Source organism: Arthrobacter sp. JSM 101049 (assembly GCF_041679245.1).
Taxonomy (GTDB): Bacteria; Actinomycetota; Actinomycetes; order Actinomycetales; family Micrococcaceae; genus Arthrobacter_H.
This window is the reverse complement of the sequence record NZ_JBGFFC010000002.1, coordinates 171,287-398,866: the sequence shown is the minus strand read 5'-3', so window position 1 is coordinate 398,866 and position 227,580 is coordinate 171,287. Positions and strand designations below refer to the sequence as shown.

Genomic DNA, 227,580 nt, shown 5'->3' with positions numbered 1-227,580 from the left:
GAACGACGCGGCGACCTCCGCGAACCGGGTGGTGGACAACGCGTCGAAGACGCCCCGGGCCAACTCCAGCAGCTCTTCGTCGCCCCGGCGCGCGCCCGGGCGGGGACCGGCGGCGGTGGAGAACCGCTGGAACGCCGCCTGCCGGGAAATGCCCAGCTGGTTGCCGATGTCCTGCCAGCTCAGCCCCGCCGCGTGGGCGTGCGCGGCCGTCTCGGCCAGGAGGGAATCGGCCAGGTTCTTCAGTTCCTCGGCCAGGCGCAGGGTGGCCACGGCGTCCGCCGCGGGATCGGCGAGCCGGGAGGCGAGGTCGACTGCACGGGCTGCCTGCCCGGCCACGCCGTCATCGGATGGATGCATACATCACCAGTACCAGAAGCGCGGCGTTGGCCACCAGCGACACGACGGTGGCCGCCCTCCGCCTCGGCGGGTCTGGGCAGACCAGGGCCGGCCAGCGCAGGCACAGTGCCACGGCCCCGACCCCGACGACGGCGGCCGGGGCATACCAGGTCCAGGCCGGAACCAGGTCGAAGCGCATGACCACCGCGCCCACGGCCACCAGCGCCGTCATCGAGGCCATATGGGCCACCCGCTCCAGTGCCGGGGCCGGGGTCCGGTCCCGCAGCATGCGCAGGCACCAGGGCACGGTGAACACCAGGAGCACCACCGGCAGCAGCAGGTTCACGATCGTGCTCATGGCCGCCCCGCCTCCAGCAGGTGCACTCCGGCCTCGTCGACGGGCTGCGCGGTGTTCGAGAGCACGACGACGGCACGCCCCGCATCCCGGGACAGGCCCAGGTAGGCCGCAAAACCCGCAGTCATCCCGTTGTGCCAGACCACCGGGTGCTCGCCGGGGGTGCTCATCCAGGCCATCCCCACCCGGCTGCCGTCGCCGGTATCGGCCAGTGGGCGCAGGCTGGCCATCCCGGGGGCCGTCCCGTCCAGCACGGCCCGGGCCAGCAGGGCCAGGTCGCCGGCGGTGGAGTGGATTCCGCCGGCCGGGGCAAACCCGTCCATCGGCCAGGGCGCGGCCACGTGGCCGGAGGGGCGGTGTCCGGTGGCCGGAGTCGTCGGCCGGCGCGGGGCGGTGCCCCGGGACGCGGCGGCGGTGTCTGGGTCCAGCGACTGGACCCAGGTCTGGTCCATCCCCAGCGGCCCGGTGATCCGCTCGGCCACCAGCTCGGGGTAGGACGTCCCCACGACGCGGGCCAGGGCCTGGCCGAGCAGGGCGGCCCCGAAGTTCGAATAGCTGAACCCGCGGTCCGGATCCGGATGGGCGCGGCGGCCCAGGTCGATCGTGGCCGGGGTCGACTGGACATAGGGGTTGGTGTTGGCCACCTGGCTGAACAGGGTCGTGGCCAGGAAGCCGGGGCTGGTCGGCAGGCGCGGCAGCCCGGAGGTGTGGGTGGCCAATTGGACCAGTGTGATCGCCCCGGATCCGTCCTGCGGGTAGCCGAAGATCTGGCCGAGCGTGGTGCCGGCGGAGACCTCGCCGCGCTCGATGGCGTCGGCCAGCAGCATCCCGCCGAAGACCTTGCTGATGGATCCGACCTCGAAGCCCGTGTGGGCGTCGGCGCCGCGGCCGGCGAAGCGCACGCCGTCGTCGTCGATGACCGCGGCGGCAAAATCGCCGGCCGGGGCTCCCGGCCCGCCGGCGATCCGGTCGGAGAGCGCGGTCTGGCCGGTGGCCGCATGGGCCGGCAGGGGTCGGGGGGCGGCGACGACGAGGACGGCGATGGCAACCGCGGCCAGGATCCAGGGGACCCGCCGCCGCGGTCGTCCGGTGCGCGGGGCTGCGGCTGCTTGGGTGGCTATCTGGGCGGCTGCCTGGGTGGCTGCGTGCGGGAAGTGCATGTCGTCAACTTTTCCTTGACGTCCATCGTGTGTCAAGACTTTCTTGACGCGATGCGGTGCATTCGGTGTTCTACAGCCCATCGAAGTAGGCTTGGAGGCGTGTTGAAGACCGCCGTGAAGCCCAAATGGATCCTCGCCCTGGTGGGCGCGCTTCTGGCGGCGACCGGTTTCGTGCTGCTCAGCCAATGGCAGTTCTCGCGATCGCAGGACGCGCCGCCACCACCGGCCTCGGCCACCGAGAACCCGGTGCCGCTGACCAAGCACTTCGCCCCGGCCACGGTGATGTTCGAGTCCGAGGCGGACCAGATCGTGACCGCCGGCGGGCACTTCCTGGACGGCAAGCAGGTCCTGGTCGAAAACCGCCTGCAGGACGGGGTCAAGGGCTACTGGGTGGTCGCCGCCTTCGCGGTCGACGGCGCCCCGGACGGGAACACGATCCCCGTCGTGCGCGGCTGGCAGCCGGGGGAGACGCCGCCCCCGCCGGTGCCCTCCGGGCCCCTGGAGATCACCGGGCGCCTGCTGCCCACGGAGGCGCCCATCGACGGCAAACCCGACGGCGGACCGGCCCTGCGGTCGCTCTCCGTCGCGCAGCTGGTCAACCTCTGGGACGTGCCGTCCTACAGCGGCTTCATCGTCGCCTTCGAGGCCACCACCCGGGACGGAGCCGACGCCGGGGCCGCGGCGGCCGGGCTGCAGGAGGTCCACGTCGGACCCCAGCCCCAGGAACAGCAGCTGAACTGGCTGAACATCTTCTACGGCATCGAGTGGGTCGTCTTTGCCGGCTTCGCCGTCTTCCTCTGGTGGCGCCTGGTGGTCGACGACTACCGCCGCGAGCAGGAGGACCTCGAGGACGCCCTCGCCGAGGCCCACGCAGCACCCACCCCCACGACCCCCGAGGACCAGCAGTGACCCAGCAACCCGCACCCCGCAAACGCCGTTTCGCCGGCACCCCGGCGCAGATCCGCAGCGCCGCCACCTTCTACAAGGTGCTCGCCTACGCCACCGGCGTGATGCTGCTGCTGCTGTGCATCGAGATGATTGCCAAGTACGCGTTCGACTTCGAGGCCTACGTCGGCTCGCTGAACCTCTCCACCACCGTGCTGATCGTGCACGGCTGGATGTACGTGGTCTACCTGCTGGCCGACTTCAACCTCTGGTCCAAGATGCGCTGGCCGTTCAGCCGGTTCATCACCATCGCCCTGGGCGGCGTTGTGCCGTTGCTCTCGTTCTTCATGGAGCAGAAGGTCCACGGCGAGGTCGAACGCGAACTGCGCGAGCACCCCGAGGCGGCCAAGCGGTACTGACCACCCCGGCTCCACGGCGCAAGAACAGGGCACGACGGCGGGATCCACCGCCGTCGTGCCCCTGCCTTTTCCCGGGACGGCCACCGGCCGGCCGGGCACGCCCCCCTGGCGGGGACCGGCGCTGAAGGTGCGGGCGGCGGCTGCTGGCGACTAAGCTGGAGCGCGTGACCAACCCAGCACCCACCCCAGAGCACCAGCCGGTTCTGGTCGTCGACTACGGGGCCCAGTACGCGCAGCTGATTGCACGGCGCGTCCGCGAGGCCAACGTGTACTCGGAGATCGTCCCGCACACCTTCACCACCGAGCAGATCCTGGCCAAGAAGCCTTCGGCCATCATCCTCTCCGGCGGCCCGTCCAGCGTCTACGCCGAGGGCGCCCCGTTCGTCGGGCCCGACCTCTTCGAGGCCGGCGTGCCGGTCCTGGGCATCTGCTACGGCTTCCAGGCGATGGCCAACGCGATGGGCGGCACCGTCGCCCAGACCGGGATGCGCGAATACGGCGCCACCGACGCCACCGCAGTGCTGGAGAAGCCGACCTCGATCCTGGCCGGCCTGCCCGGCGTGCAGAACGTGTGGATGAGCCACGGAGACTCCGTGCAGGAGGCACCCGAGGGCTTCGAGGTCCTGGCCTCCACCGCCGGTGCCCCCGTCGCGGCCTTCGCCCACGAAGCCAAGCGCCTGTACGGGGTGCAGTGGCACCCCGAGGTCAAGCACTCGGTCTACGGCCAGCGCGTGCTGGAGAACTTCCTCTTCGAGGGCGCCGGCCTGCAGCCGTCCTGGACGACCGGGAACATCGTCGAGGAGCAGGTCGAGAAGATCCGCGAGCAGGTCGGCACCGGCCGCGCCATCTGCGGGCTCTCCGGCGGCGTGGACTCCGCCGTTGCCGCGGCGCTGGTCCAGGAAGCCATCGGCGACCAGCTCACCTGCGTCTTCGTCAACCACGGGCTGCTGCGCGAGGGCGAGGCCGAGCAGGTCGAACGCGACTTCGTCGCCGCCACCGGCGCCAAGCTCCACATCGCCGACGAACGCGAGCGCTTCCTGGACGCGCTGAAGGACGTCACCGACCCGGAAACCAAGCGTAAGATCATCGGCCGCGAATTCATCCGCGCGTTCGAGGCCGCCGAAGCCGCCATCATGGCCGAGGCCGCCGACACCGGCGAACCCGTGCGCTTCCTGGTCCAGGGCACCCTGTACCCCGATGTCGTCGAATCCGGCGGCGGCGAGGGTGCGGCGAACATCAAGAGCCACCACAACGTCGGCGGGCTTCCCGAGGACCTGCAGTTCGAGCTCATCGAACCGCTGCGCACCCTCTTCAAGGACGAGGTCCGTGCCGTGGGCGCCCAGCTGGGGCTCCCGGCCGAGATCGTCCAGCGCCAGCCGTTCCCCGGCCCCGGGCTGGGCATCCGCATCATCGGCTCGGTCGACGAGGAGCGCCTGGCGCTGCTGCGACGGGCCGACGCCATCGCCCGCGCCGAACTGACCAACGCCGGGCTGGACACCGAGGTCTGGCAGATGCCGGTCGTGCTGCTGGCCGACGTGCGCTCGGTGGGCGTGCAGGGCGACGGCCGCACCTACGGGCACCCGATCGTGCTGCGCCCGGTCTCCTCCGAGGACGCGATGACCGCCGACTGGTCCCGCCTGCCGTACGACCTGCTGGCGCGGATCTCCAACCGCATCACCAACGAGGTCGACGGGGTCAACCGGGTGGTCCTCGACGTGACCAGCAAGCCCCCGGGAACCATCGAATGGGAGTAGGCACCGGGCCCGTCGCGGCGCCTGCCTGAGGCGGAGGGAGGGGCACGCCCCTCCCTCCGTCCGTCTGGCGGGGGCACGAGTGGTGTTTCGGTCAGGCAACCGGGGCCCCCGGTCGCGTACCTTAGGTAGTGGCGTGCGCCGTGGACCGCGCACTGGCCGGCTTCCGTTACCCCCGTGCTGGGCGGGTTGGGGCGCAGGGTTCAATCGTGAGGAAGGTGGTGTTCCGGTGACAGGGACGCAGCAGGGCGAGGCAGCGTTGACCGATTGGCTGGAGAAGCTCGGTCCGGGGGCGGGGACCGACACGCTGCTGCGCTTTGCCGGGTCAACCTCGAACTGCATCGACATCACCCACGCCCATCCCTCGGGCCTGGCGCAGTTCCTGGCCGGGCGCCGCACCCGCCTGTCGATGCTGCTGCGCGACGCCGACGCCTACCACCTGGCCCGCCGTACCGCCCGCGCACTGCGCGCGAAGATCCGCGAACTCTCGGAGGACCGCGGGATCGACGTCGGATACCTCGCCTCCGGCGTCGCCACCTGGCGCGCCGTCCAGGACGGGCGCTCGGAGCAGTTCAGCGCGCCCATCATGCTGGGCCGGATCTCGCTGACCGTGCGCGAGGGCCAGGACGACGACGAGGTCCAGCTGGCCGGACGGGCCCAGGTCAACCCGGCCCTGGTGCGCTACCTCCAGGACCAGCAGGGCCTGTCCATCGACGTCGAGGCCCTGGAACACGCCGCCTACATGACCGCCCGCTTCGATCCTCGCCGCGCCATGGACAGCCTGCGCGAACAGGTCTCCTCGCTGCCGGGAATGGTCATCGAACACCGCCTGCTCGTCTCCACCTTCGCCGACCTGGCCGACCCGGCGGATCCGGCGCGGATCGACACCACGCATCCGGTCATTTCCCGACTGCTCGCCGCCGACGCGGGCAAGACGGTCGAGGTCCCCGAACCCCAGGTCACCGTCCTGAGCAGCGACGAGCGCAACCCCGCCGACGAATCGCTGGTCCTGGACGCCGACGCCAGCCAGCAGGAGGTCCTGGACCTCGTCGAGGCCGGCGAGTCGGTGGTCGTCTCCAGCCCTCCGGGCACCGGGCAGACCCAGACGGCCGTCAACGCTGCGGCCATCCTCGCCGGCCAGGGCAAACGCGTGCTCGTGGTCGCCGAACGCCGCGACACCGCCCGCAGCCTGAACGAGAAACTGGCCGAGCTGGACCTGGCCTCCATGGCCCTGCGGCTCTCGCCCGAGGTCGGACCCGAGGAGCTGCGCGCCCAGCTGATCCAGGCCATCCTGCGCAACGAACGGACCACCGAACCCCAGCTGGGCAAATTGCACCAGCGGCTCACCGAGCACCGGCACGCCCTGCTGGACCACGTGAACTCCCTGCACAACGTGCGCGAGCGGTGGGGGTGCTCGCCGTACCAGGCCATGCAGGAGCTGGCCCGGCTGACGTCCATGGACCCCGCCCCGTCGACCTCCGTCCGGCTCAAGCGCTCGGTCCTGGACAGCATCAGCGACCGCGGCGAAACCGCCGTGCGGTTGCGCCGCGCCGCCGAGGTCGGCAGCTTCACCCGTGCGACGACGCTGAGCCCCTGGTACGGGGCCCGGCTGCGCAACCGCCGCGAAACCGACGACGCCCTGGCCATCGCGACCAGCCTCGCCGACGACCTGCCGACGCTGCACCGCCAGATGCTCAAGGTCGCCGAGCATTCGGAGATCACCCTGGGCAGCACCTTCGCCGAATGGGGCGCCCAATTGGACCTGCTCGTCGCGGTGCGCGGCAGCCTGGACAAGTTCGAACCCGACATCTTCGACCGCTCCGTCGAGGACCTCATCTCCGCCACCGCCAGCAGCTCCTGGCGGCGCGAACGCGGCATCGAGATGAGCTCGATCACCCGCTCCCGGCTGCGCCGCGTCGCCAAGGAATACGTGCGCCCCGGCGTGCACATCTCCGACCTGCATTCCTCCATCGTCGAGGTGCAGCGGCAGCGCGAGATGTGGAACCGGTACGCCACCAGCCAACGCCATCCCAAGGTCCCCACCGGGCTGATCGAACTGGACAAGGCCTACCGCGACGCCGGGGACCGGCTCGAGCGCCTGGTGCAGGCCCTGGCCCCCGATGAGGGCCAGGGGCTGCAGGACCTGCCCGTCGAGGACCTGGTCGCGAAGCTGCAGGCACTCGTGGACAGCGAGGAGGCCCTGCACGTGCTGCCCGAACGGACCCTGGTCCTGGAGCAGCTGCGCGAACAGGGCCTGGGCGACCTGCTCGAGGACCTGGCGGCACGCGAGGTCGGACCCGATGAGGTGGCCGCCGAACTGGACCTGGCCTGGTGGCAGTCCGCCCTCGAGGCCATGATCAGCGGCGACGAATACCTGGCGATGTCCGACGGGGCCAGCCTGCGCAAGCTCGAGGCCGAATACCGCCTCGCCGACAACACGCACATCGCCTCCGGCGCCTCCCGGCTGCGCTGGCAGCTGGCCCAGCGCTGGAAGGCGGCCCTGGCCGACCATCGGGCAGCCTCCCGCGAGCTGCGGATGATGCTCAAGGACGGCGAACCGACGGTGGCGGACCTGGCGGGCCTCGGCGTCGGCCTGGTCAACGCCCTGGTGCCCGTGTGGGTGGGATCGCCGTTGCTGATCCCCGCCGCCGTGCCCGAGGACGTCGAATTCGACGCCGTGATCCTGCTCGACGCCGATGCACTGTCCCTGCGCTCGGCCATCGGATCGATCAGCCGCTCCGGGCAGGTCATCGCCTTCGGCGACGCGATGCTGGGCAAGCCGCGCGGCTTCCACGTCTCCGTCGACCCCACCGCCTCGGCCCGCGAGCCCCGGGAGCCGGCCAGCACGTTCGAGGCCCTGTCCACCGTGCTGCCGCTGCGCCGCCTGCGGACCGTCTACCGCGGTGTCGACGAGGGGCTGACCGAGGCCCTCGGCCACGCCTACTACTCCGGCTCGCTGCACCGGCTGCCAACCGCCCGGGCGATGAGCGGGGGGACGCCGTCGCTGTCCGTGGACTACGTGCCCGACGGGACCGGCATGCCCGGAGGCGGAGGCGAAGCGGTGGAAACCACCGTTGCCGAGGTCAACCGGGTCGTGGACCTGGTCTTCGACCACATCCGCCGCCGCCCGCGCCGCTCGCTGGCCGTGATCGCCGCCAACCAGCGCCATGCGGCGCGGATCGCCGAAGCCATCTCGCTGCAGCTGCCCAACCACCCGGGCGCCCAGGGCTTCTTCAAGGGCGGGGCCGAGCCCTTCCAGGTCTCCTCGGTTGAACGCGCCCACGGACTGGTCCGCGACGCCGTGATCTTCTCCCTGGGCTATGGGCGCACACCGCACGGCAAGAGCCTTCACGACTTCGGCGCGTTGTCCTCCGAGCGCGGCGACGAACTCTTCGTCACCGGTGTGACCCGTTCGCGGGACCTGCTGCACCTGGTCAGCGCCGTGGCGCCGGAGGACCTGGACCTGGACCGGGTCAGCGGCGGCGCCCGGCAGTTCATCGAGCTCGTGGGCCGGGTGCGTTCGGGCGGATCCGGGGTCGCCGGGGACGGACACCCGCTGGAGGACCCGCTGGTGGCCGACCTGAAGTCGCGCCTGGAGGCGGCCGGTGCCACCGTGAAGGAACGCTATCGCGGGGCGCTGGACCTGGCGGCGCAGATCGCCGACACCTCGCGGGGGACGGACCTGCCCCTGGCCGTGGTCTCCGACGGCACCGACGCCTACCGCCGGATGACAGTGCGCGAACGCAGCCGGCTGCGGCCCCAGCTGCTTGAGGCCCTGGGCTGGCGCTACATCCCCTTGTGGACCATCGACGTGTTCTCCGACCCGGCGAGCATTGCCGACAAGATGGCCCGCTACCTCGGCCTGGAGGACGAACAGGCCACCGCGACGGCACAGGAGGGCGACATGGAACCGGGACGATCCGGACGGCGCAAGGCCACCGACGGGGAGACCGCGGCATCCCGCGCCGCCGAAGCGGCGGGACGGCACGCCGCTGATCCGGTGCTGCCCACGCGGGCCGGCGAGGACGACCCGCGACGCTGGGGGGACTCCGAGGGGAACCACGACCAATGGCTGCGCGAACAGCGTCCGCCGCACTGGGGCTGATCGGACCGCTACGGCCCGACGAGGACCAGGAAGATCCGGCCACGGGCCGCGGCGCCGGCCAGGGCAGCTGACTCCCGCCGCGAGGCCGCGACGACGACCATGCCGGACTCCTCCCCGGCATCGAGCCAGGTCCCGGCGGATCCGCTCGGCACCCAGAGGACGGGAACACGCGAGGCAATGGTGGTGGAATCCACTGCGCGTTCGTAGCCGTTGCCCTGGCTGAGCACCACGTCGACGAGTTGGCCGGGACCGAGCAGGCCAATGGTCTCGGGATCGCTGGGCCGCAGGGGAACCGCCACGGTCCCGGGCTCGGTCCCGGTCAGCAGCCCGGGTCCCACCAGCATCGCCGATCCCAGCGGGGACCCCGCTGTAGCGGGAAAGGCCAGCTGGCGGCCCGCCGCCTCGGCGGGGTCGGCCAGGACATCGGGAGGCAGGGCCGCGCTGGCCAGCTCGACGACGTCGAGGGAGGCCGTATCGAGCACGGCGCCGGAGGGCAGGTCGCGGGCCGCGACGACGACGGGGACGGTTTCGGCATGCTCCGGGGCCAGCGCCGAAAGGGACACCGCCACGGCCAAGGCGGCCAGCGCCGCGGCCAGGGGACGGCGGTAGACCGCCATCACCTCACGCCAGGAGCGTCTGTACCGGGGCGTGCGGCCGGTGGGCCGGGGGGATCGGCGGTGCCATCTCATGCCACCAGTGGGCCATGGCACCGGTGCCGCCGGGCACGCCGGCGGAGCGGCTGTGGATCCGGGGCACCCGACGCCGCGGCGACGCGAGCTGTGGGGGGCCGGTCAGGAGCCGGCGGCGACCTTCTGGCTGGAGCTTCCCGCGGCCGGTGTGGCACCAGCGGAGCTGCCGGAGGACGTGTCCGAGGAACCCGTGGATGCCGACGACCCCGTGGACGGGGCGGCCGGGGCGGTGGCGTTGGAGCTGTTGCGTGAATCGGTGCGGTAGAAGCCCGAGCCCTTGAACACCACGCCGACGCTGTTGAACTTCTTGCGCAGCGTCCCGTGGCAGGCGGGGCATTCGGTCAGCGAGTCATCGCTGAAGGACTGCACCGTTTCGAAGGCGTGGTCGCAATCCTTGCAGGCATAGGCGTAAGTGGGCATCGTGATCCTTCGTTGCACTGGTCTCGGCGGCGGACCGTGGTGGTCCCGCGAGGTCGTCTTGGCACTCACAACCGCCGAGTGCCAATTCTACCTCATCGCTTCAACGCCTCGGTGGTCCAGCTGATTCCCGCGGCCGTGACCACCCCGTCCACCGGCTGGTCCAGCGGCCCCACCTCGAACGTGCCGACCGGGACCAGCTCGTGCTCGAACACCATGGCCAGCAGCACCGGCCGCCGCTCCATCGCGCGCAGAGAGGCGATGAAGCGGTCGTAGTAGCCGCCCCCCTGGCCGAGCCGGCCACCGGCAGCATCAACGGCCTGGGCCGGGACCAACACCACGTCCACCTCCTCCATGACCGAGACCGGGTGCCGTTCGCCCACCGGCTCGTCGATCGGGGCCACCGTGGCCCGGGCCATCGGCACGCCGGGATACCAGTCCGCCCAGGACAGCCGCCGTTCCGGTTCGCAGATGGGCACCAGCACGCGGTGCCCGCGCCGGTGCAGTTCTGCCAGCAGGCAGTCCGTGGGCGGTTCTGCCCCATAGGAGATCACACAGGTCAGGGCGCGAACCCCGCCGTCGTGCCCCAGCCACTCGAACAGGGCAGCGGTGATGGCGTCCATTTCCCGCCGTCGTCGGGCCGGGTCCAGCTGTCGGCGCAGGGTTCGGAAGTGCGTGCGGGCCGCCGCCTTTGACATGGTCTCCACCCCTCGATCGTATGCCAGCAGCGCGCCCGCGCCATCAGGTGGGCCTCAGGCCCGTGGGGACCGCGACGCGGCGGAGCGCCCGCTGTCGCGAACACGCACGCCGATGGCGACGCCACGGCGGGGAGAACGTCGGCGCTGCCGATAAACTGACGGCATGGAATTCGGGACCGGGTCGTGGCCGGTGACTCTGGAAAGCGGCGACCTGCTGCTGCGGCCGCTGCGGTACCGCGACAAGGCCACGTGGATGGCGCTCAAACGGCGCAACGCCGACTGGCTGCAGCCGTGGGAGGCCTCCACGCCCACACCCGGCGGACCGCTGCCGACCTACCGCGAAATGGTGTCCTCGCTGAACCGCCAGGCCCGCGCGGGGCTGACCCTTCCCTGGGTGATCGCGCTACGCGGCAGCGACCGGCGCGAGCCGGCCATGGTCGGGCAGCTGACCGTCTCGGGCATGCTCTGGGGCTCGGCGCTGACCGCCTCGCTGGGCTACTGGATCGACGGCGCCCATGCGGGCCGGGGGATCACCCCGCATGCCGTGGCGCTGGCGACCGACTACTGCTTCCGCGACCTGGGGCTGCACCGGATGGAGATCAACATCCGCCCCGAGAACACCGCCAGCCTGCGGGTGGTCGACAAGCTCGGCTTCCGCGATGAGGGGGTGCGCGAACGCTTCCTGCACATCAACGGCGAATGGAGCGACCACCGGTCCTTCGCGTTGACCGCCGACGAGGTGCCCGGAGGCCTGCTCCAGCGTTGGCGCGCGGGCAACGCCACCCGCTGAGGTGCACGTCAGCGGAGGAATCCACACGCTACTTCCGGTAGGACACACCGTCGTCAATACAGCCCGTAGTGGGTGCGGCCACGTAACGTCGGGGGGGTGGACATCCAAGTCGAGAGCTCAGTGGTCCTGGCGGCCATGATCGCCGTGCTGCTCGCCTTCATCGTCCCCTCCATCATCCGCCGCGGCCAGAAGCCCGCGGAGCCCGCCCTGGCGCTGGCCTCGACGCCGTCCGACGCCGTGGAGGCACCCCGCACCGCCCGACCGAACGACACCCCACGCCCCCGGAGGAACACCATGGCAACCCCCGCACGGCCCAGGACCGCCGCGCCCCAGCAGGCACCGTTCCGGATCCGCTACGGCCGCCTCGGCGTCGCACTGGCCGGCGTGCTGGCTGTCGTCCTGCTCGTGGTCGGCGGGGTGCTGGCGCCCTTCGGCGTGGTCTCCGGCCTGGTGCCGCTGGTCGCCGCGTTCGTGCTGGCCGGGTCCTTCGTCGGACTGCGTGCCCTGGCCGTGCGGGACCGCCGCCGCAAGGTCCTGGCCCGGATGGACGCCGTCTTCCACGAGGCCATGCACTCCAGCACCCCGACCGAGACCGTCGTCCGGCACACCGCCACCACGGTCTTCGACGCCCGCGAGCAGGACGCCCCGGAACGTGCCGTGCACGAGGCCGCTGCCCCCCACGCCCGCACCGCGCCCGCGGCGGCACCGGCACCGCGGACCTGGGACCCGGTTGCCGTGCCGAAGCCCAGCTACGTCGGGGCCGCGAAGGCAGAACGCCCGGCGCCCGAACCGCTGCCGGCCGCCGAACAGAAGAAGCCCCAGAAGGTCACCAGCATCCTGCAGGAGACCCGGATCGCCGAACAGTCCGCCCACCTGGCCGACCGCGACGCGAGCGCCGGCCACGCGCCGGAGGCGACGCCGATCACCGAGGCCCCGGCCCGCCGGCCGGCCCCGGCCACCGGCGGCATCAACCTCGACGCCGTCCTGCAGCGCCGCCGCGCCTGAGCCGTCGGCGACTCCGCCCCCTTCCGGTGAATGCCCGTGCAGCCCGGCTGGAGTGACGCCGAGCAGGCCGAGACCCTGGTTGATCGGGCCCCGGAGCTGATCCGGAGGGCCTGGGGATCGCGGTTGGGTCCGCACGAGCCGGCCACCGCCCGGCAGGTCCAATTCCAGCTGCGGCCCGGGGCCGGCGTCAGCGTGGTCTACTCGCTGCGGCGCGGCGCCGCCGAACGCTTCGTCGGGCTGACCACCGAGGTGCTCGCCGGCGGGGCGAACCCGGGGCTCCACCGGCTCGAGGTCCCGGACCGGACCGGCACGCACGACCGCCGCCCGCTGCAGGTGGCCACCTGGTGGCATCCCCACGATCCGCGCCTGCCCGGGCTGCCGCACGCGGCCGTCGCGGCTTCGGCCGAACGCCTCTGGGGTGGCGGCGATCGGCTGACCCGCCTGCAGACCATCACCTACCGGCCCCTGCGCCGGGCCGTGTTCCGCGCCGACTTCTCCACCCCGGGGCCCGTCGTGGCCACCCGCAGCGTCTTCCTGAAGGCGATGCGCCCGGACCCGGCCGAGGCGCTGGAGCTGCGCCACCGGTTGCTGGCCGCGGCGGGGCTGCCGGTGGCCCCGGTGCTCGGGCCGGTCCTGCACGGTGTCGTCGCCACCGCGGCACTGCCTGGCGAGCCGCTGTCCACCGCCTTGCGGAACGACGGCGGGGCGCACCTGGATCCGGCGGCGCTGACCGGGTTGCTGGACCGGCTGCCGGAGGCAGTGGTGGAGCTGCCGCGCCGGCCGTCCTGGTCGGAGCGGCTGGCCCGCTATGCCGATGCGGCGGCCAGTGCCCTGCCCGAGGAGTCCCGGGCGGTTGCCGCCCTGACGGACCGGGTGCGCGGGCTCATCGACGCCCGGGACCCGGGGCCGGTGGTGCCCGTGCACGGGGACTTCTACGAGGCCAACATCCTGATGTCGGCCGAGCCGGGCGGTGCGGCAGGCGGCGCGGCGGGTGCCGGGACGGTCGGGGGGCTGCTGGACCTGGATTCGGTCGGTCCCGGGCACCGGGTGGATGACCTGGCCTGCCTGCTGGGCCATCTTGCGGTCCTGCCGGCGATCAGCCCGCGCTACGAGGGGATCTGGTCGACCATCGATGCCTGGGCCGCCGTCTTCTCCCGGAGCGTCGACGAACGCGCCCTGCACGCCCGGGCCGCGGCGGTGGCCGTCTCGTTGGTCGCCGGGGCGCGGCGGCCCGGGGCCCGGAGCTGGACTGGTGCGGCGCGCGCCCGGCTGGAGGCCGCCCGGCGGCTGGCCGAGCGGGCCGGGTAGCCGGGCACCGGTTGCCTTAGGCCGGTCATTCCCTGCCGGCGCTGCCGGGGGAGTCGTGCCCGTCCTCCGGGGCGCCGTCGGTCGGAGCGGCATCGGGGAAACCGGATCCGCCGTCGTCCTCCGGGTCCGTTTGCTGGGCCTCCAACAACGACCGGTTGGCCAGGTCGGCGGCCTCCTTGGCCTGCAGCGGCAGGCCCAGGGTGATGAGCACCTCGGCCAGGCCGCGTTGCGCGGCGTAGAAGTGGGCCACGCTGTCGCGGTGCTCGGCGGCGATCAGCCGGTACATCCGTGCCGCCTCGTCGCCCCGGTCGGTCTGGGACAGGACGTGGGCGGCGAACAGCTCGGCGTTGCCGGCCCCGTCGCTGTCCTCGGCGGCCTTGAACAGGTCGGCCGCCTCCAGCGCCGCGGCGACGGCCTCGGTGGCATAGCCCAAGGCCCAGAGCGAGCGGGCGCGGGTATCCCGGAAATCGGCCTGGTGCCAGTCCGCGCCGTCCTCGTCGGCCAGTGCGATGGCCTCGGCCAGGACCTCCAGGCCGGCGACATCGCCGCTCTCGGACAGGGCATGGCCGTACGCATGCAGGGCCACCGGCAGGACCGTGGGATCGTCCTCCGTGGCGCGGGCGAGCTCGACGGCCCGGGCGAAGTGCTGCAGGCAGGCCGCGGGGTCCTCGGCATCGGAGAGCAGGGTGCCGGCGCTGAGGTGGGCCCGCGCGGCGTCCCCGGCCAGCCCCGAGCCCTCGAAGGCCGCCGCCGCCTGTTCCCAGGCCTGCAATGCATCGTCCTCGCGCTCCTGGTGGCGCAGGCAGTGGCCCAGCGACATCAAGGTGCGGGCGGCGTCGTCGTCCCGTCCCCGGGCCTGGAGCAACGCGGCGAGGGACTCGAGGACCTCTTCGGCCAGCAGGTACTCCTCGGCTTCCAGCAGCTGGTTGCCCAGGGCCAGCCGGATCGCCCAGGTCTCCTCGAATTCACCGCGTTCGGCCTGCTCCACCGCGATGCGCCAGGCGGTGATGGCAGCGTCCTGGTCCAGGTCGGCCGAGGCGAAGTTCGCGACCAGGGCGGCGGCGGAGATGGCGCCGCGGCGCACCCCGGTGGCCGAGTACAGGTCAAGTGCCTCGACGGCGCAGCCCTCGGCCTCCAGGGGATGGCCGAGTTCGTGGTGGCAGGAGGCCTTGACCATCCAGATCGCCGCGCGCATGGCCCGGTTGACCTCCAGGGACAGCAACCGGTCCGCCGTTTCCAGGGCGCGTTCCTGCCGGCCGTGCTTGGCGTGGCCGTGCGCCAGGTAGAGCAGTGCCCCGGCCTCGCTGTCCGTCCGGCCGCCGCCGCGGTAGTCGTCGGCGCAGCGTTGCAGGTCCTCCAGGGCCGTCTCGTCGCCTTCCTCGAAGCGCACTACCGCCAGCGGAAGCCGGGCGTCGGCCAGGACCTCGGGTGGGGCGCCGGCTGCCGCATGGGTGGCCAGTGCCGCCTGCAGGATGGCCGTTTCGCCCGGGCGGGGCTCGCGGAAGAGCAGGCCGCCGAGGTGTTCCTCCAGATCGGCCTGGTGGCGCCGGCCCAGCGAGCGCAGCAGCGCAACGCGGCGGGCCGCCGCGGCGTCGGCGCCGGTGGCGTTGCCGTCCAGCTGCTGGACCGAGGCCAGCACGCCGAGCAGGGACAGGGCGTTGTCGGCAGCCGCGGGATCGGGGCCGCCGCCGGCGGTGCCCAGCCCGTGGCCCATCTCGCGGCCGAACTCGGGGCCCAGCAGGTCCAGTCCGGCGGCCGCGGCCCGTGCAGCGCCCTCGTGGTCCTCCGAGTAGGCGCGTTCATAGGCCAGTTCGAGCCATCCCCGGGCGTCCGCGGGCGCGGCCAGTGGATCCGGCTGCGGCGCGTCGGAGATCCCGCGCAGCCGCTGCATCAATGCGGACAAATGCCTGATCCTCCCAAGGTCGGCGTCCCGGTCGTCCCCCGGTGGCCGTTTCCCCCAGCCTAGTGCCTGCCCTGCCCTGCGAGGTGGCGCAGCAGCGGCTCGGCGCGGTAGGGGATGTGCTCGCTCAGTGCCAGGGACGTCTCGGTCCGGATCACCCCGCGCATGCGCAGGATGGAGCGCAGCACGCTTTGCAGATGGTGGGTGTCCAGTGCCACGACGCGGCACCAGATGTCGCCACGGCCGGAGATCTCGTGCACCTCGAGCACCTGTTCCTGCTGCCGCAGCGCCGCGATGACGGCGTCGAGCTCGCGGTGGGACACCTCGATGGTGATGAACGCCAGCACGTCGTATCCCAGGGCCGCTAGGTCGACCTCCCGGCCCCCGGAGCGCAGCACCCCGGCCCGGTCCAGCCGTTTCAGGCGCGACTGCACGGTATTGCGGGCGACCCCCAACGAGGAGGCCAGATCACCGATCTGGGCCCGGGGTTCCTCCAGCAGGGCCACCACCAGCCGCAATTCGAGGGAGTCAAAAGTTGCCATGATGTGCCCCAGTAGATCACATCGGACGCCGATTCTGATCATGATCATCAATCCAGCGGCAATTTGCGAGGCATTTGCATCAGGAAAACCCAGAATAGTGGTTGAAAGGGCGTGCCGCCATACCCCGCCGGCCCGGCCTCCAAGCCCGAACCACCCCGTAAGGCCCCATGACCGTCATCAGCGAACTGCGCATGCGCGCCCAACCAGCCTCCGCCTCCCGCCCGGGATGGGATGCCTCGGTGAACGCCCGGCTGGTGCTTACCTTCACCGCCACGGTGCTGCTGCTCATCGGGGCGAACCTGGCCACCCCGCTGTATCCGCTGCTGCAGGAACGGCTGGACCTGGGCCCGTTCGCCGTCACGCTGGCCTTCTCCTCCTACGTGCTGGCCCTGATGGCCGGACTGGTGCTCTACGGCCACTGGTCCGATCACATCGGCCGCCGCGCCGCCGTGGTTCTGGCGGTGCTCGTGGGCGTGGCCGGGGTGGTGGTCTTCGGGAGCGCGGGAAGCCTCGGCGGCCTCATCCTCGGGCGCGCCCTGCAGGGCGCCGCGGTGGCGCTGTGCACCGGGGCGAGCAGCGCCGCACTGCGCGAGTTGTTGCCGCGCAACCCGGAATGGGCCAGCCGCCTGACCCTGCTGGCCTCCTCCTCGGGGGTGGCCGCCGGCCCCGTGCTCGGGGGCCTGCTCGGCGCCCTGCCGCACCCGACGCGCACCCCGTTCCTGCTCCTGGGCGCGGCCCTGGTCCTGGTCCTCGTGCCCCTGTGGGCGCTGAAGGCGCGCCCGGCCCTGTCCCCGGCCCCGGGGTCCGGAGCCGTCCGGGTGTTGCGGCCGCGCCGGATCGGCCCGGTGCACGACGCGCGCACCCAGTTCCGGCGGGCGGCCTCCATCGGCTTCCTGAGCTTCGCGCTCTTCGGCTTCGGGCTTTCGCTGGCCCCGCGCTACTTCTCGGACCTGTTCGGGATCGACTCGCTGGCCGGCATCGGCGTCCTGGCCGCACTGACCCTGGCCGCATCCGCCGCGGCCCAGCTGCTGGGCCGCTCGCACCGGAACCTGCTGCCGTGGGCGCTGTGCGCGATGGCGGCCGGGATCGTGCTCATCGCCGTCGCCGGCGCGCTGGCCAGCTTGCCGTTGCTGGTGTCCGCCAGCCTGCTCGCCGGCGCCGGCCAGGGCACCGCGTTCCGCACGGCGTTCAACGACGTGGCCCTGGCGGTCGAACCCGCCCGGCACGCCCAGGTCATCAGCACGGTCTACGTCGTGACCTACCTGGGCAGCGCGCTGCCGGTCCTGGGACTGGGCCTGGTCGCCGGGATCATCGGCCTGCCCTCTGCCGTCGCCTGGTTCGCCGCGCTCATCGCCGCCGGCTGCCTGGCCGTCGCCGCCGGAGCACTGCTGGAGCGCCGGCCCCGCCGGCCGTAGCCAGGCCTTGGCCACGCCGCTGCCGCGGCCAGACACCGGGCAGCGTCAGAGCGGGCCGGCCTGCCCCTGCACGTGGTCGAAGACCAAGGTCGTCTCGGTATGCCCGACCGCCTCGTCGGTCGCCAGATGGTCCAGCACCCAGTCCCGCAGCGACTCCGTCGAGGGCACGGCCACGTGCAGCAGGTAGTCGGTGCCGCCGGAGACATGGAACATCGACAGGACCTCCGGCAACTGCGGAACCCGGCCGGTGAACCGGTCGATCTGGACGCGGTCGTGCACGCGCAGCTTCACCGAGATCAACGCCTGGACGCTGCGGCCCACCGCCGGCAGGCTCAAGCGGGCGTGGTAGCCCTCGATGATCCCGCGTTCGACCAGCTGGCGGGTGCGCAGCAGGGCCGTCGACGGGGCAATGCCGGCACGCTGGGCGAGCGCGGAATTGCTGATACGGGCATCGGCCAGCAACTCCGAGATGAGCACCCGGTCGACGTCGTCCAGCGGGGCATGGGTCGAGGGCTTCTTGGCGGCAGGCATGCAGATATTCCACCACACGCGGCGTGGATGCCGGAGCGCCGGGCGGACCGGCACAGTACGCTGGGGTCCATGACCTCTGCGCCCCGGGAACCCGACGCCGGATTCGATACGCGGCTGGCAGCCTATTGCGTGGTGGTCCGTGATTCCCGGATCCTGCTGGCCTTGTGGGACATGCGCCACCGGGTAGCCGATTTCAGCCCGCGCTGGACACTGCCCGGCGGCGGCGTCGAACTGGGCGAGTCCATCGAGGCCGGGGCCGTGCGCGAGGTCGCCGAGGAAACCGGGTACGCGGTCCGCCTGACCGGTCTGCTCGACGTCGACGCCGGCCATATCCCCGCCGAGGCCCGGATGCACCCCACCGACCGGGCCCTGCAGACGGTCGCGGTGCTCTACGGCGCGGAGATCACCGGAGGCGAGCTGGCCCATGAGCTGGACGGCACCACCTCGCAGGCCGGCTGGTTCGAGCTCGACGACCTCGCGCGGCTCGAACGCACCTCCCGCGTCGACTGGGCCGTCAAGGCCTACCATGACCACCTCGAAAGGGGCCGCGCATGATCCGCTTCGAGAAGGTGGGCAAGCGGTACGACGGCGGTGCCCCCGCGGTCACCGACCTCACCCTGGAGATCCCCGCGGGAAGCATCACCGTCCTGGTCGGCCCCTCCGGCTGCGGCAAGACGACGTCGCTGCGGATGATCAACCGCATGGTCGACGCCACCTCCGGCACCATCGAGGTCGACGGGCGCGACATCGCCCAGACGCCGCCGCACCAGCTGCGGCGCTCCATGGGCTACGTCATGCAGGCCGGCGGCCTCATGCCGCACCGCACCATCGGCGAGAACATCGCCACCGTTCCCCGGCTGCTGGGCACCGGACGTGCCGCGGCCAGACGGCGCGCGGAGGAGCTCCTGGTGACCGTCGGACTCGGCGCCGACCTGGCCGGGCGCTACCCCGCCCAGCTCTCCGGCGGCCAGCAGCAACGCGTCGGGGTCGCCCGCGCCCTCGCCGCCGACCCGCCCATCCTGCTCATGGACGAGCCCTTCAGCGCCGTGGATCCGGTGGTGCGCGCCGAATTGCAGGACGAGCTGCTGCGCCTGCAGTCCCAGCTCTCCAAGACGATCGTGTTCGTCACCCATGACATCGACGAAGCGATCCTGCTCGGCGACCGGGTCGCGGTCATGGGCGACGGGGGAGTCCTGCAGCAGTTCTGCCCGCCGGCCGAACTGCTCCGCGCCCCCGCCAACGACTTCGTCGCCCACTTCATCGGCCGCGACCGCGGCTTCCGTGCCTTGTCCTTCCGGCCCGCGGCAGAGCTGGACTGGACTCCGCCGGGGGAGTACTCCGAGGCCGACCTGGCCGCCGCCGTGAAGATCCCGCGCTCGGCCAGCATCCGGGCCGCACTGGACGCCGCCTTGACCTCGCTGTCCGGAGTGGCACTCGCCGTCGACGAGGACGGGAACGCCCTGGGCGTCCTGGATGCGGCCGGGATCGGCCGCCAGATCGGTGGGAGGGACCAGGATGCTCTGGCTTGAGGGCCACCTCGAGGAGATCCTGCACCTGTCCGGAAGCCACCTCGTCCAATCCATCCTGCCGCTGTTGCTGGCCGCCGTGGTGTCCATTCCCGCGGCCCGGTTCATCCGTTCCAACGGGACCGGCCGCCGTCGTGCCTTGCGGCTGGGCGTCGTCCAGCTTAGCGCGCTGCTCTACACGATTCCCTCGCTGGCCCTGTTCGTCGTACTGCCCTCGATCCTGGGCACGCAGATCCTGGATCCGGCCAACGTCATCGTCGCCCTGACCCTCTACGCCATAGCCCTGCTGGTGCGCAGTGCCGCCGATGCGCTGGAATCCGTGGACCCCGCGGTGCTGCGCGCCGCCGATGCGATGGGATACCGGCCCATGCGCCGCTTCTTCGCGGTCGACCTGCCGCTGTCCCTGCCCGTGCTTTTCCCCGCCCTGCGCGTGGTCTCGGTCAGCAACATCTCGCTGGTCAGCGTCGGGGCGCTGATCGGCATCGAGAACCTGGGCACCCTGTTCATGGACGGGCTGCGCCGCAACTTCCCCTTCGAGATCGCCGTGGGCATCGTGGCCACCCTGGTCTTGGCCCTGCTGATGGACCTGCTCCTGGTCCTGCTGCAGCGGATCCTGACACCCTGGCAGCGGGCCGGCAGCGGCCGGCGCCAGGCCCGCTGGGTGGCCGCATGAGCGTAATCGCGGCCGCCGCACCGGCCCTACCCGCCACAATGCCTGCACTGGGACCGCTCGGCGGCTTGGGCGAATGGCTCTCCCGGCCGGGCACGCTCAACGGCCCCGGCAGCATCCCGGTACGCCTGCTCGAACACCTGGCCTATACCGGGTTGACCCTGGCCATCGCCCTGGTGATCGCCGTGCCGATCGGCCTGCTCGTCGGGCACACGGGGCGGGGCCGGGTCGCGGTGATCGCCGGATCCGGGATGCTGCGCGCCCTGCCGACGCTGGGCATGGTGACCCTGTTCGTCCTGCTCTCCGGGACCCTGGGCATCATGCCGCCGATCTGGGCGCTGGTCCTGCTTGCCGTGCCGCCGCTGCTGGCCGGCATCGCCGCGGGCATCGGCTCGGTGGAGGACACGGTGGTCGACGGAGCCCGCGCCATGGGGATGACCGAGCCACAGGTCCTCTTCCGGGTGGAGGTACCCAACGCCCTGCCGGTGCTGATGGGTGCACTGCGCCTGGCAGTGCTCCAGGTCATCGCCACGGTGGCGGTCGTCTCGGTGATCAACCTCGGCGGGTTGGGCCGGTACCTCATCGACGGCATCGCCGTGCGGGACTACCCCCAGGTCTTCGGAGGAGCGGTGGTGATCGCTGCATTGGCTATTGTGGTGGATGCGGTGCTGGCGCTGGTCCAACGGATTGCCGTCTCGCCCGGACTGAAAACCCATCTAGGAGGCACTCCATGACCCAGACATCGAAGGCGCCCCGCTCGACCCGCCGATTCGCGCTCGGCGCCGCCCTCGGGCTGGTCGCCGCGCTGTCCCTCTCGGCGTGCAGCGGATCCGACCCGTTGGCCCCCGAAACCCCCCAGGCCTCCGGGTCCGCGCTCGACCGGCCCCTGGTCGTCGGCTCGGCCGACTTCCCGGAAAGCAAGATCATTGCCGAGATCTACGCCGGTGCCCTGGAGGGCGCCGGGATCGACGCCACGACCAAACCGGGCATCGGTGCCCGGGAAGCCTACGTCGGGGCCGTCAAGGACGGCTCGGCGGACATCGTCCCGGACTACTCCGGGAACCTGCTGCTCTACTTCAACCCCGACGCCACCGCGGTCTCGGCCGGAGACATCACCGAGGCGCTCAAGGACGCGGTCCCCGAAGGACTCGGCGTGCTGCAGGCCTCCAAGGCCGAGGACAAGGACTCCCTGGTCGTCACCGCCGCCACCGCGGAAAAGTACGACCTGAAGTCCATCACCGACCTGGCCAAGGTCTGCGACCAGCTCGTCCTCGGCGCCCCGCCGGAGTTCAAGGAGCGCGCCTACGGCCTGCCCGGGCTGAAGTCGACATACGACTGCACTCCGAAGTCGTTCGAGCCGATCGCCGACGGCGGCGGACCGGTGACCGTCAAGGCGCTGATCAACAACGACATCCAGGTTGCCGACATCTTCACGACCAGCCCGGCCATCAAGGACAACGGACTGGTGGTCCTGGAAGACCCGAAGAACAACTTCATCGCCCAGCAGGTCCTGCCCCTGGTCAACACCGGGGTTGTCAGCCAGCAGGCCGCCGAGGTGCTGAACAAGGTCTCCAGCGAGCTGGCCACCGAGGACCTGATCGAGCTGAACGGCTACGTCTCCGGCGATGCCAAGCTCGATCCTGCCGACGCTGCGGCCGATTGGCTGCAGGAGAAGGGCCTGGACGGGAAGTAGCCGGTCCAATGCGACGGATCATGTCGCGGCGTCGTGCAGTCGATCACAGACCGCACGACGCCGCTGTCATATGCTGGTCCAATGCCCGAGTTCAAGCAGTCCAACAAGCTCCACAACGTTCTGTACGACATCCGGGGTCCGCTGCTTGAACACGCCCAAAGGATGGAGTCCGAGGGCCACCGCATCCTGAAGCTGAACATCGGCAACCCGGCGCCCTTCGGCTTCGAGGCCCCCGACGCGATCCTCGTGGACATCATCCGCAACCTGCCCCAGGCCCAGGGGTACTCCGATTCGCGGGGCATCTTCTCCGCCCGCACCGCCGTGTCGCAGTACTACCAAACCCGCGGCATCCAGACGATCGGCGTCGACGACGTCTACCTTGGCAACGGCGTCTCCGAGCTGATCACGCTGAGCCTGAACGCCTTGCTGGACAACGGCGACGAGATCCTCATCCCGGCGCCGGACTACCCGCTGTGGACCGCCTCGGTGTCGCTGGCCGGCGGTACGCCGGTGCACTACCTCAACGTCGAGGAGGAGGGCTGGCTGCCCGATCTGGAGGACCTCGAGGCGAAGATCACCCCGCGCACCAAGGGCATGGTCATCATCAACCCGAACAACCCCACCGGTGCCGTCTACCCCAAGCATGTCATCGAGGCCATGCTCGAGCTGGCCCGCAAGCACGGGCTGATCGTCTTCTCCGACGAGATCTACGAAAAGATCCTCTACGACGACGCAGTGCACTACAACACCGCGGCGCTGGCCGACGACGTGCTGATCCTGACGTTCTCCGGGCTGTCCAAGGCCTACCGGGTGTGTGGCTTCCGCGCCGGGTGGATGGCGATTTCCGGGCCCAGGCACCTGGCCTCGGACTACATCGAGGGCATCAACCTGCTGACCAACATGCGCCTGTGCGCCAACGTCCCGGCACAGCACGCCATCCAGACCGCGCTGGGCGGCTACCAGTCCATCAACGACCTGATCCTGCCCGGCGGCCGGCTCAAGGAGCAGCGCGACACCGCCTACCGGATGCTCAACGACATCGAGGGCGTGTCCGTCCAGCAAGCCCGCGGGGCGATGTACCTGTTCCCGAAGCTGGACCGCGAGGTCTTCCGCTTCGACGACGACGAGCAGTTCGCCCTGGATCTGCTCAAGCAACAGAAGATCCTCATCTCCCACGGCCGCGCGTTCAACTGGATCACCCCGGACCACTTCCGCCTCGTCACGCTGCCCTCCGTCCGGGACCTGGAGGAAGCCATCGGCAGGATCGCCGAGTTCCTGGACGACATCCGCCGCTGACCTCGTTCACCCGGGGATGGCATAGTGGTGCCCACCGGCGGACGGCCCGCCGGTCGGGGCAACGGCAAAGGGGCCACTGGTGGGCAAGAAGAAGAAATCCGAGGACTTCCCCGGGGCGGCATACGGTTTCACCCACCCGGTTTCGACGCTGCTGCGCGCCGGACGCGGCTTTTCCCTGCAGGACGCCGATCCCGGCGCCAAGCCCGGCTTCGGGGGAGGGAAATCCGATGGCCGCAAGGCTCTGACCGCCGCCGATGAACACCTCGACGACCTCCAGGAACGCCTCTATGCGCAGGCCCGCAGCGGCGACGACCCGGCCCGGGTGCTGCTGATCCTGCAGGCGATGGACACCGCCGGCAAGGGCGGGATCATCCGGCACGTCATCGGCACCGTCGACCCCCAAGGCGTCGAGCTCCACGGCTTCAAGGCGCCAACGGCCGCCGAGAAGCGACACGACTTCCTCTGGCGCGTCGAGCGCCGGTTGCCCGGTGCCGGGATGATCGGCGTGTTCGACCGGTCCCACTATGAAGACGTGCTCATCGGACGGGTTCGCCAGCTGGCCGGGGCGGACGAGTTGGAACGCCGCTACGGGGCGATCCGCGACTTCGAGCAGCGCATCGCCGACGAAGGCACCCGCATCATCAAGGTCATGCTCCACATCTCCCCGGAGGAACAGTACGAGCGGCTCTCCGAGCGGCTGGACCGCCCGGACAAGCACTGGAAGTTCAATCCCGGGGACATCGACGAGCGGCTGGAGTGGGACGCCTACATGCAGGCCTACCAGAAGGCCATCCGCGAAACCGACGCCGGCCATGCCCCGTGGTACGTCGTGCCCGCCAACCGCAAGTGGTACGCGCGCGTCGCCGTCCAGCACCTGCTAATCGAGGCACTGGCCGGGATCGACCCGCAGTGGCCCGCCGCGGACTTCGACGTCGAGACCCAACGACGGCGGTTGGAGGACGCACGGCACGTCGGCTGAGACTGGCCACCGGACGAACCGGTCCGGGGACACGCGTCGTTCAGCTGGGGTGGCCGTAGTGAGTCACGACGAAGACCGGCGTGCGGGAGGGGCTGTTCCTCGCCCCACCAACACCGCCAGCCGGCGTCGGGCCATGGCCCCGGGCATGGCGGCCCCTTTGGTGAGTGCGATTGCAGCCCCAGCAGGCTACCGCCGGCTGGGGCTGTGGCACGGGACGGTGCCTCAGTCGCCGGTTGTGGAACCCGTTTCGGCCCGTCCGGCCCGATCCCGGGCAGCGTCGAGTCGTTCCCGTGCGCCTTCGAGCCAGGCCTCGCAGCGGGCAGCGAGCGCCTCGCCCCGCTCCCAGAGGGCCAGCGACTGTTCCAGACTGGCGCCGCCGGCTTCCAGCTGGGCGACCACGGCGACCAGTTCCTCGCGTGCCTGTTCGTAGCTGAGCCCGGCGATGTCCGCGTTGGCTTCGGTCTCCGTCATCCTGCTGCCTTCCTATCTGCTGCATCCTGCGGTTGGTCTTCCGTCGAGAGGACGACGGCGGTGAGTTTGCCCCGGGCCAGCCGGATGGCCAGCCCCGTGTCGACGGGTGTGTCGTCGGGGGAGCGGACCACGGTGCCGTCGTGCGTCTGGACTACCGCGTAGCCCCGGTCCAGCGTCTGCTGCGGCGAGAGCGCCCGGACCTGGGCACGCAGGTGCGCCACGGCGTCGTGCCCACGGCGGACGAGGGTGTCGATGGAGCGGTGCGAGCGTTCGCGCAGGCGTTCGAGGTCTTCGCTGCGCACCTGCACCATGCCTTCGGGGTGGGCCATGACCGGACGCGTCCGCAGGGATTCGAGCTGCTGGCCGGCGCGGTCGATGAACAGCGTGACCGCCCGGTCCAGGCGCTGGCGGGCCTGTTCGATCCCGAACCGTTCCTCGGCCAGGTCCGGGACGATCCGCTTGGCGGCATCGGTGGGCGTGGAGGCACGCAGGTCGGCGACGTCGTCGAGGATGGGACGGTCGGCCTCATGCCCGATGGCGCTGACCACCGGAGTGGTTGCCTGGGCCACTGCCCGGACGAGTTCCTCGGCGCTGAAGGGCAACAGGTCCTCCAAGGCCCCGCCCCCGCGGGCGATGACGATCAGGTCCACCGCCGGGTCGGCATCCAGCTCACGCAAGGCGGCGATGACCTGGGGGACCGCGTTGACGCCCTGCACCGCCGTATTGCGGATCGTGAATTCGACGGCGGGCCAGCGCAGCGTCGAGTTGCGCACGACGTCCTTCTCGGCATCGGAGTCACGTCCGGTGATCAGGCCGATCCGCTGGGGGAGCAGCGGCAGGCGGCGTTTGCGGGACGGATCGAAGAGTCCTTCGTCGGCCAGGGCATGTCGGAGCCGTTCCAACCGGGCCAGCAGATCGCCGAGCCCGACGGGGCGGACGTCGGAGGCCACCATGGAGAGGCGGCCGGTCTTGAGGTAGAGGTTCGGGGCGAGCCGGGCCACCACCCGTGAACCGACCTCGGGCTTGGCCTCCAGCCGGCGCATGACCGAGGACCAGACATTGACCGACAAGGAGTACTCGACGTCGACGTCGCGCATAGTGAGGTAGGCATGGCCGTTGCGCACGTTCGCCTCGAGGAGCTGGCCCTCGATCCACGCCGCCGGGGCGCGCTCGATGTGCTGCTTGAGCTTCTCGGAAAAGACCCGCAACGGCCACGGGGAATCGGGTGTGGTCTCGCCGGCCATCCGCGGCAGCGTCCCCCCGCCATCGGGTCGTTGACCGCCCTCGGCTGGCGGATTCGGGTTCTCCACTGCGATTGCTCCCCGGTCTCGTGGCGGCCCGGCGGTCGTCCGGGCCCACGTATATGCATACCAGTAGGCTGGGACAATTGGCGCACGCTGGACCGGGCGTGCCGACGAACCGACCAGCCGGGAGGCCCCGTGCGCACTGCAGGATCCGCGCTGCTGATGATCATGGCGGCCCTGCTCGCTTGTGCCGCTGTGGCGGGTTCGGCGGTGGACCGGTTGGCGCACACCGCCGGGCCGGTGCGGCGGATCGCCGGTGACCTGCCCCGCGACGAGGCCGTCCGGACGGCCCTGCCGGCCGTGCTCGCCCATGCCGTCCGCAGCGGCGTCCCTGCGGGGATCTTCGTCCCGGATGCGTTGGAGGGACCGCTGGAACGGGCCAGTGCGCACGCCGTCGATGCGGCCTTGGACAGCCCCGGTTTCCAGGACGCCTGGCTGGCGAGCCTCGATGCTTCCCGCGAGGCCTATGTGGACCGGCTGGAGGAGGTCCGTGCCGGGAGCCGGGACACCGCGGAGGTAACCCTCGAGCTCGGACCACTGGCCTCCCACGGGGTCGCCGACCTGAAGAAGGCTGCCGGCGACGTCGGGCTGGGGTTCCTCATCGATTCGTTGCAGACCGACATCACGGCGTCGGTGCCCTTGGCCTTTCCGGTGACCGACGCCGCAGGGTCCGCTCGGATAGCCACGGTGGTGTGGCTGTCGGCGGCCTGGGCATGGGCCGCACTCGGCGCCGTCGTGTTGGCCATCGCCGGTTTCATCATGGCCCACCCCCGTCGCCGTGGCTGGTCCCTGGTCCTGGGCGGCCTGGTCGTCTGCCTGGGCGCAGTTGGCCTGCTGACGATCGCCGCGGGCCTCCTTCCCGATGCTGCACCGGTCCCTGTCGGCCAGGACCCTGCCGCTGGGCTGGCGGCCGCCGCCCAGGCGCGGGTGATGGAGGGGTTGTCGGACTACGTAACCGGCTGGGCGGTTCCGGCCCTCGTCGGCGGGGGAGTCGTGGTGGTGGTCGGCGGTGTGATGCGGCTCCTCGTGGGACGTCCGCGGAACCGATAGCATGGATGGCATGTCCGTTAGCCCTGCCGCCCCGGTTTCCGTGCCCATGCCACGGGTACCACGCCGTCGTCGTTCGCCCGAGGAAATCTCCGCCGCAGCGCCCATCGAGGGTCCGAAGCGCGTGTTGTTGGCGGCCCCGCGCGGCTACTGCGCCGGCGTCGACCGTGCCGTCATCGCCGTGGAGAAGGCCCTGGAGCACTATGGAGCCCCGGTCTACGTCCGCAAGCAGATCGTGCACAACGTCCATGTCGTCTCGACGTTGGAGGAGCGCGGCGCGATCTTCGTGGAGGAGACCGATGAAGTCCCCGAGGGTGCCCTGGTGGTTTTCTCGGCGCACGGCGTGAGCCCCGCCGTCGTGCAGTCGGCCGCGGACCGCAGCCTGCGCACCATCGATGCCACATGTCCGCTGGTCACCAAGGTCCATCGCGAGGCCGTGCGATTCGCCAAGGCGGACAACCACATCCTGCTCATCGGGCACGAGGGCCACGAAGAGGTCGAGGGGACGTTCGGCGAGGCGCCGGAGAGCACCACGATCGTCAACAACCCGGCCGAGGCCCGCACAGTCCAAGTCGAGGATCCGGACCACCTCATCTGGCTGTCGCAGACCACGCTCTCGGTCGACGAGACCATGGAGATCGTGAACATCCTCAGGGAACGCTTCCCCAACCTGCAGGATCCGCCCAGCGATGACATCTGCTATGCCACGTCGAACCGCCAGGCCGCCATCAAGAAGATCGCACCGCAGGCCGAACTCGTGATCGTCGTCGGGTCGGCCAACTCGTCCAACTCCGTGCGCCTGGTCGAGGTCGCCCTCGAATACGGTGCCAAGGACGCCCACCGTGTCGACTTCGCCAACGAGATCGACGAGAGCTGGTTCGAGGGCATCTCCAGCGTCGGGGTCACCTCCGGGGCCTCCGTGCCCGAGGTCCTGGTCCGCGAAGTGCTCGACCTGCTGACCGAGTACGGGTTCGGCCCCGCCGAGGAAGTCGTCACGGCCGAGGAGGACATCCTCTTCTCGCTCCCCAAGGAACTGCGGGCCAAGCTCAAGGAAGCCGGCGACTCATCCCGCGGGCTTGGCGGCCATGGGAATGGAAGCTAGGCGCTTTCGCTCCTGGCATCGCCCGAATCCGTCTCCCGATCCGGCGCTTCATGTTGCAGGAGCTCGCTGGCGCTGAGCACACGTGGTGTTGATTCGACCGGCGCGACCGACAGGCCGGCACCGTCGACCGCGGCAAGCCCGTGGCCCGGATCGAGGTTCTGGATCCTGCGTACCGACGGCAGGACACGGGACTCCAGCGTCCCCACGAAGGAGTTGTAGCGTTCCACGCTCGACTTCAGAGACGAGCCGAGCTTCGTGACGTGCGAGCCCAAGGTCCCCAGCCGGCTGTAGAGCTCCTGCGATTCGTCGAACAAGGCGCGCGCGTTTTCCGTCAGCAACTCCTGCCGCCAGGCGAAGGACAGCCCCTTGAGGATCGAGAGCAGCGTCGCCGGTGCTGCAAGGGCGACGTTCCGGGAGAAGGCATGGTCCAGCAGGTCCGGATCGCTGGTCACGGCGGCAGCCAGAAATGATTCCGCGGGCAGGAAGCAGACCACCAGTTCGGGGCTACCCGGGATGGACTCCCAGTACGTCTTCGAGGCCAAGTCATCGACATGGGAGCGCAATGCCTTCGAATGGGCTTCCAGAAGGGAACGCCTCTCGGCAACGCGGGATGACTCGGCCAGCACGTCAATCTCCTGCGCCGAGAGGTAGGAGTTCAGGGGAACCTTTGAATCGACGGCAACCGACTTGCCGCCGGGCAAGGTGATGACCATGTCGGGTCGTTTGCCCGTGGTGGTGGTGACCTGCTCGTTGAAGTCAACCCTGGCCAGCATTCCGGCGGCCTCCACAACGCGGCGCAACTGCACCTCTCCCCAGGTGCCCCGCGCCGAGGTGTTGCGCAGCGCGCCGGCCAGTGACGACGTCGTCCTCAGGATCGCGGCGTCCTGCTCGGCGGCCATGCTCAGCTGTTGGCTGAGCTGGCCGTACTGCTCCACCCGGTCCCGCTCGAGCAGCGACACCTGCTGCTGCACCTGGTGGAGCTTCTCCGCCACCGGGGCCAGGACCTGCAGGACCTGACGGTCGCTCCCCTCGCGGATGCGGTCGGCATCTGCGCGCGACTGCAGTGATTCAAGTTGCCCCCGCGTCGCGGCGAGCGACGACTCCGCAACCGACAACAGCTCGGCCTTCCGGCGGCCGTCGTCGGCCAGCGCCGCAAAGCGGTCACGGAGGCCCAGCATCCACAGACCGGCGGCCCCGAGCACCAGCCCCAACAACAGCGTGAGAGTCGACACAACCCAAGCAAAAGCATCCATGCCCCCACTCTGCCAGCCTGCGCCGACAGTTTGCGGCAGGTAGAGTTGTCTCCCGTGGCTCTAACAATCGGAATCGTCGGACTGCCCAACGTCGGCAAGTCAACCATGTTCAATGCACTGACCCGCGCGCAGGTTCTCGCGGCGAACTACCCGTTCGCCACGATTGAGCCCAACGTCGGCGTGGTGCCCCTTCCCGATGACCGGTTGAAGGTCCTCGCCGGGATCTTCGGCTCCGAGCGGATCCTGCCGGCCACGGTGTCCTTCGTTGACATCGCCGGCATCGTAAAGGGTGCCTCCGAGGGGGAGGGATTGGGAAACAAGTTCTTGGCCAACATCCGCGAGGCGGATGCCATTTGCCAGGTAACCCGAGCCTTTGCCGATCCCGACGTCGTGCACGTCAATGGCGAGATCGACCCCGCAGGGGACATCGAGACCATCGCCACCGAGCTGATCCTGGCCGACCTGCAGACCATCGAAAACCAGCTTCCCCGCTTGGAGAAGGAAGTCAAGGCCAAGAAGGCCGACGCCTCCTTGCTGTCGGCCATCAAGACCGCCCAGGAAATCCTGGAATCGGGCGCCACCCTGTACGCAGGTGCGGCTGCAGCCAAGCTCGACCTGGCCGAGGTCGCCCCGCTGCAGCTGATGACCACCAAGCCGTTCATCTACGTTTTCAACATGGACGAGGAAGGCCTGGCCGACGACGCGCTGCGCGCCCGGTTGTCGGATATGGTCGCTCCGGCCGAGGCCATCTTCCTCGACGCCCAGTTCGAATCCGACCTGGTGGAACTTGAGGAGGACGAGGCCGCCGAGATGCTCGCCGAGGCCGGCTATACCGAGTCGGGCCTGGACAAACTGGCCCGCGTCGGCTTCAACACCCTCGGCCTGCAAACGTACCTGACCGCCGGGCCCAAGGAATCGCGTGCCTGGACGATCCACCAGGGCGACACCGCCCCGCAGGCCGCCGGCGTCATCCACACCGACTTCCAGCGCGGCTTCATCAAGGCCGAGGTCATCGGCTTCGACGACCTGGTCGCCGCCGGCTCGACCGCCGCCGCCAAAGCCGCAGGCAAGGCGCGCATCGAGGGCAAGGACTACGTCATGAAGGACGGCGACGTGGTGGAATTCAGGTTCAATGTCTAAAAAAGTCCTCTGACCAGGGGTTTTACCTTCTCGGCTTCCTGTTGGGGTCGACGGATGAGTTTCGATCTACCATCAGTTGCTGAGCGTTAATGGCGCTGACCTTCGCTTTTAACCGGCCCCTGCGGAACCTCCGCAGGAGCCGACTGCCTCCCTAACGGAACCCAGGGCGCTTCACCAGCGCGTTGGTTCCAGCATCGAGGTCGTGGCCGGGGCAAGCAGTGCCCGGAGCTGCCGACGCTGAGCGACCGAGCAGTGTTTGACCTGCGCAGGTGGAACCCGTATCCTCGGATTAACACGACAGGCTCGCTTCTCTAGATGAGACGCGGGCCTGTTCTCTTTCTACCCCCGGGCGCCGGGGACACCAGGACGATGCGCACGTGACGACCCCGAACAGCACCTACGCCAAGCCGTTCCTCACGGTCCCCGAGCAGATCCGCCGGCTGCGCGGGCGCGGCATGGACTGCGGAGACAACGCCTACGCGGCCGAGGTCCTGCAGCGATACGGCTACTACCGGCTCTCGGGTTACTGGCACCTCTACCGTGACCGGCCCGCTCCTCCTGCGCCCCGGTCCGACGAAGAGGACCGCGAGATCCGCCTGGACACGTTCGTGCCCGGGACCGGCCTCGCGCACGTGGTCTCGCTGTAAGAGTTCGACCACGAGTTGCGCATGCGCCTCGGCGACGTCCTCAGTACCGTCGAGACGGCCTTCCGGTTCTTCATCGGCCACCGGCTCGGCAGGATCGACGCGTTCGCGCACAGGCACCCCTGGGCGCTCGGCGCGACGAGGCAGGAAGATCCCGGCGCGCCGCCCGAGCCGACCGCCGCCTACCGCGAGTGGCTCGAGGAGTACGACCGGCACGAGCAGCGCGCCCGGGGCGACTTCGTCGTACATTTCCGCCAGCAGTACGGTCCGCACCTGCCCATCTGGGTCGCGACAGAAGTGATGTCCTTCGGAGTGCTGAGCAGCCTCTACGACCTGATGCTGCAGCCCGACCAGGAGATCCTCGCGGCACGGTTCCAGGTCCGCACCGCCGACGGCCACGGAGATCGCGGCGCTCTCGGGAACTGGCTCAACAACCTCAGGAACGTGCGGAACATCTGCGCCCACTACGGCCGTGTGTGGAACCGCGCGTTCGATGTGCTCATCGACGCGCCGGGGCAGGCTCGAAAGGACGCCGACGACCTGCTCGCGTCGCTCGCGGAAGAAGGGACGAACAACAGGCTCTACGGAGTGCTGCTCGTATTGCGCCACCTCCTGCTGAGCATCGCGCCGGAGAAGGGCGACGTCGTGGACCTGGCCGACTTCGTCGAAGAGAAGTCCCGCACCGTCGGCTTCGGCATGGAGCAGCTCGGATTCCCTGACAGTTGGAGGAGCAGCCCGATCTGGGATCGGGCCTTCGCGCTCGACCGCTCACCGATGATGGCCGCGAGCCTGCTCGACCGAGCCGAGTGCATGACCGCCGCCGAGACCCGCGCATCGCTGACGGGGGCGGAAGTGATCGACGCGGAGCGGACACGTACCCCGGCGCAGGCGGCGCGCGCGAAGAAGGCCGCCCAGCGCAGCCTGCTTCGGACCTACCTCAAGCACAACGTCGTGATCGAGGTCGAGCTCGGAGGGACGAAGTTCTATCCGGCCTTCCAGTTCCGCGACGGGAAGATCATCGACGCGCTTGCCGAGACCAACCAGGCGCTCGCCCGGTCCTGCGGAGGCTCGGATCCGACCGACGTCGCCAGGGCGCTACTGGACTGGTGGCAGACGCCGCACCCGGACCTGCCCCATGGCGCGGACGGCTCGGACCGATCGCCCCTCGAGCTGCTGAGCTCGGCCACCGAGGAGGAGTTCGCCGCGGCGATCGACGAGGCGGACGCCATACGCAGCTTCGTCGTGCCGCACGACCTTGACCGGGGCAATGCGTGCGAGTAACGCTACGTGTCGGAGTGCCGGGGCACGAAGACCCATCCGCGAGCTGACTCGCGTCGAGGTGGAGGAAGGCGCTGGCCGAGGTCAAGGACAGTCGTACGGCGACCTCGAGGCTATCGACGTCGGCTTCGCGCCCGAGTGCGTGGCCGGCACATCAGGTGACAGTCTTCAGACGTTCGCTAACTGCGGCGACGTGGTGGAGTTCAGGTTCAATGTGTAGCTGGGGCCCGGTATAGCATCTGCCTCCTCAGCGCATGGACACGGTGAACGGCGAACGGGTCCCGTCGACGGGCGGCAGGTCTTCCATCGCCAGGCCGCCATTCGGCACCCAACAGGATTCCATCTGGCGACGATCACTCAGGATGGCTGCACCTCGGAGTAGAAGCTGAGCTTGTTTCCGTCTGGGTCGCGGAAATCGAAATAGTCGACCCCGTCCGGAACATGTTCCAGCGGTCCGGCCTCGACGCCGCAGCTGATCAAGCGTTCCCGTTCGACAGCGGCGTCACCGACTCCGAATCGAGTCACAACCTCGGCCCCGGAGCGCGTCGTCGGCTCTTCGCCGAGCTGTAACCAGAGCGCTCCCAGCCGAAACTCCACCACGCCGCCGGCTGGTGCGAGACCTGGATCCGCCAAGGCGAACACGCGCTGGTACCACTCAATAGAACGTTTCAGGTCGTTCACCGGGAGGCCAACGGTCACGCTTCGCACGTCCATTCGTCTAACGATCTGATGCGAGTGATGGCGAAGTCAAGGGTGGCCCGCGCAATCCACACCGGTGTGCCGGAGTGACACCCAACCGCGGACAAAGCAGCAGTGCATCTCCGGATTCCTGAGGCATGGCCGTCGATCCGGCTGAGATCGTACTGCGACACACATCATTGGGCATGATGGGAATGACCGTCAGCATTGGAGTGGTACCGTAGTGTTGTACCACTTCCGCATGCAAAAGGAGCCTCACCGTGTCCATCAGTGCCAGCGAAGCGCGTAAGACCCTGTTCCCGCTGATCCAGCGCATCAACGACGACCATGACGCCGTGGAAATCGTCTCCCGCGGAGGCAATGCCGTACTGATGCCCGCCACCGAGTACACGGCGTGGCAGGAGACGGCATACCTCTTTCGTTCGCCCGCCAATGCCCGCCGGCTGCTCGACGCCTACGAGCGTGCTCGGACCGGCCAAACCGAGGTGCACGAGCTCGATCGCGAGGACTGAATGCGCCTCGTCTGGGATTCCTCTGCGTGGGAGGACTACAGGCACTGGCAGGCGGCCGATCGACGGATTCTCAAACGGATCAACACGCTCATCGATGCCTGCCTACGCCAGCTATTCGACGGCATCGGGAAGCCGGAGCAGCTCAAATACGGCGCCCAAGGTTCGTGGTCAAGACGCATCACCGACGAACATAGGCTGGTCTACCTTGTTGACGGCGACGACCTTGTCATCCTCCAAGCGCGATACCACTACTGAGCAGGTGGTCTGGCTTATTCGGGCGATGCGATTAAACCCAGTGTAAGCAGCAGCGTCGGCGGTATCTATCCGGCCGGGCGGCCCATCTCCTCGCCCTCGTTGGCGAGTCGCGGCTCATTGCCAGTGAGATCAAGATGAGGCTGCTGCTGGTTATCGCGAAGCATGGCCTCGACGTCACGCTGTAGTTCCTCGATCGTGGTGCCCGCGGGCGCGATCGCCTGCTCGGTGAACGAGAATCTGCCGTCCTCCTCGAGGAAGAGTTCCCTGATCTCCCATGACTCCTCGGAGGATGCTTGGTCGCGGACTCGGCTCGCGACATACCTCCACGTAGTCATGATACGTACCTTATCGAGCCTTGCGGCTGCCGTCACTGAGCTGGTGCAGGCGTTCCCGCACCGTAAACATTATTCGGCTATGGAACGTGCTGGAATTCCGCTTGGAGGTGTAGTCGGGTCACCTGAAAATCGCCGACTCGGACTAACGCGTAGTTGATGGTAGTTCAGGCTGTCCGATGTGCGGTCGCCACGTGTTTCGGCGTGGTGACAACTTCCCGCCCCGCGTCGCACGGGTGCTACGATTCGAGCATGAGCATCGGCGAACCACAGGCGGAGAGCTTGTCACAACGCGAGCTTCGCAACGAGTCCGGCCGCGTGCTCCGCGCGGTGAGCGAGGGCCACTCGTTCATCTTGACCAACAGCGGGGTGCCCGTGGGGCGAATCGTGCCGTTGGATGCGCCCGCAGCCACGCTGCAAATCACCCGGCCCGCCCGTCGCGAGGGTGGCTGGAGGGGGCTGGCCATTGAACGTAAGACCTCGGAGCACAGCCTCAGCGCGATCCTCGACGACGTGCGCGGCGATCGCCTGTGACCAGCCATCCGGTCGTCTACGTCGATACCTCCGCTCTTGGTGCGCTGTTGATCGACCAGCCCGAGAGTCCGGCTGTGCTGGACTGGCTTGACCGGACGCAGGCCACCCTCGTCTCCAGCGACCTGCTCGAGACCGAACTGCGCCGTGTCGCGGTCCGGGAGGAACTCGAACAGTCCGATGTGACTCGTGTCCTCGAAGGTGTCGGACTCGCGGCGCTTGACAGGGCTGTCTACCGCAGCGCGGGCTTCTTGCCGATGCCGTACCTCCGCACGCTCGACGCCCTGCATCTTGAAGCGGCGATGCGACTTGATGCGTCAGCGATCCTCACGTATGACCGCAGGCTTGGTGAAGCTTCCCGAGCCGCAGGGCTCGAAGTGATCGCGCCAGGCTTGACGGAGACTCGCTGAAAAATCTGGATCCAACCGTGGCGCCGTGGTTGAGTTCCCGTTGCGCAGGGGATGCGGCATGTACTGCGAGCGATCAGTGAACCGTTCGCAGGACGGCAGATGAGTCGTGCAGCCCTGAGTCTGCCGCAGGTGGTCTTTAATACGGTGCTCGAGGACTATCTGGGAGCCGCCATCATTGCGCCGCGGCGCGGCGCGGCTTGAGCGACTTCGCTGCGCCGGACGGACGGATGCATAACATTGCCCCGCCCTGCCATCGGATGGACATCAATGCCGTAAACATCGACTGGATACGGCCGGTCATTGAGACCGTCGGTTGCGAGGTGCTGGTCGATCACCCCGAAGAACTCCGCCACCGGCTCGGGACGGCAGCGGCGCGGAAGCTGCACGCGGCGGGTGGCCACTGAAGCCCGATCCGGGTGTGGCTCGAGCTAGAACAGGGGCCACGGAACAGCTGGCATCTCACCCCTCGGGGCTGGAAACCGCCCTGCCGAGAGTAGCCGGGCGCAACGTTCTGCTAGCGACGCGATTTCCTCGGCGCTGAGCAAGTCCGCCAAGTCTCGGCCGAGCCCACCGCGGAGTTCCGCGATGACACGATCTATGCCCTCAAGTTCCTCAGCGCTCAACGAGTCTCCCAGCCATCCCCACAGCACCGTGCGTAGCTTGTGGTCGCGGTGAAAGGTGACCCCATGGTCCACTCCGTGCCGGTCTCCGTTAGTCATGGCAAGAATGTGGTCGCCCTTGCGGTCGGCGTTGTTGACGATAATGTCGAAGACCGTCATGCGTCTGAGCGCCGGCGTGTCTTCGTGGATGAGGGCGACCATCTGTCCGTTCTCATCTTGTCCCTCGAGAACGCGTTTCCAGCCCGTCTCCGGCACCTGATCCGTTGCGACCAGTTGCACCGCGCTGTGGGCGGGATCCGGCTCCTGCCAGAGCTGCACCATCCCTTCGCCCAACGGGCCATCACGCAGCCATGTGTACGGCACGAGGTCCCAGCCGAAGGCTTGCGAGACCAAATACGCCGCCACCTCCCGGTGGGCCAGAAACCCTTGGGGAAAATCCCACAGTGGACTTTCGCCGGCTATCGGCTTGTAGACGACCACCACGTCGCCGATGCTGCCCAGAAATGTTGCATTTGAAGCCGTCGTGATGCGGCCGGTGAGATTCAGTTCAGCGGTCTCGAGGTCCGGTGCTGGCATCAGGCCTCGGGAAGGGTGCAGGTGTGTCCGTCGGCATCAATGGGGTAACCGCAGAGCGGGCACATCGGACGCCCGGCGCCCACGATCTCGCGGGTGCGCTTGGCGAATGCGCGGGCGGTGCCGACCGGCATGCGCACGCGGAGCATTTCGGACTCGTCTGCGCTGTCCGCTTGAAGCCATTCGCCATTGTCGCCAGCATCGATCTCGGCAATGGGGCGGGCCTCGATGACGACCTGGGCGGTCGTGGGGTCCCAGCCGAGGCCCATGGCCCCGGCGCGAAACTGCTCCTGGACAATGTCGAGTTGGTCATTGTCGACAAGTTCAATGGGAGTGCCCGTGGGAACGCTGAAGGGATTGCCCTCGAGGGTGAAGAGTTCGTCGAGGATTTCGTCGATCTTCTCCGCGAGCAGAGCCGACTGCTGCTTCTCGAGGGCGATACTCACGACTTGCGTCCCTGCGCGCACCTGCAGGTAGAAGGTGCGCGCGCCCGGAAGTCCGATGGTGCCAACGACGACCCGGTCGGGCCAGTCAAACTCGTGAACACGTGTAGGCATGCCAGTATTCTAGGCGCAAGTGGTTCATGGCGCCTTATGCCCTGCCCCGCCGCCCACCGGCGCATCGCCGGCTTGAAGGCCTTTCGACACCCATGACAGATCGCCTGCGTCAGTGTTGGTCGCATGGACGCTCGGCCTGCCCGCGCCGTAGTGCACGATCGATGCGGAGGCGGGACCCACGGTGATGCGCTGGAACAGGTCGAGATGCATGCCGAGCGCGTCGGCGAGGATCGACTTGATGACGTCCCCGTGGCTGACCGCTACCCACACGGCCCCTGGACCGTACTCGGATTCGAAGGCCGCGTCGTGGCGGCGGATCGCTGCCACTGCCCGTGCCTGCATCGTGGCCATGGATTCACCGCCGGGAAAGACGACGGCGGAGGGTTGCGACTGCACCATCGGCCACATGTCCTCCTTGGCGAGCTCGCTGAGCGTCCGGCCCTGCCACTGGCCGTAATCGCACTCGTTGATGTCGGGATCGACCGGAGCCTTCGGTGTACCCGTCTGTCGATCGAGGATGAATTGCGCTGTTTCCCGACAACGCTCCAGAGGACTCGACACCACGCCGACGAGGGGAACGACCGCAAGCCTGTCTCCGGTCAGGGCCGCTTGGTCGCGCCCGACCTGGTCCAGGCTGACTCCGTCGGCCCTGCCAGCCAGCAGCCCGGTGGCATTCGCTGTGGTGCGGCCGTGCCGCACGAGGATAACTGTCGCCATCCAGCCAGCCTAACCATCCGGTCGTCCGAGCGTTCTGTTGACGAAGTGCATGAAGGGCCCGACCTGCCCGTCCTCGACGAACGCGGCCGCATCGACAGCGCCGGGTGTCGTCGTCGTCAGGTCGGGGACGCTGACCGCTGGCCCACCCGGTCTGGCCCGCTCACCGGGGACCGGCGCCCCGGGGCTTTCCCTCCGCGGCTTCGTCGGGGAATCGAGCCCGGGCCGCTTCTTCGATCGGGGTGAAGAAGTTGGTCAGATTGCCATCCGGATCCCTGTCGAGCAGTGACCGATTACCCCAGGCAGGTCGGTCGGTGCGTTGACGAACCCGTCGATGACATCCTGGAGAGACTTGTAGGTGCCGTCGACGTCGTCGACGAGGAAGTCCAACATGATACTGCGATTGGCGCGGGCCTCGGCGGTGTGGCCACCGAGCAGCGACACGGGTGGTATCTCATCGCGTTCGATACGGACATCCAAGAAGAACGTACGTTCCGCGTCGATCGGATCCGGACGGCTCGGACAATACCGGGCTCCTTCACCGCGCCACGGCAACTGGACGTGGAAAGCCACCTCCTTGACCACTTCGCTGCTGCGCAGTATCGGTGGCGGGTCGTCTTGCGTATCCGCGCAACCGAGGACCGGATCCGGGCCCATCTACCGCGCAGTGTGGCGCGGCTGGAAAAACTGGACAGCGAGGAAGGGTGGACGGGCGAGGGCATCCCACCCTGGCATCGGGTCGAGATCAATGCCGACAACCTCGACTGGATACGGCCGGTTATTGCCGCCCTCGGCTGCGAAGTGCTGATCGACAACCCCGACGAGCTCCGACACCGGACGCGGGCAGCAGCGGCAAGGCTGCTGCAGGCCGCCGATCCATGGCCAGTGCCGACATATGCGGTCTTCCAGGGGATGCGGCGACACGCCCTGTTTGTCCAGGGCGGCCCCGTCGTCCGCAGCCGTGCGCTCAAGCGCTTCGTGACTCTGCCACCGCGGTTGGAAGCTGGATTACGGCGTCGTCGCTTCGCCTGACGACGCGGGCGCAGTGAGCGCGGCGGCGTAATTGCGCATAGACCGCTGGTACCGGGGCAACGCATCGAGGTGCGCCTCGATGGCTACCTGGAGTGCTTCGTCCTTGCGTCCGGCGCTGTGCAGGGTGAGAGCCAACACGATGCGGGGTGCGGAGCCGGTCGACTCATGGGTGGGGGCTGCCCGCAGGACGGCGAGCGCCTCATCGAGGCGGCCGAGATTGCGCAATGTCGAGCCGTACTGAACGGCGAGCTGTGCATGCCGGGCTTCGTCGAGCCCGAGCCGGAGAGCACGCTCGTACTCTGAGCCGGCCTCGAGCTCGAAGCCCGTCGAGTCGTACATGCCGGCGAGTTCGAAGGCGGCCCTGCCATCGGACGTGGGGCAGGCGTCGGCCAATTCGCGCATCGCTGCGACTCCCTCGCGGCGGTCGAACGAGTCGAAGCGCTCCCACAGATCGGCGACGGACGCTTCCCATTCTTGGACCGTGACGTTCATGGGTCCATCCTGACATGCCTCACATGAAGCCGATGATCCATACGTGGAAGAGGCGGCCTGCTCGGGTGATGCCGGTGCGTCTGGCACTCGGCGCGTATCAGGCGGCGGGCCTCGCCCTCACCGCGCCATCCCGCGCAGGACGGGGTCCAGGGTCGTCTCGGGCGAATCGTTGAAGCAGATCTGGACCCCCGGTTGGAGCCTCGAGACCAGGTTGACGACCCGCTCGAAGACCAGGGTGTACTCACGGGACGTCCGGAGCCCGGCCCCGATTTCGACGACGTCGAAGGCTTCCTGTGCGAAGGAGGCCGCAACCATCGATTCGGCAGCGTCGGCGTCGTCGTGCAGCAGGCAGGCAGTGACCTCGAAACCGGCTCTCCGCAGCGATGCCTCCGCCTCGCCGATGCGGCGGCGCAGCGTGTCCGCGTCCTGGTCCGGCCAGGCGGAGAAGTCGATGACGTCCGGGTCCATCCCGATCTGGAGAACGCGTTCACCAGTCATTCACCCACCATAGCCGCGTCGGGTATCCGTCGGCCGACGACGTGCTCCCGCGAGGAGTAGCCGCTGGCCGGTGCCGCGCTGGCAGGATGGAGGACATGATCCAGATCGACGTTCTCGGGCACGGGGTCCTCGGACCGGCTGCCCTCGCCGCGCTGCGGACGTTTTTCGACGGCGAGTACCTGGACGGCTTCGGACCCTGGGACGCGGACCAGCCATACGGCTACGCGCCGCACCAGGAGCATGTTGTTGCGCGATCGGGCGACGACGTCGTCGCACACGTGGGGTGGGCCCGTCGGGACATCGACGTGGGCGGCACGCCGACGACCATCGGGGGTGTCGGCGGCGTGCTGATCGCCGAGCGGGGGCGCGGCCTGGGCCTGGGCAGCAGGCTCATGGGGCGTGCCGCACAAGCCATGGCGGATTCCGGCGGCATCGACTTCGGATACCTCGGATGCCGCGAGGAGGTCGTGCCGTTCTACGCATCCTGCGGATGGCATCGCGTCCGGGCGCGCGAGCGCTTGGTGGGGCGGGACGGTATCCCCGTCGAGGAGGCACCGGGCCAGCCCCTGCTGGTGTTGCCGGTTGGCAGGGTCTTCGCGGAGTGGCCCGCCGGAACCGTGGACCTGCGGGGCCGCGCCTGGTAGCGGCACCACGCGCTGCCGTCCGCGGCCGGGGGCGCCGTGCGGGGGAGCGCCAGCGCTGGCCGGTGGTAGCCTGCGGACACCAGACCGCCGTTCCCGGCCGGCGTGCCAACCTGGCCGCAGCCGGCTCGGGGCACGAACCGAGGGACCTTCCACATGACGACATTCGCGATCAACAGCTCACAGGACCAGACCGGCGGCTACCAGCGGGTCGTTGAAGCCGCCAGATACAAGCAGGAGGGAGACTACTTCGTGTTCTACGCCGATGCCTCCTTCACCAAAAAGGTGCTGACCGTGAAGGCGGCGCTTGTCTCGACGATCGACACGGAGCACGACAACAAGAAGTGACCGGATCGCCGTCGTGCGCGATGGGGCGGGATCCCGAAAGCCAGGTGCGGTCGATGCAGCGGCGCGAAGCGCAGCGACGGTGTACCGCAGGTCCCGGGCGGTAGACGGGCCGACGGGACATCAGGGCTGGATGGCCCGGTCCTCGCTGTCATGGCCAGGGGTCAGGTGCGCCGCGTCGGACAGGCGCAGGGGCGTAAAGGAATCCCGGCACTGGGACGAGTCGACCCGGCCGGTGAGGCAGACGTGGTCACCACCGTCGTCGAGCATGGCGATCCGCTCCAGCAGGAACCGGTTCGGGCAGGCCGCGAGCAGGGGTACCCCCTGCACAGTGTCCTCGATCTCGACCCCGGAGAACTTGTCGGTATCGTCGCCGGAACGGGTGCCGAAGGCCTCCGCCACCGCCGAGTCCCCGGCGGTGAGGAAGTGGACCGCGAAGTGCCGGGCGCGCAGGCCCACGCGATAGGTGTGGTTGGCCTTCGACAGCCACAGGCAGTAGTGCTGGGGCGAGATGCTGGACTGCGTGTGGAAGCCGACGACGCATCCAGCCCGTTCCCCCTCGGCCACGGTCGTGACGACGACCAGGGCGGAGTCGGCCGACGTCATCAAGGTCCCGAAGGTTCCGTCAAGCATGGACATGGCGTTCTTGCCGGTCCTTCTCGTAGCGGAGGAAGAGCGTGTTCTCTTCCACCAGGGTTCCCTTCAGCGCAAATTCGCTGATCCCGGCGCCGGACGGGGTGAGGCAGACCGGCAACGGGTCCCCGCCCATCATCGGCGAGAGCGACAGGCACAACTCATCGAGGCGGTCCGCGGCGACGAGTTCGCCGAGCCAGGTGGGGCCGCCCTCGCAGAGCACGACGCGGTGCCCCAGATCCGCCAGCGCCTGCATCGCCGTGGCGGGCTCGACGCGGTCCTCGCCGGCGACGATGACCGTGGCGAAGCGTTCGGCCTCGGCGACGCGTTCCGGGTTCGCGGCGGAGCAGGTGATCAGGTGTGTCGGGGCATGGGCCGGGGCGTTGGCGAAGACCGGCGTGGACCAGTCGAACTCCAGGGTCCGGCTGACCACGGCGACGGGTGGGGTCGCTGGCTGGCCAAGCCGCCGGCGCCGTTCGCGGGCCTGTTCGGGGAGTCTGACCGCACCGTAGCCCTCGAGGCGCACCGTTTCGGCACCGACCATCACGATGTCGGCCAGTTCGCGCATGCCGCGGAACAGCGACTGGTCGGACTGGGTGGACAGGGAGCCGACGCGCCCGCCGACGGCGGCCGTTCCGTCGATGCCGGCGACCATGTGCCCCATGACCCAGCACTCGTGCCGGAGGCGGGACCGGTCGACGGCCCGATAGGGGGACAGCGGGTCGGGAACCTGGGCCGCGTGCTCGAGAACCTGCATTCCTTCACCCTAGGGCACGGTGCCCCGTCCCGTCCCGCGATCGGGCGCCCGGTAGGAGGCCCCGGGCCGGCCCGGCGATCCCCGAACGGAGGTTCCCCGAACGGGCGGAAGCCGGTAGCGTGTGCCCCGTCGGGCCGCGATGCCGTTCCGACCACCCGAGGGGGACCGTGGAAGTCATCCTGCCGTCCGGATGCGGCAACGCGCCGCGGGCCGTGATCGTGGCCGACATGGTCTCAGCATGGGCCGCGGGGGAGACAGCCGCCGTGCGCCCCTGGCTCGACGACCATGTGACCTGGACCGTGATGGGCGGCGAGACGCTGCAAGGCCCCGACGCCGTCCTGCGGACCGTCCCGTCGTCCCCACCGGAACGGTTGGAGTTCCTGTCCGTGCTCACGCACGGCCGGATGGCCGCGTGCGACGGTGCCTTGGTCGCGACCGGGCGGCGGGTTGGTTTCTGCCACATGATCCGCTTCACCGGCGCCGCCAGAACCGCACGGATCGCCGACGTGCGCACCTACCTGGAACCCTCCCGCATCGCGTGAGGGCCGCGTCAGCACCGGCGCCGCAGACCGCACCGGGTGAGCCGGGTGGGGGAGCGGATAAGGTGTCGTCAGGATCCGAGCACAATCAGGAGGCGGCACCATGCAGGACCGGGCCCTCACCGGCGCATCATGGCACCAGTCGGAGTTCGACGTCGATGCTTACCTGACGCTGCTGGGCATCAGCCGGGCGCATCCCGGGCTGGAGTTGCTCGAAGCCCTGCACCAGGCCCACGTGAGGACCATCCCGTTCGCCAACGTGGACGTGTTGCTCGGCACGCACCCCGGGGTGGCCCCCGCAGCGGTGCAGCGCCAGCTCGTCGAACGCGGGCGGGGAGGGTACTGCTTCGAACACGCCCAGCTGTTCGCCGCAGCCCTCGAGGACCTCGGCTTCGGGGTCCGCCGCCACCTGGGCCGGGTCCACTCACCGCACGGCACCCGGACGCACATGACCGTGGTCGCCGACGTGGAGGGCGCCAGCTTCCTTTCGGACCCCGGCTTCGGGTTCAGCATCCGCGGCCCCCTTCCCCTGCACGACGGCGCGCGCCGCGACGAGGGCGGCCGGGTCTTCGAGCTGCGTCGCTCGGTCGTCGACGGGGCCGAGCTGTGGGGCGTGTACCGGGACGGCGACCTGCAGCATCTCACCGACATGCTTCCGGTGCAGCCCGTCGACGTGCGCACCGGGCACTTCATCACGTCCACCGCAGCCGGATCCGGGCGATTCCTGCGCAACCTGGTCGCCTCTCGCTTCACCGATGACGGCCACGTCACCATCACCGAGGCCACCCGGACGGTCCGGGTCCCCGGGCATCCGACGCTCCACGAGCAGGTCACCGCCGGGCAAGCCGTGGACCTGGTGCGCGACCTGGGCATCAGGTTGGTGGACGATGAACCCCAGCGGCTGCGCCAGGTGCTCGAGGGTCTGCGTGGAGCCCATGCCTGAGCCCGACGGGGGACCCGTCCACCGGGCGACGACCCGACAGCAAGCCCGCCTCCAGGTGATCAGCGGACCGATGTTCGCGGGCAAATCCGAGGAGCTGCTCCGACGGGTACGCCGGGCCCGGCTGGCGGGCCTGGCTCTGGAGGTCGTCAACCACGCGCTCGACGAGCGCACCGGACACCACCTGGTCGCCTCCCATGCGGGCTTGAGCATCCCTTCGCGAGCCCTGTCCGAGGCCACGGCGATCGCTACGCTCGCCGGCTCCCGATCCCTTGATCTGGTGACGATCGACGAGGCGCAGTTCTTCGGGCCAGGACTCGTCCCGGTCGTGACGGCACTTGTGGCAGCGGGGACGACGGTGGCCGTGGCCGGGTTGTCGGTGACCCTGGACGGCCGGCCCTTCGAACCGCTGCCGGAGCTCATGGCCCTGGCGGAGGACGTCACCAAGCTGACAGCGGTGTGCACGGTCTGCGGTGCCGACGCGGCGTTCCACCAGCGGATGGTCCCCGGGCCCGCCGGCGACGTGCTCCTGCCGACGGCCGAACACATCGGCGGCGCCGACGCCTACCAGGCCAGATGCCGCCGGCACTTCCAGCCTTCGCGGCCCTGAAGGCAGGAGGGTTCCGGAATAACCGAGGCCGACCGGCGGTTGCGGTCACCATGCGAGCGATGACCTACGGCACCTACGGTGGAAACGACGTCCTGGAGCTCACGGAGCTGCCACGCCCCAAGGTCGGGCCGGGGGAGGTGCGGATACGCGTCACGCGCGCCTCGGTCAATCCCGTGGACTGGAAGGTGATGTCCGGCGGCCTTGACGGCCTGATGGATGCGCACTTCCCCGTGATCCCGGGGTGGGACGTGGCGGGAACTGTCGACGAGGTCGGCCCCGATGCCCCCGAATTCAGCGTGGGGGAGCGGGTAGCCGCTTATGCCCGCAAGCAGGTGGTCGCGGCCGGGACTTTCGCCGAGTACGTGACGGTCTACGCCAACGACGTGGCCCGCGTGCCCGAGGCCGTCCCCGACGACGTCGCCGCCGCACTGCCGCTGACGGGGCTGACGGCACTGCGCAGCATGGAGACGCTCGAGGTCCGGCCCGGCGACCGGGTCCTGCTCCATGGCGCCTCCGGAGGCGTGGGGGCCATGGCCACACAGCTGGCCGTCTGCACCGGCGCCCACGTCGTGGGTACCGCGTCAGCCCGGAACCACGAGAAGCTCTCCGCCCTGGGCGCGACGCCGGTCGTGTACGGCGACGGGCTGGAGGAGCGGCTGCAGGACATCGCCCCCGACGGGTTCGACGCCGTGGCGGACTTCGCCGGCGGCGTCCTGGAGACGACGCTGGCCGTCCTGCGCCCCGACGGCCGGCACGTCTCCATCGCCGACCCGGCGGTCACCGCTTCCGGCGGGCGCTGGCTGTGGGTCCGGCCCGACGGCCCGCGGTTGTCCGGATTGCTCGCCCGCGTCGCCGACGGCGGCCTCGTGGTCGACATCGACCGCACCTTCGACCTCGCGGACCTCGCAGAGGCCTTCGCGGCCAGCCAAGATGGCAGTGCACGGGGAAAGCTCGTCTTGCGCATCGCCGACTAGCACTCGCCACCGAGCCGGAATGAGGGGGACTCAGGGCCCAGCTTCCTCTTCACGACGTGGGCGCGGCGCAGCGTAACACTCGTGCCTGGAGCCGGTTCCACCCCGGCCAGTGTGACAACGACGGGGCGGCCCCCCGAAGACACGCCCGGAGTGGTTGGGAAAAATTACATTCCTCGCCCAGATCCCTGCCGGGGCGGTGTCGAGTAGTTGACACTTGTCAATGTGAAGCAAATCCTTGATTTCGCGCGGTAAAAACGGCTGCCAACACCTACGAGCGGAAAATGTGATGGATCTCTCCTAAAGTTGCGACTCCATAACGACGGATTCTGAAGCGAGATTTTTATATCCAAGAGAGCGGTCAGCAGTCTAAGGTTTCTCTATGTGAGGCGGGCCACGCGCCAGTGGCATCGTCACAGTCAAGTGCAGAGCTCGGCTGGAGAACACCTAACACAAGGAGGCGGAATGCGTTTCACGCGTATTTCCAAGGCTGTCGCGATCGGCGCGACCGCCGCCCTGGCATTGAGCGCTTGCGCTGCCAATACGGGCACCAATGAATCGTCGTCCGCCGGCAGTGGAGAAGCCGGCAATGGTGGCGAGGTCCGCGTCGTCGAGGTGAACGCGTTCAGCTCGTTCAACGACGATACCGCCAAGGGCAACGTGGACATCAACTCCAAGATTGCCTACGCGACCCACTCGAGCTTCAACTACATCGACAACAACCTCAAGGTCGTCAAGAACGAGAAGTTCGGCAAGTACGAGGTCCTCTCGGAAGACCCGCTCACCGTCAAGTACACCATCAATGAAGGTGTCAAGTGGTCCGACGGTGAAGCCGTCGACGCCGACGACATGGTCTTCGCCTGGGCCATTGAATCCGGACGATTCAACGACGCAAAGGCCAACGATGACGGCGAAGTCGTCAGCGGCACGAACTACTTCGACTACGCCGGCGACACCTCCGGCCTGGCGCTGACCGACGTCCCGGAGATCGGTGACGACAACCGCTCGATCACGCTGACGTACTCCAAGCCGTTCGCCGACTGGGAGATCTCGTTCGATGTGTTGACTGCGGCGCACGTGGCCGCCGAGAAGGCGGGCATGAGCCAGGAGGACCTGACCAAGCTCCTCACGACGCTGCCCAAGGGCGATCCGGAGAACCCGGTCAAGCCCAACGCCGACCTGAAGAAGGTTGCCGACTTCTGGAATACCGGCTACGACACCAAGTCGCTGCCGACCGACAAGTCGCTGTATCTTTCCAATGGCCCGTTCATCGTGGACAAGATCGTCCCGAACCAGTCCATGACCCTGGTCCGGAACGAGGACTACAACTGGGGACCCATGCCGAAGGTCGATTCGATCGTCGTCCGCTACATCGGCGAGTCCCCCGCACAGGTCCAGGCGCTGAAGAACGGCGAGGTGGACATCATCGCCCCGCAGGCCTCCGCCGATACGCTCGAGCAGCTCGAGGCCCTGGGCGACCAGGTCGTCGTCGAGAAGGGCGAGCAGCTGGCCTACGACCACATCGACCTGAATTACACCGGTGTGTTCGAGGACGCCGATGTCCGCGAGGCGTTCATGAAGACCGTTCCGCGCCAGCAGATCGTCGACACGATCATCAAGAAGCTGGATCCCGAGGCCAAGCCGCTCGATTCCCAGCTCTTCGTGCCCGCGAACGACGGCTACGAGGAATCCGCCAAGAACAACGGCTCGGCCAACTACCAGGCCGCCGACATCGATGCGGCTAAGAAGCTGCTGGACGGCAAGACGCCGACGGTCCGGATCATGTACAACAAGGACAACCCGAACCGTTCGGATTCCTACTCGCTCATCGCGGCCTCGGCCAAGAAGGCCGGATTCAAGGTCGTCGACGGCGGCCTGGGTGCCTCCGAGTGGGGCGGCGCCCTGGGCACGGGCACCTACGACGCGACCATCTTTGGGTGGATCTCCTCGGGCGTTGGCGTGACCGGCGTGCCGCAGATCTTCGGAACCGGTTCGGCGTCGAACTTCAACGACTTCTCCAGCAAGGAAGCAGATGCCTTGATGGACGAGTTGATCGTCACGACCGATCCTGCGAAGCAGACCGAACTCCAGATCAAGATCGACAAGCTGATCTGGGATTCCTACTACGGCCTGCCGCTGTTCCAGTCGGTCGGCGTCGAGGCCCACTCCTCGGATGTCGAAGGCGTGAAGTACATGTCCAACCAGACCGGTGTCTGGTGGAACTTCTGGGAATGGAACCTGAAGAAGTAGCTACACCGGGTAACCGGACGTAGATGCCCTGAAGCGCCGGGACCAAGCTTCGCGGTCCCGGCGCTTCATTGCGCCAGCCATCAACGCGGCGGATGGGCGGCGACCGATTGGTTCGGACACGTTCCGATCCGCATTGTTCCTTGACGGGGCCACTGGAAGTGATTGGGAGTTCCCTGCTTCCCGGGTGCTGTGAGGTGAACTACACTTCAGCGAAAGTACTGCCGGGTGATCCCCGGGATCTTCTAACAAGAGGCTAATTTTCATGGTGACCTACATCATTCGGCGGCTCGTCACCGCCGTGCTCATCCTTCTGGGCGCCTCGTTCGTCGTCTACCAGCTCACGGCAGCCGCCGGCGACCCGCTGCAGGACCTGCGCCAGAGTAATGCTCCGAACAAGGAACAACTGATCCAGCAGCGGGTTGCCTTGCTGGATCTGGGCACCCCACCGCCGCTGCGTTATTTCAAGTGGCTCGGGGGCGCAGCACAGTGCGTGGTGCCCTTCGTGGGCAAGTGCGATCTCGGGCTGGCCATCAACGGGGAACCCGTCGTCGACGCGCTCGGACGGGCCATGGGGCAGACGATCCTGCTCATCACGGCCGCAACCGTGCTCGCCATCGTCATCGGCATCGCCCTGGGCATCCTCACCGCGCTGCGCCAGTACAGCACCCTGGACTACTCCGTTACCTTCATGGCCTTCCTCTTCTTCTCCCTGCCGATCTTCTGGCTGGCCGTGCTGCTGAAGGAATTCGGGGCGATCGGCTTCAACGACTTCCTCAGGAATCCCGTCTTCAGCCCGACCAGCGTGATCATCACTGCGATCTGCATGGGCATCGTTGTCGTGCTCTTCATGGGAGGGAACTTCATCCAACGCGGTATCGGGTTCGTCATCGGGGCCGCCGTGACCGCCGGACTCATGGTTGCCCTGTCCGTGACGGGCTGGTTCAGCCACCCCGGACTCGGCCCGATCCTGATCGTCGTCTTCGGACTCGGCGTTGCCTACCTGGCAACCCAGCTGACCGCCGGCGTCCGGAACCGCAAGGCACTGTACTCCTCGCTGATCATGGTGCCCGTCGGGCTCATCGCCTACTACGTCCTGAATCCCATGTTCGGCAACATCACCGGTTGGGGAATGCTTGGCCTGGCCGTGGTCACCATCCTGGTCGGTTGCGCCGTCGGCTGGCTCATGGGCGGCTTCGATCGGGGGCAGTCCATGCGGGCCGCCGCGCTGAGCGCCTTTTTCGTCGGCGGACTGGTCATGCTCGACCGCTTCATGGTCGAGTGGCCCAACTACTTCAACAACGGCCGCATCCGCGGCCGCCCCATTGCGACGATCGGGTCCTCGACGCCGAACCTCGAGGGCAACTGGTGGATCCACAACCTGGACAACTTCACCCACCTGCTCCTGCCCACCATCGCGCTGCTGCTGGTATCCCTGGCCAGCTACTCACGGTATTCCCGAGCCTCGATGCTCGAGATCATGCAGATGGACTACATCCGCACGGCCCGCGCCAAGGGCCTGTCCGAGCGGACGGTCGTCATGCGCCATGCGTTCCGGAATGCGCTGATCCCGCTCGCGACGCTGGTGGCCTTCGACATCGGCGGCCTCATTGGCGGTGCGGTCATCACCGAACGCGTGTTCGCGTTCACCGGCATGGGCAACCTCTTCGTTGCCTCGCTGCTGCCGATCCCCGACCCCAACCCCGTCATGGGCGTCTTCCTGATCACCGGCCTACTGGCCCTGGTATTCAACCTGGTCGCCGACCTGGCCTATTCCGTACTCGATCCACGCGTAAGGGTTAAAGCATGACTACGCCCAATCCAGCCACCCCCTCCGGGCAGATCCCCGAGGACCTCGAACCAGACGACCTCGACCCCGAGGTCATCCCCGACGAGGTCAAGGGGCTGTCCCAGAACGCCATCGTCCGCAAGCGCTTCATCGGCAACACGCCCGCCGTCGTCTCGATTTTCGTCTTCGTCCTGATCGCGCTGCTGGCCTTCACCTCGATCGGCTTCATCGGCATCCCCGGGTGGTGGCACTACAACTACGAGCAGTTCACCACCCAGGTCAATGGCGGGCGCCCCACATTCGTGAACCTGTTCAACTGGGGTGACCACCCCTTCGGACAGGACCGCATCGGTCGCGACTACTTTGCGATGACCATGCGCGGGACACAGCAGTCGATCATCATCATGTTCGTGATCGGTGCGGTCGGAGGATTCATCGGCGTCGTCGTCGGCGCCGTTTCCGGCTACTTCCGCGGCTGGATCGAAGCGGTCCTCATGCGCATCGTGGACATCATCATCATCATCCCCCTGCTGATCCTGGCTGCGGTCCTCGGGCGCATCGCCGGCACCAGCGTCAGCGGCAACATGGCCACCATCGTCCTGGGGCTGTTCATCGGCGTCATCATCTGGACGGGTCTGTCCCGACTGGTCCGCGGTGAGTTCCTCACACTGCGCGAACGCGAATTCGTCGATGCCGCACACATCGCGGGGGCCTCGAACACCCGCATCATGTTCAAGCACATCCTGCCCAACGCCGTGGGCACCATCATCGTCAACGTCACCTTGTTGATGGCCTCAGCCATCCTCCTGGAAACGGCCCTGTCGTTCCTCGGGCTCGGCGTCCGGCCGCCGGACGTCTCGCTGGGATCGCTGATCTCCGATAACCAGGAGGCCTTCAGCACCCGGCCGTGGTTGTTCTGGTTCCCGGGCCTGTTCATCGTGGCGATCTGCTTGTCCATCAACTTCATCGGGGATGGATTGCGCGACGCCTACGATCCGCGGCAGAAGAAGTTCAACGCCAAGAAGGCCAAGGACCGCGGACTCCACGGCTCGACGGTTGCGGACTCGGCATCAGCAGCGGCGATCGCCGAACGTACCAACGGCGAAGTCGACCGCACGGACGACGATGGCAGCCCGGGCGAGGGCCCGTCACATCGTGCCTGAGCGGCCCGGGCGGGGCCGAAGCCACCCCGGGCTGGGATCAGACCAGGACCGCAGGCAGCGAAAGGCTCAAGGCCAGAAGGGCAAGGAGGATACCGATATGGAGCCAGTGAACATTCCGCTTCGCCTTGGCGTTCTCCGTCGCCTCGACGTCCAGGGCGCCGGTTTCGGCCAGGCGTTCCAACCGCCCGCGCACGACCGAGGCCACGACGCCCGAATCGCTGCTGCGCTGGTCCCCGGGCCGGATGCTCTTGTAGCGGGTACCGGAGCTGTCGCGACTTTCGGACTTTGCCGACCGGCGGGCGTCGCGCAGCGCCGTCACCACCCCTGGGGCCGGTGCCGCCCACGCAGCGTATCGACGCTTGGGCGTCACCAGCGTCATGGCGTATTTGGTGTCCACCAGGATGATCGCGGACCACGGAACGAGCAGGGTCTGCAGGGGATTGACCAGCGTAACGCCCTCGTCGTGGATGTCCACCCGGGGCAGCCAGAACATCAGCCACGCCACATAGCCGACCACAACCAGTGGCAGGCATGCCGGCCAGGAGTGCAGGCCGCCGGTCACCAGGATGGCCACCGCGCCGATAGCAGCGAGGACGACCAGGACCACGGCCAGGATGCGCGGACCGCGCGGGCTGAACGAGTAGTCCCGGGAAGTCTGAGGTGCAGAAGTCATAACCCCCATAGTTTCAGGATTGGCGGCCGTGAAGTAATCGACGCCACAAGCGTCGCCGGCCGCCGCCTGCCCGAGCTCACCGCCGGAAGGAAATGAGAACCAGATGAGCAAGAAGAACCTCCCCGAAACGGATGCCATGCCAGGCGGAAACCAGCCCGTCCTGGAGGTCAACAACCTCTCGGTGGATTTCGGCGTCGACAAGGAATGGGTCCCCGCTGCCATCGACCTCAGCTACTACGTCAATGCCGGCGAGGTCCTGGCGATCGTCGGCGAGTCCGGATCCGGGAAATCCGCCAGTTCCATGGCACTGCTGGGCCTGCTGCCGTCCAACAGCCGCGTCCGGGGCGAGGTCAGGCTTAATGGGAAATCGATACTGGGGCTGTCGGACTCCAAGATGCGACAGGTTCGCGGCAACGACGTCGCGGTCATCTTCCAGGAGCCGATGACCGCCTTGAACCCCGTCTACACGGTCGGATTCCAGATCATGGAGACGCTGCGCTTGCACAACCCCATCTCCCCGGCGCAGGCCGAGAAGCGGGCACTGGAGATGCTCGAACTCGTCGAGCTCCCGGACCCCGCTAAGGCGTTCAAGTCCTACCCCCACCAGCTCTCCGGCGGCCAACGCCAGCGCGCCATGATTGCCCAGTCGCTCTCGTGCGACCCCAAGCTGCTCATCGCCGACGAACCGACCACGGCCCTGGACGTGACCGTCCAGGCGGAGATCCTGGACCTGATGCGCAACTTGCGCAACAAGCTGAACTCCGCCATCGTGCTCATCACACACGACATGGGGGTCGTTGCCGACCTCTCGGATCGCATCGCGGTCATGCGGCAGGGACGGATCGTCGAGCACGGGACCGCCCGGGAGATCTTCAACGAACCAAAGCACCCCTACACCCAGGCCCTCCTGGCAGCCGTGCCGAAACTCGGCACCGGAGACGACCAGGAATCCGGCGTGGACGTTTCGGCGGCCGTCGCCGCTGCAACCGGAGTCGACCTCGATTCGGTCGATGACGAGACCCTCGAAATCCGCGAACGCGCACTCGAGGCCGAAGCCGAGGAAGCCAGCCGTCGAATGGCGATGCGCGACGAACGCAAGCTGGTCCTTGAGCTCAAGGACGTGGCCATCGAGTACCCGAAGCAGGGGCGGGTGCCGGCCTTCCGTGCAGTCGAAGATGCGAACCTGACCGTCCACCAGGGGCAGGTCGTCGGCCTGGTCGGGGAATCGGGATCCGGTAAGACCACCATTGGCCGAGCCGCCGTGGGCCTGCTGCCCGTGGCCGAAGGTTCGCTGAAGGTCAACGGAACCGAGCTCTTCGGACTCAAGCCGACGTCCAAGGAACTCTTCAATGTCCGTCGGCAAATCGGCATGGTCTTCCAGGACCCGTCGAGCTCGTTGAACCCCCGTCTTCCCATCGGCGAGTCCATCGGCGAACCGATGTTCCTGGCCAAGGTGGCCAAGGGGGCCGCGCTGCAGAAGAAGATCGAGACATTGCTGGACCAGGTCGAGCTGCCGCGCAACTACCGCAACCGCTACCCCCACGAGCTCTCCGGCGGGCAGAAGCAGCGCGTCGGCATCGCCAGGGCCCTGTCGTTGGAGCCCCAGCTCATGGTCGCGGACGAACCCACCTCCGCATTGGACGTCTCCGTGCAGGCCAAGGTGCTGGACCTGTTCCAGAACCTGCAGGCCGAGATGGGCTTCGCCTGCCTGTTCGTCACCCATGACCTGGGGGTCATCGACGTGCTCTCCGACCACATCGTGGTGATGCGCAACGGGCAGATCGTCGAACAGGGCAGCCGCGACGACATCCTGCGGCGCCCGAAGGACCACTACACGCAACGTCTCATGGCAGCCGTCCCGGTTCCCGATCCCGATGCACAACGCGAGCGTCGTGAGCTGCGTGCACGGTTGCTGGCGGACACGGAGGCTTCCTGACCCGCGGCCAGGTGATGCCGGGGCGAGTGCCCCCACTCCCGGACCTTGCCGCGCCCGGATCCGCCCGGCGGCCGGGTCCGCCCGGCGGCCGGGACGCCGGGGACCAGCGTGCCCGGGGCCGACCCGCATGTGATGTGCCTCTCCGGGGGCAGCGGTGAACGCGCTGGTATGCAGACATGCGTGCGCTGGGAGCGAGGGGCGGCGGCCCATCCGGTTGGGGCTATTTTTCATCACGGTCTAGACTGGTCTCTTGGGTCAGCCGTGGCCCCACGTCACCGACCCCAAAAACATCAACTTGAAGCGAGCCCTAACGCATGTCAGATCTTTCCCCGGAAACCACTAGCGCAACGCGCAAAGATCTTCGCAACGTCGCCATCGTCGCCCACGTCGACCACGGGAAGACGACATTGGTGGATGCCATGTTGTCGCAGACCGGTGCCTTCTCAACGCACGGCGACACCGAAGAGCGCGTCATGGACACCGGCGAACTCGAACGCGAAAAGGGCATCACGATCCTGGCCAAGAACACCACAGTGTTCTACTCCGGACCCGCTGCAAACGGCCACGACGTCACCATCAACGTCATCGACACCCCCGGGCACGCCGACTTCGGCGGCGAGGTCGAGCGCGGCCTGTCCATGGTCGACGGCGTGGTGCTCCTCGTCGACGCCTCCGAGGGTCCGCTGCCGCAGACGCGCTTCGTGCTGCGCAAGGCGCTGACCGCCAAGCTCCCCGTGGTCCTGGTCGTCAACAAGACCGACCGCCCCGACGCCCGCATCGACGGCGTCGTCTCCGACTCCATGGACCTGCTTCTGGGCCTGGCCTCCGACCTCTCCGACGAGGTCCCGGATTTGGACCTGGATTCGGTCCTGAACGTTCCGGTCGTCTACGCCTCCGGAAAGGCCGGCCGCGCCTCGAAGAACCAGCCCGCCGACGGCGCACTGCCTGACAGCGACGACCTCGAGCCGCTGTTCGCCACCATCATGGAACACGTCCCGGCCCCCGCCTACACGCCCGACGAGGTCCTGCAGGCCCACGTCACCAACCTCGACGCCTCGCCGTTCCTCGGCCGTCTGGCCCTGCTGCGCATCGTCAACGGGACCCTCCGCAAGGGACAGCAGGTCGCCTGGGCGCGTCAGGACGGCCAGCTGAAGACCGTGAAGATCACCGAGCTGCTGGCCACCAAGGGCCTCAGCCGTGTCCCTGCCGAAGAAGCCGGGCCGGGGGAGATCGTCGCCGTGGCCGGCATCGAGGACATCATGATCGGCGAAACGCTGACCGACGTGGAGAACCCGAAGCCACTGCCGCTGATCACCGTCGACGACCCCGCCATCTCCATGACCATCGGCATTAACACCGCCCCGCTGGCCGGCAAGGTCAAGGGCGCCAAGGTCACCGCACGCCAGGTCAAGGACCGCCTCGACAAGGAGCTCGTCGGCAACGTCTCGCTCAAGGTCCTGCCGACCGAGCGCCCCGACGCCTGGGAGGTCCAGGGCCGCGGCGAGCTGGCACTGGCGATCCTCGTCGAGCAGATGCGCCGCGAGGGATTCGAACTGACCGTCGGCAAGCCGCAGGTCGTCACCCGGACCATCGACGGCAAGGTCCACGAACCGATGGAACTGATGACGATCGATGTGCCCGAGGAATACCTGGGCAACGTCACCCAGCTCTTGGCCGCCCGCAAGGGACGCATGGTCAACATGGCCAACCACGGCACCGGCTGGGTCCGCATGGAATTTACCGTTCCCGCCCGCGGGCTGATTGGCTTCCGCACGCGCTTCCTCACCGACACCCGCGGTGCCGGCATCGCCGCTTCCATCGCCGACGGCTACGAGCCGTGGGCCGGTGACATCGAATACCGCACCAACGGCTCGATGATCGCCGACCGTGCCGGAGTGGTGACGCCGTTCGCGATGATCAATCTCCAGGAACGCGGAAGCTTCTTCGTCCAGCCGACCTCGGAGGTCTACGAGGGCATGATCGTCGGCGAGAACTCGCGCGCAGACGACATGGACGTGAACATCACGAAGGAAAAGAAGCTCACCAACATGCGTGCCGCTTCCTCCGACTCCTTCGAGAACCTCACCCCGCCGCGGACCTTGACGCTCGAGGAGTCGCTGGAGTTCGCCCGCGAGGACGAGTGCGTCGAGGTCACCCCGGAAGCCATCCGCATCCGCAAGGTGATCCTGAACGCCAGCGAGCGCGGTAAGGCCGCCCGCTCCCGTGCCCGCGCCTAGCAATTCCGGCAACCGGGCCATCCCGGTGGTCGTTGGCACCCTCGTCGCCATCGTGACGGGGGTGCTGGCGGCCGTGTTCGGCACCATCCTGCAGGCACAGGTCACCTATGTGGGCGAGACCCCCCTGCCGTGGGGCGCCGTTCTGGCGTTGATCATGGCCGGGGCGCTGGCGGTCGTTGCAGGACTGTACACGGAGCGCATCTGGGCGGCAGCGGCGTGCGGCGTCGTCACCTATGCGCTGGTCGCCTGGACGGGCCTTGACGTGCACAACCACCTGTTGATCGGTTGGTCCAACCACGACGCGCTCCCGGGCCCCTCACTCGCCGGGACCCTGTGGACCTATGGGATCGCCGCCTCGACGATCGTGGCCCTGCTGGTCACTGCCGGCGGCCTGCGGGCCCGCGGAACCAGCCGCTGAAGCGCTTGCCCCGCACGTGACGGGGCGCCAGGGGCCAGGCCCGATGAAAACGGGCGAGGACGGGGCCGCTCAGTTGGCCGTCTGGTCCAAATGATGGGCAACGAACAGCGAGGTGGCCACGCCGTCCTCGTCCGCCGGACGCAGGGCGTAATCGGAGATGACGTCCTTGATGCGCGAAAGCAGTTCGCGCTGGTCGGCCTCCGTCAGCTTCAGCCCGACCCGCATCACCTGGATCTCGTCCGGGGCCAGGCCGTTGATTTCCTGCAGGAACGTCTCCAGCAGCACCGGCGCCGCATCGGGCAACTTGGTGCCCCACGACATGCGGGTGCTGCGGTACGGCACCTCCTTGGCGCCCCGTTTGCCCCGCCGGGGTTCCTCCGCTTCGAGGAAACCGGTGCCGAGAAGCGTGCGGACATGGTGCAATGATGTGGCCGGATTGATGTCCAGAAGGTCCGCAATTTCCTTGTTCGTGCGTGACTTGTGCAGACATAAACGCAGGATCCGAAGACGGATGGGCGAACTCAGCGCCCGCGCGCGTGCTTGCAGCTCGTCATCTGATGCCATATGTTCAGCATACGATAAATTTCGTTACTGATTGACATCATCAAATCACATAGCAGGGTTTCATGACCTCTTCTGGGCCTCAGTCTCAATCGGCTCCAGACGGTACGCAACGGGTCAATGGGGGGACCATGCCGTCGCACAACCAACCTCCATTACCGTCACCTGCGCCCCTTCGCAGGGATTTGAACTTCCTGGTGTTCTGGCTGGGCCAGACGCTGAGCCAGTTCGGGGCGCAACTCGGTGCTGTCGCCATGCCCGTCCTGGCGGTCTCGCTCCTGCAGGCCGACGAATGGGAAGTCGGGGTGCTGAACGCCGCCAATACGGTGGCCTTCCTGGTGGTCGGGCTGCCGGTCGGGGCATGGGTGGACCGCTTTTTCAAGCGTCGCATCATGATCCGCGCCGACGTGGTCCGGATGGCGGCCATGCTGGCCATCCCGCTGCTGTGGTACCAGGACCTCCTGCAGATCTGGCACCTGTGGGTCATCGCCGCGGTCATCGGCATCGCCAACGTCTTCTTCGACGTCTCGTACCAGTCCTACATCCCCTCATTGGTCGAACGCGAACAGATTTCCGAGGCCAACGCCAAGCTCGAAACCACCGGATAGGTTTCGCGCCTCGCCGGGCCAGCGGTCGGCGGCGGCCTCCTGGTCGTGATAGCGGCACCACTGCTCTTCGTCGGGCAGGCCATCGGCTACCTGGTCTCCGCACTCTGCCTGGGCAGGGTCCGCGACGACGAGCGGCCCGCCACGCGCCGACCGGGGGTGGGGCTGGCGGCCGAGATCCGCGAAGGGCTCGGCTATGTACTCCACCACCGGCTGATCGGCCCCCTGGCCGCGACCACCGGCATCATCAACTTCTTCAGCACCATCATCTTCACGCTGCTTCCCATCCTGGCGCTGCGCACCCTGAGCCTGAACACCGTCGAGCTGGGGTTCATCTACTCCGCCGGGGCCGTTGGCGGCCTCATCGCCGCCTCGCTGACGCCGTGGGTCGGCAACCACCTGGGGGAGGGGCCCTCGCTCGTGGTGGGTACGCTCCTGACCGCCCTCGGCATGGCCGGGTTCCCGTTGTCGATCCTGGCTGGGGGGCTGCGGCCCTCCTTCGCCGTGCTGGCCGCGTCGATGTTCGTCATGACGGTCGGCGTGTTGATCTACAACATCATCCAGGTCAGCATGCGCCAACGGATCTGCCCGCCGCGGTTGCTCGGGCGGATGAACGCCTCCATCCGCTTCATCGTCTGGGGCGTCATGCCGATCGCCTCGCTGCTGGCAGGGTTCCTCGGCGAGGCACTGGGCATCACCGCCACCCTGTGGATCGGAGTGGCCGGCAGCCTGGTTGGCGTGCTCCCGTTGCTCTTCTCGCCGCTGCCGCGCTTGCGGGAGCTTCCCGCCGAGCAGGAGCACGACGGCGAACCCGACTAGCCGTGCCGGGACCGTCGACGCTGTGGTGCAGGAGGCACGCGTTTGGCATGGGTGACGTCCGCCCGCTGGATGGCGACCATCCCCGAACGCGTCTCCACGGTGAGCACTCCGTCCTCGAGTGCGAGGAAATGGCCGATCGCGTCGCTGAGGCGCGGGCCTTCCGACGCCGCGCCGGAGGCTTCGTGGCCCGCCCCGGAAGCGGAAGAGTCCAGCCGGTACCGCACCACGATCCGGTCACCGGGGTCCAACGTTGTGAAGAAGTCGGCCGACATGCCTCCAGCTTAATCCCCTTCGCCGGCTCCTCCTTCGGTGCCACGGCCCGTTCGGGACTAAGCTGGACGGTGGCGGCGTCGTTGGACACCGCGAGGATTTGAGGCGAACAGCAAAGGAAGGCCCCGGGTACCGTGACGTACATCATCGCGCAGCCGTGCGTGGACGTGAAGGACAAAGCCTGCGTCGAGGAATGCCCCGTCGACTGCATCTACGAGGGGGAGCGCTCCCTCTACATCCACCCGGATGAATGCGTGGACTGCGGTGCCTGTGAACCGGTCTGCCCGGTGGAGGCCATCTACTACGAGGACGACACCCCGGAGGAATGGGCCGAATACTACAAGGCCAATGTCGAGTTCTTCGATGAGCTCGGATCGCCAGGCGGCGCGGCGAAGATCGGCAACACGCACACGGACCACCCGATCATCGCCGCCCTGCCGCCGCAGGCCGGTGCCTGAGCCCCGGCGGCCCGCATGCTGATCCTGCCCGACTACCCGTGGGACGCGCTGGCGCCCTACCAGGAAAGGGCCCGCCGGCACCCGGACGGCGTGGTGAACCTGTCCATCGGCACCCCGGTCGACCCGACACCCGCGCTCATCCGCGAGGCCTTGGCGGCGGCAGCCGACGCCCCCGGCTACCCGACCACGCACGGCACCCCGGCGCTGCGCCAGGCGATCTCCGACTGGTACGCCCGCCGGCGCAACGCCTCGGGGCTGGACCCGGCGCACGTCATGCCGACCGTCGGCTCCAAGGAACTCGTCGCCTGGCTGCCCCTGCTGCTGGGCCTGGGGGCCGGCGACGTCGTCATCCGCCCGACGGTCGCCTACCCTACCTACGACATCGGCGCCTGCCTGGTCGGCGCCGAGGCGGTTGCCGCCGACGATCTCGAGGCCCTCGACCCGGCCGTGCGCGCGCGGGTGAAGCTGGTCTGGGTGAACTCGCCCGGCAATCCGACCGGGATCGTGCGCGACATCGAATCGCTGAGGACACTCGTGGCCCAAGCCCGCGGGCTCGGTGCCGTGGTCGCTTCGGACGAGTGCTACGCCGAGCTGGGGTGGGGCGCCTGGGACGGGGCGGCCATCCCCGGTGTCCTCGACGACCGCGTCAGCGGCGGCGACCACACGGGCCTGTTGTCCGTCTACTCGCTCTCCAAGCAGTCGAACCTCGCCGGGTACCGTGCCGCCTTCGTCGCCGGGGCACCGGAGCTCATGCCGCATCTGGTCAATTCGCGCAAGCACGCGGGCATGATCGTCCCGTACCCCGTCCAGGAGGCCATGCGGGTGGCCCTGTCCGACGATGTCCACGTGGCCGAACAGAAGGACCGCTACCGCGAACGCCGCCGGCAGCTGGTTCCGGCCCTGGAGGCCTTCGGCCTGCGCATCGACCATTCCGAGGCCGGTCTCTACCTCTGGGCGACGGCCGGGGAGGACACCTGGACGACCATCGGGCGGCTGGCCGACCTGGGGATCGTTGCCGGTCCTGGCACCTTCTATGGCGAGGCCGGCAACGGCTATGTGCGCATCGCGCTGACCGCGACCGATGAACGCATCGCCGCTGCGGCGGACCGTCTGGAGGGTGCGGCGCACGCCGCAGGACGTCGCGCCAATTAGTGCACCGGGGCCCCGTAGCGGTAGCGTGGGGCCTGATTATTGCCTGTTTGTACAACTCTGTACTCCGGTAAGGAGAAACCATGACGGATAACAATTCCGCCCGCCTGGCGTATGCGGGAAACGAGCTGGAGCTGCCGGTGGTGTCCGCCTCCGAGGGAAATGACGGCTTCGACGTCGCGTCCCTGCTCAAGGGCACCGGCAACGTCACCTACGATCCCGGTTTCATGAACACCGCGGCCACCAAGTCGGCCATCACCTACATCGACGGCGACGCCGGGATCCTGCGCTACCGCGGCTACCCGATCGAACAGCTGGCCCAGCAGTCCAGCTTCCTGGAGACCTCGTACCTGTTGATCTACGGGAATCTCCCGTCGGCAACGGAGCTGGAGGAGTTCGACCAGAAGATCCGCCGCCACACCCTGCTGCACGAGGAGCTCAAGGGCTTCTTCGGCGGCTTCCCGCGCGAGGCGCACCCGATGCCCGTGCTCTCCTCGGCCGTCTCCGCCCTGTCGACCTGGTACCAGGACTCGCTGGACCCCTTCGACGATGAACAGGTCGAGCTCTCCACCATCCGCCTGCTGGCCAAGGTCCCGGTCATCGCCGCCTACGCCCACAAGAAGTCCGTCGGCCAGGCCCTGCTCTACCCGGACAACTCGATGAACCTGGTCGAGAACTTCATGCGGCTGAACTTCGGCATCGCCGCCGAACCGTACGACCTGGACCCGGACCTGGTCAAGGCGCTGGACCAGCTGCTGATCCTGCACGCGGACCACGAGCAGAACTGCTCGACCTCCACCGTCCGCCTCGTCGGCTCCTCGAACGCCAACATGTTCGCTTCCATCTCCGCGGGCATCAGCGCCCTCTTCGGCCCCGCCCACGGCGGCGCCAACGAGGCCGTGCTGAAGATGCTGCGCACCATCAAGGCCGACGGCATCAAGCCCGAGGACTTCATGGAGAAGGTCAAGAACAAGGAAGACGGCGTCCGCCTCATGGGCTTCGGTCACCGGGTCTACAAGAACTACGACCCGCGCGCGAAGATCATCAAGGCCACCGCCCACGACATCCTGGGCAAGCTCGGCGGCAACGACGAACTGCTCGACATCGCCATGCGCCTGGAGGAGAAGGCCCTCGCGGACGACTACTTCATCGAGCGCAAGCTCTACCCGAACGTCGACTTCTACACCGGCCTGATCTACAAGGCCATGGGCTTCCCGGAGAAGATGTTCACCGTCCTGTTCGCCATCGGCCGCCTGCCCGGCTGGATCGCCCAGTGGCGCGAGATGATCCAGGATCCCGGACTGAAGATCGGGCGCCCGCGCCAGCTCTACGTGGGCGAGCCCGAGCGCAGCTACCCGGGCAACTGATCCGGAACTGCCTTCGAGCATGACGGCGGCCGTCTCCCCTGGGAGGTGGCCGCCGTTTTGGCGCGGTGCTACCCGGATCCGGGGGACGGGCCTATTCTGGAAGGGGTTCCCGGACAAAGGACGACCGCATGTACGAATTCCGTGGGGACGGATGGCACGTTTCGGCGCAGAGTCACGGGCAGATGCTGCTGGCCCTGTACGTCCGAGACCTGGCCGGCATCGAGCACCCCGGACTGCCGGCGATCGCCCGGTTGGCCCCCGCCGTCAAACCCCATGCCGCCGCCGAGTTCTCCGGCTACCACGCCGCGGAGCTGCGGCAGGAATGGCAGGACTGGTGGCATCGGATCCTGCACCACGACGAAAGGGAGGAGACGGCGTTCTCCCCACCGGGCTTCGCCTTCTTCGCCGACTCGCCGACGCTGCAGCGGCTTCTGCGCGCCCATTACGGTTCCGCCTTGAGCTGGAGCCGTGAACGCCTGGCGGAATACTCCCGGGTCAGCGCCGAACACCACGCCACCGGCCGCCGGAGGATGCTCGAACAGATGATCACCGAGCGGGCGCTGGAACTGGAGCGGGAGCCGCGCCCGATGCAGTTGAAGATGGTGGAACTTCCGCTGGCCCAACGCAGGGCCTGGTTCGTTGATCCCGGCACCGTCATCCTCAGCCAGGACCTGCCCCGTGATGCCGAGCTCTATCGGAGCTTCCTGGAGCCGGTGATCCGCTTCATGCTCTAGCAGAGCCGCCCAGCGGGGCTACTGGGCCGCGTCGGCGAAGGTGATGACCACCCGGGAGTCCTCCGCGGTCGCCGGTACCCACTCGCGCTCGGCCCGGTTCCACAACAGTCCCGAATTGCTGACCGAGGTGATCTGCTCGGCGGAGGCATTGGCCACCGCCCACTGCGCGACGGACCAGCCCAGCCGATCCGAGGCGGCGATGGAGAGGCTGTGCCGTCCGACGGACAATGGCAGGTCGCCGAAGGCAGCCGTCAGCCGATCCGCCGTAGCCGCCGGGTCGCCGGCGGCCGTCGGCCGGCGCAGGATGCAATTCAGCGACGCGGGGGAGTACCCCGTTAACGCCGAGGCATAGGCCCGGCCCTCCGGCTCGTGGTCGGCGTAGGCCTCCGGGAACGCGCTGCGCTGGACCTTCTGGGCCGCCTCGGTCACGGGCATGGAGCGGTAGTCGAACGTCTCCAGCTCCTGGTAGAAGCGATTGGCAGCATAGAGGGGGTCCATGATCTGTTCGGTGGTGCCCCAGCCCTGGGACGGCCGCTGCTGGAACAGCCCGCGCGAGTCCGGGCCCGCCTGGTCGCCGTAGTCGATGTTGCGCAACTTGGACTCCTGCACGGCGGTGGCGATGCCGATCGTCGCCGCGCGCGCGGGCATCCCGCGTTTGACGGCGACCGCCGCGATCAGGGCGGCGTTGGCCGCCTGGTCCGGGTCCAACTGGTGCTGGTCCGGCCCCACGACCGCAGTGCAGCGCTCCCGGACAAGGGTTTCCTGCTCGGTGAGGAAGCGGGAAGCCGCATAGACGCCCCCGCCGACGACGCCGATTCCCAACACGATGGCGATGAAGGCACGGAGGCCACGATGGCGCCGGTGCAGCGGACCGGCACCGGGATGTCCACCGGCTGGACGGGTGGACAGCGAGAAAACGCTGTCCCGCAGGTCAGTTGGCATGCAGGGCAGAATTCAGTTCCACGGTCTGGCCCTCCCTGGCCAGGACCTCGACGGCTCCGGTGGTCGAATTGCGGCGGAAGAGCAGATTCGGAACGCCGGAGAGTTCCAGGGCCTTGACGGTGCGTCCACCGAGCTCGACCCGGGTGCCTGCGGTGACATAGAGGCCGGCCTCGACGACGGAATCGTCGCCCACGGAGATGCCCACGCCGGAATTGGCGCCCAGCAGCACCCGTTCCCCGATGGTGATCTTCTCCTTGCCGCCGCCGGAGAGGGTGCCCATGATCGAGGCACCGCCGCCCACGTCCGAACCATTGCCGACCACGACCGAGGCCGAGATGCGGCCCTCGACCATGGACGATCCCAGGGTGCCGGCATTGAAGTTCACGAAGCCCTCGTGCATGACAGTGGTGCCCTCGGCCAGATGGGCACCGAGGCGCACGCGATCGGCATCGGCGATGCGCACGCCCTGCGGCAGCACGTAGTCGACCATGCGGGGGAACTTATCCACGCCGTAGACAACGACGGCACCGCGACGCCGCAGCCGCAGGCGCGTGCGCTCGAAGTCCTCCACGGGGCACGGCCCGAAGTTCGTCCAGACGACGTTGGCCAGGAAGCCGAAGATCCCGTCGAGGTTGATGGAGTTCGGCGCAGCCAACCGGTGGGACAACAGGTGCAGGCGCAGCCAGACGTCGGCCGTATCGGCCGGGGCGACATCGAGGTTGACTTCGAGTTCCATGACGCGCTGGCTGGTGCCGCGGTCGGCGTCGTCGACAGCCGCCGCCATCAGCTCTCCGGACAGCTGCGGGGCTTCATCCAGGGAACCCAGGACGGGAGCGGGAAACCAGACGTCCAGTACCGTGCCGTCAGCGGCGACGGTGGCCAGGCCGCAGCCGGAGGCGAGGCGGACCGGGGCGGCGGAGTCATTCAGGGCAGAAGCGGGCTGGGCCGAGGTGGAAGTCATGCCTTCCATGGTAGCGGTGCCAGCAGGAGATAGGCTGGATCGGTGAGTGAACAAGACGCCGTGCCCGCCCCCGGAATCGCCAGCCTCGCCTTGCCCGACGGCTCCGACGTGGCCTTGCTCACGCAGGCCCTGATGGATATCGAATCCGTCTCCGGCAACGAACGCGGCGTCGCCGATGCAGTGGAGGGCTACCTGCGCGCGCTGCCGCATCTCGACGTGCACCGTGACGGCGATTCCATCGTGGCCCGCACTTATCTGGGCCGCCCCGAACGCATCGTCCTGGCCGGACACCTGGACACCGTTCCGCTGCCGACGACACCTGGTTCCAGGGGCACGGTCCCCTCCGCCTGGGACGGTGACGTCCTCTACGGGCGCGGTGCCACCGATATGAAAGGCGGAGTCGCCGTCCAGCTGGCCATCGCCGCGGGACTGGCCGAACCGAACCGGGATATCACCTTCATCTTCTACGACCACGAAGAGGTCGAGGCCTCGAAATCCGGCCTGGGACGATTGGCCCGCAACTCCCCGCACCTGCTCGAAGCCGACTTCGCGATCCTGCTGGAACCCACGAACGGCACCGTGGAGGGCGGGTGCAATGGAACCAGCCGGTTTATGCTGCGCACCCGGGGCACGGCCGCCCATTCCGCGCGCGCCTGGATGGGGCACAATGCGATCCACGACCTGGCCGGCGTCCTGGCGCGGCTGCAGGGCTACGAACCGGCGACCGTCGATGTCGACGGGCTGGCCTTCCGCGAATCCCTCAACGCGGTGCGCATCACCGGCGGCACGGCCGGCAACGTCATCCCGGACGCGGCCGAAGTGGAGATCAACTACCGCTTCGCACCCAACAAGGACGTCGAGCAGGCCGAGGCGCATGTGCGCTCCCTGCTGGAGGGGTACGACCTCGAGCGCACCGACGGTGCCCCCGGGGCCCGACCTGGGCTCAACCACCCGGCAGCAGCAGCCTTCGTTGCTGCCGTGGGAGCCGAGCCGAAGCCGAAATACGGGTGGACCGATGTCGCCCGCTTCTCCGAATTGGGCATCCCCGCGGTGAATTTCGGTCCGGGCGATGCGCTGCTGGCCCATTCCGACAACGAGCACGTGACCGGGCAGGCCATCCACGACTGCCACGACGCCCTGCGTCGGTGGCTCTCCGCCTGATACCGAGAGGCCAGGCCCGGACGAGCGGACCGCCCCGATCGTCCCGGTAGCATGACCGCCCACGGCAAGGGCCCCGACACCAGATCCATGGAGTCGGGACCCTTGCAGCGAAACGGCGGGACGGCCGCCGGGCGACCCGCTACTCTTCCTTGTCCGGCCGGGTCGCGCCGCCGGGCTCCACAGCCTCCAGGCCCGCAGGACCGCCCACCACGGCGGCGGCACCGGCCTTGGTCTTGCCCACGCCGCGGCTGGAGAGCCGGCGCGAGACGATGGTCGCCAACTTCGAGAGCGTGAAGTTGATGATGATGAAGACCGCTGCAACCACGATCAATGCCTGCAGCACGTTGCCGTTGGGCGAGGAGTACGTCCTGCCGTAGAACAAGAGCTCGTTGAAGCTGATGATGTAACCCAGCGCCGAGTCCTTCAGGATGACGACGAATTGCCCGATCAAGGCCGGGAGCATGGCCACCAGGGCCTGGGGGATCTCCACGAGCCGCAGTGACTGCCCGCGGGTCAGACCGATGGCGATCCCCGCCTCACGTTGCCCCTTGGGGAGGTTGTGCACGCCGGACCGGATGAGTTCGGCAACCACCGATCCGTTGTAGAAGACCAGGGCGGCCACGACGGCCCACATCGCGCTGTTGGAACTGACCTCGAGCGTACGGGCGATGAAGATGTTGAAGAAGACGATCATCAAGAGCACGGGGACGGCGCGGAAGAACTCCACGATCACCGAGCAGACCACGTTGATCAGCGGGTTCGTCGACAGGCGCCCGATGCCGAAGATCAGCCCGAACACGATCGAGCCGACGATCGCCAGGGCTGCGGCCTTCAGCGTGTTGGCCAATCCGGGAAGCAGGTAGTCGGTCCAGGTATCCGCCTGGATGAAGTCGTCCCAGCGCGAGGGCTCCATCTGGCCCTTGGCCGCGAGACCGGCAATGATCCACCACAGCAGGCCCACGATGACTAGGGCGCCGATGACGTTGACGACGAGGATGCTCCGCCGTGCCTTGGGGCCGGGGGTGTCGAACAGTACAGATGCGCTCATCGGGCCACCGCCAGTTTCTTGGAGAGCCAGGTTGTCAACAGCCCAACGGGGATCACGATGATCACGAATCCGACGGCGAAGGTGAGGAAGATCGGGATGACGATGTCGGCCCGGACATCGAGCATGTTGCGCATCACCGAGGATGCTTCGATGGAGACGGATCCGACCGCCGCAACCGTCGAGTTCTTGATGAGGGCAATCAAGACGTTGCCCAGCGGCACGATGGCCCCGCGGAAGGCCTGCGGGAGGATCACCATGCGTGCTGCGGGAAGGAACCCCAGGCCGATGGCGCGGGCCGCCTCGGCCTGGCCCAGCGGGACCGTGTTCACCCCGGAGCGGATGGCCTCGCAGACGAAGGCCGCGTGGTAGATCGCCAGTCCCATGATGGCCAGGCGGAAGAAGTTCTCCTGGAAGCCGCCACCCAGGTTCAGTCCCAGCTGTCCGTTCAGGGCCAGGACGCCGAACAGGATGATGATCGTCAGCGGCGTATTGCGGATGATGTTGACGTAGGAGGTCCCGATGGCCGCGAAGCTGGCAACGGGTGAAATCCGCATCATCGCCAGGACGGTGCCCAGGATCAGGGCCCCGATGGCGGCGAAGAAGGTCAACTGAATGTTGACCCACAGCGCGCCGGGGATGTCGTATTCCGTGAAGATTGAAAAGTAATTATCCACTGTCTGCCTCTATCTGGGTGGCCGTGGGTCGGCGGCACCGTGGGGCGGGACACCAGGTGGAGCCCAAGGATATGGGCTCCACCCGGTGCTGGTGACGCCCCAGGGCCAGCTGGTGGGGCGTCGCGGGGAACCGCTAGGCGCAGGCGTCGGGCTTCGGCGGGTTCACCTTGGCATTCGGCGTGTAGCCGGTGCCCTCGGTGTTGGACTCCAGCGCCTTCTTCCATTCGCCGGAATCGATCATCTTGGTGATCGCCTCGTTGATGGCCTCGCACTTGTCCGACCCCTTGGGCAGACCAACGCCGTAGCGCTCTTCAGAGAACGGCTTGCCGACGAGTTCGAACTTGCCCTGGTAGGCCGGCTGGGCGGCCAGGCCGGCGAGGATGATGTCATCGGTGGTCACCGCGTCGATGGTCCCGCCGGCCATCTGCGTCACGCACTCGGCATAACCGGGCAGTTCCTGCAGGTTGACCTTGGAGGCGTACTTCTCCTTGACCTTGCGGGCCGAGGTCGAGCCGGTGACCGAGCAAAGGTTCTTGCCGTTGAGGTCCTCGGGCGAGGTGATGTCGCTGTCCTTCTTGACCAGCAGGTCCTGGCCGGCGACGAAGTACGGTCCGGCGAAATCGACGACCTTCTTGCGCTCATCGGTGATCGAGTACGTCGCGAAGATCATGTCGACCTGGTTGTTCTGCAGCATGGTCTCGCGGTTGGCCGAGGGTGCGGAGACGAATTCGATCTGGTCTTCCTTGTAGCCCAGTTCGTTGGCGACGTACTTGGCGACGTCGACGTCGAATCCCTTGTAGTTGTCGCCATCCTTGAACCCGAGACCGGGCTGGTCGAACTTGATGCCGATCTTGACCTTGTCGCCGCCGCCGTCGTCGCCCGAACCGCCGCCGCAGGCGGTCAGGGTCAGGGCAGCCGCCGCTGCCATGGCGGCGAATGCATAACCGGTCTTGCGCATGTGCTTCTCCTTGTGTTGTTTCCGGGGAGTGAAACCCGGGGGTGAGTGATCCGGACCGGAGCCCGTGCTTAGTGGTTGGTGATGAGCTTTCCGAGGAAGTCCTTCGCCCGGTCGCTCTGCGGGTTGGTGAAGAACTCGGTGGGGGTCGACTGCTCGACGATCTGCCCGTCGGCCATGAACACCACCCGGTCGGCCGCCTTGCGGGCGAAGCCCATTTCGTGGGTCACGACGATCATCGTCATGCCCTCCTTGGCCAGGCCGACCATCGTGTCCAGCACTTCCTGGATCATCTCCGGGTCCAATGCCGAGGTCGGCTCATCGAAGAGCATGACTTTCGGGCGCATGGCCAGCGCGCGGGCGATGGCCACGCGCTGCTGCTGGCCACCCGAGAGCTGGGCCGGAAGCTTGTCCTTCTGGTTGGCCACGCCCACGCGCTCGAGGAGTTCCATGGCGAGCTTTTCCGCCTCGGACTTCCTCACGCCCTTGACCTTGATCGGGCCCAGGGTGACGTTTTCCAAGATGGACTTGTGGGCGAAGAGGTTGAAGGACTGGAAGACCATCCCGACATCGGCACGGAGCTTCGCCAACGTCTTGCCCTCCTTGGGAAGCTCCTGGCCATCGATGCGGATGGAACCATCATCAATGGTCTCCAACCTGTTGATGGCGCGGCAGAGCGTCGATTTGCCCGAGCCGGAGGGGCCAAGGACGACAACCACCTCGCCACGGGCCACCTCGAGGTCGATGTCCTGCAGGACGTGGAGCGCACCGTAGTGCTTGTTGACCTTCTCGAGCCTGACGACCGGTGAACCGGCAGCCGCCTTGGTGTCAGTGCGGGATGAATTGCTCATGCACAGAACAGTAGCCGATGTAACCAGCGACACAACGGAGCCCCCATGCCTTGGTGACCGAATCTTTACAAAAACTTTCCGCGGCCCGTTTGTCCCGGGCTCGGGGATAGCATGATTCCATGCCCGACTCTCCAGACCCACGTCAGACCACTGAAGCGCTCCAGGAACCGGCCCGACGCAAGGGTGCGGTGATCCTGCGCCGGGACCAGGCCAAGGTCGCCCAATCTGATCGCCAGCTCCTCCAATCGGGTCCGGCGGGCGAGGATTTCACCCACACCGACCCCTGGCGGGTGCTGCGCATCCAGAGCGAGTTCGTCGAGGGTTTCGGCACCTTGGCGGACCTCGGGCCGGCCATCAGCGTGTTCGGCTCTGCCCGGACGCCCCAGGGGACGGAGCGGTACGAGCAGGCCGTGGCGGTCGGACGGCTACTGGGCGAAGCCGGGTACGCGGTGATCACCGGGGGCGGCCCCGGCGCCATGGAGGCGGCCAACCAGGGTGCCTCCGCAGCGGGGGCCGTGTCCGTCGGCCTGGGGATCGAATTGCCCTTCGAGACGGGCATGAACCGGTGGGTCGACCTCGGCGTGAACTTCCGATATTTCTTCGCCCGCAAGACGATGTTCGTGAAGTACTCGCAGGGATTCATCGTCCTGCCCGGCGGATTCGGCACCTTGGACGAACTCTTCGAGGCGCTGACCCTGGTCCAGACGCAGAAGGTCACCAGCTTCCCGATCATCCTGATCGGCACGGATTATTGGCGCCCGCTGGTCGACTGGCTGCGGGACACCGTGGCAGCCGAGGGGGCGGTCTCCGTCCCCGACCTGGACCTGCTGCGCCTGACGGACGACATTGGGGAAGCAGTGTGGTGGGCCACCGGCGCGGACCAGGCCGGCGGGGACGACTAGCGGTGCAGTACCTGCTGGTTTTCGTCGCCGTCCTGCTTGTCGGGGCCGTGGCCTTCCTCGCCGTCGGACGGCGGCGCGGGGATGCAGGACCGGAGATTCCCCGGGGCGGACTGGTCCTCGGCCTGGCCGAGCCGGTCCCGTCGTTGCCCGCCGTGCTGCTGCCCGAACGGCCGACGGCGGAGGACATCGCGCTGCTCCGCCTCGGCGTGGGGCTGCGCGGGTACCGCTGCGACCAGGTGGACGAGGTCCTCGCGGCGCTCGCCGACGAGATCGAACGGCTCAACGACGAGTTGGCGGCGACACGACATGGGTCTGTGATTAGCACCACGAACCATTCTCCGGAATAATGTGAAGTGCAGGTTGAAAAGATGGGAAGGCGCTCGCCCTCCACGTCAGAGACGATCCGCGGGCCCGGTGGGACCGTGACATCCAGGAAGGAAGTCAGCATTAATGGCTGCGATGAAACCGCGTACCGGGGATGGCCCGATGGAGGTTACCAAGGAAGGCCGTAGCCTCATCATGCGGGTGCCGATCGACGGCGGGGGACGCCTGGTCGTGGAGCTGAACGCCGACGAAGCGGCCGAGCTGAAGGCCTGCCTGGTGGGCGTCACCGACTGACCCGCCGCCTGGCGGCACAAGGCAGGAACGACGACCGCAGTCGCGTTCCTGCCTTTTGCATGCCGGCTAGGCGGTGCGGACCGCCAGGAGCAGGCCGCTGCCGGTCGGTATCGTCGTAACGGCCAAGTCGTCGTTTTCGCGGAGCAGGCGCCCCACCTGGCGGGCGGCCACGGTGCTGCGATCGCGGACGGCCGGCTGCGGGACGCGGTCGTGATCGAGCGCGTCGTTGATGATGAGCATCCCCCCGGCACGCAGCAGGCGCACGCCGTGTTCGGCGTATTCCACCAGGTTGGGCTTGTCGGCGTCGATGAACACCAGGTCGTACGCGCCGTCGGTCAGGCGGGGGAGGACATCCCGGGCGCGACCGCCGATGGTGCGCGTGCGGTTGGCCGGGATGCCGGCATCCAGGTACGCCTGCCGGGCCGCATTGAGATGGTCCACGTCGATGTCGATGGTGGTGAAGACCGCCTGGGCGGACAGCCCGCGCAGCAGGCTGACGCCGGAAACCCCGACCCCGGAACCGACCTCGACCACAGTGCGCGCCTTCGAGTTGGCCGCCAGCACCTGCAGCAGCGCAGCGACACCGGGTCCCACGGGATCCACGCCAAGTTCATGGGCGCGTTCGCGGGCACGGGTGACCACGTCGTCTTCGACGGGCAGTGCCTCGGTATAGGACCAGCTGCTGTGCTTGTCGGAGCTCATGGGGTGGGATGTTTCCTCGGGGATCGTGGGGATGATGCGGGGACTGGACGGTCCCGGACCATCTTAGCGCCGCGCCCGGCAGCAGGGCGCGCGGGCAATTGCCCAGTGGCAATACAGGCAGCTCACAGGATGATCGGACAGAATTGACACCGTGATTGTCAAACGGACCCCCACCGCAGAAGCCGCCGCAGGACAGCGTGCCGACGAGGACCTTGCCGTGCCCTCCTGGGACGAGATCGTGCAGAACCACACGGCCAAGGTCTTCCGACTGGCCTACCGCTTGACGGGCAACCGCTACGACGCCGAGGACCTGACCCAGGAGACCTTTGTGCGGGTCTTCCGGTCGCTGCACAATTTCACTCCGGGCACGATCGACGGGTGGCTCCATCGCATCACCACGAACCTGTTCCTGGACCAGGCGCGGCGCCGTAATCGGATCCGCTTCGACGCCTTCGCCGAGGACGCCGAGACGCGCCTGCCCGGCAAGGACCCGGGACCGGAGCGGACCTTCGAATACAACAACCTCGACCTCGACATCCAGCGCGCACTGGACGAGCTGGCCCCGGAATTCCGTGCCGCCGTCGTGCTGTGCGATCTGGAGGGACTGTCCTACGAGGAAGTCGCCGAGGCGCTCGGGGTCAAGCTGGGTACCGTCCGCTCGCGGATCCACCGCGGCCGTTCGCAGCTCCGCGTGAAGCTCTCGCACCGCGCCCCGCATTCCCCCGCCAGCCGCAGCCGAGCACAGGTGGGGCCAGCGGTTTCCCAGGCCCGCTGATGTTCCACCGACACGCCCGCCGGATCGACGACTACCTCGACGGCGAACTCGATGCAGGCCAGCGCGGAGCCCTCGAACGGCATGTGGGCCAGTGCGCCGACTGCCGTCTCCAGTTGGAGGACCGGCGCCGGCTGAAACGGCGCCTGCAATCGCTCTGCTTCGAGGTCCCCGAGGCCCGGCTTCCCGACGACGAGCTGCTCGGCCGCCTGCGCGAGAGCCCGTGGACCGCGACGCCGCCCACGGTGTTCTCCGCAGCCTCGCTCGACGCCGAGGGGCACAGTTCGCGGTTGCGCAGCCTGGCCCCCACGCTCGCCACAGCTGCGGTCGTGGCCATGTTGGCGGCCGTGGTATGCGCCGCGTGGGTGCTCGGGGGAGCGGTCCGCAACCCGGTCGCCGGAGGGGGACCCGTGGCCGGCCCGTGGTCCGAATCCGCCGCCGAGCTCAGCAGCTCGGATCTGGCCGACCTGCGGGCTGCCGGATGGAACTGCCCGACCATGCGCGCCGCGGGCCTGGAACTGGTCCGTGCCACCGGGAGCAAGGTCGACGGCGTCGACCACGTCACCCTCGAATTCACCGGCAACGACGGCGACCTGGTCCTCACCGAGTCCCGCACCCCCGGGATCTCCCTGCTGAAATCCCCGCTAGCCCGGCCCGCGTCGGACGTCAAGCAGCCCACCGCCCGGATTGCCGGCGTGTCGGCACCGCAGCTGCGGACCATCGACGGCGAGACCGTCGGCGTCGCCCCCGTGGCCGGGGGGACGCAATTGGACATGCGCACCGCCACCTACTCGCTGCGTTCGTCGCTGGATGCCCCGGTCACCGAGGCGGTCGTGGACCGCGTCGTGGCCACCGAACATGCCCGGCTGGCCCCGCAGTCCACCACGGCGCCGGGGATCGTCGAGCGGCTGGGCCGCGGCATGTCCCGCCTGCTGGTCCTGGACACGGACCACTAGGTGCGGACCGCCAGCAGGAGGGCCCTGGGCAGGCCGGCCGGGCTTCGCGCGCCCGGTTCGGGCCAACGCCGCGGAACGGGTAATCTCTAGACGTGTTCGGAATTAACGGTGGCGAGTTCATCATTCTCGCGGTGTTGGCGGTCTTCGTGCTGGGCCCCGACAAGCTCCCTGTGTACGCGCAGCAATTGGCGCGCCTGGTCAAGGAAGTCCGCCGCATGGCCACCGGTGCCAAGGAACAGCTGCGCGAGGAGGTCGGTGACGAGATTGCCGACATCGACTGGCGCAAGCTCGACCCGCGGCAGTACGACCCGCGCAAGATCATCAAGGACGCACTGCTCGACGATGCCGACGACGTCGTGGCCGCCGCCCGTGAGCCGCTTCCGGCTCCGAAGCAGAAGTCCCTGGCCGCACCGGTACGTCCGGGTGGGGCAGCGCTGGAAGCCGGGGAACGCGCGCCCTTCGACCTCGAAGCCACCTGAGCGCCTGCGCCCCAGGGGAGCGGTTTCCCGTGCCCGGCCGGCGCGTGCGGGCCTCACTCGCGGGTGGGCGTCACCCCGAGGTTGAGCCCTGCCAGGCCCCGCGGCCGGTGGGAGAGCGACCGGGCGACGGCCGAGATGGCGCGGGCCGCCGCTGTGTCCGGTGCCGCGATGACGACCGGGGATCCGGCATCGGCGCACTCGCGCAGCCGCGGGTCCAAGGGCACCTCGCCGAGCAGGGGGACCTGCGTCCCCAGTGAGGCGGTGAGGCGCTCGGCCAGCCGGGCCCCGCCGCCGGAACCGAACGGGTACATCCGCTCGCCGTCGGGCAATTCGAGCCAGGACATGTTCTCCACCACCCCGATGACCTGTTGGCCGGTCTGGGAGGCCAACGCGCCGGCGCGTTCGGCAATCGCTGCGGCCGAGGCCTGCGGGGTGGTTGCCACCAGGATCGAGGACCCGGGCAGCAGCTGTCCCACGGAGATGGCGACGTCGCCGGTCCCCGGGGGCAGGTCCAGCAGCAGCACGTCCAGGTCGCCGAAGTGCACGTCCGTGAGGAACTGCTCCAGTGCCCGGTGGAGCATCGGCCCCCGCCAGACAACCGGCTGGTTCCCGTCGACGAACATGCCGATGGAGATGACCTTCACCCCGTGGGCGACCGGCGGCAGGATCATCTCGTCCACCCGGGTCGGCGCCTGCGTGATGCCCATCAGGCCCGGGACCGAGAACCCGTGGACGTCCGCGTCGATGATGCCCACCCGCAACCCGTCGGCCGCCATCGCACAGGCCAGGTTGACCGTCAGGCTCGACTTGCCCACGCCGCCCTTGCCGCTGGCGACCGCGATGACCCGCGTCAGCGACCCGGGCTCGGTGAACGGGATGGTGGTGCGCTTCAGCCCCTCCTTCAGGGCCGCGCGCTGCTCCGGGGTCATGACGCCGAGCTGGACGTCCACGGCGGCGATGCCGGCCACCGCCCCGACGGCGGAGGTGGTGTCCTCCACGATCGTGTTGCGCAGTGGGCATCCCGAAATCGTGAGCAGGACGTGGACGTGGGCGGTGCCGTCGGCATCCACGCGCACCGCATCGACCATGCCGAGCTCGGTGATCGGGCGGCGCAGTTCGGGGTCCTGGACGGTGGCCAGCGCGTCGCGGACGGCGGCCTCGAGGGGGGCATCGGTACTGGTGGGGGCCAACCTACTCGGCGCTCCCGTCGGTCCCGTCGGCCCCGTCGGCCCCGTCGGTCCCGTCGGTCCCGGCGGGCCCCGTCCGGCCGCGCCGCACGCGCGGCAGCGACGTGGTGGCCTCGGAGACCTTTTCCTTCTTCTTCGGTGCCTTGCCGCGCAGGCGGATGTCCTCGCCCTCGTTGGACTCGACGAGTTCCTCCAGGGCCGAGCGCAGCTCGCTGCGCACATAGTCTCGGGTGGCCACGTCGCGCAGGGCGATGCGCAGGGCCGCCAGCTCACGGGTCAGGTACTCGGTGTCGTACAGGTTCCGTTCTGCCCGGTTGCGGTCCTCGGTCAGCGAGACCTTGTCGCGGTCGTCCTGCCGGTTCTGGGCCAGCAGCAGCAGCGGGGCGGCGTAGGAGGCCTGCAACGAGAGCATGAGCGTCAGGGCGGTGAACCCCAGGGCGGCCGAATCGAACCGCAGCGTCTCGGGCCCCCAGGTGTTCCAGCCCAGCCAGAACACGCAGAAGATCGACATGTAGACCAGGAACTGCGGGGTGCCCATGAATCGGGCGAAGCCCTCGGTGGCCTTGCCGAACGCGTCGGGGTTCGGCGACACGCGCGGCCAGAGGCGTGCCCGGGCCCGGAGCGGGGTGTCCAGTCCGCTGCCGGTGTTCTTCTGCTCAGCCATGGCTCGTAGCCCCCTTCGCGTCTGTCTCGTCGTCGTGCGTGCGCCAGTCCTCGGGCAGGATGTGGTCCAGGACGTCGTCGACGGTGACCGCCCCGACCAGCCGACCGTCGCGGTTGACCACCGGCAGCGAGGTGAGGTTGTAGGCGGCCAGCATGCGCGAGACCTCGGAAATGTCGGCCACGTCCAGAACCGGTTCGAGGTCGGTGTCCAGGATGTTGCCGACGGGTTCGGGCGGCGGGTAGCGCAGCAGCGCCTGGATGTGGACCATGCCCAGGTACTTGCCGGTGGGCGTCTCCAGGGGTGGGCGGCACACGTAGACGCTGGAGGCCAGTGCGGGGCTGATCTCCTCCTGGCGCACGTTTGCCAGCGCTTCGGCGACCGTCGTCTCGGGGGCGAGCACGATCGGCACCGGGGTCATCATCGACCCGGCCGTGTTCTCCTCGTATTCGAGCAGGCGGCGCACGTCCTTGGCCTCCTCCGGCTCCATGAGCTGCAGCAGGGCCTCCTGCTGCCCCTCATCGAGTTCGTTGAGCAGGTCGGCCGCGTCGTCCGGGTCCATCTCCTCCAGCACGACGGCGGCGCGTTCCATGTCGAGGGAGGACAGGATCTGCACCTGTTCCTCGTCGGGCAGTTCCTGCAGCACATCGGCCAGCCGGTCGTCCTGCAGCTCGGTGGCCACTTCGAGGCGGCGCTTGTCGCTCATTTCGTGCAGCGCCTCGGCGAAGTCGGCGGGCTTGAGTTCCTCGTGGGCTGCGACGAACTGGGTGGCGGCCTGCGGGGCGTCCCGGTTGCCGTGCTGGATCTCGTCCCAGGCCACCAGGACCCGGTGCCCGCGGGAGAGCCGGCGCAGGGCGCGGAAGCCCCCGGCGGGCTCGCCGCGGCGGACGTAGTAGTCGGAAAGCGCCCAGTCCCCGTTGCGCAGCTGCTGCAGCCCGATGTCCTCCACGACCCCGCTGCCCGACCCGTCGGTGAACGCCACCACCCGGTCGAAGAGCTCGGCGACCACCAGGGTCTCGGCCCCGCGTTGCTGGAAGCGCCGCAGGTTCACCAGCCCCGAGCAGATGATCTGGCTGGCTTCCATGGCCTGCACGCGCGTCATCGGCACGAACACCCGCTTCTTGCCGGGCACCTCCACGACCAGGCCGACGCCGAGCGCCTGCTTGGCCGGGCCGCGGTCGAACACGACGACATCCCGCAGCCGGCCCAGACGGTCGCCCAGGGGGTCGAAGACATCGAGGCCGAGCAGGCGGGCAATGAATACCTTGTTGGATGAGCTGCTCACCCTCCTAGGCTACTGCCTGGCGTCCAGTCGGCCGGGGCGGCACGGTCCCGCGGCGGTCGGTTCACCAGCAGCGATACCGCCTGACCGCCGGCGCCCGGCAAGGCAGAATGGGACCATGAGCTCATCGACCGGCGCCACACCGAACGCCTCCACCCGCCTCACCCTGCCGCGCGGGGAGATCCTGGGCCGCTACGACTCCTACCTGGATGCGCAGAAGGTGGTCGACTACCTGGCCGACCACGACTTCCCGGTCGCCAGCGTGAGCATCATCGGCAACGACCTGAAGACCGTCGAACGCGTCACCGCCAAGCTGAGCTACCCGAAGGTCGCGATGGCCGGAGCGGCACAGGGCGCCATGTTCGGCATCTTCGTCGGCCTGATCCTGAGCATCTTCGGCCCCAACGGCGGGCTGGCGCAGATCCTCTCCTCCGTCGGCCTGGGCATGGCCATCTGGATGATCGTCGGGGTGGTCAGCTACTCGTTCCGCAAGGGCAAGCGCGACTTCTCCTCCTCGAGCCAGGTCATGGCCACCAACTACGACGTCGTCGTCGGCTTCGAACACGCCGCCGCCGCCCGCCAGCTCGCCTCCAAGCTGCCCATGAGCCGCGTGGAGGCGCGCCAGGTGAACCCCGCCTGGGCCCCGCCCCGCCAAGGCCCCGCGAACACCACCAACCCCGCAAACCCCGGCAGCCCGGCCGGGACCGGGCACGACGACGGTGCCTCCGCCGCCTCACGGCCCGGCTCCCAGCCGTCCCCGCCGGCCGCCGCGGGAGCGGACCAGCCGGAGGCCACTCCGGCCCCCGAAGGCACCGGTGCCGGCGGCACCCCGGCGGCGCCGCGGACGGGCGCGGCCTATTCGGACCTGCCCGACGGCCGGCCGCAGTACGGCATCCGCGTCGCCCCGGACCAGCACCCGACGGTTCCGGCGCCGGGGAAGACCCCCGAGGACACCCAGGCCCCAGAGGACACCACGGCATCCGACGACACCGGGGCATCCGGCCGCGGGGATCGGCCGGAGGACGAGGTGCCGCACAGCCGGTAGGAAGCCAGACGCCCGGCGGCCAACGGCCGCGCAGGCGCTAAGGTCCCACCGCACCGCCAGATGGACGAGGCCGGCCGCTCCCCGCACGGGGGAGCGGCCGGCCTCGTCCGTCGGCTGCCGGTGCTACTCGCCGGTGGGCGAGTAGATCCCCGTCATCCAGGACTCCACGTCCTCCGGGGTGCGCGGCAGGGCCGCGCTGAGGTTCTCGCATCCATCGGCGGTGACCAGCACGTCGTCCTCCAGCCGGACGCCGATGCCCCGGTATTCCTCCGGCACGGCCAGGTCCTCCGCCTTGAAGTACAGGCCCGGTTCGATGGTGAAGACCATGCCCGGCTCTAGGACCGCGTCGAGGTAGAGCTCGCGCTTGGCCTGCGCGCAGTCGTGCACGTCCAGGCCCAGGTGGTGGCTGGTGCCGTGGGGCATCCAGCGGCGGTGGTGCTGCCCGTCCTCGGACAACGCCTCGTCCAACGGCACCGGCAGCAGGCCCCATTCGTCGAGCCGCTGGGCCAGCACTTTCAGCGCCGCCTCGTGCAGTTCACGGAACTTCCGGCCCGGCCGCGCCACCTCGAATGCGGCGTCGGCGGCGTCGAGGACCGCCTGGTAGATCCGGCGCTGCACCTCTGAGTACTTGCCGTTGACCGGCAGGGTCCGGGTGATGTCGGCGGTGTAGAGGGAATCAGCCTCTACCCCGGCATCGACCAGCAACAGGTCCCCGGTGTTGACCTGGCCGCTATTGCGGATCCAGTGCAGCACGGTCGCGTTGTTGCCCGACGCGGCAATCGTGTCGTAGCCCAGGTCGTTGCCCTCCTCGCGGGCCCGGGCGAAGAACGCCCCCTCGACCACGCGCTCTCCGCGCTTGTGCTCGATCGCCCGTGGCAGTTCCTCGACCACGTCGTGGAAGCCGTTCACCGTCGCCTCGACGGCGGCGCGCATCTGCTCGATCTCCCACTCGTCCTTGACCAGGCGCAGTTCCGAGAGGGCCTCGGCCAATTCGGCGTCGAGGTGGTCCGAGGCCTCCAAGTCGACCCCGGTGTTGATGCGGGAGGTGTCCACCAGGGCGTCGCAGGTCAGGTCGACATCGCGCAGCAGCCGGATCCGCATGCCGCCGAGTTCGGTCGCGCCGGCATCGCGGGTGATCGCGTCCTCGAGCTCGGTGTCCATGTGGGCGGTGGGCAGCTCGAGCCGGGACTGGAGATCGGCCAGCGTGGGACGGGTCCCGATCCAGAATTCGCCGGAGCGGGCATCCGAGTAGAACTCCTCCGAATCCCGGCCCGCCATGGGACGGAAGTAGAGGGTGGCGTGGTGGTTGCCGCCATCGTCCCCGGCCCCCTCGCCGGTGGGCTCGAGCACCAGGACGGCGTCGGGCTCGTGGTCGACGCCGAGGCCGGTCATGTGGGCGAAGCCCGAGTGCGGCCGGAACCGATAGTCGGTGTCGTTCGACCGCACCTTCAGCGGCCCGGCCGGGATCACCAGCCGTTCTCCCGGGAAACGGGCGGACAGGGCACGGCGGCGGGCCGCTGCATAGGGTGCCACGGCGTCGGGACCGGGGGAGGTCGCCTGCGTGGAGGGGGCCCAGTTCGAGCCCATGAATTCCTTGAAGGCCTGCGAGGAGGGACGCTGCGAACGGTTGTTCACACGCTCCTCGAGGGGTTGATCGCTACCAGGGGTGTTGTTCGCATCAGTCATCACCGTCCCATCGTCTCAAAGCCGGGGCGATAGACCAAGGTGTCGCTAGGCTGGGGGAATGCTGATCGACCTGCATGCCCACTCAAATGTTTCCGACGGCACCGAGACCCCCGCGCAGTTGGTGGGGGCCGCCGCGGCAGCCGGCCTGGACGTCGTCGCGTTGACGGACCACGACCAGACCTCGGGCTGGGGCGAGGCGGCAGCAGCCGCCCGGCGGATCGGGATCGGCCTGGTCCCGGGCATGGAGATTTCCTGCAAGGCGGGCCGTGGGCTGAGTGTGCACCTGCTCAGCTACCTGCACGATCCGACGAACGAGGACCTGCTGGAGGAGATCAACAAGGCCCGCGACGCACGCATTCACCGCGCCCGGCGCATGGTCGAACTCATCGCCGAGGACTATCCGATCACCTGGGACCTGGTGGGCGAGCAGTCCGCGCCCGGTGCGACGCTGGGCCGGCCGCATATCGCCGACGCGCTGGTGGCCGCCGGCGTGGTCTCGGACCGCAGCGAGGCCTTCGCCACCGTGCTGACCTCGCACTCGCGCTATTACGTGGGCCACTATGCGGTGGACCCGATCCGTGCCGTGGAACTGGTCCGAGCCGCGGGCGGCGTCCCGGTCTTCGCCCACCCCATGGCCGAGATGCGCGGCCGGGTCGTTGCCCCGGCGGTCTTCGACGACATGATCGACGCGGGACTGCTGGGCGTGGAAATCGCGCACCGCGACAACTCCGTGTCCGGGCGGGAATTCCTCGGCTCGCTGGCCCGGAGGCACGGGCTGATCGTCACCGGATCCAGCGATTACCACGGGGTCGGAAAGCCGAATCGGCTGGGTGAGAACACCACGGAACCGGCCATGCTGGAGCGGATCCTCGAGGCCGGAACCGGCAGCGCACCGGTGGCGATCGGAAACCTGTAGGCGCTGCACGGCGGGTCACCGATTCCCGGGATCGCGGCGTTTAGTGATAACGTCAACTTTTGTAGGGGGTTGCTTGAGGCAACGTCTTGTTGAGCGTGGTTCCGAGCGCCTCGCCAATCCCCGATCCCAACAGCAGGCTGGCTGACAGCTTCTGCCGATTGCGTGGCCAGGACCCGAGAGCCGGGTAGCCGCGCGCACCGCGTCATCAGGCGGACCCGACCGGTCCGAGACGGGTGCCGGATGGGATGCGCGCCCTGAATGTGTCCGCACCGGACCAAGCCCGCTTCGCGGCGGCCAGGAAATGGAGCCCGAAGCTAACGGGCCGGCGCGCTGCGGCAAGGGGAGGCATCCGGTGGTCTGCCCCGCGACGAAGAGGAGCACCATGGCACCGAACGGTGTGGAGCTCCAGCAGTTGAGCGGATGGCTGGCCATCGCCCTGCTGGTGCTTTTTTATGGGGGTACATTCATCATGACCCTCGGAATTGGCAAGAAGAAGGAAAACGCCGACGGCTACATGACGGCGGGAAACAAGATCGGCTTCGGCATCTCGGCGGCCAGCATGACGGCCACCTGGATCTGGGCCTCGTCGATGTACGCATCGGCAACGTCCGGCTATACCTATGGCATTTCCGGCCCCATCCACTACGGCCTGTGGGGCGCGCTGATGATCTTGTTCATCTACCCCTTTGGCAAGCGCATCCGCAAGGTCGCGCCCCGTGCCCACACCCTCGCTGAAGTCATGTACGCCCGCCACGGACGCGCCAGCCAGCTGATGCTTGCCGGCTCCAACATCGTCGGCAGCCTCATCAGCGTCACCAGCAACTTCATCGCCGGCGGCGCCCTGATCGGCATGCTGACGCCCTTCACCTTCCAGCAGGGTATCCTCGCTGTGGCCGCGGGCACCCTGCTGTATTCGCTGTGGTCGGGCTTCCGCGCCTCCGTGATGACCGACTTCGCCCAGGTGCTGGCCATGCTCGGCGCCGTCGTGATCATCATCCCGGTGGTGTTCTTCGCCGCCGGCGGCACCGACATCTTCGTCCAGGGGGCCGCCAAAGTGACCCCGCAGCAGGGGAGCTTCTTCTCCTCGGATGCCTTCATGAACCAGGGCGCGCCCTACATCGCCGCCGTGTTGGCCTACGCCATCGGCAACCAGACCATCGCCCAGCGGCTCTTCGCCGTGCGCGAGGACCTGATCAAGAAGACGTTCGTCACCGCGACCGTCGGCTATGGTGCCACCATCATCGGCATCGGCATGCTCGGCGTCATGGCGCTCTACCTGGGTATCACCCCGACCGGCGGCGACGTGAACAACCTGATCCCGCAAATGGCCGCAACCTACCTCGGCCCGGTGCTGCTGTGCCTGTTCATGATCATGGTGATCGGCGCGCTGTCCTCGACGGCCGATGCAGATCTCTGCGCACTCTCGTCGATCATGATGGCCGACATCTACGGCCAGAACGTCGCCAAGCGCGGCAAGGCGAACCCGAAGACGATGCTCCTGGTCGGTCGGATCACCATGGTCGTCGCCACGGGCGCCGGTCTCTTCTTCGCCAGCGGCAAGATGAACATCCTGGACCTCCTGGTCTTCGTCGGCGCGCTGTGGGGCTGCTTGGTCTTCCCCGTCATCGCCAGCTTCTACTGGTCGAAGGTCACCAACGCGGCCTTCGTCACCGCCGTGATCACCGCCCTGGCGGTCTTCATCCCGGTCCGCTTCTCCTGGATCCCCGTCGACGGCCTCTGGGGCCTGGCGGTGGACGTTATCTCGATCGTCGGTGTGGGCGTGGTCATCGGGCTGATGAGCTTCGGCTTTTTCGGCGGCAGGGTGGCCCGGATCGCGGGCATTGTTGCCGCGGTGGTGGCAGCCCCCTTCGCCTTCGGGCACCTGCATGACTACGCGGTCCTGAGCGGGTCGCTGGTCGCGTACGCGGTCTCCACCGCCGTGTGCTTCCTGATGTCCGCCCGGTCCAAGATGGACTTCGACTTCTCGACCATCCAGGACAAGGTTGGCGACTTCGATCCCTCGCAACCGGCCGTGCCCGACGCCACCGTGGCCCGCTAACCCCCTAAGGAGACGAACATGGAACCGATATTCCTCACCCTGTACGTGCTGATGTGGCCGGTCATCGTGGCCGGAACGCTCTTCGTCATCACCCGCGCCTTCCTGCGCGAGTGGTTGGAAGCCCGCCGCGAGAACCGCCACCTGGTCTAGCGGGGCACAGCAGAAGAGGCCGCGTCCGGAATACCACGAGGTATTCCGGACGCGGCCTCCGGCGTTTCCGGGACACCCAAGCCCGCGCCGCCACGCGCCCGTTCAGGACCGGTGGACCAGCGTTCCCGCAGGCAACCGGCGCGTCATCGTCTCCAGGGCCTGCGGATTGGCGTCCACGCACACGAAACGGCGGCCCAGCGCCGCGGCAGCGGCACCCGTCGTCCCGGATCCGGCGAAGAAGTCCAGGACCCAGTCGCCCGGCCGGCTGCTCGCGGCGATGATCCGGCGCAGGATCCCCAGGGGCTTCTGCGTGGGATAGCCGGTCTTCTCCTTGCCCGTGGGGGAGACGATGGTGTGCCACCAGACATCGGTAGGCAACTTGCCCCGCGCCGCCTTCTCGGCGGTGACCAGCCCCGGGGCCATGTACGGCTCGCGGTCCACCTCGGCGGAATCGAAATGGTAGGCCGCGGGGTTCTTGACGTACACGAGGATGTTGTCGTGCTTCGCCGGCCACTTGCTTTTCGCCCGGGCCCCGTAGTCGTAGGCCCAGATGATCTCGTTGAGGAAGCAGTCCCGGCCGAAGATGGCATCGAGCATCACCTTGGCGTAGTGCACCTCGCGGTAATCGAGGTGAAGGTACAGGGTCCCGTCGTCCGCCAGCAGCCGCCAGGCCTCCAGCAGCCGGGGCTCCAGGAAGGCCCAGTAGTCGTCGAAGGCATCGTCGTAGCTGTGCAGGCTGCCCCGGATCGTGGAGTAGCTAGCCCCCTTGAAGCCCACCCGGTCCCCGGAACCGTCGGCGGCGCGCACCATCGTCGTGCGTTGGCGGGCCTGCTTGCGCCCGGTGTTGAAGGGCGGATCGAGGTAGACGAGCCTGAAGGCTCCGTCGGGAAGCGTCGGCAGGAAGTCGGCATTGTCCGCCTCGATGACCAGGTCCGGTCCGTCCGGGGACCATGAGGGCAGGTCGCTTGGCCGGGCCGGCGCCCCGGACACCTGTTCGGGACCCGCGTCGGGTGCGGACGACGTGGTTCCCACGGTCCTACTCGGAATCGTTGCGGTTGACGACCTCGCCGTGATGGCGGCGGGTCCGCGACCGGCGACGGCGTGCCGGGCGGTTCGCCTCGTCGGCGGTGCCCTGGGAGCCGGAATCGGCCGGTTGCCGGTTCGATTCCCCGGTGGCCTCGCGGTTGGGACGGTCGGAGCGTCCACGACCATGGCCCCGACGGCCGCCGCCGTCGCCGCCGGATTCCGTGCCACGGCCCCTGCCGCCTCCGCGGCCGGTGCGGGCACCGCGCGGGGAGGCGCCGCGTGCGCTCTCGCGGTCGCCGTGGTGTTTGCCCGTCTCGCCCAGGTCCTCGAGCTTTTCGCCCGAAAGGCCCTGGAGCCTGCGCTGGTTGCGCGGCAGGCGGCCCTTCGTGCCGGCCGGGATGTCCAGGTCCGTGAACAGGTGCGGCGAGGAGGAATACGTCTCCACGGGATCGGCCTGGTCGAGACCGAGGGCCTTGTTGATCAGCCCCCAGCGTGGGACGTCGGCCCAGTCAACGAAGGTGATCGCGGTGCCCTTGTTCCCGGCGCGGCCGGTCCTTCCGACGCGGTGGAGGTAGGTCTTCTCGTCCTCGGGGCACTGCAGGTTGATCACGTGCGTGACGTCGTCGACGTCGATGCCGCGGGCGGCCACGTCGGTGGCCACCAGCACGTCGACCTTGCTGTTGCGGAAGGCACGCAGGGCCTGTTCACGGGCGCCCTGGCCCAGGTCGCCGTGGATGGCGCCGGCGGCGAAACCGCGGTCGATGAGTTCGTCGGTCAGCTTGGCGGCCGAGCGCTTGGTCTTGGTGAAGATGATCGTCCGGCCACGGCCCTCGGCCTGCAGGATGCGCGCGACGACCTCGTCCTTGTCCAGCTGGTGCGCCCGGTAGACGACCTGGCGGATGTCCTTCTTGGTGATCCCCTCGTCCTCCGGATCCGCGGCGCGGATGTGCGTGGGGTGGGACATGTAGCGTCGCGCCATGGAGACGACCGCCCCGGGCATGGTGGCGGAGAACAGCATGGTCTGGTGCACCGCCGGAATGGCCGCCAGGAGCGTCTCGACATCGGGCAGGAAGCCCAGGTCGAGCATCTCGTCGGCCTCGTCGAGGACAACGATGCGGATGTTCTTCAGGTTCAGGTGCTTCTGCTTGTGCAGGTCGATCAACCGACCGGGAGTGCCCACGACGATCTCCACGCCGGCAGCCAGCTGCTCGATCTGCGGCTCGTAGGCCCGCCCGCCATAAATCGTGGCGATGCGCGCATTGCGCTTGGTGGCGGCCTTCCTGATGTCCTCGGACACCTGGTTGGCCAGCTCGCGGGTGGGCGCGACGATGAGCGCCTGCGGGGCGCCGGGTGTCGGGAGCTTGTCGTAGTCGGCGTCCCCGGGGCCAATGACGCGTTGCAGGGCCGGGATGCCGAATCCGAACGTCTTGCCCGTGCCGGTCTTGGCCTGGCCGATGATGTCGTGACCGCCGAGGGCCACCGGCAAGGTCATGGCCTGGATCGGGAAGGGGTGGACGATGCCGGCATCGGCCAGGGATTCGACGATGTCGGCCCGGACGCCGAAGTCGGCAAAGGTCTGTTCGGGGATTTCGTGCGGGGCGTCCTCGGTGGCAAGGGTCCCGTCGACCTCGAGCTGTTCGGTGCCGGTGTCATCGGTGAGTTGTTGCTCTGTGTTCAATGAAATCTCATTCGTTTAGGCGCCGGGGTGCGATGTGCTCAACGTCCTCCGGAATCCGGGGGCGGAGTCCACTGCGGCAGCGGCGCGTCCAGCGGAGCCGATCGTGGCTTACGAGCGCGAATGATCGCGCAAAAGGTGCAGGTTCGCTGGGAATTCCTGCCAAGTACATGCGTCTGGTACGACCGGGCATCCTTGTCTACCCTTCCAGTCTAGCGTGCACACGCCCGTTCGCCGCGTGCCACCGGTCGCCGCGTGGCGTGCGTTACGCTGGACCCGAGACCACGGGAGCCCGCGAACGGGCTGAGAGGGTGCTGCCGCAGCCGATGCGGCGGGGCACCGACCGATTGACCTGATCCGGATCATGCCGGCGGAGGGAAGGCAGCAGGCCAATGCACTGTGCAGTCGTGGGAGCCGGGATCATCGGGCTGTCCATTGGATGGGAACTGGCGCGCGCCGGACACCAGGTGAGCCTTATAGACCCGGCTCCGGGGACCGGGGCCACGCACGCCGCCGCCGGGATGCTGGCCGCCATCACCGAATACCACTTCCAGGAGCAGGACCTGCTGCGGCTCTCGGTGCCGGCCGCAGACGCGTGGCCGCGCTGGGCGCGTGCCCTGGAACAGGCGACGGGCCGCCCGACCGGATTCCGTGCCGGAGGAACGCTCGTCGTCGCCGCCGACGGCGCGGACCGGGAGGCGCTCGCGGAGCTGGCTGCGGCCCAGCGTGCCGCGGCGCTGGACATCGGCGAAGTCGGCACGACGGCCGCGCGGCGCCTGGAGCCGCTGCTGGCGCCGCGGCTGGCCGGGGCCTTTTCCGCCCCGGGCGACGGGCAGGCCGACCCACGGCGGACCGCTGCCGCCCTGCTGGCGGCACTGGCCGCCGAGTCCCGGGTCCGATGGGTCAGGCAGGAGGCCACCGCCGTCGTCCCGTCCGATCACGGCTCGGCCGTCGATTGCGGGCGTCCCGGATCGGGGCGGAGGGAAACCGTACCCGCCGACGAGGTCATCCTGGCTACGGGAACCGGCCTGCCAGGTGGCGCAGTCGCCCTGCCCGGCCTTCCGGCGGGACTGCGGCTCGCCGTGCGTCCGGTCCACGGCGATGTGCTGCGGTTGCGGCCGACGCCCGCGTTCCCGCGCCCCGCCGGGGTGACGGTGCGCGCCCTGGTATCGGGCCGCGCCGTCTATGTGCTGCCGCGCAGCGACGGCGAGGTCGTGCTCGGGGCGACCGAACGCGAGGACGGCCACACCGGGGTCAGCGTCGAGGGCACGCACCGGCTGCTGCGCGATGCCCTGCGGATCATGCCCGGCCTGGGGCACTTTGAACTGGCCGAGACGACGGCACGGACCCGACCCGGGACCCCGGACAACCTTCCCCTGCTGGGGCGCATCGGCCCGGGGCTGATCGCCGCGACGGGTTTCCACCGCCATGGCGTGCTGCTCAGCGTGGCAGCGGCCAGCGCCGTCCGGTCGCTGATCGGGCACCGGGGCGACCGACCGCACGACGCCCCCGCACGGCACCCGCCACCGTTGGCCACCCTCGCCCCCGATGCCCTGGCCCCTTTCGACCCCTGGAGGTTCTCATGACCGCCTGTCCCGCCCTGGTCCTCAACGGATCACCCGAACCATCCACCGACCTCAGCGTCCTGCAGCTCATCGAACGCGAAACCGGCCTGGAACTGGGCCCCGACGGCCGCACCACCGCCGGGGCACCCTGCGGCCTGGCCGTCGCCGTCAATGACGAGGTCGTGCCCCGGTCGGCCTGGGCGGGGACCCGGCTCCGGCCGGGGGACCGGATCGAGCTGCTGGCGGCGGTCCAGGGTGGCTGAGCCGTCCGCCACCGACAATCTGGTTATCGACGGCGTCCGTTTCGACTCGCGGCTGATCACTGGCACGGGCGGGGCCCCGGGCCAGGACGTGCTCGAGGGGGCCCTGCGGGCGTCCGGCACTGAACTGACCACCGTGGCCATGCGCCGGCACGCGGTGGCCTCGGGCGGTGAATCCCTCTTCGACCTGCTCCGGCGCCTGGGGATCCGGCTGCTGCCGAACACCGCCGGCTGCCACACGGCCCACGAAGCGGTGATGACGGCCCGGATGGCACGCGAGGCCGTGGAGACGGACTGGATCAAGCTCGAGGTGATCGCCGACGACGAGTCGCTGCTGCCCGATATCCCCGAATTGCTGGCGGCCACCGAGACGCTCGTAGCCGAGGGGTTCAAGGTCTTCGCCTACACGAACGACGATCCGGTGGCAGCCCACCGCCTCGAGGACCTCGGAGCCACAGCCGTCATGCCGCTGGGGGCGCCGATCGGCACCGGGCAGGGCATCCTGAACCCGCACAACATCGAATACATCGCAGCACGCCTGCAAGTGCCGGTGGTGCTGGACGCCGGCATCGGGACCGCCTCCGATGCCGCCCTGGCCATGGAACTCGGCTGCGACGCCGTGCTGCTGGCCACCGCCGTGACCAGGGCCGTGGATCCGGTGCTGATGGCCGGTGCGTTCCGCCATGCCGTCCGCGCCGGACGGCTGGCCCGCAGGGGTGGACGGATCCCCAAGCGGCCGATGGCCGTGGCTTCCTCGACGACGGCCGGGCGCGCCGACTTCCCGCTGGCCTGAATAGGCCCGGCCACGCGCCGGGACCGGGCCGGCGCTCAGCCGAGGCGGAACAGGACCGTGCGCCGGGTGATGTCGGCTTCGACCAGTTCGGCGACAACGCGCTCTCCGGCCTCGGCGGTCCCCTCGTACCGGGCCGTCACGGCCGGATCGAGCAGCTGCAGGCGCCCGCCCGGGACGTTGCCGTTGTCCCGGGCAGCGGCGATCTGTTCCGGCGTGGCGCCGTTGAGCGTGACCGCCTCGAACCGTTCGCCGATCCGGTCCGCCAGCAGCGCCGCCTCGACGGTGTCGATGGCCGCGCGCTCCACGTTGCCCGCGATCTGGTTGGAGGCCTGCATCGCCTCCGGCAACAAGGGCAGCGCCGCACGGATCCCGGGCGGGACCTCAGCTCCCCGCACCAGGTGCTCGCAGACCACGAGGACGAACCGGTCGACGAGCCGGCGCAGCGGTGCGGTGGCGTGGGCATAGGGGGCGGCGATGGCGGCCTGGATGCGTTCGTCGGGGACCTCGCCGTCGAAGGCAGTGTAGCCCGCACCGCGGAACAACGAGGTCGCGGCGTGCATGATGGCCAATTGGCGCGGCTGCCGGACGTCGAGGGACCGCAGGAACTCGCCATAGGGGACCCCCTGTTGCCAGGGCACCCCCAGCGACCTGGCCTCGCGGCGGAAGGCCGCGGCCCCGTGTTCATCGGGCGCGGGCATGGTGCGCAGGATCCCGATCCGGCCCTCGAGCATGATCCGGGCCGCCTCCATGCCGGTCATCAGCGAGATCTGGGCGTTCCAGTCCTCCAGCGGCAGTGGGGCGCGCGCTTCGAGCCGGTAGAAACCGGCGTCGTCCACTTCGACCTCCTGCTCGGGAATCCGCAGGCTGGCCCCGCCGCGTTCACGTTCGGCCTCGATGCGCTTGAGGCCCACTTCCCGCAGCAGCGCCAGGGAATCCGGGGCGGTACCCGCGTCGATGGCCGCCTGCACACCGGCATAATCGAGCTTCTGGCGGCTGGCCACGGTGGCCCGCACCAGCTCGCTCCGGAGTACCTGTGCCCCGGAGTCCAGCTGGAAGGTCCACACGTAGGCGCCGCGCCGGCGCCCGGGCAGCAGCGACCCCGCGTCCTCGCTGATGATTTCCGGATGCAGCGGGATGCGATGTCCGGGCAGGTAGAGGGTCTGGCCGCGCCGCCGGGTCTCGGCGTCGAGCGCGCCACCCACGTCGATGAAGGCCGGGACGTCGGCAATGGCATACCGGACGGTGTAGCCCTCGCCGGCGCGGGCGATGTGCACGGCCTGGTCCAGATCGGTCGAGGTCGGCGGGTCGATGGTGGCGAACTCGATGTCCGTCAGGTCCACGGCCGGCAGCTCGAGTGCCTCGACGGCGGCAGTTGCCTCGGCCAGCGCTGCCGCGGGGTAGGCGGCCGGCAGTTCCAGGGCCGTCACGACGTCCTCCAGTGCCCCGGCCAGCCGCGTCTGGCGGGCGCTGGTCTTCAAATCGATGAGTTTGCGCACCACAAGGGCCAGCCTAGCGACATCCCGGCGATTGCACAGCGGCCCCGAGCCGGACGGCCCGGCGGGGGTACGCTGGGGTGCATGACCGAGTTGCCGCCGCCGAACCTCGACGATGCGACCCGGGGCCGTGCCGAACTGGCCCTCTACGGGCTGATGGCCTATCGGGAACTGACGGCGTTCGAACGCCTCTCCTCGGATGCCCGGTTCTCGCCGACCCTGGCCGACCGCGACGCCCTGGCCCGCCTGGCGGTCCACGAATTCGGCCACTACGAGCGGGTCGTCGAGGCCATCACCAGCCGTGGGGTCGACCCCGAATCGGCCATGGAGCCGTTCATGTCCTCCATCGACGCCCTGCACGAGCGGACCCGTCCGGGGGACTGGTTCGAATCCCTGATGAAGGCGCATGTCATCGACTCCGTCTCGGGGGACTTCTACGTCGCCGTCGCCCGGGCCCTTGCCCCCGAGGCACGCCGCCTGGTGCAGGACGTGCAGGCCCTGGACGAGCAGAACCAGTGGCTCCACGAACGCCTGCGGGCGGCCCTCGACGAGGACCCGCGGCTGGCATCGCGGCTGGCCCTGTGGGGCCGGCGGCTGCTGGGCGAGGCGCTTACCCAGGCCCGCAGGATCAACGAACGCACAGTCATGTGGGACCAGCTGTTCCCGGCGCCAGGCGAGGACGGCGGGGACCGGCTGGCCCGGTTGTTCGCCCGGTTGGTCGAAAACCACTCGCGGCGCATGGCGGCCCTGGGGTTGACTGCCTGACGCCACCGCAGAAGCATGGGCAGGGGAGTGAAAGGGGAACACCATGACCGATCCAACCACCCCGGCCGAACCCGCCGCGGGAAGCGCCCTGAACGGGACCGCCATCAACGACGCCCTGGCGGCCCTGCCGGACTGGCGGTACCGCATGGGCTCGCTCGTGACGGCCTATGCCTTCGATACCTCCGCCGCCGCCATCGGCTTCATCGGCGACGCCGGGGCGCTCGCCGAGGAGCAGAACCACCACCCGGACCTGGAATGGCGGTACAACACCGTCTTCCTCTCGGTGTCCTCGCACGACGCCGGCGGGGAGGTCACCGCGAAGGACACGGCCTATGCCGAGGCCGTCTCGGCAGCTGCCGCACGGTCCGGGGGACGGGCCCAACCCCACCGGCACACCACCGTTGATCTCGGGATCGACACCGACGACCCGTCACGGATCGCCGAGTTCTGGACACGGGCCCTGGGCTACCGGCTGGCCGACAACGGCGACGTGGTCGACCCCGAGGGAAGGAACCCGACGATCTGGTTCCAGGTCACCGACACGCCCTCGGACAACCGGTTCCACCTGGACCGGCATGTGCCCTTGAGCACCCTGGACGACGAGCGTCAAAGCCTGCGTGCCGTCGGAGGCGAGGGGGACGGCGCCCGGCACCCCTCGTTCCGGATCTACACCGATCCGGACGGCAACCGGGTGTGCCTGTGCACCGAGGTCGGGCACATGCCCGGCGACTGAGCCCCCGCCCGGCCAGCCGGCAGAGGCCCCTGCCCCGGGGCCGTGGAAGGACCCGGACACGGAAACGGCCGGGACCGACGGTGCCCCGTCGGTCCCGGCCGTGCCGCGGTGCCTAGGCCTGGGCGGCGAAGCCCACGCGGCGCGGTTCCTCGGCGCCGACTTCGACGTATCCGATGACACCGGCCGGGACGATGACCTGGCGGCCCTTGGCATCGGTCAGGACGAGGTCGGTGGAGCCGCTGATCGCCTCACGGACGGTCTTGCTGACCTGTTCCGCGGTGTCGGCGGATTCGATGACAACCTCGCGGGCAACATTCTGGATTCCGATGCGCACGTCCATGGGGGCTCCTTTAATCAGTCGGTGGGCGCCGGTCTGCGGCGCCGGTCTGCGTCAGAGTTCAATCTACGTCAGGTTTCCTTCGGGAACCGGCCGATTCCGCGCCAAGCTAAACGGGAGACCAGCTCGCTGGCCTCCTCGAGGTCGACCTCGCCTTCGAGCTCGAGCCAATAGCGGGCCGAGACCTGGGCCATCCCGGACATGGCGCGGCCCAGCAGCACTGCCTGTGCCTGGCTGAGTCCCGTGTCCTCGGAGATCACGCTGGCGATGGCATTGGCGAAGCGGGCATTGAATGCCTCCAGGCGGGAGCTGACCGCGGCGTCGTTCATCAGATCCGATTCGAAGACGAGCCGGTGTGCCTGGCTGTCGCTGGCGATGAAGCCGAAGAACTCGCGGATGGTCGCCTGGACCCGCAGCTTGTTGTCGGTGGTGGAGGCGATGGCCTCCAGCAGCCGGGTGGTCAGCTCATCGAGATGCTCGTCCAGCAAGGCCAGGTACAGCTCCCGCTTGCCGGGGAAATGCTGGTACAACACCGGCTTGCTGACCATGGCCACATCGGCGATCTCGTCCATGGCGGCACCGTGGTAGCCATGGGCGACGAACACCTGGTGGGCGGCCTGCAGGAGCTGCCGCCGTCGTTGGTCACGGGGCATCCGCTGGGTCCGCTGCGAATGATCTGAACTGCGCTCCACTGCCTGCCTCTCCGCCGGGACACCATCGTCGTGCCGGACGCTGCCCATTCTACCCACGGGTAATCGCCGCGGGGCTAAGCTGGGGGGATGCAGGATGCGACAGCTGGACGCCCCGGCCCCCTCGTCGAACCGGGACCGGAGCTCGACCCGGACGAACTGAAGCGCTATTCGCGGCACATCATCATCCCCGAGGTGGGGATGGCCGGGCAGCGGCGGCTGAAGAACGCCCGTGTCCTGGTGATCGGCGCCGGCGGGCTGGGCTCGCCGGCACTGCTGTACCTGGCCGCCGCCGGGGTCGGGACCATCGGCATCGTCGAGGACGACACAGTGGAGGTGTCCAACCTGCAACGCCAGGTCATCCACGGTATGTCCAACCTGGGCCAGGCCAAGGGCGAGTCCGCACGCGAGAGCATGGCCGAGGTCAACCCGTTCACGGACGTCGTCCTGCACCCGGTGCACCTGGACAGCGGCAACGCGCTGGGGATTTTCGCCGACTACGACCTCATCCTCGACGGGACCGACAACTTCGCCACCCGGTACCTGGTCAACGACGCCGCGGCCATCCTGGGCAAACCGTACATCTGGGGCTCGATCCTGCGCTTCGACGGCCAGGTCAGCGTCTTCTGGAACGGCCACGGGCCGACCTACCGGGACCTCTACCCCGAGGCCCCGCCGGCCGGGACGGTGCCCTCCTGCGCGGAAGGCGGCGTGTTCGGGGTGCTGTGCGCCCAGATCGGATCCGTCATGGCCGGGGAGGCGATCAAGCTGATCACCGGCGTCGGCGTACCGCTGCTGGGCCGGGTCCTCATCCTGGACGCGCTGGCCATGACCTGGCGTGAGATCCGATTGCGCCCGGATCCGCAGACCGTGCAGCCGGACGCCCTGCTCGCCGACTATCCGGCCTTCTGCGGCGTCTCCCCGGCAGCGGAGCGGCAGCTGCCCGCGATCGACGCGCCGGCGCTGCGCCGGATGCTGGCCGAGCGGGAGGCCGGTGGCCGCGACTTCCTGCTCATCGACGTCCGCGAGGCCGGCGAGGCGGAGATCGTGCGGATCGAGGGGGCGGAACTTGCACCGCGCGGGCAGGTGCTCGGCGGCGACATTGAACTACCCCGGGACCGGGAGCTGGTCCTGCATTGCAAGTCGGGCGGCCGGTCGGGGGAGGTGCTGGGCTACCTGCTGGACCACGGATACCGGGACGTCAGGCACCTGGACGGCGGGATCGCGGCGTGGGTCGAGCAGGTGGAGCCGGGCAAGCCGATGTACTGAACCCTCCCGGCAGCGGACGTACCCGGGGTGCGGGGGTCAGGCCTCGAGGCGTGCCGGGCATCCCGGGCCGGCGGTGCCGGTGGCATCCAGGATCGTGGGCGCGGCGGCGACGGCGGAGTCGGCCGGCTGTGCCGCGCTGGCCGGGGCGGCGGCGGGCTGGGGGCCCAGTTCGATACCGAACAACGTGGCGAGGGCGTCCTCGACGTCCCCCTGCCGTCCGTCCGCAGCCATTTCGCGGGCCCGGACCGTGGGAACGTGCAGCAGCTGGCGCATCATCCGGCGCATGGCGAACTCGACCTCTTCGGCGGCGGCGGTGCACCCGTGCTGGGCGCGGACCTTCTCCACCTCGGTCTCCAGCACGCGCTGGGTGTGCTTGCGCAGGGCCACGATCGCGGCATCGGCGCTGCGCTGGCGTTGTTCGCCGGCGAACTTGTCGGCGGCGTCGGTCACGATGTCGCGTGCCTGCACCAGTGCCTGTGACTGCTCGGCGGGTGCGGCCATGCGCACGGACTCGAGCGTGATCAGCTCGACGCCGTCCAGGTCGGCGATTTCCGGGGCGAAGTCATGGGTCAGGGCCAGGTCGATGGCCACCAGGGGGCGCCCGGTGCGGCCGAGGGCCTGCAGTTCGGCGGCATCGATCCGCACGCCTCCGCCGCTGCAGCCAATGAGCACGTCGGCCTCGCGCAGCACGGTGGCCAGGGAGGCATCGTCCACGGCGGTCCCGCCGCGCGAGGCAACGAACGCGTCGGCCCGTCCGGAGGCCGAGTACACGAAGATGTTCGTGGCGCCCCGTTCCTTCAGCCGGGCCATGGTCGCCCCGGCATAGGCGCCGGTGCCGAAGACCACGACGTTGCGCCCGGCCCAGTCATGGGTGCCGGAGAGGTCCTCGGACAGGTCCAGGGCCACCGAGACGATCGACAGGCCGCGGCCACCCAGCGCCGTCTGGGTTCCCACGTCCTTGGCGGTGCGCGATGCGGTCTGGAACAGGCGGACCAGGGGCCCGGTTGCCGTGCCGCTGGCCTGTGCCTCGATGAGGGCGCGGCGGACCTGCCCGGCAATCTCGCGTTCGCCGATGACGGCCGAGTCGAGTCCGGCGCCGACGGCGAACAGGTGGGAGACGGCGTCGTGGTCTGATTTGGTTTCCAGCGCCTGGGAGACCTGCTGTTCGGGCAGGCCGCTCGCGGTGGAGATCTGTTCGATCACTGCCTGGCGGGCCGCGGGGATCTCGGCCTCGTTCGGGGCCTCGCAGTAGACCTCGTAACGGTTGCAGGTGGACAGGACGACAGCGCCGGAGACCGGCGTCGTTCCGTCGAGCACGGCGGAAGCGACCGCGTCGGCGCCGGCGCTGAGCCGGGCCACCGTCTCGAGGTCGATGTCAGAATGGGAGGCGACGAGTGCTAGGAAGACCACAATGCCCCCTAGCATAACTTCTCCGGGCGCAACCCGGCAGAAAGGCTGCCCTAAGCCAGAGGCCCGAAAGGCCCGGAATGGCGGGCGAAAACGGAATTTTTACCGATTGTAGAACGTGTCGTTGGCCACGATTCCCCGGCGCACGCACCAAGGATTAACGGTTGGACACGCGGACTTGGCAGAATCGGACCATGACCTTGAGCGCTAGCCACCCGCTGATGGATGGCCGTACCTCCGCATCCGACCTGATCACCGCCTACCGGGGCGGCATCCCGACCCGCCGGCCCGTGTGGTTCATGCGCCAGGCCGGGCGTTCGCTGCCCGAGTACCGGAAGCTGCGCGAGGGCACCAACATGCTCGAGTCCTGCCTGCGCCCGGACATGGCCTCGGAGATCACCCTGCAGCCGGTGCGCCGGCACGGGGTCGATGCGGCGATCTTTTTCTCCGACATCGTCATCCCGCTCAAGCTGGCCGGCGTGGACGTGGACATCGTCCCCGGGGTCGGCCCGGTCCTGGGCGAAGCCGTGCGCACCGCCGCAGACGTCGCCCGGCTGCCCCGGCTGACCGACGCCTCGCTGGACCCCATCCGGGAGGCCGTCGCCCTGACCGTCGCCGAACTGGGCAGCACGCCGCTGATCGGCTTCGCCGGCGCCCCGTTCACCGTCGCCGCCTACATGGTCGAGGGCAAGCCCTCCCGCGACCACCTGGGACCACGGCGCATGATGCACACCGACCCCGCTACCTGGCGGGCGCTGGCCGACTGGGCCTCCGAGGCTTCCGGCGCCTTCCTGCGGGCCCAGCTCGAGGCCGGCGCCAGCGCCGGACAGCTGTTCGACTCCTGGGCCGGAAGCCTCTCGCTGGCCGACTACGAGACGTTCGTGGAGCCGGCCTCGGCCCGGGCCCTGGCCAGCGTGAAGGACCTGGGTGTGCCGCTGGTGCACTTCGGCACCGGCACCGGCGAACTGCTGCCGGCGATGCGCGATGCCGGGGCCGACGTCGTCGGCGTGGACTACCGCCTGCCGCTGGCGGAGGCCAACCGCCGGCTCGGCGGCAGCTCCGTGCTGCAGGGCAACATCGACCCCGCGCTGCTGGCCGCCCCCTGGGAGGTGCTGGAGGAGCACGTCCGCGCCGTACTGGCCTCCGGCGACGAGGCGCCGGGCCACGTGGTCAACCTCGGCCACGGCGTGCCCCCGGACGCCGACCCGGCGGTGCTCACCCGGCTCGTCGAGCTCATCCATTCCATTCCACCGGCGGGCCGCTGACCGCCTGCACATCGGGCACTCAGGCCAAGCGGCGATAATGGACGGGAAACACCTCGGTCTCCACCAGCGAAAGGACGCAGGGATGACGCACGCCGAGCAGGCAGCCGACCCGGGCCAGGAGGGTTCCGTGCCCCGCGCGATCGTCGTCGGCGGCGGGATCGCCGGCCTGGTGGCGGCCCGTGAGCTGTCCCTGACCGGACACCGCGTCGACGTCTTCGAGGCCTCCGGCCGCTTCGGCGGGTGCGTCCACGCCCACGAGGTCGCCGGACTCACCCTGGACGCCGGGGCCGAATCGTTCGCCGTCCGCTCCACCGCGGTGGCCGACCTGGCCGGCGAACTCGGCCTGGACGCGGACATCGTCGCCCCGAACCCCGCCGGATCCTGGCTCTACCACGCCCCGGCCGAGGGGTCCCGGCGCGGCGCCCCCCGGGCCCTGCCGATGCCGGCGACGGCCATCCTGGGCATTCCCGCCGACCCCTGGGCCGACGACGTGAAAGCGGTCATCGGCGGCGCGGGGTGCGTGCGAGCGGCCACCGACCTGGCCATGCCGGTCACCCGCCGCCAGGCCACCGAGCCGATCAGCCTCGGCGAACTCGTCCAGGCACGCATGGGCCAGGCCGTCCTCGAGCAGCTGGTGACGCCGATCGCCGCCGGCGTCCACTCCGCCGACCCCGCCACGCTGGACGTCGACACGGTCGCCCCCGGGCTGCGCGCGGCCATGTCCAGGCACCATTCGCTGGCCCGCGGCGTCGCCGCCCTGCGGGCCTCGGCCCCGGCGGGCTCGGCGGTGGCCGGCCTTGCCGGCGGCATGCACCGGCTCACCTCCGCGCTCGTGGCCGAACTGGCCGCAGCGGACGTCGGGCTGCACACCGGTTCCCACGTCTCCGACCTCCGGCCGGCCGCCGGGGACGGGGGATGGGAGGTCGTCGTCGACGGGCACGCCAGCCCGGAGGCGGCCAGCCGCGTGGTCGTCGCCACCCCCGGGGCTGCGGCCGTGGACCTGCTGGCACCGCTGGTGCCCGAAGCGGCCGCCCTGCGCCCGGCCGACGGGTCCGGCATCGCCCTGGCCACCCTGGTCGTCGACCAACCCGAACTCGACGACGCCCCCCGCGGCACCGGCCTGCTCGTGGCCCCCGGGACACCGGGCGTCACGGCCAAGGCCCTCACCCACTCCTCGGCCAAATGGGAGTGGCTCGGCGACGCGGCCGGTCCCGGAACCCACGTGCTGCGCCTGTCCTACGGCCGGCTTTCCGACGCACCCGGTGCGGTGCCGACCGACGATGCGGCCCTGCGGGACATGGCGATTGCCGACGCCGGCACGCTGCTGGGCACCCCGCTGGGCGCCGCGGACGTCGTCGGCTGGGACATCGTGCGCTACGACGCCACGCTGCCCTTCGCCACCACCGGGCACCGGGACCGCGTGGCGGCGTTCCGCTCCGCCGTGGCCGGCCACCCCGGACTCGAGGCCGTCGGTGCCTGGCTGTCCGGCACCGGCCTGGCCTCCGTCATCGCCGACGCCCGCTCCCGCCTGTCCATCACCGCCAGCTAAGCGGCCCGCCGGCCGCACCGAACCCCACGAAATACCGAGCAGCAGAAAGTAGAGGCCACCCCGTGAGCCAAGCACCTTCCACCCCCGAGACCAGCACGCCTGACGCCGCGGAGGAAGAGCTCTTCTATACCCTGTGGACCGTGTTCAAGCGCGACTCCGACCTGGACCGCAGCGAAGGCGTCGAGGCCTTCGATGCCCTGGTCGGGGAGCTGGCCGCCACCGGCGTCGTGCTGCGCGGTACCTACGACGTCTCGGCCATGCGCCACGACGCCGACATCATGGTCTGGCTGCACGGTGCGAAGCCCGATGACCTGCAGGAGGCCGTGCGCAAGATCCGCCGCACCTACCTCTTCGCCGAGACCTCCATCGTCTTCTCCGCCATGGGCGTGCACCGCGACGCCGAATTCACCAAGAACCACTCGCCGTCCTTCGCCCTGGGCAAGGAGCCGGAGCAGTGGCTGTGCGTGTACCCGTTCGTGCGCTCCTACGAGTGGTACCTGCTCGACGCCGCAGAGCGCGGCAAGATGCTGCGCGACCACGGGCTGCTGGGCCGGGACTTCCCCCAGGTGCTTTCCAACACGGTCGCCTCCTTCGCCCTGGGCGACTGGGAATGGATCCTGGGTCTGGAGGCCCCCGAGCTGATCGACCTGGTCGACCTCATGCGCCACCTGCGCTACACCGACGCCCGCAACCACGTGCGCGAGGAGATCCCGTTCTACACCGGCAAGCGCATCGACTCCACGCAGGTCGCCGAGGTGCTCCGGTGAGCGGCGCCGACCACGTCTTCGACCCGCGCGAGGGGTACGACGCCGCCGGGCGCATGGCCCCCAAGCCGTACGACGCGATCCTGCTGGCCTCCTTCGGCGGGCCCGAGGGCCAGGAGGACGTCATCCCGTTCCTGCGCAACGTCACGCGCGGGCGCGGCATCCCGGACGAGCGCCTTGAGGAAGTCGCCACCCACTACCGCGCCAACGGCGGCATCAGCCCCATCAACGCGCAGAACCGCGCGCTGAAGGCCTCCCTGGAGGCCGAGCTCGCCGACCGCGGCATCGACGTCCCCGTCTACTGGGGCAACCGCAACTGGGACCCCTACATTCCGGAGACCCTGCAAGGGATGTACGACGCCGGACACCGCCGGGTGCTCATGTTCTCCACCAGCGCCTACTCCTCCTACTCCAGCTGCCGGCAGTACCGCGAGGACCTCGGCGTCGCCCTGCGCGAGACCGGCCTGGAGGGCAAGCTGGAGGTCGACAAGGTCCGCCAGTACTTCGACCACCCAGGCTTCGTGGACCCCTTCGCCGAGGGCGTCACCGCCGGCCTGGCCGACGTGCGCGCCCAGCTCGCCGCCGCAGGCACCCCCGACGCACCGGTGCGGATCGTCTTCGTCACCCACTCCATCCCCACCTCCGATGCCGAGGCCGCCGGCCCGCGCGATCTGGCCGCCTCCCTGGACACCGACGTGTACTCGGCCCAGCACCTGGCCGTCGGCCGGGCCATCCTGGCCCAGGTCCCCGAGGCCGCCGGGCTTGAGCACTCGCTGGTCTTCCAGTCCCGCTCCGGGGCCCCGCACGTGCCGTGGCTGGAGCCGGACATCAACGACGCCCTGGCCGAGTACCACGCCCAGGGCACCGGAGGCGTCGTCGTCGTGCCCATCGGCTTCGTCTCCGACCACATGGAGGTCCTCTGGGACCTGGACACCGAGGCCAAGGACACCTGCGCCGAGCTCGGCCTGGCGTTCAATCGGGTCCCCACGCCCGGCACGCACGCGAAGTTCGTGCGCGGCATCGTGGACCTGGTCTCCGAACGGCTCGCCAGACCCGACGGGGCCGCCCTGCTTCAAGGCCGGGCCTCCGAGGTGGAACTCGGCCCCTGGTTCGACGTCTGCCGGCCCAACTGCTGCGCCAAGGTGATGCGCGACGGCACCGTCAAGCCCACCATCGCCGCCGTCGACTCCGAGGTGGGGGTGCCCTCGTGAGCCCGCGCGACGCCCAGGCCCCCGGAGACCGCACGACGCCGGCACCCGGCTTCCGGGTCGGGACGCGCGGTTCCGCGCTGGCCATGACCCAGACGACGACCGTCGCCGACGCCCTGGCCTCCACCAGCGGCGCCGGCTACGAGCTGGTCCGCGTCAAGACCGAAGGCGATGTCACCAGCGGGCCGCTGTCCCAGCTCGGCGGCACCGGCGTGTTCGCCGCCGCCCTGCGCCTGTCGCTGCTCGACGGCGGCTGCGACGTGGCCGTGCACTCGCTCAAGGACCTGCCCACCACCCAGCCCGAGGGCCTGGTCATCGCCGCCACCCCGGCCCGCGTGGACGTCCGCGACGCCCTGTGCGCCCGTGACGGGCTGCGCCTGGACCAGCTGCCGGTCGGGGCGAAGGTCGGCACCGGGTCCCCGCGCCGCGGCGCGCAGCTGAAAGCCGCCCGACCGGACCTGCAGATCGTGGACATCCGCGGCAACGTCGGCACCCGGCTGGGCCGGGTCGCCGGCTCGGCCACCCCCGAGGACGACGGCGGGGTGGGCCGGGGCATCCAGGGCGACCTCGACGCCGTCGTGCTGGCGGCAGCGGGCCTGGAGCGCCTCGGACTCGCAGCGCACATCACCGAGTACCTCGACCCGGAGATCATGCTGCCCGCACCCGGGCAGGGATCCCTGGCCGTGGAGGTCCGCACCGCGGGAACCGGCAACCCGGAGGTCGACGCCGCCCTGCAGGCGCTCGACGACGAACCCACCCGGCTGGCCATCACCGCCGAACGCGCCCTGCTCGGCCGCCTCGAGGCCGGCTGCGCCGCACCGATCGGCGCCCTGGCCCGGCTTCTCGACGGCGACCTCGTGCTCACCAGCGTGGTCTGCGCCCCGGATGGCAGTGCGACACTGCGCCGCAGCGCCACCGCCACGGCAGCGGACCGGGACGGCGCCCACGCCGTGGGTGTTGCCCTGGCCGAGGAACTGCTCGACGCCGGGGCAGCCGAACTGGCGGGGCTCTAGGTGCCCGACCGCCCACCCCTGGCGGGCCGGACCGCGTTGCTGTTGCGCAGCGCGGACCGCGCCGGACCCACCCTCGCCGAGCTGGCAGCCCGCGGTGCGGCCACCGTGCTGTGCCCGCTGATCGACGTCGAGCTGCCCGAGGACACCACGCAGTTCGACGACGGGGTGCGGCGCCTGCTCGACGGCGGCTTCGACTGGCTCCTGCTCACCTCCCGGTCCACAGTGCAGGCGCTGTGCCGGCGGGCCGCCGAGCTCCGGCAGGCCCCCGCGGGAGCCCCCGATGCACTGGACGTGCCGCCGGCCACCCGGGTGGCCGTCGTGGGGGAGGCGACCGCCGCGGCCGCGGCAGATGCGGGCCTGCGCGTGGATTTCCGCCCGGTCCACGACCACTCGGCCCGGGGCATGCTGGCCGAATGGCCGCAGCAGGACCGCCCGTCGGCCGGCACCACGGTGTTCATGCCGCAGGCCGACCTCGCGGCACCGACCCTGGCCGACGGCCTGCGCGCGTGGGGGGCCGAGGCCCGCGTCGCCACGGCCTATTGCACTGTGGACGCCCCCGCCGATCCGGCACGCCGCCTGGCCGCACCCGGCACGGGGGAACCCCAGCCCGACCTTGGACCCGCGGAGCTGGCCGCGGCCGGCGGTGTTCCCGATGCGGTCCAGGCGGTGCTGCTCACCTCGCCGAGCATCGTGCGCCGCTACCTGGCCCTGGCCGGCGACACACCAGCCGGGATCGATGGCATCGCCATCGGCGATTCGACGGCCGCCGAAATGCGCCGCCACGGCTGGGAACCGGCCGCGGTCGCGGTCCTGCCGACCCCCGCCGGACTGGCCGATGCCTGGGAGCACGCCGTCCGCCATGCCTCCCCACCGGGCAGCTGACCCGCTGCCACCCACCCGCGCGTTCCGAACCCCGAAGTCCCCGAGTGCCCCTTGCGGCAGAAAGTCGAAGGCCACGATGTCTTTCCCCACCCACCGGCCCCGCCGGCTGCGCACCACCGCGGCGATGCGCCGCCTCGTCGCCGAAGTCGACCTGGCCCCCCGCCAGCTGATCCTCCCCGCCTTCATCCGCGAGGACCTCACCGACCCCCGACAGATCGAGTCCATGCCCGGCGTCGTCCAGCACACCACCGACTCGCTCAAGCGCGCCGCCGCCGAGGCCGCCGAGCTGGGCCTGGGCGGGCTCATGCTCTTCGGCGTCCCCGCCGTCCGTGATGCCACCGGCAGCGCCGGACTCGACCCCGATGGCGTGCTCAACCGGGCCATCGCCGACGTCCGCTCCGAGGTCGGGGACGACATCGTCGTCATATCCGACCTCTGCCTCGACGAGTTCACCGACCACGGCCACTGCGGTGTCCTGGACGCCCGGGGACGCGTGGACAACGACGCGACCCTGGAGATCTACGGCAGGATGGGCGTCGCCCAGGCCGAGGCCGGCGCCCACATGGTCGCCCCCTCGGGCATGATGGACGGCCAGGTCGCCGTCATCCGGCAGGCGCTCGACGCCGCCGGCTTCGAGGACACCCCCGTGCTGGCCTACGCCGCGAAGTACGCCTCGGCGTTCTACGGACCGTTCCGCGAAGCCGTCGACTCGCAGCTCTCCGGCGACCGCCGGACCTACCAGATGGACGCCTCCAACCGCCGCGAGGCACTCCATGAGGTCGAGCTCGACCTGGAGGAGGGCGCCGATCTCATCATGGTCAAGCCGGCCATGAGCTACCTGGACATCCTGGCCGACGTCGCCGCGATGTCCCCGGTTCCCGTCTCCGCCTACCAGATCTCGGGGGAGTACGCGATGATCGAGGCCGCCGCCGCGAACGGCTGGATCGACCGCCGGGCAGCCATCACCGAATCGGTGCTCTCCATCCGCCGCGCCGGTGCCGACACCGTCTTGACCTACTGGGCCGCCGAACTGGCCGGCTGGCTGAAGGAAGGAAACTGACCATGACCGCCTCGCAGGAACTCTTCGACAGCGCCCGCTCGCTGATGCCCGGGGGAGTGAACTCGCCCGTGCGGGCCTTCGGCTCCGTCGGCGGCGTCCCCCCGTTCATCGTCGGGGCCGACGGCGCCCACCTCACCGACGCCGACGGCAACGACTACGTCGACCTCGTCTGCTCTTGGGGGCCGGCACTGCTGGGCCACAAGCACCCCGCCGTCCAGGAGGCCGTGCACGCCGCCGTGGACCGTGGCCTGTCCTTCGGCGCATCCACCCCCGACGAGGCGGGCCTGGCCCGGCTCGTCACCGGCCGGGTCCCCGCCGTCGAACGGCTGCGCATGGTCTCCACGGGCACGGAGGCGACCATGACCGCCATCCGGCTGGCCCGCGGCTACACCGGCCGCGACCTCGTCGTGAAGTTCGCCGGCTGCTACCACGGGCACTTGGACGGCTTGCTGGCCTCCGCCGGCTCCGGCCTGGCGACCCTGGCCCTGCCCGGATCGGCCGGGGTCACCGCCGCCACCGCCGCCGAGACCCTGGTGCTGCCCTACAACGACGTCGCCGCCGTCGAGGCGGCCTTCGCCGAGCACGGGCCCCGCATCGCCGCGGTCATCACCGAGGCGGCCCCCGCCAACATGGGCGTGGTCTCCCCGGCCGAGGGGTTCAACGCGGCCCTGTCGCGGATCACCTCCGCCCACGGTGCGCTGCTGATCCTCGATGAGGTCCTCACCGGGTTCCGCACCGGCCCCGCCGGCTATTGGGGCCTGACCGGCGCCCGGGAGGGATGGACGCCGGACCTGTTCACGTTCGGCAAGGTCATCGGCGGTGGCCTGCCCACCGCCGCGCTGGGCGGCCGGGCCGAGGTCATGGACTACCTCGCCCCGCTGGGGCCTGTCTACCAGGCCGGCACGCTGTCCGGTAACCCCGTGGCGATGGCCGCGGGCATCGCGACGCTGACCCATGCTACCGAGGAGGTCTATGCGCACGTCGATGCCCGCAGCAGCCAGTTGCAGGCCGAACTGGGGGCAGCGTTGGACGCCGCAGGTGTCGACTACTCCATCCAGACGGCCGGGAACCTGTTTTCCGTGGCGTTCGGGACCTCGCGGCACGGGGTCCACGACTACGCACAGGCCCAGGGCCAGGAGGCCTTCCGGTACGCGCCGTTCTTCCATTCCATGCTGGAGTCCGGGGTCTACCTGCCCCCGAGCGTCTTCGAGGCCTGGTTCCTCTCCGCGGCCCACGACGACGCGGCCATGGAGCGCATCGTCGCTGCCCTGCCCGCCGCCGCCCGCGCCGCGGCGGCGGCCACGCCGCAGACCTAGGGCAGATCCGCCCAGGTCCCGGGCAGCCAGAAGGCGGTGTTCCCGGTCCGACCGGGAACACCGCCTTCTTCCGTGTCCGGGGGGGTTACCGGTGCAGCATGCGCTTGGCGAGGAAGTTGCCCAGCAGCTGGGCCAACTGGACGATGACCACGATGACCGCCACCGCGAGCAGGGTCACGGCGTAGTTGAACTGCTGGTAGCCGTAGGTGATGGCCAGGTCACCCAGGCCGCCGCCGCCGATGTACCCGGCCACCGCTGACATGTCCACGACACCGATGAAAATGAACGTGTAGCCGAGCACCAGCGGGGCGAGCGATTCGCGCAGCACGACATCGAACAGGACCCGCGCGCGGCTGGAGCCCATGGCCCGGGCCGCCTCGACCACACCGGGATCGACGCCGACGAGGTTCTGCTCGACGATGCGTCCCAGGACGACGGCGGTCATCAGGGTCATGGGGAAGATGGCGGCTTCGGTGCCGATCGAGGTCCCGATCACCGCCAGCGTCCACGGCCCGACCAGCGAGATGAAGATGATGAACGGGATCGGCCGCACGATGTTGATCACGAAGTTCAACACGTTGAACAGCACGGTGTTCTGCAGGATGTTCCCCGGCCGCGTGGCATAGAGCAGGATGCCGATGAGCAGGCCGAGGATGCCGCCGATGATCATCGTGATGATGACCATGAACAGGGTTTGCTGGATGGAGTCCGCCAGCTGCGGGCCCATGGTGGTCCAGTCGATCATCGCTGTGCTCCTTCGTCGTCGGCACCGCCGGCGGTGGCCACCGGCCACTGCTGCACGGTCGTGAGGTGGGACAAGCCCTCGATGAGCGCATCGAGGTCCGCATCGGGCCCCTCGAGGACGTAGGTCAGCGACCCGAAGGGACGCTGCGCGATTTCGGTCACCGAGCCGTAGACCACCGAGTCGTGGACCGCGGGGTAGGAGGCGAGCAAGGAGGAGATGTCGCGCTGGTTCGATCCTGCCCCGCTGCCGGGGGCCTCCGAAATGGTGATGGTCACCAGGCGACCCGGGTGCAGCTCCTGCAGGCGGGCCACGGTATCCGGGCTCGGCTTGTCGGCGATCGTGCTGCTGATGAACTTCCGGGTCGCGGGGTTCTGCGCAAAGGCGAAGACGTCGTACACGTGCCCGTGTTCGAGGAGCGATCCCTGCTCCATGACCGCCACGTGGTCGCAGATCGACCGGACCACGTGCATCTCGTGCGTGATTACCACGACGGTGGTGCCGAACTCCTCATTGACCCGCTTGAGCAGGGACAGGACCTCGGTGGTGGTCTCCGGGTCCAGGGCGCTGGTGGCCTCGTCGGCCAGAAGCAGCTCCGGATTGGTGGCCAGCGCGCGGGCGATGCCCACGCGCTGCTTCTGCCCGCCGGAGAGCTGGCTGGGGAACTGCCGTGCCTTGTCGGCGATCCCGACGAACTCCAGCAGCTCGGCGACCCGTGCGGCCCGTTCGGCCTTCGGCCAGCCGGCGACGATGAGCGGGTACTCGACGTTCTTGGCCACGGTGCGGGAATTGAACAGGTTGAACTGCTGGAAGATCATGCCGATGCCACCGCGCAGGCCGCGCAACTGCCTCTCGCCCATGCCGGTGAGCTCGCGGTCGTTGACGACGAGGCTGCCCCCGGTGGGCAGTTCCAGGGCGTTGATCAGGCGGACCAGGGTGCTCTTGCCTGCGCCCGAGTAGCCGATCACCCCGGTGATCGACCCCTTCTCGATGTCGAAGGTGACGTCGCGGAGTGCATGGACGGGTTTGCCCTTGGCGGCCCCGCGGCCGGGGTAGGCCTTGGAGACATTGCGGAAGCTGACGATGGAGGTCACCGCGGGTCCTTTCTCGCTGTGGATGGTGCCGTACCCGCAAAAACCGCTGCGGCCCCGGCGCCGGGTTCTCCGGCGCGGGTGCCACAGCGGCTCTGGCTGGCGGGGTCCGGTCGGTTACTTGGAACCCGTCATGTTGTCCTCGATGACCTTCAGGGCTGCCTGGAGGTCCTCGGGTGAGTTCTCCTTGAACACGCCACCGTCGCCCAGGTCCTTCTTGATGGCCTCGACAACCTCGGGATCGTGGTAAAGGGAGGCGATCTTCAGCAGGGTCGGGTTCGACTTGTCCTCGTCACGGGCGACGAACGCGTTGATGTACGGCTTGGTCGACTCGGCGGAGGGGTCGTCCTGGCTGATGATGTCGTCTTCGCTGAGCTTGGCGGCGGTGGCGAAGTTGTTGTTCACGATGGCCCCTGCCAGCGAGTTGAGGTTCTGCGCCGTCATCTTCGCGTCAACGGTGACGACCTCGACCTTCGATGCCTCGGTGTCGATCTCCGCCGGGGTCGAGGTGGAGTTCGCGCCGCCCTTGACCTGGATCAGGCCTGCGTTCTCCAGGACGATCAGCGACCGGGCCAGGTTGGTCGGGTCGTTGGGGATCGAGATCTGGGACCCCTGCGGGATCTGCTCGGGGGAGTCGTACTTCGTCGAGTACAGGGGCAGCGGGTAGACAGCCGTCGCGCCGATGGGCTGCAGGTTCTTGTTGTTCTTGGTGTTGTAGGTCGCCAGGTACTGCAGGTGCTGGAACTCGTTCAGGTCCAGCTGCTTCTGGTCCAGGGCGGGGTTCGGCTGGTTGTAGTCGGAGAAGTTCTTGAACTCGACATCGACGCCGGTCTCGTCCTTGACGACCTTCTTGTACACCTGCCAGTACGGCTCGGCGCCGTCGGCGACCCCGATGGTCACGGTCTTCAGATCGGTCGGCAGCGCTGCTGCCTCGTCGGAACCGCCGCCGCAGGCGGTCAGGCCGAGGGTGGCAACGGCTGCGACGGCAGCGAACTTGGCAAGGGACAAGCGGAACTTCGGCATGAGTGTTCTTTCCGGCTGGAAGTGACAAGCGGTCCCACGGGGGACAGCAGGGAATCGAATAATTCCATTCCACCAGCTCGCAAGTTCAACTCAAAATCGAATCGAGGAGCTAAAAACAAGAAGCTCATCGAATGTTGTTCGGCGCTTCAGCTCGTTTCAGAGAAACGCATGCGACATGGACCAGCTGGATGGAAAGAACCGCCCGTCGGGGAACGGCCACCGGGAGGGGCCGGAATTTTCGTGACGTGTCTCTCGAGGTCGCGACCTGCGATGCGCCCGGGCCGGAAGAACCGCCCTGCAGGCCACGGCCTTGCAGGCTACAGGGCGCGGTTCAGCGGACCGGCCAGGCGCCGTCGACGACGGCGGCGGGGTCCTTGCGCCGGAAGTACTCCTGCAGGCTGGCGGCCTGCTCCGCCGCCCACAGGACCTGCTGCTGGTGCAGCTCGCTGGGGTCGATGGCCAGTTCCCGCGCATACCTCAGGGCCTGGGCATCGGCGACGCCGATGGTGGCGGCCGCGTCGGCAACCGAGGTGTGGGCGTTGCGCAGTGGCACGCCGTAGTGGTCGCAGAGCGCCGCGAGCGTACGCTTTCCCCGCCGGTAGCGGTCCACGCGCTTGTCGATGATGTAGGGGTCGATCACCGGCAGGGGGGCCAGGCCCGGCACGTCGTGGCGCGCCCCCTCACGCGCCAACACCGTGAAGTCGTAGCTGGCGTTGAAGGCCATGACCGGCATGGTCTGGAACAGGTCCCGGAGATGGAGCGAGATCTCTGCGACGGCAACAGCGGGATCGACGCCGGAGGCCACCGCACGCTCGGTGCTCACGCCATGCACGGCCGAGGCCTCCTCCGGGATCGGGACGCCGGGGTTCACGAGCCATTCGCGGTGGTTGATGATTTCCTGCCGGGCGTTGACGATCACCACCGATGCGGTCACGATCCGCGCCTGCAGCGGGTCCTTGCCGGTGGTCTCGAGATCGAATGCTGCCCGGGGAAGCTGATGCCAAAGGTCCATGGCACAACGCTATCGTCCCCAGCCGACGATTCGGCGCCGGCCCCGCCGATCCGCACTTATGCTGGGAGGCATGCCACAGCCCTACGATGATGCCGTGTACCGCCTCGCCGGGGCCATCCCGCCGGGCTGCGTGCTGACGTACGGGGACATCGCCGAGCTGCTCGGTTCCGGCGGTCCACGGCAAGTCGGCGCCGCGATGTCGCAGTCCACGGGACGGAACGTGCCGTGGTGGCGGGTGGTGCGCGCCGATGGGACGCTGCCGGACGGACTGATCGAGCGGGCCAAGGAACATTGGACGGAGGAGGAGATCCCGATGCACCGAGGCAGGATACGGCTGGCAGCCGCCAGGTGGCAGCCCGACGATGCCGGGTTCGCATTCCTGGACGCCGTCGCCGCCGATCTGGCCGGCACCGCTCCGGCCACGTCCAACTGTCAGGGGCACATGCTCTGATGGAGGGCATGGAAACCACGGACCGGATTCATGAGCCCGCCCGGGACCGCATCCTCGCCCTGGAGCCCGGCCACGGGCCGGTGCTCGTCCTCGGGGCTCCGGGAACCGGGAAGACCAGCACACTGCTGGAGGTCGTCGTCCGGCGCCTTGACGCGGGGCATCCACCGGAGGCGCTGCTGGTCATTGCCCCGTCGCGGACGGCCGCCGGCGACCTGCGCGACCGGCTTTCGGCGGCCTCGGACGCGACGTTCTCCGAACCCGCGGTCCGCACCTGGGCTGCCTACGCCTTCGACCTCATCCGCAGGGCACGCCTGGAGGGCTTCCTCCCCGCGGTCGAACGCCCGCCCCGGCTGCTGTCCGGCCCCGAGCAGGACACGCTGATCGCCGAACTGCTCGCCGGCCACGCCACGGGGATCACCCGAGGCCCGGTGTGGCCGGACTCGCTGGGGGAGGCCATCGGGACCCGCGGTTTCCGCAAGGAGATCCGCGAACTCTTCGACCGGCTGGCCGAATACGGCCTCGAGGCCGGTGACCTGGAGGATCTGGGGCGGCGCTGCCTGCGCCCCGAGTGGACCGCCTCCGCGGCGCTGTACCAGGAATACCGCGACCTGCTGGATCTGGGCAGCAGCGAGGCGTTCGATCCCGCGGGACTGATCACCGCGGCGGCCGATCTCCTGGAGGGCAACCCCGGCCTGCTCGAGGACGAACGGGACCGGCTCACGCTGCTCGTGGTCGACGACTTGCAGGAAGCCAATCCGGCCCAGCACCGGCTCCTGCGGCTGCTGGCCTCCGGGCGCGACCTGCTCGCCTTTGCCTCCCCGGACAACGCGGTCCAGGGTTTCCGCGGGGCCAGGCCAGACCTGCTCGGGCGCTTCGACTCCTACTACGGCACGGACCGGCAGCCGGCAAATGCCCTGGAGCTGGACACCTCCTGGCGGATGAGACCCGCCATCGCCGAGGCGTGGACGCGGGTGGCCGGGCGGATACCCGTCACCACCGGCGGGGCCGGACGCCGCCTGCGCGAAGGAAACGCCGAGGTGGACGCACACGATGGTGACGCATCCGGGGACGTGGAACCGCCGCGGGGGAACGTCGAGGTCCATCTGGTGCAGTCCCCGGTGCACGAACTGCGCCTGGTCACCCAGCGACTCCTGGAGGAGCACCTGATGGGGGGCCGGGCCCTGGACTCGATGGCCGTGGTGGTGCGCAACGGTGGCCAGGTCGCCGCCATTTCGCGACACCTTGCGGCGCAGGGCATCCCCGTCAACGTGCCGCGGGCGGAGATGCCCTTGCGGGACGAACCGGCCGTCCGCCCCCTGCTGACGCTGTTGAAGATCGGCCTTGCGACGTCAGCCGGCCCGACCGCCCACGACACATCCCCGTCCGGGGCCGACGTCTCGGCGGCAGCACCTCCCATGCCCGAGGCGGGCACCGTCGAAGCACTCCTGGCCTCGCGGTACGGGGCCTCCAGCGCCCTGGACATCCGCCGCCTGCGCCAGGTGCTGCGCCGTCAGGAGCGCGTTGCCGGAGGCCAACGATCCAGCACCGAACTGCTCCGCGGCATCCTGGGCGACCCGTCGCGGCTGACCGGCCACGGGCGCGAAGGCCGCGGCGCCGAACGGCTGGCACGCATGCTCGCTGCCCTGGTCGATGAACTGTCCCAGCCCTCGGCCAACGCCGAGACCGCGCTCTGGGCCTTGTGGTCGGCGTCGGGCCTGGAAACCCCCTGGCGGCAGGCAGCAGTCGAGGGCGGAGCCGCCGGTGCCCGGGCGGACCACGACCTCGACGCTCTCATGGCGCTGTTCCAGGCTGCAGAACGCTTCGTGGACCAGCTGCCAGGATCCACGGTGGGGCAGTTCACCGACCACGTGCTCGGCCAGGAACTACCCATGGACACCCTGGCATCGCGCGGAGGCAGCGGGTCGTCGGTCGCCGTGGCGACGCCAGCCGGGGCAGTCGGCCACGCATGGGACCTGGTGCTGGTCCCCGGCCTCCAGGAGGGCATCTGGCCCAACACGCGGCTGCGCGGGGAACTGCTGGGTAGCAGCGCCCTGGCGGACGTCCTCGAACACGGCCCCGCGATCCTGGGACAACGCGATCCAGCCACCCGCCTGCGGGCCACCCGCGCGGACGAACTGCGGACATTCGCCAGCGCCATCTCCCGGGCCGGGCAGACCCTGGTCTGCATCGGCGTCGCCTCCGAGGACCACCAGCCCTCCCAGTTCCTTGACCTGGTCCAGCCGTGGACCAACCAGGAGGAGCCGCGGCCGATGACGACGGTTCCACGCGAACGCACCCTCGCCTCCCTGGTGGCACTCCTGCGCCAACGCCTCGAGGACGGCATCACCGTGCCCGAGCTGGAGGAAACCGCCCACGACGCCGCAGCGGTCCTGGCCCGGCTGGCCGACCAACCCGGACGGATCCGCGGCGCCCGGCCCACCGAGTGGTGGGGACTGCTCCCCGCGAGCACCGACGCCCCCGTCAACCCGCCCGGCGAGCCGGTCAGGGTCTCGCCCTCGCGCGTGCAGGCCGCCCTGGAATCACCGCTGGACTGGTTCGTCCAGGCCGCCGGTGGCGAACCGGCGACAGACCTGGCCCGCAGCCTGGGAACCCTGGTCCACGCCATCGCCGAGGACCTGCCGGCGGCAACTGGCAACGAATACCTGGAGGAGCTTGACCGGCGGTGGCCGGACCTGGACCTGCCGCCGACCTGGGAAACGGCCAAGGACCACGAACGGGCCGAGACCATGCTGCGCAAGTTGGCCCAGTACGCCATCCTGATGCGCGGCAACGACCGCGAGCTGCTGGCCCGCGAACGGGACTTCGACGTGGAGATTGCCGACGCGGATATCACCGTCCGCCTGCGCGGGGTCATCGACCGGCTCGAGGTCGATGCCGAGGGCCGCGCCTACGTCGTGGACCTCAAGACCGGCAAGTCCGCTCCGACCAAGGCCGAGGTCGAACGCAATCCGCAACTGGGCAGCTACCAGGCCGCCGTCCTCGCCGGTGCCCTCGGCCCGGAGCTGCCCACCCGGCCCGCGGGAGCCGCCCTGGTCCAGCTCGGCACCACTGCGAAGAGCCCGGGGGAGCAGGCGCAGGAACCGGTCGGCGACGACGACTGGGCCACCCCCATGGTCCTGGCCGCCGCCCGGCTGATGGCGGGCAATGGATTCCAGGCACGGCACGATCCCTCCCGGGCAGGACGAACCGGAAGCGGATGCCGCCTGCCGTCGGTATGCCCCTTGTGCGACGAAGGACGGCAGGTTACCGAATGAAGCAGCACGATCACCGGCGGTACACGCCGGAGGAGCTGGCCGACCTGCTCGGCCAACACCAGCCGACCGCCGAGCAGTCGGCGATCATCTCCTCGCCGCTGGCCCCGATGCTCGTGATTGCCGGTGCCGGGTCCGGCAAGACGGCGACCATGGCCGACCGGGTGGTCTGGCTCGTGGCCAACGGACACGTCAGGCCGGACCAGATCCTCGGGGTCACCTTCACCCGCAAGGCCGCCGGGGAACTGGCCCAGCGCATCCGGCAGCAGCTGGCACGCCTGGCCGACAGCGGAATCCTGCCGGCCACCGAGGACGAGGCCCCGCTGGAACCGGCCGTCTCGACCTACCATTCATATGCCAACACGCTCGTCCAGGACCACGGCCTGCGCATCGGCGTCGAGTCCGACACGACGCTGCTGGGCAGCGCGCAGGCCTGGCAGCTGTCCCTCAAGGTCGTCCAGGAGTACGACGGCGAATACGAGCACCTCCGCGCCGCGAAGGCGACACTGGTCGACGCCGTCGTGCAGTTCGCCGGGGAATGCGCAGAACACCTGGTCGATCCCGTCACGGCCCGCGACCATGTGCTCTCCGAGGTCGAACGCCTTGCCGCACTGCCCTACCGGGTCGGCAAGGAGACGCCCCCGGCGCAGAAGGCGACGGCGCTGCTGGACAAGCTGCGCACCCGTGCCACCATCGCCGACCTGGCGGTCCGCTATGCGCAGGCCAAGGCCGAGCGCAACGTGCTGGACTACGGCGACCTGGTCGCGCTGGCTGCCCGCATTGCCCGGACCGTCCCGACGGCGGGGGAAGCCGAACGGGAACGCTTCAAGGTGGTGCTGTTGGACGAGTTCCAGGACACCTCGCACGCGCAGATGGTCCTGTTCTCCTCGTTGTTCACCGGCGGCCATGCGGTGACCGCGGTCGGGGATCCCAACCAGTCGATCTACGGGTTCCGCGGCGCCTCGGCCGGACAGCTGTTCCGCTTCCCGCAGGAATTCCCGGCCACCGGCCCCGACGGGGGCAGGACGCCTTCGGCGGTTGCCTTCCTGACCACCGCGTGGCGCAATTCCGTCAACGTGCTCGAGGCCGCCAATGCCGTCTCCGCACCGCTCAACCGCATCGACCCGAACCGGGCCTCGCACGCGATCGCCGTCCCGCCACTGGTCCAGAGCCCCTTCGCCGGTACCGGCCGGGTCGAGTTGGCCCGGTTCCCCACCAGCGCCGACGAGGCAGCCGGGCTCGCCGGACGCCTGGTCGAAGAACGCCGTGCCTTCACGGCCGCGCACGGGGAGCCCCCGACCATGGCCGTGCTGTGCCGGACGCGGTCGGCTCTGGCCGGCATCGCCGAGGCGCTGACCCAGCGGGGCGTTCCGTACGAGATCGTCGGCCTGGGCGGATTGCTGGCGATGCCGGAAATCGTCGACGTCGTGGCCACGCTGCGCGTCCTCGTCGACCCCCTCCGGTCCGACGCGCTGCTGCGCCTGCTGGCCGGGGCCCGGTGGCGACTGGGGCCGGCCGACCTCATGGCGTTCGCGGACTGGTCACGGTTTCTGGCACGTCGTCGGGAGGCAGCCATCCGTGAGGCGCGCCAGATCGACGTCGCCACCGCGGACAGCGACGCTGCGGACAACCACGCCGAGGCGCGCAGCGAACTGGCCGAGGAGGCCAGCCTCATCGAGGCACTGGACCGCCTGCCGGCGGCCGACTGGACGTCCTCGGCCGGCCGCCAGCTGACCCCCCTTGCCCTGGAACGGCTGCAGGCGCTGCAGGCCGAGATCCGCTACCTGCGCAGCTTCGCCTCCGACGACTTGCCCACCCTGCTCCACGAGGTTGAACGCACCCTTCTGCTCGACATCGAGGTCGCGGCCAAGCCCGGCGCCGACATCCATGCCGCTCGCCGGCACCTGGACGCGTTCGCCGATGTCGCCGCTGGCTATTCCGATACCGATCTTGGTGCGGATCTGGCCGGCTTCCTCACCTGGCTCGACGCTGCCGCCGCCAAGGAAGGAGGCCTGGAAGTCGTCCAGCAGGAAGCCAGCACCGAGGCCGTGCAGCTGCTGACCATCCATGCCTCGAAGGGCCTGGAATGGGATGTCGTGGCGATCCCGAGCATGAACGAGGGCATCTTCCCCTCCTCGACCGACTCGCGCTGGACCAAGGAGGACGGGGCCTTGCCGTGGCCCCTGCGCGGTGACCGGAACGACCTGCCGCAATGGGATACGGACCAGCCGTGCCTCTTCGACGCGGTCGAGGCCGAAGCCGCCTTCCGCGCGGACGTGCTGGCACACGGCGAAGACGAGGAACGGCGGCTGGCCTACGTGGCGCTGACGCGGGCCAAGGACCTGCTGCTGTGTTCGGCCACCGTTTGGACCGGGTCGCGTTCCAAGCCCACGCAACCTTCGAAGTTCCTGCGCGAGTTGTTGCCGCTGGCCGAGGAGCCGACCCCCTGTGCTCGGGTGGCCAGCTGGTGCGCGGACGAAGACGCCCCGGAACAGAATCCCTTCCGCGAGGAGCCGTTGGAGTCGAGCTGGCCCTACGACCCGCTCGAGGGTCCGGTGGTCGTCCGGGCCGGGGTCGTCCAACCCGGGCGTGCCGGACGCAGACGGCAGCTGGAGGCCGCCGCTGCCGACGTCCAGCGGCATGTGGAGTTGCGCGGGCGCACCGGGGAGGAGGAAGCGCCGGTGGCCACTGACTTCGGACGGGCCTGGAACCACGAGGCCGGGCTCCTCCTGGCGGCGCAGCGCGAACGCGCGGCCTCGCAGGATACCACCGGCGTCCCGGAACACGTCCGGGCCTCGCTGTTCGTCGACCTGGCCACCGACGCCAGCCAGGTCCTGGAGCAACTGCGTCGTCCGGTCCCGCGCCGACCCGGGGTGGCGGCACGCAAGGGGACGGCCTTCCACGCATGGATCGAGGACTACTACGGTTCCACGGGCCTGCTGGATTTGGGCGAGTTCCCCGGGGCCGCCGACGCCTACATCGAGGAACAGTACGGGCTTGAGGAGATGAAGGCCGAGTTCCTGGCCTCCGAATGGGCCCAACGCCAACCGGCCTTCGTCGAGGTGCCGCTGGAGACCCGCGTCGGCCCGGTCAACGTCCGCGGACGCATCGATGCGGTCTTCAAGGACCGCGACGACTCCGGCCGGACCGTGTGGACGCTCGTCGACTGGAAGACCGGACGCGTCCCCACGGGCCGCGACCTGGAGATCAAGTCGCTGCAACTGGCCGTCTACCGGTTGGGGTGGTCGCGTCTGCACGACGTACCGCTAGATAGCGTGGAGGCGGCCTTTTACTACGTTGGCCGCGGAGTGACGATCAGGCCGGAACGGTTAGCGGACGCCGCCGAACTGGAGGAACTGGTCGCCGGGTCGCTGGCCGGGGCGGATACGGCCCAGCGCTAGCGGCTACTTCTCCGGGGGATCCTGGGCGGGGCGCGCCGTGCCGTTGTCGGGGTCGACGACGACCAGCGGGAGGGCGTCGGTTTCGGCCCCGGGACCGGCCGGGGCTGGCTGCTCCTCGGCAACGCCGGCAGCGGGATCATCGTCTGCGACGTCGATGTCGCGCAGGAAGGCCGGGGCGTCGTCCGTGCCGGGTTCCTCCCGGCCCTCGCCAGCCGTCGCCTGGTCCTGCTCGTCCTCGGCGTCCCGGCCAGCCTGCCCGGACGCATCGGTCCCGTTGCCCGCCGGAGCCTCGCTGTCGCCGGGAGCCTCGCTGTCGCCGGGCTCCTCGGCGGCCGCCTCCGGCTCGCCGTCGGCCCCGCCATTGCCTGGCGCACCGTCTGCCGCGTCGGCCTCGGGGGCTTTGTCCTCGGCGGGACCCCAGTGCGACACGCGGGCTTCGCCGGCCTTCGGGGGCACGGGCGGCTGCGGGGGGACCCCGGAGGGCGCCAGCGCCGCAGGGGACTGCTGCCCGCCACCATCGGCCGCGGGCTCGTCGGGTCCGGGGGTCTCCGCCGCGGGCTCCTCGGCAGCGGCGGCCGGGAGGGGTTGGCCGTTGATGTCCATGCGGGGCGGTTCGACGATGCTGAGGGGCTGGCCGCCGTATTCGGCGATGTCCTCGTCGAGGTCGCGCAGCATCTGCTCGCCCTCGGCGATGCGTTCGGCATCGTTGGTGGCCAGGCCACGGGTGAACCACTGGGCCAGGGCGAACTCCGCGGCCAGGGCGGCACGGCGCATGATGTGCGGGTCGGCCAGTTCACCGCGGGTCGCGGTGTAGGACTCCACGACGGAATCGGTGAAGGACTGTTCGTGGGCGGCGGCGAGCCAGGCGAAGTCGTCGGCGGGATCACCGATGCGCACGTCGGTCCAGCCGGTCACCGCGGCTACCTTGCCATGCTCCAGAAGCAGGTTTTCCTCGTGGAGGTCCCCGTGCACGACGCGCGGGTTGAAACGCCACAAGGCCACGTCCTCCAGGGCGTGCTCCCACCGGCGGAGCAGGCGCGGGGGGATGCGCCCGGTCGTGGCGGCCTGGTCGAGTTCGTTCAAGCGCCGTTGCCGGAACTCGTTGGCGGTGTAGACCGGCAGATCGGCCCGGTCGACCAGATCCTCGGGCAGCGCGTGTATCGCGGCGATGATCCGCCCGATGTCCGCCGCGGTGGACCCGCCGGCGGCCACCAGGTCCTCGAGGTCCATCACGGCGCCCGGGAGGTGGTTGTAGACGAACGTGCGCAGGCTTCCCTGGCGGACGGTTCCGGCGACGGACGGCAGCCGGAAGGGCAGGGACGCGCGGATCCCCGGGGTGAAGGAACGCAGGGCGGTCAGCTCCGTCTCCAGGCGCATGCTGGATTCCTCGTGGCGGGGCGAGCGGACGCGCCAGCGGTTCTGCTGCGCGTCGATAATGAGCGCCGACTCGAAGTCGTCGGGATCATCCGGGATGCCTGCGACGCCGACAGGGGTCAACCCGGGCACCGCTGCGGTCGCGATGGCGGCCAGTTCCATGGGAGATCTTTTCACGTACCCAACCGTAAGCCGAGCGGGCCCCGCAGCAGTGCGCCCCGGGCGGCGAGTCGCCGGAATCACGGGTAGTGCACAGCCAACGCGCCTGCGCCGTCCATGTCACACCGCGACACGAAGGGCCCGAAATTACCCCGGCAGGCCGTGTCCACACCGCGGGGCCCGGTGTGCGGGCTGGGGGCCAAGCTCAGTACGGTAGGGACATGACACTTCGCCAGGAACCAACTGCAGCGCCCCACCTTGACTATCCGCTCCTGGGGGACCTGCCGTTGGCCCGGACCGAGGTGGACCGCGGCTGCGAGCGGCGCATCGACGACGCATGGCTTCCGTCCCTGATGGACGACGCCGACACGCGGGTGCTCCTGTTGGCCAAGGGCCGGGCGCCGGTACATGATGGCGAGCTGGTGCTCGTGGGGTCCCGGGAGGCGCCGGCGGATGCGCGCCTGGTCTACCTGGGCCGGTCCGCGGGCCGTGAGATCGTCTTGGCGGACCTGCCGGAGGCGCCGGCTGCCGGTGTGGTCGAGGCCGATTGGCTGGGACTGCGCGATGTGGCCGCGGGCTTGGCGGCCCGGGATGCCGGGATGTTCGTCGAAGCGGTCGCCATCGCCAACTGGCATGCCACCCATACGCATTGCCCGCGCTGCGGATCGCCCACCGACATCGTGCACAGCGGGTGGGTCAGGGTCTGTCCGCGCGACGGCACCCAACACTTCCCCCGGACGGACCCGGCCATCATCGTGGCCATCACCGATGCCGACGACCGGCTCCTGCTCGGTGCCAACGCCCAGTGGGGTGGACACCGCTATTCCACCCTGGCCGGATTCGTGGAACCCGGAGAATCCCTGGAGGAAGCCGTGGTGCGCGAAGTCGGCGAGGAAGCCGGCATCCGGGTCCGGACCGCCAGGTACGCCGGATCCCAGCCGTGGCCGTTCCCGTGCTCGCTCATGCTCGGGTTCACGGCGGAGGCGGAGTCCACCGCCGTCGTGCCCGATGGCGAGGAGATCATCGACCTGCGGTGGTTCACGCGGGAGGAACTCGCCCGCGAGATCGTCGACGGGTCCGTCGGCGTCCCAGCAGGGGTCTCGATCTCCAGCGCCCTCATCGAACACTGGTACGGTGGGCCGCTGCCCGAACCACGCCAGATGGAGAACTGAACGCATGACCACGCTGGAAGAGCGCATCCTCGGCGGCCTCGACGAGGAACAGCGGACCGTCGCGACCACGCTGAATGGACCGCTCTGCGTCCTGGCCGGGGCCGGAACGGGCAAGACCCGCGCCATCACGCACCGCATCGCCTACGGAGTGCACACGGCCGTCTACAAACCGAACCAGGTCCTCGCCGTCACCTTCACCTCCCGGGCGGCCAGCGAGATGCGCACCCGGCTGCGCGACCTGGAAGCCGGAGGCGTGCAGGCCCGGACCTTCCACGCCGCGGCACTGCGCCAGCTGCAGTACTTCTGGCCCCAGGCGATTGGCGGGCAACTGCCGGCCATAGTCGACCACAAGGCGCAACTCGTGGCCGAGGCAGCACGCCGGCTGCGCATCTCCACCGACCGCGCGTCCATCCGGGACCTGGCCGCGGAGATCGAATGGGCGAAGGTCTCCATGCACACCCCGGAGGGCTACCTGGAGGCCGCCGCCGGGCGGGCGGAACCGGCCGGGCTGGAGCACCGCACTGTCGCCCGGCTCTTCCAGTCCTACGAGGACGTGAAATCCGACCGCCACGTGATCGACTTCGAGGACGTCCTACTGCTGACCGTCGGCATCCTCGACGAGGACCCGCGCGTCGCCGCCTCGGTGCGCGAGCAATACCGGCACTTCGTTGTCGACGAATACCAGGACGTCTCCCCGCTCCAGCAGCGGCTGCTGAACCTCTGGCTCGGCGGACGCGACGAGCTCTGCGTGGTCGGCGACGCCAGCCAGACCATCTATTCGTTCACCGGGGCCACTCCGGCGCACCTGCTGAACTTCACCGTCGAGCACCCGCAGGCACCTGTGGTCCGCCTGGTGCGCGACTACCGTTCCACGCCCCAGGTGGTGGACCTGGCCAACCGCCTGCTCTCCTCCCGCCGCCTCGAGCCCGGCGTCGCCGGACGGGAGGTCCAGTGGGCCGCGCCCCTGGAACTGCTGGCCCAACGCGCCGCGGGACCGGAGCCCGAATTCACCGAATGCAGCGACGACGAAGCCGAAGCCGGCCATGTCGCCCGCCGCATCCAGGCCCTGCTGGACAACGGCGTTCCCGCCGCCAGCATCGCCGTGCTCTTCCGCACCAACGGCCAATCCCAGGCCTACGAACAGGCCCTCGCCGCTGCGGGGATCGGTTACCAGCTGCGCGGCGGAGAACGCTTCTTCCAACGCCGCGAGGTCCGGGACGCGATCCTCGCCCTGCGGGCGGCATCGCGCCAACCGGCGGACGACGCCGTTCCCCAGCTGTGCCGGGACGTGCTGGCGTCGCTGGGCTATTCCCCGACGGCCCCCGCAGCCAGTGGCGCGGTACGTGAACGGTGGGAATCCCTCTCCGCCCTCGTCGCGCTCGCCGACGAACTGGCTACCGCCCGGGCCGATCGCGAAACGCCGTTCACCCTGCTGGAGTTCGTGGCCGAACTCGACGAACGAGCCGCCACGCAGCATGCACCGACCGTCCAGGGCGTCACGCTGGCCTCCCTGCACTCAGCCAAGGGCCTGGAATGGGACGCCGTGTTCCTGGTCGGGCTCAGCGAGGGGCTGATGCCCATCTCGTTCGCCGAGGACCAGGGGGACTACGACGAGGAACGCCGGCTGCTCTACGTCGGCATCACCCGTGCCCGCAAGCACCTGTCGCTGACGTGGTCGACCGCTCGGACGCCTGGCGGGCGCGCCAGCCGCAGGCCCTCGCGGTTCCTGGACGGATTGCGGCCGCAGTCCTCCAGCCGGGTGGCAGCCAGGACCCCGGGTGGCGGAGTCCGGCGGCGGAAGGCTGCCACGCCCCCAACGTGCCGGGTGTGCGGAACGCTCCTGGGCAGCGCCGCCGAACGAAAGCTCGGCCGCTGCCTGGACTGCCCGTCGACCTACGATGAGGCCGTCTACGAGGCCTTGCGTGACTGGCGGCTGCGGACGGCGCGGGAGGCCGAGGTTCCGGCCTTCGTCATCTTCACCGACGCGACCCTGATGGCCATCGCCGAGGCGATGCCCGATACGCCGACGGGCCTGTCCAAGGTCTCGGGCGTCGGGTCGGCGAAGCTCGAACGCTATGGCACGGACGTCCTCGACATCCTTGGTGCCGGTTCCGCTCCCGCCTGACGGCCCGCGGCCTCACGCCGCAGGGATCATGCAGGTACACCCAGGGTGCGGTTCGACCGGGATCCGGTGGACACCGCCGGTGGACAGGTCCACCGTCAGGACCGCATCCGCAGTGGAGGGCACGTTGACCCCGTCGAGCAGCATCATCACCTGCATGGTCGCCAACCCCGCGGCGGTTGCCGACATCGCCAACTCGGCCGTCGAGCTTCCCGAGCGGGGGGAACCGGCGGTGCGGGGCAGATCTGCGGACCGGACGTCGTCGGTGTCGGCGCAGTCCAGGCAGGTGGTCAGTCCCGGGATGACCAGTGGGCCGATGCGGGCCCACGAAGGCCCGAACAGGACCGGCAGATGCGGGATGCGGGTGGCGGCGAGGTGGTCGGCGACGCGTTCGGGCAACGTGTCGCAGGCGGTGACGATGCTCACCTGCGCCCCCAGCCCGGAGTCGTCGGGAGCTGGCTCCCACCGTGCCAGACGGGTGCGCGGCCACTGCTGTCCGAGCCGGTGCGCCACGGCGACGGTGCGTGCCTTGCCTAGGTCCGCGATGCGCAGCGGTCCCGCCCCGATGTCCCCGGCCTGGACCGGCAGGTCGTCGTGGAGGTAGAGCGCGCCGATCCCCGAGGCTGCCAGCAGCGCGGCGATGGCCTGGCCGCAGCGGCCGAGCCCCCAGATTCTGGCCGTCGAGCGGCTGCGGTTCCTGACGAGTTGGCCTGCCGACGTGGAATAGGCGCTCGAAAAGGCGGTGACATCGGGCGCCAGCGTGGCCCCCAAGGCGCCAGGGAGGCGGAAGGGTTCTTCCAGGACGGGAGCGAGCAGCTCCAGCAGCTGGTCGCGGCGGCGGGTGCCGATGGCCGCTGCTCCGTTCCCCTGCGTGCCGGCGTCCGCGGGGTTCAGATCGGGGGAGGCCAGGGACACGATGAAGTCCTGGTCGGCCGGCGTCAGCCCGGATATCCACAGCCCGTCGTCGCGCCCTCCAATTCGCAGCGATGTCTCGGATACTCTGACGACCTGAAGTTCGGGGATGATGCGCATGTTCGCCTCCAGTGATGGGTCCGGTAGGTTGCCGGTGGAGATATCCTGACAGGTCGCATCCCCCGGAAACCGGGTTTCCACAGGGGCCGGTGGGCAAGTGGCCACGGCCCGGCAACACGATGAGGAGAGAGAGGCCATTCATGCCAAAGCAACCAAAGGAGCGCGGGCTGGTCACGCCCGACGGGGTCGCGGTGAGGGTGTTGCGCTCAACCCGGCGGCGCCGAACGGTATCCGGCGTATGGAAGGACGGCACCGCGGTGATCTCGGTCCCCGCCAGCTTGAGCCTGCGCCAGGAGGACGAATGGGTCGAGCGCATGGTCCCGGACATCCTGGCACGCCGGGCGCGCGCCCTGGAGCGTTACGGCGCGGGGGCGGATGACGAGCTGATGCAGCGCGCCCGCGAACTTGACCGCAAGCACCTCGGAGGACGGGCGGAACCGCTGTCGGTGCGCTGGGTGACCAACCAGACCTCGAGGTGGGGATCGGCCTCTCCCGGGGACGGGACCATCCGCCTGAACCACCGGTTGCAGCGGATGCCCCGCTGGGTGCAGGACTACATCCTGGTCCACGAGCTGGCCCACCTCATCGCCGAGGACGGGCACGGCCCGCAGTTCAAGGCGCTCGAGGACCGCTATGGGCGCAAGGCAGAGGCCAAGGCGTATCTGGCGGGCGTCAGCTTCGGCATGGCCAATCCCGACGGATCCGGGGATCTGGTGGACCCGGGGATCCAGGACGGAGCCAGGCCAACCGGGCCCTATGGCATCCCGGGCTCCGGCTGGTGGCAGGACGAAGGAGACGGGGATTGGGCCTGTTGACGCGCGGCACCGCCAGGCGGGCGGTCCCTGGTGGTGCCGCCCGCCCGGCCCAAGGTCAGCGGGTCGAGCCGGGCCCCTCGTCCGGGTCGGACCCTTCGTCATCTGCCGTGCTGTTCCGGTCGGTGTCTTCTTCGGCGTCGGGGGAGTCGTAGCCGCCGTCGAGCAGGCGGGTCAGTGCCTCGTCCAGTTCGCCGTCGGCGGCTTCGGCCAGCGCCCGCCGTGAGGAGAATCCTTCCGGATCGTCAAGGTCCGCTGCGCCCGGCATCAGGTCCGGGTGCTGCCAGATGGCGTCCCGGCCTTCGGAGCCCCGTTCTTCCTTGAGGAGCGCCCACAGGCGGGCAGCATCGCGGAGCCGGCGTGGTCGAAGCTCGAGGCCGACCAGTGAAGCGAACGCCTGCTCGGCAGGACCACCGGTCGCCCGGCGGCGGCGGACCGTCTCCCGCAGTGCGGCGGCCGAGGGGAGATTGGCAGCTGCCTCGGCGACGACCTCGTCGACCCATCCCTCGATCAGGGCCAATGCCGTCTCGAGCTTGACCAGCGCTGCTTCCTGGGCACCGGTCCGCTGCGGCATGAACAGCCCTTCGGTGACCGCGCCCTTCAACGACTCGGGGTTGGACGGGTCGATGTCCCGCACGGCCTCCTCGATGCGTGACATGTCGATGTGGATCCCGCGGGCATAGTCCTCGATGGCGCCCAGAACGTGGGACTGCAGCCAGGGAACCCGTTGGAACAGGCGTGCGTGGGCCGATTCGCGCAAGGCCGTGAAAAGCAGGACCTCCTGCTCCGGGATATCCAGCCCCTCGCCGAAGGCCGTCACGTTCGTGGGGACCAGGGCGGGGGCATCGGTGGTCAGCGGTATGCCGATGTCCGTGGAGCCGAGCACGTCCTTGGCCAGGCCGCCGACTGCGGTGCCCAGCTGCATGCCGAACATCGCACCTCCGAGGTTCTGGAACATGCCCTGGGCCGAACCGAGCATGGCCTTCATCTCCTCGGGCACCTGGTCGCGCATGGCGGTGCTGATCGCCTGCGACACGCTGACGGCGACGGGTTCGGTGAGCTTCTTCCACCGGGGCAGGGTCTTCTCGACCCATTGGGCCCGTGAATATGAGGAAAAACCGCTGGCCGAGGCCTCGAAGGCCGTGGCCTGGTCGAGCCACATGTCGGCCAACCGCCCGGCGTCGGCGACAGCCGAGGCACGGGCCGCGGTGACGCTCGGGTCGTCGCCCGAGGCGGCCTGGCGGGCCGAATCCTGGGCCAGCTTCCAGTTGACCGGGCTGCCGTCACCGGTGGACATGGCGCCCATCATGGCCTGCATCTGTCCCATCATCGCCTGCATCGCGGCGGGATCGGAGGGCATGCCCATGGCTCCGAGCTGCTTGTGCAGGTCGGCCGCATCCACTCCCTCGGGAAGCTGGCCGCCGAAGAGGTTCGAGAGCATCTCCGCAAAGGGGTCCTTGGGGCCGGAATCGTCCGGTTCGTCTGAGCCATCGGGTCGGTTGTTCGGGGGGTTCTCTGCCATGGTTCCACGGTACCCCCGCACCACGGGAGGCCCCTATGGCTGCCCCGCCGGGTTCGCTGTCGGCACAGCGGGCACCGGCGCCCACCTTGTACTCTGGGGGAGATCGAATGCGCGCCGGCCCCGGGCCGGGCAACGCCCGGAAGGAAAACAGCCACGGTGACCGAACCGCAGCATCCCCAGGAGCCCCTCGGCCATGAGCCGGTGGCGGGACAACCACGCCAATCCAGCCGCTCCCGGAAGTCCCAGCGCCGCCTGATCACGGCGACCTGCACCGCCGTCGTCATCGGTTTCATCGCACTGGCCCTGCCCACTCCGTACATCGTGGAAGCGCCCGGCCCTGCCGTGAACACTCTGGGCAAGGTCAAGGACCGGGAGGTCATCAAGGTCAGCGGACGGAAGACGTATCCCGCGGACGGCTCCCTGGACATGACCACCGTCTACGTCATCGGCGGCGCGGAGAGCCGCATCTCCTTCTTCCGGGTGATCCAGGCCTGGGCCGATCCCCGGCAGGACGTCTATCCGGAGGAAACCATGTACCCCCGGGGCGCGACCGACGAACAGATCAGCGACCGGAACGCGGCGGAAATGGACAATTCGCAGCAAAACGCGGTCGCTGCCGCGCTCACCAGCCTGGAGATCCCCTACAGCCAGCAGCTTAGCGTCGCGGGGCTGGCCACGGACGCCAACAAGGGGGCGTTGCGCACCGACGATGTGCTCAAGGCCATCGACGGCGAGCCGATCACCGACCTGGACATGCTCAAGTCCGCCCTGCAGGCCGGTGACGGCACTCCAGAGCTGACGGTGGTGCGCGCCGGACAGGAAGTGCAGGTGGACGCCCGGACCACGACGTCGAAGGAGGGGCAACGCCAACTGGGTGTCTACCTCGGAACCCGCTACACCTTCCCCCTCGACGTGACGTTCGGACTGCCGAATGTCGGCGGGCCCAGTGCAGGCATGATGTTCGCGCTGGGGATCATCGACACGCTGACCCCAGGGGACATGACCGGGGGCAAGCAGTTTGCCGGAACCGGGACCATCGAAGCCGATGGCACGGTGGGACCGATCGGGGGGATCGCGCAGAAGCTTGTCGGTGCGCGCACCGCCGGTGCACAGTACTTCCTGGCCCCGGCCGATAACTGTGCCGATGTCGTCGGGCGCATCCCCGACGGACTCAGCGTCATCAAGGTCTCGACGTTGGACCAGGCGCGGAATGCCGTCGAATCCATTGGACAGGGTGCCGATCCGGCGTCCCTTCCCGGCTGCGGATAGCAGCCGGAGCCGCCACCCTCGTGGTGGCCGTGGCACGGGCATTCGCGACTTGACCTCATGCAAGGCAGAATGGTTCCGTGGCCCCCTGTCCGATGCGGGGCGCGCAGTAGCTCGTTCTGACGATGAGGTTCAATAAGTGAGTTTCGGTCCTGACAACCCGTTCGGCCGGCGCCCCCAGGGGCCCGGAGGCGACGACGGCGGCGGCCAGCAGCGCCCCACTCCGGCCAGGAAGTCCTCGCCCCTGGTGCCGACGATCGTGGTGATCGGCATCCTGGTGGCGGCGTTCATCTTCTTCGCGAACATCTATGCCGATGTCCTCTGGTTCAACCAGATCGGCTACGGCCAGGTGTTCTGGACCGAGATGCTCACCAAGGTCGCCGTCTTCGTCGTGGCGTTCCTCGTGATGGCCGGTGCGATCTGGGCCAGCCTGCAGGTCGCGTTCAAGAGCAGGCCGGTCTATGCCCCGGACCTGCAGATGCCCGACAGCATCTCGCGCTACCAGGCACAGCTCGAGCCCATTCGCCGGCTGCTCATGTGGGGCATCCCGTTGGTCATCGGTGCCTTCGCCGCCACCGCGATCGCCTCCCAGTGGCAGACCATCCTCCTGTTCATCCACCAGGTTCCCTTCGGCGAGGTCGACCCGCAATTCCACAAGGACCTCTCGTTCTACATGAACTCGCTGCCGTTCTACGGACTGGTCGTCGGGTTCCTCATCAGCGTCGTGCTGATCGCCGGCATCGCCGGATTGCTGACCCACTACCTCTACGGCGGCATCCGGATCCAGGAACGCGGCGGCGTGAGCATTTCCCGCGCCGCCCGGCTGCACGTGAGCATTGCGGCCGCGCTGTTCCTGCTGCTGCAAGGCGCCAACTTCTGGCTGGACCGCTACAGCACCCTGGAGGACCAGGGCGGCCGGGTTGCCGGCGCCCTCTACACGGATGTCCATGCTGTCATCCCCACCAAGACCATCCTGGTGGTCGCGGCAGTCATCGTGGCAGTGCTTTTCGTGGTTGGTGCCATCATGGGCCGCTGGAAGCTCCCGCTCGTCGGCACGGCCGTCCTCGTCGTCACCGCATTGGTCGCCGGCGGCATCTACCCCATGCTGGTGCAGCAGTTCAAGGTGGTCCCCTCGGAGAAGACGCTTGAGCAGCCGTACATCCAGCGGAACATCGAGATGACGCGCAAGGCCTACGGGCTGGATGCCGTCAAGTCCAGCCCCTACAACGCCACGGTCAACACGGCCAAGAATGCGTTGGCCAAGGACAAGGCCACCACCACCAACATCCGCCTGCTGGATCCAAACCTGGTCTCCGACGCGTTTGCCCAGCTGCAGCAGTTCCGCACGTACTACCGGTTCGCCCCGACGCTGAACGTCGACCGCTACGAAATCGACGGCAAGACGGAGGACACCGTCATCGCCGTGCGCGAGCTGAACGTGGACCCGACCGACAGCTGGGTCAACCAGCATGTGACCTATACCCACGGCTACGGGGTCGTGGCCGCCTACGGTGCCAAGGTCGCTGCCGGCGGACGTCCCGATTTCATGCTCTCGGGCATCCCCAGCCACGGTGTGTTGGGCAACGACTCCACCTACGAGCCCCGCATCTACTTCGGGGAGTTCTCCCCGCAGTACTCCGTGGTTGGCGGTCCCGAGGATTGGGCGCCCCGCGAGCTGGACCGTCCCTCGGACCAGTCCGGCGAGGGCGATGCCAAGACCACCTTCCAAGGCGAAGGCGGCCCGAACGTGGGCAGCTTCTTCAACCGCCTGGTCTACTCCCTGAAGTTCAGCTCCACGGACCTGTTGCTCTCCGACGCCATCAACAGCGAATCCCAGATCCTCTATGACCGCGGCCCCAAGGAGCGTGTCCAGAAGGTCGCCCCGTACCTGACCGTGGATTCGAACGCCTACCCGGCGATCATCGACGGCCGCGTGAAATGGATCGTGGACGCCTACACCACCAACAGTTCCTTCCCGTATTCCACCGAGCAGCAGCTCGATACCGCGGTCCGCGATTCGCTCACCGCGGCGAACCGCACCAATGCCCTGTCCGGGAAGGTGAACTACATCCGCAACTCGGTCAAGGCAACGGTCGACGCTTACGACGGTTCCGTCGACCTGTATGCCTGGGAGCCGGACGAGCCGCTGCTGCAGGCCTGGCAGGAGGTCTTCCCGAGCACGGTCAAGCCGATCTCGGAGATCTCGGGTGAGTTGATGAGTCACGTGCGGTACCCGGAGGACCTGTTCAAGGTGCAGCGGACTCTGCTGGGGGAGTACCACGTGACCGACCCCGACGACTTCTACGAGTCAAACGATGCCTGGGCCGTCCCCAATGACCCGACGCAGCCCGATAACCAGGTTCCGCAGCCGCCGTACTACCTCTCGCTGCGCATGCCGAAGCAGGAATCGGAAACGTTCTCGTTGACCAGCACATTCATTCCCGCGACCAGTGCGGGCAGCGCGCAGCGCAACGTGCTCTACGGCTTCCTCTCGGCCGAAGCCGACGCCGGCGACAAGGCCGGGGTGAAGGCCGACGGGTACGGCACCCTGAGACTGCTGGAGTTGCCGCGCAACACCGTGGTTCCGGGGCCGGGCCAGGCCCAACAGAACTTCGACTCCAACACGACGGTTTCCACCCAGCTCAACCTGCTGCGCCAGGGCGCCTCCGAGGTGCTCAACGGAAACCTGCTCTCCTTGCCAGTCGGCGGCGGCATCCTGTACGTCCAGCCGGTCTACGTCCAGTCCACCGGCGAAACGTCCTACCCGACGCTGCGCAAGGTGCTCGTGTCCTTCGGCGACAAGGTCGGATTCGCCGACACCCTGTCCGAGGCGCTGGACCAGCTCTTCGACGGTTCGTCGGGAGCAGTAACCAACGAGGGCGACGGGAACAAGTCCGCGGACGAGCCCTCGGACGCGGCCCCGGCCAGCGCCGAACAGCAGCTCAAGGAGGCGCTCGCGGCAGCGGACGCCGCCATCAAGGCCGGCCAAGAGGCGCTCGCCAAGGGCGATTTCGCCGCCTACGGCAATGAGCAGAAGAAGCTCAGCGACGCCCTGAACAAGGCGTTGAATGCCGAAAGCGAGATCTCCGGTGATCCGGGCCAGGGCCAGCAGGCGCCCGAGAGCCCGGCGCCCGGCCAGGAGGAATCAGCTCCCGCCAGCGGATCGGACGGCTAGCCGCCGGAACGGCCCCGGAATGCCCGAGGGGGCGGATGCCGGGGACCCCGGGTGGCGGCGGTGCCACGCAGTGACCTGCGTGACACCGCCGCCCCTCGATTTGGGGTTCGGCCCGGAAGATGAGAGGCTTGTAGTACGACGCGGGGTGGAGCAGTTCGGTAGCTCGCCGGGCTCATAACCCGGAGGTCACAGGTTCAAATCCTGTCCCCGCAACGACGGAAAGGCCCCGGCCGATGGAAACATCGGCCGGGGCCTTTCGCATGTGCGGGTTCCATGCGAAATGCTTTGGCATCCTACTAAATGCTTGCAAGACCTAGTATTATCGTCAGCAGCATTCCCGTACGAGAGGACCACCGGTGAACCAGGACCGCACACCATCCGGATCGAGCCCCAGGCCCTGGCTGCGCCTTGGCCTATATGCGGCCGGGGCCGTCGTGGTCCTGGCCCTGGTGGTCCTCGGCGCCCGCTGGTACACCGGCACGGAGGCGGGCGCCGGTTTCCTGTCGGCCTACCCCGGAAGGGTGGCGCTTCCCGAGTCCGCCCCGGTCGGCCTGCCGGCGTGGCTTGGCTGGCAGCACTTCCTCAATGCCTTCTTCATCGTGCTGATCATCCAGACGGGGTGGAAGGTGCGGACGGTCCAGCGTCCCGCGGCACACTGGGTGCGGAAGAACAAGGGGCCCTTCAAGACGAAGAAGGCCCCGAAGCGCATCAGCCTGGACCTCTGGCTGCACCTGAGCCTGGATGTGCTGTGGGTGCTGAACGGGATCGTCTTCATCATCCTGCTCTTTTCCACCGGCCACTGGCGGCGCATCGTGCCCACCAGCTGGGACGTCCTCCCGAATGCCCTCTCGGCCGGCCTGCAATACGTGTCGCTGAACTGGCCATTGGAGAACGGGTGGGTCAACTACAACAGCCTGCAGTTGCTGACCTACTTCGTGACCGTGTTCATCGCGGCACCCCTGGCCATCATCACCGGCTTGCGGATGTCGTCGATCTGGCCGGCAAAGGCCAAGAAGCTGAACCGTCTCTACCCGATCGAAGCGGCTCGTGCCGTTCACTTCCCGGTAATGCTCTACTTCGTGTTGTTCGTGATCGTGCATGTGACGCTGGTGCTGGCGACGGGGGCCCTGCGGAACCTGAACCACATGTATGCCGCCCAGGACGGCCACGGCTGGATGGGGTTCATCCTCTTCGCCATCTCCGTCGTCGTCATGGTGGGGGCCGCGTTCCTGGCCCGCCCCATCTTCATTGGACCGGTCGCCTCCCTCACGGGCAAGGTGAGCCGCTGAGGATCCTCCCGGCCGCTTGCGCCGGGACCGTCAAGGCCCACGGGCCGAAAGGATAACGATGTACGAGCTCAACGACGAGCAGCAGGCCATGGTCGAGATGGTCAGGGAATTCGCGACCGAACAGATCGCCCCACACGCAGAGAGGTGGGATCAGGAGCACCACTTCCCGGTGGACGTCCTTCGCCAGGCCGGAGACCTGGGCATGGGCGGTATCTACGCCCGCGAGGAGTACGGAGGGTCCGGGCTCACCCGAAGCGATGCGGTCCTCATCTTCGAGGAACTGGCTCGTGCCTGTCCGACCATTGCCGCGTACATCTCCATCCACAACATGGTCGTCTGGATGATCGATGCCTTCGGTGACGACCGCCAGCGCGCACAATGGATCCCCGACATGGCCACCATGGAGGCGCTGGGCAGCTACTGCCTCACGGAGCCGGGCGCCGGCTCGGACGCGGCCGCGCTGACGACCCGTGCCGTCCGCGACGGCGACGAGTACGTGCTCAACGGGGTCAAGCAGTTCATCTCCGGCGCCGGTGCAGCCGGCTTCTACCTGGTGATGGCGCGCACGGCCGACACCGGCAGCCGGGGCATCTCCGCCATCGTCGTTCCCGCCGGCACCGAGGGGCTGGAATTCGGCGCCTTGGAGAAGAAGATGGGCTGGAACGCGCAACCGACCCGTCAGGTCATCTTCAACAACGCCAGGGTCCCCGTGGACAACCGGCTGGGCGGGGAAGGGGACGGCTTCGGGATCGCCATGAAAGGGCTCAACGGGGGGCGGCTGAACATCGGGGCCTGCTCGCTGGGCGGGGGCCAAACCGCCCTGGACAAATCCGCGGCGTACCTGAAAGAACGCCATGCATTTGGCGGGGCGCTGATCAACCAGCAGGCCCTGCTGTTTGAACTCGCGGACATGGAGACAAAGCTGGTCACCGCCCGGACCCTGTTGTGGCGGGCCGCAGCGGCCTTGGACGAAGGGGCCGGCGATGCCCTCAAGCTGTGCGCCATGGCCAAACGCGTGGCGACCGATGCGGGTTTCGAGACCGCCAACGCTGCCATCCAACTCCACGGCGGTTACGGCTACCTCAGCGAGTACGGTCTCGAAAAGATCGCCCGCGACCTGCGCGTGCACCAGATCCTCGAAGGCAGCAACGAGATCATGAGGCTGATCATCGGACGCATGATCGCGGAGAAGTAGCTCGAGCGCTCCGTCCGATTTTGGGTGCCCTGTACTTTCGTGTAGAGTCTTATCTCGCGACGCGGGGTGGAGCAGTTCGGTAGCTCGCCGGGCTCATAACCCGGAGGTCACAGGTTCAAATCCTGTCCCCGCAACGAGATGAAGGCCCCTGGCTAGGTGATCCACCTGGTCAGGGGCCTTCGGTTTATCCCGTCGGCTGCCCCAGGGACCGGCCGGCTCAGTAGCCGCTGCCGGTGGCCTCGGGGGAGTGGGTGGCGGTACCGCTGGTTGCGGAGCCGAGAGCGGCGTTCTGGCCCGAACCGGCCTTCAGCGCGGCTAGGCGTGCCTCGACCTCGGTTTGCTCGCCGAGGTCCTCGAGGGACTCGAACTGGGCGTCCAGGCTGGACGCGGCCAGTTCGGCTGCGCCTTGAACCCGGGCCTCCTCGCGGCGGACCTTTTCCTCGAATCGCGAGACCTCGCTCGTCGGATCCATGAGGTCGATGCTCTTCAGCGCGTCCTGGACCTGTGACTGTGCCTGCGTGGCCTTCGCCCGGGCCACGAGTTCATCGCGCTTTGAAACCAGTTCCTGGCGCTTGTGCTTCATCGCGGTCAGCCCGGACTTGAGCTTTTCGACGATTTCCTCCTGCGAGGCGATCGTCGGTTCGACGGACTTTGCCTCGCCTTCTGATTGCATCTGCCGCTGGATGGCGATCTTGGCGAGATTGTCGAACTTCGTGGCGTCCGACTCCTTGCCAGCGGAACGGAACTCATCGGCCTTGCGCGAAGCGGCAAGGGCCTTGTTGCCCCAGTCGCGCGCGTTTTCCCGGTCCTCCTGGTGGTCCTGCTGGAGCATGCGCAGGTTGCCGATGGTTTGGGCGACCGCTGTCTCCGCCTCGGCGATGTTGTTCGTATAGTCCCGCACCATCTGGTCCAGCATTTTTTGCGGGTCCTCGGCCGAATCGATCATGGAGTTGATGTTCGCCTTGGCGAGTTGGGCGATGCGCCCGAAAATTGACTGCTTGATCACGATGTCACCTTCCACTGGGTTTACTGGTTTTGGTCCTGCACCCGACGGCCGCGCCGCCGGAATTCTCGCGGAGGTCGAGGCGGCTCAGAAATTGCCGCCGCCGCCTCCTGCCCCGAATCCGCCTCCGCCTCCGCCGCCGCCGAATCCACCGAAGCCGCCGCCTCCGAAGACACCACCGCCGCCGCCCCCGCCGCCGCGCAGGATGGAGTCGATGAGGATGCCCCCGAGGATGGCACCCCCGAGCCCGTTTCCGCGGCCGTATCCGCCCCGGTACCCGCCACCGAAACCACCACCGTATCCGCCGTTGAACCCGTCGACGTCGGCTTCGGCCTGACGGGCCGCCTGGTCGGCCAACATCGAAGCCTGCTGGGCGAATTGAAGTGCCCGCACCGGCTCCGTTGGCGCGGCCCGCAGGGCCTCGTCCAGATGGCGTTGGGCCTCCGCGAGGCGGGTCCTGGCCGTCGCGCCGACGCCACCGCGCCGGGCCCGGATGAAGTCATCGGTGCCGTCGATCTTGCCCTGGGCGGTTCGCAGGGCGGACTGCAGCGACGCCGCGGCCCGTTCGGATCGCAGCTTTTGATCGCGGACCGAGTCCAGGGGGCCATCCAACGTCTCGCGTGCCCGGGACAACGTGGATAGCAGGGCGACCGGATCGAGCCGCTCGCCGGTGCGCGCTTCCTCGATCCGTCCAAGGGCATCCCGCAAGGAAGCGCTTGGGGCCGCAAGTTCGGGATGTTGGCCGCTGGCGGCCAGCGACGTGGCCTGGACCAGATCCTGGCGTGCTTCGGCGACCTGGTCCTGTAGCTCGCCGCTGGCGGTGTCGAGGACCGTTCCCGTCTTGGCGATGGCGGCGATCAGGACACGTGTCTGGTCCACTGCCTCCTCGCCTGCGCGGACCGCGATGGCCGCCTCTGCGGCGGCGGAAGTGGCGATTTTCTCCTGCGCCGTCCGCAGGGAGTCCTCGATGAAGTCGATGCGTTCACCGGCTTGTTCGATGTTGTCCCGAACCTGGACGAGCGCGGAATCCGCATAGCGGGCAGACAAGCCGGTCAGGGAGGAGCGGGCTGTTTCGAGATCCCTGCGCAGGGTGTCGACCTGGGTCTGCAGCGTTGCGGCAGCCTGCGGCGCGTTGCGCTCGAGCTCGCGCAGGGCGGCGAAGTCGTCCCGGTGTTCCTCCAGGGAGTCGTTCACCGCTTCGCACCGGTGGATGATGTCGCGTAGCCATTTGCGCTGGTCGGCTTCGGTATCGGGAATCGAATCGTCGAGCTGCTGTTGGAGCTTGAAGGACTCGTTCAGGTGTACCTTGGCGGTGGCCAGGTCCGCTGCGAACGGCTTGATGGACTCCTCGCCGAATTCGGCCTGGGCGAAGCCGAGCTCCTGTTCGCTGGAGCGGATGGCGTCGTCTGCCGCGATGAGCAGGGGCCCGGCCTTGAGCCGGAGGTCCTCGACGCTCATGGCGGCCAGCGGATCCTGCGGTCCCTCGGCTACCGGCTGGGGACGCCGTGCCGGGTTTCCTGCCTTCTTCTTCCGGCCGAGGGCCCACAACGTCCCGCCGCCGACGACAATGACCCCGCCGATGATCCACGGCGCGGCCGAGCCGCCCGAGGACGAGCGGGCTTCCCCGTCCCCGCCAGCCGGTCCGAGGTCGCCGTTGGCCGCGGCCTCGATGCCCTCAACGGCGTTCTCGGCGGCTGTGGCCCAGTCGTCGGAGGTAAGCGTGCTCGAGCGCAGGCCGGGGGTGATGTATTCCCGGGCGATGTCCGCATCGAACGGCGCGATCTCCCCGGAATCCGCAGACCTCAGGCGCAATTGCCGGGCCTCGGTGGCAATCGCGAGGATGCTGTCCGTCGGGCCCATGCCCTTCATCTCGGCGACTTCCTTGACCCAGGCGGTCATGTCCGAAGGGTCGGTGAACTCGTCAACGTAGATGACGTAGAGATTGAGCCCCTCACTCTGCTGCAGGTCGGTCACCGCTTCCTTCACGCGGTCGGCCTCGGCGCCGAGGACTCCTGCGGAATCCACCACGTACTGGCCCGGGGGGATGGACACGGGCGGTTCGGCGGAAGCGGGGCCTGCCACGAGCAGGATGGACATCAGCGCGAATCCGGCGGCCGCCGAAACGCGTCTGGCAATGGATCGCATGGATCACCCTTCGACGTCGGTGACGGCCGGACGGCAACGGTGGGGCGCTGGTCCAAGCGGACCGATGACCGATTGCCCACGGCCGTCGCCTTTGATTCTATTGGTATGGTTTGGGGTCGTCCACAACGGAGCCGGTGCGTCCCGGCCGACTTCCGGAGCCGCCTGGAGCGCTTACACAGGTTGCGCTCAGGCGGGGCATTTTCCCGACACAGCCCTCCTTGCCATAGTTGGAGTCAAGGAACCCCAGAAAGGACACCACGCCATGAGCGAGCAACGGAACACCTTCTCCAACGGACCGGTCGGCGGATCGACGGACGGAACCGGGCAAGCCAGCGACGGCCCGGGCGTCCCGCCCCGCCCGCAGAATCCGCCGCAGACCTCCAGCTTCCCGGCCGGCGCACCGGCCGGAGGCGCCGGGCAGCAGCCGCGGACCGCCGAGTACCCGGCGGCCGGCGCCTCACAAGGCGCCGGGGCCCCGACAGGCGGCGGCACCTACCCGCCGGGTGCATCCTTCGGCCCGGCGCCACGCCGCCAGCCGAAGCGCTTCGGGTCCACGACCCTGGTGGCCGGCATGGTCATCGCGGCACTGATCGGCGGCGGCAGCGCCGTCGGCGCCAACTACCTGCTCGATGGCTCCGGCCAGCCGGTGGCCTCGTCCACGCCGAACGGCGACGCCGTGGTCATCAACAACCCCGAGAAGGTCACCGCGGTCACCGCAGCTGCTGCCAAGGCCTCCCCGAGTGTCGTCACCGTCGAAGTCGACGGGCAACGGGAGGCGGGCTCCGGTTCCGGCATCATCCTGGACACCGAGGGGCACATCCTCACCAACACCCATGTCGTGACGTTGGGTGGGCAGGTGGCGGACCCGACCATCAGCGTGCGCACGAGCGACGGCAAGGTGCACACGGCCAAGGTCGTCGGGACTGACCCGCTCTCGGATCTGGCCGTCATCAAGATCGACGCCGAGGGCCTCCAACCTGCCACGCTGGGTTCTTCCGCAGACCTCAACGTCGGGGACGCGGCCATCGCCATCGGGGCGCCGCTGGGACTGAGCGGAACGGTCACCGACGGGATCATCTCCACCTTGAACCGCACGATCAGCGTGGCATCATCGGCCGTCCCGGACGACAAGACCTCCGACGGCGCCCCCGGTGACGGCAACCAGTTCAACTTCCAGTTCCCGGGCCAGCCGCAGCAACAGCAGCAACGCCAGGGCAACGGGTCGATCTACATCAACGTGATCCAGACCGATGCAGCCATCAACCATGGCAATTCCGGCGGCGCGCTGGTCAATGCCGCAGGCGAAATCGTCGGCGTGAACGTTGCCATCGCCTCGGCCGGCAGCTCCAACGGCGACGACAGCGGTTCCATCGGCGTCGGCTTCGCCATCCCGATCGACTATGCCAAGCGGATCGCCCACGACATCATCGACGACGGAAGTGCCAGCCACGGGCTGCTCGGCGTCACCGTCAAGGCGAAGGCCGCCGATTCGGGGACGCAGTTCAGCGTGGGGGCCGAGGTCCAGGAGGTTGTCGGCGGCTCCGCAGCCGACAAGGGCGGACTGAAGTCCGACGACGTCATCACGAAGGTCGACGACCGGGTGATCTCCGACAGCCAATCGCTGACCGCGGCCATCCTGGAGCACCCCGCAGGCAGCAAGGCCTCCATCTCCTACACCCGGGACGGCAAACAGGAGACCACCGAGGTCACGCTGGGTACCAAGCCGGCCGAGTAACCTCCTCGGTAAGTGCACCGGCCATTGGCCGGCGGTCCGCGACGGGCCGCCGGCCTTTGCCGTGCCGGGGAGCAGCACGGCGGGGCCCGGTCGCCGGGCGCCCGCCGTCGGCAGCGGCGCGCGGGGACCGACTAGGCTGAATCCGTGACCGGCATTCCCGGGCTGGCGGGTCGCACGGCCGGAGGATAGTCTTGGTTAATACTCATTAACTGGAATCTTGCGGGTCGTCCCGTGGAGCAGATGGTTCCGGCCGCAACGGGCCGGAGGAGTCAACCTGAAAGGCAAACATGAGCGTGGCAAGCGGAGGGCCCCTGAAGGTCCTGGTCCTGGTCAAACATGTCCCGGACGCGCAGTTCGAACGGCACCTGACCGGCGCCGACCACGGCATCGACCGTTCCGAGAGCATCCTGTCCGAACTGGATGAATACGCCATCGAGGCGGCCCTGCAGTTGGTCGAGGCCCGTGGCGGCGTCAAGGCCGGACACACGGTCACGGCGCTGACGATGGGGCCCGAGCGCGCGGCCGCCGCGGTGAAGAAGGCATTGCAGATGGGCGCCACCGACGGCGTGCACGTCACGGATCCGGCACTGGCAGGATCCGACGCGGCCGCGACCTCCCTGGTCCTGGCCAGCACGATCACGCACCTCGGAGGCTTCGACGTGGTCATCACCGGCATGGCCTCAACCGACGGCGAAACGTCCCTGGTTCCCGCGCAGCTGGCCGAACGCCTCGGCCTGGCGCAGCTGACGATGGTCTCCTCGCTCGCACTCGGCGACGACGGGGTGCTCACGGGACGCCGTGATTCGGACACGACGTCCACGACCTTGACGGCCCCCGCCCCGGCCATCGTCTCGGTCACCGACCAGGGTGAAGAACCGCGCTACCCCAATTTCAAGGGCATCATGGGCGCCAAGAAGAAGAAGACGGTGACGCTGTCGGTCGCCGACCTCGGACTGGAACCGTCCCAGGTCGGCGCCGCCGGCTCCTGGACACGCGTCGAGGAGGCCCAGCCGCGCCCGCCGCGCACCGCAGGCACCGTCATCACCGACGAGGGCGACGCCGGCGTGCAGCTGGTCGACTTCCTGGCCGGCAAGAAACTTCTCTAGGAGCTGAGACGATCACCATGGCGAACATTCTGGTATTCATCGACACCCCCACCACGCAGCCGGGCAAGGCCCAGCGCGAACTGCTCACCCTGGCCCACCGCCTGGGTGATCCCGTCGTCGTTCTCGGCGCACCGGCGGCAGACGAAACCGTCGCGGCGGCCGGCCAACTGGGTGCGTCGGCCGTCTACGCCCCGGCCGGGCCGCTGGACGGGACGCTGATCGCCGGCCAGGCGCTGCTCGTCGCCGAGGCCGCGCGCGCATGCGACGCCACTGCCGTGCTGCTTCCCAACACCGCCGACGGCAAGGAAATCGCCGCGCGCGTGGGCATCAAGCTCTCCTCGGGCGTCATCACCGATGCCGTCGACGTGTCGGCCGACCTGGCCGTCACCAAACAGGTCCTCGCCGGCGGCTACACCGTCACGGCACGCGCGACCCACGGCGTCCCGGTCATCACCGTCAAGCCCAACAGCGTCGAACCGGCCGAGGCCTCCCCGGCGACCCCGTCCACCACCGCGCTCGACGTGTCCGACGCGGGACCGGCAGCCACCGTGTCCGAAACGGTGGCCAAGCCGGCCTCCGGTCGCCCCGCACTGCAGGATGCCCGCATCGTGGTGTCCGGCGGACGCGGGCTCGACGGCGACTTCAGCCCGGTCGAGGAACTCGCCGATGCCCTCGGCGCCGCCGTCGGCGCCTCCCGCGCCGCCACCGACGCCGGATGGATCGAGCACGCCTACCAGGTCGGGCAGACCGGCAAGACCATCTCGCCGCAACTCTACATCTGCGCGGGCATCTCCGGGGCCATCCAGCATAAGGCCGGCATGCAGACCTCCCAGGTCATCGTGGCGGTGAACAGCGACGAGGACGCCCCGATCTTCGAGATCGCCGACTTCGGGATCGTCGGGGATGCGCGGACCGTCCTGCCGCAGGCCGCTGCCGAGATCAAGCGCCGGCAGGGCTAGCATGCCAGCATTCGACCCGGCGCGGGATCCCGTCCGCCGCGTGTTGTGCTTCGGCGCCCACCCCGACGACCTGGACTTCGGGGCCTCCGGGACCGTCGCGGCCTGGACCCGGGCCGGGGTCGAGGTGCAGTACTGCATCATGACCGACGGCGACGCCGGCGGGTTCGACCCCGCCCACCGCGCAGAAATCGTGGCCATGCGCCACGCCGAACAGCGCGAGGCGGCCCGGTCCGTGGGGGTGCACGACGTGCATTTCCTGGGCGAGCGCGACGGGTACCTGGAGCCCTCGCACGAGGTGCTCCGCAAGATCGTGTCGGTCATCCGGCAGGTGCGCCCCGACGTCGTGCTGGCGATGCACCCCGAGCGCGACTGGACGCGCCTGCAGCGCTCCCACCCGGACCACCTGGCCTGCGGGGAAGCGGTGACCCGGGCCGTCTACCCGGCAGTGGAGAACCCGTACGCCTACCCGGAACTGCAGGAGTCGGGGCTGGAGGCCTTCAAGCTGCGCTGGCTCTGGCTCTACGGCGCCCCGGAGGCCCGGGAGAACCACGCGGTGGACATCACCGACACGTTCGATGCGAAGCTGCAGGCCCTGCGCGCCCATCTGAGCCAACACCCCGATGTCGCCAAGATGGAGGACTTCGTCCGCGCGAACAGCGCCGCCCTGGCTACAGCACACGGCCTGGGGCAGGACCGGCTCGCCGAGGCCTTCCACGTCGTGGAGGTCAACGCGGCGGATACCATCGCCGGCTTCTGAACCCGGTACGACGACGGCGGGGCCCCGGTGCATACCGGGACCCCGCCGTTCGCCGTGGTGCCGGTGGCCGCCGTGGTGCCGCCCGCCGGCTGCGCGTTAGTGCGGCAGGTCGATGTCCAGCACGACGGTCTCGCTCGGTTCGGACGAGCCGCCGGCCGGCTCCGTGGTGACCAGGACCGAGCCGATGTCGTCCAGGGACTGGAAGCCGACCGTGGCCTTGGTGTCTTGCGGATCGAGCACCTTCAGGGAGCTGGCCGACCCGCCACCGACGGCCTCGACCCAGATCTGGTAGGTCTCGCCCTCCGGTGCGCCTGCGAGGTCCTTCAGGACCAGCGATCCGGCATCGTTCGAGGCCGAGAGCCGCAGCACGGCCTGGCCGCCACCGCTGACCTGGACCGTCTGCTCGGTGACATCAGGGGCGTCCTTGACCTCGCCGGCGATGTCCCGGGGCATCAGCGCGGCAACCAGGGCGATGACGCCGATCACGACGACCACTGCGGCGCCGGCGAGCAGCATCCACTTCTTCACCGGGGCGGGACGCCGCGAGGACCGGTGCTGGGCCAGGTCGTCGACCAGCTCCAGCCCCAGGTCGTCCTGGGCGTCCTCGGGCGTTCCGTAGCGGAAATCCTCGGGCTCTCTGTGCTGCATCGTCCTCATCCCTGCTGCTCTGGCTTTTTCTCCCCCCACCAGCTTAGGGCAGGCGCCCGCCGGGGCCGGGGAGGACGGCGGCGTGGTCCGCCGATCAGGAACCGGCCGCGAAACCCTGCTGACGCCACGCCTCGTAGAGCACGATCGAGGCCGAATTGGCCAGGTTCAGGGAGCGCCGCGAGGCCAGCATGGGCAACCGCACCCGCGCGCTGACATGCGGGTCCGTCTTGACTTCGGCCGGCAACCCGACGGATTCGCGGCCGAACATCAGCACGTCCGACGGACGGTAGTCGATGTCGGTATAGAGCACATCGCCCTCGGCGGTGTAGGCGAAGACCCGTTCCGGGGCCAGAACCCGCCAGGCGGTCTCCAGATCGGGGTGCACCTGGACCACGGCCAGGTCGTGGTAGTCCAGGCCGGCCCGGCGGAGCTTGGCGTCGGAGAAGTCGAAGCCCAGGGGCTCGACCAGATGCAGTTCGGCGCCGGTGACGGCGGCCAGCCGGATCGCGTTGCCGGTATTTCCCGGGATCTCGGGGGTGACGAAAAGTATGCGGAACACCGTTAGATCCTATGCCCGCAGACGGTACGGCGCGTGCAGGCTCAGTACATCCCGCCCAGCAGCCGGGCCAGCACGGGGACGTCGACGACATTCGGCGTCGGGCCGGTTCCCAGGAACATCTTCAGTTCGCGCACCAGGTTCGCGGCATTGACCACGTTCACCAGCGAGCCGGATGCCGGGTCGGTTCCCCGGGCATAGTCGATCACCGGCTCGTGGAGGTTGTCGTCCACGCAGTGGATGACCGTCCAGCCGGTGACGTTCAGCTCCGGGAAGGCCTCCTGCATGCCCCGGACTAGATGGCCCATCGGCGGGGGATCCATGACCTTGCCCCCGCGGGCGAGTCCGGAACCGTCCCAGCGGTAGACCCCGCGGGGCAAGACCATCGAGGAGACCAGTGCCAGCCGGTACCCGGCCGGGACCGCATGGTCGATGAACCCCCGGCCGACCGGTGAGTGCAACCCGTTCACCAGCCGGGCCGCGGGCAGGTGGGGCAGGACCTTCCCCGAGAGGAGGCGGACCGTTCGGGCCTCGCGGTCCAACCGGGATTGCGGTGTGAAGAGCCCGCGCTTGCGCGGTGCACCGTGGATCTGCCGGGCCGCCACCGCCGGGTCGAGCACGGGGTCGCCGGCAGCGGTGAACGGCGGGACGAAACGCGGCGGGTCGGTGGCCGCAGCCCGCCGGCCATCGTCGGACCCGGTGGCAGTGGTGCGCGCGGACGGCCGGGTTCCGGGGGCGGGCCCGCGCTCGGGGGAGGGGCCGCGGCGGGCCGAAGTCCGGCCGTAGCTGCGGTCGTACGCGGCCCGCGCGGTCGGGTCGCTGAGGGTCTGGTAGGCCAGGGAGACGAGCCGGAACTGGGCTGCGTCCCCGCCCTGGTCCGGGTGGGTGGACCGGGCGGCACGCCGGTAGGCGGTCTTCACCTCGGCCAGCGAGGCATCACGGGTGATGCCGAGGACCTCGTAGTGGCTTCTTGCCGCGGGCACGCCTGACCTTTCGCCGGCCGCCCGGTGACGGCCCTTGTGCTGTTGCTGCTGGCTGTTGCTCTTGTGGTGCTGTGCTGTGGTGGTCTGCTGTGGTGGTGTTGTTAGGGCGAAACGAACGGCCCCGCCGTCCAGTTCCGCCACGACCGCGCCGGACGGCACCCCATCCTACGCGGAACCCGGGGCATGGCCGGGCCGGTGGCGCCGGTATTCGGTGAACAGGGCGCCCTCTTCCTCGAGCAGCAGGGACAACTCGACCGGCTGGAGATCCGAGGTGAAGCCGCTGGCGATGCGCATGCCGGCACCACCGGCCAGCAGAGGGCTGATCGACAGGCACAGGCTGTCGACGGCGTCGGCCCGCTGGAACGCGGCGAAGAGCGAAGGACCGCCCTCCGAATGCACCATCCGGTGCCCGCGTTCGGCCAACCGGGCGATGACCTGCCGGGGGTCGACGTCCTCGTCCCCGGCGGTGACGACATCGGCCACGCGCTCCAGGGCCTGCCGGCGGCCGGGGTCGGCCGCCGCGGTCGTGAAGACAACGACCGGCACGGGGGCCTCGGCGAAGAACGCGGACCGCGGATCCAGTTCGAGGGAACCGGAGACGACGGCGATGCCCGGGTGCGCGGGCATGCCCCGCTTCCGGCGCCACGCCTGGGCCCCGGCGTCGATCAGCTCGCCGGCGTAGCCCTCGGCGCGGATCGTACCGGCACCCACCAGGATCACGTCGGCAGGACGGCGCATCAAGGCGAAGAGGCGCTGGTCGGCTGGTGTGCCCAGGCCGCCCGACCGGCCGCTGGTGGTGGCCGCCCCGTCCGCGGAACAGACGAAGTTGAAGCGCACCAGGGGAGAGGCCCCGGGATCGTAGAGGGAGAGGAGCTGCTCGTCGGTCAGCGCCGTTCCGGCGTCGTGATGGCGGGCGGGGATCAGTTGCTGGACCATGTGACCAACCTAGCGCCCCACCACCTGTGCCGGTTCGTTGGCATCGCCCATGTTGTGCTTCAGGTACGCAGGTTCGCGCCATCCCGCTGCCGCCTCGAACAGCCGCGCGGCGGCGACCGATTCGGCGACGTTGTGCATGCGCAGGATCCGTGCACCGTTCACCAGGCAGATGGTGGCAGCGGCCAGGGAGCCGGGCAGGCGTTCGGACTTGGGCGCATCCAGCGTCTCGCCGATGAAGTCCTTGTTGGAGACCGCCGCCAGCACGGGGTAGCCCAGCGCGGCGACCTCGTCGAGCCGGCGCGTGATCTCCAGGGTGTGCAGCGTGTTCTTGTTCAGGTCGTGCCCGGGGTCGATGACGATCTTCGCCCCCTCGACCCCCAGGTTGCGCGCAAGCTCCACCTTGTCCTGCAGGAACCGGGCCACCTCCGTGGTGACATCGGCGTAGGTGGGGCGGGGATAGGCGGTGCGCGGGCGGGCCAGCGAATGGGTGATGACCAGGTGGACCCCGCTCTCGGCCACCACGCGGGCCAGGTCGGGGTGGCTGATGCCGGTGGTGTCGTTGACGACGTCGGCTCCCGCCTCGATCGCGGCCGCGGCGACCCGGGGTTGGAACGTGTCGGCGGAGATGACCGCATCGGTCTGGTCGCGGATGGCCCGGATGACGGGGACCACCCGGTCGGCCTCCTCTTGCCAGGGAAGCTCCGGCCCCGGGGCGAAGGGGACCCCGCCGATGTCCAGCCACTGGGCCCCGTCCTCGACGGCCTGCAACGCGGCGCGCACCGCGGCGTCGAGGGCGAAGGTCGTCCCGCCGTCGTAGAAGCTGTCCGGGGTGCGGTTGATGATGGCCATCACGGCCACTTCGCGTGAGAAATCGATGGTGCGGTGCGCGAAATGGTGGATGGGGTGGATGAGCTCGGGCAGGTACAGGCTCACGGGTTCACGCTCCTTAGGACGGGTTCTCCATTTCTACCAGCAACCCGGCTTGTAGGCTGGTCGGCATGGCCATGACGTTTGCCGGGGCAGAACCCGGACAGTGGATCGCCGACGCGCTCGCCGGCATCCTTTCCCAGCGGCCCCCGGTCTCGACCGCTGCCGCACAGATCCCGGCGGGTTATCCCGCCTACGCGCGGATCTTCCACCCCGCCGCCGACGAGGACGGCCGGCCCGTCCGCTGGGCCGATATCGCCGCCGAACGGGGGACCACGTTCCACGCAGGCGCCCAGTTCGCCGCCCTCTCCGGCCTCGACGAGAGCGGGCTGCCCTGGACCGAGGACGCCTGGTCCGGGGAACCGCCCAGCGGCGACGGGCTGCCCGCGGCGGACCTGGCAGCGGTGGCCGACACCATCTCCCACCATGCCGGTCCGGGGGCCTATCTGGCCCTGTGGGACGGCTACGCCTTCATCCGCGGCGGTGAAGCGGTCGAGGTCCTCAGCATGGAGGAACCGGCCACGGATCCCGAGGCCGCCGAACGCGAGCAGGTACTGCGCGACCAGCTCAAGCGCCCGGCCTTCACCCGGGACGTCCTTGAAGCGGGGAAGCTGGAATTGGGCCCGCAGGGCTACCGGGCCTTCTACGTCTTCTCCGGAACGCTGGAGGACGTGGCCGCCCCGCTGTGGAAGTCTGGCGACGGGTTCGCCGAACGCCAGGCGCCCAACCTGGCCTGGGGAGCCGACCACTCCTGGATGTTCTCCACCGAGCTCTACGAGGATTCGACCATCATCGGCGGCCCGGCCGAGCTGGTCCGCGAACTCACCGGCGACCCGCGGATCGAGGCCCGGGCGCTGGACCTCCAGACCGATCTCGGCCTCAATGGTGACCGGATCAACCCCGCCCCGGAGCTGGACGGGTACTGACATCGGCGGCGCCAGCGGTAGAATTGACCGGTGTCCGCCACCCAGCCCGTGTATTTCGACCACGCGGCGACCACGCCGATGTCGGCGTCCGCGCTCGCCGCGATGACCCAGGAAATGAGCCGTACCGGGAACCCGTCCTCCCTGCACGGTGCGGGCCGCCGTGCCCACAGGGTGGTCGAGGAATCCCGCGAGCGGCTGGCGGCCGCCGCCGGTGCGCATCCCTCCGAGGTCATCTTCACCTCCGGGGGCACCGAGTCCGACAACCTGGCGGTCAAGGGGTTGTACTGGGCCCGTTCCGCCCAGGATCCGGCACGACGGCGGATCCTGTGCAGCACCGTCGAACACCACGCAGTCCTCGACACCGTCGAATGGCTCGCCGCCCATGAAGGCGCCGAGGTCACCTGGATCGACGTGGACTCCACCGGCCGGATGCGGCTCGATGAGCTCGAGGCCGAAATCGCCCGCGACCCGTCCTCGATTGCCCTCGTCACCCTGATGTGGGCCAACAACGAGGTCGGCACCGTCCAGCCGGTCGCCGAGGCCGTCGCCCTGGCCGCCCCGCACGGCATCCCCGTGCACTCGGATGCCGTCCAGGCCTTCACCGCCGTGCCCGTCGACTTCCGCGCCTCCGGCCTGGCCACCCTGGCCGTCAGTGCCCATAAGATCGGCGGCCCGGTCGGCATCGGTGCGCTGCTCGTCCGCCGCGACATCGTCCTGACCGCAGTCCAGCACGGCGGCGGCCACGAACGCGCCCTGCGCTCGGGCACCCTGAACACCGCGGCCGCGGCGGCCTTCGCCGCGGCGGCCGGCGAAGGGGCATCCCGGATCGCCGCCGAAGCGGAACGGCTGGCGGGCCTGCGCGATGCCCTGATCGAGGGCGTCCTCGCCGCGGTGCCCGATGCCGTGCTGTCCGGCCCGGCCGATGTCGGGCAGACGGGGGAGCGGCTTCCCGGCAACGCCCACTTCACCTTCCCCGGCTGCGAGGGCGATTCGCTGCTCTTCGTGCTGGACATGCTCGGGGTCCAGTCCTCGACCGGCTCGGCCTGCACGGCCGGCGTCCCACGCCCCAGCCACGTGCTGCTGGCCATGGGCTACAGCGAGGAGGCGGCCCGCGGGGCCCAACGGTTCACGATCGGGCATACCACGACGGCCGCCGACGTTGAGGCGTTGGTGGCCGCACTGCCCGAAGCGCATGCACGCGCGAAACAGGCCGGGATGGCCGCCAAGCAAAGCAGGATCCAGACAGCAGGAACGGGATTATCGGTATGAGGGTATTGGCAGCAATGAGCGGCGGGGTCGACTCCGCAGTGGCGGCGGCACGCGCCGTCGACGCCGGGCACGACGTCGTCGGCGTGCACCTGGCGCTGTCCCGCATGCCCGGGACCCTGCGCACCGGCAGCCGCGGCTGCTGCACTGTGGAGGACTCCAACGACGCCTGGCGCGCCTGCGACAAGCTCGGGATCCCCTACTACGTCTGGGACTTCTCGGAGCGGTTCAAGGAGGACGTGGTCGACGACTTCATCGCCGAGTATGCCGCCGGCCGCACCCCGAATCCCTGCATGCGCTGCAACGAGCGCATCAAGTTCGCCGCGTTGCTGGAAAAGGCCCTCGCCCTGGGGTTCGACGCGGTGTGCACCGGCCACTACGCCAAGGTGGTCACCGATGCCGACGGCAACCCCGAACTGCACCGGGCCGCCGACTGGGCCAAGGACCAGTCCTACGTCCTGGGCGTGCTCACCGGCGAGCAGCTGGCACACTCGCTGTTCCCGCTGGCCGACACCCCCTCGAAGGCCGAGGTGCGCGCCGAAGCCGAGCGGCGCGGCCTCTCCGTGGCCAAGAAGCCCGACAGCCACGACATCTGCTTCATCCCCGACGGCGACACCCGCGGCTGGCTGGAGGAGCGCATCGAGTTGTCCGAGGGCGAGATCGTGGACCATGAGGGCCATTCCGTCGGCAGCCACCCCGGGGCCAACGCCTTCACCGTCGGGCAGCGCAAGGGGCTGAAGATCGGCCGCCCCGCCGCCGACGGCAAGCCGCGCTTCGTCCTGGAGATCCGCCCCAAGGAGAACCAGGTCGTCGTCGGACCCAAGGACCTGCTCTCGGTGGACCGCCTGCGCGGGATCAAGGTCAGCTGGGCCGGACAGCCGCTGGCGCAGGCGCTGGCCGGGGAACGCTTCGAGTGCATGGTCCAGGTCCGGGCGCACGCCGATCCGGTCCCGGCCACCGCGTGGCTGGAGGAGGCCGCCCAGGAGGGCACCGCCGTCGTGCGGGAACTCGTCGTGGACGTCGACGAGCCGCTTCAGGGTGTCTCGCCCGGCCAGACGATGGTCATCTACCAGGGCACCCGCGTGCTGGGCCAGGCGACCATCGACACGGCACGCAGCCTCGCCTGGGATCCGGCCAGCGTGTCCTGACCCGTAGGTTCGGGGGCCGGGTCGCTAGCGTGCGGCTTCGTCAACCACGCCGGTCAGCCGGCCGGCGACCTGTTCGTACTCGCAGCGCACCCGCCCGGCCAGCACGGCGGGCAGCTCGCGGGGCGAGTGGGAGTCGCAGAAGACGAAGTCGAAGTCCGGCCACCACTTCTTGGGCCGCGCGGCTTCCGTGCGGCCGCAGACCGCGCAGGTCAGGTGCACCCAGACCGGGCGCTTGCCCTGGCGGTTCGCCCGCGACTGGATGAGCCAGGCCGGCGGGTCCGCCTGCAGGCCGGCCAGTTCGGCGTCGGACAGGCGGGACGGGATCCCGTGCTTGGTGGCCATCTCCAGGGGGATGTCCAGGGCGATCGCGGCGTCTCGTCTACTCATCATGGCCCTCCCACTGTAGGCCATCACCGGCCCGGCGGACCGGGGCCGACCGCGGGCGCGGATAGGCTGGGAGCTGCCCCCATCCCGTCGTTCCGAGGTGCCCGCCCCATGCGATCCGTCCGTCCGAAGCCGATCATCCTCTACGTCGTGCTGGCCTACGGGCTGGCCTGGTTGGTCGCCCTGCCGCTGTGGATCGGCGGCCGGGGACTCGGGGATCCGCTGTTCACCGTGTACGCGCTGGTGATGATGCTCACCCCCACCGTCGCGGCGTTGCTGGTGGTCCGCTTCGCCGAACCGCGCGGGCAGCGCGCGGGTGGCCCGGGGATCGCCCGGAGCCTGGGGCTGTGGCCGCTGAAGCCGGTCGGGCCCTTCATCGCGTTCCTGGCGGCCGGGCTGCTGCTGCCGATCCTGCTGGTGCTCGGTGGTTTGCTGCTGGGGTCGGCCGTGGGCCTCTACCCCGCGGATTTCGCGCACCTGTCGGCGCTGCGGGCGATCATGGCCCAGCAGGTGCCCCAGGCAGCCGACCAGTTGGCGGCCCTGCCCGCCTGGCTGCTGGTCGCCGGGCAGCTGTTCAACGTGCTGATCGGATCCTTCATCAACCTGGTCCCGGCCCTGGGGGAGGAGATCGGCTGGCGCGGCTGGCTGGTCTCGCGGCTCGAACCCCTGGGGAAGACGGCCACCGTGCTCGTCTCGGGCGTGGTGTGGGGTTTGTGGCACACCCCGCTGATCCTGCTCGGCTACAACTATCCCGGCGTCCCCGGCTGGCTGGGGCTGCTGGCCATGGTCGGCATGACGACCAGCTTCGGGGCGGTCTTCGCCTGGCTGCGCCTGGCCTCCGGGAGCGTCTGGCCGGCGGCCCTGGCCCATGGTGCGCTGAATGCCGCCGCCGGGCTGTTCCTGGTCTTCGCCGCCACCACCGACCTGGACATGCTCGTGGTCGCCCCGCTGGGGTGGACCGGATGGATCCTGCCCGTCATCCTGGCCGCCGTGCTGCTGTGGCGCCTGCCGCGGGGCAAGGCACATGCCGCGTAACACCGCCGGGCATCGGCAGGGGCATCAGTAGGATGGAAATCATGAGCAACGAGCCGGACCCCCAGCCTCCCGTGGACGGGGATTACGACCCCACAGCATCCTCCCTGGCGGACAGCGTCGACCCCGCCGTCATGCACGAACTGCTGGATGTGCGCGGCAGCATCGACAACATCGACGCAACCCTGATCTACCTGCTGGCCGAACGGTTCAAGGCCACCCAAAAGGTCGGCCACCTCAAGGCCGAACACCAGCTGCCGCCGGCGGACCCGAACCGCGAAACCGCCCAGATCGCCCGGCTGCGCCGGCTGGCCGCCGAGGCCCACCTCGACCCGGCCTTCGCCGAGAAGTTCCTGAACTTCGTCATCGAGGAGGTCATCCGCCACCACCAGGCGATCTCGGCCTCGCGCACCCCCGGGGGAGGCGACGAGCGCTGAGCAACGTCCGCGCCACCGGGCAGGGCCCGCTGCCCGGCACCGATCCCGTCGAGGCCACCCGCATCGTCCGCGGCGAACTCGGCCACCCGCACCTGCCCCACCTGGTCCAACTCCCCGCCCGGGGCGTCGGCTCCGATGCCGTCGGCCGCACGGCGGCCATGCTCACCGAGCTGTACGCCGACGTGCAGCCCCACGGCTGGCGGCTCACCGGCCACCCGGGGCTCGACCACCGACGTGCCGCCTCCGCGCTGGCCACCGACCTGGGGGTGCTCGCCGACGTGGTCGGGGAGGCCGGAACCGCCACCGGGGCCCTCAAGCTGCAGCTGCGCGGCCCGCTGTCGCTGGCCGCCGGCATCACCCTGCACCACGGGGAGAAGATCCTCTCCGACGCCGGGGCCCGCCGGGATCTGGGCGACTCCCTCGCCGACGGGGCGGCAGCACACCTGCGCGACGTGGCCCGGGTGACCGGTGCCGGCCCGCTGGACGTCGTGGTCGAGGAACCCGACACCGCGGGGGTGCTCGGCGGGACAATTCCCACCGCCAGCGGCTACCGGAGCCTGCGCGCGGTGCCCCGGCACGAGGCCGGGAACCGGTGGTCGGCTCTGGTGGCCGCCCTGCGCGGTGCCGGGGCCGAGACCGTCGTGCTGTCCCCGGGGCGGGGGTTTGCCTCCACGCCCGCGACCGGCACCACGTGGCGCGACGTCATCGACGATGCCCTGGCCGCCGGCTTCGACACCGTGAGCCTTCCCGCCGACGCCGACCGCCCCGCCTGGGAGCGCTGCGCCGAACTCGTGGATGCCGGCGGCCAGCTGTGGCTGGAGGCGATCGATCCCCTCCGCGACCTGCCGGGCGTCACCGCGGCCGTCGACACCGTCCACCGTCCCTTCCGGCTGCTCGGGCTGCCGGATGCGTCGTTGGGCGCCCTGACGCTGCTGCCCGCCCCGGGCCTGGAGGAGACGACCCCGCAGACGGTCCGCCGCGTCCTGCACCGGCTCACCCAGGCGGCGGACGCCCTGGACCAGCTGCGCACCGGCGGGTAGCTAGCAGCCGCTCCGGACCGCCAGCAAGGCCAGCGCCTGGCGTGCGCAGAGCCGCTGGTGGGGCCGCAGTTCCGGGCTGGTGGGCACCGGTGGCCGGGACCCGGCCTGGACGTAGTAGAGGAACAGGACCGACAACCAGGCGTCGACGTCCGCCTCCTGGGCCCCGGCAGCCAGCTCCCAGGAGGTGAACTCCGCGACGGGGAGACCGGCGTCGTACAGGGCGGGCCACAGGGCCACCCAGTCGGCCCAGCCGGGCCCGAGGGCCAGGAAGTTCCAGTCGCAGATCCAGGCGGTCCCCGCGTCGAACCCGCCGAGGGCCGCGTGGGCGATGACGACGTTGTCGGCGCGCAGGTCGTTGTTCAGCGGCGTCGTCCCCGCCAGGGCGGTGGGGGCCCGCGACGCGGCGTCCAGGATCCAGCGCGCCAGCACATCCCCCGCTCCGCCCCGGAACCACCCCGGCAGGAAGGCCGGTCGCCGCCCGTGGTCCGTGAGCGGGCCGCCGCCGTCGGCCCCGGACTCGAGTCCGCCCTCGAGCCCGCCCTCGAGTCCGGCCAGGAACCCGGCCCAGTCCGCGGCCATCGTGCCCGCGACCGGCACGACGGCCGGGCCCGCGGCCTCCAGCACCGTGTTCGACATCCGGCAGGAGTCGTGGACGGCCCGGGCATCCTCCACGGTCCAGGGCGCACCCGGCATGCGGCCGGTGACCGGTACGGTGGCCAGGACCTGCCAGCCGGCCACGACCTCGTGCTCGAGCAGGGCGGGGATCGGCGCACTGGCAGGCAGGGCCGCCAGCACCTCCACCTCGCGGGCGTAGGCCGCGGCGATGTGCGGGTCATCCAGTGCGATGGCCTTGGCGAACAGCGGGCGCGGCCCGTCGACGAGCGCGGCAAACCCGTGGGTGAACCCGCCTCCGGCCAGCTGCACGGACCCGACCCGGCCGCCGGTCCAGCCGGCCACCCGGGCACGGACCGCTGCGGGCAGCTCGCCCCAGCCCAGCCGCCGGGCCGTCGCGGCGTAGTCGATGACGGACGCGCCGGCTACCGGGCAGGCTCTGCCGGGGGCCTTGTCGTGTTGCACGAATTGCACCATTCTGGGACGGGGCCCACCGGCCGCCGACAGACCGCAGACCGACCCGAGGGGAACCACCATGGCCGACGTCGTCCTATTCCACCACGTGCTGGGGCTCACCCCCGGGATCGAGGAGTTCGCGGAGCTGCTGCGTGCCGGCGGGCACACCGTGCACACCCCCGACCTGTTCGACGGCGCCCGGTTCGACACGCTCGAGGCCGGCGTCCACCATGCCGCCGAGGAGATCGGCTTCGCGGAGGTCCTCGCCCGCGGCACGGCCGCCGTCGAGGGTCTCGGGGCGGGGCTGGTCTACGCGGGGTATTCGATGGGCGTGCTGCCGGCCCAGAAGCTCGCGCAGACCCGGCCCGGGGCGGCCGGCGCGCTGTTCATCGCCTCCTGCGTGCCGGTGACCGAGTTCTCGGCGTCCTGGCCCGAGGGGGTCCCGGTGCAGATCCATGCCGCCGAAACGGACCCGGAATTCGTGGACTCGGGCGACATCGATGCCGCACGCGACCTCATCGGGCAGGCCGCCCAGGGGGAGATGTTCCTCTACCCGGGCGGGGCGCACTTCTTCGCCGATTCCTCCACCGCCGAGTACGACGCCGGGGCCACCGACACGATGTTGGCCCGGGTCCTGCAGTTCCTCGGCTCCCACTGACAGCGCCCGGCCCGGCGTCGGCCTGGCCTGGCCTGGCCCGGCACGGCAGCGGCGCCGGGGATGCGGGACCTCAGAGCCGCCCGGTGGCCTTGAGCCGGATGTAGGTGTCGGCCAGCAGGGGCGGCAGCTCCTGCGGCGGCGCGTCCACGACCTCGGCCCCCACGGCGCGCAGCTGGGCCTTCAGCGCCTCGCGCTGCTGCAGGGCACGGGCCGCGGCGGCGGCCCGGTACACGGCGGCGGTATCGCCGACCTCCCGGCTCCGGGCGTCGAGCTCCGGGTCGCGCACCGCGGCAATGACCACCACATGCTGGGCCGTGAGCGAGGGCAGGATCGGCAGGAGGCCCTCCTCGACGGCCCCCGAATCCAGGGCGGTGAGCAGCACCAGCAGCGAGCGGTGCGTGGAGATGGCCCGCACCTGCGCCGGCAGCCCGGAGAAGTCCGCCTCGATCAACTCGGGCTCCAACGGCGCCATCGACTCGACCAGCTGGGTGAGCAGCACGCCCTTGGACGCCGACTCGACGCGGGCCCGCGGCCGCCGGTCGTAGGCCAGGAAGTCCACCCGGTCCCCGCCGCGCTCGGCCAGCACGGCCAGCAGCAGGGACGCCTCGATGCCGGTGTCCAGCCGCGGTTCGTCGGCGATCCGGGCCGCCGAGGTCCGCGAGGTGTCCAGCACGATCACCACGCGCCGGTCGCGCTCGGGCCGCCAGGTGCGCACCACGACGTTCTGCCGCCGGGCCGTCGCCCGCCAATCGATGGAGCGCACGTCGTCGCCGCGCACGTAGTCGCGCAGCGAGTCGAACTCGGTGCCGGCCCCGCGGACCTGGATCGCGGCCCGGCCGTCGAGCTCCCGCAGCCGCTGGAGCTTGGAGGGCAGGTGGCGTTTGGCGTGGAAGGGCGGCAGCACGCGCAGCGTGCCGGCACTGGCGTGGGTGGCCTGCCGGGCGGCCAGGCCCAGCGGACCCGTGGAGCGGATGGTGGTGTGGTGCACGGCCAGGTCGCCGCGGCGCACCGGCAGCAACCCGATCGCGAAGCCGCGGCGCTCCCCGGCCGGCAGGTCCAGGGCGAACCGGTTCCCGGTGGCCCCGGCCGAGGGCTGCCAGCCATCGCGCACGGACCCGCGCATCCGCCGTCGTGCCGTGTTGCGCAGGTACAGATGCGCGGTGGCCGGCTCGCCGAGGCGCACGCTGCGCGGGATGGCCCGCTCGAGGACGACCGAACGCGGGGACGCCGCCAGGGCCACATCGAGCCCGGCCAGCGCCAGCAGCACGCACAGCGTGGCCGCGATCGTCCACCCGCCGGGCCAGAGCACGACGGGGACCAGCCCGGCCAGGGCCAGCCACACGAATCGCCGGTGCAGCGCCATGCCGGCCTAGCGGGGAACCGGCACGGTGGCCAGGATGGACTGCAGCACGTCGTCGGCGCCGACCCCGTCCATCTGCGCTTCGGGGCGCAGGGCGACGCGGTGGCGCAGGCAGGGCAGCGTGAGGACCTTGACGTCGTCCGGGGCCACGAAGTCGCGCCCGGACAGCCAGGCCCAGGCCCGGGCCGTGTTCAGCAGGGCGGTGGCCCCGCGCGGGGAGACGCCCAGCTGGAAGCTGGGGGCGGTGCGCGTGGCCCGGACGATGTCCACGACGTAGCCGATGACCTCGGGGGAGACCGTGACGGCGGCGACGGCGCGGCGGGCTGCTGCCAGGTCGCCCGCCCCGGCAACGGCGGTGACCCCGGCGGCGGCCAGGTCGCGCGGGTTGAAGCCGGCTCCGTGGCGGCGGATGATCTCGATCTCGTCGTCGCGCTCCGGCAGCTCCAGGGTGAGCTTGAGCAGGAAGCGGTCCAGCTGCGCCTCGGGCAGCGGGTAGGTCCCCTCGTACTCCACCGGGTTCTGCGTGGCCGCGACCATGAAGGGCCGCGGCAACGCCCGCGAGACCCCGTCGACGCTGACCTGGCGTTCCTCCATGGCCTCCAGCAACGAGGCCTGGGTCTTCGGCGGCGTGCGGTTGATCTCGTCGGCCAGCAGGATGTTGGTGAACACCGGCCCCTCCCGGAAGCTGAACTCCGAGGTGTTCGCGTCGTACACCAGCGAGCCGGTGACATCGCCGGGCATCAGGTCCGGGGTGAACTGCACCCGCTTGGTATCCAGGGCCAGGGCGGCCGAGAGGGTGCGCACCATCAGGGTCTTGGCGACCCCGGGCACGCCTTCGAGCAGCACGTGCCCCTCGGCCAGCAGGGCGATCAGCATGCCGGTGACGGTGGCATCCTGGCCCACCACCGCCTTGGAGACCTCCTGGCGCACGTCGAGCAGCGCCTGGCGGGCCGCGGTGGCTTCCTGGGGTTGTTCGCTCACTTGTTCGCTGACTTCTTCGCTCACGGGATTCCGATCTCCTTTTCGACGGTGTGCAGTTCCCGGGCCCACGCGACGAGGGCTGCCTCGCTGCCGAGCCGACCGGGGAAGTAGATGCGCCGCAGCCGGGGACCGGGGAGCCCGGACTCCGCGGCGGCGGTGGCGACGACGGCATCGGCGGTCGTGCCGTGGCCGAGCCGCAGGTGCGCGGCCACCCGGCCCAGCGAGGCCGAGCGCAGGGCGGCGGCTGCCGCCTCGAGGGCGCGCGCGTCACGGTAGAGCCGGGCCCTGCCCTCGGCGGTCTCGGACGCGGGCACGACGACGGGGAGCGGCTCGGGCACCAGCGGCCCGTCGCGCCGGGCACGCCAGCAGATCGCCAGCACCCCCACGACCATCAGCCAGCCCAGTGCCGGGCCCACCCAGTCCGGCAGCAGCTCGAACGGCGAGGCCGCCGGGCCGGTGGCGACATGGTCGGCGACGGTGGGCTGGTACCAGACCAGGGTGCCGGTGGCGCCGAGGGTGCGCAGGGCCAGCGGGGCATGGTCGAAGGCGAGCACCTGCCCATTGGCGAGGTAGTCCGGGTTGCCCAGCACCGTCGTCGTGCCCTCCACGGCGTAGCCGAAGGCCGTTCCCGCGGAGGTGGGGTAGGCGAAGCAGCCCCGCTCGGCGCGGTACATCTTCCCTCCCGCCGCGGCTTGCCGTGTTTCGGCCACCGCGGCCAGCGGGCAGCCGGCGTCGACGGGGGAGGCGGCGTCATCCGGGACAACGCCGGCCGGGTGGATGCCGGGGGCGAACGCGCGCAGCTCCCGGCTGCCCGGGGTGACCAGGACGGCCCGCGGGGCCGCGCCGGCCAGTTCGGCGAGCTGGTCCTGGTCCAGGTACGCGCCGTCGTCGTCCAGCAGCAGGGTGGCGGTCCCGTCCGCACGGTCGTTCGCAGCCCGCAGCGCGGAGAGCGCCGCCTCGAATCCGGCGGGCTGGACCACCTGCACGCCGTGGTCCTGCAGCACGCGGGCGACGGCCTGGGCGCCCTCGGGGGCGGGGTTCTCCGGGCTCAGCGGCCGGCTGTCCGCACCTCCCTGCGAGAGCCCGTAGTACAGCGCCGCGAGCCCGGCCAGCACGGCGAGGGCGACCCAGAGCCGCCCGGCCCGCCAGCGGCGGCGCCACGTTGCGCCCCCCGGCTCCGGTGCCTCGGCCTGCAGCAGGCGCTGCCCGTCGGCCTCCCGGCGCGGGAGCCGGGGCGGTTCGGTCCCGGTCACCGCGGCACCGCCAGCGTGGGGGCCGCACCGTCGGAGGCGGTCGCGGTGGAGAGCCGTTCCTCGAGTCCGGCCAGCCAGCGCGCGTCGCCGGGGGTGGGTTCGTGGTGGCCGTAGTGCACGGCGTTGAACAGCGCCGCGGCCTGCTGCAGGTCCCCGGCGTCCGCCCCGAAGGCCCGGCCCAGTGCTGCGGAGACCTCGGTGGCGGTGCGGCCGGGCTGCGGATCCAGCAGCGTGCGCTCCTCCGCCCTGGCGACGAGCGCCCGGAAGCGCTCCAGCACCGAGGTGGCGTAGTCGGCGGCCAGCAGGGCGCGGTCCGCGCGGCGCCGGTACGCCTCGGCGCCGAGCGCGGCATCCAGGCCCACGGGGGCGCCGTCCGCCGCCGGCGTGGCTGCCGTGCGGTGCCAGCGGGGTCGGACGAACAGCACGATGGCCGCGACCACCGCCGCGAGCACCAGCAGCACCACGAGCCAGCCCAGGTTCGGGGCCAGGGCGTTCAGCGATTCCACCCAGGCGACGAAGTCGTCCCACAGCCGCCCGAGGAACTCCAGGATCGGGTTGGGCAGGGCCTGGGCGTATTCGGTGCGGGAGAGCTCGCGGGCGAGGTCGCCGGTGGCGGTTTCGCGGTCCGGGTCGTAGACCGGGGCCGTCGCGGGGCCGGGAACGGGCAGGGGCATGCGATCAGCGTGCTCCGGGGGCACCGGCGTCGTACCCGGTCCCCGGTGCCGGGGCCAGTCCCGGTATCGGGGCGTCGATGCCGGCGTCGAACTCGTGCAGCAGCGCCAGGTCGAACCCGTCGCGGCGGATGCGCAGGTCGGTGTAGAGCAGCGTGGTCACCGCGCACTGGTAGGCGAAGCCCAGGCCGGTGGCGATGGCGGTGATGATCGTGGTGATGAAGCTGAACTTGACCAGGAAGTCGACCATCGCCGTCGGGTCCTCGGGGGCGACGAAGCCGCCGATCATGCCGCCGGCCATGCTCAGCGGGGAGGTGATCAGGCTGGCGACCACCCCGACGATGATGGCGGTGAGCAGCAGGATCCCGAAGCAGCGCCACCAGGAGGCCTTCACCAGGGTGAAGGAACGCGCCAGGGCGCGGGGGGCGCTCAGCCGCTCGGCGACGACGGCGTGGGCGGTGAAGGCCAGCCGGACCCACACCCAAACGACGGTGGGGATGGCCAGGATCAGCACGATGGCGGCCGTGGTGAAGGCCGCCCCGGAGCCGGCGTTCAGGGCCACGAGCGTGACGATGCCGGCACACAGGGCCAACGCGGCGAGCCCGGCGGCCAGGTAGAGCAGGGCCACCAGCAGCAGGCGCCCGATCGCCGGGCGCAGGATCCGCCAGGCCTGGCCGAAGCCGGTCTTGCGGTTCAGCACCGCGCGCAATACCGGGATGGTCACCGCGCCCTGGACGATGACCAGCAGGAACACCGAGACCAGGCCGGCCAGCAGGCTGCCGCCGAGCAGGGTGAGCAGGGAGCCGGCCAGGGCGCCGAAGTCGGGGTCGGCGCCGCTGAGCACCTCGGGGGTGCCGACCACGGAGAACAGCGGCAGCGTCAACAGGGCCGCGGCGATCCCGGAGACGAGCTGCACGATCACCGACAGCCCCAGGGTGGCGCCGGCGTTGCGGCGGATCGTCTGGAAGGCGCCATCGAGCAGGTCCCCGATGCCCAGCGGGCGCAACGGCACCACCCCGGGTTTCGGCGGCGGGGCGTAGCCCCAGGGCGCACCCGGCTGCCCGCCGGGCCCCGGGGTCTGCCCGTAGCCGGCGGGCTCCGGTGCACCGGGCATCCCCGTTGCCCCCGGCGTGCCCGGAGCGGGCAGGGCCTGTCCCCAGGCGCCGGTGGGCGGGACACCCGGGCCCTGTCCGGCGGCACCCCAGCCCTGCTGCGGCGGGGCCTGCCAGCCGGGGGAGGCTGGCGGAGCGAAGGACCCGGCCGGCCGCCCGTTGGACTGTCCGGCAGGCTGCCCGGAGGCAGCCGTGCGGTCCGCGCCCTGGCCGGCGTCCTGGGCCGGGGCATCGCCGTTCTCTGCGCCGGGCCCGGAGTCCCCGGGCGGAGTGCTTGGCTGGTCAGTCATGGCGTTGGTGCCCCTCGCATCGCGTCATTGTCCATCCAGCGTAGCGGGATGCGGTGCGCCGCCGTCGGGGCCACACCGCCGACCCCTATAGTGGTGTGCAGGATTGTTGGACGCGACGCCGGATGCCGGCGGGACGTGGAAACGGAAAAGGGGTGTCATGAAGGCCCGAGTTTTGGTGGTCGACGACGACGAGGCGCTGGCCGAGATGATCGGCATCGTGCTGCGCAACGACGACTTCGATCCGGTCTTCTGCTATGACGGCGCGCAGGCGCTGGACACCTTCCGCGAGGTCAAGCCCGACCTGGTGCTGCTGGACTTGATGCTGCCGGGCATGGACGGCATCGAGGTGTGCCGGCTGATCCGGGCCGAGGCGGACATCCCGATCGTGATGCTCACGGCCAAGTCCGACACCGCGGACGTGGTGCGCGGGCTCGAATCGGGCGCCGACGACTACGTGCCCAAGCCGTTCAAGCCCGCCGAGCTCATCGCCCGGGTGCGCGCCCGGCTCCGTCCGGGGGAGAAGCACGCCCCGGAGACCCTGAAGATCGCCGACCTGGTGATCGACGTCGCCGGCCACTCCGTGACCCGCGGCGGCGAGCTGATCTCGCTCACCCCCCTGGAGTTCGACCTGCTGGTCGCCCTGGCGCGCAAGCCGTGGCAGGTCTTCACCCGTGAACTGCTGCTCGAGCAGGTCTGGGGCTACCGGCATGCGGCCGATACCCGGCTGGTCAACGTCCATGTCCAGCGCCTGCGCTCGAAGGTCGAGAACGATCCGGAGAATCCCGAGGTGGTCCTCACCGTGCGTGGCGTCGGGTACAAGGCCGGCCAAGGCTGAGCATGCAGACCTCCGCCGCGGCACCACCGGCGGCGGAACCACCCGGGGATCCGCAGCCTGCCGCACCGGCGCGCCGCCACAGTCTGACCGAACGCCTGGCAACGCGATGGGGCGGCCTGGTCACGGCCTGGCGCCGGTCGCTGCAGCTGCGGGCGGTGGCCACCACGGTGCTGCTCTCCGCTCTGGCGATGCTGGGGGCCGGGATCTTCCTGTCCAACCAGATTGCCGACGGGCTGTTCCAGGAACGGTTCAGGCAGGTCCAGGAGGAGTCGGTCCGCGGCCTGAACCAGGTCAAGTCGAACTTCGAATCGGCGGCCACCACCGACCGGTCCAGCACCGTGGCGTTCGTGAACGACACCCTGAAGCTGGTGCAGGGCGACGGGGCCAGCGTCCAGCGCGACTTCATCCTGACCCCGTTGCCGTCCTCGGAGAACATCTACGTCACCAACACCGCCAGCGGCGGGCTGACCACGGCGGTGATCCCCGAGTCGTTGTCGATGACGGTGCGGGACAATCCCGGGGTCTACTGGGAGTCGATCAGCTTCCCGCACGCGACCTACGACACCCCGGGGCTGGCCTTCGGCACCAAGGTCCAGCTCCCGCCGGGACGGGAGTACGCCCTTTACCTGGTCTACGACCTCGAATCGGTGCAGCAGACCCTGGACTTCATCCACCGCGTGCTGGCCATCGGCGGCTTCCTGCTGCTGTGCGTCACCGGCGGGATCGCCTGGTACACCACCCGGCTCGTCGTCCGCCCGGTGTCCAACGCGGCGATGGTCTCCGAGAAGCTGGCCGCCGGCGAGCTGCAGGAACGCCTGGAGGTCCACGGCGAAGACGAAATCGCCCGGCTGGGCACCTCGTTCAACCGGATGGCCACCTCCCTGCAGGACCAGATCACCCAGCTGGCCACGCTCTCGCAGATGCAGCAGCGCTTCGTCTCGGACGTCTCCCACGAGTTGCGCACCCCGCTGACGACGGTCCGCATGGCCGCCGAGGTGCTGCACGACGCCCGCGCGGAGTTCGACCCGATCAACCGGCGCTCGGCCGAGCTGCTCTACAACCAGGTCGAGCGCTTCCAGACCCTGCTCAACGACCTGCTGGAGATCTCGCGCTTCGACGCCGGGGTGGCCCTGCTCGACGCCGAGGTGCTGGATCTGGTCCCGGTGGTCCGCCGGGTCGTGGAGACCGCGAGCCTGCACGCCGAGAACCTGGGCTCCGAACTGCGCGTGCACGTCCCCGGGGACGGGTGCATGGTCGAGATGGACCCGCGCCGCATCGAACGCATCATCCGCAACCTGGTGATGAACGCCGTCGAACACGGCGAGGGCAACCCGATCGACATCACCGTCGCCCAGGACGAGCACGCCGTGGCCGTCACCGTGCGCGACCACGGGATCGGCATGGACCCCGACGAGGCCGCACGGGTCTTCGACAGGTTTTGGCGCGGCGATCCGGCCCGCGCGCGCACCACCGGCGGCAGCGGGCTCGGGCTATCCATCGCCACGGAGGACACGCGCCTGCACGGCGGCTGGCTCCAGGCATGGGGGCAGAAGGGCGAGGGGGCCTGCTTCCGCCTGACGCTGCCGCGGACGCTGGGCGATCCGGTGGGCTCCTCGCCGCTGCCGTTGACGCCCCGGTCCCAGTTGGCGCTGGGCCAGGCGCTCTCGGCGGAGGAAACCAGCCCGCACACCGCCTCGCTGCCGACCCTGCCCTCGGCCGGTTTCGCCCTGCCGGGGAACATCCTGCGCGCGGTCCCGCCGGCCGAGCGGGCCGTGGCCCCGCCGGCGGAACCGGACGAGGCCGCGGATCCGGACCAGGACTTGATCGCCGATGACGAACCCGGTACCGACCAGGGAGGACGACATGCCTAGCCACCGGACACCGAACGACGGCGGGGCCCGCACCACGGGGATGCTCGCCATCCTGGTCGCCGTGCTGCTGGCGATGACCGGTTGCGCCTCCATCCCGACCTCCGGACCGGTGGGCACCAGTGCCCCCGAGGCGGCCGGGCAATCCGACTTCAACTACACCTTCGATCCGCCCGGTCCGCCCCAGGACGCCTCCCCGCAGCAGATCATCGAGGGCTTCCTCCGGGCCGGCATCGCCCCGAAGGACGACTACAGCGTCGCCCGCGAATACCTGGCCCCGGAGCTGTCGCGCGAATGGCGGGCCGCGGACCGCACGATCGTCTACGCCTCCGAGCCGAACATCGTGGAGAACGTCGAGCAGGGAAGCTACACCGTCGAGGTCTCCGCGACCTCCAGCATCGACGAGCACGGCCTGCTCACCCGCAAGGAGGGCCAGAGCACGGTCTCCGCCGACATCCAGCTGGTCAAGGTGGAGGGGCAATGGCGGCTCTCCCAGGTCCCCAACGGCACCATGATCGAGGAGGGCAACTTCGCCGTCCTGTTCTCGGCCTATCCGCTGTACTTCTATGACGCCACCAAGACCTACGCGATCGCGGACTACCGCTGGTTCGCCAAACGCCAAGGCGTGCCGGCGACGATCGTCTCCTCCCTGCTGGCCGGGCCGGCGCCCTACCTGCGCAACGCGGTCACCAGTGCGTTCCCCGAGGGCAGCGCCCTGGCCAGGGCCTCCGTGCCGATCGATTCCCGCCGGGCCACCGTGGACCTGAACGAATCGACGTTCACCGACGCCACGGAGCTGCAGCGCCAGCTGATGCAGCAGCAGCTCGAACTCACCCTGGGCCAGGTGCAGAACATCCGCTCGGTCTCCATGACCGTTGGCCAGCGTGCAGTGAGTCTGGGCCACAAGGCCGACGGGTTCACGAAGGCGATCGTGGAGGCCTCGGTGCCGAACACCCAGATCGCCATTGCGGACAAGACCCTGGTCTTCTACCAGGGCAACGGCGTCGTGCCCGTGGGCGGCATCGAGGACATCTCGGGCTACGATCCCCGGGATCCGGCCATGGCTCCGAGCGACAACCGCTACGCCTTTCTCAACGGCAAGCGCACCCGGATGATCACGGTCGACGAGTCCGGGGTCGCCCGGGTCGCCGTGACGGGCAAGAACCTGCTGCAACCGAGCATCGACGTGCACGGCTGGACCTGGACTGTCGGCAACGACGGCCGCACCCGCATCCGGGCCACCCCAGCGGACACGGAGAAGGACGGCCCCTCGCGGCTGGTCAACGCCGGTTGGATGGCGCAGGCGAAGGTCACCTCCCTGCGGGTCTCCCCGGACGGCGCACGTGCCCTGGTCGTGGCCACCATCGACGGTGACGCCGGGGTCTACGTCACCGGCATCATCCGTGACAGCGAGGGTGTTCCCCGCGGGTTCACCAACCCGCTGCGCCTGGAGGCGTCGGTGCCGGTGGCCGTGGGGGTGTGGAACTCCTCCGACTCGGTGATCGTGATGAAGCCCAGCGACTCGCAGGTGGTCCAGGCCGAGGAGCTCTCCCTCGACGGCAAGACGACGACCTTCGAACCCCTGCTGGGCATGACGAACATCTCCGCCGGTCCGGGCGACCAGCGGACGGTCTACGCGGAGACGCCGGAGGGGGTCTACTCCCGGGTCTTCTCGACATGGAAGAAGCGGGAAGGCCAGGCCACCCAACTGGCCTATCCGGGATAGGCCGATCCCGCGTCCCGCCGGCGGGACCGCTTGTCCACCGGTGCCGGGCGGGATCTTGCCCGCCCGGTGCCGCGGCCGCACCATGGGGCCATGGAGTACCCCGCTGTTCCACGCCGACTGGCCCGCGGCCTCGACCGCCTGGCCTTTGCCCCCTGGACCACCGGCCCGCTGGGTGCGTTGGCCGAGCTGGCGGCCGTGGTGGCGCCCAGTGAGTGCATCGCCTGCCGGCGCCCGGATGCGGTGATGTGCCCGGCCTGCCGCCGCGCGTTCCGGACCGCGACGGTCAGGCCCTTCGAGGCCCAGGCCGAAGCCGAGGGGCTGCCCCTGCTGGATGGCCGGGAACCGCTGCGGGTGCTGTCCGCAGGGCCCTACGCCCGGGAGGTTTCCGCAGCGGTGCTGGCGTTCAAGGACCGGCAGCGGGTGTCCCTGGCCGGCGTGCTGGGGCCGGCCCTTGCCGGGTCCATCCGGGCGGCGGTGCCACCTGGCCCCGGACCGGTTGCGCTGGTGCCGATCCCCTCGTCTCGTCTGGCCCGCGCCCGCCGCGGCTATGCCCCGGTGGACCTGCTCCTGCAGTGGATCGTCCACCGCGACCTGCTCCCACCCGGGGTCGTCGTGGTCCATGCCTTGCGGGTCCGGTCGCGTGCGCCCTGGGCGATGGGCGAGCAGAAGTCCAAGGGGCGCCGCGCGCGCTCGAGCACCGCGGCACAGCTGGAGATCCGTGGCGGCCACGCCCTGCAGGGCCGCCGGGTCGTGCTCTTGGACGATGTATTGACCACCGGGTCGACCCTGGCGCGCGGCTACCGCAGCCTCCGGCTGGCCGGTGCCGCGGTCGAGTCCGCGGCGGTCCTGGCCGCCACCGCGGCGCCGCGCCGGCGCGAGGACGCACCGGACAGGACCGGGGAGGCGATGAAGGCACCGGAACCGCGTCCTCCGGCGTCGGTCCGGGCCTCGACCAGGCGCCCGACGTGACGGAGTTCACGAAAAGAGCCTGAAGGGGGCTTGATTATTGGGGACCCTGGCTTACGGTTGAGTATGGGCACCTCACCAAGAGGAGAAGAACCCATCTTCAGCGACCGGGAGGAGGGACTTTCGGTCGCTGTCGTGTCACCCGAGGTCAGTAGGAGGACACCATGGAGATGAACATCACCGGGCGCAACGTGACGGTATCCGATCGGTTCCGCGAGTACGCGGACGAGAAGACTGACAAGATCGGACAGCTGGCCAACAAGGTCCAGCGCCTTGACGTCAAGGTCACGAAGGAACCCAACGCCCGGCAGGCCGAGGCCCAGCTGACGGTGGAGATCAGCGTCGTGGGCAGTGGGCCGGCCATCCGCGCGGAAGCCAAGGCCTCTGACAAGTTCGCGGCGTTCGACACGGCCTTCACCAAGCTGCTGGAGCGGTTGCGGCGGGCACGCGACCGCAGGAAGGTCCACCACGGACGCCAGACCCCGAAGGCGGTCTTCCAGGCCACCTCCACCCTCGAACCGGCCAGCAGCAGCATGCCCCTGCACGAGGAGACCCTGAACGGGCAGGAGGAAGAGGCCGCCGCGAACGCGTCCGGCAACCCCGTCGAGATCCGCCGCAAGGTCTTCCCCTCGGAAACGATGACTGTCGACGACGCCGTCGACCGCATGGAACTGGTCGGCCACCCGTTCTACCTGTTCATTGATTCGGACACCGGCTCCTGGTCGGTGGTCTACCGCCGGCAGCAATGGAACTACGGGGTGATCACCCTCGACGAAAACCACTCCGACGCCGAAACCGTAGAAACCCGCCGCTACCGGGACACCGACGGGGCCCCGGCCTGATGGGCGCACCCGGGCCGCGACCGGCTCCATGAACCGACGGATGACCCTGGCGCAGGCCCGGCGCATCGCGTTGGCCGCCCAGGGCCTCCATCGGCCCCGGCCCACCGGCCCGGCAACTGCCCGGCGGGTGGGCCGGACCTTCGACCGGCTCCAGCTGCTCCAGATCGACTCGGTCAACGTGCTCAGCCGATCGCACTAGCTGCCGATTTTCGCGCGCCTCGGCCCTTACGACCGTGCCATCCTGGACCGCATGTCGTCGCGTTCGCCCCGGCGCATGGTCGAATACTGGGCCCACGAGGCCAGCTTCATCCGGCCCGAACACCACGCCGACCTGGTGCCCTGGCAGCGGCGGACCTGGATGGGGAGCTTCAGCAGCGATCGCCCAGGACTACGCGACTTGGCCGACCGCATCCTGGACCTCCTGGAGGCCTCGAAGCCGTTGACGGCACGGGAAGTCACGGCCCGGCTCGGCCACCGCGAGGCTGTCGACCGCTCGAATTGGGGATGGAACTGGAATTCCGTCAAAGAAGCCCTCGAGGCGCTCTTCGCTGCGGGCGAAGTCGGGTCCGCCGGCCGCACCGCGCAGTTCGAACGCCGCTACGCACCCATTTCACGGGTGCTGCGAATTCCCGCGGCGCCCGCAACCACTGACCCCGGGTCCTCGGCCGAGCGCCTGGTCGAAGCCGCTGCCCGCGCCCACGGAATCGGTACCGTTCGCTGCCTCGCGGACTATTTCCGGCTGCCCGTTCGCGTGGCTGCAAGCGCCGTGGAGCGGCTGACCGGGCGCGGCGTGCTTGAACCCGTCGACGTCGCCTACTGGCCGGGGACACAGTTCCTCCACGCCGATGCGCCGCGCCCCCGGGTGGCGGATGGACGCGCCTTGTTGAGCCCGTTCGACTCGCTGGTCTTCGAGCGGCGACGGCTCGAGGACCTGTTCGGCTTCCACTACCGGCTTGAGATCTACACCCCCGCTGAGCGCCGCAGATACGGGTACTACGTGCTGCCCTTCCTGCTCGGCGAACACCTCGTCGCACGCGTGGACTTGAAGGCGGACCGGACAACGGGGCGCCTGCTCGTGCGCTCCAGCCATGCCGAGGCCGGAGCTCCCCCCGAAACGGCCCATGAGCTGGCCGGCGAACTGTGCCTGATGGCCGGCTGGCTCGGGCTGGAATCGGTCCGCGTCGATCCGGAGGGTAACCTGTCCCTTGAACTGGCCCACGCGGTGAGGACACGGTCCCGGGGAACCTAGACCGGGCGTTGAACGTGTCTCCCGTAGACTGGCCAAGCCAGAATTCCTGTGCCTGAGATTTGGAGCTACCACGTGGCATCACTGCTAGAACGCGTCCTGCGGACCGGCGACAAGAAGATCCTCAAGAGATTGCGCGGCTACGCCGATGCGATCAACCTCCTCGAGGATGAATTCCGGGCCATGTCGGATGCGGATCTGCGGGCCGAAACCGATGATTTCAGGAAGCGGTACCAGGAGGGTGCGCCGCTGGATTCCCTGCTGCCCGAGGCCTTCGCTGCCGTGCGCGAAGCCGCCGACCGGACCTTGGGCATGCGCCATTTCGACGTCCAGCTCATGGGCGGCGCAGCCCTGCACCTGGGCAACATCGCCGAGATGAAAACCGGTGAAGGCAAGACCCTGGTGGCGACGGCGCCGGCCTATCTGAATGCCATCACCGGCAAGGGCGTGCACGTGGTCACCACGAACGACTACCTCGCCGAATACCAGTCCGACCTCATGGGGCGCGTCTTCCGCTTCCTCGGGCTGAGCACCGGCTGCATCCTGGCGAACCAGGACCCTGCCGTCCGCCGCAAGCAGTACGAAGCCGACATCACCTACGGGACCAACAACGAGTTCGGTTTCGACTACCTGCGCGACAACATGGCCTGGAGCAAGGACGAACTCGTCCAGCGCGGCCACCACTTCGCCATCGTCGATGAGGTCGACTCGATCCTGATCGACGAGGCCCGGACCCCGCTGATCATTTCGGGCCAGGCCCAGGGGGATGTCAACCGCTGGTTCAGCGAATTCGCCCGGCTGGTGACACGGCTCGATCGCGAAACCGACTACGAGGTCGATGAAAAGAAGCGCACCGTGGGCGTGCTGGAATCGGGCATCGAGAAGGTCGAGGACCACCTCGGGATCCACAACCTGTACGAGGCCGCGAACACCCCGCTCATCGGGTTCCTGAACAACGCCATCAAGGCCAAGGAACTGTTCAAGAAGGACAAGGACTACGTCGTGATCAACGGCGAAGTCATGATCGTCGACGAGCACACCGGCCGCACCCTGGCCGGCCGGCGCTACAACGAGGGCATGCACCAGGCGATCGAGGCGAAGGAAAACGTCGAGATCAAGGCCGAGAACCAGACCATGGCCACCGTGACGCTGCAGAACTACTTCCGCCTGTACGAGAAGCTCTCGGGCATGACCGGTACGGCGCAGACCGAGGCAGCCGAGTTCATGGGCACCTACAAGCTCGGCGTCGTGGAGATCCCCACGAACAAGCCGATGCAACGCAAGGACCAGGCGGACCTGATCTACAAGAACGAGATCTCCAAGTTCGACGCCGTGGCGCAGGACATCGTCGAGCGCCACGCTGCCGGGCAACCGGTGCTGGTCGGCACGACGAGCGTCGAAAAGAGCGAGTACCTCTCCCGCAAGCTGGCCCAGGAGGGCGTGCGCCACGAGGTCCTCAATGCCAAGCAACACGCGCGGGAAGCCGCGGTCGTGGCCCAGGCGGGCAAGAAGGGCGCGGTCACGGTCGCCACGAACATGGCGGGCCGCGGTACCGACATCATGCTCGGCGGCAACGCCGAGTTCCTGGCCGTTGCCGAAATGGACCGCCGCGGGCTGGACCCGGAACGCGATTCCGAGGAATACGAGCGCGTCTGGGACGAGGTCTTCGGCGCCGCCCAGGACCAGGTCAAGGCCGAATCCGAGGAAGTGCGTGGACTCGGCGGGCTCTACGTCCTGGGTACCGAACGCCATGAGTCCCGGCGCATCGACAACCAGCTGCGCGGCCGTTCGGGGCGCCAGGGCGACCCCGGTGAATCGCGCTTCTACCTGTCCATGACCGATGAGCTCATGCGCCGGTTCAACGCCAATGCCGCCCAGCGGATCATGAACAACCCCTCGATGCCCGAAGACATGGCCCTCGAATCGAAGATCGTTTCCAAAGCCATCGAAACGGCGCAGGGGCAGGTCGAGTCGACCAACGCCGAACAGCGCAAGAACGTGCTGAAGTACGACGACGTGATGAACCGCCAGCGTGAGGCGATCTATGGCGACCGCCGACGCATCCTTGAGGGCGGCGACCTGCAGGAGCAGGTCCAGAACTTCCTGGAGGACGTGGTCAAAGCGATGGTCGTCGAGGCCACGAGCGAAGGCCACGGCGATGACTGGGACCTCAAGCAGCTGTGGACCAACCTGGGCCAGCTCTACCCGATCGCCCTGGGCATCGACGAGGTCATGGAGGAAGGCGGCGGCGCGGGCCGGATCACCTCGGAGTTCCTGCAGGAGGAGATCCTCTCCGATGCCCGGGTCCAGTACCAGGAGCGCGAGCGGGCCATCGGTGCCGAAAACCTTCGTGAACTCGAACGGCGCGTGGTGCTCAGCGTGATCGGCCGCAAATGGCAGGAACACCTCTATGAGATGGACTACCTCAAGGAGGGCATCGGCTTGCGCGCGATGGCCCAGCGCGACCCGCTGGTTGAATACCAGCGCGAGGGCTTCGTGATGTTCCAGACGATGATGGAGGCCATCCGCGAGGAGAGTGTCGGTTTCCTGTTCAACCTCGAGGTAGAAGTTGCCCAGCCGGCACCGGTCTCCCTGCCCGGCGTCACCGATGCCCGGTCGACCACGTCGACCCCGAGCCTGAACACCCCGGGCCTGGAAGCCCCCGCCCGGCCCTCCACGCTGCAGTACACCGCACCCAGCGAGGACGGGGAAGCCGAATCCCGCCTCGAGCGCACGCAGTCCGAGACCGCCAAGGGCAAGGGCAACCGGGCCGACCGCCGTTCGAAGAAGTCCAAACGCCGCTAGCCGATCTGCAATTCGACGACGGTCCAGTGTCCGTGTCGCCGCTCCACCCGGAGCGCTGCGGCACGGACACGGTCGTTTTCGGCGACCACCAGGCTGGCCTCGTAGGCTCCTGCCCCGACCGGACACAGCCGGGTGCGCCGGATGGCTGTATTGCGGTGCAACCGGGACCCATCATCGGGCTGGGTGGCCGCGACCAAGGCCACACGGCAGCGCAGCTTCTCGTATTGCCCGGCCTCGAGCCACCGGGCCAGCTGGTGGACCGGTCGCACGCCTGAGATCGATTCGAAGGCGGCCAGGCCAACCATGCGCACGATGGTGTGCACGTGCGCGTGTTCCTCGCGGCGCTCGGCCTGGTCCGCCGGGGGCCCCGCTGGCGTCGGCTCCGCCGCAGGGGCGCGGTGGGTCGCCGGCCTGGCAGCGGGGGGAAGCAAATCAGCGAACTTGCGAACGGGAAGGGGGCGGACCGCCGGCAGGGTTCCATCACCGGTGCGTGGCAGGCCCGATCCGGGCACAATGTCGGGAAGCTGTCCGTCGGGACGTGCTGGCTCCGTCATGACTCCTACTTTCTGTTCTGTTCCTACTCGGCCCGCGGAGGGGTGAGGACGGTTCCGATGTGCAGCAGATCGGGATCCGGGCCGATCACGGACCGGTTGGTGCGATACCAGCGGGGCCATTCCCTGGCCACTTCGGCATCACTGGCGCCTGGTCCCGCGACCCGCGCCGCAATGGACCACAGCGAATCACCGGGGCAGACCACCACAACCTCATCGTCGGCAGTAGCCCGGTTCTGCTGTCCCATGAGCCGATTCATGGGCGGAGCCGTCCGCTCGGGCCTCCACGCCGGGGAGGGAAGGTCCCGGCTGGCCCACGAGGCGGTCGGCAACTCCGCGTCGACGACCGCGACGGCCGCGCTGTCCGAGGTGAGGCCGACGGGCGGCGCGCCAGGGGAGCCGGGACCTGCCGCCTGCGCCGCCGGGACGACCAGCAGGTGGGCACCCAGCAGGGCGGCCGCCAGACGTCGCATGAAAACAGGGGACCAGTGGGCCGCCCGTGCCGCGGCCCGGGCATGGCCGCGCCGTGCCAGCAGCTCCGCGAGCATTGCGGTGAACAGGCTGAACAGCCACCAGGCGAGCACAACGAGGCCGAGGCAGACGAACAGCAGGGCGCCTGCCCGGCCCATGCCCGCAGGGGAGTCTGTGACCACCGCCAGCCCCGTCCCCCTGGGCGATAGCAGGGCCGCTCCGCAGCCGACCAGCAGGGCCGCGCAGATTCCCACCAGCGCGCCCGGGAGCGCGCCGGCACCGCGCCCGTGTTCGGTCACCTCGGGCATGGTCATCACCTCAGTCTCTTTAGTGTTGTTTGATGTCATTTAATGTTTCTTGAGCTCGATCATGGCATTTCTATGTTGGGCTGTCCAGAGATTCGCGTCATTTAGTCGAATCGAAGCGAATAGGGTAGGTCTCATGCGCTGGGAATCGTTGTTTGCCGATCTGGAGTCCCAACTCAATGCGGCCCGGGCACGCGAGCGGACCGTGGAGATCCAGGAGATGGTCCGGATCGAACGCTCCCAGCTGCGCTTGTGGGACCATCTGGCCGGCCAGGTTGGTACCGACATCACGCTGGACCTGCTCGGTGGCCAGCGCCTTCGCGGCGTCCTGCAACATGTGGGCGTGAACTGGTTGTCTCTGCGCGAGGGGCCGGCCGAGTACCTGGTCGTCGATGCGGGCATCCGCTCCCTCCAGGTCGCTGGGCATCGGGCCGCCGTTGCCGAGGAGACCGCTGTTCGCCGCCGGGTCAGCCAAGGGGCCGCGCTGCGCTCGCTGGTACGCGACCGTGCCCGGGTGACGGTGTGGGCGGTGGACGGTGCCCTGCTGGGTACCGGGACCTTGGACCACGCGGGCGCCGACCACCTCAGGCTGGCCCTGCACCCCACCGACGGGTACCGCCGCGAGGCCGACGTGCAATCCGTGGCCCTGCTGCCCCTGGGGTCCGTTGGCGCACTACGCCACGAGCTCTGATTCGGCACCTCTTGTCCACAGATGACGAGCCGGCTATTGGACGTGCGCCTGTTCGTCATTAGGGTGGACGATCAGGGAGAACCAGAATCCGATGCTTCTCCCGCAAGGCGAACGGAGCACCGGGCTCCAGGGGGTGCGGAGGCAACGTGGGAACAGAGGCGGCACCATCCGGCCCGGCGAGACGGCTGCGCCAACCCGGTTGGAAGGACCCGCGGTTGTTGGTGGGCATCCTCCTGGTCGTCGCCTCGGTCGCCGGCGTGTTGACACTGGTCTCGTTCCAGGACACGACCGTGCCCATGTACGTCGCGCGCCAGGACATATCGCTGGGACAGAAAATCGACGCCTCGACGTTGCGCACCGTCGACGTGCGCCTGGACGCAGTCCAGCAGCACTACTTGAGCGCCGAGCAGGAACCGGCTGCGGACCTGCGCGCCAATTCCCTGATCCGCGAAGGCGAACTGCTGCCGCTGGCCGCCATCGGGGGCCGTGATCCGCAGGGGCGCAAGCCGCTGTCGGTGGAGCTCACCGAGGAACTGCCCGTGGCAGTCACCGTGGGCACCCGCGTCGACCTCTGGGCAGCCGAACGCGGCGCCAACTCCACCACGTATGGCGAGCCCAAGCGGCTGCTGCAGTCCGTGGAGGTCAGTTCCCTGCGCGAGATCGACTCGGGCTTCGGGGGTGCAGCCGGGCAGGTCGTCGAGTTGCTCGTGACCGACGAGGACCTTCCCGGGCTCCTGTCGGCGATTGCCAACGAGGCCCGCTTGACGGTGGTCCAGAACCCGGGAGGGGCCGCCGAATGAGCATCGCCGTCGTGGTTTACGGGCGGGCCGGGGACCTGGCCGACCGCTTGGAAAGGCTACGCGGAGCGGTGACGGTCGTGCGGCATTGCGACGAACTGACCGAGGTCATCGCACTGGCCGAATCGGGCCTGGCGGATGCGGCCCTGTTGCTGGGGCCGACCGTCGACCTCGATGCCGCCTTTGCCGACGAGTTGGCATTTCACGGAGTGCCCGCCGTGGCGATCACCGACGAACCCGAGGACGCAGAGCGCCTGGCCGGCCTGGGGCTGGGGGTCGAACCGACCGCTGCGAGCGAGCAGTCCATCTCCGACCTGCTTGAATTGCTCGCCGCCGGGACGCGGCGGCCACCCCGCAGCGCGCGGCACGCCTCGTCCGCCGAACCCGTCCCCGCAGAGGATCCGCTGCCCGACCCCGGCCGGATCCTGGCGGTGTGGGGCCCCAGCGGGTCCACCGGCAAGACGCTCGTGGCGGTCAACCTGGCCGCCGAGGCCGCCATAGCCGGCCAACGGGTGCTGCTCGTGGACGCCGATACCTATGGTTCCAGCGTTGCAGTGCACCTCGGGCTGCTCGACGAGTCGGCGGGGATCGCCCAGCTGTGCCGCCTGTCCGACCAGGGAATGCTCGATGATTCCGGCTTCGAGCGCTCCTGCGCCGTGGTCGCCGTGGGCGGCGCAACGCTGCGCGTGGCCACGGGCCTGCCGCGTCCGCACCGTTGGCCGGAACTGCGATCCGGTGCCTTGACCAGGGTGCTGGACTTCGTGCGTCGCCGGGTCGACCTCGTGGTCGTTGACGTGGCGTCCCTGCTCGAACGCGACGAGGACCTGACTTATGACACGTCGGCACCGCAACGCAACGGAGCAGCCCTCGCGGTCCTGGAATCCGCGGCGGAAATCATCGCGGTCGGATCCGCGGACAGCGTCGGGGTCCCGCGGCTGGTGAAGGGCCTGGAGGAACTGCGGGAGATCCTGCCCGATGCCGACCCGCGCGTCGTCCTGAACCGGGTGCGCAGGTCCTCGGTGGGCCCCTCGCCCGAACGTGCCCTGCGGGAGACCTGGGAACGGTTCGGCCCCGATGGCGGCATCGCCGGAATGCTCCCTGCCGATCCGGAGGCCGCCGACCGCGCCCTGCTCCAGGGAAGCGTGCTGGCGGAGGTCGCGCCGGACAGCGAATTGCGGGCCCGCATCGCGGAGCTGATTTCGGTGTCGGTCCGCCGTCGAACCGGGCTTTTCAGCCGGTGATGGCCCCCATTGGGAGCTAGCAGTTCCGCGGGTTAGTCTTGAGGGGTTCGGGGCCGCAATGGCGCGGCCCACACCGCTACACGGAGGCGTTAATTGATGTCGTCGGGGTCGGGCATGCCCACTGGGTTCATTGCCGAGACAAACACTCCCAAGTTCACCAAGGCCTATTACGGGCACCTTCCCCCGGAGGATTCCCAAGCGTACCCTCCCAAGGTGCTGGAAGACCGGGTCGGCGTCCACCTCGGGGTCGGCCACGAACGGCACCCCGGCCAGGCGAAGGTTGCCGTCGACATCGCTGACGGTACGGCCGTTGTCTATGTGGTCACCGACGACATGCCGTTCCTGGTCGACTCCGTCACCGCGGAGATCGTCCGGCAGGAACAAGCCATCACCCTGGTTGTCCACCCGACCTTCGTGGTGCACCGGGACGAAAACGGAGCAGCCTCAGCCATCGAGCCGGTGACCACGCACGCCGCCACAGCGTCCGGAGACACGGCGGCCCTGCCCAACCTGGCGAGCTTCATGGCCCGCGACGGCGGGAAGTCCACCGTCGAGTCCTGGATCGCCATCGAGATCGGCGGCACCCCCGACGACGAACGGGTCGCCGCGCTCGTGGAGGCGCTGGAGCGCGTCCTGTCCGATGTCCGCGACGCCGTCGAGGACTGGCGTCCCATGCGGGCCAAGGCCCACGAGATCGCCGACTCGCTGTCCGACGTCGTCGGGGGAGAGGACATCCCCGATTTGGAAAGCGCGGCAGAACTGCTGCGCTGGCTCGACGACGGGAACTTCACCTTCCTCGGCTACCGGGAATACGACCTGGCCACCGAAGACGGCAAGGACGTCCTCCACGTCCGCCCCGACAGCGGCCTGGGGTTGATGCGCCGTTCCGGAACCACCATGCTCCGCCAGGAGCTCACCGATTCGGGCCGGGAAAAGGCCCGGGAAAAGCGTGCCCTGGTCATCACCAAGGCCAATTCGAGGTCCACGGTGCACCGCGCCGTCTACCTCGACTACATCGGCATCAAGAGCTTCGATGCCCAGGGCAACGTCAACGGCGAACGCCGCTTCATCGGGCTGTTCGCCTCCAGCGCCTACATCCGCCCGGTGCGCAGCGTTCCCGTGGCCCGCGAAAACGTGGAACGGGTTTTGGAAGCCTCCGGCTTCGCCCCCGATTCGCACTCCGGCAAGGACCTGCTCACCATCCTGGAGTCCTACCCCCGCGACGAGCTGTTCCAGATCGAGACCGGCGACCTGCTGCGCATCGTCACCGGGATCCTCGGGCTGCAGGAGCGCCGCCGCACCAGCCTGTTCCTGCGCCCGGACATTTACGGACGGTTCATGTCGGCGCTCGTCTTCCTGCCCCGCGACCGCTACACCACCGGTGTCCGGTTGCGGATCGAGGCGGAACTGAAGCGGGCCTACGACGCCGAATCCACCGAGTACGAGGTGCGGATGAGCGATTCCGCGCTGGTCCGGCTGTTCTACCGCATCCGGCTCTCACGGGGCGAACAGGTCGCACAGCTGGACCATGCCGAGCTCGAACAGCGTCTTGTCCGCGCCGTCCGCTCCTGGTCGGAGGGCGTCGACGAGGCGGTGCGCAGCCGGTTCTCCGGCGACGAGGCGACGGAGGTGTCGCGGCAGTGGGCCGAGGCCTTCCCCCAGGCCTACCGCGTCGACTTCGAGGTCGAGGACGCCCTGGAGGACATCGAACGGTTCTCGGCGTACGACGACCCCGAACACGAGGGCCCCGTGGTCAATGTCTACGTTCCCTCGGACATGAAGCACCAGCATGGCATCGACGCGCGGTTGAACCTCTACCTGACCGAACCGATGTCCCTGAGCCGCATCCTGCCGGTGCTCTCCAACCAGGGCCTGGAGGTCGTCGACGAGAAGCCGTTCGCCATCCAGCGTGGCGACGGCAAGGAATTCTTCCTCTACGACCTGGGGCTGAAGTACCCGGCGGGCGTCGACCCGCTGCAGACCCAGGAACTGTTGACCGAGGCCTACAGCGCGGTCTTCACCGGCCGCGCCGAATCCGATGCGTTCGACCGGCTCATCCTCGCCCAGGGGCTATCCTGGCGCGAGGTGACGATCCTGCGCGCCTATGCCAAGTACCTCCGCCAGCTGGGGTCGGTGAACTCCTACGGGTTCATTGCCGACACCATGCTCGCCAATCCCGACGTCACCCGCTCCCTGGTCGACTTGTTCACCGGAACCTTCGACCCGGACCTGGACGAGACGACGCGCGGGAACACGGTCGAGGCCGCCCGCGCCGCGCTGGAGACCGGCCTGGAGGGCGTCGCGACGCTTGACGCCGACCGGCTACTGCGCCGATTCGTCAACGTCATCGACGCGACCACGCGGACGAACTACTTCCGGGACACGATCCACCTCTCCTTCAAACTTGAGCCCGAGCGGATCGAGGGCGCGCCCTTCCCCCGGCCGCGGTATGAGATCTGGGTGTATTCACCCCGGGTCGAAGGCGTGCACCTGCGCTTCGGCAAGGTCGCCCGCGGCGGCCTGCGCTGGTCCGACCGGCGCGAGGATTTCCGGACCGAGGTCCTCGGCCTGGTCAAGGCCCAGATGGTCAAGAACGCCGTCATCGTCCCCACCGGTGCCAAGGGCGGATTCTTCGCCAAGAACCTTCCGGATCCCTCGGTGGACCGGAATGCCTGGATGGAGGAGGGGAAATCCGCCTACCGCATCTTCATCTCGGCGCTGCTGGACCTCACCGACAACCTGGTCCAGACCGAACATGGCCAGGAGACGGTGGCGCCCGAGCGGGTAGTGCGCCTGGACGACGACGACTCCTACCTTGTCGTGGCTGCGGATAAGGGCACGGCCAGCTTCTCCGACACCGCCAACGAGATCTCGTTGGCCCGCGGTTTCTGGCTCGGGGATGCCTTCGCCTCCGGCGGTTCCGTCGGCTACGACCACAAGGCCATGGGCATCACCGCACGGGGCGCGTGGGAATCCGTCAAGCGCCACTTTGCCGAGCTTGATATCGATACCCAAAGCCAGGAATTCACCGTCGCAGGCATCGGCGACATGAGCGGCGATGTCTTCGGCAACGGCCTGCTTCGCTCACGCCACGCCAAGTTGGTGGCGGCCTTCGACCACCGGCACATCTTCCTGGATCCGAACCCCGATCCCACGACGTCGTTCGCCGAGCGCCAGCGCCTCTTTGACCTGCCCCGCTCGAGCTGGGGCGACTACGACACGTCGCTGATCAGCGAGGGCGGTGGGGTCTACCCCCGGCAGTCCAAGAAGATCCCGGTTTCCGCACAGGTACGCGAGGTCCTGGGGCTCCCGGACGGGACAACCTCCATGTCCCCACCCGAGCTCCTCCGGGCCGTCCTGGCCGCTCCCGTGGATCTGCTCTACAACGGCGGCATCGGGACGTATGTCAAGGCATCGACCGAGACGAACGCCGAGGTCGGGGATCGCGCCAACGACTCCATCCGCGTCAACGGAAGCGACCTGCGGGCGAGGGTCGTGGGCGAGGGCGGGAACCTGGGCATGACACAGCGCGGGCGCATCGAGGCCGCCCTGAACGGTGTCATCCTCAATACCGACGCCATCGACAACTCCGCAGGAGTCGACTGCTCCGACCATGAGGTCAACATCAAGATCCTGGTGGATCGGATGGTCACGGCGGGGAAACTGGCCGCCGACGAGCGGGCCGACTTCCTGCATTCCATGACCGATGAGGTCGCCCGGCTGGTCCTGCGCACGAACGTGGACCAGAACATCCTGCTGGTCAACGACAAGCAGCACCTGGCCGAGTGGAGCCCGAGCTTCGAACGGCTCATGGACTGGCTCGAGGAACACGCTGGCCTGAATCGCGACATCGAATTCCTGCCCAGCACCGCGGAACTCGACGAACGCATCGCAGCCGGCAAGTCCCTGACGGCCCCGGAGCTGTCCGTGCTGGTGGCCTACGCCAAAATCCAGTTGGCAGACGCCTTGACGCGGACGGACCTTGCGGACGACCCCTACTTCGATCGGACCATGCGGGAGTACTTCCCGGTGCAGCTGGCCGAGAAGTTCCCCGAGGACGTCCTGACCCACCCGCTGCGCAAGGAAATCGTCAGCACGGTAGTGGCCAACGACATCGTCAACATGGGGGGCATCACCTACGCCTTCCGCGTGATGGAAGAGACCAGCGCGACCGAATCCGCAGTTGCACGGTCCTTCGCCGCCCTGCGGGAGATCTACTCGCTGGACGAGTTCGTCGATGCCGTGAAGGACTTGCCGGCCAGCATGCCCACCGAGCACTGGTGCCGCATCCAGCTGGATATGCGGCGACTGCTGGACCGGGCGACCCGCTGGTTCATCACCCACGTCGGGCGCGGTACCAGCATCCAGGAGGACATCGACGCCTTCCGGCCCACGGTCACCGCGCTACGGGCCGAGCTCGGACAGCTGCTACGCGGCCAGGATGCCGAGCGTGTCGCCGTCTGGAAGGCGGACGGCATGGCCTGGGGTCTTCCCGAGGACCTGGCATCGCGCTGGGCCCAGCAGTTCGAGAGCTTCGCCCTGCTGGACATCGCCCTCGCCGCACATGGGCAGGACCTGCCGGCCCAAGAAGTTGCCGCGGTCTACTACGTGGTGTTTGAGCGCTTCGGGATCGACGGCCTGCTGGAGCGCATCACGCGCCTGCCACGCGGGGACCGGTGGGAGGCCCTGGCGCGGGCGGCGCTGCGCGACGACCTCTATTCCACCGCGGTCGACATCACCGGGGCGGCCCTGGACGCCGCACCGGAAGCCACGGATCCCGTCGAATGCGTGGCCGCCTGGGAAAGGCAGAACGCAGGCAACCTGGAACGGGCCAAGAAGATGTTCGAAGAGGTCAACAACCTGGGACGCGACGACATGGCATCGCTCTCCGTTGCATTGCGCCTGCTGCGTTCGATTGTGCGGCGCTAGCCCTTGGCGGCGTTCACCGATCCCATCAGGGACCAGGCCGATTTCAGGCCCGGCGACGAGGAATGGCTTCACCTGCTGGTGGGGGACTGGCAAATGGTCGCGGATCTGGCGTTTGCCGACCTGGTGCTCTGGCACCCGCTGGAGGAGGGGACGTACGTGGCCTTGGCCCACGTCCGCCCCTCCACCAGCCACACGGTGTTCCACAGCGACTTCGTGGGCGAACGGATCCGCAGGGACCTGCGGCCGCTGGTCGAGGAGACGTGGAACTCCGGCCAGATGCAACGAGCCAGCGAGGAACACTGGACGCAGGAATCGGCCATGCGCATCGAAGCGTTTCCGATGGTGCGCAACGGCAGGACGCTGGCGGTGGTCACCAGCCACCAGGACCTCTCGACGTCGCGGGTGGCCTCGCGGCTGGAACAGACCTACAAGCAGTGCGCCACCGATCTGCTCCGTATGGGAACACAGGGTCTGTGGCCCGACTTCGCGACCCCGACAGGTTCCCGTCGGGGCGCACCCCGCGTCGGCGATGGCCTGATCCGCCTCGACGCCGAGGGGATCGTGCAGTACGCGAGCCCCAACGGGGTCTCCGCCTACCGCAGGCTGGGCGGTGTCGACTCGCTTGAAGGGCGTTCGTTGGCCGAGGTCACCACGGGCCTCCTCCATGACCGCCGGCTCATCGACGAGTCCCTCGCCCTGGTCGTCACGGGCAAGATGCCCTGGCGCACGGAAGTTGAATCACGGGGCGTCAGCCTCTCCCTGCGCGCGATTCCGTTGCGCGATGGAAAGAAGCGCTACGGCGCCCTGGTGCTGTGCCGGGACGTGACGGAGCTCAGGCGCCGGGAGATGGAGCTGGTCTCCAAGGACGCCACGATCCGGGAGATCCACCACCGGGTGAAGAACAACTTGCAGACGGTGGCCGCGCTGCTGCGCATGCAGTCGCGGCGCATGGTCAGCGAGGACGGGAAGCAGGGCCTCGAGCAAGCGATGCGGCGCGTCGCCACGATCGCCCTGGTCCACGAGACGCTGTCACAGGGACTGAGCCAGAATGTCGACTTCGACGAGCTGATCGATCGGCAGTTCAGGCTTGCGGCCGAGGTGGCCTCACCCGGCCAAGTCGTCCGCACCGAGCGTTCCGGCTCGTTCGGAGACATGCCCAGCGAACTGGCGACCCCCCTGTCGCTGGTCATCAACGAACTGGTCTCCAACGCCGTCGAACACGGCCTCGGGGAGCGCAATGGAATGGTCAGCCTGGACGCATCGCGCCGAACCGACTCCGATGGCACGGAACGGCTCCGGGTCGTGGTCTCCGACGACGGACACGGTCTCGGCCGCGAACCACGCCAGGATGGGCTCGGCCTGCAGATTGTCAAGACGCTGGTGACGAGCGAACTGGCTGGAACCATCGAGTGGGAGCCGCGCGAGCACGGCGGGACCAATGTCGTCCTGGACCTTCCCGTGCAGCGCTGACGCAACCCCCACCTGCTGGCGGCAACCCCCACCTGCTGGCGGCAAACAGCGCCGGTCGGGTCCCCGAAGGGCCCCGACCGGCGCTGTTGTTTCCGCAGGTGGCTAGCTGAACTTCTTCTGGTGTGCCAGCACCGACTTCACGTAGGACTTGGTGTCGTTGTACATCCCGTTGCGCTTCACCGAACCCTGCCCCTGGTAGTAGGAGGCAATGCCGATCTCCACGCTGGTACTTGTCCGCTGCAGGGCACGGATGATCGCCACGCCGGCGGTGACGTTGTCATTCGGGTTCAGCAGATCCAGTTTGCGTCCGACCAGCTGTGACGCCCACTCGCCGGAGGAGGGGATGACCTGCATCGCCCCGATAGCGTTGGCGGGGGAGACGGCTGCCATGTTGAAGCCGGACTCCTGGTAGGCGTGGGCCAGCGCCAGCGACGGGTCGACGCCCATCGAGCGGGCCGTGCTGACGATCAGGGACTTCATTTCGGCCCGCGAGGGCAGGTCCCGCGCAAGCAGTTCGTACTTGTTGTCGTTGGCGGACTTGACCGTCTCGGCCGGGTACTTGTAGTGCAGGAACGTATCCGACACCAGTTGCTTTCGCGTGGAGGTAGACGAGACGGAGGAACCGCCGCTGATCTTGAGCTCCTGGCCGGGGTGGATCACCGAGGACTTGCTCAGGTGGTTGGCCTCGAGCAGCTCCGAGAGTCCCATCCCCGCCTCTGCGGCGATCCCTGAGAGGGTGTCCCCGGACTTGACGGTGTAGGTCGTCTTCTTCGCGGTGCCGGACGACTTGGCCGGTGCCGTGGTCTTCGCCGGAGCCGAGGTCTTGGCACCAGCCGTGGAGGTGCCGGAGAGCCGGATCTTCTGGCCGGGGTAGATCGTGGTGCTGGATTTCAGACCGCTGGACTTCAGCAGCGACGAGAGGGACATGTGGTGTGCGTGGGCGATCCCGGACAAGGTGTCACCGGACTGCACGGTGTACGACGACGTACCCGTAGAGCTGGAAACCTTCACGGGCCTGCTCGTGCTGGAAGCGGCCTTGGCCGGCGCTGCCGAGCCGCCCGAGATGCGGATCTTCTGACCGGGGTAGATCGTGGTGCTGGAGTTCAGGCCACTGGATTTCAGCAGCGACGAGAGGGACATGTGGTGTGCGTGGGCGATCCCGGACAAGGTGTCACCGGACTTGATGGTGTAGGTCCGAGCGGTGCTGGAGGACGTCGACGCCGTCGACGAGGTCGACTTCTTGGCCGGGCTGGCAGCCGCAGCCACCGGGCCGCCGGACAGGCGCAGCTTCTGTCCCGGGTAGATCAGCTCGCTGGCCTTGAGCTTGTTGGCCTTCAGCAGCGACGCAAGGGACATGTGGTGTGCGTGGGCGATGCCTGAGAGCGTGTCGCCTGACTTGATCGTGTAGCTCTTGGCGCTACCGGAGGCCTGGCGATGCGACGACTTCTTGGCGGCCGGTGCCGCGGAGGCGGACAGCTTGATCTTCTGGCCGGGAAAGATCAGATCGCTGGCCTTGAGGTCGTTGGCCTTGAGGATCGTCGACAGGGACACGTCGTGGCGGTGGGCGATGCCGGAAAGGGTATCGCCGGACTTCACCGTCACGGTCCTGGCGGCAGCAGTGGCGACCGTGACGCGCGCAGGAACGTGTGACGCGACCAAATGGGCTGCGATCCGCTGCTGGGCAGCGGCGATGTTGACCGTGGTGGCGGCCTTCGGCGTGAGGAGGGCCTTGGCGGCAGGCGCTTCAACGGCGGCTGCCGGTGCGGCTGCGGCCACTCCCGTCAGGGCCACGGCGGGAATCGAAGCGGCGGCGACTGCGCCATAAATGGAACGGCTGCGGGGTCCCTGAACGAAACCGTTCGAGGAACGCGCACCGCTGGAGCGGAGCTCGGGCATATAGACATCCTCTGATCGCGACGGCCCGGGGCCGAAGAAGCCTACGCGAGCGAAGCCAGGCAGGGCTCCGAGATACTCGTGTGACTTATGTTGCAAGTGTGACTCAAGTGAATTTACACCATATGCGCCGTTCCCAAAAGTCCTCAGTGGCCTGTCATGCCGGGATTGCTGAAGGGAACAGCAGGATTGTGGCAGTCTTGTCTTGTGAGTTCTCTTAATAACCTCGTGACCGAATGGTTGTCATTACCTGACCTGGCCGAGCAGCTCGGCATCTCCATCAAGGACGTGCATCGTCTGCTCGACGAGCGCTCGATCGTCGAAGCACGCGTCGGCGAGCGGAACGTGCGGTCGGTCCCCGCCGGCTTCGTGCAGGACGGCCGCGTCGTCGAGAGCCTCAAGGGCACCATCACGGTGCTTGTGGATTCGGGATTCTCCGATGAGGAGCTGATCGGATGGCTCTTCACCCCGGACGAATCCCTTCCCGGGACGCCCATGCAGGCCCTGCGCGAGGGACGCAAGACCGAAATCCGGCGGAGGGCTCAGGCCCTCGCCTGGTAGGCGGACGGCACGGGAGCGGCCACCGGTCCCCTGGGTCCCCGCGCAGGGCAGCACGCCCGCGTGGAACGCGGCTGCCTATGCAGTGCGGTTGATGACCGCTTCGCCGAGGGTCTTCAGCTGCGATCGGACTTCATCGGTCACCTGAAGGTCGTCCAATGCGGCAAAGCCACGCGACGACAGCTGCTCGATACTGGATTCTGTCGCGGCAAGCGCCCCTGAATCCTCGAGGATCTCCGACATGCGGCGGATGTCGCCTGCCGTCAGGTCATCGGCGCCCAATCGGTCCTGGACGAAGTTCCGGTCCGCGGCCGGCGCCAGAAGCAACGCATGCGCGATCATCTCGGTCCGCTTGCCCTCGCGGAGATCATCTCCCGCGGGCTTGCCGGTGACGACCGGATCACCGAAGACGCCGAGCACATCATCGCGAAGCTGGAACGCTTCGCCGATGGGCAGGGCGAACGCGGAATACGCGGCCAGCAGGGCGCTATCCGCACCGGCCAGCGCGCCGCCCAGCAGCATTGGATTCTCCGTGGAGTACTTGGCCGACTTATAGCGCAGGACCGTGCGGGCCCGCTGCAGTACATCGACATCGGGCGACGACTGGCCGGCGGATTCCTCGAGGACGTCGAGGTACTGCCCGGCCATCACCTGTGTGCGCATGCCATCGAAGATCACGCGGGCCGGTGAACCTGCAGGCGCCGCCGTGGCAAACAGCTGCTCACTGAGGGAGAGGCACAGATCCCCGGCAAGAATCGCGGCGGCCTCGCCAAATCGCGCGCCGTTCCGCGCCCAGCCGTGCTGGCGGTGGGTCCGTTCAAAGGACTTGTGCACGCTGGGTCGGCCGCGCCTGGTGGCCGAACGGTCGATCACGTCGTCATGGATCAGTGCGGCCGCCTGGAAGAGTTCCAGAGCGGCAGCGGCCCTGAGGATCTCCTCGTCGTGCGGTTCTCCGCCGGCCCCCACATAGCCCCAATACGCGAAGCGCGGCCGGATCCGCTTTCCTCCCTGGACCAGCGACTCGATGGCCGAGACGAGGTCGACGGCCGCGGGGGAGATCTCCGCCACAATGTCGCGTTGCTCGGTCAGGAACGCGGCGAGGGTCCGGTTCAGGCCCTCGGTGAAGTCGGAGACGCTGGAGCTGCCAGCGCGAGAGTGCGGACTGGTTGCTTCGGTGGGGTTCATGGCATCCGTTGGGTGATGGGGCGGGGATGGATCCACTCTATCCGTCGTGGAACGTCCCTAGAATTGGAGTCATGGTTCCAACGCCCGCAGACCGCACCGTGTTCCACGTGGACATGGATGCCTTCTACGTGTCCGTCGAGCTCATTTCCCGCCCCGAACTGCTCGGCCACCAGGTGATCGTGGGCCATGCGGGTGCACGCTCGGTCGTTTTGTCGGCGTCGTACGAGTGCCGGCGGCTGGGGGTTCGGTCGGCAATGCCCATGAGCGCCGCCATGCGCTTGGCGCCGTTGGCCACCGTCATCGAGCCGGACATGGACGCGTACCGCCGCTACTCCGCCCGCATCATGGCGATCTTTCGGGAGATCACTCCACTGGTCGAGCAAGTCAGCGTGGACGAAGCCTTCCTGGACGTGACCGGAAGCCTGCGTCGCCTGGGCCAGCCGCTGGACATCGGGCGCATGATCCGTGCGCGCATCCGCGATGAACTCGCTCTGCCGGCAAGTGTTGGAATCGCCCGGAACAAGTACGTGGCCAAGGTTGCCTCGACCAGGGCCAAGCCCGATGGGTTGTTGCGCATTGCCCCCGAAGACACGGTCGCCTACTTGCACACCCTGCCGGTCGGGGCCCTCTGGGGTGTCGGCGCCAAGACGGCGGAAGTCCTGGGTCGGGCCGGTATTTCGATGGTCAGCGAGCTGGCCCAGACGCCCGTGACGACCCTGGAACGCTTGCTGGGTGCCAATGGGTTGCAACTCTTCGAGCTCGCCTGGGGCCGGGACCCGCGGCCCGTCGAGCCGGTGAGGGAGGAAAAAAGCATCGGAGCGGAGGAGACATTCGCCGATGACATCCACGACAACTCCGTGCTGCGGCGGGAGCTGTTGCGCCTGGCGCACCGTGTGGCCCAGCGGCTGCGGGAGGCCCAGCGCCAAGGCCATACCGTGGCCCTGAAACTCCGGTACGCCGATTTCACGACCATGACGCGCAGCCGCCGCCTGGCCCAGCCGACGAACTCCGCCCATGCCTTGTTGGAAGCGGCAGAGTCGCTGCTCGCGGCCATCGGCCCGCGCCCGCAGGCCGTGCGCCTGATCGGGATCCGGGTTGAACAGCTCTCGACGGCGGATGGCGTGTTCCAACCGAGCTTTGAACGCAGCGACGGCAACTGGCGCCAGGCGGAGGAAGCCATGGACCTCATCCGCCGGCGATACCCCGCGGGTTCACTGCAGCCCGCCGCGCTGATCCGCCCCGCAAACAGCGAAAAAGATACCCGGCGGTAGCGCCGCTTCCCGGTGGTCGCGAAGCGGACTATCCTTGGAAGAAGACGGATATCGACGACCACGTTGGAGATACCGGAAAAAGCGGGAACAATGGAGTCACGGGAACCGTTGACTCTTGTATAGGGGTTTCCTTACCGGGAAGCCTCCGGGAAGCCTACGGACACGAGGGATTGGGGAAGGGATCATGCCACTTTCCGAACACGAGCAGCACTTGCTCGAGCAGCTGGAGAAGCAACTGCACGAGGACCACAAGTTTGCTTCCTCAATGAAATCCAATGCTTCCCCCGGCGGATACTCGACGCGCAATATCGCCATTGGCGCATTGGTTGCCATCGTCGGCGTCGTCGTCCTGCTGGTGGGCGTCTCGAACCAGTGGATCCCCCTAGGCGTCCTGGGCTTCGCCCTGATGTGCGTGGGCGTCTACGTCGCCTTCTCCAAAAATGCGCTGGGCAAGCTCGGCAAGGGTCGCAGCAAGGGCGGCCAGCAGAAGAGTTCGTTCATGGCGGACCTCGAATCGAAGTGGGAAGCACGCCACCGCGACGAGCGCTGACGATCCACCGGGCTCGACGAGCCCGAATACCTCCACCCTCAGGGCGCAGGCCGATATCGGCAGGCGCCCTTTGTGCTGTCCGTGGTGCCCTTTGAACTGTCAGACCAGGATGGCCGGCCCCTGCAGAGCCGTGGCTGCGCACGAAACGCCAGCGCAGGGTAGCGCCAGCCCGCCCCCGCGGTTGTGACCTGACCGCGGCTGCGGCTTGACCGCAGCCGTGTGCTCCCCCTTTCGTCGGTTGCCGCGCCCCTCACCACTTCGCCCCACTCCGCCCTCCACTTCGCCCCACTGCCTGCCATCGTGTCCGGAAAAGCTGTCGGGCTGGCCTTTTGGGGCGGTCATTTGGCCTGCTCGCAACGCCGTGGGCCCTTTTTCCCTCCACCTTCCTCCACTGCCCCTCATCCCAGTAATGGCGCGGAAGGGATGGGAAATATCGATGGAGAAACACCGCCACGTCGTTGACAGTGGGGGGAAGTGGAGTAAAGTGGTGGACTGTAGAGGTGAATGGGGTAGACGGGGTGATCGCGGCTCCTTGAAGACGGGAAGGCGGTGCGTATGTTCCTCGGGACGTACACGCCGCGCCTGGACGAAAAGGGACGCATCATCCTTCCGGCCAAATACCGCGACGAGCTGGCCAATGGGCTGGTCTTGACGCGGGGGCAGGAGCGCTGCATTTACGTCTTCAGCCAGCGGGAGTTCGAGAACGTGCATGAACAAATGCGCCAGGCCCCGTTGGCATCGAGGCAGGCAAGGGATTACATCCGCGTCTTCCTCTCCGGCGCCTCGGACGAGATGCCGGACAAGCAGGGCAGGGTCACCATCCCGGGGGCACTGCGCAGCTACGCCGGACTGGACCGTGAGGTCACCGTCATCGGCGCGGGGTCGCGAGCCGAGATCTGGGATACCCAGGCCTGGAACGCGTACCTCGAGGAGCAGGAGAACACGTTCTCCGAGACTGATGAAGAAGTACTGCCGGGCATCTTCTAGCAAACGCTGGAAGCGTCCGGTGGGGGTTGGATCAGATCTCCAGCCGCCCGAAAGCGCCATCCTGGCTTCACTTCCCCGGAGCCAGGCCGGAGCGGATCGGGTCGGAGGGGGATCTGGCCCAATCCCTACACCACGATTGCAAGCTGTGACACGCTGAAAGGGGACAGGGCATGACCGACGGCAACTCGCCCCGTCCCACATCCGAGCGGCACGTTCCCGTGCTGCTCGAACGTTGTGTAGGGCTGTTGGCGCCGTCGATCCAGGCAGGGATCGACCAGCGCGAACGGGCCGTCGTCGTCGACTGCACCCTGGGCATGGGTGGTCACTCCGAAGCGCTTCTGCGCCGATTCGACCGGTTGCACCTGGTTGGGCTGGACCGAGACGAGCAGGCGCTCTCGCTCGCCGGGGAACGGCTGGCCCCGTTCTCCGACAGGACCGACCTGGTCCATGCCGTCTATGACGAGGTGGGCGAGGTTGTTGCCGATCTCGGGTTCGACGGCGTCGACGGGATCCTCTTCGATTTGGGGGTCTCCTCCCTGCAGCTGGACGAACGGGAGCGCGGCTTCGCCTACTCGTTCGATGCGCCGCTGGACATGAGGATGGACACGTCCACCGGGCCGACCGCCGCCGATGTGGTGAACGAATACGACGAAGCCGACCTGGTGCGGATCATCCGCTCCTGGGGCGAGGAGAAGTTCGCGGGCCGCATTGCATCGGCCATTGTCAGGGACCGCGCGCGGCAGCCGTTCGACACCACCGCGCAACTGGTCGAGAGCATCAGAAGCGTCGTGCCGGCGGCCGCCGCACGGACGGGTGGGCACCCGGCCAAGCGCACCTTCCAGGCCCTTCGCATCGAGGTCAACGAGGAGCTCGACGTCCTGGACCGGGCCCTTCCGGCTGCGATGGACGCGCTGCATGTCGGGGGCCGAGTGGTCGTGATGAGCTACCACTCACTCGAGGACAAGGTGACCAAAAAACACTTCTCCGCCGGTTCGAAATCCTCCGCCCCGGTGGGGTTCCCGGTGGAACTCGAGGAACACAAGGCCCGTTTCCGGAGCCTTACCAAGGGGACCGAGAAGCCCACCGATCTTGAAATCGACGAAAACCCCCGCGCGGCCTCTGCGAAATTGCGTGCCGTCGAACGAATCCTGAGGAGGAGCTGACCATGAGCATCGCCACCCCGACGCGTGCAGTTCATGCCGGACACGCCATGGCCGACGGCACAGCGGCCCGTGAGCTGTCGCCAGCACCCCTCCAGGCCCCGGAGATCAGGCCCCGCACCCCGCTGTCCCTGGTGCCGGCGACCAAGCGCAGCCGTCGGGCCGGATTCGCCGTGTTCTGCTTTGCCCTGCTGCTCGCCGCGCTGGTCGGTGTGCTCGTGATCAACGTCAATGTCGCCAGTTCCCAATACGACATCGTTGGCCTGCACGCAGACGAGCAGGCACTCAAGCAGGAGAACGAAGCCCTGACACAGGAGCTGCAAAACCTCCAAGCTCCCCAAAATGTGGCCGCCAAGGCTGCAGAATTGGGTATGGTCACCCCAGGTGCGGTGGCCGCGATCAATCTGGACACGCAGAAGATCACCGGAAAGGCCACAGCGGCGGAGAAGGGCAAACTGCCCACGTCCCTCGTAGCGGCCCCCGAGGTCCCTGGCGACCACGCAGCCAGCAAGGGAACCGACGAGCAGGCGGCCACGGACGGAACGTCCGCGGCCACCGATGCCGCCGGGGCTCCTGCCGAGCGGGGAACGGCAGCGGACGAGAACAAGACAATCGAAAACACCCAGGAATCTTCGACGCAGGACCTGAACGGCGGAACCATCCCGGCTCCGGCCCAACAGAACTCCGGACAATAGGGCACCCAGCCTGTTCGGCCCGGCGTCCCGGAAGAACCGATCAGCTACCCAAGGAATGAACTATGGTCAGGCCGCCCGCCAGGAGTCGCAACAGCAAACCGCCGCGCGCTGAACCCCGACGACTCCGTACGGGTCTTGCGATCGCCATGGTCCTGTTGGTCCTGCTCGGCGGACGGCTCTTCCTGGTCCAGGGGCTGGACCCGACAGCTGCGGCCGAACGAGCGACCGGCCAGCGGATCCGCGAAGTCGCCGAACAGCCGGTCCGCGGCAGCATCCTCGACTCCTCCGGCAAGATCCTCGCAGCCAGCTTCGAGCGGTACGACCTCGTCGTCGACCAGCGCCAGGTGAAGACCGAATTCAAGCGCCGCAACGCCAAAGGCGACCGCGAACTCGTCCAGACCACCGATGCCATCAAGGAGCTGGCCCCGATCCTGGGCATCGACGAGGAGACCTTGAAGACCTCCATCATGGGCGCCGAGGGCGCCAAGAAGAAGGGGTACTCGGTCATCGCCAAGGGAATCACCCCCGAAACGCGCAACCAGGTGCTCGACGTGGCGCTTCCCTGGATCAGCAGCCAGAAGCGGTTCGAGCGGGAATACCCCAATGGCAGTGTCGCTGGATCCGTGCTCGGGTTCCTGCGCTCGAGTGATAACGGGACGTCGCAAACCGGTGCCGAGGGCCTGGAACTGAGCCAGAACAGGGCCCTGTCCGGCACACCCGGGACCAAGACCTACGAAATCGGCGCCGACGGGATCCGGATCCCCATGGCCACTCTCAAGGAGAAGCCCGCCGTCGACGGCAAGGACGTCAAGCTCACCATCAACAGCGACGTCCAGTGGGCTGCACAGGAAGCCGTCATGGCCAAGCAGAAGCAGTTCAACGCCGAGTGGGTCAACGCCGTGGTGATCGAAGTCGAGACGGGCAAGATCCGCGCCCTGGCCGATTCCACGACCGTGGACCCGAACGACCCCGGCGCCACGGAAGCCAAATACCGTCGATCCACCACCGTTTCGCAGTCATTCGAACCCGGATCGACCGGGAAGGCCGCGACCTTTGCCGCAGCTCTGGAAGAAGGCGTCGTGGAACCGTTGGATCATTTCAAGGTCCCGCACGCCTACAAGATCGGTGGCGAGGTCATCCACGACTCGCTCGAACACCAGACGTTCAACATGACGGCGGCCGGGATCTTCGCCCGGTCCTACAACACCGGCACGACCATGATCGGCAGCAGGCTGACCAACGAGCAGCGCTACGAATGGATGAAGAAGTTCGGCATCGGCCAGGACATCGACATCGGATTGCCGGTGAACAAGGGCATCTTCGTTCCCCCGGAACGCTGGGATCGGCGGCAGCAGTACACGACGATGTTCGGCCAGGGATACAGCCAGACGGCGCTTCACACGGCCAAGATCTTCCAGGCCATCGCCAATGGCGGCGTGCAGATCGAGCCGAGCCTGATCGAGTCCTACATCGAGCCTGACGGCACCGAGCATGAACGCAAGAACGTGGAGAAGAAGCGCATCGTCTCCGAGAAGACCTCGAAGGAGATGCGGCGGATGATGGAGACCGTCGTGACGGACGGCACCGGCTGGGACATGGGCATCGACGGCTACCGCATTGGCGGCAAATCCGGCACGGGGCAAGCGGCGGGACCGACCGGCGAACTCGACGGCTACACCAGTTCGTTCGTCGGCATGGCGCCCATCGACGATCCGAAGTACCTGGTGGCCGTGACGATGCAGCGGCCCAAGGGCAATTGGCGCAGCTTCACCGTCGCCGATACCTTCAAAAAGATCATGTCCCAGACCCTCAACAGCTACAACGTTCCACCCACGACCGAGAAGCCGAACCCGTACAAGGTCTTCGTCGGCACCAAGCAGGACTACGGATGGTAGACACAGTGCAGCCCGCGCCCCAGGACGCCGAGCGGGCGTTCCGACCCGAGACGGCGCCCCGACTGCGCCTGCAGGAACTGCTCGAACAGTTGCGGCAGCGTGGCATTGCCGCCCGGGTGGAAGGGGAGGCGCAGACAACGGTCTCGGGTGTGTGCCTCGACTCGCGGGCCGTCCTCCCCGGGGACGTCTATGCCGCAGTCCCGGGTGCACGCAGCCATGGCGCCGACTTCGCGGCCGCCGCAGCGGCCGCCGGCGCCGCTGCGATCCTCGCGGACGAGGGCGGGGCCGCGCGTGCAGCCGCCAGCGGACTGCCGGTCCTGGTCGTGGAATCCGTGCGTGCGGCCGTCGGCCCCGTGGCTGCCGGCCTCTACGGCTCCGACGACCCCGGACTCGGGTTGATCGGCGTGACGGGCACCAATGGCAAGACCACCACGACCTACTTCGCGACCTCGCTCCTGCGTGCCCTCGGCCAGCGGACCGGGCTGATCGGCACCATCGAGATCGTGGCGGACGGCACACGCATCCCCAGCGTGCTGACCACCCCCGAGGCGCCGCAGCTGCACGCCCTGCTGGCCCGCATGCGCGCGGCCGGGGTCGACACGGTCGCCATGGAGGTCTCCTCCCATTCGATTGACTACGAGCGCGTCGGCGGGATGCGCTTCGGAGTCTCCGGGTTCACGAACCTGACCCAGGACCATCTGGACCTGCACGGAAGCATGCAGGCCTACTTCGAGGCCAAGGCCCGTCTCTTCGAGGCCGGTCGCAGCGACACCGCAGTGATCACGGTCGACGACGAATGGGGCCGGCGCATGGCCCGTTCCGCCGGTGCCCGGGTGGTGACCCTGCGCACCGTCCCCGCCGACGACACCGCCGCCGAGCAGGACCTGCCCGGAGAAGCGTGGCGGGTGGAGGCGATCGCCCCCCGCGGCCTCGGGCACGACTTCGAATTGCATGGCCCAGACGGTGCGGTGCTGCGCGCACACACCGGCCTTCCGGGGTTGTTCAACGTCTCCAATGCGGCCTTGGCGGTCCTGATGGTCCACGCCACGGGGGTGGGGCTGGACGAGCTCCAGCGGGCCCTGGACGACGCCGACCCCCTGACCGTCGCCGTGCCGGGTCGGATGCAGGTCGTCTGCGAGGAACCTGCGGCAGTGGTCGACTTCGCCCACAACTCCGATGCACTGGAACGGGCGATCGGCGCCGTCCGCGGCCACCATCCGGGCGCCCGGGTGATCGTCGTCTTCGGCGCCACCGGCGACCGGGACTCCACCAAACGCGCCACCATGGGCGCCGTTGCCGCGCGACACGCCGACGTCGTGATCGTCACGGATGATGATCCCCACAGCGAGGAACCCGGCGGAATCCGGCGCCAGGTCCTGGACGGGGCCCTGCAGGCCGTCGCGGCCGAAGGCCTCTCCAGCCAGGTCTCGGAGGTCTTCCCGCGCGCCGATGCCATCGTCGCGGCGGTGGCCATGGCCCGGCCCCAAGACACCATCCTGGTCGCCGGCCGGGGCCACGAGGTCTGGCAGGACGTCGCCGGCACCAACGTCGCCCTGGACGACCGCGCCGAATTGCGCCAGGCACTGGCAGCAGCCGGCCATGCCCCCCGGCCCGCCGAGGGCGATTCCACCGAGCCGACGGCCAACGGGTAAAGTCGGAGAGCCATGATTGAACTGACTGCAGCCGATATCGCGTCCATCACCGGCGGGCGCATCACGGCCACCGCCATGCCCGGGACCTCCGTGTCCGGCGTCGCCACGGACTCGCGCGAATGCGCCCCCGGCTGGCTGTTCGTCGCCAAACCCGGCGACGTGTCCGACGGACACCACTTCATCGACCGCGCCTTCGACGCCGGCGCTGTCCTGGCCCTGGCCGAACGCGAGACACTGGACGCCGCCGGTGCCGTCCACCCCGCAGTCGTCGTCGAGGATGCGGTCATCGCCATGGGCCGGCTCGCCGCCCACATCGTGGGCGTGCTGCGCGCCGGCGGAACGCAGGTGGTGGGCATCACCGGGTCCGCCGGCAAGACCACGACCAAGGACCTGCTCGCAGCGATCCTCTCCACCGCCGGCCCCACCGTGGCACCGATCGGCTCCTACAACGGCGAAGTCGGCGTTCCGTTGACCGTGTTCAACGCCACCGCCGACACCCGGTACCTGGTCATCGAGATGGGGGCCACCGGCATCGGGCACATCACCTACCTGACGGACATGGTCGGGCCCGGTACCGGCGTCGTGCTGTGCGTGGGAACCGCCCACGCCGGGGAGTTCGGTGGCGTGGAGAACATCGCCCGCGCCAAGGGCGAACTGGTCGAGGCCCTGCCGGCCGACGGCACCGCCATCCTGAACCTGGACGACCCCCGCGTCGCGGCCATGGCCTCGCGCACCGGCGCGACGGTCCTCGGATTCGGCATGGACGACGGCGGAACACCCGCCCCGGTCTCGGCCTCCGACATCGTCATCGGCGATGGCGGGTACCCCGAGTTCACCCTGGCACTGCCCGACGGCAGCACCCACCACGTGCGCGGCGGGTTGATCGGACGGCACCACGTCTCGAACATGCTGGCGGCGGCCGCCGCAGCCTACAGCCTGGGGATCGACGGGGCGACCATCGCGGCAACCTTGCAGGACCGCGGTCCCGCCAGCCGCTGGCGGATGGAACGCACCGAACGCGCAGACGGCGTGAGCATCATCAACGACGCGTACAACGCGAACCCCGAATCCATGCGTGCCGCCCTGCGCACGCTGGCCGAGCTGGGCCTGCCCGGCCCCGACGGCACGGCCCGCCGTACCTGGGCCGTGCTGGGCGAGATGCTCGAGCTGGGCGCGGAATCCGTGCACGAACACGACCTCGTCGGCCGCCTCGCGGTGCGACTGAACATCAAGAAGCTGGTGGTGGTCGGCCGGGGGGCGAAGGCCGCCCACAACTCAGCCGTGCTCGAAGGCAGCTGGGGGGACGAGGCGTACTACGTCGAGACCACCGACGACGCCGAGCGGCTGTTGCACGACCAGCTGGAACCCGGAGACATCGTCCTGTTCAAGTCCTCCAACTCATCCGGCCTGCGCCATCTGGGCGACCGTGTCGCCGCCGACACCGCGCCCACGGCGCCGGTCGCTCCGGTGGCCAGCGAAACAGGGGACGCCCGATGATCGCCCTGCTCATGGGCGCGACCATCGCGCTGATCCTCTCGTTCGCGGGGACCCCCGCCTTCATCAAGCTGCTGACCCGCAAGAGCTACGGCCAGTTCGTCCGCGACGACGGGCCGACCTCGCACCACACCAAGCGCGGTACCCCCACCATGGGCGGCGCCCTCATCGTGTTCGCGGTGCTCGTGGCCTACTTCGGCACGCATGGCATCCTGATGCTGACCGCTGACCATTCGCCAGGCCCCACGGCCAGCGGGCTGATCCTGCTGTTCCTCATGACCGGCATGGGCTTCGTGGGGTTCCTGGACGACTACATCAAGATCTCCAAGCAGCGCAGCCTCGGACTGCGGGCCTGGCAGAAGCTCACGCTCCAGGCAGCCGTCGGCATCATCTTCGCCGTCCTGGCGCTTCAGTTCCCGAACGGCAAGGGCCTCTCCCCGGCCTCGACCCACATCTCCTTCACCCGGGACACCGCGTTGGACCTGGCCTTTTTCGGGCCCGTCGTCGGGGCGATCCTGTTCATCATCTGGTCGAACGTGATCGTGACCGCGGCCACCAACGGCGTGAACCTCACCGACGGCCTCGACGGGCTGGCCACCGGGGCGTCGATCATGGTCTTCGGCGCCTACACGCTGATCGGGATCTGGCAGTTCAACCAGGCCTGCGGATCCTCCCGCTCCATCGGATCGGTGTGCTACGAGATCCGCGACCCCATGGACCTGGCACTGCTCGGCGCGATCCTCAGCGGCGCCCTCGTGGGCTTCCTCTGGTGGAACACCTCCCCGGCACAGATTTTCATGGGGGATACCGGCTCGCTGGCCATCGGCGGCGCCGTCGCGGCGTTCGCCATCCTCTCGCGCACCGAGATCCTCCTCATCGTGCTCGCCGGCCTGTTCGTGATCATCTCGCTCTCGGTCATCATCCAGGTCGGGTACTTCAAGATCTCCGGCGGCAAGCGGGTCTTCCTCATGGCACCGCTGCAACACCACTTCGAGCTCAAGGGCTGGGCCGAGGTCACCATCGTCGTCCGCTTCTGGATCCTGTGCGGCCTGCTCGTCGCCGCGGCCGCGGGGATCTTCTACGGCGAATGGGTGCTGGGGCTGTGAGCGCACGACTGGACCAGCTGACCAGCTGGGACGCCGACTGGAAGGGCCTGCGCGTCGTCGTGGCCGGCCTGGGACTGACCGGATTCTCGGCCGCCGACACCCTCATCGAACTCGGTGCCGCCGTCGTCGTCGTGGATTCCGGGGCCGGGGCCGAAAGCGCCTCCCGGGCCGACACGCTGCGCATCGTCGGCGCCCACGAGGTCCTGCTCGGCGACCAACACACCCGGGCACTGCCAAGCGTCGACGGGCAGCTAGCCGACCTCGTGGTCGCCTCGCCGGGCTGGGCGCCGCACCACCCCCTGCTGGCCGCGGCCGCCGACGCCGGGATCCCGATCTGGGGCGACGTCGAGCTGGCCTGGCGCGTCAACGAACGCGCCGGGCGCAAGAGCGCCGAATGGCTGGTCATCACGGGAACGAACGGCAAGACCACCACCGTCGGCATGACCGAGGCCATGCTGCAGGCCGCGGGGCTGCGAGCCGTCGCCGCGGGCAACGTCGGAACGCCCATTCTCGACGCGGTGCGCGACCCCGAGGGGTACGACGTGATCGCCGTCGAGCTCTCAAGTTTCCAACTGCACTACACCCACACCATGTCGCCGCTGGCCGCGGTGGTGTTGAACATCGCCCAGGACCACGTGGACTGGCACGGCTCCTTCGAGCAGTACCAGGCCGACAAGGCCAGGATCTACGAACGCACGCGCATCGCCGCGGTCTACAACGTCGACGCACCGGTGACCGAACGGATGGTCGAGGAGGCGGACGTCATCGAGGGCTGCCGGGCGATCGGCTTCACCACCGGGACGCCGGCCCGCAGCATGCTCGGCGTCGTCGACGACCTGCTGGTCGACCGGGCCTACCTCGAACAGCGCCAGGACACCGCCGCCGAACTCGCCTCGCTCGAGGACTTCGGAGGAGTGGCCCCACGGCACATGGTGGCCAACGCGCTGGCCGCAGCGGCCCTGGTCCGCGCCTACGGCGTCGAGCCAGGCGCCGTCCGCGAGGGACTGCGGGGGTTCGACCGCGGCGAGCACCGCATCCAGGCCGTCGCCCGGCGGGACGACATCCTGTGGATCAACGACTCCAAGGCCACGAACCCCCATGCCGCCGCGGCCTCGCTGGGCGCCTTCACCTCTGTCGTCTGGATCGCCGGCGGGCTGTCCAAGGGCGTGGACTACTCCGAACTGGTGACCCGGTTCGCCCCGAGGCTGCGCGCCGTGGTGCTCATCGGCACCGACACCAGCGCCCTGCGGGGCGCATTGGAACGACACGCGCCCATGGTGCAGGTGATCGAGGCGCCCGTAGGCGAAACTGGTACACAGACAGCGGACGCCTCGGACCGGCAGCAACGGGGAACCACGGTGATGGCCGCAGCCGTCGAAGCGGCGGCGGGCCTTGCCCAGGCCGGTGACACCGTGCTGATGGCCCCGGCGGCCGCGTCGATGGACCAATTCACCTCCTACGCACACCGCGGCAACGCCTTCATCGAAGCGGTCAGCCGGCTCATGGAGGACGAAGAGAACTAAGGAGTACGCGTGGAACCCCCCACAACACGCCCACCCGGAGGGTCGGGACGCAAGCCCCGGATCCGCAGGACGGGCAGCAGCGGGGGGACCAGCCGGCCGTCCGGCCGCGATATGTCCGCGACCCCGGCCGGGACCACGCGGGCTCCGGGAGCCGGGGCCACCCGGCCAGCCACCCCGCGGCAGGACCGTCCCGCCGTCGTCTCCCGCCGCCCGGCATCGGCTGCCAGCCGCGAGAAGGGCCGCGGCAGCGCCGCGGCCGCCGAAGGGCCCGTGACCCGCTTCTGGCGCTGGATCGAGGGCGATCCGCGCAAGGACGGCCGCACCGGCTACTACCTGATCCTGGGCAGCACGCTGGCGCTGACGGTGATCGGGCTGATGATGGTCCTCTCCTCCTCGTCCGTGGAGGCCATCAGCCAAAATCCCGATGCCTCCTCCTACGACCAGTTCGCCAAACAGGCCACCTGGTCGGTCGTCGGGGTCGTGATGATGCTCATCATCTCCCGCTTCCCCCTGCACTTGTTCAAGAAGCTGGCGTGGCCGGCCCTGTTCACCAGCGTGGTCCTGCTGTTGCTCGTGCTCACCCCGCTCGGGGTCGAGATCTACGGCAACCGCAACTGGCTCGCCATCGGCTCGTTCACGGCCCAGCCCTCCGAGGCAGCCAAGCTGGCCCTGGCCGTCTGGGCCGCCGCCGTGCTGAGCAAGAAGGCCAAGCTCATCGACCAGACCCCGCACGCGCTGATCCCGGTGCTCTTCCCCGGGGGCATCGTGCTGCTGGGCCTGGTGCTGGTCGGACACGACCTGGGCACGGCGCTGGTCATCGGACTGGTGCTGGTCGCCACGCTCTTCCTGGGCGGCGTGCGGCTCAAGCTCTTCGCCGTCGCCGGTGCCATCGGCGCCGCCGGCGCGATCCTGATGGTCCTGGTCTCCGGCAACCGCATGACCCGCATCTACGCGTGGCTGGGCCTGAACTGCGACACCCAGCCCGCCGCCTGCTACCAGTCCACCCAGGGCCTCTACGCGCTGGCCTCCGGCGGCTGGTGGGGCGTCGGGCTCGGGCAATCCCGGCAGAAGTGGAACTACATCCCCGAGGCCTCCAACGACTTCATCTTCACCATCCTGGGCGAGGAACTGGGCCTGCTGGGCACCATCGTCGTCCTGCTGCTGTTCGCGATCCTGGCCGTGGCGATGTACCGGGTCGCCGCACGGCACCAGGACAACTTCGTGCGGATCGCCACCGGCGGGATCATGGCCTGGCTGATCGGCCAGGCGTTCCTGAACATCGGCATGGTCACCGGGCTGCTGCCGGTCATCGGCGTCCCGCTGCCCTTCATCTCCTCGGGCGGTTCGGCGCTGATGCTGGCCCTGATGGCTGTCGGCGTCGTGCTCTGCTTTGCCCGGTCCCGTCCCGACGCGACGTCGGACCCCGCCGCCGCCACCCCGTCCGCCTCGACCAGGAAGAGCCCCCGATGACCCCCAGCCCCTCCGTGGTGATGGCCGGCGGCGGCACCGCCGGGCACGTGTCGCCGATGCTCGCCATCGCCGATGCCGTGCGAGCCGCCGAACCCCGGGCCGGGATCCGCATGGTCGGCACGCCGACCGGCATGGAGACCCGGCTCGTCCCGGCCGCCGGGTACGAGCTGGAGACGATCGCCCGCGTGCCGCTGCCGCGCCGCCCCTCCCCGGACCTGCTGAAGCTGCCGTGGCGCTTCGCGGCGGCGGTCCGCGGCGCCCGGAGGATCCTGCGCCGGGCGGAGGCAGACGTCGTCGTCGGGGTCGGCGGCTACGTCTGCACCCCGGTCTACCTGGCCGCCCGCAGCCTGTCGATCCCCGTCGTCGTGCACGAGGCCAACGCCAAGGCCGGGATCGCGAACAAGGTCGGCGCCCGCTTTGCCGCCGCCGTCGGCACCGCCTTCGAAGACACGGGCCTGCCCGGGGCCGAGCTGGTCGGGATGCCGATGCGCGCCCGGATCGCCGGGCTGGACCGTGCAGCCGCCCGGGAGGGCGCACGCAGCGCGCTCGGCCTCGACCCGCGGATCCCCACGCTGGTGGTCACCGGCGGATCCTCCGGCGCCCAGTCGATCAACCGGGCCCTCATCGCCGGCCTGCGGCGCCTGGCCGCCGAACCGGGCGGCCCCGGCTTCCAGACTCTGCACGTCACCGGCCAGGGCAAGGCCATGAGGGACGACGACGGGACCGCCCTGTCGCTGCCCGGCTACCACCAGGTCGAATACGTGGACGGCATGGACCAGGCGTATGCCGCCGCGGACCTGCTGGTGGCGCGCGCCGGGGCAGGGACGGTCTGCGAGGTCGCGGCCGTGGGCCTGCCTTCGATCCTCGTGCCGCTGCCCATCGGCAACGGCGAGCAGGCACTGAACGCCCGTGGCCTGGCCGGCGCCGGCGGCGCCGTCGTCGTCCCCGATGCGGAATTCACCGCCGACTACGTGGTGCGGGAGCTTCCCCAGCTGCTGGCCGACACCCCCCGGCTGGACACCATGGCCGCCGCAGCCGGCTCCCAGGGCCGCCGGGACGCCGCCGCCCGGATGGCCGGGATCGTGCTCGACACCGCACGGGCCCACACCGCCGGCGAGACGCCGCAGATGGGACACTAGGCACATGCAACAGCTACACGCCCTGGCCGACCTGGGCCGCGTCCACCTCATGGGCATCGGCGGTGTCGGGGTCTCCGCCGTCGCCCGCCTGATGCTCGCCCAGGGCGTCGCCGTCACCGGCAGCGACGCCAAGGAACTCCCCGTCCTGGACGAGCTGCGCGCCCTGGGCGCCGGCATCCACGTCGGGTACTCCGCGGCCGCCCTGCCGGAGGCCGACACCGTCGTCGTCTCCTCGGTCATCAAGGCCGGGAACCCCGAGTACGACGAGGCCCTCTCCCGCGGACTGCGGATCCTGCACCGGTCCGAGGGGCTGGCCGCGACCATGGACGGCCACCATGTCGTCGCCGTCTGCGGCACCCACGGCAAGACCACCACGACCTCGCTGATCGCCGTCATGCTGCGCGAGGCCGGGCTCTCCCCGTCCTTTGCCATCGGGGCGAACGTGGCGGGGCTGGGGGTCAACGCCGAACACGGCGCGGGCCGGATCTTCGTGGCCGAGGCGGATGAATCCGATGCCTCGTTCCTGAACTACCGCCCGGACGCGATCGTGGTGACCAACATCGAGGCCGACCACCTCGACCACTACGGCACCGAAGCCGCCGTCCACGAGAGCTTCCACCGCTTTGCCGACCTGCTGCCCGATGGCGGTCTGCTGGTCGCCTGCGCCGACGACCCCGGCGCCTGGGCGCTGGCCCAGCGCATCCGCCGCGAACGCCCGCTGGTACGCGTGCAGACCTACGGCTTCTCGGACGCCGCCGATCGCCGGCTGGGCGATGCCGCCCCGGAGGGTGGCCGCTATGCCTGCCAGCTGGACTGGGGGAGCGGCGAATCCCACCGGCTGTCGCTGGCCGTCCCGGGGGACCACAACCTGCTCAACGCCGCCGCGGCCTTCGCCATCGGACTGGACTGCGGGCTGGAACCGGAGGCGGCGGCGGCGGGCCTGGCGGCCTTCGCCGGTGCCGCCCGGCGTTTCGAGTTCCGCGGCGAGGCCTCCGGCGTGCGCGTCTACGACGACTACGCCCACCACCCCACCGAGGTCCTGGCCGCACTGCGCGCGGGCCGGTCGGTGGCCGGTGACCGGGGCCGTGTGCACGTGGTCTTCCAGCCCCACCTGTTCACCCGGACCCGGGAGTTCTGGGCGCAGTTCGCCCAGGCGCTCTCGCTGGCCGACACCGCGCTGGTCCTGGACATCTATCCGGCCCGCGAGCAGCCGTTGCCCGGGGTGACCGCCGCGCTCGTCGCCGATGCCCTCGAGACCGACGGCGGACTGGTGGGCCGCGACGAGGTGGCCGACCGGATCGCCGAGGCGGCGCGCCGCGGCGACATCGTGATGACCATCGGCGCCGGGGACGTCACCGAGCTCGGCCAGGACATCGTGGCGACGTTGGGCACCGGCGCATGAGCCGCGGCCCCGCCGAGGGCGCGAACGTCCTCGCCCTGCCCGAGGCCCCCGGCCGGCGTCTGCGCCGCCGCGTGCTGTGGATCGGCGGGTCCGTGGTGGCGGCCATCGTCGCGCTGATGCTCGTGCTGCTGTACTCCCCGCTGCTGGCGGTCCAGACGATCACCGTCGAGGGCAACAAGCTGGTGTCCACGAAGACCATCAACCAGTCGCTGGAGCCACTCAAGGGCACCCCGCTGCCGCGGATCGGCCCGGCATCGGTCAAGGAACTGCTGGCCAACCAGCTGCCGATCCGGGACGTGATCGTCCAGGCCCACGCGCCGGGCACCCTCGAGGTGCAGATCGTGGAGTACTCCCCGGTCGCCATCGTGAAGAACGGCTCCTCCTCGTACGACGTCGTGGCCGAGGACGGCCGGACGCTCAGCACGGTCAAGAAGCGCACCAGCGTGAAGCTGCCGCTGATCGACGGGAAGAAGTCGACGCAGGATCCGAAGGTCTTCGCCTCGCTGACCCATGTCCTGGCCGCGTTGCCGCCATCGGCACTGAAGAAGCTGGACCATGCCAGCGCGCAGACGGTCGACTCCGTGGAGTTGACGTTGAAGGACGGGAAGACGGTCCTGTGGGGCAGCGACGAGCGCAGCGGCGACAAGGCCCGCGTGCTCACCGCGTTTCTGAAGGACAAGAAGCAGCAGGGCGTCGACACCTTCGACGTGAGCACCCCCGACCATCCGGTCACGCGGTGAGCGCGACGGCACCGGCGGGGGAACGCCGCAGGACAATGGAGCGACACGCGGCGGCGGTCGTTGCATGCCGGGGACGCAAAACATAGCGTCTTACTAGCAGTTACTTGACATAACTCTAACCCTCAAGTTGAGGGTTAAGGTTGGTCCAGTTGAAGCTTCCGAGACTCAGCAGCACATCGAACAAGGGACACAGGACGTGGCAGCTCCACAGAACTACCTCGCCGTCATCAAGGTCGTCGGTATCGGCGGTGGCGGCGTCAACGCCGTGAACCGCATGATCGAGGTCGGCCTTCGCGGCGTCGAATTCATTGCGATCAACACCGACGCGCAGGCGCTCCTCATGAGTGACGCCGACGTGAAGCTCGACGTGGGGCGCGAACTGACCCGTGGCCTCGGCGCGGGCGCCAACCCGGAGGTCGGCCGCCAGGCGGCCGAGGACCACGCCGAGGAGATCGAGGAGGTCATGCGCGGCGCCGACATGGTCTTCGTCACCGCCGGCGAAGGCGGCGGCACCGGCACCGGCGGCGCCCCCGTCGTGGCCCGCATCGCCCGCTCGCTCGGCGCCCTGACCATCGGCGTGGTCACCCGCCCGTTCACGTTCGAGGGCCGCCGCCGCGCGACCTCGGCCGAGTCGGGCATCGACGCCCTGCGTGACGAGGTCGACACCCTGATCGTCATCCCGAACGACCGGCTGCTCTCGATCAGCGACCGCAACGTCTCGGTGCTTGATGCCTTCCGGTCCGCCGACCAGGTGCTGCTGTCCGGCGTCCAGGGCATCACCGACCTGATCACCACCCCGGGCCTGATCAACCTCGACTTCGCCGACGTGAAGTCCGTGATGCAAGGGGCCGGTTCCGCGCTGATGGGCATCGGTTCCGCGCGCGGCGACGACCGTGCCGTCAAGGCAGCGGAACTGGCCATCGCCTCGCCGCTGCTCGAGGCCTCCATCGACGGTGCCCATGGCGTGCTGCTCTCCATTCAGGGCGGATCCGATCTCGGCCTGTTCGAGATCAACGAGGCGGCCCGCCTGGTCCAGGAAGTGGCCCACCCCGAGGCCAACATCATCTTCGGCGCCGTCATCGACGACGCCCTCGGCGACGAGGCCCGCGTGACGGTCATCGCCGCCGGATTCGACCAGGTCGACGTCACCAGCGCCCCGGCCCAGCCGAAGCAGATGCCCCAGCAGAACACCGCGCAGCAGGCACCCCAGCAGGCCATCCCGACGACGGTGCCGGGCACCATCCCGCTGGCCCCCGCCCAGGGAGCCGCATCGGCGCAGTCCAGCCAGTCCGGCTTCTCCGCATCCTCCGCACCGGAGGCTGCCCCGGCCGCCTCCGGATACGAGGAGCTGCCCAACGTCGTCGAGCAGGACCTCACGTCCTCCTCGCACGACGACCTGGACGTCCCCGACTTCCTGAAGTAGCCCCCACGGGGCCCCGGCCGGCCCCGACGGCGCGTTGCCCGACCGGGCGGCGCGCCGTCGTCCCATCCACGAGGAGGTCGGCCATGCTCCGCTTCGACTTCGACGGCACGACGGCGGCCCATCTCGCCTTCACCTCGGCCACCGAGGGGAACCTGGCGCTGCACGTCGGGGACCGCGCGGACGCCGTCCTGGAACGACGCCGCTGCCTCGAGGCGTCCCTGGGACTCGACGCCGGGGCGCTGCAGTTCATGAACCAGACGCATTCGATCCGCGTGCACCGGGTTCCCGGAACCACCGAGGCCGGGCAACCGGCCGAAACCGCCGCACCGGCGGCCGCCGACACCGGCCCGGGATGGGGACCCGACGCCGATGCCATGGTCTGCGCCGACGGCTCGGTACCCCTGGCGGTCATGGTCGCCGACTGCCTGCCCGTGGTCTTCGCCGCCTCGACCCACAACGGCGGCCTGGCCACCGCCGTGGCCCACGCAGGCCGGAAGGGCCTGCTCGGGGGGATCCTGCAGCAAACGATCCAGGCGCTTCGGCACTGCGGAGCCGACGACATCCACGCGTGGATCGGCCCGGCCGTCTGCGGCGCCTGCTACGAGGTCCCGGCCGCGATGGCCTCCGAGGCCGACGCCGAGCTGCCGGGCGTTGCGGCCACCACGTCCTGGGGCACCCCGTCACTGGACCTGCCCGGAGCGGCCGCCCGGCAGCTGGCCGGGCTCGGGGTCCAGGTAACCTCCACGGGGATCTGCACCCTGGAGGACCCCCGCTATTTCTCGTACCGCCGCGATCCCCGCACGGGACGCCTGGCGGGCATCATCTGGCCGGCCGGATCCGGCACGGCCGCCTAGGAGGACCGCATGACCCCGCTGGAGACGACCCCGGATGGCACCGACCGCCGCACCGACCTGGAGCAGCGGTTGGACGCGGTGCACTCGCGCATCACCGCGGCCACCGCAGCGGCCGGCCGCACCCGGGAGCCCCAACTGGTGGTGGTCACGAAGTTCTTCCCCGCCACCGACGTCCGCCTGCTCCACGGCCTGGGCGTGCGCCACGTGGGGGAGAACCGTGACCAGGAAGCCTCCGCGAAGGCCGCCGAGCTGGCCGATCTCGAGCTGGACTGGCACTTCATCGGCCAGCTGCAGGCCAACAAGGCCAAAACCGTGGTGCGGTACGCCCGTGCCGTGCATTCGCTGGACCGCGACTCCCTGGCAGCGGCCTTGGGCAAGGCCATGCGACGGGAAAACGAACGCCGCGCCGAGCTGGGCGACGCACCCCGCGCTGCCTTGGAGACGCTGATCCAGGTGGACCTGCGTGATGCCACGGACGCGGCCGGGAACGAGTCCGGAACCGCCCGCGGCGGCGCCGATCCCGCAGAGGTCGGCCGGCTGGCGGACCAGGTGGCGGAGACCGACGGCCTCGCACTGCGCGGCCTCATGGCCGTCGCCCCCCTGGGCGAGGACCCGACCCCGGCCTTCGAACGCCTCGCGCGGATCGCCGAGGAGGTGCGGTCCAACCATCCGCAGGCCACCTGGATCTCGGCGGGCATGAGCCACGACCTGGAGCAGGCCGTGGCGGCGGGGGCGACACACCTCCGTGTCGGCTCCGATGTCCTCGGTCCCCGCCCACCGGTGCTGTAGCGTCATTCCCAGCGGAGACTCACGCGGGAGAAGACCCCTCGCCGCGCACGATCATAAGGAGAAGACCATGGCTGGCGCCTTGCGCAAGACAATGATCTACCTGGGACTCGCCGACGGTGACGAGCACTACGAGGACGAGAACAACGAGGTCGCCGAGCAGCGGCGGCCCGAACCCGCCCGCGTGGAGCCGGAGAAGGCCCCGGTGGCCCTCGCCGCGGAACCGGAGACGGAATACCGGGCACCGGTCACCCCCATCAAGCGCGCGCCTTCTTCCAGGGACGAGGATTTTTCATTGCGGCAGATCACCACGGTTCACCCCCGCTCCTACAACGACGCCAAGATCATCGGCGAGAGCTTCCGTGACGGCATCCCGGTCATCATGAACGTCACCGACATGGGCGAGGGCGACGCCAAGCGCCTGGTCGACTTCTCCGCCGGTCTGGTGTTCGGGCTGCACGGCAGCATCGAGCGGGTCACCAACAAGGTGTTCCTGCTCTCACCGGCGACGGTCGAGGTCCTGGGCGAGGACAAGAAGTCCTCCGAGGACACCGCGACGTTCTTCAACCAGAGCTAGCAGCCGCCCCGCACCGTGAATATTCTCCTTGGACTCATCTATGCGGTCCTGACCGTCATCCAGGTCCTGCTCATGCTCAGGATCGTCTACGACATCGTGCAGATGTTCGCCCGCTCCTGGCGACCGCGCGGGCTGGCGCTGATCGTGGCCAGCTTCGTCTACCGGATCACCGACCCGCCGATGCGCTGGCTCCGCTCCCGCATCAAACCGCTGGACCTGGGCGGCATGCGCCTGGACCTGGCGTTCCTGATCCTCTACTTCGCCGTCATCATCGCCAAGGTGATCGTGCTGAACATCGGGGGATAGGGTCTTCCGCCGCGGATCGTTGCGGGGTTAGTCTTCGATGCGCGAAACGTTATAGTCTTGAAATAGGAAGCTGGCCGGGCCATTACCGGCCCAGTCCATACAACCGGTGTAATCGCCCTCGGGCCGCAATCAGGCGGCCGGGGAGAGAACTAAGTATCGAGGTGACCAGATGGCGCTCACGCCTGAAGATGTAGTCAACAAACGTTTCCAGCCGACCAAGTTCCGGGAAGGCTACGATCAGGACGAAGTTGACGACTTCCTGGACGAGATCGTCGTCGAACTCCGCAGACTGAACCAGGAGAACGAGGAACTGCGCCAGCGTGTCAGCGAGCTGGGCGGCTCCGACGCCGAGACCGGCAGCGTTCCCGCACCCGTCGCCGCGGCACCGGCCACCGAGGCCGCACCCGCCGCCGACGAGAAGCCCGTGGTGGGCACCGTCGACCAGGACAACGACGCCGCCGAAGCAGCCGCCGGCGACGCCACCGCCCAGGACGCCGCCTCCAAGGCACCTGCCGCACCGGCTGCCCCCGCAGCCGAAACAGCCGCTCCCGCCCCGTCCGCGGCAGCCAGCGGCGGCTCGGCCGAGTCCGCCGCCGGCGTGTTGGCCATGGCCCAGCGCCTGCACGACGAGTACGTCGGCGCCGGCGTCGAGCAGCGCGACAAGATCATCGCCGAGGCCCAGCAGCAGGCCGCCAAGCTCGTCTCCGACGCCGAGGACAAGAGCACCAAGACGCTCAACTCCCTCGAAGAGCAGAAGTCGGTCCTCGAACGCAAGCTGGACCAGCTGCGCGGCTTCGAGCGCGACTACCGCTCCCGCTTGAAGTCCTACATCGAGGGCCAGCTCCACGACCTCGAGGCCCAAGGGTCGATCTCGACCCCCGACGCCAAGGACAAGGCCTAGCCACCCCTTGCCGGCGCACGGCACGTGCCGTGCGCCCGCACCAGTGAATGTCGGCGGCCGGGATACCCGGCCGCCGACGGCATGTTAAGGACACGATGGACCAGGATCCAGGAGCACGACCCGACGACGCCGACGAGGCGGCCGGGCCCCGCAGCGGTGGCCGCGGCGCACTGATCGCCATCACGCTGCTGATTGCCGTGTTCGGCATCGGCCTGGACCAGGCGACCAAGGCGCTGGTGCAGGCCAACATGCAGCTCGGCGAGCAGATCGACGTCATCGGGTCCGTGCTCAGCTGGCACTACATCCTCAACCCGGGCGCTGCCTTTTCCATGGGCACGTCCGTGACCTGGATCTTCACGATCGTCATGGCCGTGGTCGTGGTGTATGTGCTGACGCTGTTGCGCAAGCTGCGCTCGCGGCTGTGGGCGGTGGCCCTGGGGGGACTGCTGGCCGGGGCCTGCGGGAACCTCATCGACCGGCTGTTCCGGGAACCGTCCTTCGGCATGGGCCACGTCGTGGACTTCATCGGCGTGCGGAACTTCGCCATCTTCAACGTGGCCGACTCCTTCGTCGTGTGCTCGATGATCGGCATCTGCCTGCTGCTCTTCCGGGGCATCGGCGTCGACGGACTGCCCGTCGAGGACAAGTCCGAGCGCAAGGGCAGGGAAGCCGGGACGCCGTGACCGGGCATTCCATCACCGTCGCCGCCGGGGACGCCGGCGGCAGGATCGACGCCGTCGTGGCCGCCGCGCTGGACGTGGCCCGAACCGCCGCCGCCGCGTGGTGCAGCGGCGGACACGTGCTGCTCAACGGCAGGCCCGTCTCCAAATCACGCAAGGTCGTGGCCGGCGACACCATCACCATCGATCCGCCCGAGGAAACCGATCCGCTGGAAGTGAGGGCCGAATACGTGGAAGCCATGGCGATCCTGGCCGAGGACGACGACTACGTGGTGATCGACAAGCCGGTCGGCGTCGCGGCACACCCCTCCCCGGGCTGGGTCGGGCCGACCGTCGTGGGCGCCCTGCTCGCCGCGGGCTACCGCATCTCCACCTCCGGGGCCCCCGAACGCCAGGGGATCGTGCACCGGCTCGACGTCGGGACTTCCGGGGCCATGGTCGTGGCCAAGACCGAACGGGCCTACACCGCCCTGAAGCGCGCCTTCAAGGAACGCACCCCGGCCAAGACCTACCACGCCCTCGTCCAGGGGCTGCCCGATCCGCTGGAGGGCACGATCAACGCGCCGATCGGCCGCCACCCCGGGCACGACTGGAAGTTCGCGGTGCTGGAGGACGGCCGGGACTCGGTGACGCACTACAAGGTGCTGGAGGCCTTCGGCCGGGCCAGCCTGGTGGAGGTCGAACTCGAGACCGGACGCACCCACCAGATCCGCGTCCACTTCTCGGCGCTGCGCCACCCCTGTGCCGGCGACCAGACCTACGGCGCGGACCCCCGCCTCGCCGCCGCCCTGGGGCTGACCCGGCAGTGGCTGCATGCCCACCGGCTCGGCTTCCCGCACCCGGTCTCGGGGGAGTGGGTGCAGGTCGAAAGCGACTACCCGCGGGACCTGGCCCACGCCCTGGAGATCATGCGCGACGGGGACCTGCGCTACTGACCCGGGTCCCGGCGTCGTGCACCACCGGCGGTCGGCGGACGAGCCGCGTGGGGATCATCACCCACCCCGCGCGGGGTCCTCGGACACCGCCTCCAGAGGCCTAGACTGGATCGGTGGCCAGCTCAAAACGTGACGGATTCGTCCACCTCCATACGCACACCGAATACTCGATGCTCGACGGCGCGGCGCGCCTGACCGACCTGTTCGAGGAGACCGAACGCCTGGGCATGCCCGCCCTGGCCACCACCGACCACGGCTACCTGTTCGGGGCCTTCGACTTCTGGAACAAGGCCACCAACGCCGGCATCAAACCCATCATCGGGGTCGAGGCCTACGTCACCCCCGGGACCGCGCGGACCGACAAGACCCGCGTGCGCTGGGGCGAACAGCACCAGAAGCGCGACGACATCTCCGGCGGCGGCGCCTACACGCACATGACGCTGCTCAGCCGCAACAACGAGGGCATGCGCAACCTCTTCCGCGCCTCCTCGATCGGCTCGCTGGACTCGGTGTTCGGCAAGTGGCCGCGACTGGACCGCGAACTGCTTCAGCAGTACAGCGGCGGGCTCATCGCCACCACCGGCTGCCCCTCGGGCGAGATCCAGACCCGGCTGCGGCTGGGCCAGTACGAGGAGGCCAAGCAGGCCGCCAGCGAGTACCGCGACATCTTCGGCGCCGAGAACTACTACTGCGAGCTGATGGACCACGGCCTGGAAATCGAACGCCGGGCCACCAAGGACCTGCTGCGCCTGGCCAAGGAGCTGGACATCCCGCTGGTGGCCACCAACGACCTGCACTACACCCACGAACACGACGCCAAGGCGCACGAGGCGCTGCTGGCCATCCAGTCCGGGTCCACGCTGCTCGAGCCCAGCTACGACCAGGGCGGATCGCGCTTCGCGTTCTCGGGCACCGGGTTCTACCTGAAGTCCCCGCAGGAGATGCGCACCCTGTTCGCCGAGTTCCCCGAGGCCTGCGACAACACCCTGGACATCGCCGAACGCTGCGAGGTCTCCTTCAACACGGATGCGAACTACATGCCGAAGTTCCCGTGCCCGCCGGGGGAGGACGAGACCAGCTGGCTGGTCAAGGAGGTCGACGCCGGGCTGGCATACCGGTACCCCAACGGGGTCCCGGACGCCTCGCGCAAGCAGGCGGACTACGAGCTGGACATCATCACGAAGATGGGCTTCCCCGGCTACTTCCTGGTCGTGGCCGACTTCATCAACTGGTCCAAGGACAACGGCATCCGCGTCGGACCCGGCCGTGGTTCCGGCGCCGGGTCCATGGTCGCCTACGCCATGCGCATCACCGACCTGGATCCGCTGCAGCACGGGCTGATCTTCGAGCGCTTCCTGAACCCCGAACGCGTCTCCATGCCCGACTTCGACGTCGACTTCGATGACCGGCGCCGCGCGGAGGTCATCAAATACGTGACCGAGAAGTACGGCGACGAACGCGTGTCGATGATCGTGACCTACGGGTCGATCAAGACCAAGCAGGCGCTGAAGGACTCCGCCCGCGTGATGGGCCACCCCTTCAGCATGGGCGAGACGCTGACCAAGGCCCTTCCGCCGGCCGTCATGGCCAAGGACATCCCGCTGGCGGACATCGAGGACAGCAAGGCCAAGCGCTACGCCGAAGCCGCCGATTTCCGCCAGCTGATCTCCAACGACCCGGAGGCCGCGAAGGTCTTCGAGACCGCGAAGGGCATCGAGGGGCTCAAGCGCCAGTGGGGCGTCCACGCGGCAGGGGTGATCATGTCCTCGGACCCGATCATCGACGTCGTGCCCATCATGCGCCGGTTCCAGGACGGGCAGGTCATCACCCAGTTCGACTACCCGACCTGCGAGGGCCTGGGGCTGATCAAGATGGACTTCCTGGGCCTGCGGAACCTGACGATCATTTCCGACGCCATCGAGAACATCAAGATCAACCGCGGCGTGGACCTGGACCTCGAGCACCTCGAGGTCGACGACCGGGCCTCCTACGAGCTGCTGGCCCGCGGCGACACCCTCGGGGTCTTCCAGCTCGACGGCGGACCCATGCGCTCGCTGCTGCGCCTGATGCGGCCGGACAACTTCGAGGACATCTCCGCCGTCATCGCCCTGTACCGGCCGGGCCCGATGGGCGCGAACTCGCACAACAACTACGCGCTGCACAAGAACGGGCTGCAGGAGATCACCCCGATCCACCCCGAGCTCGAGGAGCCGCTGGCCGAGATCCTGAACACCACCTACGGGTTGATCGTGTACCAGGAGCAGGTCATGGCCATCGCGCAGAAGGTCGCCGGGTACTCGCTCGGCCAGGCAGACATCCTGCGCCGGGCGATGGGCAAGAAGAAGAAGGCCGAGCTGGACAAGCAGTACGCCGGCTTCCACCAGGGCATGCTCGACAACGGGTTCTCCGAGGCCGCGGTCAAGTCCCTGTGGGACATCCTGCTGCCCTTCTCCGACTACGCGTTCAACAAGGCCCACTCCGCGGCCTACGGCCTGGTCTCCTACTGGACCGCCTACCTCAAGGCCCACTACCCGGCCGAGTACATGGCCGCCCTGCTCACCAGCGTGGGCGATGACAAGGACAAATCGGCCCTCTACCTCAACGAATGCCGGCACATGGGCATCACCGTGCTGCCGCCGGACGTGAACGAGTCCCAGCTGAACTTCACCCCGGTCGGCGACGACATCCGCTTCGGCATGGGCGCCATCCGCAATGTCGGATCCAACGTCGTCAACGCGATGGTCGAGTCCCGCGGGGAGAAGGGCAACTTCGAGACCTTCAGCGACTTCCTGCAGAAGGTCCCCGCCGTGGTCTGCAACAAGCGCACCATCGAATCGCTGGTCAAGGCCGGTGCCTTCGACTCCATGGGCCACCCCCGCCGGGCGCTGGCCATGATCCACGAGGAAGCCGTCGACTCGGTGATCGTGCTCAAGCGCAACGAGGCGGCGAACCAGTTCGACCTGTTCAGCGCGCTCGACGACCCCGCCGCCGGCGCCGGGCTGGCGATCGAGGTCCCCGACCTGCCCGAATGGGAAAAGAAGGACAAACTCTCCTTCGAACGCGACATGCTCGGCCTCTACGTCTCGGACCATCCGCTGCAGGGGCTGGGCAGCCTGCTGGAGCAGCACGCCGACCTCTCCATCACCCAGGTGCTCTCCGAGGACGGTCCGCGCGACGGGCAGATCGTGACGATCTCCGGGATGATCACCTCCCTGCAGCGTCGCATCGCGAAGAACAGCGGCAATCCTTACGCCCGCTGCGAGGTGGAGGACCTGGGCGGTTCCATGGAGGTCATGTTCTTCGGCCAGGCCTATGGGCCGATTGCCAGCGTGCTGGCCGAGGACCTGATCGTGGTGGTCAAGGGCCGGTTGCAGCGCCGTGACGACGGTGCCGTGTCGCTGAACGCCCAGGAACTGACGATCCCGGAAATCAGCGAGGACGGCCTGGCCGGTCCGGTGGTCATCTCCATGCCTGCCCACAAGGCCACCGAGAACGTCGTGGCGCAGCTCGGCGAGGTCCTGCAGACCCACTCGGGCAACACCGAGGTGCGCGTGAAGCTCTCCGGGACCCGCAGCGTCGAGCTCATGCGCCTGGGCATCGAGTTCCGGGTCAACCCCAACCCGGCACTCTTCGGCGACCTCAAGGTCCTGCTGGGACCGGCCTGCCTGGACATCTGAGGTCCACGGGGCGCCGCAACAGTCGGCGCCCCGGTGGGCCGCGGCGTAAACTTGGACGGTGACGAACTCAGCCCACGCCCCGGAATCCTTCAGCGCCCTGCGCACCCTCGACCTGCGGAACACCGCCCTGGGCCATGCGGCGCTGAAGGCCGCGCTGCCCCGGCCGGAGAACGACATCGCCTCCGCCTCCGATGCCGTCGAGCAGATCATCGACGACGTGCGCTCCCGCGGGTTCACGGCCCTGGCCGAGCTGGCGCTGCGCTTCGACGGGGTGCGGCAGCGCGGCACACTGGTTCCGGCCGAGGACCGGCGCCGGGCGCTGGAGGAACTGGACCCCACGGTGCGCCGCGCGCTGGAGGAATCCATCCGCCGGGCCCGGTTGTTCGCCGCGGCCCAGGTCCCGACCCCGGCCTCCGTCGACTTCGGGGCCGGAGCGGTGGTGACCCAGCGCTGGGAACCGGTCCGCCGCGTCGGCCTCTACGTCCCGGGCGGCCTGGCCGTCTATCCGAGCTCGGTCATCATGAACGTCGTGCCCGCCCAGGCCGCCGGCGTGCAGTCCATTGCCCTGGCCTCCCCGCCACAGAAGGAGTTCGGGGGCCTGCCCCACCCCACGATCCTCGCGGCGGCCGAACTGCTGGGCATCACCGAGGTGCACGCCATCGGCGGGGCCCAGGCGATCGCCGCGTTCGCCTACGGGGTCGACGCCGCCACCCTGCCGTCCGCCGGCAGCAGCGACGAGGGGACGAACCCAGACTCCGCCGAGGGGATCGAACCGGTCGATGTGATCACCGGCCCCGGGAACGTCTTCGTCGCCACCGCCAAACGGCTGGTCAAGGGCGCCGTGGGCATCGATGCCGAAGCCGGGCCCACGGAGATCGCCATCCTGGCCGACGCCAACGCCACGCCGCACTACGTGGCCGCGGACATGATCAGCCAGGCCGAGCACGATCCGAACGCCGCAGCGGTGCTCGTCACCGATTCGGCCGAGCTGGCCGAGGCGGTCCGCGAGGAACTGGAGCTGCGGGTCGGGACCACCAAGCACGGGGAGCGCGTGCTGGCCGCCCTGTCCGGCAGGCAGTCCGCCGTCATCCTGGTCGACGACCTGGAGGCGGGCTTGCAGGTGTGCAACGCCTACGCGGCCGAGCACCTGGAGATCCTCACCGAGGATGCCGCGGCCGTCGCCGCGCGCGTCACGGCTGCCGGAGCCGTCTTCGTCGGCGAACACAGCCCGGTGAGCCTGGGTGACTACAGCGCCGGCTCCAACCACGTGTTGCCGACCAGCGGCTCCGCGGCCTTCGCCTCGGGGCTGAACGTCCTGACGTTCCTCAAGGCCATCCAGGTCATCGACTACCCGGAGGCCGCGCTGCGCGACGTCGGGGACCACGTGGTGGCCCTGGCCGACGCCGAGGACCTGCCGGCACACGGGGAAGCGGTGAAGTGCCGGCTCGAGGAGGGGTAGCACCGGGAACGAGCACGTGGCCGACGTGACATGATGAGGATGGCCACACACTGGCCTTGACGGCGACGGAGCGACCGTCCCGGCCCACGACCACGGAAAGGATGGAGCCCATGCGTTGCCCATTTTGCCGGAACTCCGAATCCCGTGTCGTCGACAGCCGGCTAACGGAGGACGGCTCGTCGATCCGGCGGCGCCGGCTGTGCAGCAGCTGCGAGCGGCGGTTCACCACGCTGGAGACCACCAGCCTGAACGTGGTCAAGCGCTCCGGCGTCGCCGAGCCCTTCGACCGGGCCAAGGTCATCTCAGGGGTCGGGAAGGCCTGCCAGGGCCGGCCCGTGACCGATGACGACTTGGCCTTGCTGGCCCAGGAAGTTGAGGAAACCGTCCGTGCCTCCGGTGCCGCGGAAATCAACGCGAACGACGTCGGACTGGCGATCCTGCGGCCGCTGCAGAATCTCGACCAGGTGGCCTACCTGCGGTTCGCGAGCGTCTACCAGGGCTTCGACTCGCTGGAGGACTTCGAGAGCGCGATCGCCAAGCTGCGCAACGAGGCCACGACCGGACCCGCCGGACCCCAACGCCCGCTCACCGCGGACTAGGCACGGCCATCCAGCTCCGGAACCTGCCGAGCCCGGAAGCCGGGTGGGCTACTTGCGCAGGCCGAAGTGGATGGCTGCCTGCAGGGCGCCGCCAACGATGCCCGCGTTGTTCTTCAGCGCGGCCGGCTTGATTGGCGTGCGCAGCGACAGCTGCGGCAGGAAGTCCTGGGAGCGCTTGGAGATCCCGCCCCCGACGACGAAGAGCCGGGGCGAGAAGAGGAATTCCACGTGGGAGAAGTAGCGCTGCAGGCGCACCGCGTAGTCCTCCCAGGAGAGGCCATCGCGTTCCCGGGCGGCGGCCGAGGCCCGGGATTCGGCGTCGTAGCCGTCGATTTCCAGGTGCCCGAGCTCGCAATTGGGCACCAGGATGCCGTCGTGGATCAGCGCCGAGCCGATGCCGGTCCCCAGGGTGATGACCAGCACGGACCCCTTCACTCCTTCGCCGGCGCCATACCTGACTTCCGCGAGCCCGGCGGCATCGGCGTCGTTCATGACCTGCACCGGGCGGCCCAGGGCGTCGGTGAAGAGGGTGTCGACGTCGGTGTCGATCCAGCTCTTGTCCACGTTCGCGGCCGAGAGCGCGACGCCCTCGTGGATGATCGCCGGGAAGGTGATGCCCACCGGGGCGTCCGGGGCCGGGGCCTCCTCGCGCAGCGACAGCTCCGCGACGATCTGGCGGACGACCTCGGCCACGGCCTGCGGGGTCGAGGGCCGGGGCGTGTCGATCCGGAAGCGGTCGCCGACCAGCTTGCCCTTCTTCAGGTCCACGATCCCGCCCTTGATGCCGGTCCCGCCGATGTCCAGGCCGATGGCGGTGGAGATCTTCTTCTGGCTCTTCTCGTCCTTCGACATGGGGGCTCCTCGGGGTCGGGGTCGCGGTGCTGCGGATCGGATCCGCGGGGGGGCATGGAGTGGTCCGGCAAGGGCCAGGGGTCAGGCGACGGTCAGGATCTCCGCGCCGGAGTCGGTGACCAGCAGCGTGTGCTCGAACTGGGCGGTGCGGCTGCGGTCGCGGGTCACTGCCGTCCAGCCGTCGTCCCACATGTCCCAGTCGATCCCGCCGAGGGTGAGCATCGGCTCGATGGTGAAGACCATTCCGGGCTCGATGACCCGTGAGTAGGCCGGGGCGGCATCGTAGTGGGGGATGATCAGGCCGGTGTGGAACGCCTCGCCGACCCCGTGCCCGGTGAAGTCGCGGACGACGCCATAGCCGAAGCGCTTGGCGTAGGAGGCGATCGTGCGGCCGATGACGTTGATCTCCCGGCCGGGCATGACCGCCTTGATGGCCCGGCGCAGCGACTCCTCGGTGCGTTCGACCAGCAGTCGCGAATCCTCGTCCACGTCCCCGGCCAGGAACGTGGCGTTCGTGTCGCCGTGCACGTGGCCGATGTAGGCGGTGATGTCGATGTTGACGATGTCCCCGTCCTGCACGACCGTCGTGTCGGGGATGCCGTGGCAGATGACCTCGTTGATCGAGGTGCACAGCGACTTGGTGAAGCCGCGGTAGCCCAAGGTGGAGGGGTAGGCGCCGTGGTCCACGAGGTACTCGTGGCCGATGCGGTCCAGCTCGTCGGTGGTCACGCCCGGGACCACCGCCTTCCCGACCAGCGCCAGGGCCTCGGCGGCGATCCGGGAGGCGTGGCGGATGCGCTCGACGGTCTCGGCGGATTTCACCTCGGAGCCCTCGAATTTCGCCGGCGCGGACTTGCCCACGTACTCCGGGCGTTCGATCGAGGCAGGAACCTGCCGCTTGGGCGTGGGGGTTCCGGGGACGAGGTTTCCAAGGGGGGCTGTGGTCGTACGTGGCATGTTCACGATCCTATCGCCAACTCGGCGCCCCGGAGTATGGTGGGCACGCGGGGTCCACTCCCGGGCTCCGGCAGCACGAGGCGAGGAGCACCATGGGCGACGGCAGCGAAACCATCGGCGGCGATTTCTGGTTCAACGTCAACACCAAGCAGGTCGAGTCCGGTCCGCAGTCGGACTGGTCGCAGCTGCTGGGACCCTACGCGACCCGCGAGGAGGCCCAGGGCGCGCTGGCGCAGGTGGAGCGGAACAACGAGGCATGGGAGGACGACGACGCCTGAGCGTCCCCGCGCCCGCGGGGGACAGGCGGCTGGAAGGCCGCCTACCCGAAGCGCCTAGAACCCGTGTTCGTCGGCGGGGAAGCTCCCGTCGAGGACGTCGCGGTGGTAGGCCGCGGCCGCATCGCCCATGACCTGGCGCAAGTCGGCATATTTCTTCACAAACCGCGGCAGCTTGCCCGGGTTCAGCCCCATCATGTCCTGCCACACCAGCACCTGGCCGGTGGTGGCCGATCCGGCACCGATGCCGATCGTGGGCACCGAGACGGCGGCGTCGACGGCCGCCGCGACCTCGGCCGGCACCATTTCCAGCAGCACGCAGAACGCGCCCGCGGCCTCCAGTGCCCGGGCGTCGTCGATGAGCCGCTGGGCGGCCTCGCCCCGGCCCTGGACCTTGTAGCCGCCCAGGGCGTGCTCGGCCTGCGGGGTGAACCCGATGTGGGCCATCACCGGGATCCCGGCCTCGACCACGGCCTGGACGTGGGCGGCGCGGCGTGCGGTGCCCTCCATCTTCACGGCGTGGATGCCGGTCTCCTTCATCAGCCGCACGGAGGATTCCACGGCCAGCTGCGGCGAGGCCTCGAAGGTCCCGAAGGGCAGGTCGCAAACGACGAGGCTGCGCTTCGCCCCGGCCGTGACGGAACGGGCGAACACGCCCATCTCGTCCAGGGTGATCGGCAAGGTCGTCGCGTGCCCCATGACGTTGTTCGCCGCGGAGTCGCCGACCAGCAGCACCTCGATGCCGGCCTCCTCGAAGATCGAGGCGCTGTACTGGTCGTACGCTGTCAGCATGGCGAAGCGCCGGCCCTCGGCCTTGGCCTGGGCCAGGTGGCCGATGCGCACCCGTCCTGCGGGGCGGGGAGTGGGCGGGGTCTGGCCGGAGGCGTAGGGGGCCGGCTGTTCGTGCGACATGTCCCTCAGGATACGGCAACGGCGGGCCGCGGACCGCGGTTGACTACGGTTTCCGAGTAGAGTTGGCGTCGGTGGGACGGCCCGGAACCACCGCAGCAATCGCCGGATCAGACGAGGAGCGCCCATGGACCGCCAGCAGGAATTCGTGCTCAGGACCATCGAGGAGCGCGACGTGCGTTTCGTGCGCATGTGGTTCACCGACGTCGTCGGCTCGCTGAAGTCGGTGGCACTGGCCCCGGCCGAGGTCGAGGGCGCGTTCGAGGAGGGCCTGGGCTTCGACGGCTCGTCCATCGAGGGCCTGTCGCGGATCTACGAATCCGACATGCTCGCCCAGCCGGACCCCTCGACGTTCCAGATCCTGCCGTGGCGCGGGGAGATCGAGCCGACCTCGCGGATGTTCTGCGACATCCTCACCCCGGACGGCGAACCGTCGCCGGCCGACCCCCGGCAGGTGCTCAAGCGCCAGCTCGCGGCCGCCGCCGAGATGGGCTTCACCTGCTACACGCACCCGGAGGTCGAGTTCTACCTGCTGACCTCCGACAAGCTCGACGCCCATGCCGAACCCACCCCCGTGGACCATGGCGGCTACTTCGACCACGTGACCGGCGGCGTGGGCCAGGATTTCCGCCGTCGTGCGGTGACCATGCTCGAGGCGGTGGGCATCTCGGTGGAGTTCAGCCACCACGAGACCGGCCCCGGGCAGAACGAGATCGACCTGCGCTACGCCGATGCCCTGCAGACGGCCGACAACATCATGACCTTCCGCACCGTCATCAAGGAGGTGGCGCTGCAGCAGGGCATCTACGCCACGTTCATGCCCAAGCCGTTCTCGCGCCACCCCGGCTCGGGCATGCACACGCACTTCTCGCTCTTCGAGGGCGACACCAACGCGTTCTTCGAGGCCGGCCAGGAGTACCAGCTTTCCCAGACGGCGCGGCAGTTCATCGCCGGGGTGCTGCACCACGCCCCGGAGTTCACCGCGGTGACCAACCAGTTCGTGAACTCGTACAAGCGGCTCTGGGGTGGGGGAGAGGCCCCCAGCCACCTGTCGTGGGGGCACAACAACCGCTCCGCGCTGGTCCGCGTGCCGCTCTACAAGCCGAACAAGGGCCAATCGGCCCGCGTGGAATACCGCGGGATCGACTCCGCGGCCAACCCCTACCTGGCCTACGCGGTGATCCTGGGCGCCGGGCTCAAGGGTATCCAGGAGGGCTACGAGCTCCCGCCGGCCACCGACGACGACGTGTGGGGCCTCAGCGCCGCCGAACGCCGCGCCATGGGCCATGCCCCGCTGCCCGGGTCGCTGCACGATGCGATCCGCTCCATGGAGGACTCCGAGCTGGTGGCCGGCATCCTGGGCGAGCAGGTCTTCGACTCGTTCCTGCGCAACAAGCAGGACGAATGGAACGAGTACCGCCAATACGTGAGCCCGTTCGAGACCTCCCGCTACCTCGGCATCCTGTAGGGCCACGCCATGAGCCTGACACGTCACCTGATCTCCGCCGGGTTCGACGACGTCGAGCGGGCCAAGCGGTTCCTGGGCGATGAGATCCTGGCCGGCGCCGACGAGGCCGCACTGCTGGCCGGGCTGCGAGCGGCCGCCGACCCCGACCAGGCACTGCTGTTGTTGCTGCGGCTGGCCGAACGCGCCCCGGAGGTCCTGGAGAACGTGCACGACGGCGGTGCCGGGCTTCCGCTGATGCGGCTGCTGGGTGCCTCCGAGGCCCTCGGGGACTTCCTGGTCCGGCACCCCGAACACCTCGACGTCGTGGTCCCGGCACCCCCGGCAGCTGCGGAGCCCGCCGCGGGCGGTGGGGAATCCGCCGTCGTCCCCGGCAACCCGACCGACTGGGAGGCGGTGCCCACGGCAGTGCTCCGTGCGGACCTGTTGCGCGCCGTCGGTGCCGACGCCGACGCCGGCACGGAAACCAACGCAGACACCGACGCCGACACGGAAACCAACCCCGACGGCACCGCCCCCACCAGCCCGCCGGTCGCCACCCACACGGGCAAGGACGGCTACGCACGGCTGCGGATCGCCTACCGGGCGGCCCTGGCGCGGCTTGCCGTGCGCGACGTCTGCGCCGCGGACCCGTCGCTGGTGCTGCCCGCCGTGGCCGCCGAGCTGGCGGACCTGGCCGGCGCCGCGATCGACGGGGCGCTGGCGATCGCGCGGGCCGAGGCCGCCGAGAGGTTCGATCCGGCGGAGGTGGCCGCGGTCCGGCTCGCCGTCATCGGGATGGGCAAGTGCGGTGCCCGCGAACTGAACTACATCTCCGACGTGGACGTCATCTACGTGCACGAGGCGGACGGCCTGGACGACGACCGCGCTGCGGCCATCGCCGAGACCCTGGCCGCGGGGATCGGGCGCGCCATCAACAGCCCGGGCCCCGAGCCGGCCCTGTGGGAAGTCGATGCGAACCTGCGGCCCGAAGGCAAGGACGGGGCCCTGTCGCGCACGTTGTCCTCCCACGTGGCCTACTACGAACGCTGGGCCAAAAGCTGGGAGTTCCAGGCTCTGCTCAAGGCCCGCTGCATTGCAGGCGACACCATCCTGGGCGGGGCCTACGAGGACGCCGTCGGCCCGATGATCTGGAGTTCGTCGGAGCGCGACGGGTTCGTCGAATCGGTCCAGGGGATGCGCAAACGCGTCCTGGCGAACATTTCCCCCGACGAGCTGGGCCGCCAGATCAAGCTTGGGCCCGGCGGCCTGCGCGACGTCGAGTTCACCGTCCAGCTGCTGCAGCTGGTGCACGGCAGGGTGGACGAGACGCTGCGGGTGCGGGACACCACCTCGGCCATCGCGGCCCTGAGCGAGGGAGGGTACATCGGCCGCGGGGACGCCGCCGAATTCGACCAGGCCTACCGCTACCTGCGCGTGCTCGAGCACCGGATCCAGCTGGTCAACCTGCGCCGGACACACCTGATGCCGGTGAAGGAAGAGGCCCTGCGCGTGCTGTTCCGCGCCTCCGGGGGCCGCGCCCGCAGCGGGAGCAAGCCCGCCGAGGAGCTTGTCCACCAGTGGCAGGCCACCAAGCGCTCGGTCCGGCGCCTCCACGAGTCGATCTTCTACCGCCCGCTGCTGGCCTCGGCGTCGAACCTGTCCACCGACGAGGTCCGACTCTCCCCGGCCGCGGCCCAGGCCCGGTTGGCCGCCCTGGGGTACCTGGACCCGAAGGGGGCGATGCGGCACATCGAGGCACTGACTTCAGGGGTCCGCCGTCGTGCCTCGCTGCAGCGCCAGCTGCTGCCGGTGCTGCTGGAGTGGCTGGCCGACGGCGTGGATCCCGACGCCGGGTTGCTGGGCTTCCGCCGGCTGAGCGAGGCGCTGGGGGAGTCGCATTGGTACCTGGGGATGCTGCGCGACTCGAACGCCGCCGCCGAACGGCTCTGCCATATACTCTCCGGCTCGCGGTTCATCACCGACCTGCTGGAGGTCTCGCCCGAATCGACGGCCTGGCTGGGCGATGACCGCGAGTTGCGGCCGATGCCGTTCGAGCAGCTCTGGCAGGAGACCTCGGCGAAGCTCAAGCGGCACCGGAACCCCGAATCCGGGATGCGCCTGATCCGGCTGAACCGGCGGCGCGAGCTGCTGCGGATCGCGCTCGCGGATTCCGCCGGGCTGCTGGACATCGACGAGATCGGCAGGGCGCTCTCGGAGATCGACCGCGCCGCCGTGCTGGCCGCGCTGCGCGTGGCCGAGCAGCACGAGTTCGGGACCACCGAGCGCCTCACCGACCTGCTGGTCGTGGCCATGGGCCGCCAGGGCGGCCAGGAGATCGGCTACGGCTCCGATGCGGATGTGCTGTACGTGCACCGCCCGCTGGAGGGCGTGGACCAGAACGAGGCGCAGCAGCAGGCCCTGCGGATCTTCACCCACGTCGGCAAGCTGCTCACCCAGCCGCTGAAGCCGGCCGTGCTGGCCGAGCCCAAGCTCGTCGTCGATGCCGCCCTGCGGCCCGAGGGCAAGAACGGCCCACTGGCGCGGTCCCTCGACTCCTACCGCGAGTACTACGGGCGCTGGGCACTGGTCTGGGAACGCCAGGCCCTGCTGCGGGCCCGCCCCATGGCCGGCGAGGACAGCCTCGCCGCCGAGTTCATGACGCTGGTCGACGGGATCCGGTACGGCCGCCCGGTCGACGCCGACGAGGTCCGGGAGATCCGCAGGATCAAGGCGCGCGTGGAGGCCGAGCGGCTGCCGCGCGGTGCCGATCCGGGGCGGCATGTGAAGCTGGGGCGCGGGGGGCTCAGCGACGTGGAATGGCTCGTCCAGCTGCTCCAGCTCGAGCACGCGGCCCAGCACCCCGAACTCCGGACCACCTCGACGCGCCAGGCCCTGGCCGCGTTGGCGCAGCTCGAACTGCTGCCACCCGGTGACGTCGAGCTGCTCGATCGCGCGTGGTCCCTGGCCACGCGGATCCGTAGCGCCACGGTGGCCTGCACCGGCCGCGCCTCCGATGTGCTGCCGCGCTCGTGGCGCGACATGGAGGCCGTGGCGCGCTGGTGCGGCTACCCTGCAGGCAGCGCCGCGGAGCTGGACAACGACTACCGGCGGGTCACGCGCCGGGCACGCAGCGTCTTCGAGCGGCACTTCTACGGGTTCGAGGAACATGAACAACAGTAGGTACGACGGCGGTGCCTCCACAGGTGCCGGCACAAGGGAAGGGAAGTGGTGACCATGCACGTCAGCAAGGCCGAACTGGACGACCTGGTGGGCGAACACCTGGAGAAGGCGAAAACAGCAGCGCACCGCCGCAGCGCCACCGCGGTGCTCAAGGACGGGCGGCTGCGCCAGACCCTGATGGCGCTCGATGCGGGGTCCGAACTCGCGGACCACTCCAAGCCCGAGTCCGCGACGCTGCTGGTCCTGCAGGGCAGCGTCACCGTGCGGTGGGACGGGGGCGAACAGGTCGTGGGGCACGGTGGGCTCTTCGTGATCCCCGACGTCGTGCACAATGTCGTCGCCGACGAACCGGCGGCATTCCTGCTGACGACCATCGCGGGCTAGAGCGGCCCGATTCCGACCCGGGCGATCCCGGCCCCGCGTGGGTGCGTTCGGCCCGGCGCGGGGTCCGCGACGGTGCTGCGCATCTGCTGTGCCCGCCGTGGCGCCGACAGTCGTGGCCCCGCAGCTCGTCAAGCTGTCTTGACACTTTGGGTATCGTCAAGATAGCTTGACGTCATGGAGGTGGAACGCATGAAGACCCTGGTCGGATCCATGGACGCCGGAGGCCCGGTGGACCGGTTGCAAGCCGTTGCCGCATTGGGCCAGGAGGTTCGGCGCACCGAAGCCGTGCTGGTCCGCCGCGCGCGTGGCGAAGGACTTTCCTGGGAAGCAATCGCCCAGGCCCTCGGGGTCAGCCGCCAAGCCGTGCACCAAAGGTACGGCAAGCGCACCTGAGGCCTCGCCGGACCTGCCGGCTTGGCCCTCCCGCCCCGAGGGCGGCGCGCTCTTTTTCGGGCCTCCGCTCGGTTCGTCCACCCCTTCGGCGAGGCCCCTGTCGTCTTTCCCCCTGCGGTATCCAGGGTGACCTCCGCGGGCCCCACGGACCCCGCACAGGTCCTGATTCCCAAAGGTTTTCCAGGCATAGTTCGCTGGCGCCAAATCATCGGAGGCGGCTGGCAGAGTGGGGATATGGAAGAGGTAGCGGAGTCCTTGACGGTCAACGGGTGGGAACTCACCCGCATGGCCGGTCCCATGGTGGACGGCTCCACGCGCCTGAAGGCGGCGGAGGCACTGGTCAGGTTTGCCGAGTCGGAGAAGTACCGCGCAGCAGCCATGCTCCACGACGAGGCCCAGCACGCGGTTCCGCCCTGGTTGGAAGCGCTGGAGGACCACCCGGGAATGCAGATCTCCGTGCGCACCGGCAGGATGGCATCCTTTGCGGCCGCTGACAGCGCGGCCATGGAGATCGCCTTGGTCGCCAGCCTCTCCCAAGGCCAAGCCCACCGTCTGTTGGGTCAGGCGGACACGCTCGTGTCCGATACCCCGGAGGTCCTCGAGGCCTTGACGCTGGGGCGTATCGGCGCCAGTCATGTCCAGCGGATTCTCGAACACACCCGACACATCGTTCCGGAAACCCCGGCGTTGCCGCCACGGGACGCGGACGCATCAGTCCGGGAGGAGTGGGAGCGCGAAGTCGCCGCCCGTGCAGCCCAGGCGCGGGTTGATCGGCGCGATTTCGGGGCCGACATGCTCGCCATCGCCCCGGGGAAGTCCCCGTCGCAGCTGCGCTCGCGGGGCCAGCAGGTGCTGGAGAAGTACTACGGCCTGTCCTTCACCAAGCGGTCCCGCACCGCATTGCGGGACCGCCGGATCACGGTGGACGAGGCCTCCGATGGAATGGCCTGGCTGTCGGGCTACCTGCCGACGGCAAGTTGCCACGCGATCTACTCGAAGATCGATGGAATGGCCCGCCTCTTGAAGGCGGATCCGGATTCCGCCGCGGCTGTCGCCCAGGCCGCCCGTGAGGCCGGCAACGACGCAGCACCCGGGACGCCGGCAGACAACCCGAACGAGCAGCGCACGATGGACCAGTTGCGTGCGGATGTCTTGATCGACACCGTGCTGAACGGTCCACGCGGCCAGGGCCTCGAGTCGGTCAACGCGGAAGTCTTCGTCACGGTCCCGTCCACCCTGTTTCCGGGTACGCCGGGCGGACCCGTGGCCGCCGACGGTACTCCGGTCGACGGCGAGTCCTCCCGCTCCAACGACGGCGCCGACGCTGCCACCGGCGGGCAAGCGCCGATCGCAACCACGTTGACGGCGCCGGGAGGCCTGTCGGTGGGGGAACTGGAACCCGGCGCAGCGGTGCCGTCGTTGCTCGGCGGTGGACCCATTGACCAGATATCCGCAACACGCCTGATGGCCGCAGCCCGGACGTGGTGGCGGGTCATCACCGATCCGGTGACCGGCGCCATCGTGGAGTTCGGCCAAACACGGTATCGGCCCACCCGCGCGCAACGTGCCATCCTGCAGTTCAGGGATGCCTGCTGCACCACGCCCGGCTGCACCGGACCCGCCCGCACCTGCGACGTTGACCATACAGATGAATGGCAAGACGGCGGCGGCACGGACATCGGGAACATTCATTTCGGATGTCGACGCTGCCACCGGCTAAAGTCCTTGGGCCTGATCGAGGTCGAACAACGATCCGGCGGGACCATTCTGGTCACCAGCCTGTTCGGCACCCAACGGGTGTCCTATCCGGCCGCCCCCTGGGCCGTAGCCGATCCTGGGCAAGCCAGCACCAGGCAGGACGCACCCGGGCCGCGCAAATTGCCCGCGCCGCCGGCGGATCCAGACGCTGCCATACCCGATGTGGAGCCCCAGTACTACCACCCGGTTCAGCCGACCTCCCAGGACGAGGACGACGATGACGACCCGGGGATGACAGAGGCCGAATATGATGCCTGGAGCGCTCAGATGCTGGCTGACGGAGACCCGGACGCGGCAGATCGGCCCGTGGAACGGGCACTGGAGAACATTTCCGAGGCCGAGATCCTGGACCACATGCAATCGGAGGAACAGGAGCAGCAAGGCGAAGGCCTGGACCCCGACGCTCGCCACCCCGATGCTCCACGGCCGGACCATGACGTCACCGACGAGAAGATCGAATACCGGCATTACGAGGCATTGCAAATGCGCCATTGGGGAAGGATCGAAGATGTCCCCGATCCCTCCAGCGAGAATCCCGAGCACGGCCGCTACGCCCGAACGAAACATGCCAAGGCCAATCGGAAGCGCCGTCTGAAGCGCAATGCTGGTGCATACGGACCACCTGCCATCCGCAGGCCGGACGACCAGGAGAATGCCCCCGAGCCGGACAGCGGCCAGGCCCCGTTGGAAGATCCGCCCTTCTAGCATCGCTGCACGGGCCAACGCCTGGGTGGAAGTCAACGGCGGCACGTGCCGGTTCCTTCAGGATTCCCTTTCGGGCCATCTAGCTGGCGATCACGCCGGGCCTGCTGGCGAAGACGGTGGCCGTGTGCTGTCGGTCCTCGGTGCTGGCGGTGATAGTCACGATGTCGGGGAAGTCCGCATGGATGGCCGATAGCATGACGGCGGCAATCGAGTGCAGGTCGTCTTCGGGGACATAGTCGAGAATACCTTCGAGGTTGTCTTCCAGGGCGTTATCCACGTACAGGACGATGGTTCCGCGTGCGGGCCCTTCAACGCGTGTTATGAGGTTGAAGGGGAAGACGAAGCCCTCCACGCTGTGCGCGCCCTCGTTGCTCAACCAACGGTTCATCGCCGCGTAGGCGATTTCTTGCTCCATGTCGAAGCCGGGACTACCCGCCGCCAAAGCGTCGGTCGCCGGCACGGCCTCCCGAGCCCCGGACGCACCACTGGCGCACCCCGAGGCACTGAGAGCGATGGCGAACACAGCCGCAAGTGCTACTTTCTTCATGATTCCCCCCATTGGCATTCATCGAGTCTAGGAGGCGGCGCAGACAGTCCGACACCTGAAGCCGCCCCTGCGGATAATCGTTACAGGTCGGAAATCGGCGTGTGCCGCCCGGTGGACACTCGTCGCCTGTTCGCTTTCGCGGCCCTCCGGGTCGCGGTCGTCAGCCCCCCGCGCCGATGGCCTCCGGCAGCCATCCGCGGACGCTCTAGCGCCCGTCTCCGCGATGCCCCCGGCTCGAGTAGTCGTTGCTACCTCCACGGAGGAGACACGTTCCAGGGAAGCACGGCCCACAAGTTCCCGGACACAGAAGAGTCCGCACGTGCCGCCGTCACCGAAGTGTTGGCAGCCCGTGCGGACTCTGTGCGGACTAAACCCGAGTCAGCCGCGGGATCTAGCTAGCAGCCGTAGTACAGCTCGAACTCGTAGGGGTTCGGTCGCAGGGACAGCGGCTTGATCTCGTTCTCGCGCTTGAAATCGATCCACGTGCGGATCAGGTCCTCGGTGAACACGTCTCCGGCCAGCAGGAACTCGTAGTCCTCCTCCAAGGCCGAGAGGGCTTCCTCCAGGGAGCCGGGGGCCACCTGGATGTCCTTGGCTTCTTCGGCCGGGAGCTCGTAGAGGTCCTTGTCGATCGGGTCCGCCGGCTCGATGCGGTTGCGGATGCCGTCCAGGCCGGCCATCAGCTGCGCCGCGAAGGCGAGGTATGGGTTACCCGAGGCATCGGGGGCGCGGAATTCGATGCGCTTGGCCTTGGGATTTGAGCCGGTGATCGGGATGCGGATGCCGGCCGAGCGGTTGCCTTGCGAGTACACCATGTTGACCGGTGCCTCGAAGCCCTTCACCAGGCGCTTATAGGAGTTCACCGTCGGGTTGGTGAAGGCCAGGACCGCCGAAGCGTGCTTGAGCAGGCCGCCGATGTACCAGCGGGCGATGTCCGAGAGACCGGCGTAGCCCTTCTCGTCGTAGAACAGCGGCTCCCCATCGGTCCACAGCGACTGGTGGCAGTGCATGCCCGACCCGTTGTCGCCGAAGATGGGCTTCGGCATGAAGGTGGCGGACTTGCCCCAGGCATCGGCAAGGTTCTTGACGATGTACTTGAACTTCAGGATGTCATCGGCAGAGTGGGTCAGCGTGTTGAACTTGTAGTTGATCTCGGCCTGCCCCGGCGCGCCCACCTCATGGTGGGAGCGCTCGACCTCCAAGCCGGCTGCTTCGAGTTCCAGGCAGATGGCGTCGCGCAGGTCAGCCTGCTTGTCGGTGGGGGAGACCGGGAAGTAGCCGCCCTTGAACGGCGTCTTGTACGCTTGGTTCCCGCCCTCTTCCTTCTTGCCGGTGTTCCACGGCGCCTCGATGGAATCGATCTTGTAGAAGGAGCCCTGCGGCTTCGACTCCCACTGCATGTTGTCGAAGATGAAGAACTCGGCCTCGGGGGCGAAGAACGCGGTATCGGCGATGCCGGTGGAAGCCAGGTAGGCCTCGGCCCGCTCGGCGACGCCCCGCGGATCGCGGTGGTAGGGATCGCCGGTGCGCGGGTTCACGATCGAGAAGTTGAACGCGAGCGTCTTCTCGACACGGAACGGATCGACGAAGCCGGAGGTGACGTCGGGGATCAACTGCATGTCGGAGTCGGCGATGCCCTGGAACCCCTTGATCGACGATGCGTCGAAGAGCTGCCCGTTGACGAAGAAGTCCGCGTCGACCGTCTTGGCCGGGACGTTGAAGTGCTGCTGCACCCCCGGAAGGTCCGTGAATCGGATGTCGACGAACTTTACGTCTTCGTCGGCAATGTACTTGAGGACTTCGTCCGGGTTCTTGAACATCTGCTACTGCTCCTATGAGGTTTGCTCAGGCCAGGGAAGCACGCGGCTTTTGCACGTGTCGGCCCCTCGCTGTTGCCTCTACCCTAGCGAATTCTGGTTTCCCGACCGTCACGCGTCTGTTTCAGCCACGTTACAGAGGGCCACAAATTGGCCGGAACCAGGGGCCCCGGATAGCCGCGACCCGGCGGATGCGCAGCGCCGGCCAGCCGTTGCCCTGAGCCTGTGGTCCCGGGCACGACGCCGGGCCTTCCGCCACGCCGCCACGGTAAGCTGGTCAAGTGGAAAGAAAAGACGTCAGCTCCTGGCTCGAGGGCCCGCCGCAACTGAACCCGGAGGCCTGGCCGGGCCAGCGGCTCGGCCGTCCCGAGTCGGGACCAGGGTCGGTGGCACGCATCGGCCGAAGGGCCGCTGCCCTGTGCATCGACTGGTTCCTGGCCATGATCCCCTCGCTGATCTTCTTCCACGGCAGCTCGTTGGCCAACCTGACATTCTTTGCCGCCATGCAGATCCTCTTCGTCGGCGTGACCGGACATTCCATTGGACACCGGATCCTGGGCATGCAGGTCCAGGGCATGGACGGATCCGCCATTCGTCCGCTGCAGGGGCTGGTCCGCGGACTCCTGTTGTGCCTGGTGGTTCCCCCGCTCGTGACGGACCCCGACCAGCGGGGACTGCACGACCGGGCGATCAAGGCGATCCTCGTCCGTATCTGATAATCGGCTGGGCAGCCAGGCACGGCAACGTCGGGGCTGGCCGCACGACAGCGGGAAATCCGCGCTCCACGCGGGGCAGCTCCCCAGATGAAAAGTGCCGGTTCCTCGAACGAGGAACCGGCACTTTCATTCAGGTGGCCTAGCGGCCGCGCATGGCGCGGCGGTCCGGCCGGGCCTTGTTCGGGTCGATGCCCTTGGGGATTGGAAGCTTGGCGCTACCCAGGGTCGACAACCGCAGATCCACGGCGTGGACCTCCTGCTTGTTGATCGCCTTGGGGAGCTTCTTCATCTGCTTGGCGACATCTCCCAACGCGGTCTGCCCCTCGGCCGAGCCGGCGTAGATGACATGGATCGGGACGTTCGGCAAGACACGGCTCATCCGGCGGCGCTCGGAATCAACGAGCGGGCGCACGCGATGCGTGGGACCCTCGGTCACGAGGACGACACCGGGACGTCCGATGCCGCGGAAAACCAGATCTTGGGTGCGGGGGCTGACGGCGACCGGCTGCTCGGTGAGGATCCAGCCACGGCGCAACACGGACATGGCTGCGCCGGCTGCACCGGGCTTGCCTTCCAGCTGCTTGAAAGCGGCTCGTTCGGCTCGCCGGGAGAGGATCAACAGGGCAGCCAGCAGTCCCAGGGGGATGGAGACCAGCAGCGTCGTGACCCAGTTGTCGATCAGCAGGCCGATGACCAGGCCGAGGGCAACGATGCCGAGGAAGGCCAGGACCATCCACCACACGGCGTTGGGATCGTTGCGCCGGGTCATCTGGAAGACCTGGCCGAGCTGCTTCAGCCGGCCTGGTTCCTTGGTCGCCTTATCGGCCTTGGGCTTACGCGAGAACAAGGAGCGCTTGGGCTTGGCGTCATCGTTTGAGGGTGAATTAGAGGTCTTGGCCATAGTGGTTCAATTCTACGCGATGCGCGGACGGCTAGTGGGCAGCCAGGAGGGTGGAGGCCTCCTGCTTGGTGGTGCCCGAGCTTTCGATGTGCGCCAGCTCCGCGGGGATCTGCAGGCCCTTCTTGCGCATCGCACCCGCCCAGAGCCGACCGGCACGGTAGGACGAACGCACCAGGGGCCCCGACATGACGCCCAGGAAACCGATCTCCTCGGCCTCCTTCTGCAGGTCGACGAACTCCTGGGGCTTGACCCAGCGCTCCACGGGGTGGTGGCGTTCGGTGGGCCGCAGGTACTGGGTGATGGTCAAGAGGTCGCAGCCGGCCTCGTGCAGGTCGCGCATGGCCTCGGAGACCTCCTCGAGCGTCTCGCCCATCCCGAGGATCAGGTTCGACTTGGTGATCATGCCGTTGTCGCGGCCCTGCCTGATGACGTCCAGGGAACGCTCGTAACGGAACGCCGGGCGGATGGACTTGAACAACCGCGGAACCGTCTCGATGTTGTGCGCGTACACCTCCGGCGCGGAGGCACAGATCTCGTCCAGGAATTCCTTCTTGCCGGAGAAATCAGGGATCAGCAGCTCGACCCCGGTGGAGGGGTTGAACTGGTGGATCCGGCGGACGGTTTCGGCATAGAGCCAGGTGCCCTCGTCCTCGAGGTCGTCGCGGGCCACCCCCGTCACCGTGGCGTAGCGCAATCCCATCTGCTTCACGGACTGGGCGACCTTGAACGGCTCTGCGCGGTCGATCGCCTGGGGCTTGCCGGTATCGATCTGGCAGAAGTCGCAACGGCGCGTGCATTCGGAACCACCGATGAGGAACGTGGCCTCGCGGTCTTCCCAGCATTCGAAGATGTTGGGGCAGCCCGCCTCCTCGCAGACGGTGTTCAGTCCCTTGTCCTTCACCAGCTTCTTGAGCTCGACGTATTCCGGGCCGATCTCGACCTTGGCCTTGATCCACTCGGGCTTGCGTTCCACGGGGGTAGCCGAGTTGCGCTGTTCGATGCGCAACATGCGGCGTCCTTCGGGGGCGAGGCTCACAGTAGGGCTCCTTCATCGACGGTCGGGGGATTGGGATTCTTGATGGCGGGCTGGAGCAGGCGCGACAGTTCCTGCTGGACCCGGTCGAGCACGTCGACGGGCCGAACGGTTTGCCCGGATTCCTCGGTGATGCTGGTGGTGGAGGCGTCGGCGATCCCACAGGGGATGATCCGGGAGAACGCGGCATCGTCATTGTCGCAGTTCAGTGCGAAGCCGTGCATCGTCACGCCATGGTCGACGCGGATGCCGATGGCGGCGATCTTGCGGTCCTGGGCACCGTCGCGTCCCAGCACCCAGACTCCTGCACGCCCGCGGACGCGTTCGGCGGAGATGCCGTAGTTGGCGACGACGTTGATCAGCATCTCCTCAAGGCGGTGCACGTAGTCGCGGATGCCGGCGTGGTTCGCCAGCTCGACGATGGGGTACCCCACCAGCTGCCCCGGTCCGTGCCAGGTGATCTTGCCGCCGCGGTCCACGTCGACCACCGGGGTTCCATCCACGGGAAGGTCCTGGGGTTCGGTGCGCTTGCCGGCCGTGTAGACCGCCGCATGTTCGAGCAGGAGGACTTCCGGGCCGTGCGTGCCGGCAGCCACGTCGTCGTGGATGCGGCGCTGCAGGTCCCAGGCCTCCTGGTAGTCAACGTAGTCCGGGGCAAAGCCCAGCCGCTGGAAGGAGATGGTCATGGCCCCAACGCTACTCGTCGGCGTCTGCAGGTTCGAATTGCATGAAGAACCCCGGGCTGTGGACAACTTCTGCAGGCGGACCGGAAACGCGTTAGAACTGGAACATGGATGCGGCGAAGGCACAGGCGAAGGTCCCCGAGCTCGTGGACTGGGCCATTGAACGCGAAATCGGCAGCGGCGGATCCGGGACCGTCTACGTCGTCCGCAATCGTGGGGATGGCGGCAGGGCTGCGCTGAAGGTCCCGACAGCGGGAAGCGGCTGGGCCGAGGGAACGACGGCGGAGGTCACCGCCCTGGCGTCCATGCGACACCAGCACATCGTCGAGCTGATCGGAACCGTCCACACGGACTGCGGTGAGGCCATCCTGATGGAGTACCTTCCCGGGGGATCCGTGGCCGATCTCATTGCAGCGCGCGGACCCGTGTCGCTGGGGGAGGCCGTGACCGTTATTGCCCCCATCGCCTCGGCCCTTGCCTATCTGCATGACCATGGCGGGGTCCATGGGGACGTCGCGCCCGGGAACATCCTGTTCACCGCCGCCGGAATGCCCAAGCTGGCGGACCTGGGCCTGGCCGTGCTGGTCGGTGGCCGGCAGTCGGAATCGGGGACGCCGGGATTCCGGGCACCCACCCCCGAGTCCGACGACAGCCGGGGAAAGAGGCTGCGGCCGGCCCGTGACGTCTATTCCCTCGCCGCCTTGGCCTGGTACATGGTCACGGGCCGCATAGCCGGTCCGACCCACCAGCGGCCTCCCTTGTCCAGCCTGTTGGGCCGCGTGCCGAGCCAGCTTGTGGAATTGCTGGAGGACGCGTTGGCGGACGACGAGGACCTGCGTCCCACCGCTGCCGATTTCAGCCGGCAGATCTTCGAGGTGGCCAAGCCGCAACCGGTCAACCTGCGCGATGCCGTTCGTCCCGAGGCGCTGGGACAAATGGTCACGCATGTCGTCGCGGATCCGGCCGCCAGCGCCGCGCCTTCGACGCGGTGGTTGCGGGGGAACGGTGCCGCGATCCTCCGGCGTCGGGAAAACCGGGCCAGGCCCAGTCGACAGCCCCGCCCGCGGGGTGCGGCCCCATGGCTGGATTCCCTCCGCGGGGTCCGCGCCCCACGGAAGGGGGACGGCAGCGGCCAACGGCGCCGGGGCGTTCCCGTCGTGTGGATCGCCGCGGCGGTCGCCGCTGTCGTGGCAGCCCTCGGGGCCGGCTCGCTGCTTCCCTCCGCGGAACCGCCGGCGACGCCGGCCGCCGTTCCCGCCCCCCATGCCTCGCGGCCCGCCCAGGATCCCAGCGGAACGCCACCGGGGCCAGGGCCAACGGCCCCCACCACCAAAGCCGGGGGGCCGGGCGGAACCGTGCTTCAGGAGGCCGCCTTCCGCGAAGACGTCCCGAAGGATCCGCTCCGGGCCGTCGAGATCCTCACCGCCCGGCGCGACCTGGCCCTGTCGGCGGCGGACCCACGGGCCTTGCGCCGGGTCCACGCGGACCAGGGTGCCTCGCTGGGGCCCGATCTGGCCACCGCGAGCCAATTGCGTTCGAAGGGGCTGCACTATGCGGGACTGACCACCCGGCTTTCGGAGGCGAGCCTCCGGGAAGGAAGCACACGGGACACGGCCGAAGTCGCGGTGACCAGCACCATCAGTCCCTACCGGATCGTGGGTGCAGATGGGGCAACGGTGGACAGCATCGAGGAGCCGGAAGTCCAGCACCTGGTGCTGCGGCTCTCCCGCCACGACGGCGGCTGGCTGATCTCCGGGGTCTTCGACAGCGGGGAAAAAGCCGGAACGAGGTCACGAGGCGTGGCCGGTGACGAGACCACCGCATCTCGATAGGATCGGACGATGAGTCCGACCAGCTATCTTCGATACCCCCATGTCACCGACCAGCTCATCACCTTCGTCGCCGAAGACGACGTGTGGCTGGCACCCCTTGATGGAGGCCGCGCGTGGCGTCTCTCCGCGCAGGGGCTCCCGGCCCGCAACCCGCGGTTCAGCGCGGATGGACGCTCCGTCATCTGGACGATCGCCAGCGGCGGCGTCCAGGAAGTCGTGGCGGCATCCGTGGACGGCGGAGGATACCGCCAACTAACGCACTGGGGCCATCCGTCGACGCGCAACCGCGGCTTTACCCCGGAGGGGGACATCGTTGCGGTGACCTCCCGGGGACAGGGAGACTCCCGGTTGACGTGGGCACACGCCGTGCCGCTGGATGGCTCGCCAGCCCACCGGCTGGACTACGGCCCGGTCGATTCGCTCGCGTGGGGTCCGGTGGTCGGCGATGAACGGCCCCTGGTCGTCGGCAGCGCGCTGAGCCGGGAACCGGCATGGTGGAAGCGCTACCGCGGAGGCACCGCAGGCAAACTCTGGATCGACAACGACGGCGGCGGAAACTTCGAACGGCTGGTCCCCGAGCTCGAGGGCAACTTGTGCGATCCCGTGTGGATCGGCCGGCGCATTGCCTTCCTGTCCGACCACGAGGGGTATGGCAACGTCTACTCCGTCGACGCCAGCGGCGGGGACCTGAAACGCCACACCGACCACGATCGGTACTATGCACGCCATCTGGCCTCCGACGGGCAGCGCCTCGTCTACGAGTCGGCGGGTGAATTGTGGATGCTCGACGGGCTGGACAGCGAAGCCCGCCGGCTGGACATCACCCTCGGCTCCGCCGGACACGCCCGTCAACCGGTCGCCCTCGATGTCTCCCGGCACCTGGCCGGTGCGATCCCGGACCACGACGGCAACGCCAGCATCATCGAAAGCCACGGGACCCTGCACCTGCTGGTCCACCGCCGCGGACCGGCCCGCGCCCTCGAGACGGCGCCCGGAGTCCGCGCCCGGCTCGGCATCCCCCTCGGGCGGGACCGGTATGCCTTCGCCGCCGATGACGACGGTCGCGAGGCCATCCATATCAAGGACCTCGACCCGCAGGCACCCGGCCATCCTGCCGCGGCGCCCGGAACGTCGCGGGACGGCGCAGCCGGTCCGGACCGCACTATGG

At 69.1% G+C, this 227,580-nt stretch carries 209 protein-coding genes, 2 tRNA genes, 2 pseudogenes and 1 riboswitch (2 of these 214 only partly in view); of the genes and pseudogenes, 139 read left to right on the top strand and 74 right to left on the bottom strand.

The genetic code is table 11. The features are described from left to right. The 3 genes in view from AB8M85_RS06995 to AB8M85_RS06985 are tightly spaced (at most 4 nt apart) and all read right to left on the bottom strand, a layout consistent with a single transcriptional unit that may run on beyond the window. Positions 1-336, bottom strand: the 5' portion of a protein-coding gene (locus AB8M85_RS06995; RefSeq protein ID WP_372698056.1) for a DUF3887 domain-containing protein. 252 nt of this gene lie to the left of the window's left edge; only the first 336 of its 588 coding nucleotides appear in the window; it begins with the start codon at positions 334-336; its stop codon lies off the left edge, out of view. A 4-nt stretch (positions 337-340) separates the two neighbouring features. After that, positions 341-694, bottom strand: a complete 354-nt coding sequence (locus AB8M85_RS06990; RefSeq protein ID WP_372698055.1) for a hypothetical protein — start codon at positions 692-694, stop codon at positions 341-343. Further along, positions 691-1,851 (bottom strand): serine hydrolase domain-containing protein, encoded by a 1,161-nt coding sequence (locus AB8M85_RS06985; RefSeq protein WP_372698054.1) that lies wholly within the window; start codon positions 1,849-1,851, stop codon positions 691-693. The genes AB8M85_RS06990 and AB8M85_RS06985 overlap by 4 nt, the downstream gene beginning before the upstream one ends. Before the next feature lie 99 nt (positions 1,852-1,950). On the opposite strand from AB8M85_RS06985, the gene AB8M85_RS06980 reads away from it, so the two are divergent. The 4 genes from AB8M85_RS06980 (at position 1,951) to AB8M85_RS06965 (ending at position 9,011) form a co-directional block, all read left to right on the top strand. Beyond that, complete coding sequence (locus tag AB8M85_RS06980; RefSeq protein WP_372698053.1) at positions 1,951-2,760, top strand: SURF1 family protein; 810 nt, start codon at positions 1,951-1,953, stop codon at positions 2,758-2,760. Continuing rightward, the gene (locus AB8M85_RS06975) at positions 2,757-3,155 is read left to right on the top strand and encodes a DUF3817 domain-containing protein (RefSeq protein ID WP_372698052.1); all 399 of its coding nucleotides are present in this window, start codon (positions 2,757-2,759) and stop codon (positions 3,153-3,155) included. The genes AB8M85_RS06980 and AB8M85_RS06975 overlap by 4 nt, the downstream gene beginning before the upstream one ends. A gap of 164 nt (positions 3,156-3,319) precedes the next feature. After that, entirely contained in the window at positions 3,320-4,909 is a 1,590-nt protein-coding gene (guaA, locus tag AB8M85_RS06970) for a glutamine-hydrolyzing GMP synthase (RefSeq protein ID WP_372698051.1), read from the top strand. A gap of 226 nt (positions 4,910-5,135) precedes the next feature. Continuing rightward, entirely contained in the window at positions 5,136-9,011 is a 3,876-nt protein-coding gene (locus AB8M85_RS06965) for a DNA helicase (RefSeq protein ID WP_372698050.1), read from the top strand. A gap of 8 nt (positions 9,012-9,019) precedes the next feature. Here AB8M85_RS06965 and cpaB read toward each other — a convergent pair whose 3' ends face one another. The 3 genes from cpaB to AB8M85_RS06950 all read right to left on the bottom strand — a co-directional run bounded on the left by cpaB (position 9,020) and on the right by AB8M85_RS06950 (position 10,815). Then, positions 9,020-9,628, bottom strand: a complete 609-nt coding sequence (gene cpaB / locus AB8M85_RS06960; protein ID WP_372698049.1) for a Flp pilus assembly protein CpaB — start codon at positions 9,626-9,628, stop codon at positions 9,020-9,022. A gap of 174 nt (positions 9,629-9,802) precedes the next feature. Then, a complete protein-coding gene (locus tag AB8M85_RS06955; RefSeq protein WP_372698048.1) occupies positions 9,803-10,120 on the bottom strand; it encodes an FmdB family zinc ribbon protein in 318 nt (105 codons plus the stop codon). 92 nt (positions 10,121-10,212) lie between these two features. Beyond that, the gene (locus AB8M85_RS06950; protein WP_372698543.1) at positions 10,213-10,815 is read right to left on the bottom strand and encodes a 5-formyltetrahydrofolate cyclo-ligase; all 603 of its coding nucleotides are present in this window, start codon (positions 10,813-10,815) and stop codon (positions 10,213-10,215) included. 163 nt (positions 10,816-10,978) lie between these two features. Between AB8M85_RS06950 and AB8M85_RS06945 the strand changes: the two genes are divergently transcribed. From AB8M85_RS06945 to AB8M85_RS06935, 3 genes are all read left to right on the top strand, one after another. After that, on the top strand, positions 10,979-11,605 hold the full coding sequence (locus AB8M85_RS06945) for a GNAT family N-acetyltransferase (protein WP_372698047.1): 627 nt from the start codon (positions 10,979-10,981) through the stop codon (positions 11,603-11,605). Between the two features lie 96 nt (positions 11,606-11,701). Further along, complete coding sequence (locus AB8M85_RS06940) at positions 11,702-12,610, top strand: hypothetical protein (protein WP_372698046.1); 909 nt, start codon at positions 11,702-11,704, stop codon at positions 12,608-12,610. Between the two features lie 30 nt (positions 12,611-12,640). Then, positions 12,641-13,918 (top strand): phosphotransferase, encoded by a 1,278-nt coding sequence (locus AB8M85_RS06935; RefSeq protein ID WP_372698045.1) that lies wholly within the window; start codon positions 12,641-12,643, stop codon positions 13,916-13,918. A gap of 25 nt (positions 13,919-13,943) precedes the next feature. On the opposite strand, the gene AB8M85_RS06930 is transcribed toward AB8M85_RS06935, so the two are convergent. Further along, entirely contained in the window at positions 13,944-15,821 is a 1,878-nt protein-coding gene (locus tag AB8M85_RS06930) for a hypothetical protein (RefSeq protein WP_372698044.1), read from the bottom strand. Positions 15,822-15,880: 59 nt separating this feature from the next. After that, positions 15,881-16,360 (bottom strand): Lrp/AsnC family transcriptional regulator, encoded by a 480-nt coding sequence (locus tag AB8M85_RS06925; RefSeq protein WP_372698043.1) that lies wholly within the window; start codon positions 16,358-16,360, stop codon positions 15,881-15,883. 167 nt (positions 16,361-16,527) lie between these two features. On the opposite strand from AB8M85_RS06925, the gene AB8M85_RS06920 reads away from it, so the two are divergent. Next, positions 16,528-17,775 (top strand): MFS transporter, encoded by a 1,248-nt coding sequence (locus AB8M85_RS06920; protein ID WP_372698042.1) that lies wholly within the window; start codon positions 16,528-16,530, stop codon positions 17,773-17,775. 45 nt (positions 17,776-17,820) lie between these two features. On the opposite strand, the gene AB8M85_RS06915 is transcribed toward AB8M85_RS06920, so the two are convergent. After that, positions 17,821-18,306, bottom strand: a complete 486-nt coding sequence (locus tag AB8M85_RS06915) for an Lrp/AsnC family transcriptional regulator (protein WP_372698041.1) — start codon at positions 18,304-18,306, stop codon at positions 17,821-17,823. Positions 18,307-18,375: 69 nt separating this feature from the next. On the opposite strand from AB8M85_RS06915, the gene AB8M85_RS06910 reads away from it, so the two are divergent. The 7 genes from AB8M85_RS06910 to AB8M85_RS06880 all read left to right on the top strand — a co-directional run bounded on the left by AB8M85_RS06910 (position 18,376) and on the right by AB8M85_RS06880 (position 24,470). After that, on the top strand, positions 18,376-18,861 hold the full coding sequence (locus AB8M85_RS06910) for an NUDIX hydrolase (RefSeq protein ID WP_372698040.1): 486 nt from the start codon (positions 18,376-18,378) through the stop codon (positions 18,859-18,861). Then, positions 18,858-19,835 carry an ABC transporter ATP-binding protein gene (locus tag AB8M85_RS06905; protein ID WP_372698039.1) on the top strand — a complete coding sequence of 326 codons (978 nt, stop codon included), beginning with the start codon at positions 18,858-18,860 and terminating at the stop codon, positions 19,833-19,835. Before AB8M85_RS06910 ends, AB8M85_RS06905 begins: the two co-directional genes overlap by 4 nt. Then, positions 19,822-20,505: an ABC transporter permease gene (locus AB8M85_RS06900; RefSeq protein ID WP_372698038.1), complete on the top strand. Its 684-nt coding sequence runs from the start codon at positions 19,822-19,824 to the stop codon at positions 20,503-20,505. Before AB8M85_RS06905 ends, AB8M85_RS06900 begins: the two co-directional genes overlap by 14 nt. 38 nt (positions 20,506-20,543) lie before the next feature. Further along, positions 20,544-21,236, top strand: coding sequence for an ABC transporter permease (locus tag AB8M85_RS06895; protein ID WP_372698542.1), 693 nt, complete (start codon positions 20,544-20,546; stop codon positions 21,234-21,236). After that, a complete protein-coding gene (locus AB8M85_RS06890; RefSeq protein WP_372698037.1) occupies positions 21,233-22,195 on the top strand; it encodes an ABC transporter substrate-binding protein in 963 nt (320 codons plus the stop codon). The genes AB8M85_RS06895 and AB8M85_RS06890 overlap by 4 nt, the downstream gene beginning before the upstream one ends. Positions 22,196-22,276: 81 nt before the next feature. Beyond that, the gene (locus tag AB8M85_RS06885) at positions 22,277-23,491 is read left to right on the top strand and encodes a pyridoxal phosphate-dependent aminotransferase (RefSeq protein ID WP_372698036.1); all 1,215 of its coding nucleotides are present in this window, start codon (positions 22,277-22,279) and stop codon (positions 23,489-23,491) included. 79 nt (positions 23,492-23,570) lie between these two features. Then, positions 23,571-24,470, top strand: a complete 900-nt coding sequence (locus AB8M85_RS06880) for a PPK2 family polyphosphate kinase (protein ID WP_372698035.1) — start codon at positions 23,571-23,573, stop codon at positions 24,468-24,470. 222 nt (positions 24,471-24,692) lie between these two features. Here AB8M85_RS06880 and AB8M85_RS06875 read toward each other — a convergent pair whose 3' ends face one another. Together AB8M85_RS06875 and xseA are read right to left on the bottom strand one after the other, a co-directional pair. Beyond that, positions 24,693-24,941, bottom strand: a complete 249-nt coding sequence (locus AB8M85_RS06875) for an exodeoxyribonuclease VII small subunit (protein WP_372698034.1) — start codon at positions 24,939-24,941, stop codon at positions 24,693-24,695. Further along, positions 24,938-26,185, bottom strand: a complete 1,248-nt coding sequence (gene xseA, locus AB8M85_RS06870) for an exodeoxyribonuclease VII large subunit (RefSeq protein WP_372698541.1) — start codon at positions 26,183-26,185, stop codon at positions 24,938-24,940. Before xseA ends, AB8M85_RS06875 begins: the two co-directional genes overlap by 4 nt. 195 nt (positions 26,186-26,380) lie before the next feature. Here xseA and AB8M85_RS06865 point away from each other — a divergent pair, with 195 nt between their 5' ends. Together AB8M85_RS06865 and AB8M85_RS06860 are read left to right on the top strand one after the other, a co-directional pair. Then, a complete protein-coding gene (locus tag AB8M85_RS06865; RefSeq protein WP_372698033.1) occupies positions 26,381-27,295 on the top strand; it encodes a hypothetical protein in 915 nt (304 codons plus the stop codon). A gap of 10 nt (positions 27,296-27,305) precedes the next feature. After that, the gene (locus AB8M85_RS06860) at positions 27,306-28,394 is read left to right on the top strand and encodes a 4-hydroxy-3-methylbut-2-enyl diphosphate reductase (protein ID WP_372698032.1); all 1,089 of its coding nucleotides are present in this window, start codon (positions 27,306-27,308) and stop codon (positions 28,392-28,394) included. On the opposite strand, the gene AB8M85_RS06855 is transcribed toward AB8M85_RS06860, so the two are convergent. Beyond that, a complete protein-coding gene (locus AB8M85_RS06855; protein ID WP_372698031.1) occupies positions 28,391-29,647 on the bottom strand; it encodes a DNA recombination protein RmuC in 1,257 nt (418 codons plus the stop codon). The two genes, AB8M85_RS06860 and AB8M85_RS06855, sit on opposite strands and share 4 nt — an antisense overlap. A gap of 54 nt (positions 29,648-29,701) precedes the next feature. Between AB8M85_RS06855 and ychF the strand changes: the two genes are divergently transcribed. The 3 genes and pseudogenes from ychF to AB8M85_RS06840 form a co-directional block, all read left to right on the top strand. Next, positions 29,702-30,787, top strand: coding sequence for a redox-regulated ATPase YchF (gene ychF, locus AB8M85_RS06850; RefSeq protein WP_372698030.1), 1,086 nt, complete (start codon positions 29,702-29,704; stop codon positions 30,785-30,787). 377 nt (positions 30,788-31,164) lie between these two features. Beyond that, positions 31,165-31,434, top strand: a complete 270-nt coding sequence (locus AB8M85_RS06845) for a hypothetical protein (RefSeq protein ID WP_372698029.1) — start codon at positions 31,165-31,167, stop codon at positions 31,432-31,434. Between the two features lie 12 nt (positions 31,435-31,446). Continuing rightward, a pseudogene (locus AB8M85_RS06840) lies at positions 31,447-32,712 on the top strand (Abi family protein); the annotation flags it as partial. A gap of 354 nt (positions 32,713-33,066) precedes the next feature. Here the strand turns inward: AB8M85_RS06840 and AB8M85_RS06835 are convergent. Beyond that, positions 33,067-33,408: a VOC family protein gene (locus tag AB8M85_RS06835; RefSeq protein ID WP_372698028.1), complete on the bottom strand. Its 342-nt coding sequence runs from the start codon at positions 33,406-33,408 to the stop codon at positions 33,067-33,069. 260 nt (positions 33,409-33,668) lie between these two features. Here AB8M85_RS06835 and AB8M85_RS06830 point away from each other — a divergent pair, with 260 nt between their 5' ends. Beyond that, positions 33,669-33,920: a type II toxin-antitoxin system Phd/YefM family antitoxin gene (locus tag AB8M85_RS06830; protein WP_372698027.1), complete on the top strand. Its 252-nt coding sequence runs from the start codon at positions 33,669-33,671 to the stop codon at positions 33,918-33,920. Further along, complete coding sequence (locus AB8M85_RS06825; protein ID WP_372698026.1) at positions 33,921-34,175, top strand: Txe/YoeB family addiction module toxin; 255 nt, start codon at positions 33,921-33,923, stop codon at positions 34,173-34,175. A 65-nt stretch (positions 34,176-34,240) separates the two neighbouring features. Here the strand turns inward: AB8M85_RS06825 and AB8M85_RS06820 are convergent, their stop codons facing one another. Continuing rightward, complete coding sequence (locus AB8M85_RS06820) at positions 34,241-34,510, bottom strand: hypothetical protein (RefSeq protein ID WP_372698025.1); 270 nt, start codon at positions 34,508-34,510, stop codon at positions 34,241-34,243. A 249-nt stretch (positions 34,511-34,759) separates the two neighbouring features. Between AB8M85_RS06820 and AB8M85_RS06815 the strand changes: the two genes are divergently transcribed. From AB8M85_RS06815 to AB8M85_RS06805, 3 genes are all read left to right on the top strand, one after another. After that, positions 34,760-35,041 (top strand): type II toxin-antitoxin system Phd/YefM family antitoxin, encoded by a 282-nt coding sequence (locus AB8M85_RS06815; RefSeq protein ID WP_372698024.1) that lies wholly within the window; start codon positions 34,760-34,762, stop codon positions 35,039-35,041. Beyond that, entirely contained in the window at positions 35,038-35,448 is a 411-nt protein-coding gene (locus AB8M85_RS06810; RefSeq protein ID WP_372698023.1) for a type II toxin-antitoxin system VapC family toxin, read from the top strand. The genes AB8M85_RS06815 and AB8M85_RS06810 overlap by 4 nt, the downstream gene beginning before the upstream one ends. A gap of 257 nt (positions 35,449-35,705) precedes the next feature. After that, positions 35,706-35,852, top strand: coding sequence for a hypothetical protein (locus AB8M85_RS06805; RefSeq protein WP_372698022.1), 147 nt, complete (start codon positions 35,706-35,708; stop codon positions 35,850-35,852). Positions 35,853-35,876: 24 nt separating this feature from the next. Here AB8M85_RS06805 and AB8M85_RS06800 read toward each other — a convergent pair whose 3' ends face one another. The 3 genes from AB8M85_RS06800 to AB8M85_RS06790 are packed head-to-tail and all read right to left on the bottom strand — an operon-like array spanning position 35,877 to position 37,915. Continuing rightward, a complete protein-coding gene (locus AB8M85_RS06800) occupies positions 35,877-36,644 on the bottom strand; it encodes an SCO1664 family protein (protein WP_372698021.1) in 768 nt (255 codons plus the stop codon). After that, the gene (locus tag AB8M85_RS06795) at positions 36,644-37,198 is read right to left on the bottom strand and encodes a DUF3090 domain-containing protein (RefSeq protein ID WP_372698020.1); all 555 of its coding nucleotides are present in this window, start codon (positions 37,196-37,198) and stop codon (positions 36,644-36,646) included. Before AB8M85_RS06795 ends, AB8M85_RS06800 begins: the two co-directional genes overlap by 1 nt. 24 nt (positions 37,199-37,222) lie before the next feature. Beyond that, positions 37,223-37,915 (bottom strand): histidine phosphatase family protein, encoded by a 693-nt coding sequence (locus tag AB8M85_RS06790; protein ID WP_372698019.1) that lies wholly within the window; start codon positions 37,913-37,915, stop codon positions 37,223-37,225. A gap of 282 nt (positions 37,916-38,197) precedes the next feature. On the opposite strand from AB8M85_RS06790, the gene AB8M85_RS06785 reads away from it, so the two are divergent. Then, on the top strand, positions 38,198-38,944 hold the full coding sequence (locus AB8M85_RS06785; protein WP_372698018.1) for a WYL domain-containing protein: 747 nt from the start codon (positions 38,198-38,200) through the stop codon (positions 38,942-38,944). Here AB8M85_RS06785 and AB8M85_RS06780 read toward each other — a convergent pair. After that, positions 38,921-39,436 (bottom strand): tetratricopeptide repeat protein, encoded by a 516-nt coding sequence (locus AB8M85_RS06780; RefSeq protein ID WP_372698017.1) that lies wholly within the window; start codon positions 39,434-39,436, stop codon positions 38,921-38,923. The two genes, AB8M85_RS06785 and AB8M85_RS06780, sit on opposite strands and share 24 nt — an antisense overlap. Before the next feature lie 117 nt (positions 39,437-39,553). Continuing rightward, complete coding sequence (locus AB8M85_RS06775; RefSeq protein ID WP_372698016.1) at positions 39,554-39,934, bottom strand: hypothetical protein; 381 nt, start codon at positions 39,932-39,934, stop codon at positions 39,554-39,556. A gap of 95 nt (positions 39,935-40,029) precedes the next feature. Between AB8M85_RS06775 and AB8M85_RS06770 the strand changes: the two genes are divergently transcribed. Both AB8M85_RS06770 and AB8M85_RS06765 read left to right on the top strand, forming a co-directional pair. Further along, positions 40,030-40,578: a GNAT family N-acetyltransferase gene (locus tag AB8M85_RS06770; RefSeq protein WP_372698015.1), complete on the top strand. Its 549-nt coding sequence runs from the start codon at positions 40,030-40,032 to the stop codon at positions 40,576-40,578. Positions 40,579-40,731: 153 nt separating this feature from the next. Further along, complete coding sequence (locus AB8M85_RS06765) at positions 40,732-40,923, top strand: hypothetical protein (protein ID WP_372698014.1); 192 nt, start codon at positions 40,732-40,734, stop codon at positions 40,921-40,923. 120 nt (positions 40,924-41,043) lie between these two features. Here the strand turns inward: AB8M85_RS06765 and AB8M85_RS06760 are convergent, their stop codons facing one another. Continuing rightward, positions 41,044-41,553 carry a flavin reductase family protein gene (locus AB8M85_RS06760; RefSeq protein ID WP_372698013.1) on the bottom strand — a complete coding sequence of 170 codons (510 nt, stop codon included), beginning with the start codon at positions 41,551-41,553 and terminating at the stop codon, positions 41,044-41,046. Continuing rightward, positions 41,546-42,310 carry a pyrimidine reductase family protein gene (locus tag AB8M85_RS06755; RefSeq protein ID WP_372698012.1) on the bottom strand — a complete coding sequence of 255 codons (765 nt, stop codon included), beginning with the start codon at positions 42,308-42,310 and terminating at the stop codon, positions 41,546-41,548. Before AB8M85_RS06755 ends, AB8M85_RS06760 begins: the two co-directional genes overlap by 8 nt. Positions 42,311-42,477: 167 nt before the next feature. Between AB8M85_RS06755 and AB8M85_RS06750 the strand changes: the two genes are divergently transcribed. The 7 genes from AB8M85_RS06750 to AB8M85_RS06720 all read left to right on the top strand — a co-directional run bounded on the left by AB8M85_RS06750 (position 42,478) and on the right by AB8M85_RS06720 (position 50,569). After that, a complete protein-coding gene (locus tag AB8M85_RS06750) occupies positions 42,478-42,852 on the top strand; it encodes a nuclear transport factor 2 family protein (RefSeq protein ID WP_372698011.1) in 375 nt (124 codons plus the stop codon). A 100-nt stretch (positions 42,853-42,952) separates the two neighbouring features. Continuing rightward, a complete protein-coding gene (locus AB8M85_RS06745; protein WP_372698010.1) occupies positions 42,953-43,792 on the top strand; it encodes an arylamine N-acetyltransferase in 840 nt (279 codons plus the stop codon). Continuing rightward, positions 43,785-44,399, top strand: a complete 615-nt coding sequence (locus AB8M85_RS06740) for a thymidine kinase (protein ID WP_372698009.1) — start codon at positions 43,785-43,787, stop codon at positions 44,397-44,399. Before AB8M85_RS06745 ends, AB8M85_RS06740 begins: the two co-directional genes overlap by 8 nt. 50 nt (positions 44,400-44,449) lie before the next feature. Continuing rightward, on the top strand, positions 44,450-45,373 hold the full coding sequence (locus AB8M85_RS06735; RefSeq protein WP_372698008.1) for an NADP-dependent oxidoreductase: 924 nt from the start codon (positions 44,450-44,452) through the stop codon (positions 45,371-45,373). A gap of 462 nt (positions 45,374-45,835) precedes the next feature. Then, the gene (locus AB8M85_RS06730; RefSeq protein ID WP_372698007.1) at positions 45,836-47,620 is read left to right on the top strand and encodes an ABC transporter family substrate-binding protein; all 1,785 of its coding nucleotides are present in this window, start codon (positions 45,836-45,838) and stop codon (positions 47,618-47,620) included. Positions 47,621-47,882: 262 nt separating this feature from the next. Then, positions 47,883-49,427: an ABC transporter permease subunit gene (locus AB8M85_RS06725; RefSeq protein WP_372698006.1), complete on the top strand. Its 1,545-nt coding sequence runs from the start codon at positions 47,883-47,885 to the stop codon at positions 49,425-49,427. Continuing rightward, entirely contained in the window at positions 49,424-50,569 is a 1,146-nt protein-coding gene (locus AB8M85_RS06720; RefSeq protein ID WP_372698005.1) for an ABC transporter permease, read from the top strand. The genes AB8M85_RS06725 and AB8M85_RS06720 overlap by 4 nt, the downstream gene beginning before the upstream one ends. A 37-nt stretch (positions 50,570-50,606) precedes the next feature. Here the strand turns inward: AB8M85_RS06720 and AB8M85_RS06715 are convergent, their stop codons facing one another. After that, positions 50,607-51,242: a PH domain-containing protein gene (locus tag AB8M85_RS06715; protein ID WP_372698004.1), complete on the bottom strand. Its 636-nt coding sequence runs from the start codon at positions 51,240-51,242 to the stop codon at positions 50,607-50,609. A gap of 103 nt (positions 51,243-51,345) precedes the next feature. Between AB8M85_RS06715 and AB8M85_RS06710 the strand changes: the two genes are divergently transcribed. The 3 genes from AB8M85_RS06710 to AB8M85_RS06700 all read left to right on the top strand — a co-directional run bounded on the left by AB8M85_RS06710 (position 51,346) and on the right by AB8M85_RS06700 (position 55,833). Then, positions 51,346-53,178 carry an ABC transporter ATP-binding protein gene (locus AB8M85_RS06710; protein WP_372698003.1) on the top strand — a complete coding sequence of 611 codons (1,833 nt, stop codon included), beginning with the start codon at positions 51,346-51,348 and terminating at the stop codon, positions 53,176-53,178. 314 nt (positions 53,179-53,492) lie between these two features. Then, complete coding sequence (gene typA / locus AB8M85_RS06705) at positions 53,493-55,415, top strand: translational GTPase TypA (protein ID WP_372698002.1); 1,923 nt, start codon at positions 53,493-53,495, stop codon at positions 55,413-55,415. Beyond that, positions 55,402-55,833 (top strand): hypothetical protein, encoded by a 432-nt coding sequence (locus tag AB8M85_RS06700; RefSeq protein WP_372698001.1) that lies wholly within the window; start codon positions 55,402-55,404, stop codon positions 55,831-55,833. The genes typA and AB8M85_RS06700 overlap by 14 nt, the downstream gene beginning before the upstream one ends. Positions 55,834-55,902: 69 nt before the next feature. Here the strand turns inward: AB8M85_RS06700 and AB8M85_RS06695 are convergent, their stop codons facing one another. After that, complete coding sequence (locus AB8M85_RS06695; protein WP_372698000.1) at positions 55,903-56,397, bottom strand: ArsR/SmtB family transcription factor; 495 nt, start codon at positions 56,395-56,397, stop codon at positions 55,903-55,905. A 62-nt stretch (positions 56,398-56,459) separates the two neighbouring features. On the opposite strand from AB8M85_RS06695, the pseudogene AB8M85_RS06690 reads away from it, so the two are divergent. Further along, a pseudogene (locus AB8M85_RS06690) lies at positions 56,460-57,818 on the top strand (MFS transporter). Here the strand turns inward: AB8M85_RS06690 and AB8M85_RS06685 are convergent. Then, on the bottom strand, positions 57,815-58,090 hold the full coding sequence (locus tag AB8M85_RS06685) for a hypothetical protein (RefSeq protein WP_372697999.1): 276 nt from the start codon (positions 58,088-58,090) through the stop codon (positions 57,815-57,817). The pseudogene AB8M85_RS06690 and the gene AB8M85_RS06685 overlap by 4 nt on opposite strands. A 132-nt stretch (positions 58,091-58,222) precedes the next feature. On the opposite strand from AB8M85_RS06685, the gene fdxA reads away from it, so the two are divergent. The 4 genes from fdxA to AB8M85_RS06665 all read left to right on the top strand — a co-directional run bounded on the left by fdxA (position 58,223) and on the right by AB8M85_RS06665 (position 61,796). Next, positions 58,223-58,546, top strand: coding sequence for a ferredoxin (gene fdxA, locus AB8M85_RS06680; RefSeq protein WP_372697998.1), 324 nt, complete (start codon positions 58,223-58,225; stop codon positions 58,544-58,546). A 15-nt stretch (positions 58,547-58,561) separates the two neighbouring features. Next, the gene (dapC, locus tag AB8M85_RS06675; RefSeq protein ID WP_372697997.1) at positions 58,562-59,698 is read left to right on the top strand and encodes a succinyldiaminopimelate transaminase; all 1,137 of its coding nucleotides are present in this window, start codon (positions 58,562-58,564) and stop codon (positions 59,696-59,698) included. Positions 59,699-59,778: 80 nt separating this feature from the next. Beyond that, the gene (locus AB8M85_RS06670; RefSeq protein ID WP_372697996.1) at positions 59,779-61,062 is read left to right on the top strand and encodes a citrate synthase; all 1,284 of its coding nucleotides are present in this window, start codon (positions 59,779-59,781) and stop codon (positions 61,060-61,062) included. 128 nt (positions 61,063-61,190) lie between these two features. After that, positions 61,191-61,796 carry a hypothetical protein gene (locus AB8M85_RS06665; RefSeq protein ID WP_372697995.1) on the top strand — a complete coding sequence of 202 codons (606 nt, stop codon included), beginning with the start codon at positions 61,191-61,193 and terminating at the stop codon, positions 61,794-61,796. A gap of 18 nt (positions 61,797-61,814) precedes the next feature. On the opposite strand, the gene AB8M85_RS06660 is transcribed toward AB8M85_RS06665, so the two are convergent. Together AB8M85_RS06660 and dapD are read right to left on the bottom strand one after the other, a co-directional pair. After that, on the bottom strand, positions 61,815-62,738 hold the full coding sequence (locus tag AB8M85_RS06660; RefSeq protein WP_372697994.1) for a hypothetical protein: 924 nt from the start codon (positions 62,736-62,738) through the stop codon (positions 61,815-61,817). After that, entirely contained in the window at positions 62,728-63,699 is a 972-nt protein-coding gene (gene dapD / locus AB8M85_RS06655) for a 2,3,4,5-tetrahydropyridine-2,6-dicarboxylate N-succinyltransferase (protein WP_372697993.1), read from the bottom strand. Before dapD ends, AB8M85_RS06660 begins: the two co-directional genes overlap by 11 nt. Before the next feature lie 42 nt (positions 63,700-63,741). On the opposite strand from dapD, the gene dapE reads away from it, so the two are divergent. Further along, a complete protein-coding gene (gene dapE, locus AB8M85_RS06650; protein WP_372697992.1) occupies positions 63,742-64,860 on the top strand; it encodes a succinyl-diaminopimelate desuccinylase in 1,119 nt (372 codons plus the stop codon). A 139-nt stretch (positions 64,861-64,999) separates the two neighbouring features. On the opposite strand, the gene AB8M85_RS06645 is transcribed toward dapE, so the two are convergent. The 4 genes from AB8M85_RS06645 to AB8M85_RS06630 form a co-directional block, all read right to left on the bottom strand. Then, positions 65,000-65,908, bottom strand: a complete 909-nt coding sequence (locus AB8M85_RS06645) for an amino acid ABC transporter permease (protein ID WP_372697991.1) — start codon at positions 65,906-65,908, stop codon at positions 65,000-65,002. Continuing rightward, positions 65,905-66,582 (bottom strand): amino acid ABC transporter permease, encoded by a 678-nt coding sequence (locus AB8M85_RS06640; protein ID WP_372697990.1) that lies wholly within the window; start codon positions 66,580-66,582, stop codon positions 65,905-65,907. The genes AB8M85_RS06645 and AB8M85_RS06640 overlap by 4 nt, the downstream gene beginning before the upstream one ends. A 133-nt stretch (positions 66,583-66,715) precedes the next feature. Then, the gene (locus tag AB8M85_RS06635) at positions 66,716-67,540 is read right to left on the bottom strand and encodes a glutamate ABC transporter substrate-binding protein (RefSeq protein WP_372697989.1); all 825 of its coding nucleotides are present in this window, start codon (positions 67,538-67,540) and stop codon (positions 66,716-66,718) included. Positions 67,541-67,608: 68 nt separating this feature from the next. Continuing rightward, a complete protein-coding gene (locus AB8M85_RS06630) occupies positions 67,609-68,388 on the bottom strand; it encodes an amino acid ABC transporter ATP-binding protein (protein WP_372697988.1) in 780 nt (259 codons plus the stop codon). 119 nt (positions 68,389-68,507) lie between these two features. Here AB8M85_RS06630 and AB8M85_RS06625 point away from each other — a divergent pair, with 119 nt between their 5' ends. From AB8M85_RS06625 to AB8M85_RS06615, 3 genes are all read left to right on the top strand, one after another. Next, positions 68,508-69,290 carry a TIGR00730 family Rossman fold protein gene (locus tag AB8M85_RS06625; RefSeq protein ID WP_372697987.1) on the top strand — a complete coding sequence of 261 codons (783 nt, stop codon included), beginning with the start codon at positions 68,508-68,510 and terminating at the stop codon, positions 69,288-69,290. A gap of 2 nt (positions 69,291-69,292) precedes the next feature. Further along, positions 69,293-69,637, top strand: coding sequence for a DivIVA domain-containing protein (locus AB8M85_RS06620; protein ID WP_372697986.1), 345 nt, complete (start codon positions 69,293-69,295; stop codon positions 69,635-69,637). Positions 69,638-69,740: 103 nt separating this feature from the next. Further along, a complete protein-coding gene (locus AB8M85_RS06615) occupies positions 69,741-69,908 on the top strand; it encodes a DUF3117 domain-containing protein (protein WP_372697985.1) in 168 nt (55 codons plus the stop codon). Positions 69,909-69,974: 66 nt separating this feature from the next. On the opposite strand, the gene AB8M85_RS06610 is transcribed toward AB8M85_RS06615, so the two are convergent. Then, complete coding sequence (locus AB8M85_RS06610; protein WP_372697984.1) at positions 69,975-70,610, bottom strand: O-methyltransferase; 636 nt, start codon at positions 70,608-70,610, stop codon at positions 69,975-69,977. A gap of 154 nt (positions 70,611-70,764) precedes the next feature. Between AB8M85_RS06610 and sigE the strand changes: the two genes are divergently transcribed. The 3 genes from sigE to AB8M85_RS06595 all read left to right on the top strand — a co-directional run bounded on the left by sigE (position 70,765) and on the right by AB8M85_RS06595 (position 72,817). Beyond that, positions 70,765-71,385, top strand: coding sequence for an RNA polymerase sigma factor SigE (gene sigE, locus AB8M85_RS06605; protein WP_372698540.1), 621 nt, complete (start codon positions 70,765-70,767; stop codon positions 71,383-71,385). Continuing rightward, positions 71,385-72,338 carry an anti-sigma factor gene (locus tag AB8M85_RS06600; protein ID WP_372697983.1) on the top strand — a complete coding sequence of 318 codons (954 nt, stop codon included), beginning with the start codon at positions 71,385-71,387 and terminating at the stop codon, positions 72,336-72,338. The genes sigE and AB8M85_RS06600 overlap by 1 nt, the downstream gene beginning before the upstream one ends. A gap of 92 nt (positions 72,339-72,430) precedes the next feature. After that, complete coding sequence (locus AB8M85_RS06595) at positions 72,431-72,817, top strand: sec-independent translocase (RefSeq protein ID WP_372697982.1); 387 nt, start codon at positions 72,431-72,433, stop codon at positions 72,815-72,817. 53 nt (positions 72,818-72,870) lie between these two features. On the opposite strand, the gene AB8M85_RS06590 is transcribed toward AB8M85_RS06595, so the two are convergent. Genes AB8M85_RS06590 through AB8M85_RS06580 form a run of 3 tightly spaced genes read right to left on the bottom strand, consistent with a single transcriptional unit; the run spans position 72,871 to position 75,950 of the window. Continuing rightward, the gene (locus AB8M85_RS06590) at positions 72,871-74,007 is read right to left on the bottom strand and encodes a P-loop NTPase (protein WP_372697981.1); all 1,137 of its coding nucleotides are present in this window, start codon (positions 74,005-74,007) and stop codon (positions 72,871-72,873) included. Position 74,008: 1 nt separating this feature from the next. Next, positions 74,009-74,668, bottom strand: a complete 660-nt coding sequence (locus tag AB8M85_RS06585; RefSeq protein ID WP_372697980.1) for a DUF1003 domain-containing protein — start codon at positions 74,666-74,668, stop codon at positions 74,009-74,011. Beyond that, complete coding sequence (locus AB8M85_RS06580) at positions 74,661-75,950, bottom strand: magnesium transporter MgtE N-terminal domain-containing protein (protein ID WP_372697979.1); 1,290 nt, start codon at positions 75,948-75,950, stop codon at positions 74,661-74,663. Before AB8M85_RS06580 ends, AB8M85_RS06585 begins: the two co-directional genes overlap by 8 nt. A gap of 115 nt (positions 75,951-76,065) precedes the next feature. Between AB8M85_RS06580 and AB8M85_RS06575 the strand changes: the two genes are divergently transcribed. Next, positions 76,066-76,992 (top strand): general stress protein, encoded by a 927-nt coding sequence (locus AB8M85_RS06575; RefSeq protein WP_372697978.1) that lies wholly within the window; start codon positions 76,066-76,068, stop codon positions 76,990-76,992. A 123-nt stretch (positions 76,993-77,115) separates the two neighbouring features. Here AB8M85_RS06575 and AB8M85_RS06570 read toward each other — a convergent pair whose 3' ends face one another. After that, on the bottom strand, positions 77,116-78,678 hold the full coding sequence (locus AB8M85_RS06570) for an aminopeptidase P family protein (protein ID WP_372697977.1): 1,563 nt from the start codon (positions 78,676-78,678) through the stop codon (positions 77,116-77,118). A 58-nt stretch (positions 78,679-78,736) separates the two neighbouring features. Here AB8M85_RS06570 and AB8M85_RS06565 point away from each other — a divergent pair, with 58 nt between their 5' ends. The 3 genes from AB8M85_RS06565 to AB8M85_RS06555 all read left to right on the top strand — a co-directional run bounded on the left by AB8M85_RS06565 (position 78,737) and on the right by AB8M85_RS06555 (position 81,803). Beyond that, a complete protein-coding gene (locus AB8M85_RS06565; RefSeq protein ID WP_372697976.1) occupies positions 78,737-79,594 on the top strand; it encodes a PHP domain-containing protein in 858 nt (285 codons plus the stop codon). A gap of 382 nt (positions 79,595-79,976) precedes the next feature. Continuing rightward, the gene (locus tag AB8M85_RS06560; RefSeq protein ID WP_372697975.1) at positions 79,977-81,653 is read left to right on the top strand and encodes a sodium:solute symporter family protein; all 1,677 of its coding nucleotides are present in this window, start codon (positions 79,977-79,979) and stop codon (positions 81,651-81,653) included. An 18-nt stretch (positions 81,654-81,671) separates the two neighbouring features. Continuing rightward, entirely contained in the window at positions 81,672-81,803 is a 132-nt protein-coding gene (locus AB8M85_RS06555; protein ID WP_372697974.1) for a putative transporter small subunit, read from the top strand. A 102-nt stretch (positions 81,804-81,905) separates the two neighbouring features. Here the strand turns inward: AB8M85_RS06555 and AB8M85_RS06550 are convergent, their stop codons facing one another. Next, positions 81,906-82,763 carry a site-specific DNA-methyltransferase gene (locus tag AB8M85_RS06550; RefSeq protein WP_372698539.1) on the bottom strand — a complete coding sequence of 286 codons (858 nt, stop codon included), beginning with the start codon at positions 82,761-82,763 and terminating at the stop codon, positions 81,906-81,908. 76 nt (positions 82,764-82,839) lie between these two features. After that, positions 82,840-84,507 (bottom strand): DEAD/DEAH box helicase, encoded by a 1,668-nt coding sequence (locus tag AB8M85_RS06545; RefSeq protein WP_372697973.1) that lies wholly within the window; start codon positions 84,505-84,507, stop codon positions 82,840-82,842. A 271-nt stretch (positions 84,508-84,778) separates the two neighbouring features. Next, positions 84,779-84,900, top strand: a riboswitch (TPP riboswitch). Between AB8M85_RS06545 and thiO the strand changes: the two genes are divergently transcribed. From thiO to AB8M85_RS06530, 3 genes are all read left to right on the top strand, one after another. After that, complete coding sequence (gene thiO / locus AB8M85_RS06540; RefSeq protein ID WP_372697972.1) at positions 84,897-86,090, top strand: glycine oxidase ThiO; 1,194 nt, start codon at positions 84,897-84,899, stop codon at positions 86,088-86,090. Its footprint overlaps the riboswitch before it by 4 nt. Continuing rightward, positions 86,087-86,332 (top strand): sulfur carrier protein ThiS, encoded by a 246-nt coding sequence (gene thiS / locus AB8M85_RS06535; RefSeq protein ID WP_372697971.1) that lies wholly within the window; start codon positions 86,087-86,089, stop codon positions 86,330-86,332. Before thiO ends, thiS begins: the two co-directional genes overlap by 4 nt. Continuing rightward, positions 86,325-87,122, top strand: a complete 798-nt coding sequence (locus AB8M85_RS06530; RefSeq protein WP_372697970.1) for a thiazole synthase — start codon at positions 86,325-86,327, stop codon at positions 87,120-87,122. Before thiS ends, AB8M85_RS06530 begins: the two co-directional genes overlap by 8 nt. A gap of 35 nt (positions 87,123-87,157) precedes the next feature. On the opposite strand, the gene AB8M85_RS06525 is transcribed toward AB8M85_RS06530, so the two are convergent. Continuing rightward, a complete protein-coding gene (locus AB8M85_RS06525) occupies positions 87,158-88,621 on the bottom strand; it encodes an RNB domain-containing ribonuclease (protein WP_372697969.1) in 1,464 nt (487 codons plus the stop codon). Positions 88,622-88,699: 78 nt separating this feature from the next. Here AB8M85_RS06525 and AB8M85_RS06520 point away from each other — a divergent pair, with 78 nt between their 5' ends. Together AB8M85_RS06520 and AB8M85_RS06515 are read left to right on the top strand one after the other, a co-directional pair. Further along, a complete protein-coding gene (locus tag AB8M85_RS06520; RefSeq protein ID WP_372697968.1) occupies positions 88,700-89,380 on the top strand; it encodes a ferritin-like fold-containing protein in 681 nt (226 codons plus the stop codon). A 43-nt stretch (positions 89,381-89,423) separates the two neighbouring features. Continuing rightward, entirely contained in the window at positions 89,424-90,113 is a 690-nt protein-coding gene (locus AB8M85_RS06515) for a 4a-hydroxytetrahydrobiopterin dehydratase (protein WP_372697967.1), read from the top strand. Positions 90,114-90,225: 112 nt separating this feature from the next. On the opposite strand, the gene AB8M85_RS06510 is transcribed toward AB8M85_RS06515, so the two are convergent. Both AB8M85_RS06510 and AB8M85_RS06505 read right to left on the bottom strand, forming a co-directional pair. Continuing rightward, entirely contained in the window at positions 90,226-90,453 is a 228-nt protein-coding gene (locus tag AB8M85_RS06510) for a DUF3107 domain-containing protein (protein WP_372697966.1), read from the bottom strand. A gap of 68 nt (positions 90,454-90,521) precedes the next feature. Then, the gene (locus tag AB8M85_RS06505; protein ID WP_372697965.1) at positions 90,522-91,103 is read right to left on the bottom strand and encodes a TetR/AcrR family transcriptional regulator; all 582 of its coding nucleotides are present in this window, start codon (positions 91,101-91,103) and stop codon (positions 90,522-90,524) included. A 126-nt stretch (positions 91,104-91,229) separates the two neighbouring features. On the opposite strand from AB8M85_RS06505, the gene moeB reads away from it, so the two are divergent. Then, positions 91,230-92,408 carry a molybdopterin-synthase adenylyltransferase MoeB gene (moeB, locus tag AB8M85_RS06500; RefSeq protein WP_372697964.1) on the top strand — a complete coding sequence of 393 codons (1,179 nt, stop codon included), beginning with the start codon at positions 91,230-91,232 and terminating at the stop codon, positions 92,406-92,408. Between the two features lie 36 nt (positions 92,409-92,444). Here the strand turns inward: moeB and AB8M85_RS06495 are convergent, their stop codons facing one another. Continuing rightward, entirely contained in the window at positions 92,445-93,818 is a 1,374-nt protein-coding gene (locus AB8M85_RS06495) for a glutamyl-tRNA reductase (protein WP_372697963.1), read from the bottom strand. A 191-nt stretch (positions 93,819-94,009) separates the two neighbouring features. Here AB8M85_RS06495 and hemE point away from each other — a divergent pair, with 191 nt between their 5' ends. The 8 genes from hemE (at position 94,010) to hemL (ending at position 102,872) form a co-directional block, all read left to right on the top strand. Beyond that, a complete protein-coding gene (gene hemE / locus AB8M85_RS06490; RefSeq protein WP_372697962.1) occupies positions 94,010-95,080 on the top strand; it encodes a uroporphyrinogen decarboxylase in 1,071 nt (356 codons plus the stop codon). Between the two features lie 82 nt (positions 95,081-95,162). After that, positions 95,163-96,629, top strand: coding sequence for an NAD(P)/FAD-dependent oxidoreductase (locus AB8M85_RS06485; protein ID WP_372697961.1), 1,467 nt, complete (start codon positions 95,163-95,165; stop codon positions 96,627-96,629). Between the two features lie 62 nt (positions 96,630-96,691). Further along, positions 96,692-97,396: a hydrogen peroxide-dependent heme synthase gene (gene hemQ, locus AB8M85_RS06480; protein ID WP_372697960.1), complete on the top strand. Its 705-nt coding sequence runs from the start codon at positions 96,692-96,694 to the stop codon at positions 97,394-97,396. Positions 97,397-97,449: 53 nt separating this feature from the next. Next, the gene (locus AB8M85_RS06475; protein ID WP_372698538.1) at positions 97,450-98,604 is read left to right on the top strand and encodes a ferrochelatase; all 1,155 of its coding nucleotides are present in this window, start codon (positions 97,450-97,452) and stop codon (positions 98,602-98,604) included. 83 nt (positions 98,605-98,687) lie between these two features. After that, the gene (gene hemC, locus AB8M85_RS06470; protein WP_372698537.1) at positions 98,688-99,614 is read left to right on the top strand and encodes a hydroxymethylbilane synthase; all 927 of its coding nucleotides are present in this window, start codon (positions 98,688-98,690) and stop codon (positions 99,612-99,614) included. Continuing rightward, positions 99,615-100,496, top strand: coding sequence for a uroporphyrinogen-III synthase (locus AB8M85_RS06465; protein ID WP_372697959.1), 882 nt, complete (start codon positions 99,615-99,617; stop codon positions 100,494-100,496). It begins immediately after the preceding gene. Between the two features lie 76 nt (positions 100,497-100,572). Then, a complete protein-coding gene (hemB, locus tag AB8M85_RS06460) occupies positions 100,573-101,556 on the top strand; it encodes a porphobilinogen synthase (protein ID WP_372697958.1) in 984 nt (327 codons plus the stop codon). 2 nt (positions 101,557-101,558) lie between these two features. Then, complete coding sequence (hemL, locus tag AB8M85_RS06455; RefSeq protein WP_372697957.1) at positions 101,559-102,872, top strand: glutamate-1-semialdehyde 2,1-aminomutase; 1,314 nt, start codon at positions 101,559-101,561, stop codon at positions 102,870-102,872. Between the two features lie 85 nt (positions 102,873-102,957). On the opposite strand, the gene AB8M85_RS06450 is transcribed toward hemL, so the two are convergent. The 4 genes from AB8M85_RS06450 to AB8M85_RS06435 form a co-directional block, all read right to left on the bottom strand. After that, positions 102,958-103,617 (bottom strand): methionine ABC transporter permease, encoded by a 660-nt coding sequence (locus AB8M85_RS06450; protein WP_372697956.1) that lies wholly within the window; start codon positions 103,615-103,617, stop codon positions 102,958-102,960. Continuing rightward, entirely contained in the window at positions 103,614-104,708 is a 1,095-nt protein-coding gene (locus AB8M85_RS06445) for a methionine ABC transporter ATP-binding protein (protein ID WP_372697955.1), read from the bottom strand. The genes AB8M85_RS06450 and AB8M85_RS06445 overlap by 4 nt, the downstream gene beginning before the upstream one ends. 114 nt (positions 104,709-104,822) lie before the next feature. Further along, a complete protein-coding gene (locus AB8M85_RS06440; protein ID WP_372697954.1) occupies positions 104,823-105,728 on the bottom strand; it encodes a MetQ/NlpA family ABC transporter substrate-binding protein in 906 nt (301 codons plus the stop codon). Between the two features lie 331 nt (positions 105,729-106,059). Next, the gene (locus tag AB8M85_RS06435) at positions 106,060-106,740 is read right to left on the bottom strand and encodes a 3'-5' exonuclease (RefSeq protein ID WP_372697953.1); all 681 of its coding nucleotides are present in this window, start codon (positions 106,738-106,740) and stop codon (positions 106,060-106,062) included. 70 nt (positions 106,741-106,810) lie between these two features. Between AB8M85_RS06435 and AB8M85_RS06430 the strand changes: the two genes are divergently transcribed. From AB8M85_RS06430 to AB8M85_RS06420, 3 genes are read left to right on the top strand one after another with little or no spacing between them, the layout of a single operon-like run. Continuing rightward, complete coding sequence (locus AB8M85_RS06430) at positions 106,811-107,191, top strand: MGMT family protein (protein WP_372697952.1); 381 nt, start codon at positions 106,811-106,813, stop codon at positions 107,189-107,191. Between the two features lie 8 nt (positions 107,192-107,199). Next, positions 107,200-110,466: an ATP-dependent helicase gene (locus AB8M85_RS06425; RefSeq protein WP_372697951.1), complete on the top strand. Its 3,267-nt coding sequence runs from the start codon at positions 107,200-107,202 to the stop codon at positions 110,464-110,466. Then, positions 110,463-113,864 (top strand): ATP-dependent DNA helicase, encoded by a 3,402-nt coding sequence (locus tag AB8M85_RS06420; RefSeq protein WP_372697950.1) that lies wholly within the window; start codon positions 110,463-110,465, stop codon positions 113,862-113,864. The genes AB8M85_RS06425 and AB8M85_RS06420 overlap by 4 nt, the downstream gene beginning before the upstream one ends. A 3-nt stretch (positions 113,865-113,867) precedes the next feature. On the opposite strand, the gene AB8M85_RS06415 is transcribed toward AB8M85_RS06420, so the two are convergent. Further along, complete coding sequence (locus AB8M85_RS06415) at positions 113,868-115,415, bottom strand: phosphotransferase (protein ID WP_372697949.1); 1,548 nt, start codon at positions 115,413-115,415, stop codon at positions 113,868-113,870. Positions 115,416-115,618: 203 nt separating this feature from the next. Here AB8M85_RS06415 and nudC point away from each other — a divergent pair, with 203 nt between their 5' ends. Next, entirely contained in the window at positions 115,619-116,569 is a 951-nt protein-coding gene (gene nudC / locus AB8M85_RS06410) for an NAD(+) diphosphatase (RefSeq protein WP_372697948.1), read from the top strand. 4 nt (positions 116,570-116,573) lie between these two features. Further along, on the top strand, positions 116,574-118,694 hold the full coding sequence (locus AB8M85_RS06405; RefSeq protein WP_372697947.1) for an ATP-dependent DNA helicase UvrD2: 2,121 nt from the start codon (positions 116,574-116,576) through the stop codon (positions 118,692-118,694). Positions 118,695-118,706: 12 nt separating this feature from the next. On the opposite strand, the gene AB8M85_RS06400 is transcribed toward AB8M85_RS06405, so the two are convergent. Next, on the bottom strand, positions 118,707-119,723 hold the full coding sequence (locus AB8M85_RS06400; RefSeq protein ID WP_372697946.1) for a TOMM precursor leader peptide-binding protein: 1,017 nt from the start codon (positions 119,721-119,723) through the stop codon (positions 118,707-118,709). Positions 119,724-119,863: 140 nt separating this feature from the next. On the opposite strand from AB8M85_RS06400, the gene AB8M85_RS06395 reads away from it, so the two are divergent. Continuing rightward, positions 119,864-120,538 carry a M48 family metallopeptidase gene (locus tag AB8M85_RS06395; protein ID WP_372697945.1) on the top strand — a complete coding sequence of 225 codons (675 nt, stop codon included), beginning with the start codon at positions 119,864-119,866 and terminating at the stop codon, positions 120,536-120,538. Positions 120,539-120,593: 55 nt separating this feature from the next. Here the strand turns inward: AB8M85_RS06395 and AB8M85_RS06390 are convergent, their stop codons facing one another. Beyond that, on the bottom strand, positions 120,594-122,057 hold the full coding sequence (locus tag AB8M85_RS06390) for a zinc-dependent metalloprotease (protein WP_372697944.1): 1,464 nt from the start codon (positions 122,055-122,057) through the stop codon (positions 120,594-120,596). Between the two features lie 156 nt (positions 122,058-122,213). Here AB8M85_RS06390 and AB8M85_RS06385 point away from each other — a divergent pair, with 156 nt between their 5' ends. From AB8M85_RS06385 to AB8M85_RS06360, 6 genes are all read left to right on the top strand, one after another. Beyond that, positions 122,214-123,326 (top strand): PDZ domain-containing protein, encoded by a 1,113-nt coding sequence (locus AB8M85_RS06385; protein ID WP_372697943.1) that lies wholly within the window; start codon positions 122,214-122,216, stop codon positions 123,324-123,326. 136 nt (positions 123,327-123,462) lie between these two features. Next, positions 123,463-126,498, top strand: a complete 3,036-nt coding sequence (locus tag AB8M85_RS06380; RefSeq protein WP_372697942.1) for a UPF0182 family protein — start codon at positions 123,463-123,465, stop codon at positions 126,496-126,498. Between the two features lie 139 nt (positions 126,499-126,637). Continuing rightward, positions 126,638-126,711, top strand: a tRNA-Met gene (locus AB8M85_RS06375). Between the two features lie 143 nt (positions 126,712-126,854). After that, positions 126,855-127,787: a cytochrome b/b6 domain-containing protein gene (locus AB8M85_RS06370; protein WP_372697941.1), complete on the top strand. Its 933-nt coding sequence runs from the start codon at positions 126,855-126,857 to the stop codon at positions 127,785-127,787. A 58-nt stretch (positions 127,788-127,845) separates the two neighbouring features. Then, positions 127,846-128,982 carry an acyl-CoA dehydrogenase family protein gene (locus AB8M85_RS06365; protein WP_372697940.1) on the top strand — a complete coding sequence of 379 codons (1,137 nt, stop codon included), beginning with the start codon at positions 127,846-127,848 and terminating at the stop codon, positions 128,980-128,982. A 60-nt stretch (positions 128,983-129,042) separates the two neighbouring features. After that, positions 129,043-129,116, top strand: a tRNA-Met gene (locus AB8M85_RS06360). A gap of 83 nt (positions 129,117-129,199) precedes the next feature. Here AB8M85_RS06360 and AB8M85_RS06355 read toward each other — a convergent pair. Continuing rightward, positions 129,200-129,988 (bottom strand): PspA/IM30 family protein, encoded by a 789-nt coding sequence (locus AB8M85_RS06355; RefSeq protein WP_372697939.1) that lies wholly within the window; start codon positions 129,986-129,988, stop codon positions 129,200-129,202. 84 nt (positions 129,989-130,072) lie between these two features. Then, complete coding sequence (locus AB8M85_RS06350; protein WP_372697938.1) at positions 130,073-132,130, bottom strand: TPM domain-containing protein; 2,058 nt, start codon at positions 132,128-132,130, stop codon at positions 130,073-130,075. 262 nt (positions 132,131-132,392) lie between these two features. On the opposite strand from AB8M85_RS06350, the gene AB8M85_RS06345 reads away from it, so the two are divergent. From AB8M85_RS06345 to AB8M85_RS06330, 4 genes are all read left to right on the top strand, one after another. Next, the gene (locus AB8M85_RS06345) at positions 132,393-133,865 is read left to right on the top strand and encodes a S1C family serine protease (protein ID WP_372697937.1); all 1,473 of its coding nucleotides are present in this window, start codon (positions 132,393-132,395) and stop codon (positions 133,863-133,865) included. A 287-nt stretch (positions 133,866-134,152) separates the two neighbouring features. Continuing rightward, entirely contained in the window at positions 134,153-134,971 is an 819-nt protein-coding gene (locus AB8M85_RS06340; protein WP_372697936.1) for an electron transfer flavoprotein subunit beta, read from the top strand. A 17-nt stretch (positions 134,972-134,988) separates the two neighbouring features. Beyond that, a complete protein-coding gene (locus AB8M85_RS06335; protein ID WP_372697935.1) occupies positions 134,989-135,930 on the top strand; it encodes an electron transfer flavoprotein subunit alpha/FixB family protein in 942 nt (313 codons plus the stop codon). Between the two features lies 1 nt (position 135,931). Next, a complete protein-coding gene (locus tag AB8M85_RS06330) occupies positions 135,932-136,687 on the top strand; it encodes a PIG-L deacetylase family protein (RefSeq protein WP_372697934.1) in 756 nt (251 codons plus the stop codon). Positions 136,688-136,783: 96 nt separating this feature from the next. Here AB8M85_RS06330 and AB8M85_RS06325 read toward each other — a convergent pair whose 3' ends face one another. The 5 genes from AB8M85_RS06325 to folP form a co-directional block, all read right to left on the bottom strand. Then, positions 136,784-137,335 (bottom strand): anti-sigma factor, encoded by a 552-nt coding sequence (locus AB8M85_RS06325; protein ID WP_372697933.1) that lies wholly within the window; start codon positions 137,333-137,335, stop codon positions 136,784-136,786. Between the two features lie 94 nt (positions 137,336-137,429). Then, a complete protein-coding gene (locus AB8M85_RS06320) occupies positions 137,430-137,894 on the bottom strand; it encodes a tRNA (cytidine(34)-2'-O)-methyltransferase (RefSeq protein ID WP_372697932.1) in 465 nt (154 codons plus the stop codon). A 41-nt stretch (positions 137,895-137,935) separates the two neighbouring features. Continuing rightward, a complete protein-coding gene (locus tag AB8M85_RS06315; protein WP_372698536.1) occupies positions 137,936-138,874 on the bottom strand; it encodes a J domain-containing protein in 939 nt (312 codons plus the stop codon). Positions 138,875-139,039: 165 nt separating this feature from the next. Beyond that, on the bottom strand, positions 139,040-139,810 hold the full coding sequence (locus tag AB8M85_RS06310) for a pyrimidine reductase family protein (protein ID WP_372697931.1): 771 nt from the start codon (positions 139,808-139,810) through the stop codon (positions 139,040-139,042). A 9-nt stretch (positions 139,811-139,819) separates the two neighbouring features. Further along, complete coding sequence (gene folP / locus AB8M85_RS06305) at positions 139,820-140,743, bottom strand: dihydropteroate synthase (RefSeq protein WP_372697930.1); 924 nt, start codon at positions 140,741-140,743, stop codon at positions 139,820-139,822. A 65-nt stretch (positions 140,744-140,808) separates the two neighbouring features. Here folP and AB8M85_RS06300 point away from each other — a divergent pair, with 65 nt between their 5' ends. The 3 genes from AB8M85_RS06300 to mnmA all read left to right on the top strand — a co-directional run bounded on the left by AB8M85_RS06300 (position 140,809) and on the right by mnmA (position 144,077). After that, positions 140,809-141,663: a hypothetical protein gene (locus AB8M85_RS06300; protein ID WP_372697929.1), complete on the top strand. Its 855-nt coding sequence runs from the start codon at positions 140,809-140,811 to the stop codon at positions 141,661-141,663. 78 nt (positions 141,664-141,741) lie between these two features. Next, positions 141,742-142,932: a cysteine desulfurase family protein gene (locus tag AB8M85_RS06295; protein WP_372698535.1), complete on the top strand. Its 1,191-nt coding sequence runs from the start codon at positions 141,742-141,744 to the stop codon at positions 142,930-142,932. Then, a complete protein-coding gene (gene mnmA, locus AB8M85_RS06290) occupies positions 142,929-144,077 on the top strand; it encodes a tRNA 2-thiouridine(34) synthase MnmA (RefSeq protein WP_372697928.1) in 1,149 nt (382 codons plus the stop codon). Before AB8M85_RS06295 ends, mnmA begins: the two co-directional genes overlap by 4 nt. Positions 144,078-144,101: 24 nt before the next feature. On the opposite strand, the gene AB8M85_RS06285 is transcribed toward mnmA, so the two are convergent. After that, on the bottom strand, positions 144,102-144,467 hold the full coding sequence (locus AB8M85_RS06285; protein ID WP_372697927.1) for a hypothetical protein: 366 nt from the start codon (positions 144,465-144,467) through the stop codon (positions 144,102-144,104). Positions 144,468-144,572: 105 nt separating this feature from the next. Between AB8M85_RS06285 and AB8M85_RS06280 the strand changes: the two genes are divergently transcribed. The 3 genes from AB8M85_RS06280 (at position 144,573) to AB8M85_RS06270 (ending at position 146,970) form a co-directional block, all read left to right on the top strand. Further along, positions 144,573-145,496 (top strand): lysostaphin resistance A-like protein, encoded by a 924-nt coding sequence (locus AB8M85_RS06280; protein WP_372697926.1) that lies wholly within the window; start codon positions 144,573-144,575, stop codon positions 145,494-145,496. A gap of 41 nt (positions 145,497-145,537) precedes the next feature. Continuing rightward, positions 145,538-145,930, top strand: a complete 393-nt coding sequence (locus AB8M85_RS06275) for a chorismate mutase (RefSeq protein ID WP_372697925.1) — start codon at positions 145,538-145,540, stop codon at positions 145,928-145,930. 158 nt (positions 145,931-146,088) lie between these two features. Beyond that, positions 146,089-146,970, top strand: coding sequence for a hypothetical protein (locus AB8M85_RS06270; RefSeq protein WP_372697924.1), 882 nt, complete (start codon positions 146,089-146,091; stop codon positions 146,968-146,970). Here the strand turns inward: AB8M85_RS06270 and AB8M85_RS06265 are convergent, their stop codons facing one another. Further along, complete coding sequence (locus AB8M85_RS06265; RefSeq protein ID WP_372697923.1) at positions 146,971-148,047, bottom strand: hypothetical protein; 1,077 nt, start codon at positions 148,045-148,047, stop codon at positions 146,971-146,973. It lies immediately after the preceding gene. Positions 148,048-148,117: 70 nt separating this feature from the next. Here AB8M85_RS06265 and AB8M85_RS06260 point away from each other — a divergent pair, with 70 nt between their 5' ends. Continuing rightward, positions 148,118-148,696 carry a dienelactone hydrolase family protein gene (locus AB8M85_RS06260; RefSeq protein ID WP_372697922.1) on the top strand — a complete coding sequence of 193 codons (579 nt, stop codon included), beginning with the start codon at positions 148,118-148,120 and terminating at the stop codon, positions 148,694-148,696. Between the two features lie 70 nt (positions 148,697-148,766). Here the strand turns inward: AB8M85_RS06260 and AB8M85_RS06255 are convergent, their stop codons facing one another. From AB8M85_RS06255 to AB8M85_RS06235, 5 genes are read right to left on the bottom strand one after another with little or no spacing between them, the layout of a single operon-like run. Then, entirely contained in the window at positions 148,767-150,059 is a 1,293-nt protein-coding gene (locus tag AB8M85_RS06255) for a DUF58 domain-containing protein (RefSeq protein WP_372697921.1), read from the bottom strand. Between the two features lie 6 nt (positions 150,060-150,065). Then, a complete protein-coding gene (locus AB8M85_RS06250; RefSeq protein ID WP_372697920.1) occupies positions 150,066-151,061 on the bottom strand; it encodes an AAA family ATPase in 996 nt (331 codons plus the stop codon). Next, entirely contained in the window at positions 151,058-152,290 is a 1,233-nt protein-coding gene (locus tag AB8M85_RS06245; protein ID WP_372697919.1) for a DUF4350 domain-containing protein, read from the bottom strand. The genes AB8M85_RS06250 and AB8M85_RS06245 overlap by 4 nt, the downstream gene beginning before the upstream one ends. Continuing rightward, the gene (locus tag AB8M85_RS06240) at positions 152,287-152,964 is read right to left on the bottom strand and encodes a DUF4129 domain-containing protein (RefSeq protein ID WP_372697918.1); all 678 of its coding nucleotides are present in this window, start codon (positions 152,962-152,964) and stop codon (positions 152,287-152,289) included. The genes AB8M85_RS06245 and AB8M85_RS06240 overlap by 4 nt, the downstream gene beginning before the upstream one ends. Positions 152,965-152,968: 4 nt before the next feature. After that, on the bottom strand, positions 152,969-154,363 hold the full coding sequence (locus AB8M85_RS06235) for a hypothetical protein (protein WP_372697917.1): 1,395 nt from the start codon (positions 154,361-154,363) through the stop codon (positions 152,969-152,971). Between the two features lie 157 nt (positions 154,364-154,520). Between AB8M85_RS06235 and mtrA the strand changes: the two genes are divergently transcribed. The 8 genes from mtrA to secA all read left to right on the top strand — a co-directional run bounded on the left by mtrA (position 154,521) and on the right by secA (position 164,651). Then, complete coding sequence (mtrA, locus tag AB8M85_RS06230; RefSeq protein WP_372697916.1) at positions 154,521-155,198, top strand: MtrAB system response regulator MtrA; 678 nt, start codon at positions 154,521-154,523, stop codon at positions 155,196-155,198. A gap of 2 nt (positions 155,199-155,200) precedes the next feature. Next, positions 155,201-157,069 carry an MtrAB system histidine kinase MtrB gene (gene mtrB / locus AB8M85_RS06225; RefSeq protein WP_372697915.1) on the top strand — a complete coding sequence of 623 codons (1,869 nt, stop codon included), beginning with the start codon at positions 155,201-155,203 and terminating at the stop codon, positions 157,067-157,069. Beyond that, positions 157,062-158,792, top strand: coding sequence for an LpqB family beta-propeller domain-containing protein (locus AB8M85_RS06220; protein WP_372697914.1), 1,731 nt, complete (start codon positions 157,062-157,064; stop codon positions 158,790-158,792). The genes mtrB and AB8M85_RS06220 overlap by 8 nt, the downstream gene beginning before the upstream one ends. Positions 158,793-158,882: 90 nt before the next feature. Beyond that, a complete protein-coding gene (locus AB8M85_RS06215; protein WP_372697913.1) occupies positions 158,883-159,761 on the top strand; it encodes a ComF family protein in 879 nt (292 codons plus the stop codon). A gap of 161 nt (positions 159,762-159,922) precedes the next feature. Beyond that, on the top strand, positions 159,923-160,600 hold the full coding sequence (hpf, locus tag AB8M85_RS06210) for a ribosome hibernation-promoting factor, HPF/YfiA family (protein ID WP_372697912.1): 678 nt from the start codon (positions 159,923-159,925) through the stop codon (positions 160,598-160,600). Between the two features lie 40 nt (positions 160,601-160,640). Then, positions 160,641-160,799, top strand: coding sequence for a hypothetical protein (locus tag AB8M85_RS06205; RefSeq protein WP_372697911.1), 159 nt, complete (start codon positions 160,641-160,643; stop codon positions 160,797-160,799). Then, positions 160,800-161,849, top strand: a complete 1,050-nt coding sequence (locus AB8M85_RS06200; protein WP_372698534.1) for a winged helix-turn-helix domain-containing protein — start codon at positions 160,800-160,802, stop codon at positions 161,847-161,849. Between the two features lie 72 nt (positions 161,850-161,921). Continuing rightward, the gene (gene secA, locus AB8M85_RS06195) at positions 161,922-164,651 is read left to right on the top strand and encodes a preprotein translocase subunit SecA (RefSeq protein WP_372697910.1); all 2,730 of its coding nucleotides are present in this window, start codon (positions 161,922-161,924) and stop codon (positions 164,649-164,651) included. Here secA and AB8M85_RS06190 read toward each other — a convergent pair. Both AB8M85_RS06190 and AB8M85_RS06185 read right to left on the bottom strand, forming a co-directional pair. Next, a complete protein-coding gene (locus AB8M85_RS06190; RefSeq protein ID WP_372697909.1) occupies positions 164,648-165,205 on the bottom strand; it encodes an Rv3235 family protein in 558 nt (185 codons plus the stop codon). The genes secA and AB8M85_RS06190 overlap by 4 nt on opposite strands. 23 nt (positions 165,206-165,228) lie before the next feature. Continuing rightward, positions 165,229-165,987, bottom strand: a complete 759-nt coding sequence (locus AB8M85_RS06185) for a LysM peptidoglycan-binding domain-containing protein (protein WP_372697908.1) — start codon at positions 165,985-165,987, stop codon at positions 165,229-165,231. 127 nt (positions 165,988-166,114) lie between these two features. Here AB8M85_RS06185 and AB8M85_RS06180 point away from each other — a divergent pair, with 127 nt between their 5' ends. The 5 genes from AB8M85_RS06180 (at position 166,115) to AB8M85_RS06160 (ending at position 175,106) form a co-directional block, all read left to right on the top strand. Next, positions 166,115-166,669 (top strand): hypothetical protein, encoded by a 555-nt coding sequence (locus AB8M85_RS06180; protein WP_372697907.1) that lies wholly within the window; start codon positions 166,115-166,117, stop codon positions 166,667-166,669. A 221-nt stretch (positions 166,670-166,890) separates the two neighbouring features. Next, complete coding sequence (locus AB8M85_RS06175) at positions 166,891-167,469, top strand: hypothetical protein (RefSeq protein ID WP_372697906.1); 579 nt, start codon at positions 166,891-166,893, stop codon at positions 167,467-167,469. Next, positions 167,466-168,707, top strand: a complete 1,242-nt coding sequence (locus tag AB8M85_RS06170; protein ID WP_372697905.1) for a CpaE family protein — start codon at positions 167,466-167,468, stop codon at positions 168,705-168,707. The genes AB8M85_RS06175 and AB8M85_RS06170 overlap by 4 nt, the downstream gene beginning before the upstream one ends. A gap of 96 nt (positions 168,708-168,803) precedes the next feature. After that, entirely contained in the window at positions 168,804-173,636 is a 4,833-nt protein-coding gene (locus AB8M85_RS06165) for an NAD-glutamate dehydrogenase (RefSeq protein WP_372697904.1), read from the top strand. A gap of 3 nt (positions 173,637-173,639) precedes the next feature. Next, positions 173,640-175,106 carry a sensor histidine kinase gene (locus tag AB8M85_RS06160; protein ID WP_372697903.1) on the top strand — a complete coding sequence of 489 codons (1,467 nt, stop codon included), beginning with the start codon at positions 173,640-173,642 and terminating at the stop codon, positions 175,104-175,106. Positions 175,107-175,208: 102 nt separating this feature from the next. Here AB8M85_RS06160 and AB8M85_RS06155 read toward each other — a convergent pair whose 3' ends face one another. Further along, positions 175,209-176,897, bottom strand: a complete 1,689-nt coding sequence (locus AB8M85_RS06155) for a LysM peptidoglycan-binding domain-containing protein (protein ID WP_372697902.1) — start codon at positions 176,895-176,897, stop codon at positions 175,209-175,211. Between the two features lie 330 nt (positions 176,898-177,227). Between AB8M85_RS06155 and AB8M85_RS06150 the strand changes: the two genes are divergently transcribed. After that, positions 177,228-177,560, top strand: coding sequence for an Rv2175c family DNA-binding protein (locus AB8M85_RS06150; RefSeq protein WP_372698533.1), 333 nt, complete (start codon positions 177,228-177,230; stop codon positions 177,558-177,560). A gap of 75 nt (positions 177,561-177,635) precedes the next feature. On the opposite strand, the gene AB8M85_RS06145 is transcribed toward AB8M85_RS06150, so the two are convergent. Next, a complete protein-coding gene (locus AB8M85_RS06145) occupies positions 177,636-178,742 on the bottom strand; it encodes a polyprenyl synthetase family protein (protein ID WP_372697901.1) in 1,107 nt (368 codons plus the stop codon). 26 nt (positions 178,743-178,768) lie between these two features. Here AB8M85_RS06145 and dinB point away from each other — a divergent pair, with 26 nt between their 5' ends. The 25 genes from dinB to nrdR all read left to right on the top strand — a co-directional run bounded on the left by dinB (position 178,769) and on the right by nrdR (position 208,023). Next, a complete protein-coding gene (gene dinB / locus AB8M85_RS06140) occupies positions 178,769-180,013 on the top strand; it encodes a DNA polymerase IV (RefSeq protein WP_372698532.1) in 1,245 nt (414 codons plus the stop codon). Between the two features lie 184 nt (positions 180,014-180,197). Further along, positions 180,198-180,563 (top strand): DUF3040 domain-containing protein, encoded by a 366-nt coding sequence (locus tag AB8M85_RS06135; protein ID WP_372697900.1) that lies wholly within the window; start codon positions 180,198-180,200, stop codon positions 180,561-180,563. 555 nt (positions 180,564-181,118) lie between these two features. Beyond that, positions 181,119-181,550: a division/cell wall cluster transcriptional repressor MraZ gene (gene mraZ / locus AB8M85_RS06130; protein ID WP_343902098.1), complete on the top strand. Its 432-nt coding sequence runs from the start codon at positions 181,119-181,121 to the stop codon at positions 181,548-181,550. 170 nt (positions 181,551-181,720) lie between these two features. Further along, positions 181,721-182,713: a 16S rRNA (cytosine(1402)-N(4))-methyltransferase RsmH gene (gene rsmH / locus AB8M85_RS06125; protein ID WP_372697899.1), complete on the top strand. Its 993-nt coding sequence runs from the start codon at positions 181,721-181,723 to the stop codon at positions 182,711-182,713. Positions 182,714-182,715: 2 nt separating this feature from the next. Then, positions 182,716-183,405: a hypothetical protein gene (locus tag AB8M85_RS06120; protein ID WP_372697898.1), complete on the top strand. Its 690-nt coding sequence runs from the start codon at positions 182,716-182,718 to the stop codon at positions 183,403-183,405. Positions 183,406-183,551: 146 nt separating this feature from the next. Continuing rightward, positions 183,552-185,300 (top strand): peptidoglycan D,D-transpeptidase FtsI family protein, encoded by a 1,749-nt coding sequence (locus AB8M85_RS06115; protein WP_372697897.1) that lies wholly within the window; start codon positions 183,552-183,554, stop codon positions 185,298-185,300. After that, a complete protein-coding gene (locus AB8M85_RS06110) occupies positions 185,294-186,952 on the top strand; it encodes a UDP-N-acetylmuramoyl-L-alanyl-D-glutamate--2,6-diaminopimelate ligase (RefSeq protein ID WP_372697896.1) in 1,659 nt (552 codons plus the stop codon). Before AB8M85_RS06115 ends, AB8M85_RS06110 begins: the two co-directional genes overlap by 7 nt. Positions 186,953-186,964: 12 nt before the next feature. Continuing rightward, on the top strand, positions 186,965-188,449 hold the full coding sequence (murF, locus tag AB8M85_RS06105; protein ID WP_372697895.1) for a UDP-N-acetylmuramoyl-tripeptide--D-alanyl-D-alanine ligase: 1,485 nt from the start codon (positions 186,965-186,967) through the stop codon (positions 188,447-188,449). Beyond that, positions 188,446-189,552 (top strand): phospho-N-acetylmuramoyl-pentapeptide-transferase, encoded by a 1,107-nt coding sequence (mraY, locus tag AB8M85_RS06100; protein WP_372697894.1) that lies wholly within the window; start codon positions 188,446-188,448, stop codon positions 189,550-189,552. Before murF ends, mraY begins: the two co-directional genes overlap by 4 nt. Then, entirely contained in the window at positions 189,534-191,075 is a 1,542-nt protein-coding gene (gene murD / locus AB8M85_RS06095; RefSeq protein WP_372697893.1) for a UDP-N-acetylmuramoyl-L-alanine--D-glutamate ligase, read from the top strand. Before mraY ends, murD begins: the two co-directional genes overlap by 19 nt. 111 nt (positions 191,076-191,186) lie before the next feature. Continuing rightward, on the top strand, positions 191,187-192,545 hold the full coding sequence (gene ftsW, locus AB8M85_RS06090) for a putative lipid II flippase FtsW (RefSeq protein WP_372697892.1): 1,359 nt from the start codon (positions 191,187-191,189) through the stop codon (positions 192,543-192,545). Further along, complete coding sequence (gene murG, locus AB8M85_RS06085; protein ID WP_372697891.1) at positions 192,542-193,684, top strand: undecaprenyldiphospho-muramoylpentapeptide beta-N-acetylglucosaminyltransferase; 1,143 nt, start codon at positions 192,542-192,544, stop codon at positions 193,682-193,684. The genes ftsW and murG overlap by 4 nt, the downstream gene beginning before the upstream one ends. A 4-nt stretch (positions 193,685-193,688) precedes the next feature. Further along, the gene (murC, locus tag AB8M85_RS06080; RefSeq protein ID WP_372697890.1) at positions 193,689-195,086 is read left to right on the top strand and encodes a UDP-N-acetylmuramate--L-alanine ligase; all 1,398 of its coding nucleotides are present in this window, start codon (positions 193,689-193,691) and stop codon (positions 195,084-195,086) included. Continuing rightward, positions 195,083-195,826, top strand: a complete 744-nt coding sequence (locus AB8M85_RS06075; RefSeq protein WP_372697889.1) for a cell division protein FtsQ/DivIB — start codon at positions 195,083-195,085, stop codon at positions 195,824-195,826. The genes murC and AB8M85_RS06075 overlap by 4 nt, the downstream gene beginning before the upstream one ends. Positions 195,827-196,022: 196 nt before the next feature. Continuing rightward, a complete protein-coding gene (ftsZ, locus tag AB8M85_RS06070) occupies positions 196,023-197,249 on the top strand; it encodes a cell division protein FtsZ (RefSeq protein WP_372697888.1) in 1,227 nt (408 codons plus the stop codon). Positions 197,250-197,332: 83 nt separating this feature from the next. Then, the gene (locus AB8M85_RS06065; protein ID WP_372697887.1) at positions 197,333-198,103 is read left to right on the top strand and encodes a polyphenol oxidase family protein; all 771 of its coding nucleotides are present in this window, start codon (positions 197,333-197,335) and stop codon (positions 198,101-198,103) included. A gap of 9 nt (positions 198,104-198,112) precedes the next feature. Beyond that, positions 198,113-198,892 carry a YggS family pyridoxal phosphate-dependent enzyme gene (locus AB8M85_RS06060; protein ID WP_372697886.1) on the top strand — a complete coding sequence of 260 codons (780 nt, stop codon included), beginning with the start codon at positions 198,113-198,115 and terminating at the stop codon, positions 198,890-198,892. A 67-nt stretch (positions 198,893-198,959) separates the two neighbouring features. Next, the gene (locus AB8M85_RS06055) at positions 198,960-199,466 is read left to right on the top strand and encodes a cell division protein SepF (RefSeq protein WP_372697885.1); all 507 of its coding nucleotides are present in this window, start codon (positions 198,960-198,962) and stop codon (positions 199,464-199,466) included. Positions 199,467-199,481: 15 nt separating this feature from the next. Then, the gene (locus tag AB8M85_RS06050) at positions 199,482-199,772 is read left to right on the top strand and encodes a YggT family protein (protein WP_372697884.1); all 291 of its coding nucleotides are present in this window, start codon (positions 199,482-199,484) and stop codon (positions 199,770-199,772) included. A gap of 169 nt (positions 199,773-199,941) precedes the next feature. After that, positions 199,942-200,673 carry a DivIVA domain-containing protein gene (locus AB8M85_RS06045; protein ID WP_372697883.1) on the top strand — a complete coding sequence of 244 codons (732 nt, stop codon included), beginning with the start codon at positions 199,942-199,944 and terminating at the stop codon, positions 200,671-200,673. Positions 200,674-200,768: 95 nt separating this feature from the next. Next, positions 200,769-201,356 (top strand): signal peptidase II, encoded by a 588-nt coding sequence (lspA, locus tag AB8M85_RS06040; protein ID WP_372697882.1) that lies wholly within the window; start codon positions 200,769-200,771, stop codon positions 201,354-201,356. Beyond that, positions 201,353-202,288: an RluA family pseudouridine synthase gene (locus AB8M85_RS06035; protein WP_372697881.1), complete on the top strand. Its 936-nt coding sequence runs from the start codon at positions 201,353-201,355 to the stop codon at positions 202,286-202,288. The genes lspA and AB8M85_RS06035 overlap by 4 nt, the downstream gene beginning before the upstream one ends. A gap of 113 nt (positions 202,289-202,401) precedes the next feature. Further along, the gene (dnaE, locus tag AB8M85_RS06030) at positions 202,402-205,965 is read left to right on the top strand and encodes a DNA polymerase III subunit alpha (RefSeq protein ID WP_372697880.1); all 3,564 of its coding nucleotides are present in this window, start codon (positions 202,402-202,404) and stop codon (positions 205,963-205,965) included. Positions 205,966-206,023: 58 nt separating this feature from the next. After that, positions 206,024-207,424 (top strand): histidinol dehydrogenase, encoded by a 1,401-nt coding sequence (gene hisD, locus AB8M85_RS06025; protein WP_372697879.1) that lies wholly within the window; start codon positions 206,024-206,026, stop codon positions 207,422-207,424. A gap of 110 nt (positions 207,425-207,534) precedes the next feature. Continuing rightward, entirely contained in the window at positions 207,535-208,023 is a 489-nt protein-coding gene (nrdR, locus tag AB8M85_RS06020; protein WP_372697878.1) for a transcriptional regulator NrdR, read from the top strand. 48 nt (positions 208,024-208,071) lie between these two features. Here nrdR and ppgK read toward each other — a convergent pair whose 3' ends face one another. Then, positions 208,072-208,875 (bottom strand): polyphosphate--glucose phosphotransferase, encoded by an 804-nt coding sequence (gene ppgK / locus AB8M85_RS06015; RefSeq protein WP_372697877.1) that lies wholly within the window; start codon positions 208,873-208,875, stop codon positions 208,072-208,074. An 81-nt stretch (positions 208,876-208,956) separates the two neighbouring features. Further along, a complete protein-coding gene (gene map, locus AB8M85_RS06010; protein ID WP_372697876.1) occupies positions 208,957-209,832 on the bottom strand; it encodes a type I methionyl aminopeptidase in 876 nt (291 codons plus the stop codon). 92 nt (positions 209,833-209,924) lie between these two features. Here map and AB8M85_RS06005 point away from each other — a divergent pair, with 92 nt between their 5' ends. Further along, positions 209,925-210,110: an SPOR domain-containing protein gene (locus AB8M85_RS06005; RefSeq protein ID WP_372697875.1), complete on the top strand. Its 186-nt coding sequence runs from the start codon at positions 209,925-209,927 to the stop codon at positions 210,108-210,110. 54 nt (positions 210,111-210,164) lie between these two features. Here AB8M85_RS06005 and panB read toward each other — a convergent pair whose 3' ends face one another. Further along, entirely contained in the window at positions 210,165-211,019 is an 855-nt protein-coding gene (panB, locus tag AB8M85_RS06000; protein WP_372697874.1) for a 3-methyl-2-oxobutanoate hydroxymethyltransferase, read from the bottom strand. Positions 211,020-211,143: 124 nt separating this feature from the next. On the opposite strand from panB, the gene glnA (AB8M85_RS05995) reads away from it, so the two are divergent. The 5 genes from glnA (AB8M85_RS05995) (at position 211,144) to AB8M85_RS05975 (ending at position 218,883) form a co-directional block, all read left to right on the top strand. Beyond that, on the top strand, positions 211,144-212,484 hold the full coding sequence (glnA, locus tag AB8M85_RS05995; RefSeq protein ID WP_372697873.1) for a type I glutamate--ammonia ligase: 1,341 nt from the start codon (positions 211,144-211,146) through the stop codon (positions 212,482-212,484). A 9-nt stretch (positions 212,485-212,493) separates the two neighbouring features. Beyond that, positions 212,494-215,643, top strand: coding sequence for a bifunctional [glutamine synthetase] adenylyltransferase/[glutamine synthetase]-adenylyl-L-tyrosine phosphorylase (locus tag AB8M85_RS05990; protein WP_372697872.1), 3,150 nt, complete (start codon positions 212,494-212,496; stop codon positions 215,641-215,643). 54 nt (positions 215,644-215,697) lie between these two features. Then, positions 215,698-216,027: a cupin gene (locus tag AB8M85_RS05985; protein WP_372697871.1), complete on the top strand. Its 330-nt coding sequence runs from the start codon at positions 215,698-215,700 to the stop codon at positions 216,025-216,027. Positions 216,028-216,201: 174 nt separating this feature from the next. Next, entirely contained in the window at positions 216,202-216,420 is a 219-nt protein-coding gene (locus AB8M85_RS05980) for an AsnC family protein (RefSeq protein ID WP_372697870.1), read from the top strand. Between the two features lie 234 nt (positions 216,421-216,654). Beyond that, positions 216,655-218,883 carry a DUF222 domain-containing protein gene (locus AB8M85_RS05975; RefSeq protein ID WP_372697869.1) on the top strand — a complete coding sequence of 743 codons (2,229 nt, stop codon included), beginning with the start codon at positions 216,655-216,657 and terminating at the stop codon, positions 218,881-218,883. A gap of 79 nt (positions 218,884-218,962) precedes the next feature. On the opposite strand, the gene AB8M85_RS05970 is transcribed toward AB8M85_RS05975, so the two are convergent. Together AB8M85_RS05970 and glnA (AB8M85_RS05965) are read right to left on the bottom strand one after the other, a co-directional pair. After that, the gene (locus tag AB8M85_RS05970; RefSeq protein WP_372697868.1) at positions 218,963-219,430 is read right to left on the bottom strand and encodes a hypothetical protein; all 468 of its coding nucleotides are present in this window, start codon (positions 219,428-219,430) and stop codon (positions 218,963-218,965) included. A 395-nt stretch (positions 219,431-219,825) separates the two neighbouring features. Then, positions 219,826-221,250 carry a type I glutamate--ammonia ligase gene (glnA, locus tag AB8M85_RS05965; RefSeq protein ID WP_372697867.1) on the bottom strand — a complete coding sequence of 475 codons (1,425 nt, stop codon included), beginning with the start codon at positions 221,248-221,250 and terminating at the stop codon, positions 219,826-219,828. 278 nt (positions 221,251-221,528) lie between these two features. Here glnA (AB8M85_RS05965) and AB8M85_RS05960 point away from each other — a divergent pair, with 278 nt between their 5' ends. Continuing rightward, entirely contained in the window at positions 221,529-221,963 is a 435-nt protein-coding gene (locus AB8M85_RS05960; RefSeq protein ID WP_372697866.1) for an RDD family protein, read from the top strand. 139 nt (positions 221,964-222,102) lie between these two features. On the opposite strand, the gene AB8M85_RS05955 is transcribed toward AB8M85_RS05960, so the two are convergent. The 3 genes from AB8M85_RS05955 to lipB are packed head-to-tail and all read right to left on the bottom strand — an operon-like array spanning position 222,103 to position 224,583. Beyond that, a complete protein-coding gene (locus tag AB8M85_RS05955) occupies positions 222,103-222,864 on the bottom strand; it encodes a DUF4191 domain-containing protein (protein ID WP_372697865.1) in 762 nt (253 codons plus the stop codon). Between the two features lie 31 nt (positions 222,865-222,895). Then, entirely contained in the window at positions 222,896-223,900 is a 1,005-nt protein-coding gene (gene lipA, locus AB8M85_RS05950) for a lipoyl synthase (RefSeq protein ID WP_372697864.1), read from the bottom strand. Then, positions 223,897-224,583: a lipoyl(octanoyl) transferase LipB gene (gene lipB, locus AB8M85_RS05945; protein WP_372697863.1), complete on the bottom strand. Its 687-nt coding sequence runs from the start codon at positions 224,581-224,583 to the stop codon at positions 223,897-223,899. The genes lipA and lipB overlap by 4 nt, the downstream gene beginning before the upstream one ends. Positions 224,584-224,687: 104 nt before the next feature. On the opposite strand from lipB, the gene AB8M85_RS05940 reads away from it, so the two are divergent. Both AB8M85_RS05940 and AB8M85_RS05935 read left to right on the top strand, forming a co-directional pair. After that, complete coding sequence (locus tag AB8M85_RS05940; protein WP_372697862.1) at positions 224,688-226,412, top strand: serine/threonine-protein kinase; 1,725 nt, start codon at positions 224,688-224,690, stop codon at positions 226,410-226,412. Positions 226,413-226,421: 9 nt separating this feature from the next. Further along, a protein-coding gene (locus AB8M85_RS05935; RefSeq protein ID WP_372697861.1) for a PDZ domain-containing protein crosses the window boundary here: on the top strand, positions 226,422-227,580 show its start. Its footprint extends 2,417 nt past the window's final position; the window shows 1,159 of its 3,576 coding nt (coding positions 1-1,159); it begins with the start codon at positions 226,422-226,424; the stop codon falls past the right edge of the window.

Coding starts and splice junctions, on each gene's coding strand:
- AB8M85_RS06350 (WP_372697938.1), bottom strand. CDS start 132,130: ATGCGATCCATTGCCAGACGCGTTTCGGCGGCCGCCGGATTCGCGCTG.
- AB8M85_RS06610 (WP_372697984.1), bottom strand. CDS start 70,610: ATGAGCTCCGACAAGCACAGCAGCTGGTCCTATACCGAGGCACTGCCC.
- mnmA (WP_372697928.1), top strand. CDS start 142,929: ATGAGGGTATTGGCAGCAATGAGCGGCGGGGTCGACTCCGCAGTGGCG.
- hemL (WP_372697957.1), top strand. CDS start 101,559: ATGACCGCCTCGCAGGAACTCTTCGACAGCGCCCGCTCGCTGATGCCC.
- AB8M85_RS06770 (WP_372698015.1), top strand. CDS start 40,030: ATGATCCAGATCGACGTTCTCGGGCACGGGGTCCTCGGACCGGCTGCC.
- AB8M85_RS06670 (WP_372697996.1), top strand. CDS start 59,779: ATGACGGATAACAATTCCGCCCGCCTGGCGTATGCGGGAAACGAGCTG.
- lspA (WP_372697882.1), top strand. CDS start 200,769: ATGGACCAGGATCCAGGAGCACGACCCGACGACGCCGACGAGGCGGCC.
- AB8M85_RS06890 (WP_372698037.1), top strand. CDS start 21,233: ATGACCCAGACATCGAAGGCGCCCCGCTCGACCCGCCGATTCGCGCTC.
- AB8M85_RS06910 (WP_372698040.1), top strand. CDS start 18,376: ATGACCTCTGCGCCCCGGGAACCCGACGCCGGATTCGATACGCGGCTG.
- AB8M85_RS06300 (WP_372697929.1), top strand. CDS start 140,809: ATGGCCATGACGTTTGCCGGGGCAGAACCCGGACAGTGGATCGCCGAC.
- AB8M85_RS06520 (WP_372697968.1), top strand. CDS start 88,700: ATGACCGAGTTGCCGCCGCCGAACCTCGACGATGCGACCCGGGGCCGT.
- AB8M85_RS06905 (WP_372698039.1), top strand. CDS start 18,858: ATGATCCGCTTCGAGAAGGTGGGCAAGCGGTACGACGGCGGTGCCCCC.
- AB8M85_RS06735 (WP_372698008.1), top strand. CDS start 44,450: ATGCGAGCGATGACCTACGGCACCTACGGTGGAAACGACGTCCTGGAG.
- AB8M85_RS06855 (WP_372698031.1), bottom strand. CDS start 29,647: ATGGATGCTTTTGCTTGGGTTGTGTCGACTCTCACGCTGTTGTTGGGG.
- AB8M85_RS06215 (WP_372697913.1), top strand. CDS start 158,883: ATGGAGTACCCCGCTGTTCCACGCCGACTGGCCCGCGGCCTCGACCGC.
- AB8M85_RS06060 (WP_372697886.1), top strand. CDS start 198,113: ATGACCCCGCTGGAGACGACCCCGGATGGCACCGACCGCCGCACCGAC.
- AB8M85_RS06335 (WP_372697935.1), top strand. CDS start 134,989: ATGGCGAACATTCTGGTATTCATCGACACCCCCACCACGCAGCCGGGC.
- map (WP_372697876.1), bottom strand. CDS start 209,832: ATGCCACGTACGACCACAGCCCCCCTTGGAAACCTCGTCCCCGGAACC.
- AB8M85_RS06405 (WP_372697947.1), top strand. CDS start 116,574: ATGACCACGCTGGAAGAGCGCATCCTCGGCGGCCTCGACGAGGAACAG.
- AB8M85_RS06570 (WP_372697977.1), bottom strand. CDS start 78,678: ATGACTGATGCGAACAACACCCCTGGTAGCGATCAACCCCTCGAGGAG.
- AB8M85_RS06450 (WP_372697956.1), bottom strand. CDS start 103,617: ATGATCGACTGGACCACCATGGGCCCGCAGCTGGCGGACTCCATCCAG.
- AB8M85_RS06270 (WP_372697924.1), top strand. CDS start 146,089: ATGCTCACCGAGCTGTACGCCGACGTGCAGCCCCACGGCTGGCGGCTC.
- AB8M85_RS06390 (WP_372697944.1), bottom strand. CDS start 122,057: ATGGCAGAGAACCCCCCGAACAACCGACCCGATGGCTCAGACGAACCG.
- AB8M85_RS06875 (WP_372698034.1), bottom strand. CDS start 24,941: ATGACGGAGACCGAAGCCAACGCGGACATCGCCGGGCTCAGCTACGAA.
- AB8M85_RS06170 (WP_372697905.1), top strand. CDS start 167,466: ATGAGCATCGCCGTCGTGGTTTACGGGCGGGCCGGGGACCTGGCCGAC.
- AB8M85_RS06805 (WP_372698022.1), top strand. CDS start 35,706: ATGGACATCAATGCCGTAAACATCGACTGGATACGGCCGGTCATTGAG.
- AB8M85_RS06505 (WP_372697965.1), bottom strand. CDS start 91,103: ATGCCCCGTGACCAACGACGGCGGCAGCTCCTGCAGGCCGCCCACCAG.
- AB8M85_RS06950 (WP_372698543.1), bottom strand. CDS start 10,815: ATGTCAAAGGCGGCGGCCCGCACGCACTTCCGAACCCTGCGCCGACAG.
- AB8M85_RS06760 (WP_372698013.1), bottom strand. CDS start 41,553: ATGCTTGACGGAACCTTCGGGACCTTGATGACGTCGGCCGACTCCGCC.
- AB8M85_RS06820 (WP_372698025.1), bottom strand. CDS start 34,510: ATGACTACGTGGAGGTATGTCGCGAGCCGAGTCCGCGACCAAGCATCC.
- cpaB (WP_372698049.1), bottom strand. CDS start 9,628: ATGGCGGTCTACCGCCGTCCCCTGGCCGCGGCGCTGGCCGCCTTGGCC.
- AB8M85_RS06740 (WP_372698009.1), top strand. CDS start 43,785: ATGCCTGAGCCCGACGGGGGACCCGTCCACCGGGCGACGACCCGACAG.
- dapD (WP_372697993.1), bottom strand. CDS start 63,699: ATGACTTCCACCTCGGCCCAGCCCGCTTCTGCCCTGAATGACTCCGCC.
- AB8M85_RS06985 (WP_372698054.1), bottom strand. CDS start 1,851: ATGCACTTCCCGCACGCAGCCACCCAGGCAGCCGCCCAGATAGCCACC.
- AB8M85_RS06475 (WP_372698538.1), top strand. CDS start 97,450: ATGGCCCCCAAGCCGTACGACGCGATCCTGCTGGCCTCCTTCGGCGGG.
- AB8M85_RS06340 (WP_372697936.1), top strand. CDS start 134,153: ATGAGCGTGGCAAGCGGAGGGCCCCTGAAGGTCCTGGTCCTGGTCAAA.
- AB8M85_RS06920 (WP_372698042.1), top strand. CDS start 16,528: ATGACCGTCATCAGCGAACTGCGCATGCGCGCCCAACCAGCCTCCGCC.
- AB8M85_RS06325 (WP_372697933.1), bottom strand. CDS start 137,335: ATGCAGCACAGAGAGCCCGAGGATTTCCGCTACGGAACGCCCGAGGAC.
- ppgK (WP_372697877.1), bottom strand. CDS start 208,875: ATGTCGAAGGACGAGAAGAGCCAGAAGAAGATCTCCACCGCCATCGGC.
- AB8M85_RS06665 (WP_372697995.1), top strand. CDS start 61,191: ATGTACGAATTCCGTGGGGACGGATGGCACGTTTCGGCGCAGAGTCAC.
- nudC (WP_372697948.1), top strand. CDS start 115,619: ATGACACTTCGCCAGGAACCAACTGCAGCGCCCCACCTTGACTATCCG.
- AB8M85_RS06935 (WP_372698045.1), top strand. CDS start 12,641: ATGCCCGTGCAGCCCGGCTGGAGTGACGCCGAGCAGGCCGAGACCCTG.
- AB8M85_RS06205 (WP_372697911.1), top strand. CDS start 160,641: ATGACCCTGGCGCAGGCCCGGCGCATCGCGTTGGCCGCCCAGGGCCTC.
- AB8M85_RS06775 (WP_372698016.1), bottom strand. CDS start 39,934: ATGACTGGTGAACGCGTTCTCCAGATCGGGATGGACCCGGACGTCATC.
- AB8M85_RS06755 (WP_372698012.1), bottom strand. CDS start 42,310: ATGCAGGTTCTCGAGCACGCGGCCCAGGTTCCCGACCCGCTGTCCCCC.
- AB8M85_RS06005 (WP_372697875.1), top strand. CDS start 209,925: ATGGGCGACGGCAGCGAAACCATCGGCGGCGATTTCTGGTTCAACGTC.
- AB8M85_RS06780 (WP_372698017.1), bottom strand. CDS start 39,436: ATGAACGTCACGGTCCAAGAATGGGAAGCGTCCGTCGCCGATCTGTGG.
- AB8M85_RS06720 (WP_372698005.1), top strand. CDS start 49,424: ATGACTACGCCCAATCCAGCCACCCCCTCCGGGCAGATCCCCGAGGAC.
- AB8M85_RS06715 (WP_372698004.1), bottom strand. CDS start 51,242: ATGACTTCTGCACCTCAGACTTCCCGGGACTACTCGTTCAGCCCGCGC.
- nrdR (WP_372697878.1), top strand. CDS start 207,535: ATGCGTTGCCCATTTTGCCGGAACTCCGAATCCCGTGTCGTCGACAGC.
- AB8M85_RS06955 (WP_372698048.1), bottom strand. CDS start 10,120: ATGCCCACTTACGCCTATGCCTGCAAGGATTGCGACCACGCCTTCGAA.
- AB8M85_RS06420 (WP_372697950.1), top strand. CDS start 110,463: ATGAAGCAGCACGATCACCGGCGGTACACGCCGGAGGAGCTGGCCGAC.
- hemC (WP_372698537.1), top strand. CDS start 98,688: ATGACCCAGACGACGACCGTCGCCGACGCCCTGGCCTCCACCAGCGGC.
- AB8M85_RS06275 (WP_372697925.1), top strand. CDS start 145,538: ATGAGCAACGAGCCGGACCCCCAGCCTCCCGTGGACGGGGATTACGAC.
- AB8M85_RS06075 (WP_372697889.1), top strand. CDS start 195,083: ATGAGCCGCGGCCCCGCCGAGGGCGCGAACGTCCTCGCCCTGCCCGAG.
- AB8M85_RS06660 (WP_372697994.1), bottom strand. CDS start 62,738: ATGCCAACTGACCTGCGGGACAGCGTTTTCTCGCTGTCCACCCGTCCA.
- AB8M85_RS06800 (WP_372698021.1), bottom strand. CDS start 36,644: ATGCCAGCACCGGACCTCGAGACCGCTGAACTGAATCTCACCGGCCGC.
- hpf (WP_372697912.1), top strand. CDS start 159,923: ATGGAGATGAACATCACCGGGCGCAACGTGACGGTATCCGATCGGTTC.
- AB8M85_RS06695 (WP_372698000.1), bottom strand. CDS start 56,397: ATGGCATCAGATGACGAGCTGCAAGCACGCGCGCGGGCGCTGAGTTCG.
- AB8M85_RS06860 (WP_372698032.1), top strand. CDS start 27,306: ATGTCCGTTAGCCCTGCCGCCCCGGTTTCCGTGCCCATGCCACGGGTA.
- AB8M85_RS06900 (WP_372698038.1), top strand. CDS start 19,822: ATGCTCTGGCTTGAGGGCCACCTCGAGGAGATCCTGCACCTGTCCGGA.
- AB8M85_RS06745 (WP_372698010.1), top strand. CDS start 42,953: ATGCAGGACCGGGCCCTCACCGGCGCATCATGGCACCAGTCGGAGTTC.
- AB8M85_RS05990 (WP_372697872.1), top strand. CDS start 212,494: ATGAGCCTGACACGTCACCTGATCTCCGCCGGGTTCGACGACGTCGAG.
- AB8M85_RS06725 (WP_372698006.1), top strand. CDS start 47,883: ATGGTGACCTACATCATTCGGCGGCTCGTCACCGCCGTGCTCATCCTT.
- AB8M85_RS06055 (WP_372697885.1), top strand. CDS start 198,960: ATGGCTGGCGCCTTGCGCAAGACAATGATCTACCTGGGACTCGCCGAC.
- AB8M85_RS06165 (WP_372697904.1), top strand. CDS start 168,804: ATGTCGTCGGGGTCGGGCATGCCCACTGGGTTCATTGCCGAGACAAAC.
- panB (WP_372697874.1), bottom strand. CDS start 211,019: ATGTCGCACGAACAGCCGGCCCCCTACGCCTCCGGCCAGACCCCGCCC.
- mraZ (WP_343902098.1), top strand. CDS start 181,119: ATGTTCCTCGGGACGTACACGCCGCGCCTGGACGAAAAGGGACGCATC.
- AB8M85_RS05940 (WP_372697862.1), top strand. CDS start 224,688: ATGGATGCGGCGAAGGCACAGGCGAAGGTCCCCGAGCTCGTGGACTGG.
- AB8M85_RS06945 (WP_372698047.1), top strand. CDS start 10,979: ATGGAATTCGGGACCGGGTCGTGGCCGGTGACTCTGGAAAGCGGCGAC.
- typA (WP_372698002.1), top strand. CDS start 53,493: ATGTCAGATCTTTCCCCGGAAACCACTAGCGCAACGCGCAAAGATCTT.
- lipB (WP_372697863.1), bottom strand. CDS start 224,583: ATGACCATCTCCTTCCAGCGGCTGGGCTTTGCCCCGGACTACGTTGAC.
- dapC (WP_372697997.1), top strand. CDS start 58,562: ATGCTGATCCTGCCCGACTACCCGTGGGACGCGCTGGCGCCCTACCAG.
- moeB (WP_372697964.1), top strand. CDS start 91,230: ATGCAGGATGCGACAGCTGGACGCCCCGGCCCCCTCGTCGAACCGGGA.
- rsmH (WP_372697899.1), top strand. CDS start 181,721: ATGACCGACGGCAACTCGCCCCGTCCCACATCCGAGCGGCACGTTCCC.
- glnA (WP_372697867.1), bottom strand. CDS start 221,250: ATGTTCAAGAACCCGGACGAAGTCCTCAAGTACATTGCCGACGAAGAC.
- AB8M85_RS06435 (WP_372697953.1), bottom strand. CDS start 106,740: ATGGACCTTTGGCATCAGCTTCCCCGGGCAGCATTCGATCTCGAGACC.
- AB8M85_RS06990 (WP_372698055.1), bottom strand. CDS start 694: ATGAGCACGATCGTGAACCTGCTGCTGCCGGTGGTGCTCCTGGTGTTC.
- AB8M85_RS06560 (WP_372697975.1), top strand. CDS start 79,977: ATGGCACCGAACGGTGTGGAGCTCCAGCAGTTGAGCGGATGGCTGGCC.
- AB8M85_RS06615 (WP_372697985.1), top strand. CDS start 69,741: ATGGCTGCGATGAAACCGCGTACCGGGGATGGCCCGATGGAGGTTACC.
- AB8M85_RS06045 (WP_372697883.1), top strand. CDS start 199,942: ATGGCGCTCACGCCTGAAGATGTAGTCAACAAACGTTTCCAGCCGACC.
- AB8M85_RS05985 (WP_372697871.1), top strand. CDS start 215,698: ATGCACGTCAGCAAGGCCGAACTGGACGACCTGGTGGGCGAACACCTG.
- dinB (WP_372698532.1), top strand. CDS start 178,769: ATGGATCCACTCTATCCGTCGTGGAACGTCCCTAGAATTGGAGTCATG.
- thiO (WP_372697972.1), top strand. CDS start 84,897: ATGCACTGTGCAGTCGTGGGAGCCGGGATCATCGGGCTGTCCATTGGA.
- AB8M85_RS05980 (WP_372697870.1), top strand. CDS start 216,202: ATGGAGGTGGAACGCATGAAGACCCTGGTCGGATCCATGGACGCCGGA.
- AB8M85_RS06440 (WP_372697954.1), bottom strand. CDS start 105,728: ATGCCGAAGTTCCGCTTGTCCCTTGCCAAGTTCGCTGCCGTCGCAGCC.
- AB8M85_RS06255 (WP_372697921.1), bottom strand. CDS start 150,059: ATGGCGCTGCACCGGCGATTCGTGTGGCTGGCCCTGGCCGGGCTGGTC.
- glnA (WP_372697873.1), top strand. CDS start 211,144: ATGGACCGCCAGCAGGAATTCGTGCTCAGGACCATCGAGGAGCGCGAC.
- mraY (WP_372697894.1), top strand. CDS start 188,446: ATGATCGCCCTGCTCATGGGCGCGACCATCGCGCTGATCCTCTCGTTC.
- AB8M85_RS06915 (WP_372698041.1), bottom strand. CDS start 18,306: ATGCCTGCCGCCAAGAAGCCCTCGACCCATGCCCCGCTGGACGACGTC.
- AB8M85_RS05975 (WP_372697869.1), top strand. CDS start 216,655: ATGGAAGAGGTAGCGGAGTCCTTGACGGTCAACGGGTGGGAACTCACC.
- AB8M85_RS06400 (WP_372697946.1), bottom strand. CDS start 119,723: ATGCGCATCATCCCCGAACTTCAGGTCGTCAGAGTATCCGAGACATCG.
- AB8M85_RS06180 (WP_372697907.1), top strand. CDS start 166,115: ATGCGCTGGGAATCGTTGTTTGCCGATCTGGAGTCCCAACTCAATGCG.
- AB8M85_RS06485 (WP_372697961.1), top strand. CDS start 95,163: ATGACGCACGCCGAGCAGGCAGCCGACCCGGGCCAGGAGGGTTCCGTG.
- AB8M85_RS06185 (WP_372697908.1), bottom strand. CDS start 165,987: ATGACCATGCCCGAGGTGACCGAACACGGGCGCGGTGCCGGCGCGCTC.
- AB8M85_RS06795 (WP_372698020.1), bottom strand. CDS start 37,198: ATGCCTACACGTGTTCACGAGTTTGACTGGCCCGACCGGGTCGTCGTT.
- AB8M85_RS06730 (WP_372698007.1), top strand. CDS start 45,836: ATGCGTTTCACGCGTATTTCCAAGGCTGTCGCGATCGGCGCGACCGCC.
- AB8M85_RS06115 (WP_372697897.1), top strand. CDS start 183,552: ATGGTCCTGTTGGTCCTGCTCGGCGGACGGCTCTTCCTGGTCCAGGGG.
- murC (WP_372697890.1), top strand. CDS start 193,689: ATGCAACAGCTACACGCCCTGGCCGACCTGGGCCGCGTCCACCTCATG.
- murD (WP_372697893.1), top strand. CDS start 189,534: ATGGGTGCTGGGGCTGTGAGCGCACGACTGGACCAGCTGACCAGCTGG.
- AB8M85_RS05970 (WP_372697868.1), bottom strand. CDS start 219,430: ATGAAGAAAGTAGCACTTGCGGCTGTGTTCGCCATCGCTCTCAGTGCC.
- hemE (WP_372697962.1), top strand. CDS start 94,010: ATGACCTTGAGCGCTAGCCACCCGCTGATGGATGGCCGTACCTCCGCA.
- AB8M85_RS06235 (WP_372697917.1), bottom strand. CDS start 154,363: ATGACTGACCAGCCAAGCACTCCGCCCGGGGACTCCGGGCCCGGCGCA.
- AB8M85_RS06765 (WP_372698014.1), top strand. CDS start 40,732: ATGACGACATTCGCGATCAACAGCTCACAGGACCAGACCGGCGGCTAC.
- AB8M85_RS06280 (WP_372697926.1), top strand. CDS start 144,573: ATGCGATCCGTCCGTCCGAAGCCGATCATCCTCTACGTCGTGCTGGCC.
- AB8M85_RS06555 (WP_372697974.1), top strand. CDS start 81,672: ATGGAACCGATATTCCTCACCCTGTACGTGCTGATGTGGCCGGTCATC.
- AB8M85_RS06575 (WP_372697978.1), top strand. CDS start 76,066: ATGAGCTCATCGACCGGCGCCACACCGAACGCCTCCACCCGCCTCACC.
- AB8M85_RS06565 (WP_372697976.1), top strand. CDS start 78,737: ATGCTGATCGACCTGCATGCCCACTCAAATGTTTCCGACGGCACCGAG.
- AB8M85_RS06600 (WP_372697983.1), top strand. CDS start 71,385: ATGTTCCACCGACACGCCCGCCGGATCGACGACTACCTCGACGGCGAA.
- ftsW (WP_372697892.1), top strand. CDS start 191,187: ATGTCCGCGACCCCGGCCGGGACCACGCGGGCTCCGGGAGCCGGGGCC.
- AB8M85_RS06630 (WP_372697988.1), bottom strand. CDS start 68,388: ATGAGCAATTCATCCCGCACTGACACCAAGGCGGCTGCCGGTTCACCG.
- mtrA (WP_372697916.1), top strand. CDS start 154,521: ATGAAGGCCCGAGTTTTGGTGGTCGACGACGACGAGGCGCTGGCCGAG.
- xseA (WP_372698541.1), bottom strand. CDS start 26,185: ATGGCCGGCGAGACCACACCCGATTCCCCGTGGCCGTTGCGGGTCTTT.
- AB8M85_RS06885 (WP_372698036.1), top strand. CDS start 22,277: ATGCCCGAGTTCAAGCAGTCCAACAAGCTCCACAACGTTCTGTACGAC.
- AB8M85_RS06285 (WP_372697927.1), bottom strand. CDS start 144,467: ATGATGAGTAGACGAGACGCCGCGATCGCCCTGGACATCCCCCTGGAG.
- murF (WP_372697895.1), top strand. CDS start 186,965: ATGATTGAACTGACTGCAGCCGATATCGCGTCCATCACCGGCGGGCGC.
- AB8M85_RS06625 (WP_372697987.1), top strand. CDS start 68,508: ATGCCCGACTCTCCAGACCCACGTCAGACCACTGAAGCGCTCCAGGAA.
- AB8M85_RS06395 (WP_372697945.1), top strand. CDS start 119,864: ATGCCAAAGCAACCAAAGGAGCGCGGGCTGGTCACGCCCGACGGGGTC.
- mtrB (WP_372697915.1), top strand. CDS start 155,201: ATGCAGACCTCCGCCGCGGCACCACCGGCGGCGGAACCACCCGGGGAT.
- AB8M85_RS06135 (WP_372697900.1), top strand. CDS start 180,198: ATGCCACTTTCCGAACACGAGCAGCACTTGCTCGAGCAGCTGGAGAAG.
- AB8M85_RS06365 (WP_372697940.1), top strand. CDS start 127,846: ATGTACGAGCTCAACGACGAGCAGCAGGCCATGGTCGAGATGGTCAGG.
- AB8M85_RS06220 (WP_372697914.1), top strand. CDS start 157,062: ATGCCTAGCCACCGGACACCGAACGACGGCGGGGCCCGCACCACGGGG.
- AB8M85_RS06240 (WP_372697918.1), bottom strand. CDS start 152,964: ATGCCCCTGCCCGTTCCCGGCCCCGCGACGGCCCCGGTCTACGACCCG.
- AB8M85_RS06145 (WP_372697901.1), bottom strand. CDS start 178,742: ATGAACCCCACCGAAGCAACCAGTCCGCACTCTCGCGCTGGCAGCTCC.
- AB8M85_RS06635 (WP_372697989.1), bottom strand. CDS start 67,540: ATGCGCAAGACCGGTTATGCATTCGCCGCCATGGCAGCGGCGGCTGCC.
- AB8M85_RS06710 (WP_372698003.1), top strand. CDS start 51,346: ATGAGCAAGAAGAACCTCCCCGAAACGGATGCCATGCCAGGCGGAAAC.
- thiS (WP_372697971.1), top strand. CDS start 86,087: ATGACCGCCTGTCCCGCCCTGGTCCTCAACGGATCACCCGAACCATCC.
- AB8M85_RS06260 (WP_372697922.1), top strand. CDS start 148,118: ATGGCCGACGTCGTCCTATTCCACCACGTGCTGGGGCTCACCCCCGGG.
- AB8M85_RS06815 (WP_372698024.1), top strand. CDS start 34,760: ATGAGCATCGGCGAACCACAGGCGGAGAGCTTGTCACAACGCGAGCTT.
- AB8M85_RS06120 (WP_372697898.1), top strand. CDS start 182,716: ATGAGCATCGCCACCCCGACGCGTGCAGTTCATGCCGGACACGCCATG.
- AB8M85_RS06790 (WP_372698019.1), bottom strand. CDS start 37,915: ATGGCGACAGTTATCCTCGTGCGGCACGGCCGCACCACAGCGAATGCC.
- AB8M85_RS06925 (WP_372698043.1), bottom strand. CDS start 16,360: ATGGCAACTTTTGACTCCCTCGAATTGCGGCTGGTGGTGGCCCTGCTG.
- AB8M85_RS06330 (WP_372697934.1), top strand. CDS start 135,932: ATGCCAGCATTCGACCCGGCGCGGGATCCCGTCCGCCGCGTGTTGTGC.
- AB8M85_RS06895 (WP_372698542.1), top strand. CDS start 20,544: ATGCCTGCACTGGGACCGCTCGGCGGCTTGGGCGAATGGCTCTCCCGG.
- AB8M85_RS06430 (WP_372697952.1), top strand. CDS start 106,811: ATGCCACAGCCCTACGATGATGCCGTGTACCGCCTCGCCGGGGCCATC.
- AB8M85_RS06515 (WP_372697967.1), top strand. CDS start 89,424: ATGACCGATCCAACCACCCCGGCCGAACCCGCCGCGGGAAGCGCCCTG.
- murG (WP_372697891.1), top strand. CDS start 192,542: ATGACCCCCAGCCCCTCCGTGGTGATGGCCGGCGGCGGCACCGCCGGG.
- AB8M85_RS06065 (WP_372697887.1), top strand. CDS start 197,333: ATGCTCCGCTTCGACTTCGACGGCACGACGGCGGCCCATCTCGCCTTC.
- AB8M85_RS06510 (WP_372697966.1), bottom strand. CDS start 90,453: ATGGACGTGCGCATCGGAATCCAGAATGTTGCCCGCGAGGTTGTCATC.
- AB8M85_RS06825 (WP_372698026.1), top strand. CDS start 33,921: ATGCGCCTCGTCTGGGATTCCTCTGCGTGGGAGGACTACAGGCACTGG.
- AB8M85_RS06685 (WP_372697999.1), bottom strand. CDS start 58,090: ATGTCGGCCGACTTCTTCACAACGTTGGACCCCGGTGACCGGATCGTG.
- AB8M85_RS06345 (WP_372697937.1), top strand. CDS start 132,393: ATGAGCGAGCAACGGAACACCTTCTCCAACGGACCGGTCGGCGGATCG.
- AB8M85_RS06425 (WP_372697951.1), top strand. CDS start 107,200: ATGGAAACCACGGACCGGATTCATGAGCCCGCCCGGGACCGCATCCTC.
- AB8M85_RS06645 (WP_372697991.1), bottom strand. CDS start 65,908: ATGAGCGCATCTGTACTGTTCGACACCCCCGGCCCCAAGGCACGGCGG.
- AB8M85_RS06585 (WP_372697980.1), bottom strand. CDS start 74,668: ATGGCTGAGCAGAAGAACACCGGCAGCGGACTGGACACCCCGCTCCGG.
- AB8M85_RS05955 (WP_372697865.1), bottom strand. CDS start 222,864: ATGGCCAAGACCTCTAATTCACCCTCAAACGATGACGCCAAGCCCAAG.
- AB8M85_RS06295 (WP_372698535.1), top strand. CDS start 141,742: ATGTCGGCGTCCGCGCTCGCCGCGATGACCCAGGAAATGAGCCGTACC.
- AB8M85_RS06190 (WP_372697909.1), bottom strand. CDS start 165,205: ATGACGGAGCCAGCACGTCCCGACGGACAGCTTCCCGACATTGTGCCC.
- AB8M85_RS06110 (WP_372697896.1), top strand. CDS start 185,294: ATGGTAGACACAGTGCAGCCCGCGCCCCAGGACGCCGAGCGGGCGTTC.
- AB8M85_RS06310 (WP_372697931.1), bottom strand. CDS start 139,810: ATGGTCCAGCAACTGATCCCCGCCCGCCATCACGACGCCGGAACGGCG.
- hemB (WP_372697958.1), top strand. CDS start 100,573: ATGTCTTTCCCCACCCACCGGCCCCGCCGGCTGCGCACCACCGCGGCG.